Source organism: Mycobacterium sp. IS-1590 (genome assembly GCF_001500025.1).
In the GTDB taxonomy this organism is placed as follows: Bacteria; Actinomycetota; Actinomycetes; order Mycobacteriales; family Mycobacteriaceae; genus Mycobacterium.
Genome location: NZ_LQIW01000004.1, coordinates 1 through 174,407, shown reverse-complemented (window position 1 = coordinate 174,407; position 174,407 = coordinate 1). Strand labels below are relative to the sequence as shown.

The following is a 174,407-nucleotide window of genomic DNA, read 5'->3' as shown; positions in this document are numbered from 1 at the left end:
TGCCCGAAGCGCGTCAAAGGCGTCCTCGTCGGTCAGGTCGTCGCCGATGTAGATCGGGATCAAACGGCTGTCCGACGACAGTTGGTCTTGTATCCACTTCAGCGCCGAACCCTTGTCCCAATCGATGTCGGGGCGCAGTTCGACCACCTTGCGCCCCGTCGTCACGCGGAGGCCCAAGCGGGTGCCGTACTCGTGGGTGGTGGCGACGATCTCGGCCACGCAGTCCTCAGAAGCGTTGCGGTAGTGCACCGCGATGGCATAGCGCTTGCGCTCGACGTACACACCGGGAATCGAACCCAATCGGTCCGATAGCCCCTCGGCGGCCTGTTGCAGCGCGGGGACCGCCGCCGCGGCGTCGTGGTTGCGATACTCCGTGCCGTCGGGCCCCACCATCTCGAATCCGTGTGAGCCGGCGTACCAAACGCCCGGAACACCGACGCGCACGCGGATATCGGCGAGATCGCGCCCACTGAGTATGGCCACCGGACACTGCTGCGCCATCGCCGCCAACGCCTCGGCGGCACCCTCGACCGGGACGGCGACGTCGGGATCGGAGACGATCTCCGACAGGGTGCCGTCGAAGTCGAGGCACACGACCGGCCGCCTGCCGTCGATGGCGGTGATCAGCTGACCGTAGGTGTCGAGGGCATTCGGCAGGTCCGAGATGCGCCTGTCCCCGGAGCGCACGGACACCTCGTCCACGTCCGACACCACGACGTCGGCGCCACTGGACAACAGGACCTCATGGGATCCGGCCGGCGCGACACCCACGACCAGTGCGAAGCCGCCTTGCCGCGCGACCCGCACGCCGAGTTCGCTGCCTTCGAAGACCACCGAGCGCTCAGGTGCCACGCCGAGGCCGGCGCTGGCTTCCAGCAGGACTGCGGGATGGAGCTGTTCGGGTGAGCCGAGCGCCTCTGCGACGACGCCGTCGACGCCGACGGTGAACAGATCCTCCAGATCCCCGAAGGGTGTGGCGTGGTCGCGGCTTCGACTCGTGGAGTAGAGGGCCGTCCCGATCCCCGCGTCATTCAGCTTCTTGGCCAGCGTGACCGTCGACGCGGCTCCGCTGACGAGGCTGTCGAGACCGAACAGAGCGGCATCGTACAAACGCGGGTCAATGGTCACCGGTGTCTTCACGTCACCCATCTGACTGCTCGGCGCGGCGCACCGGTAGGGCAGGAAGTCATCGAGAATCGCCCCGGAGAGCCCTTCAGGGACTTTCGGCCCTACGAGTCGATGACCCTCAGCCCATCGGGTACGGCCCTCGGACGCTACGCCGGGCGATCCCACCGCGCGAGGCTGTCCGCATGACCATCGACGACTACGTCCGCGACATCTCGACACTGCGAATCGCCGACGCCGAGGAAGCCGGCGGTAAAGGCGCAAACATGGGGGAACTCGTGGCGGCGAAGTTGCCTGTCCCACCCGGCTTCGTCCTGCTCCGCGACTGCTATCGGGATTCGATGCGAGCGGCCGGTGTCGACACCGAACTGTCGGCGCTTCACCGCGAAGCGATGACCAACGCCGCCGACACCGCCAGGCTCTCCGAGATGTGCGAGCGGATGCAGGCTCTGGTGAACAAGGCCGGTGTGTCCGACGACGTTCGCGACCGGATCCTCGCGTTCTATGACCGCCTCGGCCGTGACGCCGTCGTGGCGGTCCGCTCGTCGGCGACCGGGGAGGACGGCCGAGACGCGTCTTTCGCCGGCATGAACGCCACGATCACCAACGTCAGCGGTCGCGAGGCGCTCGTCGGCGCCGTCCTGCGCTGTTGGATGTCGCTGTTCAGCCCGCGAGTCGTCACCTACCGCGCCAGCCGAGACTTCACCGCCGACCCGGCGATGGCGGTCGTCGTGCAACGGATGGTGAACTCGGACAAGGCCGGTGTGGCGTTCACCGCCGACCCCAGTAACGGCGCCGAGGACCGAGTTGTCATCGAGGGCGCCTTCGGTCTGGGTGAGGTCGTGGTCTCGGGGATGGTGGAGCCCGACACCTACATCATCGCCAAAGACAGCCTTGACGTCCTCGATATCCGGTTGGGCCACAAGGCCTTCAAGATCGTGCGCGGTCCCGATGGGAACGACACCAACGTCGACCTCGACGAGGCGCAGGCCGACGCCCGGGTGCTCGATGACGACGAACTGCGCGCTATCGCCGGCCTCGCGATAGCGACCGAGCGGCACAACGGTTGCCCGCAGGACACCGAATGGGCGATCGAGAACGGCCAGACTTTTCTGGTGCAGGCGCGCCCCATCACCACGTTGAAGCACACCGCGGCGCCGTCGTCGGAGAAGCATGCCGTGCTCGCCCGCGGTCTGGCCGCGGCGCCCGGAACCGCGGTCGGCAAGGTCCGTGTGCTCGACACCCCCGATGAGGGGCATCGGCTGCTCGAGGGCGAGATCCTCGTCGCCCAGATGACCAATCCCGATTGGCTGCCGACCATTCGGCGGGCGGCGGCACTGGTCACCGATACCGGCGGCATGACCTGTCACGCCGCGATCGTCGCTCGCGAGCTCGGGGTGCCGTGCATCGTCGGGGCACGCAGCGCGACAAAGGATCTCCACGACGGAACGACCGTCACCGTCGACGGAACCCACGGTCGCGTCCTCGCCGGCCGTGTCGATGCCGGCCCCGCAGTGACCGTCACTGCGCAGCCTCAAGTGGTGTCGGCAGCGGCTGAAGAGGTGACCGGCACCAAGATCTACGTCAACATGGCGATGCCCGACAACGCCGAGGCCGTCGCCGCGCAGAACGTCGACGGTGTGGGGTTGCTGCGGGCCGAGTTCATGCTCACCGAAGCGCTCGGAGGTCGTCATCCGCGTGATCTCATCGCCCGCGGCGAACAGGACAGCTTGGTCGAGAAGATGGTGGAATCGGTGGGCCGCATCGCTGCCGCCTTCGCACCGCGTCCCGTCGTCTACCGGGCAACCGACTTCCGCAGTAACGAGTTCCGCGGCCTCGTCGGCGGCGAATCGTACGAGCCGGTGGAACACAACCCGATGATCGGCTACCGCGGCTGCTACCGCTACGTCAAAGAACCCGACCTGTTCGCCCTCGAACTCCTGGCGTTGGCGCGCATCCGCGAACAATCCCCGAACCTGCACCTGATGATCCCGTTCGTGCGGACGCGGTGGGAACTCGAGGAGTGCCTCGCCCTCGTCGACTCCAGCCCCCTCGGCCACCAGCGGGGTTTGCATCGATGGGTGATGGCGGAGGTACCCTCGGTCGTGCACTGGCTTCCGGAGTACATCGGCATGGGCATCGACGGCGTGTCGATCGGCAGCAACGATCTCACCCAGTTGACGCTCGGCGTCGACCGCGACTCCGACATCTGCGCAGAGCTTTTCGACGAGTCCGATCCGGCTGTCCTCGACGCTATCGGCCAAATCGTCGGCATCGCACGCAAATTCGGCATCACCTCGTCGTTGTGCGGTCAGGCGCCGTCGACAAAGCCTGCCTTCGCCGAGCATCTGGTGCGGATGGGTATCACCTCGGTGTCGGTCAACCCGGATGCGGTCACCGCGGCGCGGCGCACCGTCGCGGCCGCCGAGCGCCGGCTCATGCTGGAGTCGATGCTGACGGCACGCAGCGGTGGCTCGAATCGGACAGAGTCACTTCGCCGAGAGGAGACCGTTCGATGATCGAAGTGCTGCCGAACATGCCCGATGGTGTGATCGGCTTCCGGGTGTCCGGCCGGTTGAGCGGTGAGGATCTACGGGACTTCAAGCCCGAAATGGAACAGAGGTTGCAGGGTGACGAGGTGCGCATCGTCGAGATCATCGCGCCCACCTACGAGGGATTCGGACCCGGTGGGCTCGTCGAGGATCTCAAACTGGGCTTCGGCGCATTGATAAGTCATCATTCGGCCTTCAAACGGATCGCAGTGGTCACCGATAAGGAGTGGGTTGTCCATACACTGCACGCACTGGCCTGGATGGTTCCCGGTGAGATGGCGCTCTTCGGCCTCGACGAGCTGGAGCAGGCCAAAACCTGGGCCGCGGGCTGAAGCGCGGTCTTTGTTGATGCTCGAGGTGCGCCGCTGACGTGTTGCTGCTCAGCAGAATCGTACGTCGTGAGGTCTTCGGCCCCGATGGCTGCGCGATCGGCCGCATCGCCGACGTGACTGCCCGCCCGAACGGCGATGCCGGGCTGCCCCTCGCAGAACACCTCGTGGTGTCCCGGCGGCGAGGAGCCGATGTGCTTGTACCGTGCCACACCGCCAATTTCGCTCACCCACAGCACATTCAGCTCAACACCGACGGGGAACCTTCGCTTGCCGCTGCCGGGCCTTTGGCAGACGATGAAATCCTGTTGGTGCGAGACGTTCTCGATACACAGATCGTCGACATCACCGGGCAGCGACTCACACGTGTGGCCGATGTAGTGCTCGCCCGTCGACGTGACGGCCGGCTGGAGGTCGTGGGTGTCGAGGTCGGGTTTGATGCCGTGTTGCGTCGCCTAGGCCTTGGCTGGCTGTCCAGACGACTATCAAGTGACGCCGTCGCATGGACAGACCTGCACCTGACCTCCGACCGGGGCCATGCCGTTGCGTTGAGCACGCCCCGGTCGGCGATTCACCTATTGGATTCCCGCGGCCTGGCGGCACTCGTAGCGCGTCTCGACACCGCTTCTGCGGTCGACGTTCTCGGTACGAAGGAAGCCACGGAGGCCGCCGACATCATCCAGGCCAGCCACCCCGTCGACGCTGAACGGATATTGCGAGCGTTGCCCCAGACCAGGGCCGCCGACGTTGTCGCCGCGATGCCGACGGGCCATGCCACCCGGTGGAGGGAGCGGCTGTCCACCGCGCCATTGTTGAGAAATCGGCGCTTTCTTCGCTCCGGGGTGTGGCCACGTCGACGACACGAGCAGTCGTGACGGTGACGAAGCGGGCCGGCTGGCGATCGGCGCACTGGTCGCAGTCGTGGGTCCCGGGCTGCTCGCCGGCCTCTCGGACGATGATCCCGCCGGTATCACCACCTACTCGGTACTCGGCGCCGACTACGGCTATCAACTTCTGTGGGTTCTGCTGCTGTCCACTCTCGCCTTGGTGATGTTCCACGCCCTTGCCGCCCGCATGGGCGTGGTCACCGGGCAGGGATTGATCGGACTGGTGCGCCAACGCTACGGCGTACGCGTCGGCGGCGGGGTGCTCATCACGCTGGTCGTCGCCAATATCGGAACGACATGTGCCGAGTTCGCGGGTATCGCAGCGGGCTTCGAGCTCTTCGGTGTCAGTCGCGACCTCAGTGTCCCCGTCGCAGCACTGCTCGTCTCGACGCTGGTGCTGCGCGGAAGCTTCCACCGCGTCGAGCACTTCCTGCTGCTGTTGTCGACGGTGTTTCTCGCCTACATCGCTTCGGGGATACTCGCTAATCCCGACTGGGGGGCCGCGGCACACGGTCTGTTGATACCGACGATGCCCGCGGATCGGGACACCTTGGCGATCGTCACCGCCACCGTCGGCACGACGCTCGCGCCGTGGGGACTGTCGTTCATCCAGTCGTATGCCGTCGACAAGAAGCTGCGGATCGAAGATCTGCGACTGGAACGCATCGACGTGGTGACCGGCGCCCTGCTGACAGGCGTCATCGGCTTCTTCGTCGTGGTCGCCTGCGCGGCAACACTTCACCGCGATGGTCGCTCCATCGCCGATGCCGCAGACGCTGCCCTGGCCTTGCAGCCGCTCGCCGGTGAGTGGGCCTCGACCCTGTTCGGGATCGGGTTGATCGGCGCCGCCGTGCTGGCCGCGTCCATTCTGCCGTTGTCGACGGCCTACTCGGTGTGCGAGTATGCCGGGGCCGAAGCCGCCCTCAACGATCCCTTCCGGACGGCGAGAACGTTCTATCTCACGTTCGGCGTCGTCACCGTGCTCGGTGCGGTTGTCGTCCTGCTTCCCGGTGCGCCTCTGGTTACCATTCTCGTCGCCACACAGGTCCTCAATGCCGTGCTGCTCATCCCCTTGCTGGGCGTGATCATCGGCGTCGCGCGTGACTCCGATCTGATGGGCGAGTTCCGGTTGAGCAGAACCGGCACGATCGCCTATGGCGTGACAGCCGCAGTCGTTTTGGCCTGCGTAATGGCGCTGGTCCTGACCGCAGGTTGAGACCGAGCGCTGACACTGCCCGGATCGTGGTCACGGCTGGAAGTCGCTGCGACCGGCCCCGTTGGTCGCACAGGGCCCGACTGAACCGACGTCCGAGGGCCAACTGGCACAAACCGTAGACGGATGGGCTGATCTTGTGTGACTTTCTTCTCTATCTCCGGCGGTCCGTCGCGCCGACCATGAATATGACAGCCGACAGCGAAGATTGGGGATGGCCGATGGTGCCCACTGACCGCGTCGATATGACCACTGCGGAGCTCGACACCATCGCGTGGCGCTTCCTTCGGTCCGAGTTCGCCGGCCGGATCTACTCCGATTGGCCGCTTGACCGCCGCCTCGACGCGTACCTTCTGCATCACGGCGGGGCCGACTTCCTCGTCGACGGGTCGGCCTACGCTGCGCTGCTGGAGCGGGTGATGGTGAACATCGGGCCCGCCAGGCGCAGTGGTGTTCTTTCCTTACCGGATATGTGAGTCCTGCAGCGGTCGACCAGCTTGAATGTGCTGCACCACAGTCTCATCCCCGGTGACGAGGCCTCACGGAGGGGCTGTGGACTCAACTCCCGCGGGCCACGATGACCGGGACGCGAGCCGCCGCAGCCACCTCGGTGCTCACGGATCCGAGTAGCATCCCCGCGAACCCCCCGCGACCATGGCTTCCGACGACGACCAGTTGCGCGCGCTCCGAGAGTTCCAGCAGCCGGCGCGCAGGGCCCTCGAACTCCACCATCGTGGTGACCTCCACGTCCGGGTAACGTTCCTGCCAACCCGCGAGGCGCTCCGATAGCGTCCTGCGTGCAGCCGCCAAAACGTCGGTCCAATCCATGCTCGACTTCGGCATGTCGGCGTCGCTCCAGACATGGAGCGCGATGAGATCGACACCGCGCCAGGATGCTTCGGCGAACGCCAGGGCGATTGCGGCTTCCGATGATCGCGAACCGTCGATCCCGACGAGCACGGGTAGCCGACCCGGCGAGTCTTGATCGTCGTGGACGACCGCGACCGGACAGTGAGCATGATGGATCAGCCCGGAGCTGACCGATCCCAACAGCGTGCGGCGCAATCCGGTCCGGCCTCGACAGCCGACAACCACCATCTCCGCGTCCTTGGAGACGTCGACCAGCGTCGGTACCGGCCAGCCGAAGAACATCTCATCGGTTACGGTCAGTGGTGTTCTGCCCTCGGCGCTTTCGCGTGCCATGGCAACGGCATTCGCGAGTATGGCCCGCGCGTCCTCCTCCTCCTGCTCGAGGACTTGCTGGGGAATCTCACCTGCGGGCCATGCCACCATCGCCGCGGCCACCGTGGACACGGCGTTGGCGTGAACGACGGTGAGCGGAAGCCTGCGCATGCTTGCGTCATGGGCGGCCCATCTGATGGCCGCCTTCGCCGAAGCGGAGCCGTCGGCGCCGACCACGACACCGCGGCGCTTTGTGTTCTCGGCCATACGATCCCCTCTCCGCGTTCAGACACCGTGACGGCGGTGGCGGTGGTTGTTGGCTCAGCGCCCCATGTCACCCGGCGTGTCAACAGCGCTCCACGAGCTTGGCTATCGCGACCGTCACCCCGCGGGCGATCTCGTCCACGTCGGGCGTCGCGTCATAATCGGCAGTGACACCGAAGACCAGCTCGTCTGCGTAACTGAGGATCGCGACCCCCGTGCGCAACTGAAGAGCGATCGGCGGAATCGGCAGCACATGGAGTACCTCTCGGCCCAGGATCGTCATCCGCTTTCTGGGCCCGGGCACGTTGGTCGCCAGGGCGACGACGCCGCGCTGGGGCAGACGAGTCATCGTCCGGACGAACCATGCGGTCAACGGGAACGGGACGGCGTTCATCGCTGACATGGCGATACTTCCCGCTTCGCGCTGACCGCTCGCTTTCGCCTTCGTCAGACGACGGTGCACCGCTAGGAGCTGCTCGACCGGATCCTCCTTCTCCACGGGCAGGAACGGCAGCATGACCGAGACCCGGTTGTCGGTGATACCGACGGCGTCGTTCGCCCGAACCGAAACCGGTACCAGTGTGCGCAGCGAGGTGCGCATCGGCTTCTCGCCACGGCGGGTGAGCGCGGCGCGGTAACTGTCGGTCAAGGCGGCGAGCGCGACGTCGTTGACGGTGACGCCATAGGCTTCGGTCACTTTGGTGACGTCGGCGAGGCCGACGCGGGCGGCGCTGTAGCGGCGCATCGCCGTGACGGGACCGTTCAGCGAAGACTCGGCCGCGGGTCTGACTATTCCACTGACGATTTCGGCAGCACCCTCGGCGGCCAGCACCGCGGCACTGGTCGCGCTGGCGGCCATCCGCATCAGTCCCCCGGGCCACGTCATAGGATTGAGAATCGATTTCTGCGATGTGACCCGTTGGTGCGGAACTGTCTTCGCCGCGCGAATCTCCGTGGCGAACGTCTCCCCTTCTCCCCCGTCAGCCAGAGAGGAAAACATGTGCATCGTGGCGATGCCGTCGGCGATGCAGTGGTGGATCTTCATCAGGATCGCCCATCTGCCGTCGGCGAGACCTTCGACGATCCAGCATTCCCATAACGGCCGATCGCGGTCCAGGCGCCGCTCCATGACGTCGGCAACGAACCTGTGCAGCGCATGATCGTCTCCGGGCCCAGGAAGCGCCGCCCGGTGGAGGTGATGGGTGATGTCGAGATCGTCGACATCGACCCACTCGGGTGGCTGCAGGTCCAACAGGTGTGTGTGCAACACCTGCCGAAATCTCGGCAGATCGGCCAATCTGGCGGCCAAACCCGCTGCAATCGAGTCGTACTGCGGCATCGGGCCCTCCAGGATCGACAGCCCCCCGACCGCCAGGCTGACGTGCCGATCGGAATCCTCTGCCTCCAAAAAGCCCGCGTCAAGGGTCGTCAAGCGTTGCACAATTGCCCTCCTTTGAACGCCATGCGGTCAGCTAACCGATGGCAGCCATCACCGATCAGATTGCGGTGCAACATATCTGCTGTGCTTGCGCAACCGAGTCCCCCAGGGGACGCGTGGTGTCGATCAGATGACCGCCGTAATCGCGCGTCGATCCCGCCGCAATGGCGGCTGCGATGTCGCGGGTCGCGTCAGAGGTTGTGTCGGCCCTGGTTTCGATCCTCAGCGCGGCCTCGTCCAGCGGAGCCGAGCACGTGAGGATCACCAGCGGCGCACGCGCGCGATCGGCGATGCGGCGGGCTCGCTCGCGCTGCTCGGCATTGCGCCAGGTCCCGTCGAGTATCACCGACCTGCCCGCGGAAAGCGTGCCGATCGCTCGCTGCAGCACCTCCTGGTAGACGGCGCTGACATTCTGCGGCGAGTACAGACCGGTGTCCACCTCACCCACCGGACCTGTGATCGTGCCGGCGCCCTGCATCTGTTTCCGGATGTCGTCGGTGGAGATGACCTCGGCATCGAATTGTTCTGCCAGAGCTCGCGAAAGCGTGCTCTTACCCGTGCCCGGACCGCCACCGACGATGATCAGCTGCACAGTCGCTGATCGAAGATGTTCGAAAGCGATGTCAAGGTGTCGCCGCGCGTCGGCGCGCGCCTCGTCATGGCCCTGGTCGACGCGCACGCAGTCGACCTTCGCCCGGACCACCGCACGGTAGGCGATGTAGAAGTGTGCCAGGGCGCTCGGCGCCGTGTCACCGGAGTGCCGGCGATAGGAATCGAGGAACAGCTCGGCGAGGTCCTGGCGGCCCAGAAATTCCAGATCCATCGCGAGGAACGACACGTCGTCGATGGCGTCGACGAAACGGAGACTGTCGTCGAACTCCAGACAGTCGAGGATGGCGAGATGGTCGGCGGGACAGAAGATGTCGTCGGCCAGCAGGTCCCCGTGCCCGTCGACCACACGACCCTGCGCTATCCGGCGTTCGAACAGCCCCGAACGGCCGGCCATGAATCGTTCGGCGAGCCGCCGGATTTCCCGGACCTGATCCCCGAACACCCCGCGGCCGGTGTAGAGCGCGAGCTGGTCGAGGTTCTGTCGCCAGCGTGCGGCAACGGCGCCGGGTCGCCCGCACGCGTCGATGACCTCGCTTCTCGCCGCGTGCCGGTGGAAATCGGCGACCCTTTGGGCGATGGCGTCCAGTTGGTCGTACACCGGCCGACCCTCACGGATCATCGATGCCAGCCGCAGCGAGTCGGCATAGCGACGCATCACGACCACGGGCTCGTCTGCTCCGCCGTCCGGGCCGGCGAAGTGGCCCACGCCGAGGTAGCTTTCGGGAGAAAGCCTGCGATTGAGCGCCACCTCGCGTTCGCAGGCCGCCGCCCGCAGATCTGGCGTACGGAAGTCCAAGAAGTCGGTGAGAACGGGCTTTTTCACCTTGTATGCCCTGTCGCCGACGAGCACCACGACACCGGTGTGCGTCTCACGGGTCTGCGCTTGCAGGTTGCCGGCATTGCCGAGCGCCACACCGTCGCTGTCCGCCGCCACCACCGATGCGCTCATGACTCGATCGTCCACTGCCGCCGGCACCGCCGGACAGGGTCAGAAGCCCCGACGAATGGGACCATTGGCCCTGGTTTCGGCGGTGATTCGAGCCCACGATCGAGTAATGCGAGACACCCTGGTCGGCACCGACGTCATCACCAACGCCGTACGCCTGGCGTGTCGGGCCCCGTCGTTGCACAACAGCCAGCCGTGGCGTTGGACGACCGACGGTTCCTCGGTTGAGCTGTTTCTCGACAAGAGCCGTGTCCTGTACTCGACCGACCGTTCCGGGCGGGAAGCGCTGATGAGCTGCGGCGCGGTGCTCGACCACCTCACGGTGGCGATGGCCGCAGCCGGCTGGGACGCCGACATCGACCGCTATCCGAATCCGAACAGCCCGGTGCACCTGGCCAATGTCGACTTCTCCCCGATCGAATTCGTCACCGAAGGACACCGTCGTCGCGCCGACGCGATACTGATGCGGCGCACCGACCGACTTCCCTTCGCGGCCCCGCCGGAGTGGATGGCCGTCGAGGCGCAATTGCGCAGAAGCGTCACCGCGGATGCCGTCAGACTGGATGTGATCGCCGACGAGCTGCGCGCCGAACTGGTTCAGGCCTCCAGACTGACCGAGTCCCTGCGCTTCTACGACCCCTACTACCACGAGGAGTTGCAGTGGTGGACAGCTCCTTTCCCGGTCAGCGAGGGCATTCCCCCGAGTTCTCTTCCCACGGCGGCCGAAAGCGATCACGTCGGCGTGGGACGCAGTTTCCCCGTTTCTCACGACGAACGAGACAGACGCCGGGCCTACGGTCAGGACAGGGCGAAGATCGTCGTGCTGTCCACCTATGACAACGAGCGCGAAAGCGTGCTTCGATGCGGGGAGATGCTGTCGGCGGTCCTGCTCGATGCCACCATGGCCGGCCTGGCTTCATGCACGCTGACCCACATCACCGAGCTGCGGGCGAGCCGGGACATCGTCGCGTCGCTGATCGGTGCTGAGACGACGCCGCAGGTGTTGATCCGCATCGGTACGGCACCGGAGATCGAAGACCGGCCCCCGGCGACTCCCCGGCGCCCGACCGCTGAGGTGCTCGAAGTGCGCCAGCCGCCACCGAAGGGTGCTGTTCGGCCTTGATCCGCCAAGCGCAGACCGTAGTGTGAGACACCGTGGCGCAAACTCAGGAGTGAGACACCCATGGTGAAAGTCTTTCTGGTCGACGACCACGAAGTGGTCCGGCGCGGTCTCATCGACCTCCTCAGCGCCGATCCGGATTTGGACGTGATCGGTGAGGCGGGCTCCGTGTCGCAGGCAATGGCGCGCATTCCCGCCCTGCAACCCGATGTCGCGGTCCTCGACGTACGACTCCCGGACGGCAACGGCATCGAACTGTGTCGGGACCTTCTCTCCCGCATGCCGGATCTGCGGTGCCTGATGTTGACGTCATTCACCTCGGACGAGGCGATGCTGGACGCGATTCTGGCCGGCGCCAGCGGCTATGTGGTCAAAGACATCAAGGGCATGGAACTCGCCCAGGCGATCAAGGATGTCGGCGCTGGGCGGTCGTTGCTGGACAACCGCGCGGCAGCCGCGTTGATGGCTAAATTGCGTGGGGCTGCTGAACATTCCGATCCCTTGGCGAAACTCAGCGATCAGGAGCGGGTCCTGTTGGATCTGCTCGGGGAAGGCCTGACCAACAAGCAGATCGCCGCCAGGATGTTCCTGGCGGAGAAGACGGTCAAGAACTACGTTTCACGGCTGTTGGCCAAGCTCGGTATGGAACGACGCACCCAGGCGGCGGTTTACATCTCCAAATTGGAGCGGTCCCACCGCGACCCCGACATGTGATGACCCGTCACGACGGTCGTACCACCAGGACCGGCATACGCGTCGACTCGGCGACCGTCGAGCTGACGGATCCGAGCAGCATCCCGGCGAAACCACCACGCCCATGGCTGCCCAGGACCGTCAGCTGCGCGCGATCCGATTGCTCGAGCAGCTGGTGTGCGGGCCGATCCATCACCAGGACGCGCTCGATCCGAACATCGGGATACTGCTCCTGCCAGCCGGCGAGGCGCTCGCCGAGCGTTTCCTCGGCTTCCCGGAGCAGGGCCGCGGCTTCGCACCCGGGCAACTCGTAGTAGCTCATGTCGCTCCATGCGTGGACGGCGACGAGATCCACTCCGCGGCGCGATGCCTCATCGAATGCGATCGCCGTGGCGGCTTCCGAGGCCAGCGAGCCGTCGATCCCGACGACCACCGGTGCCTTCGAAACCGGTTCGGACATCAGCGGATCCTCGTCATGGATGACTGCGACAGGGCACTTGGCGTGGTGTAGGAGGGTCCAGCTGACCGACCCGAGAAGACGGCGGCCGATCGAGCCCAGACCGCGACAGCCCACCACGATCATGCGGGCCTCTCCAGACAGGTCGATGAGTGTGGGCTGGACTGCGGCCGTCAACAGCTCGGTAGTGATCGCCAGATCCTCGCCGCCAGTCGCCCGTTGGGCGGTTTCCACTGCTGCCGAGAGGTATTCGTGACCTCTTCGCCGCAGACTTTCGGTGACTGCGGCCGGCATGGCCATCTCCGGCCACATCCGCACGGCGGGCGATTCGACGACGTGCACGACCTGAAGCGGCAGCCGGTGTAACACGGCTTCTCGCGCAGCCCAGTCGGTGGCAACCCTTGCGGCCGGCGATCCGTCGACCGCGACCAGGATGCCGTGATCGGATGTCGTCGCCGCCATTTCGCGCCCCTCTCACCGCCGGACATCAACCCACTCCATGACCGTATCGTCGCGACGCCGCTGGTTCCGGAGGCGTTCGTCACCGGTGAAGTGGTCGAAAGTCCCTGGACCGGGCCCACATCCGGAATCCATTCGACTTCGAACGATTACGCCAGTGGCGACCCGTCGAGTCGCGCGGCGACTTCGGACACGGCGCGTCGCGGGGTGGGCGGCAACGGATCGGCACCGAGAAGTCCCCAACCGATCCGCAACAGCATCTGCGGGTACAGACCACCGTCGAAGACCTCTGCCCGGACAACAGCGCGGGTCTCGGGTACCTCCAATGGCTCCGTCATGGGACAACTCGACAATCCCAGCGCGGTGGCCGTGAGGAGGACCAGGCTGGCCGCCTCGCCGGCGCGCAATCGTGACAGGTCGCTGTCATCGTCCGTGCCGAGAGCGAGGACCACGGCGTTGTCGGTCTCGGCTTCGGAGCCCATCGGTTGGGCAAGACTCGCGCCCGCGAACGTACGCGCCGAGATGCTGCCGTCGGCTTTGGGCGCGCTGCGCGCCGGTACTCCCGCGGTTGCCGCGTATTTACCGCTCCACGTGGCGAGTTCGGCGGCATAGCCGTGGTCGGCAGCATGGCGTCGAGCCGCCTCGCTCACCAGACTCCTCAGTGAGGAAAGATCGTCCACCTCACGCACGGTCGCACCGGCCGCGGCTGCCCGGGTCGCGATCACGGCGAGGTCTGCGGGTGCAACCTTCGATGAGCCGTACCGGCGGCGGTCGGTTCGCCGTCGCGGAATGGCCGCGGCGAGCGCGATGTCGGCGTCAGTGGGGTCGTGCCGATGAAGTTCGAGGGCCGCGAGGTGATTCGGGTCGTCCGGGTTGGGGAAACGGTGCACCTCGGCGCGCCAGCCCAGCGCGGCGAAGCCGATCTGGCAGTGGTTCAGTGAGGCACCGCAGCTGAGCATGAGATCCCGGGAATCGGGATCGGTGTACGGCAGATGCAGTCGGCGGTCGACGTAGAGCTGGACGCTGTGTTCGCCGGCCCGCCAACGCCACGGCTGGGTGTTGTGCACCGACGGCGCCTTCACCGCCAACATCAGTGCGGAGCGGATGGTTTCGGCGTTGGGGTGGTGTGCGTTCATGGGCGGGTCACCGGCTCGCGGGGACACTGTCGAGGGGGCCGACGACCTCGCTGAGAGGGCGTCGCGGTGTCGACAGCAGCGGATCGGCACCGACGGGCGCCCAACCGATCCGGAACATCATCTGCGGGTACTCCCGGCCGTCGAACACCTCGTCCCTGAGCGCTCGCCGCGTTTCTGCAATCTCGAGGGGCTCGGATACCGGGCAGCTGGCCAAGCCCATGGAGGTGGCGGTCAACAGCAGCAGGCTCGACGCCTCACCCGCCCGCAACCGTGAGAGATCGTCGTCGGCCACAGATCCCAATGCCAACAGGATCGCGTGGTCCTCGTGTGCGGACGCGCCCTGCGGTTGCGCCAGTGACCCACCGGGAAAGAGTCGGCCCGGGAGGGGGGCCGTGGGGTCGGAGTCGGGGATGCTGCGTGCCGGAATGCCCGACGTCGCGGCATGCCTTCCGCTCCAGGCGGCGAGTTCGGCCAGATACGCATCGTCGTGGGTGTGTTGCCACACCGCCTGCGCAACGATTGCCCTGATGTCCATGGACATCTCGACGCGTCGCATCAGAATCCCCGTCCTGGCGAGCCTGGCTCCGATCTTCGCGATGTCCACCATCGACACCGGCCAAGGGCCGAAGTGACGGCGGTCGGTTCGGCGTTGCGGAATGGCGGCCGCCAGGGCGATGTCGGCGGTGATGGGATCGGCGGAGCTCACGTCGAACGAAGCGAGATGATCGGGATCGGCGGGGTTGGGAAATCGGTGGACCCGGGCTCGCCAACCCACCGCCGCCAGGGCCACGATGGCGTGGTGCAACGCCATCCCGCAGCTGACCATCAAGTCACGCTCGTCGGCGTCGGTCTTGGCCAGGTGGCGCGACCGGTCAGCGTAGAGATGCAGACTCTCGTCGCCCACTTTCCAGTACCAGGGCTGCGAGTTGTGCACGGAAGGAGCTCGGGTCGCCAACGACAGCACCGTCCGTAGCGTCTCGGCATCGGGAAATTCGGCTGTCGGCGGCCCGGTGGTCTCTAAGAAAGCAGTCACATGACAAAGGATGGGCCGACAGCCGAGAAGGAAACAGGGCAAGAAGTCCCCTTCTCGAGGTACTCCTGGCCCGCCGAAGGGCGCGTGTCCCGGGCGGTCGACGTTCAGCCGGCGATCGACAGCGCGATGCCGTCGAGGATGTCGTGCTCGCTGACCGTCAGCTCCTCGATACCCGCCCGCTGCCGCAACGCGTCGGCCAGTTCCTCGACGATGATCGCGCCGCCGCCGATGACGTCGACCCGCCCCTCGTGCATCGGCCCGAGCTGGGCCCGTTCGGCCCGGGGCATCGCGATCAGCCGCTCGCACACGCTGAGCAGTTCGCCGAACGGAACCCGCGACAGGTGAATTGCCTCGGAGTCGTAGGCCGGCAGCTGGTGCGCCAGCGCCGACAGGGTTGTCATGGTGCCCGCCACGCCGACCCAGGTGCGGGCCTGTTCGACGGGCACCGCCCGGAACGCCTCGCGCAGCCCTTCGCGCACCACGTCACGCGCCGCGGCGATCTCCTCTGCGGTCGGTGGGTCCGAGTGCAGGCAGCGTTCGGTGAGCCGGACGCATCCGATGTCGGCCGAATGTCCGGCGGTCATCTCGTCGCTTCCGAGCACCACTTCGGTCGACCCACCGCCCAGGTCGACAACCACGAAAGGCGCTGCGGCCGCGTCGAGTTCGCCGACCGCACCGTTGAACGACAACGCGGCCTCCTCGGCGCCGGTGATCACCTCGGCCACCGCACCGGGCGCGACGGCCCCCAACACCTCGGCCGTCATCGCGAAGAAGGCGTCGCGGTTCGCCGCGTCCCTGGTCGCCGAGGTCGCCACCATCCGGACCTTGTCGACGCCGTGATGGCGCATCAAATCGGCGTAGTCGGCCAGTGCCGACTCCGTACGCGACAGCGCCTCCGGCGCGAATTGCCCTGTGGCGTCGACACCTTGGCCCAATCGGACGATGCGCATCTCGCGGTGCACATCGGCCAGCTTGCCCCCCGCCCGGTCGGCGATCAGCAGGCGGATCGAGTTGGTGCCGCAGTCGATGGCGCCGACCCTACTCATGGGTCCACCTTTCCGGATCGAGAATGCCTTCCATCGCGGGCTCGCCGGCCAGCGCCGCCAGTGCTTCGTCGCCGAACGGATTGGTGCCCGGCCCCTTTGCCAGCGAGTGGGCGATCAACACGTGCAGGCACTTGACGCGGTCCGGCATGCCGCCACCGGAGAACGTCGTACCCAGAGATTCGATCGCGTCGCGCTCGGCGAGATACGACTCGTGGGCCTCCCGGTACGCCCGCGCCAAGTCGGGGTCGCTGCGCAGCCGCTCGGTCATCTCCCGCATCATGCCTGAGGATTCCAGCCTGCTGGCGGCGGCCGTCAGCACGGGATGGGTGAGGTAATACAACGTCGGAAACGGCGTTCCGTCAGGGAGTTTCGGCGCGGTCTTGACGACACCGGGTTCGCCGTTGGGGCATCGGTAAGCGATTTCGAGGACGCCGCGCGGCTCGCGACCGAGCTGCCGCTCGACGGCCTCGAGGTCCGCGGCGTCAACCACCGGGCGGGGGTGGCGGCGGCGGTGGGGGCACACCGGGTGCGGGCGGTGGTACGTCCGGCAGCGGACCGGGGGTGATCCCGTGCGGCTCATCGGCGATCGTGTGCCACAACGCCGTGTACCACGGCTGGCCGCGGTTGACGGTCTGCGGTTCCTGATCGGGTGTGCCGGGCACCACCGCGCCGGGCGGCAACTGCACCTGGTACGGAATCTCGCCCGGCATGACGAAACCGAGCCGTTCGCGGGCCTGCGCGGCGATGAACACCGGATCGGCCAGCTTGACCTTCTGCTGTTCGAGATCGGCGATCTGGGCCCGCAATTGCTGTTCGGTCGCTTTGAGTTGCTTCATCTCCGTGCGCTGCGCGAAATAGGTGCGCACCGGCCCCGCGATGGTCAGCGTCAACACGCACACCACCACCGCGAGGATCGCCGCGCGCCGCGCCGCGGACCCGAACCGCTGCTCGGACTGCTGCTCGGCCGATTCGGCGATGGCGCGCCGGATGACGACGCCGGCCTCTCCGGATTTGGTCGGGGCGTCGGCGGCCGCCTCGGTCGCGGGACGCGAATCGGTGGCGCGCGGCTCGCGGCGTGCAGCGACCCGCGGACGGCCCTTCGAAGCACCGCCTGCCTTGCCCGACTTCCCTGGTCGGGAGGTCGGTGACCGGCGCTTCGGGTCGGGCCGTTTGGCTTCGGGCACGGGCCGCTACCGGGCTATCTGGCTTCCATGGCGAACCGGGGGAAGGCGAGGTCGCCGGCGTAGCGGGCGGCGTCGCCGAGGTTCTCCTCAATGCGCAGCAGCTGGTTGTACTTGGCGACACGCTCACTGCGGGCGGGTGCGCCGGTCTTGATCTGGCCACTGCCGACCGCAACGGAGAGGTCTGCGATCGTGGTGTCCTCGGTCTCGCCGCTGCGATGGCTCATCATCGTGCGGTAGCCGCTGTTATGGGCGAGCGCCACCGCGTCGAGCGTCTCGGTCAGCGTGCCGATCTGGTTCACCTTCACCAAAAGCGCGTTGGCGGCGCCCTTTTGGATGCCCTCCTCCAGCCGCTCCGGGTTGGTGACGAACAGGTCGTCGCCCACGAGCTGCACGCGGTCGCCGATGGCCGACGTCAGCACGACCCAGCCGTCCCAGTCGTCCTCCGACAGCGGATCCTCGATCGACACCAACGGATACGTGTCGAGCAGACCCGCGTAGAAGGTGCCCATCTGCTCAGCGGTGCGCACCTCGTTCTCGAACTTGTAGCCCTGCCCGTCGGCGTAGAACTCGGTTGCGGCCACGTCGAGTGCGAGCGCGACGTCCGAGCCCGCCGTGAACCCGGCGGACTCGATGGCCGACAGGATCAGGTCGAGCGCGGCCGTGGTGCCCGCCACGTCGGGAGCGAAACCGCCTTCGTCACCGAGACCGGTCGCCAGTCCCTGCGCCTTGAGCACCGACTTCAGCGAGTGGTACACCTCAGTGCCCCAGCGCAGCGCCTCCTTGAACGACGCCGCGCCGATCGGGGCCACCATGAACTCCTGCACATCGACACCGGTGTCGGCGTGCGCCCCGCCGTTGAGGATGTTCATCATCGGCACCGGAAGGATGTGGGCGTTCGGGCCGCCGAGGTAGCGGAACAGGTCGAGATCGGCCGCCTGGGCCGCGGCCTTGGCCACGGCCAGCGAGGCGCCCAGGATGGCGTTGGCGCCGAGCCGCGACTTGTCGGGGGTGCCGTCGAGGTCGAGCAGCGCCTGGTCGACGAGGCGCTGGTCATCGGCCTGCAGACCGATGACGGCCGGGGCGATCTCGTCGAGTACGGCCTCGACCGCCTTCTCGACGCCCTTACCCCCGTACCGTGAGCCGCCGTCGCGGAGTTCCACGGCTTCGTGCTCACCCGTCGAGGCACCCGACGGCACGGCGGCGCGGGCGAACGACCCGTCTCCCAGCAGAACCTCAACCTCGACCGTGGGGTTTCCCCGGGAGTCGAGGATCTCTCGGGCTCCGACCTGATCGATAGTGGGCACTGGCGTCTCCTTGGTGTCCTCGGTAGTGGGGGCGAGATGTTTCGCGTCAACCGACGAGCCTAGAGCCTTCCAGTTCGGGAAGCGTGTCTAGAGGGGGTGCCCGTTGGCGTAAGCGGTCGCCCAGTCCCGCACGGTCCGCGCGTACTGGTCGGAATCGTTGTAGGCGCGCAGCGCGTTCATCCATCCGCGCGGCGTCTCCAGGTCCTTGCCGGTCCAGCACAGATAGCCGGCGGCCGACAGCGCGGCGTCGTCCATATTGTCTGCGCTGACCTGGCCGTCGTTGTTGGCATCGACGCCGTAGTGGCCCCACGTCTCGGGGATGAACTGCATCGGGCCCATCGCGCGGGCGTGTTTCGAGTCGCCGTCATGGCTGACCGCGGAGTCGTCGAAGATCTCGAGATTGCCGTTGGTGCCGTCGAGCCAGACACCTCGGATGGGCGGTTCGACGTCCCCGTTCGATCCGATCGCCGCGCCGCGGTAGGTGCCGTGATGGCTCTCCACCTGCCCGATCCCGGCCAGCGTCGTCCACGCCAGCTTGCAGTCGGGGTTCTCCACCTCCGCCACCCGGGCCGCATAGGCGTACGCCTCGAGCGCGGCCACCGGAATGCCCAGCTTGGGTGCGCGTTCGGCGGCCCATTCGTGAAGCTGATCGGCGGGACGGCCCTTGGCGTAGGTGTCGATCGCGGGCACCGGATCGCCAGGGGGCGGCGGTACGCCCTCAGGGATGGGCGTCCCGAGCTGCCACGAGCAGCTAGAAGCCAAGAGCAGCGCCGTCGCTCCTAGAACGGCGACAGCACGCAGCCAACGCACCGGCGACACCAAACTCCCTCAACCAACTTCGGTTGCTGCCCATGGTCCCACGTGTCCGGGACGTCGCGGCTCAGCGTTGGGAGCGATTCGGATGCACAAAATTTTCACCGGTTCAGGACGCCGGATCGGCAACTTTAGCCTCAGCAGCCTCATCGGCCACTTCTGCCTCGTTGGTCTCAGCGGCATCGTCATCGGTCTCATCTATTTCCATCGCGTCGTTGCCGCCGTCCGTTTCGACCGCGTCGGCGGACGGCCAGTGCGCGCGCCACTCGTCTTCGGTCACGGTGCCGAGCGGAGTGGCGTCGAGTTCCTCGGGCACCTCGTCACCACGACGGTCGACGGCGATTGCCCGCTCGACCCGTCGCACCGTGTCCATGAACTCCAAAACGGCCGAGCGCAAGGCGTTCTCGGCATCGCCGCCCACCGCCACCGTCACCGATGTGATGGCCTGGGGAATCAGGTCCACCGGTAGCCCAGCGGCGCTCACCCGCTCGATCACCTTCTGCGCCAACGCCAGAGCGGGCTGAGCGGTCGGCACGTCGTCCATCGTCGAATGCGCCCGCTTGGCCTTCTTCTCCAGCGCCTTGCGCTCCTCCCATTGGGCGAGTTGATCGTCCAGCGAGATCGGCTCCCCGGCGAGCACCGCCGGTACGCGGTTGCCCAACTTGCGTACCAGCGCATCGGCGACGTCGTCGATGCCGAACGAATTCTGCGGTGCGTCTTCGGCGATGCGGGCGTGAAAAAGCACCTGTAGCAATACGTCTCCGAGCTCGTCACGCAGCGCCTCAGCGTCACCGCTGTGCACGGCGTCGAACACCTCGTAGGTCTCCTCGAGCAGGTAGCGGCGCAGCGAGTCGTGCGTCTGCTCGCTCTCCCAGGGCCCGGACGTGCGCAGTTTGTCCATCATCGCGACCGCGTCGACCAGGCGTTCGCCCGGCGCGGCCTCGGGCGCCGAAATCACCCTGTCCCCGGCCGCCAGCCGGGCCTCGACCGCGGGGTGTTGCGGGTCCGAGGACAGCAGCACCGGCGCATCCTCGCCGTCATACGCGGGCCGCGCCGACGGCAACGACCACGGCACCTTGATCGGCATCTCCTCGGTGTACTGGACGTCACCGGAGAGCAGATCGATCGCGTCGATCGGGATCAAGGACGGGCGTCGAGGGTCGACCAAAACGACGGTCATCGGGTCACACCCCCTCACGCGCTTTGTCGAAACCGCTGATCTCGGTTATACCAACACCTCGTCGGACGCCGTAGCCGATGAACCCTGGCGGCGTCTCTCAGCACCTCGGACCGGCGATGGCCGCCCTGCCTGGCGGCAGGACGGCCATCGTGTCCCTTACTGCGTGGCTCAGGACTCCGGCTCGATCAGGTCGTCGGGGATGACCCAGTGACCCGGCTTCTCATCGAAGAACGGGTTGACGACCCCATTCACGTCCGGAAGCTTCTTCAGCTGCCCGGGCGGAATCCCGTAGAACGGGTTCGCGACACCGTTGATGAACGGCGAGTTCTTCAGCTGTCCGGGCGGGATGTGCCCGTTCGGCAGCTTGAAGTAGTTGTCCACCTCGGGGAACTGCACCTCGGGCAGGTCCACATCGGGCGCGTTCACTCGCGGCAGATCCACATCTGGCGCGTTCACGCTCGGAATGTCCACATCGGGAACGTTCACCCGCGGCACGTCCACATCAGGAACGTTCACCCGCGGCACGTCCACATCGGGCACATTGACGGCCGGAACGTTGACCGGCGGCACGTTGACCGGCGGCACATTGACCGGCGGCACGTTCACCGGCGGCACATTCACCGGCGGCACGTTCACCGGCGGCACATTGACCGGCGGCACGTTCAGCTCAGGAACGGGAACCGGCGGCTGCGGGATATTGATGTGCGGTTGCGCCTGTGCGAAACCTGCGCCCAGGCCGAACGCACCGAGCCCAAGTGCACCGGTCATCGTGGTGGTCACTGCCAATTTCTTGAAGTCCATCGAAAACTCCTTCGCCTTGCGTCATCGCGACGCGCACCAATCACTCGGTGGCATCGTGTGATGTTCGGTTTAGGAAATTGCTTAAACCACCTGTCACAGGTGATCGACGCCCTCGGTTTGGACGACTCCCTCGGTTCAATGGGCAAGCAACACCTTGACCCCCCGACGTGTATGTCGGGTCGGCGTGACGGTGCGTTAACAGCGGATCCCGATCCGGCCGGCGGCTGAACAGTTGTACAGACGCTGTGACCTGGCGTTAGTTCGCAGAAATCGGGTCCGAAATTATGTCGACGCTGCCCTGTGGCTTCCCGTCCAGCGCCAGGATCAGGTCGGCGACCATCTGCACCAACTCGAGATCGCGAATGCGCGGTGCGCCGATGCCGTCGCCGGCACGGGGTATCGGCACCTGCACCGTCGACGTGGTCGCCCGGTAACCGGCGCTCGGGTACATCCGCTTGAGCCGCAGTTGCTGTGAATCCATCAGCTGCAGCGGAGAGAGCCGTACCGTCGACTCCGACACCGAGCTGACCTCGGTGACGCCATAGGCCTTCAGCAGCAATCGCAGACGCGCGACGGCCACCAGACGCCTCGCCGGCTCGGGTAGCGGGCCGTATCGGTCGACGAGTTCGTCGACGACGGCGTCCACCGCCTGCTGATCCGGAGCCGCCGCCAGCCTGCGGTAACCCTCCAGGCGGAGTCGGTCGCTGCCGATGTAGTCGGGCGGCAGATGCGCGTCGACGGGCAGATCGATCCGCACATCCTTCGGTTCTTCCGGTGCGGCAACGGTTTCCCCGTCCGCAGCCGCGCGATAGGCCTCCACGGCCTCGCCGACCAGACGCACGTACAGGTCGAAGCCGACGCCGGCGACATGTCCGGACTGTTCGGCGCCGAGCACATTGCCCGCACCGCGAATCTCCAAGTCCTTCATCGCCACCGCCATGCCCGCGCCGAGTTCGTTGTTCTGCGCGATGGTCGCCAGCCGGTCGTAGGCGGTCTCGGTGAGCGGAACCTCCGGCGGGTACAGGAAATACGCATAACCACGTTCGCGGCTACGGCCGACCCGGCCCCTCAACTGATGCAGCTGCGACAGGCCGAAGGTGTCGGCGCGCTCGACGATCAAGGTGTTGGCGTTGGAGATGTCCAGGCCGGTCTCGACGATCGTCGTGCAGACCAGGATGTCGTATTCGCGGTTCCAGAATCCCTCGACGGTGCGCTCGAGCTGTTCCTCGGGCATCTGACCGTGCGCGACGACCACGCGCGCCTCGGGCACCAACGCCGAAACCCGCGCGGCCGCTTGGTCGATGGTCCTGACCCGGTTGTGGATGTAGAACGCCTGCCCGTCGCGTAACAGTTCGCGGCGCAGCGCCGCGGCGATCTGCTTGTCGTCGTGGGGTCCGACGTACGTCAACACCGGGTAGCGCTCCTCGGGCGGAGTGAGGATCGTCGACATCTCCCGAATGCCGGCGAGGCTCATCTCCAGCGTGCGCGGGATCGGGGTGGCGCTCATGGTCAGCACGTCGACATGGGTGCGCATCGACTTGATGTGTTCTTTGTGCTCGACACCGAAGCGTTGCTCCTCGTCGACCACGATCAGGCCGAGGTCCTTCCAGGTGACGCCGGTCTGCAGCAGCCGGTGCGTGCCGATCACGATGTCGACGCTGCCGTCCTTCATGCCCTCGAGCACCGCGCGCGACTCGGCCGGATCGGTGAAGCGCGACAAGCCCTTCACCGTGACGGGGAAGCCAGACATTCGCTGGGTGAAGGTTTGAAGATGCTGGTCGGCCAGCAGCGTCGTCGGCACCAACACCGCGACCTGCTTACCGTCCTGCACCGCCTTGAACGCCGCTCGTACCGCGATCTCGGTCTTGCCGTAACCGACGTCGCCGCAGATCACCCGGTCCATCGGGATGGGCTTTTCCATGTCGGCCTTGACCTCGGTGATGGCCGTCAACTGGTCGACGGTCTCGGTGAAGCCGAACGCGTCCTCCATCTCGGCCTGCCACGGGCTGTCGGGGCCGAATGCGTGACCGGGCGAGGCCTGCCGCTTGGCGTACAGCGACACCAGTTCAGCGGCGATCTCGCGAACTGCTCTGCGCGCCTTGGTCTTTGTGTTGGTCCAGTCACTGCCGCCCAGCCGGGACAGCGTCGGCGACTCCCCACCGACATAGCGCGACAATTGGTCCAGCGAGTCCATCGGCACGTACAGCTTGTCGGTGCCCCCGCCCCGCTTGGACGATGCGTACTCCAGCACCAGGTACTCGCGACGGGCGCCGCCGACGACGCGTTCGGTCATCTCGACGAACCGTCCGATGCCGTGCTGGTCGTGCACCACCAGATCGCCGGCGGACAGGGCCAGCGGGTCAACGACGTTGCGCCGCTTGGCGGCCAGCCGTTTACCTTCGGTGGCGGTGGCGCGGTTACCGGTGAGGTCGGTCTCGGTGATGATCACCAGGTTCGCGCCGGGGATCACCACACCGTCGTGCAGCGGGCCCTTGAGGACGTTGACGATTCCGTCCCTGAGATCCTCCCCCGGCTCCAAACAGACTGCTGCCGTGTCGGATTCGCGTAACTGCTCGACGACGCGGTGAGCCGTTCCGGTGCCGGGCGTGACGACGGCAGCGTGACCACCGGTGAGGACATGCGCACGCAGCATCGCGAAGATCTCGGTGACATTGCTCTGTTGTCCGCGGGCCGACGGCGCCGGCCGGATGTCGATCTCCAGCGCGGCTTCGTCGGACAGCTGGCTCAACGTCCACCACGGGTGCCCGCTCTCGCGGGCCGCGGCGCGCGCGTCGTCCAGTTCGACGAAACCCGACGCACCCAGCGCCTCGAGGTCGATCGGAGCTGTGCTCTTGCCACCGCCAAGCGCTGCAGCCGACCACGACGCCTCCAGGAACTCGCGGCCCGTCTTGATCAGATCGGCGGCCCGGGTGCGGACCTTCTCCGGATCACAGATCAACAGCGGCGTGCCCGCAGGCAACAGATCCGAGAACGTCGACAGCTCGTCGGGACGCAACAGCGGAAGAAGGGCCTCCATCCCGTCGACCGGGATGCCCTCGGAGAGCTTGGCTAGCATGTCGGGAACGGTGCCGGGCAGCGTGTTCTCCTGCACGGGGTGCTCGCGGGCCAGTTCGACGGCGCGTTCGCGGACATCCTCGGTCAGCAGCACCTCCCTGCACGGCACCGCGATCACGGTGTCGACGTCGATCTCCGGAATCGACCGCTGGTCGGCGACGGAGAACATCCGCATCTCGGACACCTCGTCGCCCCAGAACTCGATACGCACCGGATGCTCGTAGGTCGGCGGAAACAGGTCGAGGATGCCGCCGCGCACCGCGAACTCGCCGCGCTTGCCGACCATGTCGACGCGGGTGTAGGCGAGTTCGACGAGCCGTTCGATCAGGCTGTCGAACTCGGCCTCGGCGCCCACGCGCAGCGTCACCGGTTCGACGTCGGCCACGTCGGGGGCCATGGGTTGCAGCAACGATCGCGCGGTGGTGACCACCACTTGCAGCGGCGGCCCGAGACGGGTGTCGTCGGGGTGGGTCAGCCTGCGCAACAACATGAGCCGCGCACCGACGGTGTCGACACCCGGTGAGAGCCGTTCGTGCGGCAGCGTCTCCCACGAGGGGAACATCGCCACGGCGTCACCGAACACGCCGCGCAGTTCGGCGGTCAGATCGTCGGCCTCGCGCCCGGTGGCGGTCACGACGACCAGCGGGCAGGCGTGCGCGATCGCGGACGCGACGAACACCCGGGCGGCGGCCGGGCCGACGATGGCCAGATCGGCGGGCCTGTCGGCGGCGAGGCGCGAGATCTCCTTCAGGGAGGGATCTCGAAGAGCCAGATCGACGAGCCCGGCGATCGGGGTTGGGACGGACACGGTCCCCGATGCGGTCATGATGCCTTCCATCGTAGGCACGCGCCGAAACGCTTGCCGCGACGAGGGTTTGCCCCCATCCGCTGACGAGATCTACGTCACTCGTCGAGCAACAGCGGATCGTTCTCCAGATGCATCAGCCCGTTCCAGCACAGGTTGACCAGATGCGCGGCGACGACCTCCTTCTTGGGCTCGCGCACATCGAGCCACCACTGCGCGGTCATCGACACCGATCCGACCAACGCCTGCGCGTACAGCGGCGCCATCTCCGGGTCCAGACCCCGGCGGGAGAAGTCGCCGGCCAGGATCGAGGACACCTGGTTGACGGCCTCGTTGAGCAGCGTCGAATAGGTACTGCCGGAGGTGATCGACGCCGGGGAGTCGCGGATCAGGATGCGAAAGCCGTCGGTGCGTTCGTCGACATAGGTCAGCAGGGCGAGCGCGACGCGCTCGATGCGCAGCCGCGAACGGTTGTTGGTCATCCGGGTCAGCGACGAGGTGATCCCGTCGAGCAATGCCGACATCTCACGGTCGACGACCACCGCGTACAGGCCCTCTTTACCGCCGAAGTGTTCGTAGACGACGGGCTTGGAGACGTTGGCGCGCTGCGCGATCTCCTCGATCGACGTGCCCTCATAGCCACGCTCGGCGAAGAGCTTGCGCGCGACCTCGATGAGCTGGTGGCGCCGCTCGGCGCCCGTCATCCGCGCCCGCGGCGCCCTGACCTCCTTGTCGAGTGCTGCCACGGTTACCAGGTTAGATGCCCCACGCCGCCGTTGGACTAGCATCACGAGGTGTTCGATCCGTCGTGGTGTAATCGGCAGCACCTCTGATTTTGGTTCAGATAGTTCAGGTTCGAGTCCTGGCGACGGAGCGGATTGAGCGGCGAGCGACCGCCATATGACAAACGTGGGTTGGCGCGTCGTCGGACAGACACCTTCGTCCCCGGCGTTCGCGGGGCTCACGCTGGGAAGGAATGCCCGATGACGCAGGCAACCTCCGATACAGCGGTGGTCGTGCTCGCGGCAGGCGCCGGCACCCGGATGCGGTCCGACACCCCGAAAGTGCTGCACACGATGGCGGGTCGCAGCATGCTCGCGCATGCCCTGCACGCGGTGGCCGGGGCGGCGCCGCGGCACCTGGTCGTCGTGGTCGGCAAGGACCGGGACCGGGTGACGCCCGAGGTCGAGCGGCTGGCCGCCGAGCTCGGCCGCCCGATCGACACCGCCACCCAGGAGCAGCAGCTCGGTACCGGACACGCCGTGCAGTGCGGCTTGGGGGCACTGCCGCCCGACTTCACCGGCACGGTCGCGGTGACCTCGGGCGACGTGCCGTTGCTCGACGCCGACACGCTGGCCGACCTGATCAGCACGCACAACACCCGCCCGACCGCGGCGACCGTGCTGACCACCACGCTGCCCGACCCGACGGGTTACGGCCGGATCCTGCGCACACAGGACGGCGAGGTGATGGGCATCGTCGAACAGGCCGACGCCAGCCCCGAACAGCGGGCGATCACCGAGGTCAACTCCGGGGTGTACGCGTTCGACGTCGCCGCGCTGCGGTCCGCGTTGGGCCGTCTGAGTTCGGACAACGCCCAGCAGGAGCAGTACCTGACCGATGTCATCGCGATCGTGCGCTCCGACGGTCTCGTCGTGCGGGCCAAGCATGTGGACGACTCGACGCTGGTGGCGGGGGTCAACGACCGTGTGCAGCTGGCCGAGCTGGGCGCGGAGCTGAACCGGCGCATCGTCGCCGCGCACCAGCGGGCCGGGGTCACCGTTGTCGATCCCGCCACGACGTGGATCGACGTCGACGTGACCATCGGCCGCGACACCCTCGTCAAGCCGGGCACCCAGCTGCTCGAGGGCACCCGCATCGGCGGACGCTGCGAGGTCGGCCCCGACACCACCTTGGCCGACGTCACGGTCGGTGACGGCGCGACGGTGTGCCGCACGCACGCCGCCTCGTCGGTGATCGGGGACGGTGCGACGGTCGGACCCTTCGCCTACCTGCGGCCGGGCACCGTGCTGGGCGCCGACGGCAAGCTCGGCGCATTCGTCGAGACCAAGAATTCGACCATCGGCACCGGCACCAAGGTGCCGCATCTGACGTACGTCGGCGACGCCGACATCGGCGAGCACAGCAACATCGGAGCGTCGAGCGTCTTCGTCAACTACGACGGCGAGACCAAGAGCCGCACCACGATCGGCTCACACGTCCGGACCGGGTCGGACACGATGTTCGTCGCCCCGGTCACCGTCGGCGACGGCGCCTACACCGGGGCGGGGACCGTCGTGCGCGACGACGTGCCGCCGGGTGCGCTGGCCGTGTCGGCGGGGCCGCAGCGCAACATCGAGGGCTGGGTGACGCGCAAACGGCCGGGGTCGGCGGCAGCGCGGGCGGCGCAGCAGGCATCGGCCGACGAGGACGGGTCGGCTACCGATGACACGGAATCGCGGTGAACGGCGCCGGCCGTTCACAATCTGGCCACCCGGACACGCCCGACGCGTCGAGCTACGTAGGATTAGCCGGTATCGATCCCCGACCTTGAAGGCGCACTGTGGGCACCGAGTGGACCGACAATCGAAAAAATTTGATGTTGTTCTCGGGTCGGGCGCACCCCGAACTCGCTGAACAGGTCGCCAAGGAACTCGACGTACCCGTGACGGCGCAGACCGCGCGGGACTTCGCCAACGGCGAGATCTTCGTCCGGTTCGACGAATCCGTCCGCGGCTGTGACGCCTTCGTGCTGCAGAGCCATCCCGCGCCGCTCAATCAGCACCTGATGGAACAGCTGATCATGATCGACGCGCTCAAGCGCGGCAGCGCCAAGCGGATCACCGCGATCCTGCCGTTCTATCCGTACGCACGGCAGGACAAGAAGCACCGCGGCCGTGAACCGATCTCGGCGCGGTTGGTCGCCGACCTGCTCAAGACCGCGGGTGCCGACCGGATCGTCACCGTCGACCTGCACACCGACCAGATCCAGGGCTTCTTCGACGGGCCCGTCGACCACATGCGGGCGCAGAAGCTGCTCACCGGCTACATCGCCGAGCACTACTCCTCGCACGACATGGTCGTGGTGTCCCCCGATTCGGGCCGGGTGCGCGTCGCCGAGAAGTGGGCCGACTCATTAGGAGGCGTTCCCCTCGCCTTTATCCATAAGACTCGCGACCCGCTCAAACCCAACGAGGTGGTGTCCAACCGCGTCGTCGGCGACGTGCGGGGCAAGACCTGCGTGCTGACCGACGACATGATCGACACCGGCGGCACCATCGCCGGCGCGGTCAAGCTGCTCAAGGCCGACGGTGCGGGCGACGTGATCATCGCGGCGACACACGGTGTGCTGTCGGATCCGGCCCGCGAGCGGTTGGCCGATTCGGGCGCCTGCGAGGTGATCGTCACCAACACGCTGCCGATCGGCGATGACAAGCGTTTCCCGCAGTTGACCGTGCTGTCGATCGCGCCGCTGTTGGCGAACACGATCCGCGCGGTGTTCGACAATGGTTCTGTCACCAGTCTTTTCGACGGGTCGGCCTAGATGTCCAAGGGCGTCATCTACCACAACCCCAAGTGCTCCACCTCACGCAAGACGCTGGATCTGTTGCGGGAGAACGGAATCGAGCCGGAGATCGTCCAGTACCTGAAGACGCCGCCGACCCGCGCCGAGCTGGAGAAGATGATCGCCGACGCCGGCATCGAGGTGCGGGCCGCCGTGCGCAAGAAGGAGTCGGTGTACCGCGAGCTCGGCTTGGCGAATGCCTCCGACGACGAACTGCTCGACGCGATGGTCGCGAATCCGATCCTGATCGAGCGCCCGTTCGTCATCACGCCGAAGGGCACCCGGTTGGCCCGGCCGATCGACGCGGTGCGCGAGATTCTGTGAGCCGTCGCGGCTTTCAGCTTCTCGTCGCTGCGGTGACGGCCGTCGGCACGATCGCCGCGGTGTCCGGCTGCGGCACGGAACCGCCCAACTACCAGTCGGTGTGGTCGACGTCGTCGGCGCCGCCGACGTCCACCGCCAATCCGGATGACAAGCCGATGCCCATCGCGGCGTTCCTGGAACAGGCCGGTGTCACCGGCCAGCCCGTGTTCCCCGAGAAGCTCACCGATCTGACCGTTTCGTATCCGACCCCGGCCGGATGGGAGCCGTACTTCAACACCAACTTCGCGCCCGGAACCAGGGTGATCGCCAAGGGCGAGACGTACCCGATCGCGATGCTGGTGGTGATGAAGTTGACCGGCGACTTCGACCCGCGCGAGGCGATCAAGCACGGATACGTCGACGCCGAGATGTCGCAGAACTTCAAACGTCTCAACGCCTCGATGAACGATTTCAAGGGTTTCCCGTCGGCGATGATCGAGGGCAGCTACGACCTCAACGGCACCCGGATGCACAGCTACAACCGCATCGTGATCGCGACCGGCGCACCGCCCGCCAAGCAGCACTATCTCGTGCAGTTCACGGTGACGGGTTATGCCCAGAAGGCCGCCGAGGAGGCCCCCGACATCGAGAAGATCATCGGCGGCTTCAACGTCGCCGTGCCCAAGCCGCCGCCGAAGTAGCGCCTGTTTCTCCATGAAAGGGCGTTCCAGCAGCGAAAGAGCGAGTGAGGGCCTGCGGGAATGCCATTTCACGCCAACTCACTAGGGTGGTCGTCATGAGTGCATGGACCGCCGCGGATCTGCCCTCCTTCCGCGGGCGCACCGTCATCGTCACCGGCGCCAACAGCGGCATCGGCTTGATCACCGCGCGGGAGCTGGCCGGAGCCGGCGCCAAGGTCATCCTCGCCGTGCGCAACACCGCCAAGGGCGACGAGGCTGCCGCGACGATCACCGGGGATGTCGAGATCGGCAAGCTCGACCTGCAGGACCTGGCGTCCGTGCGCGCGTTCGCCGACGGCATCGAGGCCGTCGATGTGCTGGTCAACAACGCCGGCATCATGGCCGTGCCGTACGCGTTGACCGTCGACGGTTTCGAGAGCCAGATCGGCACGAACCATCTGGGTCATTTCGCCCTGACGAACCTGCTGTTGCCCAAGATCCGCGACCGGGTCGTGACGGTGTCCTCGGTCATGCATCTGATCGGCCGGATCAATCTCAAGGACCTCAACTGGAAGGCCCGACCGTATCTGGCGTGGCCCGCCTACGGCCAGTCGAAGCTCGCGAACCTGCTGTTCACAAAGGATCTGCAGCGCCGGCTCAGCGAGGCCGGCTCACCGGTCCGGGCGATCGCCGCGCATCCGGGCTACTCCGCGACGAATCTGCAGGGCCAGACGGGCAACCCGATCGGAACCCGATTCTGGCTCGCGGCCAACCGGGTGTTCGCCACCGAGCCCGAGTTCGGTGCCCGCCAGACCCTGTACGCGGTGGCCGAGGACCTGCCGGGCGACACATTCGTGGGCCCGCGCTTCGGCAGTCGCGGGCCCACCGGGCCGACGGGGTTCCGCAGCCCGCTGGCGCGCGACGGCCGGACGGCGAGCGCGCTGTGGGAACTCTCCGAGCAGCTCACCGGCACCAAGTTCCCGCTCTGATTTGGGGCGCGGCGGCGTTTCCGGCTACCCTGACCGGTGATCACGGCGAGGGTGGCCGCGCCAGCGGAGGCCACCGTTATCGACGCGAACCTCATGTGGTTGAGCCCCGCCGTGCCGAGCACACGACAGGAGCACCCACATCATGGCGAAGAACGCCCCCAACAACCTGACCGCCGCGGTCCGCACCGAGACCGGCAAGGGCGCATCGCGCCGCGCCCGCCGCAATGGCAAGGTGCCCGCGGTTCTCTACGGTCACGGCACCGATCCGCAGCACCTCGAACTCGACGGCCATGACTTCGCCGCCGTTCTGCGCCGCGCCGGCACCAACGCCGTGCTGACGCTCGACATCGGCGGCAAGGAGCAGCTCGCGCTGACCAAGGCCCTCGACATCCACCCGATCCGCCGCACCATCACGCACGCCGATCTGCTCGTCGTGCGTCGTGGTGAGAAGGTGGTCGTCGAGGTCAACGTCCTCGTCGAGGGTGAGGCGGTGCCCGGCACGCTGGTCACCCAGGACGCCAACACCATCGAGGTCGAGGCCGACGCGTTGTCGATCCCTCAGCAGCTGACGGTATCGGTCGAGGGTGTCGAGGCCGGCACGCAGTTCAGCGCGGGTTCCATCGAGCTGCCCTCCGGCGTCTCGCTGATCTCGGATCCGGAGATGCTGGTGGTCAACGTCGTCGAGGCGCCCTCCGCCGAGGAGCTCGAGGCCGAGGGTGCCGGCGAGACTGCGGAGGAAGAGCAGGAAGCCGCAGAGGTTGCCGAGGAGACCGACGAGGGCGAGGGCGCCGAGGCGGCTCCCGCCGAAGAATCGGAGTAGTCCGGCATGGCCGAACCACTACTCGTGGTCGGCCTGGGCAACCCGGGCCCGCAATACGCCACCACGCGGCACAACCTCGGGTTCCTCGTCGCCGACATCCTCGCCGACCGCATCGGCTCGGGATTCAAGGTGCACAAGAAGTCCGGCGCCGAGGTGGTCACCGGCCACCTCGCCGGACGCTCGGTGGTGCTGGCCAAACCACGCACCTACATGAACGAGTCGGGTCGGCAGGTCGGGCCGCTGGCCAAGTTCTACTCGGTGCCGCCGGCCGACATCGTCGTGATCCATGACGAGCTCGACATCGACTTCGGCCGCATCCGGCTGAAGTTCGGAGGCGGTGTGGCCGGGCACAACGGTCTACGCTCAGTGTCTTCGTCGTTGGGCAGCAACGACTTTCAGCGTGTCCGCATCGGGATCGGTAGGCCGCCCGGCCGCACCGACGGCGCGAAGTTCGTGCTGAGCACCTTCACCTCCGCGGAATGGAAGGACGTCCCGACGATCTGCGAGCAGGCCGCCGACGCCACGGAGATCCTGATCGCACATGGCGTGGAACCGGCGCAGAACATCGTGCACGCCTGGGGCTGATGTCAGCCTCCGGCCTGGCCGGACAGCGTGGTGATCGGCGCCGCGGCGCCGAGACGGTCGGCGGTGAACCGCGCCGCCTGCGCGGCGAGCCCCGACTCGACGTAGAGGCTGTGCGCAGCGACGTCGTTTCCGTTAGAGCACACCGGATCCGCACCGTTGCACAGGTCGATGGTCTTGGGCCCGTACGCCGGGCTCAGCGCGGTGAGCGGGCCGCCGAGCAGGCGGATGGAGGGATTGCCGAACACCGCCACCGCGGCGACGCGGTCGGCGACCGCGGCGGGCATCGGCTGGGTGAAGCCGAGCGTCGGCGTGTTCGCCAGGGCGATTGCGTCGACGACCGCGGCGCCCTGCGAGTATCCGCCGAGCACGATCTTGGTGTCCGGGCAGGTGGTCGCGATGTTCTGAACGAAGAGGCTGGCGTCGTTGGCGCCGTCGGCGGCGCGCAGGAAGTCCCGCGTCGCGGGATAGTTGACCGCGTAGACGCCGACGGACTCATCGCCCACGAGCGGTCGCAGCGCGTCGACGAACGCCTGGCCGACGCGCCCGACGCCCGGCGGTTCCCCGGTGCCGCGGGCGAAGACCACCTGCACATCGGGACACTCGCCGGTGGGCGCCGCCGCGGCCGGCCCTGCCGAGGTCACCAGGGGCGCGCCCAGCGCTGCACCCGAGATGAACACTGCCGCAACCATGATCATCAGCCGACGCAGCGGCAGTCTTGTCTTCATGCATGGACCAAACGCCCAGCCGACGACGATGTATTCCGCGCGCGGTCACCGAATGCCGAGAACCCGGCGTCGACTCAGAGGAACGAGTTCTCGGCGGTGAGCCCTCGCTCGGGGAACTCTCCCAGCGCGAACGTCTCGGCGTTGCCGAGCCCCGAACCGCCACCCACCGGATCCTCCACGCGGACCAGCAGATCCCGCAGCTGATGCAGTTTGCGCGCGTTCTCTGCGGTGTCACAGTCGGTGACGTGATAGCCCTCGACCCGCAGATCGCCCACCCACTGGCCGTAGACCCAGTCGTTCCAGCCGTAGTAGCCGGCCGTCCCGAGGTGAAATCCCGTCGGTCCCGCGGCGGTGATCGTCAGCGGTCGCCGCGCCCCGTCGGAGTCGATCAACGTGACGGTGCCGTGGGTCAGCCGCCGGTTCTCGTCGTTGAAGTGCAGATCCTGTTCCACCGAAGCAAATCGGTGCGACGTTCCGTCGTCGTTCTGTTGCTCTGCCTGACAACGGATTTCGAGGAAGCCGTCGCCGCGCTCCTCCTGATACATCACGAACAGCGAGTATGTCGACCCGTCGGGGCGCGTCAGCGTCATCGGCAGCCACGTCATGAACATCTGCTTGATCTTGCGACCGCCACGCGGCAGGCCGGGAATGGGTTTGCCGACCCCGGGCCGCAGACCCCATGAGTGGTCGCGCACCGATATCCACTCGTCGGGTCGGATCTCGGTACGGTGGCCATCGACCTCGACCCAGCCCGACGCCACACCGATCTGGTGATAGCGCAACACGTTATGGGTGACGCGATAGCCGTCCGGGCTGCGATCGGGCCACGGATCCTCCAGCGCCGCGTCGAAGCTGCCCCGCATGACGACGTCGAAGGAGATCGGCGCGTGCTCGGAGGGCTCCAGGCTCACCTGGATAGACCGTAGCGGTTCGAGCACGCGATAGCGGATCGGTCCCACCTCGGTCGAGGAAGGGTCGGCCGACAGACGGCGCCCGGCCCGCACGGTCCACTGCTCGGTGCCGCGACACACCCCGGCTGCACCGTCGAACACCCCACGGTTGGTGTACTTTCCGACGCCCAGAACGACCTGGAGCGAATTGTCACGCGCATGCGCGAGCGTCCAGATCTTCTCCGTCCACGACGGATCCGATTGGCTGACCGTCGCGAACGTATCGACGATCTGGTGGGTGAGCGACTCGTCCTCGGGTACCAGACTGCCGTAGTTCGTCGTCAACAATCGATGTCACCTTCCAGTGGTGCCCGACGACCGGGCGAACGTCGTCATGTCGGCGCCGCTGTCGTAGGCGCGCATCCAGGTCTGCGCCCATTCCGGCAGCGGTTGATCGGCTGGATCGTGGTATGGCGTCTGTGAAAGCGCCAGCCGCCACACCATTTTCGCCAGGTCTGCGGTCGGCACCGGCTGAAAGATCGTCGGTGCTCCCCCTCCGTCGCCCAGGCGGCGCACGATTGGGAGGCGGTGTTTGAGCTCACCGGTCAGGAAGTCGCCGGACAACAGCTCGCGGGTGGACACGCCGCGATCCTCGATCGGGACGACCTCGTCGAAGACCTTCGCGATTGCGTCGGCTATGCCCCCGACATGGCCGAACGTCCTCTTGATGTGCTTGACGCGTGACCACGGGTGGGGGTTGACGTGATTGCACAGGATCAACCCCGAACTACGGTGCTCGATCTCCTCGACGAAGTGCCACATCATCAGTGAGGCGACCCGGACATCACCCCCGCCGAACAGCGAATCACGGTGGTCGAGAATCACTTTGAACAGCGGGGTGAACGTGGCTTCCAGGTTTGCGATGTAGGCGAGATGGAAGGCGACCGGCTCGTCTTCGAGCAGCTGGTCGTAGGCCGCGCAGGCGTCGGCGTAGCACTGCTCGAGGTCGGGGTAGCGGTCGATCAGCGCGAGCATGTGCTTGCGATGCGCCGCAGCATGCTGCGCCTCCTGCTTGAGGAACCCCTCGGCCTCGGCCGCGACGTGGGGGCTTTCGGCCAACCGGTCTCCGGCCATCCGCACCGCGCTGACGATGTAGCGCTCGAAGGGCACCGCGATGAACGTGAACGCATTGCAGAACAATCCGAAATTCGGATTGGCCGGCTGCCACATGAACGGCACCGACGCGTCGAACTCCCATCCGATCTTGCGGACGACGAGGTCGGTCACCGTTGGTCTCCTCCGCACCGGACGCGACTTCGGTGGAGTCCGGTGTCTCACCCGTCAATAGGGCGCTCGGGCTTGATGTAGCGCAAGTGTGACATTTGACCTCACAGATGTAAAGGTGGGTCATGGCCCGCACCGAGGATGCCGAGCAGTCGCGGCGGCGCATCCTCGCGGCCACTTTCGTCGTGTTGTCCCGGGCCGGTCGGCGGAAGTTGCAGCTGTCCGATGTCGCCGCCGAAGCAGGCGTCTCTCGCCCGACGCTGTACCGCCACTTCGGTTCGAAGGAGGGGCTGCTCGAAGCGTTCGGCCTCTACGAGCAGGACAACTTCGACGCGGGGATCGCGAGCGCGATGACGGGTCTCATGGGCCCCGACCGCCTGGACGCGGCGTTGCGCTTCATCGTCGAGTTCCAAAGCACCTACTCGCTGGGATCGCTCGCCGATGTGGAACCCGAACACGTGCTCGCACAGATGAGGCGGGTGTTGCCGATCATGCACGAGCGGATCGCGCGGATCATCCCCGGCGAGAACGCGGATGTCGCCGCGGCGGCCGTGGTTCGCATCGCGGTGTGCCACTACCTCCTCGGCGGAGGCAGCCCCGAGAGCTTCCTCGCCGAACTGCGCCACGCCGCCGGGCTTGACGGCGGGCGCATCGGCCGTTCCGCGCTGCCTAGCCGGCGTCCAGCCAGTCGGTGATCGTCGCCGCGATGAGCCCGGGCTGTTCGAGGTGCAGGAAGTGCCCCACACCGTCGATGACTTCATGCGACGACCCTGTGGTCGGCAGGTACTCGTCCAGGTTCCCGAGCAGCTCAGCGCCTATCGCGCCGTCGTTTCGACCGTGCAGGTAGAGCGTCGGGACCGGGGGCGGCGCCATCGTCGCCGCGGTCTCGTCGACGGCTTCGGGGTCCCCGAAGTCCGGGTTGAAGGAGGCGCGGTACGGACCGACGACGTCGGCGATGTTCTCGGTGGTCAGATGCCTGCGCAGCTCGGCGATGTCTTCGGCGCAGTCGTATCCCGGTGACCAGTCCGACCACAGAGACTCCCAGAACCCGGGGGCCAACAGCGCCGCCTCGGCCAATCCGACCTGCTGGATGAACCAGATGTAGAACGACCGCTTGAGTTGGGGGTAGGTGAACAGGCCGGTCGCCAGCGCACCGATCGGCGGTACGGCGAGCGCCACGTAACGCGTGAACACCGGGGACGGGCCCGCGACCACGCCGTAGCCGGCGTGCGCACCCCAGTCGTGACCGATCAGCACCGCGCGCTCGTCGGCCCCGCTGGCCTGCGCGACCTGCCGTATATGACGGACGTAGCTGCCCACGCTGATCGGGCGCCCGACCGGTGCGTCGTATCCGGGTAGCCAGGGAGCCACCACGCGATAGCCGTGGCCGACCAGATGCGGCCCGAGGTGACGCCATGTGAACGGGGTGTCGGGGAAGCCGTGGACCAGGACCGCGAGCGGACGGTCGTGGTCCTCGATGTCGCCGAAGGTGACGGCCTGCGGTCGGGTCACGTCGCGAGCGTATTACATACGAACCGTCGGATGTAACAGCTCGAGGCTTTACATCGCACCGCCCGCGTGTAAGCCTCTTTGCATGGCGGGCATCGCTCTGGACAGCCGCGACCTCGACTCCACCCGGGTGCGACTGCGGGACTGGTTCGCCAACCGGCACGCCGGCGAGGTGGTGGTATCCGAACTGCGGCCGGCGAACCGGGCCGCGGGGTGGTCGAGCGAAACGCTGGTGTTCACCGCCGAGATCGGCGGCCGCTCCAGCGAGCACGTCATCCGGATACCGCCCGCGGGCGGCGGCATCTTCCCCGACTACGACCTCGACGCGCAGTCGGCGACGCAGAGGCTTCTCCACGACCACGGTGTCTCGACCCCGTCACCGATCGTCTACGAGCCCGACGAGTCGTGGATCGGTTCGAGATTCCTTGTGATGCCGCGGATCGTCGGCTACACGCCGTCGGACACCAGCTATGCGACGCGCGGATGGCTGCACGGTGCCAGCGTGAACGTGCAACGCCGAGTGCACGACTCGTTTCTGGAGACGTTGGCGCGGCTGCATCGGGTGCCGCCCGAGCAGGCCCCGTGGCTGGCGCGACCCGAGGGCGTCGGCGTCAGCGCCGAACTCCAATGGTGGTGGGATTACGTCAGATGGGGCACCGAAGACCAGGTACCCGACGTCATCACCGACGCGTTCGACTGGCTGACACGCCGTATTCCTGCCGCTACAACCGATTTGAGCATCTGCTGGGGAGATGCGCGGCTGTCCAACGCCGTCTTCGACGATTCCGGGGAACTCGTCGGCGCGCTGGACTGGGAGCAGGCCTGCATCTGCCCCGCTGAGGCCGATGTCGCATGGTGGCTGGCCACCCGCAAGCAGATGCTCGAGGTCAACGGATTGGACCTCGACCCCGAGCTGGGGGGATTCGACAGTCGCGCTTCGGTGGTCGGACGCTACGAGGAGATGCTCGGCAGACCACTGCGAGATCTCGATTGGTACGAGATATTCGCGATGGTCCGCATGGGCTGCTGCATCCTGAGGACACAGGTGCTGTTGCGCGCGACCGGGCAGTCGGAGCACTTCCTCACCAAGGCGCCGATCCTGCCCGCGTGGACGGTCGCGGCGATTCGCGGCTAGCCGGCCGTGCGGCGGGCGTAGGCGCGTAGGGCGAATGGCGCGAAGACCGCCGTCAGCAGTAGGGACCAGATGACGGTTGCCAGCACCGGATGGTGCAACGGCAGCTGCGCACTGTCCGGGGCGGGTCCGCCGTTACCCCACAGCTGGCGCATCGCCTGAGCCAGCGACGAAACCGGGTTCCACTCGGCGATGACTCGTAGCCAATGTGGCATCGGCTCCGTGGGGACAAATGTGTTCGCCAGGAACGTGATCGGGAACAAGACGGTGAACATCACACCGTTGACGGCTTCGACGGTGCGCAGCAATGAGCCGATGAGGATGCCGAACCAGATCATCCCGAAACCGAAGACCAGGACCAGAGCGAAGGCCAGCACCGCCTCGGCGACGCTGCCGCGGATGCGCCAGCCGATCGCCAGACCCGTCAGCGCCATCACCACCACGCCCAGCGACGAGTGGAGCAGGCTGGCGATGCTGCGACCGATGAGCACCGACGACCGCGAGATCGGCAGCGACCGGAACCGGTCGATGATGCCCTTCTCGATGTCGGCGGTGATACCGGATGCCACGACGAATGCCGAGAACACGATGGTCTGCGCCTGGATGCCCGGCAGCAGGAACTCGCGATAATTGGTGCCGCCCGGGTTGGGTATCGATGCGCCGAACACGAATGCGAACAGCAACACGAACATGATGGGTTGTGCGGTGACGTCGCTGAGCATCTCGGGCATCCGCTTGGTGTGGATCATGTTGCGTTTGACCATGATCCACGACTGCTGGGCGACGTTGGTGCGTCGAACCGCGACGTGTCGACCGGGGGCGTGCGCCGGCGGCGCCTCGGATGTCGTCACGTCACCTTCCGCGGTCATGCGCCGCCCTCCTCATCGCTGCGGTGACCGGTCAGCGAGAGGAAGACATCGTCGAGGCTCGGTCGCGACAACCCGATGTCGTCGACGGCGATGTTGCTTTCCCGCAGCAGGCCCGCGACGCGGATCATGTCGTCGAGACCGTCGGCCGCTGCGGTCAACTCACGAGCGCCCGCGTTGACGAACACCTCGCTGCCGTTCCTGGCGAGCAGCGCCTCGGCGGCGGGAAGGTCCTCGGTGTTCGTCACCGTGACGACCAGGCTGGCATTGCCCGCCTGCTCTTTGAGCTGAAGAGGCGAACCCTCGGCGATGATGCGGCCCTTGTCGATCACCAGGATGTTGTCGGCGAGCTGATCGGCCTCCTCGAGGTACTGCGTGGTGAGCAGCAGCGTGGTGCCCTGCTCGACGAGATCCCTGAGCACGTCCCATAATTCGCTGCGACTGCGCGGATCCAGGCCGGTGGTCGGCTCGTCGAGGAACAAGACCGGCGGTGAGGCGAGCAGGCTCACCGCGAGATCGAGCCGGCGACGCATGCCGCCCGAGTAGGACTTCACCACGCGATCGGCGGCGTCGGCGATCGAAAACTGTTCCAGCAGCTGATCACCCAGCCTGCTGAGGTCTCTGCGGCGGATGCCGTAGAGCCCGCCGATCATCCGGATGTTCTCCCGGCCGGTGAGCAGCTCGTCGACGGTGGCGACCTGCCCGGTCAGACCCATGTTGCGGCGCACCTGATCGGGTTCACGGACGACGTCGTAACCGGCGACCCGTGCGGTGCCGCTGGTCGGTGCGGTCAACGTCGTCATCATCCGCACCGTGGTGGTCTTGCCGGCGCCGTTCGGGCCCAACAGCCCGAGCACGGTTCCGGGGGCAACGGTGAAGCTGACACGGTCGACGGCCGGTTCTCCGTCGCCGTACCGCTTCACGAGATCGATCGCCTCGATGGCGGGAGCGGAAGGCATGACACCGAACGTATCGACAATTGCCGACAGCTCGTTATCCCCGGCTGCGCGTGGGCCCCAGCGCGGGCGCGCGCAAACTGCTGCTCAGGCGCGGCGTGTCGGGTGCAAACACGCACTTTCGGACAACAGAAAAGAAGTGTCTAGGTGACGAGCGAGACGGAGTTGCTGCGGCGCAGCTTTCCCGACGGCGTCTTCGGGATGGTGCCGGGTCCGAGCACCACGACGTTGCGCGGACGCACGTCGACCTCGCCCACCACCTCGTGGGCCACCTGCTGCTCGATGCGGCGCACCTCGACGGGATCCTGCCAGGCGTTGGATTCCACGGCGACGGCGAACGTCTCCCGCGAGTGACCCGCATCGAGGCGCACGGCGACGGCGCATCCCGGACGGACCCCCTCGACACGGCACGCGGCGCGCTCGATGTCGGTCGGATAGATGTTGCGGCCCGCCATAATGATGACGTCCTTGACGCGGCCGCACACGACGATGTTGCCTTCGTCGGTGATGTAGCCGAGGTCGCCGGTGTCGTACCAGCCGTGCTCGTCCTGCGCGGGGATGAATCCGCCCATGGTGATGTATCCGGGGGTCAGGCATTCGCCGCGAAGCTCGATGACGCCGACGCCGCGCGGCGGCATCACGTTGCCCTGCTCGTCGATGACGCGGGCCTCCAGGTCGCGCAGCAGCGGACCCAGCGAAGCCAGCCGTCGGGTGTTGCCCTTGGTCGCGGGCACGGCGCGGCGCAGCGCGGCCAGCAGATCGGCGTCGACCTCGTCGACCACCAGACCCGCACCGCACGGGGAGAACGACACCGCGAGCGTGGTCTCGGCCATGCCGTACGCGGGCAGGATGGCGTCGGGCTTCAGGCCGAACGGTTTGCCGGCATCCAGCAGGTCCTCGACGTCCGCGGGCTCGACCGGCTCGGCGCCCGAGAGCGCGAACCGCAGCGTCGACAGGTCGAATTCACCCGGTTTGGCCTGCCGGCGCAACCGCTTGGCGAACAGCGCATAGGCGAAGTTCGGCGCCGCGGTCATCGTGCCCTTGTACTTGTCGATGAGCTTGGCCCACAGCAGGGTGTCGCGCAGGAAGTCCATCGGCGTGACTTTGACCAGTTCCGCGCCGAAGTACATCGGGATGGTCAGGAAGCCGACCATGCCCATGTCGTGGAAGCACGGCAGCCAGCTGACCATGACGTCCTTGTCGACGTCGTACTCGGCGCCGATGAACATGGCCTCGGCGTTGGAGTAGATGTTGCGGTGCGTGATCTGGACCGCCTTGGGCGAACCGGTCGAGCCGCTCGTCAATTGCATCAGCGCGAGATCGTCCTCGCCCACGTCGATCGGGTCGATCGGGTCGGAGGCCAAAAGGTCCGACACCGTCAGGACCGTGATGCCCTGCTCCTGCAGCACCGGGATGGCGACCATGAACGGTTCGGAGACGATGACGGCCTTGGCCTCGATCATCCGCACGACGTTCATCGTGTCCTCGGCCCAGACCGCGAGGTCGGTGCGCGGGGTGGGCTGGTGCAGCATGGTCAGGCTGGCGCCGCGCATCCACAGGCCCTGCGCCGTCGGGGCGATCTCCACCGGGAAGCCGGCCAGCACGCCGACCGCGTCGCCGAGGCCGATGCCCGCCTTCTCCAGGCCACCCGCGATGCAGCGTGCGCGCTCGTGCACCTCGCCCCAGGTGTGGCGGACGGGTTCGTACGGTTCACCGGTGACCATGCCCGTCGTCACGGTGCGGGCATTGCGGTACATCTTCTCGGTGAATCGGCTCACAACACCCTCCTCGGTTCCTGGAGCCGCTGCGCCTGCGGCATGGGGCTCAGCGCAAACAACCTCGTCATATGCTCCACGTGATCGCAGACGTGGTCGCGAAGGCGCGCACACGAATCGGGAGCGGTTACGTCTCGAAATGGTGATGCACCGAGGCCGTCGCCATATCCGACGAGGCGCCCACCGAGGTTTCCGGCGGGAGAGAACGTCGTGTCCGATGCATGACAGCTAATCTTCACCATCGGTCATCTTATGCAACTCTTAAGTAGCCGCCAAACTCTCGTGATTATTGAGGTCTGGGTCACACCCGCTTGTGACCAAACCGCAGCCCAGCGCTCAGCCGGGTACCGAAATTCCCGCATTTTTCGTACCGGACTGCGCGCTCGCGGACGAAACCGGTGGTCTCACGCCGACGTCGACGGCGTCGGCACCACCCGCGCGCCCTGGACCGGTCCGCTGGCCACCCGCACGGTGCGGCACACCCCCGCACCCGACAACTGCGCGCCCACGTCGACCGCCTGGCCCGCCGAGGCGCACAGGAATGCACACGTCGGCCCCGACCCCGACACGATGCCCGCCAACGCCCCGGCCTCGGTGCCCGCGCGCAGCGTGCGGCGCAACCCCGGGTCGAGGCTCAGCGCCGCCGGCTGCAGATCGTTGCCGAGCAGCGGGGCGAGTTGGGCCGGATCGCCGGACGCCAGCGCCGCCAGCACCGGTTCGGCGTCGTCGAGTCGCGGTGGCGCCTCGCGGTCCGGGCCGGCCGAGTCGCGTAGCCGGTCGATCTCGGCGAACACCGCGGGCGTCGACAGTCCGCCGTCGGCGAAGGCCAGTACCCAGTGGAACGTCGTGCGTGCCAGCACCGTCGCCAACTCCTCACCGCGCCCGGTGCCCAATGCGGTTCCGCCGTGCAGCGCGAAGGGCACGTCGCTGCCCAGCCGGGCCGCCAGCGCGTGCAGATCGCGCCGCGGCACTCCCAGCTCCCACAGCGTGTTCATCGCGACCAGCACCGCCGCCGCGTCAGCGCTGCCGCCGGCCATGCCACCGGCGACCGGTATGGACTTGTCGATCGAGATCGCCACATCCGGCGCCCGGCCCACGTGTTCGGCCATCAACTCGGCGGCCTGCCACGCGAGGTTGCGCCCGTCGGCGGGCAGCGACTCGGCGCCTTCACCGGACAGCTCCAGCGACAGCATGTCGGCGTTGCTGACCGTGATCTCGTCGAGCAGCGAGACGGCGTGGAACACCGTGGTGAGCTCGTGGTAGCCGTCGTCGCGGCGGTCCCCCACCTCCAGGTACAGGTTGACCTTGCCCGGCACCCGCACGGTGACCGACCCCGTCGGCACCCACTCGGAGGCGGTGTTCCCGTTCCAGCCCGGCACGGCACGACACTATCGAAAGACCCGGTGGCGGGCAGCGGTCTGACAAGGCGCGCGCCGTGGCCGGCACTAGTCTGAGCTCGTGCTGTCCGCCGGCGAACGGTTCGACGACTACGTGGTCGACGAGGCCCTCGGCCACGGTGGATCGGCCACCGTGTACCGGGTGCACGCCGCGAACGACCCGCAGCGGGTGGTCGCCCTGAAGATCCTCGACGAACATGCTCGCGATCGCGAGCATGTGGCGCGGCTGCGGCGTGAGTTCGAGTTCGCCCACCGACTCGACCACCCGCACATCGTCACCGTGTACGAGCGGGGCCCGGCGTGGCTGACGATGCAGTTCGTCTCGGGCGGCGGGGTGCAACGCCTGCCGACGGTGTCCGAGCGTCTCGCCGCCCTCGGCCAGATCGCCGATGCGCTGGACTACATCCACAACCGCGCGATCGTGCACTGCGACGTCAAACCCGCCAACATCCTGGTCGAATCCGACCGGTCGGATGCCGTGCTGATCGACTTCGGGGTTGCGGTCGAGATCACCGACGACATCTGCCGACGCCCGACGCAGGTGGAGGCCTCGCTGCCGTACTCGGCGCCGGAGCTGATCGCGGGTCGGGCGCCGACCGAAGCCACCGATGAATACGCGCTGGCCTGCACGGCGGTCGAACTGATCACCGGGTCACCGCCGTTTCGCGAGGATTCCCGCGTCGGGTTGGTCGAGGCGCACCTGCATCGCCCGCCGCCCCGATTCTCACGTGAGTTCGCCTGGCTGCCACGCGCTTTCGACTCGATCGTGGCCAAAGCCCTGGCGAAGGCGCCCGCGGACCGCTACCCGTCCTGCCGGGAGTTCGTCGCGCTGGTCGTGCGCGCCGTCAGCGGACGCTGATCGAACCCTTGATGTCCTGAACCACCGGCTTGTCGACCTCTCCTGACCGCTGCAGCAGCCGGACGAAGTCGGCGATGGACAGCGTCTCGCCGCGGCGTGACGGATCGATGCTGGCGGCGAGCAGCCTGCGCGCCGACTCGTTGCCCGAACCGGCCCATTCGGCGAACGCGTTGCGCGCTGTCTTGCGCCGTTGCGCGAACGCGATGTCGATGAGCTCGAAGACCTGCTGACGGAAGGTCTCGTCGGTCGGCCACGGCGACGTCTCGTAGCGCTCGATGCCGACCAGGCCCGAGTAAACCCTCGGGATCGGCCAGAACACCGTCGGCGACACCATGCCGTGGCGCCGGACCTTGCCGAAGAAGCGCACCTTGGCGCTGGGCACACCGTAATCCTTGCCGCCGGGTTCGGCCGCGAGCCGCTCGGCCACCTCGGCCTGCACCATCACCATGACGGTGCGGATCGAGGGAAACTCGGCCATCAGATGCAGCAGCGCCGGGACCGCGATGTTGTACGGCAGGTTGGCGACCAGGGCCGTCGGCTCCTCGTCGAGCTCCTCGTGCCGCAACCCGAGGATGTCGCGGTTGAGCACGGTGAGCCTGTTGATCTCGCTGTGCGAATGCTCGGCGATGGTGGTCGGCAGTTGCCGGGCCAGCACGGGGTCGATCTCGACGGCGGTCACCCGCGCGCCGCGGTCGAGTAGGGCCAGCGTCAGCGAGCCCAGACCGGGCCCGACCTCGAGAACGTGGTCGTGCTTGTGCACACCGGACGCCGAAACGATTCGCCGTACGGTGTTGGCGTCATGGACGAAGTTCTGGCCGAACGATTTGCGCGGTCGGAAGTCGATCGCCTTCGCCAGTTGTCGTATCTCGGTCCGCCCGAGTAGTCGAATGGTCAGCGCGCACCAATCCTCCCGCTACAAGTCGGCCACGCGCCCCACCCTTGTCGCGCCCGAGTGACTTCAGCAATCGCGATTTGTTCTTCTCTTGTTGCCAAATCGGCTCTCGCAGCATAGCGCAGACCGCCGTTGCGCTCCCAGGTGTTTTGGTCGAATTGAACGCCGCCGTAATATCCGTTGCCGGTGTTGATCGCCCAGTTACCTCCGGCTTCGCACCGCGCAAGGGCGTCCCAGGTTCCTCCGTTGGACACCGGCGGCACCTCGGTACCGGGTTTGGTGCCCACTCGGACGACGCCCTCACGGGCGGGCGTTACAACGACATTGGCTACTGGCAGCCTGCCGGTCTCCACGCCGTTGAGTTTGGCCACCGCAAAGATCACGTCCTGCGTGCCCGGCATCCCCGGGTCCTCGACGACCTGGCGGCTCTGATTCAGCGTCGGATCCTCGATGCGCTTGAGGGCGGGCGGCAGCGGCACGCGCTCGGCGATCTTGTCGATCCGGTTGCGCGTCACCTCGACGTGCATGCCGTCGGTGACCGGCGCCGACGCGGCGGGAACCACCGCGTCACGCTGCTCGAGCGGAGCACCGGCCTCGGCGAGCAGGCCCGCGACGTTCGGGGCGGCCAGGGTCACACTGCGTGTCGTTCCGCCGTCGTTGATGTGCACCGTCTTGGCGCTGACCACCGGCAGCGACATCCCGGCCAGCGGCACCCGGCTGGCGCGCGAGGCCGCGGCGGGGGCCTTGTCGGTCATCTCCAACTGGGCGAGGGCCTCGTCGACCGTCGACGCGGTGGTCCACACCTGCTTGCTGTCCTCGCCGTCCAGCGAGAGCTGAAGCGGGCGGCTGCGGCGCAGCACGATGGTGTCGGCCTGGTCCACCGGCTGATCGGCGGCCGGGAAGAGGTCGTCACGGTCGCCGACGTCGAAGCCGTTCTCCTCGACCACATCGATCACGCGCGACTTCATGGTCGCCACCGTCATCGACGAGCCGTCCACGGTCAGCGTGACGGTCTTGTGCGCAGCTACCGCGTAGCCGCCGGCGAAGGTGAGTGCGAGCAACGTCGCACCGACCAGCAGACGAAGTAGCGGTGAACGCGCCTCGTGGAGCTTTGTGAAAGTGTTCAAAACGTCGTATATCCCCGACTATCGGACGGAGCGCCGCGTCCTTGCGGTGCTTCGCTTTCGGTCACAGCACGGTAACGGAGAGGCCACGAGTCAGCAACTCGCAAGGCCGTAGGCGCGCTCGGCTGTGGTGGTGGTTTCGCGCGCGACCAGCTCAGCCGGCTTACCGATGATCTCCGCCAACGCCCGCACAGTGTAGGGAAGGCAATACGGCTCGTTGGATGCGCCGCGGTACGGGTGGGGGGTCAGGAACGGGGCATCGGTTTCGACGAGCATTTGCCCGGATGGGATCAGTTGTGCGGCTTCCCGCAGGGCCTTGGCGTTCTTGAAGCTGACGGTGCCCGACAGACTCAGTAGCCAGCCCGCCTCGACACACCGACGCGCCATCTCTGGCCCCGACGAGAAACAGTGGAAGATCACGGTGTCGGGGGCGCCTTCGGCCGCCAGCACGTCGAGGACCTGGTCGTCGGCCTCGCGGTTGTGGATCATCAGCGGTTTACCGGTCCGCTTGGCCAGGTCGATGTGCCAGGCGAACGCTTCCCGTTGGGTGGCGGGTTCCGCGCAGCCCTCCAACTTGCCCGGCCAGTACAGGTCGAGGCCGGTCTCGCCGATCGCGACGACGCGGGGATGGTCGGCCAGCCGCTCGACGACGGTCTTGGCTTCGTCGGTCAGGGCGTCGGCCCGGGTCGGGTGGAGCGCGACCGCGGCGTAGACCCGCTCGTCGGCCTCTGCGGCCTCGGTGACCCAGCGCGCGGAGTCGAGGTCGTCGGCGATGGTGACAACGGCCCGGACGCCGACCGCCGCGGCGCGATCGACGATCGCGGTGACGTCGGCGGCATCCGACGCGCCACACGCGTCGAGATGGGTGTGCGCGTCGATCAGCGGGCTCAGCGGAGCCGGGGCGGGGGGCTGCTCCCTTCTGCCTGAGCGCTTCGCGTTCACCGCCACACCATAAGCTGAGTTGAAATGACTACTGCTGCCCCCGGGGCGCAAGCGCCGAGCCCAGGCGCGCCCTTCTACATCACCACCGCGATCGCCTACCCGAACGGCGATCCGCACGTCGGCCACGCCTACGAGTACATCGCCACCGACGCGATCGCGCGGTTCAAGCGGCTGGACGGGTTCGACGTGCGGTACCTGACCGGCACCGACGTGCACGGCCTGAAGATGGCCGAGGCGGCGAAGGCGCTGGGCATCCCGACCGCCGATCTGGCGCGGCAGAATTCCGATGTGTTCGAGCGTCTGCAGCAGAAGCTGAACATCTCCTTCGACCGGTTCATCCGCACCTCCGACGCCGACCACTACGAGGCGTCCACGGAGATCTGGCGCCGGATGAACGACGCCGGCGACATCTACCTCGACTCCTACCAGGGTTGGTATTCGGTCCGCGACGAACGGTTCTTCACCGACGCCGAGACGAACGTCGGCGCCGACGGGGTGCGGATCGCGGTCGAAACCGGCGCGCCCGTGACGTGGACCGAAGAGCAGACGTATTTCTTTCGGTTGTCGGCCTACACGGACAGGCTGCTGGAGCACTATCGGGCGCATCCGGAGTTCATCGAGCCCGAGGTGCGGCGCAACGAGGTCGTCAGCTTCGTCTCCGGGGGGCTGAGAGACCTGTCGATCTCGCGCACCACATTCGACTGGGGCGTGCCGGTGCCCGACCACCCCGACCACGTCATGTACGTGTGGGTGGACGCACTGACCAACTACCTGACCGGCGTCGGCTTCCCGGACACGTCGTCGGAAGCCTTCAAACGGTACTGGCCCGCCGATCTGCACATGATCGGAAAGGACATCATCCGGTTCCACACCGTCTACTGGCCGGCGTTCTTGATGTCGGCCGGAATCGAATTGCCGCGCAAGGTCTTCGCGCACGGTTTCGTGCTCAACCGCGGCGAGAAGATGAGCAAGTCGGTGGGCAACATCATCGATCCGGTGAACCTCGTCGACGAGTTCGGGCTCGACCAGGTGCGTTACTTCTTCCTGCGCGAGGTGCCGTTCGGTCAGGACGGCAGCTACAGCGAGGAAGCGATCATCGGGCGCATCAACGCCGACCTGGCCAACGAGCTGGGCAACCTGGCGCAGCGCTCGCTGTCGATGGTGGCCAAGAACCTCGACGGAATCGTCCCTGAGCCAGGAGATTTCACCGACGACGACGCAGCGCTGCTGGCATCGGCCGACGAGCTGATCGACCGGGTGCGTGGCCACTACGACGCCATCGCGATGCACCTGGCGCTCGAGGCGATCTGGTCGGTTCTGGGCGCGGCGAACAGATATTTCTCCGCCCAGGAACCATGGGTGCTGCGCAAGTCGGAGTCGGCGCAGGATCAGCGTCGATTCGGAACGGTGCTCTACACCACGCTCGAGGTCGTGCGGATCGCCGCGCTGCTGACGCAGCCCGTGATGCCCGACTCGTCGGCCAAGCTGCTCGACCTGCTCGGGCAGGATCCTGACGACCGAACCTTCGCCGCTGTCAGCACCCGGCTGAAGCCCGGCACCGCCCTACCGGCCCCGGCCGGTGTGTTCCCCCGCTACCAGGCTGAGTGATCGAAAAGTGAACGGACTACACGAGAAACTGCATGACCTCTACGAAGAGGTCGCACGGCGCAACGCAGGCGAGACCGAATTCCACCAATCCGTGTACGAGGTCCTCAACAGCCTCGGACCGGTGGTGGACAAGCACCCCGAATACGTCGACTCCGAGGTCATCCGGCGACTGTGCGAACCCGAACGCCAGATCATCTTTCGGGTGCCGTGGGTCGATGACCGCGGCACCGTGCAGATCAACCGCGGCTTTCGCGTCGAGTTCAACTCCGCCCTGGGACCGTTCAAGGGGGGCCTGCGGTTCCATCCGTCGGTCTATCTCGGAATCGTCAAGTTCCTGGGCTTCGAACAGATCTTCAAGAACTCGCTGACCGGCATGCCGATCGGTGGGGGCAAGGGCGGTGCCGACTTCGACCCCAAGGGCCGCTCCGACAGCGAGATCATGCGGTTCTGCCAGTCGTTCATGACCGAGTTGTACCGCCACCTCGGCGAGTACACCGACGTACCCGCCGGCGACGCCGGCGTGGGCACGCGTGAAATCGGTTACCTCTTCGGGCAATACAAGCGGATCACCAACCGCTACGAGTCCGGCACCCTCACGGGCAAGGGACTGACCTGGGGAGGTTCCCAGGTCCGCACCGAAGCCACCGGTTATGGGACGGTCTTCTTCGTCAACGAGATCCTTCGGGCCAACAACGACACGTTCGAGGGCAAGCGCGCGGTGGTGTCCGGGTCGGGCAACGTGGCGATCTACGCCATCGAGAAGATCCAGGAACTGGGCGGCACCGTGGTCGCGTGTTCCGATTCGAGCGGCTATGTCGTCGATGAGAAGGGCATCGACCTCGACATCCTCAAGGACATCAAGGAGGTACGCCGGGCCCGGATCGCCGACTACGCCGAGATGCGCGGCGGTACAGCTGAATTCGTCGCAGACCGCAACGTGTGGGACGTACCGTGTGAGATTGCGCTGCCGTGCGCGACGCAGAACGAGATCAACGGAGACGAAGCGCTGGCGCTGATCGAGAACGGGTGCCGCGTCGTCGCCGAAGGTGCGAACATGCCGTGCTCCCCCACCGCGGTCAAGCATTTCGCCAATGCGGGTGTGACGTTCGCACCGGGCAAGGCGGCCAACGCCGGCGGCGTCGCCACCAGTGCGCTGGAGATGCAGCAGAACGCCTCGCGCGACTCGTGGACGTTCGCCGAAACCGAGATGCGGCTCGAACAGATCATGCGGCGCATCCACAACCGCTGCCTGGTCACCGCCGAGGAGTACGGACAACCCGGCAACTACGTGGCCGGGGCGAACATCGCGGGGTTCATCCGGGTGGCCGACGCGATGCTCGCGCTGGGCGTCGTCTGACAACCTGATGTGACGCGCGTCACAAACTGTCACGCCCCGCCGCGCGCCGGTGTCTAGAGGGCATGACTGATTTCACCGCACTCACCGACAAAGTCCCCACCACCCGGGTCGTCGTCATCGGCGGCGGTTACTCCGGAATCCTGGCCGCGAACCACCTTCGCGTACGCGACGACGTCGACGTCACGCTGATCAACCCCAGACCGAAGTTCGTCGAACGGATCCGGCTGCACCAGATGGTGGCGGCCGGTTACGACGCCGGGGTCGACTACGGCACGCTGCTCGGCGACGGCATCCGGCTGGTGGTCGACACTGCGGTCCGCATCGACACTCCGGCGCGCACCGTCCATCTGGCTTCCGGTCGCCACGTCGACTACGACTACGTCATCTACGCCGTCGGCAGCACCGGCACGGTGCCGGATGCGATCCCCGGCGCAGCCGAATTCGCCTATCCCATCGCCGAACTCGAGCAGGCACAGCGGCTGCGCACGGCGCTGGAGCAGCTGCATCCCGCCGCGCCCGTCACCGTCGTCGGCGCGGGCCTCACGGGCATCGAGACCGCCGCAGAACTCGCCGAGCAGGGTCGCAACGTGACGTTGGTCTGCGGTGGCCGCCTGGGACCGTCACTGTCGGAGCCCGGACGACGCTCCACCGCCAAGGCGCTGACCAAGCTCGGCGTGACGCTCATGGAACAGGATGCGGTCGCCGAGGTGCGCGCCGACGCGGTCGTCTTCACCGACGGCGCGGTCCGCCCGACCGCACTCACCATCTGGACCGCCGGCTTCGGCGTACCCGAGCTGGCGAGGGCGAGCGGATTGCGCACCGACGACATCGGCCGCCTCATCACCGACGAGACGCTGACCAGTGTGGACGACGAGCGTATCGTCGCCGTCGGTGACTGTGCGGCCCCGTCGAACGAGCCACTGCGGATGTGCTGTGCCACAGCGACGCAGCTCGCCCCGCAGGCGGCGAACACCGTGCTGAGCCGCATCGGGGGCGCCACGCCCGCCGCGTTCGAGTACGCGTACGCCGGGTCCTGCATCAGCCTGGGCCGGCGGACCGCGACGGTGCAGTACACCCGCAAGGACGACACGCCGCTGAACGTCTACTTCGCGGGGCGGCCAGTCGCCACGTTCAAGGAGGCGGTCTGCAAGGGGACGCTGTGGGCGATGCGGCGCTCCGCCCGCAAGCCGGACTGGACGTTCTGGCTCAAGGGCGGTCCGCGTCCCGCTCAGCCGGTTCCCGCGCCGAAGGTGGTCGGCAAGACGTGAACACCACATCGGGCGAGCACGCCGAGCGGTTCACCGTCCTGCGTCCGCTGCTGTTCACGATCGCCTACGAGATCCTGGGCAGCGCAACCGAATCCGACGACGTGCTGCAGGACAGCTATCTCCGCTGGGCCGAGGTCGATCTGAATGCCGTGCGCGACACCAAGTCGTATCTGGCGCAGTTGGTGACCCGCGAGGCGCTCAACGCGCTGCGCGCCAGGTCACGTCGACGCGAAGAGTACGTCGGTCCGTGGCTACCCGAACCGCTGCTGATGGAGTCCCGCGATGCGTCCTCCGATGTCGTGCTGGCCGAATCGGTTTCGATGGCGATGCTGGTTCTGCTCGAGACGCTGACACCCGACGAGCGCGCCGTGTTCGTGCTGCGCGAGGTGTTCGGTTTCGAGTACGACGAGATCGCGGGCGCGGTGGGCAGATCCGCGTCGACCGTGCGCCAGATGGCACACCGCGCCCGCGAACATGTCCACGCGCGGCGCAACCGCTTCGGTCCGGTGGACGAACGACGGACCGAGCAGATCACCGAACAGTTCCTGGCCGCCGCGGCCACCGGTGACATCGAGGGCCTGATGTCGCTGCTGTCGCCCGGCGTCACCTGGACCGCGGACCACGGCGGCAAGGCCACCGCCATCCGCCGGCCGGTCCGCGGTGCGCGCAGGGTGGCCGCGCTCATGGCGCGGCTGTTCGAGGTGGCCAGGCAGACACCGGAGATCCGTTTCGAGACGGCCGTCTACAACAGTGCGCCCGCGGTCGTGGTGTACACCGGCCACCGTCTGGAGGGACTGTTCGTGTTCGAGGTGATCGAGGACAAGATCACGAACCTCTACGCCATGCGTAATCCGGACAAGCTGGCGGGCATCACGATCCCCCGCAGCATCAGCCGCCAGTGACCTCTGCCACATTCGCCGCGGAGATGTCACACTGCGCAGATGCCCGGTGTCTCGAGGTCAGACCGGCTCTGAACCGAACCGCCACCCCGGCGGCCGCGGCAGACCGGATGACCCGAGGAGATCGAAGATGACGGAGATGACCAACAACGTCGTTGTGATCGGTGGCGGCTACGCGGGGGTGATGGCCGCCAATCGGCTCGCCCCGCACGCCCACGTGACACTGGTGAACCCGCGCGCCGAGTTCGTCGAACGGATCCGCCTGCATCAACTGGTCGCCGGCAACGACGACGCCGTCGCCGACTACTCGGCCGTGCTGTCAGGGGCCGTGCGGCTCGTGGTCGACGGGGCTTCGCGGATCGACGCGGCGGCCCGCACCGTCACGCTGGCGTCCGGCACGTCACTGCCGTACGACTACCTGGTCTACGCCGTCGGCAGTACGGGCAATATCCCGTCCGCGGTGCCCGGCGCCGCCGAGTTCGCCTATCCGCTCAGTGAATTGGAGCAGGCGCAGCGACTGACCGCCCGGATGGCCGACGTTCCGCTTTCGGCGCCGGTGGTCGTGGTCGGCGGCGGGTTGACCGGTATCGAGACCGCTACCGAGCTGGCCGAGACCGGCCGCCCGGTCACGTTGGTGACCGACGTGCTCGGGCCGTCCCTGGCGGCCAGCGGTCGCCGGTCGATCGCCAAGCGGCTGGCCAAATTGGGTGTCGTCATCGTCGAGGGCAGCGCAGTCGCCGAAGTGCGGGCCGACCGGGTGGTGGTGGCCGACGGCCGCGAGGTGCCGAGCGAGGTGACGGTGTGGACCGCCGGCTTCGGCGTGCCGGGTCTGGCCGCCGCCAGCGGCCTGGCCACCGATGCGCTCGGACGGCTGCTCACCGACGAGACGCTGACCAGCGTGGACGACGTGCACATCGTCGGTGCCGGCGACGCGGCGTCACCGTCGAACCAGCCGTGGCGGATGAGCTGCCAGGCCGCGCTCCCGCTGGGCGCCCAGGCCGCGAACACGGTGCTGGCCCGCCTGGCCGGCGAGAACCCGGCCGCGGTGAATCACGCGATGGCCGGACAGTGCATCAGCCTGGGGCGCAGGGCCGGCATATTCCAGTTCGCCGACGTCGACGACACGCCACGCCGCTGGTACATCGGAGGCCGCACCGGCGCGCTGGTCAAAGAGCAGGTGTGCCGCTACACGCTGAAATGGATCCGGGGCGAGGCCGACAAGCCGGGCTCCTACACCTGGAAGACGAACCCGCGTCGGCAGCAGGCGGTGGCGGCGCAGGCGGTTGCGATCCGATGAACGGCACGGGTGACGAACACGCCGAACGGTTCACGGTGCTGCGTCCGCTGCTGTTCACAATCGCCTACGAGATCATCGGCAGCGCAACCGAAGCCGACGACGTACTGCAGGAGAGTTACCTGCGCTGGGCCGAGGTGGATCTTGCCACGGTGCACGACACCAAGGCCTACCTCGCCCAGCTCGTCACCCGCCAGTCACTCAACGCGCTGCGGGCACAGTCGCGTCGGCGCGAAGAGTACGTCGGCCCGTGGCTTCCCGAACCGCTGTTGCTCGACGCACGCGACCCGTCGTCCGATGTCGTTCTCGCCGAATCGGTCTCGATGGCGATGCTCGTGGTGCTCGAAACCCTGACCCCGGATGAGCGCGCTGTCTTCGTGCTGCGCGAGGTGTTCGGTTTCAGCCACGACGAGATCGCCGGGGCCGTCGGCAAGTCGGCTGCCGCCGTACGTCAAATGGCGCACCGCGCGCGCGAACACGTGCAGTCGCGGCGAAAGCGGTTCGAGCCGGTCGATCCCAAGGTGTCGATGGAGATCACCGAGCGGTTCTTCACGGCCGCGTCCACCGGCGACGTCGACGCGCTGCTCGAGATGCTCACCGACGACGTCGCATGGACAGCCGACTCCGCGGGCAAGGTCTCTGCGGCGCGGCGGCCGGTGGTCGGCGCCGACAAGGTCGCCAGGGTCCTCATCGGGCTGGTGCGGGTCGCCGGCGAGGCCGGCCGGGTGGAACCGGCGATGTACAACAACGCGCCTGCGCTCAAGCTCTACCTCGGCGACCACTTCGAGGGGCTCATCACCATCGAGATCACCAAGGGCCGGATCTCGCACTTCTACGTGATGCGCAACCCGGACAAGTTGGCCGGGGTGGACATCGCGCGGGAAGTCACGCGGAGTATCTGACAAGCTGAGACGGTGCGCATCGACCCGCTCGGCGACCTCGGCAGCGCCCCAGCGGTTCTGCGCGCCGTCGGATACGCCGCGGCCGAGCGCGGGCTGGCGCCGCCTGCCGCGCTGATCGGCGAGTGGTTCGGATCGGGCGCGGTCATCGCGCCTTCCGTGGACATCGCCCCGCTCGACTGTTCGCGCGTGTTCGACGTCCCCGTCGGATCGGGTCACGGGGACGCGATCGGAGGCGGCTGGTTCGGGTACCGGTCGTACCCGGATGCGGCGGCCGACGGTTGCGGCCCGCGAATTCCCGAGGCAGCGGGCGGCTGGTCCGACTGCGTGCTACGCCAGGACGGAGACGGCCGGTGGCGGTTCGAAAGCCTCTCCGACGCAACGCTTCCCGATTGGGTGGCCGACGCGCTGCGGGTGCCGGTCGCGCCACGGCCGTCGCAGATCGAGTGGGGTGAAGCCGATCGCGGTGCGCATCGGCGAGGGATGCTGGAATGCCTGGAGGCGATCGCGGCCGGGGAGGTCTACCAGGCGTGCGTGTGCACGCAGTTCCGCGGCCGCCTGGACGGGTCTCCGCTGGATTTCTTCGCCGACGCCGTACAACGCACGTCGCCCGCACGTGCGGCGTACCTCGCGGGGAGCTGGGGTGCGGTGGCGTCGTTGTCGCCGGAACTGTTCCTGCGCAGGCGCGGCGACCGGATCGCGTCGAGCCCGATCAAGGGCACGCTGCCGCGTTCGGCCGATCCGGACGCGCTGCGCTGCTCGGTCAAAGATGTCGCCGAAAACATCATGATCGTCGACCTCGTGCGCAACGACCTGGGCCGCGTCGCCGACGTCGGCACCGTGACGGTGCCCGAATTACTGGTCGTGCAACCGGCGCCCGGGGTGTGGCATCTGGTGTCGACGGTGGCCGCGCGGATACCCGTCGATGTGCCGATGTCGACGGTGCTCGACGCGACGTTCCCGCCGGCGTCGGTGACGGGGACTCCCAAGACGAGGGCACGCCAACTGCTCGAAGACTGGGAACCGGTAAGGCGCGGAATCTACTGCGGAACAGTCGGATTGGCGTCTCCGGTGGCGGGGTGCGAACTCAACGTGGCGATCCGGACGGTGGAGTTCGATGCGTCCGCGAACGCCGTCCTCGGCGTGGGTGGCGGTATCACCGCCGACTCGGATCCGGATCGCGAGTGGGAAGAGTGCCTGCACAAGGCGGTACCGATCATCGCGTCACGAACGCGACCGCAGAACCGCGTCGTAGAGCTCACGCCGTGACGGCGAGCCCGGATTGGCCGCGACCACGTCGGCGCAGGCGTCCTTGACCCGCGCGCCGTCGTCGACCAGCCTGTGGACCGCGGCGACCAGGGTTTCGAGATCCGCTTTCGGGACGGCGCCGGCCAGCACGACGGTGATCTCGCCGAGCACCCCGTCGCCTGCCCAGTCAACGAGCTCGACGAGCCGGCCCCGGACGATCTCCTCGTGCGTCTTGGTCAGCTCCCGGCACACCACCGCGCGGCGATCCGGCCCGAGCACCTCGGCCGCGTCGGCGAGCGTGCCCGCCAGCCGGCGGGGCGACTCGAAGAACACACAGGTCCGCTGCTCGGTCGCCAACGCCGTCAGCCATGTCTTGCGCGCGGCCTGCTTGCGGGGCGCGAAGCCCTCGAAGCAGAACCTCTCGGCCGGTAGCCCCGAGACCGCCAGCGCCGTCGTCACCGCCGAGGGGCCCGGCAGGCAGGCGACCGTGAGTCCGGCGTCGATGCACGCCGCCACAAGGCGATAGCCGGGGTCGCTGATCAGCGGCATACCGGCGTCGCTGACCAGCAGCACCGTCGCGCCCGACCGGATCGCGTCGAGCAGGCCCGCGATCCGCGACGCCTCGTTCTGGTCGTAGAGGCTGACCACCTTCGCGGTCAGCCTCACCTCGAGGGCCTGGGCCAGCGTGCGGATCCGGCGGGTGTCCTCGGCGGCGATGACGTCGGCGCCGCCCAGCGCGCTGACCAGCCGCGCGGAGGCGTCGGAGGGCTGGCCCAGCGGCGTGGCGCCGATGAGCAGTCGACCGGGGCTCATGCCGACAGCCTACGATCGCACTCGTGACCGCCCCCGCCACCAAAGCGCCGCGAGCGGTCCCGGTCATCAGCCCAGCACCACAGGTACCCGCGGCGGATTTCGGACCGGTCGACCGGCTGCAGGGCTGGGTGATGACCGCCGTCATCGCCGCGCTGGCCGCGGTGACGCGGTTCCTCAATCTCGGATCGCCGACCGACGCAGGCACGCCCGTCTTCGACGAGAAGCACTACGCGCCGCAGGCCTGGCAGATGCTGCACAACCACGGCGTCGAGGACAACCCGGGCTACGGCCTGGTGGTGCATCCGCCGGTCGGCAAGCAGTTGATCGCGATCGGCGAGGCGCTGTTCGGGTACAACGGGTTGGGCTGGCGGTTCTCCGGCGCCGTGTGCGGGGTGATCGTGGTGATCCTGGTCGCGCGGATCACCCGACGCATCAGCCGTTCGACGTTGGTCGGTGGCATCGCGGGACTGCTGGTGATCGCCGACGGGGTCAGCTTCGTGGCTTCGCGGACCGCGCTGCTCGACGGATTCCTCGTGACGTTCGTGGTGGCCGCGTTCGGATGCCTGATCGTCGACCGCGACCAGGTACGCGAGCGCATGCACATCGCGCTGTTGGAGGGCCGCATCGGCGAGACGGTGTGGGGGCCCAGGCTCGGGGTGCGGTGGTGGCGGTTCGGCGCGGGAGTGTTGCTCGGATTGGCCTGCGCCACAAAGTGGTCGGGCGTGTACTTCGTCGCGTTCTTCGGCGTCATGACCATGGTCTTCGACATCCTCGCGCGGCGTCAGTACCGCGTCCCGCGGCCGTGGCTGGGCGCTTTTCGCCGCGACCTGGGACCGTCGCTGTACGCGTTGGTGCTCATCCCGTTCGGGGTGTACCTCGCGTCGTACACGCCGTGGTTCGCCTCGGAGACGGCCATCAACCGGCACGAAGTCGGGCAGTCGATCGGCCCGGACAGTGTGTTGCCGATTCCCGATTCGTTGCGCTCGCTGTGGCACTACACGTATGCGGCGTACCGGTTCCACTCCGGATTGACCAACGCCGACGGCAACCACCATCCGTGGGAGTCGAAGCCGTGGACGTGGCCGATGTCGTTGCGCCCGGTGCTCTATGCGATCGACAACCAGGACGTGCCCGGATGCGGGGCGCAGTCGTGCGTGAAGGCCGTGCTGCTGGTCGGCACGCCCGCGATGTGGTTCTTGGCGGTGCCGGTGCTGGGGTGGGCGGTGTGGCGGGCATTCGTCAAGCGCGACTGGCGATACGGCGTCGCGCTGGTGGGCTACAGCGCGGGCTTTCTGCCCTGGTTCGCCGATATCGACCGCCAGATGTACTTCTTCTACGCGGCGACGATGGCGCCGTTCCTGGTGATGATGATCGCGTTGATCCTCGGCGACATCCTGCACAAGCCGAACCAGAACTCCGAACGCCGGACGCTCGGGCTGATCGCGGTGAGTTGCTATGTCGCGCTGGTGTTGACGAACTTCGCGTGGATGTACCCCATCCTGACCGGCATCCCGATATCGCAGAACACCTGGAACATGCAGATCTGGCTGCCGTCCTGGCGTTGAGGTCCCTGCCGGTTTTTCGCGAGACGTACACCAGGGTCGTGTGGGCGAGTTATCCACAGCCGTGGTGTACGCCTCGCGAATCGGGGACAGAATTGTCAGCGCTTCCGGCCAGCATCCGTCGCATGGAAGAAGCATTCGTCGGCCGCGAACTACTCGGCAGGGGCCTGACGCGAGGCCAGTTGCGTTCGCGCTACAAGCGCGTCAAGCCACGCGTCTACGTGCCCCGCGGTGCGGCACCGTCGGTTGAACTCGACGCACATGCTGCCTGGCTGTGGACGGATCGTCGCGGCATCGTGGCCGGGCGTGCTGCGGCTTCACTGCACGGAGCCCAATGGGTAAGCCCCGACACACCGATCGACATGATCGGCCCGCGGGAGCGTCCACGGCGGGGAGTGGTCATCCGAAATGAACGGATCGACTGGGACGAGGTCTGTGCGATCGGGGACCTTGCGGTGACGACGCCGGCACGCACGGCGCTGGATCTGGCGCGACACCTCAGTCGCGACCTGGCGGTCAGGCATCTCGACGCACTGGCAGCGGCGACCGGCCTGACCGTTGACGACGTCGCACCGCTTCTCGAGCGTTATCGCGGCTGGCGAGGGATGAAGCGTGCTCGCATCGCACTGGATCTGATGGACGGCGGCGCTCAGTCGCCCAAAGAGACGTGGTTGCGACTTCTCGTCGTCGACGCAGGGTATCCGCGGCCTCGTACTCAGATCCGCGTCAGCGACGGCGTCGCTGAGGCGTTCCTCGACATGGGTTGGGACGAACCGATGATCGCTTTGGATTACGACGGTGAACAGCATCAGACGGAGCGGCGCCGATTCGTTCACGACATCGGCCGCAACGCGCTCGTGGAGTGTCTCGGTTGGCTGGACATTCACGTGGTCAAGGAGCACAGCCGCGGGCTCATTTTGCACAGACTGCGGGAGGCCGCCGAGCGTCGCGGGTGGTTTCCCCTCGCGAAACGTACACCAGGGTCGTGATCGCGCGGATTCAACGGCCCTGGTGTACGTCTCGCGAAGCACACGGGCCCGAGCGTTGACTCGCGGCGCTACAGGGGGTCGCGGCCGGCCGGGCACGACATGCACCGCGGGCCGCCGCGGCCGGTGCCCAGTTCGGACGCTTGGATCGGCAGCACCTCGATACCGGCGTCGGCCAAGCGCGCATTGGTTTCGACGTTGCGCTCATAGGCGATGACCACACCCGGTGCGAGCGCGAGCGTGTTGTTGCCGTCGTCCCACTGTTCGCGCTCGGCCGTCACCGGGTCCAGCCCCGTGGCGATGACGCGCAACCGGTCGATACCCATCGCCTTGGCGGCGGCGTCGACGAACGGCACCTCGTCGTCGATGAGCACTCCGCCATTGCCATCGCGGTGAATCGTGAACGCCGACAACGAATCCACGACCGGCGGGTACATCACGACCGCGTCGACGTCGACCATCGTGCACACCGTGTCCAGGTGCATCTGCGCGCGCGACTGCGCGATCGGCACCGCCAGCACCGTTTGGGCCAGATCATCGTCGAACAGGCTGCGCGCCAACGCTTCCGCTCCCGCAGGGGTGGTCCGCTCCCCCACTCCCACCGCCACGACACCCGGCGCGAGCAGCAGCACGTCTCCTCCCTCGACGGGCGCCGACCGCGATTCGTAGGCCCGCCGGACCCCGAGGAATCTCGGGTGGTGGGCGTAAATGACGTCGGTCAGCGAGGTTTCGCGCACCCGCGCCGGCAGCGCCAGCGACGTGATCGCCACCCTCGGCCCGATCCAGAACGACGAGTCGCGGGTGAACAGCAGATTCGGCAGCGGATCGATGACGAAATCGCCTCCGTGATGCATCCGCCGCACCAACGACAGCTCGGCACCCGAGAGCGGCAACTCGTTGAACGTCATGCCCGCCATCAGCACGTGGGCCAGCGGCGCGGGCTCCAGCGAGCGAAGGTACGCCGAAAGTTCCTGCGCCAGCGGCAGACCCAACCGTCGCGGGTCGACCGCGGCCGCGATCCCGTGCATCCGTGCCGCGCCACTGTGCGCCAGCGCCTCGGTCAACAGATCGGCGAGCAGCATCACCTCGACGCCCCGGTCGGCCAACAACGCGGCGAACGCGTCGTGTTCGGCCTGCGCCCTGGCCACCCAGGGCAGCCCGTCGAAGAGCAGCGCATCGTTGTTGCGGGGCGTCAACCGCTGCAACTCGGCACCGGGCCGATGCAGAATGGCCGCAGTCAGCCGACCCACCTCGGAGTCGCAGCCCAACGTCACATCTAGCACCGTAACCCGCGATTCCACCTCAACTATGGTTGATGTTATGGAGTTGATTCACGAGCTGACTCCCGGCGAGATGTCGGCTCGCAGCGGTGTCGCCGTTTCGGCACTGCACTTCTACGAGCGCGAAGGCCTCATCCACAGCCGGCGCACCCCGGGTAACCAACGTCGCTATGCGCGAGAGACGTTACGACGCGTCGCATTCATCCGGATGTCGCAGCGGCTGGGAATCCCCTTGTCCCGCATACGAGAAGCGCTGGCCACCCTGCCCGCCGACAGGGTGCCGACGAGTAAGGACTGGGCGAGGTTGTCGGCGGGCTGGCGTCAAGACCTCGACGACCGCATCCTGCACCTGCAACGCCTGCGCGACAACCTGACCGGCTGCATAGGCTGCGGCTGCCTGAGCCTGAAGACGTGTGCCCTGACCAACCCCGGAGACGTGCTCGCCGAACACGGACCGGGCGCGGTGCGGCTCTGATGCATCGAACGCTTGTGCGATAGAATCGCGGACATGGAGCTGGCGCTGCAGAGCTCGCTGTTCGAGCACGCCGAACGCCGCCATCTCGGCAACGGGGCCTGGATCGACTTCCGATCCGGGTGGCTCGACGATGCCGATTCGCTGTTCACCGAGCTGTCCGAGGTGATCCCGTGGCGTGCGGAGCGTCGGCCGATGTACGACCGCGTCGTCGATGTCCCCCGCCTGGTCAGCTTCCATAACCTGGTCGACGATCCGCCACCGCATCCGCGCCTCAAGCAACTTCGCCGTCGCCTCAACGACGCCTACGCGGGTGAACTCGGTGAGCCCTTCACCACGGCCGGGCTGTGCCTGTACCGCGACGGTGACGACAGCGTCGCCTGGCACGGCGATACGGTCGGTCGCAGCAGCACCGAGGACACCATGGTCGCGATCGTCGGGCTCGGCGCGACCAGGACGTTCGCGCTGCGGCCACGCGGCGGCGGCAAGTCGCTACGCCTGCAGCACGCGCACGGCGATCTGCTCGTGATGGGCGGGTCGTGTCAGCGCACGTGGGAGCACGCCATCCCCAAGACGGCGCGTCCGGTGGGCGTTCGGATCAGCATCCAGTTCCGTCCGCACGACGTTCGCTAGGCCCTGACCGCGTTCACCGCCGAGACCAGCAGGTCACGGGCGCGCTGCGTGTCGACCTTCGCGACGGGTTTGTCGGGCAGCACCAACGGGTTCGCGGTGACGATCACCAGGAACGGACCGAAGCTGGCGAGGTAGTTGTAGAGCTCGCCGGTGCGGGGCTTACCGTCCACCGTCGTCTGCACCACGCGGTGAGTTCCCAGCGTCTGCGCACCCTCGATCTGCGGCGCCTCGACCACCTCGACCAGCCCGCGCATCGCACCGCCGGCGAACCCGACCTTGCGGCAGTTCTCGCCGGGCGCGTTGACCGATGCGGTGTCCGACGTCTCGACGGCGATCGTGATGAACCGGTTGCCCTCGCCCTCGGCCGTCGTCGCAGCCATGTTGCCCTTCGCCCCTTCGGGCAGCATCTGCCGATTGGCGAACGACGCGCAGTCGGGAGGCTCGAATGTCATGCCCTTCGGCAGTTCCTGCCGTGACAGCAGTCTCGGATCGATACCGGTCGGGCCGACATCGGTGACCTTGAAGTCGGGCCCGAAGCTCGTGCGCACATCCTTGACGCGCCCGATGTCGGCACGCGACAGATCGCCACCTGGTTGACCGGTCGCACACGCCGTGAGCGCAGCGGCACACACCACCGCGCCCATCGCCCTGTTCGACATCGCCGCACAATGTACCGGGCAACGACGGCTCAGCCCCGTAACGCGGACACCGTTTCGGTCATCAGATGGGCGGCGAAATCCGGACCGAGTTGGGGATTGGGCGAGCCGGGGTCGGTGACGACTGCGACGAAGGCGACATGGTCACCGAGGTACGCCGTGACGGTCTCGGCGTGCGACAGCGTTTCGGTGCCGCCTTCGACGACGGTTCTGCTCGACGTCGCCATCGCGATGGTCGATGCCGCGTCGATGACCGGGGCGGGTTCGAGCGTGACGGTCCCCGTGGTGCGTCCGCCCGACATGGTCCATCGCCCGCACTCGTCGATCGCCGTCGGGTCGAGATCCCCCGGCGCGGCGGCGACGACGGCGTACACGATGCCGCCGGGTCCCGACGCCGACCAGCCGTCGGTGCGGATCGCGCCCGCGGCGGGGTCGGCCAGCGCGGCACACCGCTCGGGGTCGGTGGTCCAGTGGGCGCCGTATCCCCACGCGGTGACCGGGCCGACGGGGGCGACGAGATCGGTGACCTCGTATCCGGCGGGCAGGGCCGTGCGCGTCCGGTCGATTCTGGCCGGGTTGACGTGCGGGGGTTTCTCGGATGACGACTCGTCGGCCGCGGGTGGACCGGGATCGTTTCCGCACGCGCCGGCGCAGATCGTCAGGGCCATGCCGGCGGCCGCGACGATGCAACGCCTGGCGGCCCACCAGCGATCAACAAGTAGTGGCATCGACCCTCATGAATGGAGGCTGTCATGGGTGCTCTTCGAAGTCTGGCAGCAACAGCAGCGGTGGCGGGCGTCATTGTGGTGCCCGCGGGGGTCGCCGCCGCGCAGCCGGTGCAGCCGGGCGACGCTCCGCGGACCATCGCCGAGCTGGAGGACCAGGGCTATGACGTCGTCATCGACCGGGTCGGCAGCGGCCCGATCAGCGAGTGCATCGTCACCAGCGTGCGGAACCCACAGGAGGTCACTCAGACGTTCGCGGTCGGCAAGGGCGAGGATCGGGAGTTCATCACGGTCGTGGTGAGCAGGTCGATCACCGTCTCGCTCAACTGCTCCCGCTGACGCCGTCAGGCCGCGGCGCCCTCGGCCTCGGAGTCGCCGCCCGCCTCACCGCCGGCAGGCGGGTTGTCCGGCTCCGCATCCGTCTGGTTTGCTCCCGTTCCGGTCCGATCCGGCCGGTTCGCGGGTGACGGGCCCAGCCGCACCGGAGAGTCGAAACCGATTGGTCCGCGCAGCTTCGGCAACTTCGGGACGTTCAGCTTGGGCAGCGTGGGTTTGAGGCCGACCCTCGGCGCCTTGCCGGTGAGGGCACCGTTCCGGGTCTTCTCGGCGCCCGTGGCGTCGATGCCCTCCTTGACAACCACTTCCTCGGGTTGCTTCGTGGTTGCCTCGCCGCCGGGCGGTGTCGGGTTGGCGATGACCTGAATCGGCTGCTGTCCCAACGGATCCTGCTGGACCTGACCTTCGGAGGACTCGAGCTCACTCGTGGGCGGCAGGTTTTCGACGACGTTCCCCTCGTCCAGGTCGGCGTTTCCTGAGTGCGCCCACGACATCGTCCTCATAGCGGTGTCTTCTGGTGGGTCGGGAAGCTCGGGTCCGCCGACGCCGTAGGGACTCGTCGTCTCCTCGGTGCCCAGCGGGCGGTCGCCGGTGATCTCCTCGATCCCATCGTCGAGACCGGTCGGGATCGACTTCACCAAGTTGATCGCAGTCTGGATCGGGTTCCGGAACGGAAGCAGACCCACCTTCGTCGCGACACCCGGATTCACGTCGCGGGCATAGGCTCCCTCGATCAGCACCCGCAGCGGTGCATCCAGGGCCGTCAGGATCGGCGAGGGCACGAACGCTTCGAACGGCATCAGGATCGGCAGCCGTTCGGCCGGATAGAGGTAGTAGTCGGTGTCGCCGTAAGAGCCTTGGTAGACGGCATCGTCGAAGTTCTCGTTCTGCAGATCGCCGTGGAGGTAGTAGTAGGCCGCCAGTGAGTTGGCGATGGCCAGCACGTTGGTGAGGCTGGCGGGTGCGTCGCCGCCGAGAAGATCGTACTGTGCTGCGGCGTCGACCGTCGGCATGCACTCCCCGCCAGCCTCGCAGGAGTTCGTCGGGGTCGCGCCGTAGAAGGTGATGCCGATGATCGGGATCGTGAGGCCTTCGGGGCCGCGCGCCAGGATGCCGCCGTTGGGGCGCATCGGATTGGCCAGCAGGAAGAACGACGTCTGGGGAGCTTCGTCAGCGGGATTCTCCGGATCCCTGGGATCAGCAATCAGTTCCCTCTTCACCAGCGAAGCCACCACGGCGCTCTGCGAGTAGCCGAAGATGACGTAGTCCTCAAAGGCGGACGGGGCGGCGGGTTCGGGCCCCAGCGGGTTCTCCACGTCGTAACTGGCATCGGGGTTGTAAACGCAGTCCGAGCTCCCGCGAACACACCCCTCCAGGCTCTCCACCCCTTCGTTCACCGAATCATCGAAAGTCTGGCTGCCGAACACCGGGAAAAACGCCGCGGGATAGACGACCGCGTAGACGTCGTTGTCGATGTCGTCGATGGGGCCGCCGTCGGCAGCGGTGGGCGCTCCCGCAGCAGGGTTGATGAATCCCATGACGGCATTGCTCAAGTACTGGCTGATGTAGGCGGGGTCATCCGGAGGGGAGGTCAAGGGGTGCTCCGTGCCCCCCATGATCAACGCGCTCGCCGCCAGCTGGACCGCGGTTGCGGTCGTCCATGCCACCGCCACCGCGATCGCCGCGAACACCGCCAGGACCATCGCCCCCAGCGAACGCAGTGTCGTCTTCAGTCGCGCACCCTGCCCTCGCATCGCCTCTCCCTCTCACCCCTCGCCGCTGCTACGCAAAAACCTCGTTCCAGCTAACCACGCGGAGACGCCGTAGCAAAATATTGTTCCGAACGGTAACAAGCGCGTAACCGCTGTTACGCGCGTTTTTGACCGCAAACACCGACGGGCACCGTAGGCTACGGCGCAACCATATCGATGGAGGAGCAAATGGGCACGTCTATGAGGGCCGGCATCGTCGCGGTCGCGGCCGTGGCACTCGGGCTCGGCCTTGCCGGCTGCAGCTCGGACACCGACGGTGAGGCGACGTCCGATACGACGACCTCAGAACAAACCACCACATCGGAAACCAGCGCCTCGCCCGCACCAACCACGTCACCTCAAGCGCAGGGCGCCAATTACACGATCGTCGACTACATCCGCGAGAACGACATCACGGAGACCCCGGTCAAGCGCGGCGACCCCGGCTCACCGACCATCGACCTGCCGTTCCCACCCGGCTGGAGCGATGCCGGGCCGCGCACACCCGAATGGGCTTGGGGCGCGATAGTTTCCGATGACCCCGCCATGGCCGAGGACCCTCCGACCATCATCGCGCTGGTGTCGAAGCTGACCGGCAACGTCGACCCCGCGAAGATCCTCGAATTCGCTCCCGGCGAGATCAAGAACCTCCCCGGATATGACGGCGCGCAGGAGGGTTCACCGTCCACGCTCTCCGATTTCGAAGCGGTGCAGATCGGCGGTACCTACACCAAAGACGGTGTGCTACGGGCGATCGCACAGAAGACCGTCGTCATCCCCGGGCAGGACGGGCTGTATGTCCTGCAACTCAACGCCGACGGTCGCGAGGATCAGATGATGGCCCTGATGGACGCGACGTCCGTCATCGACGAACAGACCAAGATCACGCCCTGACTCAGGCGCGCGAGACCGCGGACGCGGCCATGACCTGTTCGTCCGTCGGCCGAACCCCGGTATAACGCTCGAACTGCTCGGCGGCCTGCAGCGCGATCACCTCAGCGCCGGTGATCACGCCGACGCCCGCCTCGCGCGCCGCCTTGATGAGCGGCGTCTCGGACGGCATTGCGACCACATCGAAGACGGTGTGCGCGTTGGCGATAGCCTCTTCGCCGAAGGCGATTGCGTTGGCTTCGGGGCCACCGGCCATCCCCACCGGGGTGACGTTGACCAGTATGTCCGCGGTGCACTCACCGGCCTCGGCGAGGTAGTCATAGCCGATCCTGTCGGCCAGTGAACGTCCGGTCTCGGCATTCCTGGCCGCAATCGTGCCGCGGTCGAATCCGAGGTCGCGGAACGCGGCCGCGATCGCACTGGCCATCCCACCGCTGCCGTACACGAACACGGACTGCGCCGGCTGTAACCCGTGCTCGGCGATAAGAGTCTGCACCGCAAGGTAATCGGTGTTCGATGCGGTGAGCCGACCGTCATCGTTGACGATGGTGTTGACGGCGCGAATGGAGCGGGCCGACTGCTCGATCTCGTCGACCAGCGCCAGCACGTCCTGCTTGAACGGCATCGAGACCGAACACCCGCGGATGCCCAGGGCTCGCACCCCGCCGATCGCCGCGGCGATATCCGTTGTGGTGAAAGCCTTGTAGATGAAGTCGAGGCCGAGCAGGTCGTAGAGGTAGTTGTGGAACCGGGTGCCGATGTTGCTCGGCCGGCCCGCCAGCGAGATGCACAGCCGGGTGTCTTTGGACAGCGGAACGCGCATCAACCGACCGCCCGCACGACCTGAGAGGTCATAGCGCGGATCTGCCTGGTCAATTCCGCCGAGAACGGCGGATCGGCCGGGCGGGGCACGTCGATGGTCGTGGTCACCACCCCGAGGTCGTCTCGCTGCCAGTGCGCGCCGTGACGGGTGAGGATGGTGCGCATGGCATAGTTCTCGGCGAGAACGCGTGCAGTGAATTGTTGGACGCCAAGGACTTTCGCGGCTATCGCGAGCGCACCCACGAGGAACGATCCGATACCTTTGTTCTGGTAGGCGTCAGCGACGAGGAACGCGACCTCGGCGACGGCCGGATCCAGTTCGTCACGAACAAGCCGCGCATCTGCAACCACCGGTCCGTCGGGGCCGTCTGTCATCACCCAGACGAAGTGGTGCTCGTAGTCGACCTCGAACAGGTAGCGCATCAGCGACCTGCTCGGAACGAGCGCAGATTGAAACCGCCGGTACAGCGTCTCGCTGGAGAATTCGACGGGACCCTGGGAGGTCCGCTCGCGGTCACCCGGCAGCACCGGGCGCAGGAACAACTGCGTTCCGTCACGCATCCGGACCAGAACGGGGCTGACGTAGGCGGCGAGGCGCTGTCGGGCGGTGCTCAACAACCGGTCGAGCATGCCCGGGATCTCGAGCAGGGTCGCGAACGCCTCGCGCCCCCCGACCCAACCGCGCACCGGCTCGGTGGCGATCACCGTCGCGGTGCGGGTCGTGTCGCGCAGCAGTGCGATCTCGCCGACGATCATGCCCGGCATCAGCCTGGCGACGGTGTCGTGACCGTCGTCTCCGACGTGCGTGACCTCGGCAGCGCCGGCGCCGATCAACAAGAAGGACAGCGCCAGTTCGCCCTGATGCATGAGCACCTGGCCGGAGGCGGCGTTCAGGGGCGTCAGCTGTGCCGCGAGCGCTACGAGATCCTCGGCCCGATAACCACCGAAAATTCCCAGCGCAGTGAGTTCGTCGGCGCGAACGCCGGTCAGCCCGGCCACCTCACGAGGCTACGGGCTGGTCGTCACCGCGAGCAAGAAGCCGAGCGGGTCGCCACGAGCCGCGGCGATCGGGCGGCAACCACCCAATCGATTGATCAGCAAATCGTGGAGGTGGCGCGGGCCGGCCGCGTCGCTCCGCCACCCGCCGGAAGACAAGTCGCTACATGATGTGCTGCATCGATGTACTCCGCGGCCGCCCGCAACACCAAAATAGCACAACATCTGAACACCTAGACAGATATCAGGCTCGCCGCCTAGGCTCGCGGAGGCCCTTGCGCGCGACGCCGAAGCCATCCGCGAAATCCACCCAGGAAACACAGCGCGTCGGGCCCGTCAGAAAGGAAGTTCATGGCCGAGTACTCACTGCCTGACCTCGACTACGATTACGGCGCCCTGGAGCCGCACATCTCGGGCCAGATCAACGAGATTCACCACGGCAAGCACCACGCCGCCTATGTGAAGGGCGTCAACGACGCGATCGCCAAGCTCGAAGAGGCCCGCGCCAACGGTGACCATGCCGCGATCTTCCTCAACGAGAAGAACCTCGCGTTCCACCTCGGTGGGCACGTCAACCACACGATCTGGTGGAAGAACCTCTCACCCAACGGCGGTGACAAGCCGACCGGAGAGCTGGCGGCCGCGATCGACGACCAGTTCGGGTCGTTCGACAAGTTCCAGGCACAGTTCACCGCTGCCGCCAACGGCCTGCAGGGCTCCGGCTGGGGTGTGCTCGGCTACGACAGCCTCGGACAACGGTTGCTCACCTTCCAGCTCTACGACCAGCAGGCCAACGTCCCGCTGGGCATCATCCCCCTACTGCAGGTCGATATGTGGGAGCACGCGTACTACCTGCAGTACAAGAACGTGAAAGCCGACTACGTCAAGGCGTTCTGGAACGTGGTGAATTGGGAGGACGTCCAGGACCGGTTCGCCGCGGCCACCGGCAAGGCGGCCGGGCTGATCTTCTAGTCTCTAGCGGGGCGGCCTCGCGCGCCGCCACGGCGATGATGGAGGCCCTTGTCGATGAGTGACGGTCAGTTCAGCACGCATACAGAACTTTTCGACCTTACCGGCAAGCGCGCCGTCGTCACCGGTGGCACGAGCGGCATCGGAGTGATGATGAGTCGCGGGCTGCTGCAGGCCGGCGCCAGCGTGGTGATCAGCTCGCGAAAGGCCGAGGCCTGCGAACGCGCGCAGGCCGAACTGTCCCGGTTCGGCGATGTACGGGCCATTCCCGCCGATCTCTCACGACACGACGAGTGCGTACGGCTGGCCGAGGAGGTGACCGGCGGTGGCGAGCCGTTGCACATCCTCGTCAACAACGCGGGCGCCACGTGGGGTGAGCCGCTGGAGAGTTTCCCCGATTCCGCGTGGGACAAGATCCTCAATGTCAACGTCAAGTCGCCGTTCTGGCTCGTCCAGGCGCTGCTGCCCGCGCTTCGCGCCGCCGCAACCGCGGACGATCCCGCCCGCGTGATCAACCTGGGCAGCGTCGACGGCATCCGCGTGCCCGAGCTGCCGACCTACTCCTACAGTGCCAGCAAGGCCGCCGTTCATCACCTCACCCGCGTGCTGGCCCGCGAATTGGGCCCCCAGCACATCACGGTCAATGCCGTTGCGCCAGGGGCGTTCCCGTCGAAGATGATGGCCGCGACCCTCGACGCGTTCGGCGATCAGATCGCGGCTTCGGCGCCGCTGCGCCGAATCGGGCGCGACGACGACATGGCCGGCATCGCGGTGTTTCTCGCCAGCCGGGCGGGTGCGTTTCTCACCGGCGCGATCATCCCCGTCGACGGCGGCCTGGCCACGACTGCGAGCAAGTAACCGAACGCGCGGGCGACGGGCAGCGAGGCAGAGCTGTCTGCTCAACAAAGAGGTTGACCCCGCTGACCGCCTCGCGGGCGACGCCGATGCAACCCTCACCGATCGCCGCCCACTGCCGCCAACTGTGCCCCGCCGGGCAGGAAAGTAAACGGCGATTCAGGGCGCGGCGACCGCGACCGAATTCGGCCTCAGGCCGAGGTGTCGGTCGCGCCGAGGCGTAGATGCTCGATGTGATAGACCGCCTCGTCGAGGAGCTGCGCGACGTGATTGTCGTAGAGCCGATAGACGACGCTGCGACCCTGCCGGTCACCCGCGACCAGCCCAAGTGCGCGTAGGAGCCGGAGTTGGTGGGATACCGCCGGCTGCTCCATTCCGACCGCGGTGGACAACTCCCCGACCGAACAAGGGGACTCACGCAGCCGGGTCAGGATCATCAGACGGTTCGGCGAAGCGAGGGCTTGCAACGTTTCGGCGATCTTGCCCGCCGAGGCTGCGTCGAGCGTGGCTGGCGGTGTCACCCTGCCGCCGACTCCGTGGCCCATGCCCTCAATTGAAGCACGGGTCTTCGACGCGATCGATACATGTAGAGTTCTACATGTTTAGATGTGCCGATGAATCACCTACCAGTGGAGGGATCGATGGCCACCACGGTCGTGCGCAACGAGCTCACCTCCGACGCTCGCACGACGCAGTTCACCTTGGCGGGCGTGTGGTCGGTGAGTTCGGTGAGGTGGGCTGCCGCCGCCCTCGTCTTGTTCATGGTGGGCCTGGCGGCCCAGTTGGCAGAGGCTCCAGCGGGGCTGTCGTGGGCGGCGTTTTTGGCCTGTTATCTCACCGGCGGGTGGTCGTCGGCGTGGGCCGGCGTACAAGCACTGCGCGCCCGCACACTCGATGTCGATCTGCTCATGGTGGTCGCGGCCGTAGGCGCGGCGAGCATCGGTCAGATCTTCGACGGCGCCCTGCTGATCGTCATCTTCTCCACCTCGGGAGCGCTGGAGGATGCGGCCACCAAACGCACAGAGGATTCGGTGAAGGGTCTGCTCGATCTCGCACCGGATCGCGCCGTGCGCATCGACTCCGACGGTTTCGAGGAAGCGGTCAACGCCGAGAATCTCCGGGTCGGCGACACCGTGAGCGTGCGCCCCGGTGAACGTCTTTCCGCCGACGGACTCGTTGTCGTCGGTGCATCCGATGTCGACCAGTCATCGGTCACCGGTGAACCGCTGCCGGTGAGCAAGTCGGTCGGTGACGAGGTGTTCGCGGGCAGCCTCAACGGCACGGGCGCGCTGCATATCCGCGTCACCAAGGACCCCTCCGACACGGTGGTCGCTCGCATCGTTGCCCTTGTCGCCGAAGCGTCCGCCACCAAGGCCAAGACGCAGCTGTTCATCGAGAAGATCGAACAGCGCTACTCGGTCGGAGTCGTCGTTGCGACCCTCGCGCTGTTCGCGATCCCCTTGCTACTGGGCGCCGATCTGCGGTCCACGCTGCTCCGGGCGATGACGTTCATGATCGTCGCGTCCCCGTGTGCCGTGGTGTTGGCGACCATGCCGCCGCTTCTGTCAGCCATCGCCACCGCCGGAAGAAACGGCGTGCTCATCAAATCGACCGTGGCATTGGAGCACCTTGCCGATGTCAGTCAGATCGCCATCGACAAGACCGGCACATTGACCACGGGCACACCGCAACTCACCAGCGTCACTCCCATCGACGATCGCTACACCGAGGACGATGTACTGCGGATCGCAGCCGGCGCAGAGCAGTTCAGCGAACATCTTCTCGGTCGCGCCATCGTCGAAGCCGCCCGAACCCGCGGCCTCAGACTGCCGGACGCCACCGACTTTCGGGCGCTACCCGGCCGCGGCGTACACGCCCGCGTCGCGGGGCAGACGATCGAAGTCTGTAGCGCGCGATCGCTTTCCGCCACACCGCCGGTCGTGGATCACCTCGAAAACCGCGGAACCACCGCCGTCATGGTTGCCGTCGACGGCAGCGCCATCGGCGTGCTCGGCCTGGACGACACCGTGCGGCGGTGCGCCGACGAAGTTGTGCGCGACATCGCCGCGATCACATCGAGGCCACCCGTGCTGTTGACCGGGGATTCACCGCGTGCAGCGGAGCGTCTGGCCGCCAGGGTCGGCATCGCAGATGTGCGCGCCGGCCTGCTACCCGACGACAAGGTCACCATCGTGCGGCGATTGCAGGCCGACGAGGAGCGCGTACTGTTCGTCGGCGACGGGATCAACGATGCACCGGCCATGGCGGCCGCGCACAGCTCAATAGCCATGGGGCGCAACGGCGCAGACCTCACCCTGGAGACCGCTGATGTCGTCACGGTCCGAGACGAACTCGCGGCGATCCCGGCTGTCGTGGCGTTGGCACGTCGGGCCCGGCGCATCGTGCTGGCCAACCTCGTCATCGCAGCGACGTTCATCGTGGCGCTCGTCTTGTGGGATGTGTTCGGCCATCTTCCGCTGCCGCTCGGCGTGGCGGGCCACGAGGGGTCGACGATCATCGTCGCACTGAACGGGCTGCGATTGCTGAGCAATCGCGCCTGGCGGAAAGCGTCAGCTCTGACCTGATCGAACTCTGTGGAGCTAAGGGGAATCGAACCCCTGACCTACTCGATGCGAACGAGTCGCGCTACCAACTGCGCCATAGCCCCTGATACCGGTAGCAGGCTACCAGTCATCGGACGGCCGCCGAAAATCGACGGCCGTCCTGCACGGGCTACTGCCCCGCGGCCCGCGGCAGGTCGAAGTGCCGCGCGAACGGCGCGTAGTCCAGATGCTCGAAGATCGGATCCTCGTCGTCGATCTCCAGCACCACCGACCCCGGCCGCCGCAAGCGGGCCGGCACCACGTCGAACTCGCGGTCATCGGTGTTCTCCACGCCCAGCCGCGAGCGGGCGATGCGTTGCGCACGCCTGCGACGCAGCCGCTCCTCGATCCGGGTCTGCCGCCGCAAGTAGCCCAGGTACAGCACGGTGAAACCGCTGACCGCCCCACACAGCCACCACAACGTCGGGCTCAGCGTGAACGCCGCGGTGGCTGAGGCCACCAACAGCACGCCGAGCGCCGTCAGCATCCGCTTGCGGAACCGGTACTTGCGCTCGCTCACCGCGGCCGCGGTCTTGGACTCATGCCTGCGCCGGCGCGCCTCCGACAACGAGTCGGCCAGCCGAAGATCAGCATCGGATGGCGCTTCCAGCCCGGACGAATCGTCGACGGTCTCGTACTCGTCGTCCAGGTCCGCCGGCTCAGCTTCCTGCTCCTCGGCGACCGCGTCGGTCTCGCCCGCCGGCTCGTCGAATTGCAGTGTGAGCTCTTCTTTTTCGGCTTCCTGACGGTCCGACGCCCCGACAGGCAGGGCGCCGGAGTCTTCGCCGATGACATCGACGTCGAGGTAGTCGGGTTCGGACTTCTCCTCGACGGTGACCGCGGCGGCGCGCACGACCGCTCGGCTCACCGGTTCGGGTTCGGGTTCGGTTTCCTCGTCGAGGTCTTCTTCGGACGGGCGCCAGTCCGGATCGCTGGCATGACCGGCCGCCGGACCGCGCCGTTTCAGCAGCCGCGTGTTTCGGCCGCTGTTGAGCACGCGCGTCGCCAGCGCGACATCACTGGTTCGGCGCACGGTGTCGCGCTTGCTGATCAGCATCGGCACGAGCACGAAGAGCCAGAGAACGACGAGAGATATCCACAGAAGAGATTGGGGGATGCTTGGCATGTCGCCTGCTCCTTTCCCCTAAAGGCTAGGTCTGTGACCTGCGCATCCGTGGGCGGCGCGCCGAAGCAATTACACACCTGTAATTCGCACAAGACAAGCACCAACAGTCACAAATGTCACATTGGTAACAGTCAAGGGCGTTCGGCTTTCGCGAGACGTACACCAGGGTGGTGCTTCGCCGCGGTTCGCGACCCTGTTGTACGTCTCGCGAAATCACCCGCGGCTACGTCCACTCGGCGCGTCCCTGCCGCACCAGTGTGGCGGCCGCCGATCCGGTGACCTCTTCGACCGTGATGGCCACCAGCAGGTGATCGCGCCAGGCGCCGTCGACGTCGAGATAGCGGCGCAGCAGTCCTTCCTCCCGGAAGCCGACCTTCGCCAAAACCGCACGGCTAGCTGCATTTTCCGGGCGCACGGTCGCTTCGACCCGGTGCAGTCCGACCGGACCGAAACAATGGTCCACCCCCAACGCCAAGGCCGCGGTCGCGACCCCGCCGCCGTTCACCGCCTTGGCCACCCAGTACCCGATCCACGCCGAGCGCAGCGCCCCGTGCGTGACGTTGCCGATCGTGAGCTGACCGCAGAACTGGTCGTCCAGCTCGATCACGAAGGGCACCATCCGGCCCTTGCGCGCCTCCGACCGCAGCCCCGAACACACCGAGGGCCACGACGTGATCGCGTGTCGCGTCTCCCAGTCCACACCGGCGGCCGGCTCCCACGGCTCCAGATGCGCGCGGTCGGCCAGGCGCAGCCGGCTCCACTGCGCACCGTCTCGCAGCCGGACCGGACGCAACCGCACCACGCCGGCGGGCACACGCAGCGGACCTGCCGACATCGGCCAACCCGGATGTATCGAGCTCGACCGCCACAGGTTCACGTCGACACCCGCGCGGATCAACCGCGTTGTGCCAGGAATGCGACGTCGACGATCTCGCCGGTACGAACCGATTCGGCTTCGGTGGGCACGATGACGAGACAGTTCGCCTCGGCCAGCGTGGCCAGCAAGTGCGATGCCCCTGGCGCGCCGCCGAGCGCCTGGACGAGATATTCACCGGTGTCCTGATCGCGCATGAGCTGACCGCGTAGATATCCCGTCCTGCCCGCGACCGACTCGATCGGCGACAACGTGCGGGCCGCCACGATGCGCCGGTGCGCATGCCGCTTGCCCAGCGACAGCCGGATCAGCGGGCGCACCATGACCTCGAACACCACCAGCGCGCTGACCGGGTTGGCGGGCAGGAGGAACACCGGAACGCCGTCGCGGCCCAGCTGGCCGAACCCCTGCACCGAGCCGGGGTGCATGGCGATGCGGGTCACCTCCATCTCCCCGAATTCGGCGAGCACGGCCCGGACCCCCTCGGCGGCCGCTCCGCCGACCGCCCCGGCGATGACGACCACCTCGGCGCGGTTGAGCTGACCCTCGACGACTTCGCGCAGCCGCTTGGGGTCGGTGTCGACGATGCCGACCCTGTTGACCTCGGCGCCCGCGTCACGTCCTGCGGCGGCCAGCGCGTAGGAGTTCACGTCGTAGACCTGCCCGTTGCCCGGCGTGCGGGAGATGTCCACGAGTTCGCCGCCCACGCACATCACCGACAACCGCGGCCGCGGATGCACGAGGACACGCTCCCTGCCGACCGCGGCCAGCAGGCCGACCTGCGCCGGCCCGATGATCGTGCCTGACCGCACCGCGACGTCGCCGGGTTGGACGTCGTCGCCCGTTCGCCGGACGTAGGCACCAGACCGCACGCCACGCAGCACCCTCACCCGCGCATCGCCGCCGTCGGTCCAGCGCAGCGGCAGCACGGCGTCGGCGAGCGTCGGCATCGGGGCCCCGGTCTGGACGCGCGCGGCTTGGCGCGGCTGCAGTCTGCTGGGGGTGCGCGCTCCGGCCTCGATCAGCCCCATCACCGGCAGGCTCACTTCGCCGTCGGAGGTCTCCTCCCCGTCTCCCGCGTCGCCGGCCTCGCCGACGCTGAGCACGTCGACGCTGCGGACCGCGTACCCGTCGATCGCGGCCTGATCGAATCCGGGCAGCGGACGCTCGGTGACCACCTCTTCGGCGCACATCAACCCCTGCGCCTCGGCTATCGCCACCCGTACCGGCCGCGGCGCCACCGCCGCGGCCGCGACTCGTGCCTGCTGTTCCTCGACCGAACGCACTGCACCCCTATCTATGCGTCAGGGCTGTCAGCAGTCGATCAGCCCCAATCGCTCCACCAACCACCGCCGGAGTTCCGGCCCGTAGTCGTCGCGCTTCAACGCAAAGTCAACCGCAGCCTTGAGGTAGCCTCCGGGATTTCCGAGGTCGTGTCGAGAGCCGCGGTGGACGACCACATGCACCGGATGCCCCTCGTTGATGAGCAACGCGACGGCGTCGGTCAGCTGGATCTCACCGCCTGCGCCGCGTGGAACCCGCCGCAACGCGTCGAAGATCGCCCGGTCGAGGACATATCGACCGGCCGCGGCGTAGGGCGACGGGGCATCCTCGGCCTTCGGCTTCTCGTACATCCCCTTCACGCGCAACACGTTCGGGTTGTTCGTGTCCGACACGGGTTCGACGTCGAACACGCCGTAAGCGCTGATCTCCTCGCGTGGCACTTCAATCGCACACAGCACCGAGCCTCCGCGCTTGGCGCGCACCTTCGACATGGTCTCCAGCACGCCGGTCGGCAGCACGAGGTCGTCGGGCAACAACACCGCGATCGCGTCCTCTTCAGGGCTCAGCTTCGGTTCCACACAGCTGACCGCGTGCCCGAGGCCCAGCGGCTCGGCCTGCACCACCGACTCGACCTTGATGAGGGCCGGCGCGCGTCGCACCTTCTCCAGCATCGACTGCTTGCCGCGCGCTTCCAAGGTGCCCTCGAGCACGAGATCCTCGACGAAATGCGCGACGACGCCGTCCTTGCCCTCGGATGTGATGATGATCAGCCGTTCGGCACCCGCCTCGGCCGCTTCCGCGGCGACGAGTTCGATGCCCGGGGTGTCGACGACCGGCAGCAGCTCCTTGGGGACCGTCTTGGTGGCCGGCAGGAATCGGGTGCCCAAGCCCGCCGCGGGGACCACCGCCGTGTGGGGGATCGAGACCAGAGGCCGTGTCATCGTTCACACACTAACGTCCATGGGCAGGTTGAACGTTGCGAGGTCGGGCGTGTGTTGAGACTGATTGGGGAAGATGACGTGAGCGCGACCAAGACGAAGATGCGCGCCTCGATTCTGGCGGCCCGCCGGAGCCTGGCCGCGCACGAGCACGACGCCGATGCGTACGCCTTGACCCGCCATGTGACTGCGCTCGTCTCGACCGAATCGACCGTCTGCGCCTACGTTCCGGTCGGCTCCGAGCCCGGCTCCCCCGAGATGATCGACTCTCTTCACCGCCACGGTGTGCGGGTGCTGCTACCGGTCGCCAGGCACGACACCGCGGGCATCCCGCAGCCTCTGCAGTGGGGCGAGTATGTGCCCGGCGCTCTGGCGGAGGGGCGGTTCGGTCTTCGTGAACCCGAAGGACCGTGGCTGGCGCCCGAGGCCATCGCGGTCGCCACCACGTTGTTGATTCCCGCGCTCGCGGTCGATCGCAGCGGTGTGCGGTTGGGCCGCGGTGCCGGCTTCTACGACCGGTCGCTGCGGTTGGCGTCGCGGTCGGCGCGGCTCGTGGCAATCGTGCGTGACGACGAGCTCGTCGACCGGCTGCCCGCCGAACCGCATGACGTGTCGATGACCCATGCGCTGACACCGCGGCGCGGGTTGGTGGCCCTCGGTCGTGAGCCGCGGCCGGGAATGACGCACGCCACGTAGCGGTTCTAGCACTTGAGCCGGTAGAGTGCTAACAGATTTGACCACCAGGGAGGGGTCCCGTGCCTACGTATTCCTATGCGTGCACCGAGTGCGGCGACAAGTTCGACGCAGTCCAGGCGTTCAGCGACGCGTCGCTGACCACCTGCAAGAAGTGCGACGGCCGCCTGCGCAAGCTCTTCGGAAACGTAGGCGTGGTGTTCAAGGGCAGCGGGTTCTACCGCACCGACAGCCGCGAATCCGGCAAGAGCTCGTCGAACGGCTCCAGCAACGGGTCGGGTTCCTCGGAGTCGAGTTCTTCCTCGGAGAAGAAAACGTCGGACACCGCGGGCGCCGGCTCGTCCGGCGGCTCCTCGAGCTCGTCCAGCTCCCCCGCTGCGGCCGCCGCGTCGAGCTGACGCTCCGAGTTATCCACAGGACGGCGAGTTTCTCGCCCACTGCCTTGATGCGCTGCCTACCTTGGCCGCATGGGGGACTCGCTCAACCCGTCGCCGCTGCATCGAATCGCCGAGATCCTGCGGCCCGATTGGACACGCACGGTGCTGGCCCGCCGTATCGCCGCGGGCGCTCTGGTGGTGCTGGCCGCCGTTGCCGCGGTGCGTCCCGATCCCGATGACCAACACGTCGACGCCGTCGTCGCCGCGCGCGACCTGAGCCCGGGAAGCGAACTGGCCGCCGACGATGTTCGTCGCGAAAAGCTGGATGCCGCAACGGTTCCCGATGGTGTTCAGTCGGAGGTCTCGGCGGTCGTCGGCGCCACGCTGGCCGGTCCCGTCCGCCGCGGCGAAGCGCTCACCGACGTCCGACTGTTGACGCCCAGACTCGCCGAAGCGGCGGCGGGTCCGACAGCACGCATCGTGCCTGTGTCGCTCGACGAGACCGCGGTGCTCGATCTGATCCGCCCGGGCGATGTCGTCGACGTGCTGGCGGCCAGCGGTGAATCCGACACCCGGCCGCGGGTGGTGGCCGGCGACGCGATCGTGGTCTTGGTGTCCGAAAAACCCACGGGCACCGGCGCGGGGGCCGATCGCGTGGTCCTGGTGGCGCTGCCCGCCCACGCCGCCAACGAGGTGGCGGCCGCGACACTCGTCGAGACGGTGACGATCACCCTGCACTGACGGCGAGCGTTCACTCGGGGCGTTTCGCCGCTGTCGGGTCGCAACGCAGCTAACGTGCGTAACTGTCGAGCACACACCACGGCAGGGAGGATCTGAGACAAATGTTGAAGGGGTTCAAGGATTTCCTCGCCAGAGGCAACATCGTCGACCTTTCGGTCGCGGTGGTCATCGGTACGGCGTTCACCGGGCTGGTCACCAAGTTCACCGACAGCATCATCCAGCCGCTGATCAATCGCATCGGCGCGGGCGGTGATTCCGACTACGGCATTCTGCGCATCGGTATCGGCGGCGGGCAGACGATCGATTTGAATGTTCTGCTGTCGGCTGCGATCAACTTCATCCTGGTGGCGGCCGTCGTGTATTTCCTCGTCGTGCTGCCTTACAACCGGCTGCGCAGGAAGGGCGAAGTCGAGCAGGCCCAGGACACCGAATTGACCCTGCTCACCGAGATCCGCAACATCCTCGCCGAGACCAACGGATCCTCGGGCGCGCACAGTGCGGGTCCCGGCACCGGTCCCGACCCGGACACCGCGAAGACGACGAGCGCCGACAAAACCTGATGGAACGGAACAGCCCCCGGAGGTTTTCCGGGGGCTGTTCTGTTGCTGGGAGAGCGGTTGTCAGTTCATGTTCCACGGCTCGCCGTAGGTGGTGACACTGTCACCGGCCGAGGAGATCAATCGAGCGAACGGCCGCAACAACACACCACCGGCAGCACCGGTCACCGTGCCGTGCGCATTGGAGACCGCCACACCGCCGTTGGCGCCGGCCACATCGACCGAGAAGGTCGCGACCTCCTGGATACCCGGGCCGTTACCGAGATCGGCGCTGATCGACACACCCGGGAAGAAGTTCGGGGTGGTAATGAAGCCATTATTGGGGTCGAGATATCCCGCGGGGTTTAGCGGTGCCTGGTCGAACAACACGTTCGGGGTGGTGTAGCTGAAGTTGATGCCCACACCCAGCGACCACGGAAAGCCGATCTGATACCCCAGCTCCAGCGTGCCCTCGAACTCGTCGGCACCCGGGCCGGCCACGATGTACTTCGCGCGGCCACTGTGGAACCACTCACGGGTCAGCCGGTTGCGGTCAAGGGGAAACACACCATTGAGGAAGGTGTCCCACTGCTGAATGGTCAGCGTCCGGTCCTTGCCGTCGACCAGACTCAACTCATTGTCCAACCCTGCGTGAGAGGTGCCCGTACTCACGAACAACGACGCGGCGGCTCCGGCGATCGCCAAAACCAACGCCATCAGCACCCGACTGAATGCCTTCATGTTCTCCCTAGCTAGTCGATGCGGACCCCCTCTGGACCCGCAACTGCTGTCAGCCGTAGCTGGCGCTAGCGCCGCACGACGCATGAGTGGCATTGGAGCAAATGAGAGACCTCACATGCTGCTCTAATGTTCCGCTCATCCGATGACACGAGGAACATAACGGCGCTGACGGAAACCGGCAACGCGAGCGCGCGAGCGGTGTCTGCAAGTCGTCCCCGTCCCCGCGCGACCGATTTTGGTTCATCACGCGAATAAGGCTTGCCACGAGCGGTTTCCACCCTCATTTCACGGGTAACATGGCGCTTCGAGCTCCGTGTTTCCGTTGCGCCGACCACCGCGACGTGTGCTGCCGCACATCGGGCCTCTCCGCGCGGTGCGATCACAGTTTCGCCGCTGTAACGCGTTGTGATCAAGATCACCAGCAAAGCGCTTTTGCGGTTTACCTAATGGCAATGTCCTGTTTCGCCAACGATCGGAAGCAAAACAGCCCCCGGAGGTTTTCCGGGGGCTGTTTGTTGCTCGGGAGAGCGATTGTCAGTTCATGTTCCACGGCTCGCCGTAGGTGGTGACACTGTCACCGGCCGAGGAGATCAGCCGAGCGAACGGCCGCAACAACACACCACCGGCAGCACCGGTCACCGTGCCGTGCGCATTGGAGACCGCCACACCGCCGTTGGCGCCGGCCACATCCACCGAGAAGGTCGCGACCTCCTGGATACCCGGGCCGTTACCGAGATCGGCGCTGATCGACACACCCGGGAAGAAGTTCGGGGTGGTAATGAAGCCATTATTGGGGTCGAGATATCCCGCGGGGTTTAGCGGTGCCTGGTCGAACAACACGTTCGGGGTGGTGTAGCTGAAGTTGATGCCCACACCCAGCGACCACGGAAAGCCGATCTGATACCCCAGCTCCAGCGTGCCCTCGAACTCGTCGGCACCCGGGCCGGCCACGATGTACTTCGCGCGGCCACTATGGAACCACTCACGGGTCAGCCGGTTGCGGTCAAGGGGAAACACACCATTGAGGAAGGTGTCCCACTGCTGAATGGTCAGCGTCCGGTCCTTGCCGTCGACCAGACTCAACTCATTGTCCAACCCTGCGTGAGAGGTGCCCGCGCTCACGAACACCGACGCGCAAGCTCCGGCGATCGCCAAAACCAACGTCATCAGCACCCGACCCAGAATTCTCATAATCTCCCTAGCTATGTCGGCGGTCAGCCCTCGGCTCACCGTGCTCTGCAGTTGGCGCCTGGCACACTTCCAGCCCCAGCGGCGCGAAGCCCCTGCGACCAGATGAGAGATCTCACATGTCGCTGTTACGTGCTGTTCATCGTTTGTGACACGAGGAACATAACGGTCGGGCACGGACCCGGCAATGGGAGATCGTCGTACAAGTGCGGAACGTTACCCGACCTGCCGCTTTGCCGGAGAAGCAGCCGGGGTGCCCGCCCGCGGCGGTTCGTGTGACGCGTAACGTGAACCGATCCGGTGGGGTCGAGAAGACGACACCGTCGCTGCGCTTGGAGATGCAACAACGCTGGTCGCGTGGTATCGGGAACGTGGATCAACTGTGATGCGGCGGCCGGTTTTCCCGCATCCAACGCTCGCGCTCGGCGTCGTCGTCGGCCGTCGGGGTGTCGCGCTCATCGCTCGAAATTCGTGGGATGACCTCGCCGAAAACGTCGTCGACTGATTCGCGACCCGGCTGCGACGGCTCACTCACGGCGACCCGCCAACTGTGATTAAGATCACATCTGTCAGCTTACCGCTCGCGTTCATATGTCCAGGCTGGACAGCTGGCCGATGATCTGGACCGCAAGGGGATTGAGGGTCGCCATGCCGTCGCGCACCGCCGCGCGTGAACCGGCGAGGTTGACCACGAGCGTGCTGCCGGAGATACCGGCGAGGCCGCGGGAAACCCCCGCGTCGATCATTCCCGCGGACAACCCCGAGGCGCGCAGAGCCTCCGAGATGCCGAGCAGTTCACGGTCGAGGATGTCCCGAGTGGCTTCCGGCGTGACATCGCGCGGGGTGACGCCCGTGCCGCCGACGGAGACCACGAGGTCCACCCCGCCGATCACCGCGGTGTTGAGAGCGTTGCGAATCTCGACCTCGTCGGACGACACGACGACGACCCCGTCGACGACGAAGCCGGCCTCGCTGAGCAATTCGGTGACCAGCGGACCACTGTGGTCTTCCTCGTCGCCGTGTGCGGTGCGGTCGTCGACCACGACGACCAGTGCTCGGCCCACCAACTCCCCTGGCTGCTCCATGACTGCAACCGTATATGCGGCCCGCGACAGGGGCGCGGCCACTCTCAGGGAGGTCACGTCGGTCGGCGTCATCACTGCTGGGCCTTACCCAGCGTGACCTGGACTGTCTTCGACTTCCCCGACGGATCGAGATACGACAGCGTGACCTTCTCCCCGGGCGCCCTGGACCGGATGGCGGCGACCAGCGCATCGGCGCTGCCGATCACCCGGTCGTCGACCTTGGTGACCACGACCCCGCTGGGCAGGCCCGCGGCGGCGGCGGCGCCACCATCGGTGACCTCGACGATCCGAGCGCCGTCGACCGACGCGTCGTTACCGACCTGCACACCCAGCGAGGCGTGCGCGGCGGTGCCGTTCTTGATCAACTCGTCGGCGATCCTCTTGGCCTGGTCCACGGGGATCGCGAAGCCCAGGCCGATGGAACCGCTCTGGGCCGCGGGCCCGGCGTCGGCGCCCAACGTGGCGATCGCGGAGTTGACGCCGATCAGTTCACCGCTCATGTTGACCAGCGCGCCGCCGGAGTTGCCGGGGTTGATGGCGGCATCGGTCTGGATCGCGTCCAGGACAGTGTTTTGATTCCTGGCGTCACCACTGGCGGCGACCGGACGGTTGAGCGCGCTGATGATGCCGGTCGTGACGGTGCCCTCGAGGCCGAGCGGAGAACCGACGGCAACCACATCCTGACCCACCTGCAGGTTGGCCGACGAACCGATGGTGATCGGCGTGAGGTCCGAGACGCCCTGAGCCTTCACCACGGCGATGTCGCTGCTCGGGTCGGTGCCGACGACAGTGAACGGGGCGCTGCGACCGTTCGAGAAGGTGACCTTGGTCTGGGCGCCGCCCGGGCCCGCAGAGGAACCACCGGGGCCACCGGGCCCGCCCGGCCCGCCTTGGGCCGCCGACACCACGTGGTTGTTGGTCAGGATCAATCCGTCGCTGGACAGGATGATGCCCGACCCCTCTTCGGATGCGCGCCCCATATCCGTCTCGAGCTTGACGACGCTCGGAACCACCTTCGCCGCGACTTGCTCCACCGACCCCACCGGCAGGCTGGCAGCGGGCACGCTGGGCGCCGCGCCATCGATCGACGACGACGCTGAGGGCCGGTCCGGCTGCGCCAGCAGCGCCACCCCGCCACCGATGCCGGCCGACACGACCGCCACGGCAAGCGCCCCAGCCGTCAATGCCCCTGCGCGAGAACGCTTTTGCGGCGATGGACCGGGGAGCGGCTGTGCCGCGCCTCGGTAGGGATCGTAGGGCGAACGGAACTGCTGGGTCGGATGCTGGTGAGCCACATGCTGCTGGGTCGCGTAACGCCAGTCGTAGGGCTGCTGCTGGTACGGGCCGGGGCGCTGGACTCCACCAGGGTAGCCGGGCGTCCCGTGCTCAGCGCCCATCGGCCGGCGGCCGGGCGGCGGGGGCGGCGAATACCTCGGGTGGTTCGTCATGTCGCTCGGGCTCTTCCTTTTCCCTCGTTGTTTGCGTGTTCGGGACAAATGGACAACGTCGGACTCGCTTCAACAGTGCCCCGTCGGGCTGAGAATCCACTTAGAGAACGTTCGGTTGTCCCCAATCTTCGTTCCCCCATTCCCGCCGGTGTCAATCATCGTCGACATCGGTCTCCGCGCCGGGCTACCCGGCGGGGGCGTGTCGGGGCGCGACCCACTCGGCGGCGTGCTCGTGGGCGGGCCGCCCCGGCAGCACGACATGCATTGACGTGCCCGGAGGTTGCCCGCCCGGCACGGTGTCCTCGATCCGCAGCGAACCGCCGTGTTTGAGCACGACCTGCTTCACGATCGCCAATCCCAGGCCCGATCCCGACATCGACCGGGCGGTCGTGGAGCGGTAGAACCGCTCGAACACGAGCGGACGCTCCTGCGGCGGGATGCCGGGGCCGTAGTCGGAGACCACCAACTCGGCGTTCATCGGGTCGATCTGCATCAGTCGAACGGTCACCAGGCCACCTGGCGGACTCCATTTCGCGGCATTGTCGAGCAGGTTGAGCACGGCGCGTGCCAAACCGGCCGAATCACCGTAGACCAACCACGGTGTGGTCGTCGCCTCGAACTCGATGTCGTTGCGGCGGCGGCGAACTCGTTCCAGCGACCGGTCCACGATCTCGGCGACGTCGACCATCTCATGCACGGTGACACCCGCGTCGTCACGAGTCAGGTCGACAAGATCGCCGACCAGCGTGGACAATTCCTCGATCTGGGCAATCACGTCGGCCCGCAGTTCGGCCATCTCATCCTCTGGCAACCGCGGCGCGCCCGGCGCCATCGACGCCATCAGCAGTTCGACGTTCGTGCGCAACGACGTCAGCGGGGTGCGCAGCTCATGGCCGGCATCGGTCACCAGGCGGGCCTGGCGTTCGCGCGACTCCGCCAACGCACGCAACATCATGTTGAACGCCTCGGTGAGACGGGCGAGTTCGTCGCTGCCGAACACCGGTATGGGCCTCAGGTCGTCGGTGCGCGCCACGCGCTCGGCGGCCTGGGTCAACCGCGCCACAGGACGCAAGCCCGCCCGCGCGACGGCACCACCCGCGATTGCGGCAACCGCGACCCCGAGACCACCGACGATGATCAGCACCGTGCTCAATCGTCGAAGCAGTGCGGTGGTGGGCGCCATGCTCTTGGAAATCAACAGCGAGCTGTCGTTGGACAGGTGCATCGCGAGCACGCGCTGATGGTCGACGGTGCGCAACGACATGATCAGATCCCCTCGCAGAACGGCCTTTTCGGGCTCGCCCAGCGGCAGAGTCTGCCCCTGCTGATTGGCCGTGAAGATGGCCCGGCCGGGAATCACCAGCATCGCGTTGACATCGGAGTACGCAGTGCCCTCGATCGCCTTGCTCGGATCTGCTTGCAGCGAACCGCTTTCCATGAGCAACCGGGCCCGGTTGCGCAGTTGGTTGTCGACGTCGTCGTACAACGCCCGCGACACCACCGCCCAGACCGCCACCGTGGTCAGGACCACGACCATCGCCACCATCGACATCGCCAGCAGCATCACGCGCCACCGCAGCGACACCGAACTGGTTCTCGACGGCGGTCGGGGCGATTCGGGTTGGGGCGGCGCCCCGTGGTTCGGCACGGACATCAGGGAGGTGTTTCGCGCAGCACATAACCCACCCCGCGCACGGTGTGGATCAGTCGCGGCTCTCCTTCGGCTTCGGTCTTGCGGCGCAGGTACCCGACGTACACCTCGAGGGCGTTACCGGACGTCGGAAAGTCGAAGCCCCACACCTCTTCGAGGATGCGGCTGCGCGTCAGCACCCGACGCGGATTGGCGATCAGCATCTCGAGGAGCGCGAACTCGGTCCGCGTCAGGCTGATCTGGCGCTGACCCCTGGTGACCTCGCGGGTGACAGGATCGAGCGTCAGATCGGAGAAGGTCATCGCTGCGGACTCCGCGCCGTCGTCGGGGCCCGTGCGGCGCAGCAGCGCCCGCATCCGAGCCAATAGCTCTTCGAGCGCGAACGGCTTGGGCAGGTAGTCGTCTGCTCCGGCGTCGAGACCGGCCACCCGCTCGGAGACCGAGTCGCGGGCGGTCAGCACCAGGATGGGTAGGTCGTCACCGGTGCTACGGAGCTGACGACACACCTCGAGGCCGTCGAGGCGCGGCATCATCACATCGAGCACCAGGGCATCGGGCCGGTCGCTGGCGATTCGTTCCAGCGCCTCGAGACCGTCCCCCGCCAACTCGACTGAGTAACCATTGAACGAAAGCGAACGGCGCAGCGATTCGCGCACCGCGCGATCGTCATCGACGACAAGTATGCGCACAGCCACAGTGTCAACCCCCTGTCTGAGAGTGACCTGAGAGGCGCGCCGAACCGGTGCGCCCCGGGGCCGAGCTAGCGGCGGTCGAGGTCGATCAGGCCGAGGCGGGCGGCCTTGAGCAACCGGCGCGGCACCTTGTGCTGCTGGCCGGCCACGTTGACGCTCACGAGTTCCGTGCGCTTGGCCTTCCACTGCGCGCGCCGGCTACGGGTGTTCGCGCGCGACATCCTGCGCTTGGGCACAGCCATGGTCGAGATCTCCTCTTGAGGGGGTAAGTCTGGCGCCGCGCGCACGGGTGGGCGCCGGCAAGTGTCCTCCAGGATAGCCAACGACCTGCGTAGCCTCCAAAACAGCGGAATTCGATGGCCCGAACCTTGACGCGGTACCGCCGGTCATCGTTAACCTACCGGTTGGTTGGCAGCGGCCGCGACGAAGGGAGCCCGCGTGACCTCAGCACCTGGTCCGGTCCGGATCGGCAACTGCTCGGGGTTCTACGGCGACCGGCTCGCGGCAATGCGCGAAATGCTCACCGGTGGTGATCTCGACTATCTGACCGGCGACTATCTCGCCGAGCTGACGATGCTGATCCTGGCGCGCGACCGCGCCAAGTCGGCCGACCGCGGCTACGCCAAGACGTTCTTGACGCAACTCGAAGAGTGCCTCGGCCTGGCGCTCGACCGCGGTGTGCGCATCGTCACCAACGCCGGAGGGCTCAACCCCGCCGGGCTCGCCGATGCGGTGCGGGCGCTGGCGGACCGCCTGGGGTTGGCGGTCAACGTGGCGCACGTCGAGGGCGACGACCTGATCGGGCGCGCGGACGAGCTCGGCTTCGGGTCGGTTCTGGCCGCCAACGCCTACCTCGGCGCGTGGGGCATCGTCGAGTGCCTGCAGGCCGGGGCCGACGTGGTGGTCACCGGCCGCGTGACCGACGCATCCGTCACCGTCGGGCCGGCGGCCGCGCATCACGGATGGGATCGAGCCGATTTCGACCGGCTCGCCGGAGCGGTCGCAGCCGGCCACGTCATCGAATGCGGCGCCCAGGCCACCGGCGGCAACTACGCGTTCTTCGCCCGCGACTTTCCGGACCTGAGCGCCCTGACCCGGCCGGGGTTTCCACTCGCCGAGATCCACGCGGACGGTTCCGCTGTCATCACCAAACACCCGGGCACCGACGGCTCGGTCACCGTCGACACCGTCACCGCGCAACTGCTGTACGAGATCGCCGGACAGCGTTATGCCAACCCCGACGCGACACTGCGCGTCGACAGCATCGAACTGTCCGACGACGGGACGGACCGGGTACGGATTTCCGGTGTGCGCGGGGAAGCGCCGCCGCCGACGCTGAAGGTCTCGCTCAACAGCATCGGCGGATTCCGCAACGAGATGACGCTGGTGTTGACCGGCCTCGACATCGAGGCCAAGGCGGAGTTGGTACGACGTCAGCTCGAGGCGGCCCTGACCGTCAAACCCGCCCAGCTCGAGTGGACCCTGACGCGCACCGACCACCTCGACGCCGACACCGAAGAGGCCGCGAGCGCTCTATTGCACTGCGTGGTCCGTGACCCCGATCCCGAAAACGTGGGCCGGCAATTCTCCTCCGCGGCGGTCGAACTCGCGCTGGCGAGCTATCCCGGCTTCCACGCCACCAGCCCGCCCGGTCAGGGGCAGGTCTACGGCGTCTTCAAACCGGCCTTCGTCGAGGCCGGACAAGTGCCCCACGCCGCCGTGCATGCCAACGGTTCTCGCGTCGAGATACCACCTGCGGTTGAAACGCTGGACCTGGCGGCCGTGCCGCCGGTGGAGCTCCCCGAGCCGATTGAATTCGGCGAGACGAAACGCGCACCGCTCGGCCTCGTCGCCGGCGCCCGCAGCGGGGACAAGGGTGGCAGCGCGAACATCGGCGTATGGGTGAGGACCGACCAGCAGTGGCGTTGGCTCTCGCACATGCTGACCATCGAGAAGTTGCGCGAACTCCTGCCCGAGACGGCGGATTTGCCGGTCTCGCGCTACCTGCTGCCCAATCTGCGCGCGGTCAACTTCGTCATCGAAGGCATCCTCGGCGAGGGCGTCGCGTACCAGGCGCGGTTCGATCCCCAGGCGAAAGGGCTCGGCGAGTGGTTGCGCAGCAGATATGTCGACATTCCCGAGGAGCTGGTGTCGTGAGCATGTGGCACACCCCCGAACGCGACCAACTCCGCAAGAGCGTTCGGACTTTCGTTGAACGCGAGGTGCTTCCGCACGTCGACGAGTGGGAACGCATCGGTGAGCTACCGCGCGACCTGCACCTCAAGGCGGGCGAGGCCGGACTGCTGGGCGCGGGTTTCCCCGAGACGGTCGGCGGGGGCGACGGCGACGGCGTCGACGCGGTGGTGATCTGCGAGGAGATGCACTACGCCGGTTCGCCCGGCGGCGTGTTCGCCTCGCTGTTCACCTCGGGTATCGCGGTGCCGCACATGATCGCTTCGGGCGACGAGCGGTTGATCGACACCTATGTGCGCCCCACCCTGCGCGGTGAGAAGATCGGCAGCCTCGCGATCACCGAACCGGGCGGCGGCTCGGACGTCGGTCACCTGACGACCAGCGCGGTCAGAGATGGGGACGACTTCATCATCAACGGCGCTAAGACCTACATCACCTCGGGCGTGCGCGCCGACTATGTGGTGACCGCGGTGCGCACCGGCGGGCCGGGCGCGGCGGGAATCTCGTTGATCGTGGTGGACAAGGGAACACCAGGCTTTGCGGTCACCCGCAAGCTCGACAAGATGGGTTGGCGCTCATCGGACACCGCCGAACTGTCCTACACCGACGTCCGCGTTCCCGCCGCCAACCTGGTGGGTGCCGAGAACTCCGGTTTCCTGCAGATCGCGGCGGCGTTCGTCTCCGAGCGTGTCGGGCTCGCCGCGCAGGCCTACGCCGGCGCGCAGCGCTGCCTCGACCTGACCGTCGAGTGGTGTCGCAACCGCGAAACCTTTGGCCGCCCGCTGATCTCGCGACAGCAGGTGCAGAACACACTGGCCGAGATGGCCCGCCGGGTCGACGTGGCCCGCGTGTACACCCACCACGTCGTCGAACGGCAGATCTCCGGTGAGCCCGATCTGATCGCAGCGGTGTGCTTCGCCAAGAACACCGCGGTCGAGGCCGGCGAATGGGTGGCCAACCAGGCGGTCCAGCTGTTCGGCGGCATGGGCTACATGGCCGAGTCCGAGGTCGAACGTCAGTACCGTGACATGCGAATCCTCGGGATCGGCGGGGGCACAACCGAAATACTCACGGCCCTGGCCGCCAAGACGTTGGGATTCCAGTCGTGACCGCTATTCGCTCCACGCTCGACGCCGCATCGTCCTCCTTCGGGGAGGCGGCCGCCGTAATGTCCGCCAAGATCGCCGAGCTCGATGCCGAACACGCCAAGGCACTCGCAGGTGGCGGCGAGAAGTACGTGCAACGACATCACGACCGTGGCAAGCTGACCGCCCGCGAACGCATCGAGCTGCTCATCGACCCGGACTCACCGTTCCTGGAGTTGAGCCCGCTGGCCGCATGGGGCAGCGACTTCACGGTCGGCGCCAGCCTGATCACCGGCATCGGTGCGGTCGAGGGCACCGAATGCCTGCTCGTGGCCAATGACCCCACCGTCAAGGGCGGCACCAGCAACCCGTGGACGCTGAAGAAGATGCTGCGCGCCAACCAGATCGCGCTGGAGAACCGGCTTCCGCTGATCTCGCTGGTCGAGTCCGGCGGCGCCGACCTGCCGACGCAGAAGGAGATCTTCATCCCCGGCGGGCAGATGTTCCGCGACCTGACCAGGCTGTCCGCGGCGGGGATCCCGACGATCGCCCTGGTGTTCGGCAACTCGACCGCGGGTGGCGCCTACATCCCCGGCATGTCCGACCACGTCGTGATGATCAAGGAACGGTCCAAGGTGTTCCTGGCCGGGCCGCCATTGGTGAAGATGGCCACCGGCGAGGAAGCCGACGACGAGTCGCTCGGTGGCGCCGAGATGCACGCCCGCACATCGGGTCTGGCCGACTACTTCGCGCTCGACGAACCCGATGCCATCCGGATCGGCCGACGCGTCGTCGCCCGGCTGAACTGGCGCAAGCAAGGGCCGGAACCGGCACCAACCACCGAACCGCTCTACGACGCCGAAGAGTTGATCGGCATCGTGCCTGCGGACCTGCGCATCCCGTTCGACCCGCGCGACGTGATCGCCCGCGTCGTCGACGGGTCGGAGTTCGACGAGTTCAAGCCGATGTACGGCTCGTCGCTGGTGACGGGGTGGGCGAGGCTTTACGGCTACCCGATCGGCATTCTGGCCAACGCGCGCGGCGTCCTGTTCAGCGAGGAGTCGCAGAAGGCCACCCAGTTCATCCAGCTGGCGAACCGCTCCAACACCCCACTGTTGTTCCTGCACAACACCACCGGGTACATGGTCGGCCGCAAGTACGAGGAGGGCGGCATGATCAAACACGGCTCGATGATGATCAACGCCGTCTCGAACTCGACCGTGCCCCACATCTCGCTGCTGATGGGAGCCTCGTACGGCGCGGGCCACTACGGAATGTGCGGCCGCGCGTATGACCCGCGATTCCTGTTCGCCTGGCCCAGCGCCAAATCCGCCGTGATGGGCGGTACTCAACTGGCTGGAGTGCTGTCGATCGTCAGCCGCGCGGCCGCCGAGGCGCGGGGCCAAACCGTCGACGAGGACGCCGACGCCGCGCTGCGGGCCGCCGTCGAAGCGCAGATCGACGCCGAATCGCTGCCGATGTTCCTGTCGGGCCGGCTCTACGACGACGGGGTCATCGATCCTCGCGACACCCGCACCGTCCTCGGAATGTGTCTGTCCGCCATAGCCAGTGGCCCGATCGAGGGGACGTCAAACTTCGGCGTCTTCCGGATGTGAGCGTGATGATCACTCGAGTCCTGGTCGCCAACCGCGGCGAGATCGCGCGTCGGGTGTTCGCGACGTGCCGCAACCTCGGAATCGGAACCGTCGCGGTCTACACCGACCCCGACGAGCACTCCCCGCATGTCGGCGAGGCCGATGCGCGGGTGCGCCTGGACGGTCGCACCGGATACCTCGACGCCGATCAATTGATCGCCGCGGCTCGAGCTGCGGGTGCCGACGCCGTTCACCCGGGATACGGATTCCTTTCGGAGAACGCCGATTTCGCACGCGCGGTAGGCGAGGCGGGGCTGACATGGATCGGACCACCACCCACGGCGGTGGCCGCGATGGGCAGCAAGATCGAGGCGAAGAAGATGATGGCGGCCGCGGGCGTGCCGGTACTCGACGAGCTGCAGCCCGACAGCGTGACCGCCGACCAACTGCCCGTGCTGATCAAGGCCTCGGCGGGCGGCGGCGGCCGCGGCATGCGCGTGGTGCGCGAGCTGTCGGAGTTGCGCAGCCAGGTCGAAGCCGCGCGCCGGGAGGCGGCCTCCGCATTCGGCGACCCCACGGTGTTCTGCGAGCGCTATCTGGGTGGCGGCCACCATGTCGAGGTCCAGGTGCTCGCCGACGAACACGGCACCGTCTGGGCGGTCGGCGAACGGGAGTGCTCGATCCAGCGACGCCACCAGAAGATCATCGAAGAGGCGCCCTCGCCGCTCGTCGAGCGCACCCCGGGCATGCGCGCCAAGCTCTTCGATGCCGCGCGGCTGGCCGCGACCGCGATCGGCTACACCGGAGCGGGCACCGTCGAGTTCATGGCCGATGCGTCCGGCGACTTCTACTTCCTCGAGATGAACACCCGGCTGCAGGTCGAACACCCCGTCACCGAGGAGACCACCGGCCTGGATCTGGTTGAGCTGCAACTGCTTGTCGCCGAGGGCGGCAGGCTCGAGGCCGAACCACCGCCCTCGCGGGGCCACGCGATCGAGGCCCGCCTCTACGCCGAGGATCCGGCGAAGGGCTGGCAGCCGCAGGCCGGCACCGTGCACCGGTTCGAGGTGCCCGCCAACGTCCGGGTGGACTCCGGGGTCATCGACGGTTCGGTGGTGTCGATCTTCTACGACCCGATGCTGGCCAAGGTGATCTCGTATGCGCCCAGCCGCCGCCGGGCGGCCACCGTCCTCGCCGACGCGTTGGCCCGCAGCCGCATCCACGGGGTGCGCACCAACCGCGACCTGCTCGTCAACGTGCTGCGGCATCCGGCGTTCCGCGACGGTGCCACCGACACCGCGTTCTTCGACACCCACGGCTTGGAGGTGTTGTCCTCACCGCTCACCGACAGCCGCACGGTGACGCTGTCGGCGGTGGCCGCCGCCCTGGCCGATGCGGCCCAGAACCGCGGCGTGGCCAAGGCATTCGCGGCAGCCCCGAGCGGTTGGCGCAATCTGGCGTCGGGCCACCAGATCAAGCGGTACGCCGACACCCGCGGAGCCGAACATGAGGTCCGCTACCGCTTCACCCGCTCGGGTCTGGAGTTGCCCGACCTTGACGGCGTATCGCTCCTTTCGGCCTCACCGACGCAAGTCGTATTGACCGTGGCAAGTGTGGACCGCCCGTTCGAGGTGGCACGTTACGGCCAGGATGTGTTCGTCGATTCACCATGGGGTCCGGTGCATCTCGTCGCCAAGCCCCGGTTCGGGGACCCCGACGACGCAGTCGCACACGGCTCTCTGTTGGCGCCGATGCCCGGCTCGGTGCTGCGCGTCGGCGCCGCGGTCGGCGACACCGTCACCGCCGGTCAACCGTTGGTGTGGTTGGAAGCCATGAAGATGGAGCACACCGTCACCGCACCCAGCGACGGTGTGCTCGCCGAACTCAACGTCGAACCCGGCCAACAAGTCGATGTCGGCTTCGTCATCGCCCGGGTCGTCGCCCGATCCGAAGGAGAACAGTGAGCAGTTTCGTCGAGACCGAGGAACAGCAGGCGTTGCGCAAGTCGGTCGCCGCGATGGCTGCCGACTTCGGCCAGGACTATTACCTGGAGAAGGCACGCGCCGATCAGCACACCGATGAGTTGTGGTCGCAGGCAGGCAAACTCGGATTCATCGGGGTCAACCTGCCCGAGGAGTACGGCGGCGGCGGCGCCGGCATGTATGAGCTGTCCATCGTGATGGAGGAGATGTCGGCGGCGGGATGCCCCCTGTTGCTGATGGTGGTCTCGCCCGCGATCAACGGCACCATCATCGCCAAGTTCGGCACCGACGACCAGAAGAAACGCTGGCTGCCGGGCATCGCGGACGGTTCCATCACGATGGCCTTCGCGATCACCGAACCCGACGCCGGCTCCAACAGCCACCGCATCACGACGACCGCGCGTCGTGACGGCGGCGACTGGGTCCTGTCCGGACAGAAGGTGTACATCTCCGGCGTCGATCAGGCCCAGGCGGTACTTGTCGTCGGCCGCACGGAAGACCACAAGACCGGGAACCTCAAACCCGCGCTGTTCATCGTGCCCACCGACACAAAAGGTCTGAGCGCGACCAAGATCGAGATGGAGCTGGTCAGCCCGGAGAACCAGTTCCAGCTCTTCCTCGACGAGGTTCGGCTGCCCGCCGACGCACTGGTCGGCTCCGAAGATGCCGCGATCGCGCAGCTGTTCGCCGGTTTGAACCCCGAGCGCATCATGGGTGCCGCGAGCGCGGTCGGCATGGGCCGGTTCGCGATCAACAAGGCTGTCGACTACGTCAAAACCCGCCAAGTCTGGAAGACGCCGATCGGTGCCCACCAGGGATTGTCACATCCGTTGGCGCAGAACCACATCGAGATCGAACTGGCGAAGCTGATGATGCAGAAGGCCGCGTCGCTCTACGACGCAGGAGACGACGTCGGAGCCGCCGAGGCGGCGAACATGGCCAAGTACGCCGCGGGCGAGGCCTCGGTGCGCGCGGTCGATCAGGCGGTGCAGTCGATGGGCGGCAACGGGTTGACCAAGGAGTACGGCATCGCCGCCGCGGTGACAGCCTCGAAGCTCGCCCGCATCGCCCCGGTCAGCCGGGAGATGATCCTCAACTTCGTCGCGCAGACCTGCCTCGGGCTGCCCCGTTCCTACTGATGGGGTGCCGGTCATGAGCGCACTGGTCGGGTACGCGGTTGACGGGCCGGTGGCCCGGCTGACGCTCGACTCCCCCGCCAATCGCAACGCACTGTCGACCGCCCTGGTCGAACAACTGCACCAGGGCTTCACCGACGCCGTCACCGACCCCGGCGTGCGGGTGGTCGTGCTCGGTCACACCGGCGGAACATTCTGCGCGGGAGCCGATCTCAGCGAGGCGGCGGGGCGCGACCCGAGTGAGCTTGCCGTCGACCGCGCCCGCGAGATGACCCGGCTGCTGCGCCGAATCCTCGAGCTGCCGGTCCCCGTTGTCGGCGCGATCGACGGGCACGTCCGCGCCGGCGGGCTCGGGCTGGTCGGCGCCTGCGACATCGTGGTGGCCGGCCGCCAGAGCACGTTCGCGCTGACCGAGGCCCGCATCGGCGTCGCCCCATCGATCATCTCGCTGACCCTGCTTCCCAGGATGACCAGCCGCGCGGCGAACCGCTACTTCGTCACCGGGGAGAAGTTCGACGCCGCCGAGGCGGCCGAGATGGGGCTGATCACGCTCGCCTCCGACGATGTCGACGCCACCGTCGCCGAGCTGACCGCCGCGATCGGCAAGGCGTCGCCGCAGGGGTTGGCGACTTCGAAGGCGTTGGTCACGGCGCCCATCGTGGAATCCTTCGATCGGCATGCCGAGGAGCTCACCGCGCAGAGCGCCGAGTTGTTCGTCTCCGAGGAGGCCCGCGAAGGCATGCTCGCTTTCCTCGAGAAGCGCCAGCCGAGGTGGGTGGTCGGGTGATGTCACGTACGGTTCTCGTCACCGGGGCAACGGGCACATTGGGCCACCGCGTCGTGCCGGAGGCGATCGACGCGGGCCACGACGTTCGGGCGCTGAGCCGCAGAAGCCATGTCGGATACACCGGCGTGCACTGGGCCCAGGCCGACTTGCTGACGGGGGCAGGCCTGGACGCGGCGGTCGACGGCGTCGAGGTCGTGGTCAACTGCGCGACACAACCGCTCGGCGACAAGGACGTCACCGCGATGCGCACCCTCGTCGCATCGGCTCGCCGGGCCGGCGTCGCGCACATCGTGCACGTGTCGATCGTCGGCATCGACCGGATCCCGCTGCCGTACTACCGCACGAAGCTGCGCGCCGAACAGGTCCTCGAAGCGTCCGGCGTCGGTCACACGGTGCTGCGCGCGACGCAGTTCCACGACCTGATCCGCACGATCTTCACGCTGCAGCGGTACTCCCCGGTGCTGTGGGCCTTCCGCGGAGTGCGCTTCCAACCGATCGACACCGCCGACGTCGCAGCACGGCTGGTCGAACTGGCCGACGCCGCACCCGTCGGGCGAGCGCCCGACATCGGCGGTCCGGCGGTGCACACCCATACGGACCTGGCACGCCTGTACCTGGAGGCATCGGGGAGCCGACGCCGAGCGCTCGCGCTACCCGTTCCGGGACGGATCGGAGGGGAGCTCAGAGCGGGGGCGAACCTGGTTCCGCAGAACCCGGTGGGCTCGGTCGGGTTCGCCGATTTTCTCGCGTCCCGACAATAAGTTCGCCTGTCTAGATTCTTCGCCCCAGCGAGTCAGGGCACAGTTTGGCCTACTTACTTGCATGTGCCACGGTTCGTCGTACGCTCGTATCCGATGAGCAATCCAGCGTCGCGGAGCGGTTCGATGCGTGCTGCTGACACCGATCGAATTCAGGTGGCACAGCTGCTCACTGATGCCGCCGCCCAGGGCCGACTTCAACTCAACGAGTATGAGGACCGTCTGACCAGGGCATATGCCGCGCAGACGTATGACGAGCTGGACCGTTTGTCGGCTGATCTGCCCGGCGCGATCACCCGGGGCCGCAGCGGCGGCCCGTGCCGGCCTGCGCCGTCGACGATGCTGCTGGCGATCATGAGCGGCTTCGAGCGTCGCGGCCGCTGGAACGTGCCCAGGCGGATGACCACGTTCGCCCTCTTCGGCGGCGGAGTGGTGGATTTGCGGTATGCCGACTTCACCTCACCGGAGGTGGAGATCCACTCGTACTCGATCTTCGGCGGGCAGACGATCCTGGTGCCGCCGGAGGTCAACGTCGACCTGCGCGGCGTCGGTGTGATGGGCACCTTCGACCGGTCCGTCGAGGGTGAGGGCTCGCCGGGCGCGCCGTGCGTGTGCATCCGCGGCTTCTCCCTGTGGGGCCGTGTCGGGGTCAAGCGCAAGAAGCGCAAGGCCTCCTGATGCCCACCGGCGTTCAGCGACGTCGGCGAGACCGAAGATAGTCCCCGACGACCGCGGCGCCCAGCCCGTCCAGGTCGGGCACCACCACGCGGCCCTCCACCCGCCGCGCGACCTGGTCGATGAACCGCGCCAGCCCCGGATCGTTGCCCAACCGGAAGATCGTCACCTGCGCGCCGAGCGCGGCGACCTCGTCGAAGCCCTTGACCGTGTGCGCGATCGTCCGTGGATGCGGCGGGTAATCAAAGAACACTGCCGGCCCGCCCTCGTCGCGGGGGTGATGTTCGAGGTGCGCGGTCGGCTCCCCGTCGGTGACGACGAGCACCACCGGCTGGGCATTGGGATGACGACGCAGATGCCGTCCGGCCAGCGCGAGTGCATGGTGCAGGTTGGTGCCCTGCTCGTACACGCCCTCCAGGCCGGTGAGCTCGGCGGCCGTCACGGTCCGGGCATAGCGCCCGAAGGCGATGATCTGCAACGCGTCCGACCGGAAGCGCGTGCTGACAAGATGGTTGAGCGCCAGCGCGGTGCGCTTCATCGGCAGCCACCGGTTCTCCATCACCATGGAGAATGAGGTGTCGACCAGAAGCGCCACCGCCGCCTGGGTGCGCGTCTCGGTCTCGGAGATCTCGACGTCCTCGACCGTGATCTGTATGGGTGAGCTCGGGCTCGACGCCGGACTCCCGGCCCGGCGCAGCACCGCGTTGGTGAGGGTGCGCGTCACGTTCCACGGCTCGGTGTCACCGAAGGACCACGGGCGCGTCGCGCCGGTCAGCTCGCCCGCAGCGCCGGCCCTGCGGGTGTCACGCTCACCGTGCCGACCCGAAAGCTGTTGCGCCACATCACGCAGTGCCGTCTGGCCGAGCTGGCGCATCGCCTTGGGCGACAACCGCCATTGGCCGTCGGACCCGCGGTCCAGGAATCCCTGATCCATCAGCGCCCGTTCCAGCTCGGCGAGCGTGCGCGCGTCGACGGCGGCGTCCTCCCCCAGCTGGCGGGCCAACATGTCGAGGTCGACGTCCTCCATCGTCGCACCGGCATAACTCTGCGACAGCGCCTCGGCCAACTGCTCCAGTTCGGCGATGTCGGCCATCGCCTGAGCGCCCTCGCCCATGCCCAGCGGATTGTCCCCGGAGAAGTTCGACGATCCGCTCCAATCCTCCCCGGGCCGGGCCGCCTGCAGATGGGAGTCGAGGCGGTTCAGTGCGTTCATCAGCGACGGTGAGCCGAATGCCTGTTGCGCCAACGCATCCAGTTCGGCGCGCTGCTCGGCGCTCAGACTGTTGCGGAACCGCTGGGCGGCCGCTGCGCGCTGGGCCAGCGAGTCCAGCAGTTCGTCGACGTTGCGCGGGTTCTCCGGGAAGAACTCGCCGTGCTTGTTCATGAAGTCGTCGAAGTCCTCCTGGGAGTCCTCGCCCCTGGCGTGCTTGTCCAGCAGGTCGTTGAGGTCGTCGAGCATCTCGTTGACCCGCTGCCGGTCCTCGTCGGTGGCGTTCTCCAGCGCCTGCTTCATGCCCGCGAATCGCTGGTCGAGCATCTCGCGGCCGAGCAGATCCTTGATCTGTTCGTACTTTTCGCGCCCCTCGGGGCTTCGCCAGTCGTAGTCCGACAACTCCTGGACGGCCTTGGCGGGCGAGGGCGGAAGCGACTCGATGCGCATCTCGTTGAACCGTGCGTCGTCGTCCAGCGCACGCGCCAGTTCCTTGCGCTCGGCGAGCACCGCCTCGTCGAGGAGCTTCTTGATCTCCGCCAGCGTGCCGTCGAGGTTGTTGCGAGCCAGCAACTCCCGGCGACGACGGTTGGCCTCGGCGGCGAGTTTGTCGGCGCCGCGCATGCTCTTGGTGCCGCGCCGCAGCATCTCCGACAGCGCCCGCCGCGGCGAGCTGCCCTCCATCACGTCCTGACCGATCTGCTCGAGCGCCTCGCGCAGGTCGATCGGAGGAGCCAGCGGGTCGGGCCCGCCGGTGTATCGCGAATACCGTGAGACGTGTCTAGCCATGCCCCCACACTCCAAGTCGCCTCGCGTGTGAATCTGACGACGTTTTCCGGCTATTTCCGTCGCCAGATTCACATTTGGTGCCGCGCCACCTCGGCGGGACGTGTCTAGCCATACGTCGTTTCGCCCTCGTCCGAGACCTTGTCGATCCGCTTGGCCAGATACAGTGCCTCGAGCGCCAACTCGACCGCTGCGGCGCGCTGTCCGTCGGTCTTCGCCTCGAGCCGCTTCTGGATTTCGGCGATCGCAGGCACCTCGGGTACCGCGGCCAGCACATCGCGCGCCGACACCCGCTCCCCTGTCGTGACCGCGGAACCGTTTTCGATCGCGACCACCAGCGGTCCGACGTCGATGCCGCCGAGCAGCCGCTGCGCGGTGTCCGCGGTGGCTCGCCGCAGCAGGTGCTCGAGCACCGCCTGCTCGCGCCCCTCCTCGCCGGACTCGAACTCGAGCTTGCCGCGCAGCACGTCGATGACCGTGCCCAGGTCGACCACCCGGGCCACGGGCTCCTGCTCACCGAGCACCGCCGACCGATGGCGCGCCGCCGCGGCGACGGTCTCGGCCGCGGCGATCGCGAAGCGCGCCGAAACCCCCGAGCGCTGGTCGATCGACCGCGACTCGCGAAGGTAGCGGGCGAACCGCGCGAGCACCTGGATCAGGTACTCGGGCACCTCGGCGGCCAGGTGTGCCTCCTGGGTGATGACGCCGACCTCGGCGTCGAGTTCCAGCGGGTAGTGCGTTCGGATCTCGGCGCCGAACCGGTCCTTGAGCGGGGTGATGATCCGGCCGCGGTTGGTGTAGTCCTCCGGGTTGGCGCTGGCGACCACGAGGACGTCGAGCGGCAACCGCAACGTGTAGCCGCGGACCTGGATATCGCGCTCCTCCATCACGTTGAGCATCGAGACCTGGATGCGCTCGGCGAGGTCGGGCAGCTCGTTGATCGCGACGATGCCCCGGTGCGCCCTGGGGATCAGGCCGTAGGCGATGGTCTCCGGGTCGCCGAGGCTACGGCCCTCGGCCACTTTGATCGGGTCGATGTCGCCGACCAGATCGGCCACGCTGGTGTCGGGGGTGGCCAGCTTCTCGGTGTAGCGCTCGCTGCGGTGCCGCCATGCGATCGGCAGGTCGTCGCCCGAGTCCGCGGCGCGTCGGATGGACTCGGGGGTGATCGGGTCATAAGGGTGCTCGGCCAGTTCCGAACCCGCGATCACCGGGGTCCACTCGTCGAGCAGACCCGTCAGCGCGCGCAGCAGTCGCGTCTTGCCCTGACCGCGTTCGCCGAGCAGCACCACGTCGTGGCCGGCGATCAGCGCCCGCTCCAGCTGCGGAATGACGGTGTCCTCGAAGCCGAGGATGCCCGGCCACGCGTCACGCCCCTGCGCCAGCGCGGCCAGCAGGTTGTCCCGGATTTCTTGTTTGACGCCCCGCTCGCGATGGCCCGAGGCCCTCAGCTCGCCGACGGTGCGGGGTAGATCTTGGGGTTGAGTCACCACTCCAAGCTACGACCTGTATCGCGACGATGCGTGTCCCCCGCTCGTCGACGACGTCATTCCGTCACATTTCGGGACGCTCGCCCGCGTCGACTCAGCCCGCCGACGGCGGCAGAAGCTGGAACCCGTCGAGGATCGTCTCGCTGTCGCGCTGATACGTCGGGTCTTCTGGGACCAGGGTCTGGACAGTCACGCTGACCGCGAAAGTCCGGTTCTGGGTGCGCATGACCGCGCCGAGGGCGACGGCCGGGTGCGGCGCGACGTTACCCATCGCGGGCATCTGGTAGTTGAACGTCCTGGCGGGCTCCCCACACAGCGAGCGCTCGGTCTCGCGCACAGCCGTGGCGCCGATGCCCGACTCGAGTGCGTCACGCATGTTGGTGAATATCAGGCCCGCGTCCTGCGCACCCGGCGCGCTCTCGAGCGTCACCACGACGTTCGGCGTGAAGCCCTGCGCGGTCAGGTCGTCGTTGCGCATGGCGAAGCGGATCAGCTCCGAATCCATCATCGTGGTCCGCACCCAGCCCGGCGGCGTGGGGATCCTCATCACCGGCTCGTTGTCGTTCTTCGCCGGGATCGTCGTCAGAGGGTCGTCGACGACCTCGCACTGCGACGAGCCCAGTCCGCCGGAATCGCCAGCTGCGGACAGGTCGTCACCCGCGACGGCGCGTGCGTCGTCGACGGTCCGCGTGCACGAGACCAGCAGAACCGTCGCCAGCAGCAGGGCGCCGGCGGCACGTGACGCAGTGACCATGGTGTGCAACTTAAGCCACCTCCGGCCGTCTTCGGCGGGGATCAACCACACATCAGTGCGCGAAGTGACGCGCACCGGTGAGGTAGAGCGAGATGCCCGCTCTGGCAGCGGCTTCGGTGACCTGCTCGTCGCGCACCGAACCGCCCGGGTGGACGATCGCCTTCACGCCGCCTTCGGTCAGCACCTCAAGACCGTCGGGGAACGGGAAGAACGCGTCTGAGGCGGCGACCGCCCCGCGCACCCGGTCACCGGCCCGCTGCACCGCGAGCCGGGCCGCGTCGACGCGGTTCACCTGGCCCATGCCTACGCCGACGGTGGCGCCGTCCGCGGCGACGACGATCGCGTTCGATTTGACCGCTCGGCACACCCGCCACGCGAACTTCAGGTCCGCCAAGGTCGCCGGATCGGCGGGCTCGCCGGTGGCCAGCGTCCAATTGAGCGAGTCGTCGCCGCCAGCGGTGAACTCGTCGCGCTGCTGCACCAGCAGGCCGCCGCTGACCTGGCGAAACTCCGTGCCCCCCGGCTGCGGTTCGGACGCCACCAGCACCCGGATGTTCTTCTTACGGGTGAGGACTTCCACCGCGCCGGCTTCGTAGGCGGGCGCGATGATCACCTCGGTGAAGATGTCGGCGACGGTCTCGGCCATCTCGACCGACACCGCGGTGTTGGCCGCGATCACACCGCCGAACGCCGAAAGCGGATCGCATTCGTGGGCCTTGCGGTGCGCGTCGGCCACGGACTGCGACGAGATCGCGATGCCGCACGGGTTGGCGTGCTTGATGATCGCCACACAGATCTCGGGGTGGTCGAAGGCCGCCCGCCAAGCGGCGTCGGCGTCTGTGTAGTTGTTGTAGGACATTTCCTTGCCGTGCAACTGCTCGGCCTGCGCCAGGCCCGGCCACCCGGCGTCGTCGCGGTAGAGGGCGGCCTGCTGATGGGGGTTCTCGCCGTAGCGCAGCACGGCGCTGCGCCGCCACGTGCCACCCACCCACGCGGGCAGCTTCTGAGCCGGCTCCTCGGGTGCGAGCACGGCGCCCATCCAGGAGGCGACGGCGACGTCGTATTCGGCTGTGTGCCGAAATGCCAGAGACGCCAGGATCTTTCGTTCGGCAAGCGTGAACCCGCCGGAGCGCACCGCGGCGAGCACGCCATCATAGCCCAGCGGGTCGACCACCACCGCGACGCTGGGGTGGTTCTTCGCCGCGGCCCGAACCATCGACGGACCGCCGATGTCGATCTGCTCGACGCATTCGTCGATGCTCGCGCCGGAGGCCACGGTCTCGGCGAAGGGGTACAGGTTGACCACGACGAGTTCGAAGGCCTCGACACCGAGATCAGCCAGCGCCGAGACGTGTTCGGGCTTGCGCTGATCGGCGAGCAGTCCGGCGTGCACACGCGGGTGCAGGGTCTTGACCCGACCGTCGAGCACCTCGGGGAAGCCGGTGACCTCCTCCACGGGTGTCACCGGAACACCAGCCGCGGCAATGGTTTTCGCGGTCGATCCGGTGGAGACGATGCTGACCCCGGCCTCGTGCAGCCCGCGGGCCAACCCGGCGAGGCCGGTCTTGTCGTAGACGCTGATCAGCGCCCGCCTGATCGGCCGCTTGCCCTCGGTCATCCCAATATCGCCTTTCGTCCCGTCCAGGTCACACCGCGGACAGCCACCGCGGCCAGTACTTCGGCCAGAAGTCGCCGTTCGACGACTTTGATCCGCTCGTGCAGTGTCGCCTCGTCGTCGTCGTCGAGGATGGGTACCGCCTCCTGGGCCAGCACCGGCCCCGTGTCGGTTCCCGCGTCGACCAGGTGCACGCTGCAACCGGTCACCTTGACGCCGTACGCCAGCGCATCGGCGACCGCATGCGCACCGGGAAAGGCGGGCAACAGCGCCGGATGTGTGTTGATGATGTGGCCCATGAATCGCGAGAGGAAGTGCGGTCCAAGGATTTTCATGAAACCAGCCGAGACGATGAGGTCGGGCTCGTACGCCGCGGTGGCTTCGGTGATCGCAGCGTCCCACGCCTCGCGGTCCGGATAGTCGCGCAGCCGCACGGTGAACGACGGAACCGAGGCGGCCGCGGCGATGTCGACGGCCGCGCAGTCGCGGTCCACGCCCACGGCGACGATCGATGCGGGGTATTCGCCCGCGGTGGCGTCCAACAGCGACTTCAGCAGCGACCCGGTCCCCGACGCCAGCACGACGACCCGTGCAGGAACCTTCGGCGGTACGCGGAGCGGTTGCTGCACGCCTGGCAGCCTAATGGGTGGCCGGCGGGTCGTCGTCGTCCGCCATGAAGTGCTCTTCGGGGTCCTCGACGAGGTCGTTCGCGGTGTCGTTGGGCAGGTCGGCGGGGGTCTCAACCTCGTCGGGGGCTTCGGCGCCCGCCGCGACGTCGGGTTCGGCTTCGAGGGGCGCGTCGGCGCCGTGCTTGGGCCCGGGTTCCGGTTCGACGTCGTCGGATCCCGGCTCGAGTTCGGGCCCCGGGGCCATCTCGGCCTCCAGATCGGAGTCGGCGTCGGGGCCCGTGTCGGGGCCTGTGTCGGAATCCGTGTCGACGACCACCTTGGGCGCTCGCGGCCTGCGGGTGATGCCGCCGGCCATCACGACCGTCAACGCACCGATTCCGGCGAACCACAGGAACACCGCGGGCCCGAACGTCGTCTGGTCGACCCCGACGTCGCCGAAGTTGCCCAGCCGCCCACCGCCGGCGTAACCGAGGAGCGCCATGGTGAGCGCCGCCAGCGCCGACGCGACGAGCAGCTTGCCCAACGCCGGGCCCAGCGGAAGCGGACGTCGTGCGCACTGCTGCCCGACCGCCACCGCAGCCGCCGCCGCGACGATGAGCAACGCCACCCACACCGGTCCCAGCGGCGGCGAGGGCACCGCGGCCAGCACCGGTAGCGCCGGAATGTCGCCGCCGAACACGGTGAAGGAGCTGAAGGTGGCCAACCCGACGTGTGCGCTCGACCCGACCGCCACCGCGGCCGTCCCGACCAGCACGTTCGGGATGTACAGCACCGACAGCACGGTCAGGCTGAACTGTCCGAACATCGAGTCGGTGATCGAGTAGAGCTCGTCCATCGTCGACCAGTGCACGACCAGCGAACCCGTCATCACCACACCCGAGAGGCCGACGAGCGCGAGCACACCCGCGGCGGCGGCGCGGAACGCGTCCGGCAGCCAAGCCGGCAGCGAGACCCGGAGCGAGCTCGCGGCCATCAGCCGCGGGCCAAGCCGGGACCCGACGCCGACCACCGCGCCGATCGCGTGTAAGGCCAGCACGCCGCCAAACGCGCGCAACGCGTTCGGGGTCTGCAGTTCGGTGAGCACCGAAGCGGCGTCATGCACGACGGCCAGCGCGATCGCGGCGATCAGCAGCGGCCCGCCCAGCGCCGAGGCCACCACCCAGCGCGTCACGAACCAGGAGGCGTTCGCGCTGGTGGCCGCGGCAGTTGTGCGGGCCGTGCCCCACACCATCGCCAGCGCGGGCATCAGCGGCATCACCCCGAGCTCGGCCCCGCCGATGGAGACCGGCACCAGGTGAACGCCGAGCCACATGCTCGCAGTCGCGCCGAGCGCGCCGGTCATGTCGCTGTTGGCGATCAGCAGCTGCAGCAACACGATCGCCGCGATGACGACAAGCGCCACCAACGACGGCCCGAACGCGACCCGAAGCAGCTCACGCGCCTGGCGTGCGCCGACTGGCCGTTGATCCACTGGTTGAGCCGCTCCTGTGTCAGGCTGCCGTGCGGCGGTGACGCACGCGCGGCTCAGACTACTGGCTCACCTCAGGAAGGCGGCGGACCCGACTGCGAGGAAGACGACGGTTGTTGGGGAGCCTGAGCCGTCGGGTCCGACGACAGCGAAGTCGACGACGGCGGTTGGCCGTACGCGGGGAACCCGGTCGGCGGCGTCGGCGGACCCTGCTGCCCCTGCTGGCCTTGCTGGCCTTGCTGGCCCTGCTGGCCTTGGGGATGTTGCGGGCCCGGGGCGAAGCCACCGGTCGACGGGCCGCCCGGATAGCCACCCGGGTACGTCGGCGGATATCCCGGCCGCTGCTGGGGTCCACCATGATGCGACTGGCCCTGCTGACCGTAGTAGGAGCCGGGTGCGCCGTACTGCTGCTGCCCGTAGGACTGGTCGTACTTCGGCCGCGGCGCGGGCGGGGTGATGATGCCGGACTCGAACAACAGCGCCGCCACCGCGATGATCGCCTGGAACAGCGAGAACGCGATGATCAGGTACAGGCCCCAATCGATCGCGGCGCCGCTGGGCCGGTTGATCACCTCGGCGATGACGAGCAGGAACGCCGCGACGGCCAGCACCGCGTACACCGACGTGTGGACCCCCTGCCTCGGCAGCAGCGCCGTTCCCGCGAGCAGGCCCGCGACCAGTGATGCCGCGACGGCGAGCACCAGACCGAACGAGCTTCCGCTGATGGTGCCCAGCCCCGGGAAGTCCGACGCGGAGATGGTGAACAACGGCGCAAAGCTCGCGAGGTAGACCGCCAGCCCCAACAGCGCCACGGCGAGGGCCAGGTACATCGGCAGCTTGCTCGCGACGTCGGAAGCCGGCGATGAGCTCTCCGGCGCCCTGCCGAACTGCTGCGTCGGCGCGGAGAACTGGGTGGTCGGCTGCTGTGCTTGCGGGTATCCCGGGCTACCGGGTGGTCCTTGGGGGTACGACATGGCCTCTCCTGTGCTCGGGCGGGCTTTGAAAAACCACGCTAGCGCAAGCGGCTCACGCAGAGACGAGCACCGGTTCTCCCACGGTGTCCTGTTCCGCCTGTTCGATTTCGCGGACCAGCGGCAACACCCTCGCGCCGAAGTATTCGATCTCTTCCTGGAAGTGCAGGAAGCCGCCGAGAATCAGGTCGACGCCGCGTTTGCGGTACGCCGCAATGCGTTCGGCGATCTGTTCGGGCGTTCCGATCAGCTGCGTGCGGAACCCGTCGTTGTACTGCACCAAGTCCTCGAAGGTCGAATCCGCCCACATGCCGCGCTTGTCCGCCGTCGAGTTGCCGGCCTGTTGGACCGCGGTGCGAAATCCCTCCACGGCGGGCTTGTTGGCCTTGGCGACGATCTCCCGCAGCGTTTCCTTCGCTTCTTTCTCGGTGTCGCGGGCGATGATGAAGCCGTTGAGCCCGAAGCGCACCTCGCGGCCGACCCCGCGGGCGTGCTCGCGGACATCGACGATCTGCTCGGTCACCCCGTCGTAGTCCTTGCCGTTGGAGAAGTACCAGTCCGCATAGAGGCCGCCGTTGCGCCGCGCGGCCGTGGAGTTACCGCCTTGGAACAGTTCCGGATTGGGTCGCTCGGGGGTGTTGAGCGGCTTGGGTTTGAGCGTGAAGTCGTGGATGCGGTAGAAGTCGCCGCGGAAATCTACGTCGTCCTCGGTCCAGATCTTGCGGAGCACCTGCAGGAACTCCGCGCTGCGCCGGTAGCGCTCGTCGTGCTCGAGCCACGGCTCACCGAGATGGGTGAACTCATCTTTGAACCAACCCGAGACCACATTGACCGCGAACCGGCCACCGGACAGGTGATCGGCGGTGGCGCCGAGCTTGGCCAGCACCGCGGGCTGCCACAAGCCCGGATGCACCGCGGCGATCACCTTCAGTTTCTGGGTGGCCAGCAGCAGCGCCAGCGAGAAACTGGTCGACTCGTGCTGGTATTCCGCGCCGTAGCTCGCTTCATAGCGCACCTGGCTCAACGCGTATTCGAACCCGTTGTTCTCCGCGGTCTGCGCCAGTTTCGCGTTGTACTCGTAGTTCCAGTCGGTGCGCTGCTCGATATCGCTCGTCACCAGTCCGCCACTGACGTTGGGCACCCAGTAGGCGAACTTCACATGATCGGCGATGCGTTCGGTCGTCATGGTCTGACATGACAACAGCGACCGGCTCGCCCGTCGCCGGTATCGCTCGCGGTGAGGGAAACCCAAGCTTGCCCCCCAGACTGAAACACGTTCTAATTCTGGGCATGGACTACGGGCTCGTTCTGTTCACCAGCGATCGCGGGATCACGCCCGCGGCGGCGGCCACACTGGCCGACGACCACGGTTTCACCACGTTCTACGTGCCCGAGCACACGCACATCCCGATCAAGCGACAGGCCGCGCACCCGACGACCGGTGACGAGTCGCTGCCCGACGACCGTTACATGCGCACGCTGGATCCCTGGGTCAGCCTCGGCACTGCGGCGGCGGTGACCTCGCGAGTCCGGTTGTCGACGGCGGTGGCGCTGCCGGTCGAGCACGACCCGATCACGCTGGCGAAGTCGATCGCCACGCTCGACCACCTGTCCGGTGGCCGCGTGAGCCTCGGGGTCGGATTCGGCTGGAACACCGACGAGCTCGCCGACCACAATGTGCCGCCCGGGCGCCGGCGCACCATGCTGCGCGAATACCTCGAAGCGATGCGCGCGCTGTGGACCCAGGAAGAAGCCTCCTACGAGGGCGAATTCGTCAACTTCGGACCCAGCTGGGCCTGGCCCAAGCCGATCCAACCGCACATTCCCGTCCTCGTCGGCGCGGCCGGCACCGAGAAGAACTTCAAGTGGATCGCCCGGTCCGCCGACGGCTGGATCACCACACCGCGCGACTTCGACATCGACGAGCCGGTCAAGCTGCTGCAGGACACCTGGGCTGCCGCGGGGCGCGACGGAGCGCCGCAGATCGTCGCCCTCGACTTCAAGCCCGATCCCGAGAAGCTGGCCCGCTGGGCCGATCTCGGTGTCACCGAGGTGCTGTTCGGGTTGCCGGACAAGTCGCCCGACGACGTCGCCGCGTACGTCGAACGGCTGGCAGGCAAGCTGGCCGCCCTGGTCTGATCAGGGCTTGCCGAAGCCCGCCGCGCCGAGCACCCGCTGTCCCGCGTCGCCGGTCACCGCCCCCACGAAGGCCCGGGCGAGGTCCTGTTGCGACGAATCTCCGAGCGTCGCAATCGGATAGACGTTGACCACACCGGCGGCCTCTGGCACCGGAACCGCAGTGACGCGGGCTCCGGCGTCAAGAGCATCGGTGACATAGACGATTCCGGCGTCAGCCTGACCGCTGGTCACCTTGTTCAGCACATCGGTGACCGACGACTCCTCGCTGACGGGCGACAGGTCGACCCCCGCAGCCTCTTCGACCTTCCGTGACGCCGACCCGCACGGGACCGCAGGAGCACACACCACGACAGTGATCCCAGGTCGGGTGAGATCACGTATCGTCGAAATCTTCTCGGGATTTCCCGCCGACACCACGATCACCATCGTGTTGGACGCGAAGTTCACCGGGTCACCGGCAAGCAGTCCGGCGTCGGCGACCTTGTCCATGTTCACGGTGTCGGCGGAGGCGAACACGTCGGCCTGCGCGCCCTGCGTCAACTGCGTGGCGAGGTCGGAGGAACCGGCGAACGAGAACTCCACCCGAATGCCCGGGTGATCCTTCTCGAACTGCGTGCCGATCTCGGTGAACGCTTTCTTCAGCGACGCCGCGGCGAACACCATGAGCGAATCGCGCTGTGGCCCTTGCGCGCATCCGGTGGCCAGGCCCAGCAGCAGTGCGACCAGAAGCGCGAGAGGCTTCACACTGCTCCCCTGTGGTCAGGCCAGACCGGCGCGATTGATCTTCTCGTCCGGACGCACCGTGATCGCCGCACCGAGCGGATCACCGTCCGACATCAGCGCGACGAGATCCTCCTCCTCGGAAATGGCCAAGAACCGTGAGTTGTCCGAGTCGAGTCTGCCGACGATGATCCCGGTGCGGACCGGCCAGTCGTAGCGCACGGAGTAGGTCTCGATCGTCGCGCGACCTTCCGGCCGCTCGGTGACCGCAACTTTCGGCAGTCCCGCGACGTCCGCATCGAGGCTCTCGCTGTTGTTGGTCCGCCAGTCGGCGGGCAGCGTCGAATAGACCCCCACCGAGTATTTGCTCATCGTGCCGCCGTTGGCGCCCACGAAGCCGAATCGTCCGGGCTGATCGCGCATTTGGGCGACGGTCTCGGCGATGGCGTGCAGCGAGTAGCTGTTCCCCGGGCCGCCGAAGTACGGCAGTCCGCCGGTCACCGTCAGCCCCCGGGGGTCGTCGGCTTCGATGCCCAGCGCCTCGCATGCGACGAACACCGGGAAGGGAAAGCAGCTGTACAGGTCGAAGGTGGTGATGTCGTCGACGCCGATCTGCGCCACCCGCAGGGCTTCTCGCACGGCATGCACGGTCGCGGGGCTGGCGCCGAGGTCGACACGGTCCAGCAGATCCTGCTCGGTCATGTCCGAATGCCCGTGCAGATAGACCCATTTCTCCTCGGGCACCCCGAGTCGGCGTGCGGCCGCCACCGACATCATGATCGCCGCAGCGCCCTGGTTCACCTGGTCGCGTGCCACCAGAAGGCGGGGGTAGGGGTCGCAGATCATCCGGTTGTCGTCGGTGACGGTGACGATCTCCTGCACCGACCTTTCGACCGGCGACGACGAAAAGAGGTTCTTCGCAGCGACTTTGGACAGCGGCGCGAACAGCTCGGCCATCTGCCTGCGGTATTCGGCAACACCGAGGCCCAACCGGCTGCGACGCGCGTTGTCCAGCAGCCCGTATTGCACGGCGGCGCCGGTCAATCCGTGCGATGCGGTGTACTCGGTGAAGTACTTGTGGATCTGGTGTCCGCGGTCCTCGAGTTGTCCCTCGACGTGTTCGGTGAAGTCGGGCTTGGCCTGTCCCTGTTCGGCGGCGCGGCGCCAGTAGCGAGCCGTCGAACCCGGTTCCGAACCGATCACCATCGCCACGTCGAATTCACCCGCCGCGATGGCGCTGCCCGCCTCGGTGACGAGCTTCTGTGGCCCCTGCCCGCCGACCGGCTCGAGCACGACACGTGCGGGATCGCCGCCGACGCGCCCCATCACCGACCGCGGATAGTTGTTCGATTTGCCCAACGTCGCGGGCATCGGTCCGGAAATCTCGAACTGACGCAGCGCGTACACCGTCTCGATGGCCGCCGCGACCGTCGTGGCATCGACCCCGGTGTCGGTCAGCGCCGCGCGCACCGCCTCGGTCGCGAGGTCGACCGCCGACATGCCCCGATAACCGGGATCGTCGATACGCTCGGTGAACTGCCCGACGCCGACGATGACCGGGGTCCGGGAATCGACCATTACAGCCCTCCTGACAACTGTTAGTTCGTCAGGCTAATCGAGAACTGGAACGTGTTCCTAATCCTGCGGCACGCTTCACACCCGGCGGAGGTCCGCCACACGCCGCGAGCGACCGCATTTGTACACCGAACAGCGGCGTGTCGGCGCACAGACGCGGTCGCTCGCGGCAGGAAGGAAAGCGTTACAGGCTCTGCAGGATCTCCCGGGCCAGGTTGGCGGTCTCCGACGGCGTCTTGCCGACCTTCACGCCCGCGGCCTCCAGCGCTTCCTTCTTCGCAGCCGCAGTACCCGAGGAACCCGACACGATGGCGCCGGCGTGGCCCATCGTCTTGCCCTCCGGCGCGGTGAAGCCCGCGACGTAGCCGACGACGGGCTTGCTGACGTTGGCCTTGATGTAATCGGCCGCCCGCTCCTCGGCGTCGCCGCCGATCTCACCGATCATCACGATGACCTTGGTGTCGGGGTCCTTCTCGAACGCCTCGATCGCGTCGATGTGCGTGGTGCCGATCACCGGATCGCCGCCGATGCCGATCGCGGTCGAGAACCCGAAATCGCGCAGTTCGAACATCATCTGATACGTCAGCGTCCCGGACTTGGACACCAGCCCGACCGGACCCGGACCGGTGATGTTGGCCGGAGTGATGCCGGCCAGCGCCTCACCGGGCGTGATGATGCCCGGGCAGTTGGGCCCGATGATGCGGGTCTTCGGGGCCCCTTCGCCGCCGTTCTTGGAAAGGTTGTAGGCCCACGCATACGCGGTGTCCTGCACCGGGATTCCCTCGGTAATGACGACCAGCAGCGGAATCTCGGCGTCGATGGCTTCGATGATCGCGTCCTTGGCGAACTTCGGCGGCACGAACACCACCGACACGTCGGCGCCGGTCTCCTTCATCGCCTCGGCGACCGAGCCGAACACCGGCAGCTCGACGTCCTTGCCGTCAGAGTCCTTGTGCGACACCGTCGTTCCGGCCTTGCGTGAGTTGACGCCGCCGACCACCTGCGTGCCGGCCTTGAGCATCAGCGCGGTGTGCTTGGTGCCCTCGCCGCCGGTGATGCCCTGGACGATGACCTTGGAGTTCTTGTTCAAAAAGATCGACATGGGTTGCGTCCCTTACTTGTTCGCCAGCTCGGCGGCTTTGTCTGCACCGGCGTCCATGGTGTCGGCCTGGATCACCAGCGGGTGGTTGGCCTCGGCCAGGATGCGGCGACCCTCTTCGACGTTGTTGCCGTCGAGCCGAACCACGAGCGGCTTGTTGGCCTCGTCACCGAGGATCTTCAGCGCGTTGACGATGCCGTTGGCGACGGCGTCACACGAGGTGATGCCCCCGAACACGTTCACGAACACGCTCTTGACCTGCTCGTCGTTGAGGATGACGTCCAGACCCGCGGCCATCACCTCGGCCGAGGCGCCGCCACCGATGTCGAGGAAGTTGGCCGGCTTCACCCCGCCGTGCTTCTCACCGGCGTAGGCGGTGACGTCGAGCGTCGACATCACCAGGCCTGCGCCGTTGCCGATGATGCCCACCGACCCGTCGAGCTTGACGTAGTTGAGGTCGTGCTCCTTGGCCTTGAGCTCCAAGGGATCGGTGGCGTCGCGATCCTCGAACTCGGCGTGCTCGGGATGGCGGAAATCGGCGTTGCCGTCGAGGGTGACCTTGCCGTCGAGCGCCAGGATCTGATCGTCCGGCGTGCGCACCAGCGGATTGACCTCAACCAGCGTGGCGTCTTCGGCGACGAACACCTCCCACAGCTTCGCGATCGTCACCGCGGCGGCGTCGAGCACCTCCTCGGGCAGGTGGCCCTTCTTGGCGATCTCGCGGGCGAACGCCTCGTCGACGCCCTTGGTCGCGTCGACGGGCACCCTGGCCAGCCGGTCGGGCTTGGTGGCGGCGACCTCTTCGATCTCCATGCCGCCCTCGACCGAGCACATCGCCAGGTAGGTGCGGTTCGCGCGGTCGAGGAGGAAGGAGATGTAGTACTCCTCGGCGATGTCGCTGGCCTCGGACACCAGCAGCTTCTTGACGATGTGGCCCTTGATGTCCAGGCCGAGGATGTTCTGCGCGTGCGTGAACGCGTCGTCGGCGGTGGCCGCGTACTTCACGCCGCCCGCCTTACCGCGACCACCGGTCTTGACCTGCGCCTTGACCATCACCGGCTTGCCGATCTCCTCGGCGATCGCCTTGGCGTCCTCGGCGGTGTCGGTCACCCGACCAGGTGTGGTGGGCACGTTGTGCTTGGCGAAGAGTTCTTTCGCCTGATATTCGAAGAGGTCCATTGGCTGTGGAACGTCCCTGTCTCTAGCGCGTCTATTGCGGAGTTGGTGGGCCGAAGGCTCGGAGGAACTTTATCCACACGCTCAGAACGCGTTGGCACCGCCCACCGGTCATGTGGTAGATCTCACCAGCTCGGCTCAGTGATACAAATCACAATCTCGCGTGGAATAGCCTCCCGGGTTGCAGCCGTCGTCGCGAGTTGGTTAACGTGCCTCTGGTCTCGATAACGCTTTGGTCACGACAGGCAATTTTCGACAGGCATCCGACAGGCAAGGACACCCCAGGTTGGCTTCGCACCGTTCGTCCGGATCTCATCGCAGATCGTCGACGAACCGGCAAATCAGCCGCCGTGCAAGCGAATCCCCTGCCGAAGTCACCGACATCATTCCGTTCAACGAGTTCGGCGATCTCGATGACATCGACTTCCGCGAGAACAGTGCCTTTGACCGCGAAGCCCAGGTCATCCACGCTCCAGAACTCGACGACCTGACCGACACCGACAACCTCGTCCCGCTGCGTCTCGCCGTGCCCTCCGAATTCCAGTCCGGTCCCAGGCACGCGCGCCGGTCCCACGCCTACCGCGACAGCCACACCGACACCAGCGACGGCATGGACGCCACCGACGTCATCCGGATCGGCGGCCGCACACCTGCGCACCGCAAGCAGGAAGTCCCCGTCAAGGGCCGTCTCATGGTCGCCGCGATGGCGGTCGGCGCCACCGCCGCGGGCGCGTACTCGATGGCCAATGCGGCGCACGAGAAGTCCTCGGAGGCCGTCCTGGCCGTCGATCAGTCCGCGATGGCCAACGCGATCAGCGAGACGTCGGGCGGTATGCAGGTGGTCGCCGTGACCCCGGCCGCAAGCTCGGCGCTGCACACCGAGGAGATCCAGAAGGCGGCCGCGTTCGCCCAGGAGCGCGCCGAGCGCGAGGCCCGGCTGCAGCGGCCGATGTTCGTGACGCCCACCACCGGCGTATGGACGTCGGGCTTCGGCTACCGCTGGGGTGCACTGCACGGCGGCATCGACATCGCGAACTCGATCGGCACGCCGGTGCTCGCCGCCTCCGACGGCGTGGTCATCTCGGCCGGGCCGTACGCCGGTTACGGCAACATGGTCAAGCTCCGCCACTCCGACGGCACCGTGACGCTCTACGGTCACCTCAGCTCGTGGTCGGTGGAGGTCGGTCAACGGGTCTGGGCCGGTGACCAGATCGCCAAGATGGGCAACACCGGCAACTCGACCGGGCCGCACCTGCATTTCGAGGTGCACCTGAACGGCACGGACCGCGTCGACCCGGTGGGTTGGCTGGCCAAACGCGGCCTGTCCATCGGCAACTAGTCTGGCTGAGTGGCCGGCGACGACGACTCCGATCTGACACGTCGATCACCGTCGAGCGCGGAAACGGGCATCATCCGTCGTCATCCTTCCGGGGAGATTCCGACCGGCCAGGATCCGCAGACGAACATCATCAGGCGCCATCCGACCGGCGCGATCCCGGTCGCCGGCCCTACCGGGGCGATCCCCACCGGCCCGCACACGCAGATGGCCGACGGAGGCGCGACTCAGCTGTCCGACCGTCCAGCGCCGGAGACCGCGTACATACCGCGCGCACGGCCGGTGGCAGTGTCCCCCGCCGGGTCGCCGCCGGCCGACCCGAAGAGCGCGATCGCCACCGCGGTGGCGGGCATCCTGACCGGCTGGGCCACCGCCGTCATCGCCACCGACCTGATCACCGGCTGGTGGCGTTCTGATCAACTGTTCTGCGTCGCGGTGGGCTTTCTGACCGCGATCTCGGCGGCCGCCCTCATCACCGGGCTGATCGGACTGCTGCTGCGCCGCTGGGTGAGCCGACTGCTGGTCATGGTCGGGGCGATGGTGGCGCTGCTGATCTTCTCGAGCCTGTTCGTGGCCGGGGCCAAGCTACCCGCCGTGGTGTACGCGATCCCGGTGCTGCCGCTGGCGACCATCGTGCTCGCCGCGCTACCCGCCACCGGCCGCTGGGAACGCTCCGGTTAGAGCTTGGTGATCGGCGCGTGGTTGTGCATCAGCTTGACCCGGCCGGAGCTTCCGAAGTCGATCAGCGACATCGCCGACTCGCCAACGCCGCTCACCTCTTCCACCCGACCCAACCCGTACTTGTCGTGCGTGACCCGGTCGCCGGGTTCGAGCACCACCAGAGGGCGCTTGCCGGCGCCCGACCGCGTCGGGGACGGGCGCGCGGCCCCGAACATCTGCCCGCGCCCAGCCGATGATGCTCGGGCGGGGGCGCTGAACGACGGGGTCGGATCGGTGCGCCGCCAGTCGATCAGGTGTTGCGGAATCTCCTTGAGGAAGCGGGATTCCGGGTTCAGCATCGGTTGGCCCCATGAGGAGCGAACCTTGGCCCGGCTGAGGTAGAGCCGCTGCCGGGCGCGGGTGATGCCGACGTAGGCCAGCCGGCGCTCCTCGGACAATTCGGCGGGGTCGCCCAACGCCCGCATGTGCGGGAACATCCCGTCCTCCCACCCGGTCACGAAGACGACCGGAAACTCGAGGCCCTTGGCGGTGTGCAACGTCATCATCGTCACGACTCCGGCCCCGTGCTCGGGAAGCTCGTCGGCGTCGGCCACCAGTGAGACCCGTTCCAAGAACTGTGCCAGTACGCCGGTGTCGGGGATGTCCTCGTCCAGCGGCTCGTCATCGGCGAGCGCCTGCGCGTTGGCCAGGTCGGTGCTGAATTCGTGTGCGACGCTGACCAACTCGTTGAGGTTGTCCAATCGCGCGAGATCCTGCGGATCGTTCGACGACTCGAGTTCGGAGCGATACCCGGTGCGGTCGAGCACCGCCTCGACCAACTCGCCGAGTTCACCGTCGAGCCGGCCGCGCAGCTCGTCGAGCATCTCCACGAACGCCGAAATGCACTTCTCGGCACGGGTGTTGAGCATCGGCACCTTGCCCTCGGCGGCCGCCTGCAGTGCGTCGTTGAAACTCAGCCCGGTGTTCTCGGCGTACACCGCGACGCAGGCTTCGGCGCGGTCACCGATGCCGCGGCGCGGAGTGTTGAGGATCCGGCGCATGCTGACCGAGTCGCCCGGGTTGTCCAGCACCCGCAGGTACGCGACGATGTCGCGGATTTCTCTGCGTTCGTAGAACCGCACGCCGCCAACGACTTTGTACGGAATGCCGGCGCGGATGAACACCTCTTCGAGCGCTCGCGAGGAGTTGTTGGTGCGGTAGAACACCGCGACGTCTGAATAGCTGCCACCGTCGTCGACCAGCGCGTCGATCTCCTGCGCGACGAATCGCGCCTCGTCGTGCTCGTTGTCGGCGACGTAGCCGACGATCAGCTCACCCTCCCCCTCGTCGGTCCACAACCGCTTCTCGCGGCGGCCGGCGTTGCGGGAGATCACGGCGTTGGCGGCGTTCAGGATGTTCTGCGTGGAGCGGTAATTCTGTTCCAGCAGAATGGTTGTCGCGTTCGGATAGTCGCGTTCGAAGTCTTCGATGTTGCGGATCGTCGCCCCGCGGAACGCGTAGATCGACTGGTCGGCGTCGCCCACCACGCACAGTTCGGCCGGCGGCACCCCGTCGACCGTGGCCGTCCCCACCAGTTCACGCACCAGTACGTACTGGGCGTGGTTGGTGTCCTGGTATTCGTCGACGAGAATGTGCCGGAACCGACGCCGGTAGTACTGCGCGATCTGCGGGAAGGCCTGGAGCACGGCGACCGTTTCGCCGATCAGGTCGTCGAAGTCGAGCGCGTTGGCAGCGCGCAAGCGGCGCTGGTACTCGGCGTAGACCTCGGCGATGATGCCGGGCAACTCCTCGCCGGCCTCCGAAGCCTCGGCGGCCGCCTGCTCCGGGCCGACCAGTTCGTTCTTGTGGTTGGAGATCGCGTTGGACAGCAGCCGCGGCGAGTACCGCTTGGTGTCCAACCCCATGTCTTTGCCGATCATCAACAGGAGACGGCGTGAATCGTCGGCGTCGTAGATCGAGAAGTTCGAGTTCAAACCCTTGATCAAGGATGCCTGGTTGCGCAGGATCCGCACGCAGGTGGAGTGGAAGGTCGAGACCCACATGACGCGGGCGCGGGGCCCGACCAGGCCGACCACCCGCTCGCGCATCTCGGCTGCGGCCTTGTTGGTGAACGTGATGGCCAGCACCTGCCCGACGCCGACGTCGCGGGCGGCGAGCAGGTAGGCGATCCGGCGGGTGAGCACAGCGGTCTTGCCGGAGCCGGCACCTGCGACGATGAGCAGCGGCGAGCCCTCGTGCAGGACGGCCTGGCGCTGCTGCGGGTTGAGCCCGTCGAGCAGTTGGTCGGATTCGGTGGCACCGTGCGGTGCGATCATGTTCGGTGCGCTCATGTCAGTGTCGAACTTACCGCCGTGCGGGGACAGTCCCGCGGTCGAACCGCGCATCGACCTCACCGGTCGAACCGCGTATTGACCCCCACGCTCGAACCACGGACGCCTTTGCGCTGGCGCAGCGTTTGGTGGCACACTTTGTCCCGTGCTCAGCAAACAGCGATTCACCTACGGGTACCGATCCGCGGTGCCCGTGGTCTAGCTGGCTCCCAAGAGCTCCGCGGACCGCTCAACAGACCCGCGGCTCGTCTCTTGTGTGAGGCCGAGGACCGGACGACGACGAGACCTGGATCCCACACGACGAGGCGGTGAAACCCATGACGACCGGAACCGAGACTGTGCCCGATATCGATGACCTGCGCCGGGAGATCGACCGGCTGGACGCCGAGATACTGGCGGCCGTGAAGCGCCGCACCGAGGTGTCGAAGTTGATCGGTCAGGCCAGGATGGCCTCCGGTGGCACCCGCCTGGTGCACAGCCGCGAGATGAAGGTGATCGAGCGCTACAGCGAACTCGGCCCCGACGGCAAAGACCTCGCGATGCTGTTGCTGCGGCTGGGCCGCGGTCGCCTCGGCCACTGACCTTCAGCGCAGCGCGTCGGTCAGCCACGGCGTCAACCACTCGACCGCTTCCGGCGTGGGATGCACTCCGTCGCTACGGATGCGGATGCCGTCGATCCAATTGGTGTAGCCGCCGTTCGGGCCGAGCTTGCGGTTCAGGTCGAGCACGGTGACGTTCGTGCGGTACTTGACGGCGCTGCGCAGCAACGCATTCCAGTCGTCGACCCGGTCGGGATCGTCTTCCGGATACAGGCTGCCGTCGCGTTTCTCTGCGCGACGGTTGTAGGGCTCGGTCGTGACGACGACGCGCGCGCCGGTCGAGGACAGGATGTCGAGCGCGCGGTTGAGTTCGGCGCGCAGGTAGGCGTCGTAGGTCGGCTCGCCGATGTGGGACCATCGGCCTTCGTTCATCCGGTCGACGACCTCCCAGCGACCGACGATCAGCAGCACCACGTCCGGGCGGTCGTGCTTGACCCGCTCCGACCATCTGCTCGGCCACGAGTCGCACGCGGGTTTCTGGTTCAGCGTCTGACCGACATAGCGGTACGGTCCGCCGCGGGCGATGCCGCATCCGATCGTCGTGTAGTCGGTGAATCGCAGCCCCGGCGTCTCCGGCAGGTAGCGCATCAAGGTCCATGCCACCGAGTCGCCGAACACCGCGACCGTCCTGGTGTTCGGTTCGCGACTGGTGTGCCGCTGCACCTGGATCGGCACCTCCGGCGCGACCAGCGCCGCGGAGTCGATGCTCGGGTCCTCCGTCGGCGGTCCCGCCGGCACGCCGACCGGCAGCACCGTCATCGTGATCACCGCGGCGGTGGCGGCCGTCGCACCGGCCAACGGCAGCATCGGCACGATCACCGGCCGCCAACGTCGAATGGGCTGTTCGAGCAGCCACCACGACAGCGCCGCCATCGCCAGCGTCACCGCACACCGCAGCGCGAACAGCGACCAGCCGGACCATCCGGTGTGTTCGCCGTTGACCGCCAAAAAGATCGGCCAGTGCCACAGGTAGACGCCGTAGGAGATCGCGCCCAGCCACACCAGCGGCCGCCACGCCAGCACGCGCGCGACCGGACCCTCCTGATCCATCGCCACCGAACCGATCACGCAGGCGGCGGCGAGCGCGACGATGATCAGCAGACCATTGCGGAAGTCGCCGGCGCTGCCGGTCGCCATGTGCACCGCGAAACCGAGCACGACGACGCCGGCCACGGACACGACCCGGGCGACCCCGCGCAGCCATCGCGTCCTGATCACCGGCCCGGCGAGCGTCACGGTGGTCCAGTCCCGCACCAGCAGGGCGGCCGCCGCCGCCCCGACGAGCAGCGCCTGGGCGCGGGTGTCGGTGCCGAAGTAGATCCGGTTCAGGGTTCCGTCGTCGACGAAGACGATGGCCGCCGCGGCCGAGGCGATCGCACCCGTGGTGGCCAGGCCCAATACGGCCCACCGCAGATGTGCCGGGTCGCGACGGCAGAACACGAACGCGAGGGCGATCAGCAGCAGCGGCCAGAGCAGGTAGTACTGCTCCTCCACGCCCAGCGACCAGGTGTGCTGCAGCGGCGACGGGGGCGCGCCGTGGGAGAAGTAGTCGGTGTGCTGGGCGACGAACGCCCAGTTGGCCACCCAGAAGAACGAGGCGACGGCGTCGTCGCGCAGGCTGGCGATCGCCTCCGTCGAGAAGAAATCCCGCGCCGCCACCACCGCGAGCACCATCACCAGCAGGGCGGGTAGCAGTCTGCGGGCGCGACGGATCCAGAAGTCGCGCAGTCGGATTCGCCCGGTACGTGTGTGCTCGTCGAGCAGCAGCGAGGTGATCAGGAAACCGCTGAGCACGAAGAACACGTCGACGCCGAGGAAGCCACCGTCGACGCCGGGGAGCCCGCCGTGGTCGGCGAGCACGAGCGCGACGGCGACGGCGCGGATGCCGTCGAGGGCGGGGATCTCGCCACGCCGACGCGCACGCGAGGAGGGATGTACTGACAGCGGGCGGCGATCAGCGGGCGCGACGGAGCGACGCGCGTTCACTTGCGAAATCTTGCCCGTGCGAACGGACGTGCCGCGGCAGGCGCGGCGGCGTGTCGAGCTACTTCGTCAACGCGATGTACTTGACCTCGAGGTACTCCTCCATACCTTCGAAGCCACCCTCCCGGCCGAAGCCGGACTCCTTGACGCCGCCGAACGGTGCGGCCGGGTCGGAGATCACGCCGCGGTTGATGCCGACCATGCCCGACTCGATCGCGTCGGCGACGCGCAGCGCACGGTCCAGCGACTGCGTGTAGACGTAGGCCGCCAGGCCGTACTCGGTGTCGTTGGCCGCCGCGATGCCCTCTTCCTCGGTGTCGAATCCGGTGATGGGCGCGACGGGCCCGAACACCTCCTCGGAGAGGATGCGCGCGTCGGCAGGCACATCGGCCAGCACCGTCGCCGGATAGAAGTTGCCCGGGCCGCCGGGAGCGACGCCGCCGACCGCGACCTTCGCCCCGCGGGAGACCGCATCGGACACCAGGTCTTCGACCGTGGCGACCTGTTTGGCGTTGATCAGCGGTCCCAGCGTGGAAGCCTCGTCGATGCCCTTGCCGAGGGTGAACTCGCTCATCCGCTTGACCAGTTTGTCGGTGAACTCCTCGCGCACCGAGTTCGCGACGTGGAAACGGTTGGCCGCGGTGCAGGCCTCCCCGCCGTTGCGCATCTTGGCCAGGATGGCGCCCTCCACCGCGGCATCGACGTCGGCGTCGTCGAACACCACGAACGGAGCGTTGCCGCCCAGTTCCATCGAGGTGCGCAGCAGTTTGTCGGCCGACTGCTTGACCAGCGCCTTGCCCACCCCGGTGGAACCGGTGAAGGTCAGCTTGCGCAACCGGCCGTCGTCGATGAGCGCGGCGGTGACGTCACCGGGGTTCTTCGTCGGAAGCACCGAGAGCACCCCCTTGGGCAGGCCCGCCTCGTCCATCAGCTTGGCCAGCAACAGCATCGTCAAGGGCGTCTCCTGCGCGGGCTTGACGATCATCGTGCAACCGGCGGCGAAGGCGGGCCCGATCTTGCGGGTGCCCATCGCCAGTGGGAAGTTCCACGGCGTGATCGCATAGCACGGACCGACCGGCTGCTTGGTGACCAGGACGCGACCGCTGCCCGCGGGGCTGGGCGTGTAGCGGCCCGCGATGCGCACCGCCTCCTCGGAGAACCAGCGAAAGAACTCCCCGCCGTAGGTGACCTCGCCCATGCTCTCGCGCAGCACCTTGCCCATCTCCAGGGTCATCAGCGTGGCGATGTCCTCGGCGCGTTCGGTGATCTTCTCGAACACCGCGCGCAGGATCTCGCCGCGTTCGCGCGGGGCGGTGGCAGCCCACTCGGCCTGCACGGCGCAGGCGGCGTCGAGCGCGGCGATCGCATCATCGGCGGTCGCGTCGGCGACGGACGTGATCACGGAGTCGTCGGACGGGTCGAGCACATCGAAGGTGGACGAGCCGGCGCGTTCCTCACCGCCGATCCACAGTCCGGTGGGCACTGACGACAACAGCTTGGCGGTATCCATAACTCTTCTGTACACCTTTGGTCATTTCACCGCACTAGGGTCGTGTTCATGAGTGCCGACCCCGACCAGATACCCGATATCACCTCCACTCCGGCGTGGCAGGCGTTGCAGCGGCATCACGACGAGATCGGCGCTAGACACCTGCGCGAGTTGTTCGCCGAGGATCCGGCCCGCGGCACCGAGTTGGCGACGACGGTCGGCGACCTCTACATCGACTACAGCAAGCACCGGGTCACGCGCGAGACGCTGAACCTGCTGGTGGACCTGGCCCGCGCCGCACGCCTGGAGCAGAGGCGCGACGCGATGTTCTCCGGCGTGCACATCAACACCTCCGAGGATCGCGCCGTGCTGCATACGGCGTTGCGGTTGCCGCGCGGCGCCGAGCTGGCCGTCGACGGGCAAGACGTCGTCGCCGACGTGCACGAGGTGCTCGACAAGATGGGCGACTTCACCGACCGGTTGCGTAGCGGCGAATGGACCGGCGCGACGGGTAAGGCCATCACGACCGTCGTCAACATCGGCATCGGCGGCTCAGACCTCGGACCGGCGATGGCCACCCTAGCGTTACGGCACTACGCCGACGCCGGCATCTCGGCGCGGTTCGTCTCCAACGTCGACCCGGCCGACCTGGTGGCCAAACTCGACGGACTCGACCCTGCGACAACGCTTTTCATCGTCGCGTCGAAGACGTTCTCGACGCTCGAGACGTTGACCAACGCGACGGCGGCGCGTCGCTGGCTGACCGAAACCCTGGGAGACGCCGCGGTTTCACGCCACTTCGTGGCGGTCTCGACGAACAAGAAGCTGGTCGACGATTTCGGCATCAACACCGAGAACATGTTCGGATTCTGGGACTGGGTCGGCGGACGGTATTCGGTCGACAGCGCAATCGGTTTGAGCGTCATGGCGGTGATCGGCCGCGAGCGGTTCGCCGAGTTCCTGTCCGGGTTCCACCTCGTCGACGAGCACTTCCGCACTGCGCCCCTGGAATCGAACGTACCGGTGCTGCTCGGCATGATAGGGCTCTGGTACAACGAGTTCTTCGGCGCCGAAACCCGCGCGGTGCTGCCGTATTCGAATGATCTGTCCCGCTTCGCCGCATATCTACAGCAGCTGACGATGGAGTCGAACGGTAAATCGGTGCGCGCCGACGGTACGCCGGTCACCACCAGCACCGGTGAGATCTTCTGGGGCGAGCCGGGAACCAACGGTCAGCACGCGTTCTATCAACTGTTGCATCAGGGCACGCGTCTGGTGCCCGCCGACTTCATCGCGTTCTCCCAACCCACCGACGACCTGCCGACCGCCGACGGTAAGGGCAGCATGCACGACCTGTTGATGAGCAACTTCTTCGCGCAGACACAGGTGTTGGCGTTCGGAAGAGATGCAGCCGAGATCGCCCGGGACATTCCAGAGGGCACACCGTCGAATGTGGTGCCGCACAAGGTGATGCCCGGTAACCGGCCCAGCACGTCGATCCTCGCGACCCGGCTGACCCCGTCGGTGCTCGGACAGTTGATCGCTCTCTACGAGCACCAGGTGTTCACCGAGGGAGTCGTGTGGGGTATCGACTCGTTCGACCAGTGGGGTGTCGAACTCGGCAAGACGCAGGCCAAGGCGCTGCTACCGGTCATCACCGCCGACGACTCGCCGGCCGAACAGTCGGACTCCTCGACCGACGCGTTGGTGCGCAGGTACCGTAGCGAGCGCGGCCGGTCGGCCTGACTCAGCGCGCGGCGCGGGCTTTCACGAACGAGCGCACGCCGGCGATCAGATACACGAGCAACAGAACGAACATGATGGTGCTCGTGATGACGGCCGCGGGTCGCTCCGCCGTGCCTGCGAAGACGTCGCCCAGACCGAACACGTTACGCAGCGCACCGAGCGCGGCGAGCAGCGCGATCGCGAGGGCGGCATGCGTCGCGTGCTGGCGCGCCCGGTCGGAGCGACGCCCGATGAGCGCGGCGATGAGCAGCGCGATGCCGACGAATGTCGGAATGAGCGCGGTGACGCTGACCATTCCGCTGACGATGTACGCGATCACCCCTGTCGCGACGAGCAGTCCTCCGGTCCAGGTGGTCAGGGCGAGCATCGGATTCCTTTCTACGGCTGTCGCCGACGACTCTACCGACGCAGCTTCTCGCCCCGGCCCGGGTCGTCCGGCGCTTGCGCGCAGGACCCCGAGGCCGGACACAGAGCAACGCGGCGCACGCTCGGCGAGGAGCGTGCGCCGCGTGGCTGGGCGCTGGATGAGGTTGGCTAGTGGTTACGGCGCGGGAATGTTGATGCAGCCGACGTTCGGCAGGCATCCGCTCGCACCACCGGGTCCGGCGGTCCCGCCGGGTCCGTTCGGGGCCAGCGACCCGCTGGCGCCACCGGGTCCGGCCGTACCGCCGGGTCCACCAGGGATTACACCTGAGGCGCCGCCGCCATCAGCGGTGCCTTGGGGACCACCGGGGACGTTCACGTCCGCACCGCCACCGGGAGAGGCGTCGATGTTGCCGGTCACGGCGCACGGGGTGCCGTCGGCATTCAGACACGGAGGGGGTGCCGGCTGCGCACCGGCCACCGGCGCGACGGCGAATGCAACTGCCGCGGCGCCCGAGAACAACAGGGGCATCATCTTCGTCAGTTTCATGTTCATGTTCTGAGGGCTACCACGTCAGAGACTTACTGAAACGTTCAAACTTTCTCCGCTGATGAGGCCCCGGTCACAGCCTTCCGACTTGTTTCAACCCGGAAACGGTGTCCGCCAGCGTTTCCTGCGGATCGCGGTACGAGACCCCCAGTTCGGTCTCGCTGGGTGAATCATCCGACGACGGCATCTGCGTGTAATACTGCATCGCCGCAGCGGTGACCGGCGCGTCGAAGGGCAGGAGTGGGCCCACCACGTCGACCACCCTCCCGAGGTTGCGCAGCAACGCATCCGGCACGGGGTATACGCGCAGAGACTTGTTCGCCGCCTTGCCGATCATCGATGCCAAGTCGGCGAGCGGTACTCGCTTGCCCCCGGCCATGTATCGGCGCGGCCCCTTGCCCGGCTCGAGCAGTGCCGCATGCAACGCAGCCAGGTCTCGAACATCGACCACGATCCACGCGGCACCGCGGCCCGGCACCCCGCGCATCTGGACCGCGGCCTGAACACCTTCTGCCGCTTCACCGAATTGGTTGCCCGCCGGGGGACCCAGCACCATGCCCGGGTAGGTGATGCTCACCGGAGCACCCGCATCCTGGAGTCCCCGCGCGTACTTCTCCACCTCCGCCTTGGATTTCCCGTAGCCGTCGGCGCCTCCCACGACCGGAAGGTCGGCATGAAGAACACTGCAGTCCGGATCGAAGAGGGCGGTGAAACTGGAGACGTGGATGATCGGGTCGAGGCCGCGCTCGGCCGCCACACCCAACACGTTGTGGGCGCCGTCGAGGTTGGTCCGCAGCATCTTGTCGGCCTGCCGGGGGTCGACCGAAACCATTGCCGCCGAGTGGATTACCGCATCACAGCCGTCCATCGCGGCGGCCGTCGACTCGGCGTCGGCGATGTCGCCGACGGCGTAGTCGTCGGTCGCGACACCGATCTGCGCGGCGCTCGTCTTCAACCGTGCCGGATCGCGGACCAGAAACCTCACCTGGTGACCCGCATCGGCCACCGCTTTCGCCGTCCACGCCCCGACAAAACCGGTACCCCCGGTCACCAGCACCCGCATAGAAACCTCCTCTAGGAACTCGCGCTCGGGTTCCCCCAAGCGCCAGCCTCTACACCGAGGCTCAGGCGAACGGCTTGGTCAGTCGCGGCGGCAGCACCCGAAGTACCTGGACCAACGGGGCCCACGGCCACCACGGAACCGCCGCGCGCCCACTTTCGCGTTCGATCGCGGCCACCATCGCCCGCACGCCGGTCGCGTTGTCCACCATCAGCGTCGTCGTCTGGGATTTCGCCGTCATCTCGGACTCGATGTAGCCCGGTTCGAGCACCGTGACCCTGATGGGCCCGCGGCCGTACTCCGCGCGCAGGGACTCCCCGAGTGACGTCACGCCGGCCTTGCTCGCGGCGTAGGCCGCCTTGACTCCGGGCACGCCCTTGTTACCGAGAACCGACGAAACCAGTACCAGATGCCCTCCGCCGGCCTTCTTGAACATCTCGAGCGCTGTCTCGATCTGGACAAGCGCCGCAACGAGATTCGTTTCGATGGTGGCCTTGTTCGCCCACAGTTTGCCCGAACCCAGCGGCGCACCCTTGCCGACACCGGCGTTGACGATCACGCGGTCGATTCCGCCGAGTTCGTCGCGCAGCTCGGCAAACACCTTCGGCACCTGCTCGTGATCGTTGACGTCGAGAGCGGCGACAGCGATGTTGATCCCGCGGTGCCGCTCGAGCAGCTCGGCCTTGAGCTCATCGAGTCGGTCGATGCGCCGCGCGCACAGTGCCAGGTCGCGACCCTTCGCTGCGAATGCGCGGGCCATCCCGGCGCCCAGTCCGGAGCTCGCGCCGGTGATCAGGATCTTCTGCCGAGTCACCCCGACAGACTAAGCGAGGCGACCACCGTCAGAATGGCCACATGGTCTACCCGCGGACAGCGTCATTCCTGCTCGTGACGCTTTGCGTCGCGCTCTCTACCGCGGTCGCCGCCGGCCAACCCGCTTCTGACCTCTACCGGCTGGTCGACACCGCCGCGCAGCGCCTTGCCACGGCAGACGCCGTCGCGGCCGCCAAGTGGATCAACGGCGGGCCGATCACGGACCGGCAGCGCGCCGACGCGGTATTGGATGCCGTCGCCGCCGACGCCTCCGCGCGTGGCATCGACCAGGCCTTTGTGCGGGCGGTCTTCACCGACCAGATCGATGCCACCGAGGGCGTCGAGTACATCCGTTTCGGCCAGTGGAAGTTCGACCCCGCCACCGCCCCCCGCAGCGCACCCGATCTGTCCGAGACACGTTCGCAGATCGACGGGTTCAACAAGGTCATGGTCGACGAGATTGCGCGGCAGTGGAATTCGTTGCGCGCACCCACCTGCGTGGTCGAGCTCAACAACGCGACCGACGCCGTCGCAAATGCCCGGCAGCTCGAACCGCTCTACCGGCAGGCGCTGGCGTCGGCGACGCGGTCCTACTGTCCGCGCGGCTGATCGCAGTACACTGGCCGCTATCGACGAGCCCAGGAAACGCCCCCGCCAGTCGCGATCGCGCGACACCGTCGAGGTGTTGCTCGAAGCCGCCGCCCAGGTGTTCAACCGGGAGGGACTGAGCGCGACAACCAACCGCATCGCCGAACGGGCGGGTGTGTCGATCGGTAGCCTGTATCAATACTTTCCGAACAAGCATGCGCTGATCCGCGCGCTGGCCGAGCGACATGTCGACGCGGCCCGCGGCCGGATGGAGACGGTGTTCAAGCGACTACGTGAGGAGGAGCCGCCGTTCGAGGACTCGATTCGTGCACTCCTCGAGGCCCTCGTGGCGCTGCACCGCGACCGGCCCGGGCTGCACCGGTTGATGCACCGGTTCGGGGCCCGGATGCCCGCTGACGTCGAGGCCCTGCAGACGTTCGAGGACGACATCTGCGGTGAGGTCGCGTGGCACCTCGCGCGCTGCGGCCGCGCCGGTGACGACGCCGAATTGACCGCCCGCACGGTGGTTCACGCGGTCGACGCCCACCTCCACCGCGTCATGACGGATCGGGAGATGGACGTCGAGCAACTGGTGACGCTGGTGGATCGGTTGGCGCCGCGACCCCGGTGAGCACGTCGCCGCGGACCTCGCGCAGCGCGGCGGTGAGCTGGGTCAATCCCGGCTCCTCGATCGGGTAATGGCCGCAATTGTCCAGCAGCACAAGCTTTGTCGGCGCTGCGATGCGTTGCAGGAAATCGATGCTGAGCTGCGGAGGGGTCCAGCGGTCCGCGCCCGGATGCACCAGCGTGACCGGCGCGGCGGCGAAGGACTCGGGCGCGGTATGCCGGAAGTTGAGCCAGCCGGCGAGGAAACCCAGCGGCACCCGAACGCCGCCGCCCTTGGGGTCGGTGGCGCACAGCCGGGTCAACTCCGGGTCGTGGCTCATGTTGTTCATGTCGACCAGCCAACGGATCGGGACCCGGACGCGCCCGAGCAACGGATCGATGGCGCGCATCACCGCGGGAGAGATCGGTCCGAGAGCCGAGATCCGCGCTGCCGCACTGCGGGCGGCGGGCACGGCCGGGTCCAGCAGACAGGTGGCGACGACGTGCGCGACCTGGCCGGTGCGGGCGGCAACCTCGTACGCCATCATCCCACCCATGCTGGCGCCGAACAGCACCAGCGGGCGGGGGTCGGCTTCGCGCTCGGCAACGACGAGGTCGGTGAGCAGATCGAGCCAGTCGCAGTAGCGCACCGACCGCGGGCCGGGTTCGACGGTGTCACCGTAGAGCGGCATGTCCGGCGCCAGCACCTCGACGCCCTCGCGCGCCGCGACCGCCGCGATCGGCCACAGCGCCCCCGAATAGCCGCCGCCGCCGTGCACGACCATCGCCCGCACCGGGGCGTCGGGCATCGCCGCGCGGGCGATGTGGACTCGGCGGCCGCGCCAGGACCAGTAGGTGGACACGGGGTCGATCGGCGGATCCGGGCGGTGGCGCGCCGGCACAAACGCGGCGTATCGGGCGTATTCCATACCTACAGCGTCGGCGCCCGGTCACCACCTGACAACTCGCATTCGAACCCGGCGATGCCTGCGGGAACGCGCGGTTGCTCACATTTACTTCAGCAGTCGCGACATCCGCCGGTCGGCGAGGATCTTGCCGCCGGTCTGGCAGGTCGGACAGTACTGAAAAGACTTGTCCGCGAAGGACACCTCGCGCACGGTGTCTCCGCAGACAGGGCAGGGCAGCCCGGTCCTGGCGTGCACGCGCAGCCCGGAGCGCTTCTCCCCTTTGAGCGTGGCCGCCTGCTGCCCGACCGAACGAGTCACCGCATCGGAGAGCACACCGATCATCGCGTCGTGCAGCGCCGACAGCTGTGCGTCGGTGAGCTTGCCGGCCGTCGCGAACGGCGAAAGCCGGGCAACATGCAGGATCTCGTCGCTGTAGGCGTTGCCGATGCCCGCGATCACCTTCTGGTCGGTGATCACCGTCTTGATGCGGCCGCTGTTGCCCGCGAGCAGCCCGGCGAGGTCGTCGGGCCCCAGCGACAGCGCGTCGGGTCCCAGCGCCGCGATACCGGGCACCTTCGTCGGGTCGTCGACCACCCACACCGCGAGCCGCTTCTGCGTGCCGGCCTCGGTGAGGTCGAAACCGACCGCCGGCGCTCCGGCGGCGACATCAGACCGCGCCTCATCCGGGGGGCCGAGGTGAACGCGAAGCGCGATCGGCCCCTTGCCCGGCTTCAGCGGCGCAGCCGCCAACTTGTCCGACCACCGCAACCATCCCGCGCGTGACAGATGGGTGATCAGGTGCAGATCGCCGACCTGGAGGCCGAGGTATTTGCCCCAGCGGTTGGCGTCGGTGACGGTCTGACCGTGAAGCGCTGTGATCGGCGGGTCGAACGTCTTGAGCACCGAGAACGCCGATACGTCGATGCGTCCCACCGTCTTGCCGACGGCGTGGCGGCGCAGATGATCGGCGAGTGCTTCGACTTCGGGTAGCTCGGGCATGGTTCCAGTGTGCCGGTCAATCGCGTCGCGCGGCACCGCCGGTGACCAGCGACAGCAGCCAGCTCACGATGGACAGCACGATCGCGGCCCAGATCGCCGTCCACCAGAAGTGGTCGATGTAGAGCCCCCAGTGTGTCGTGTGCTCGGTGATCCAGGACGTGATCCACAGCATCAACGCGTTGATGACGACGTGGATCAAGCCGAGCGTCAGGATGTAGAGCGGGATGGAGATGATCTGCACGATCGGCTTGATGATCGCGTTGACCAGACCGAAGATCACCGCGACGACGAAGATGATGCCCACTTCCTGCAGTCGCGATTCGGCGCCCACGAACCCGATTCCCGGAACGAGGAGAGTCACCACCCACAGCGCGACGCCGGTCAAAGCGGCCCGCAAGAGGAACGACATCGCATTAGCCTAAACCAGTCGACGAACTGAAGGAGCAGCCGTGGATTTCGTTCAACGCACAGTGGATCTCGCACGGCGAAACGTCGAAGAGGGCGGTCGCCCGTTCGCGACGGTCATCGCCAGCAACGGAGAGGTGCTCGCCGAGAGCGCCAATCAGGTTGCCCAGACACATGATCCAACTGCGCACGCCGAGATCCTCGCGATCCGGCAGGCGTGCACGAAGCTCGGCACCGAGCATCTGGTCGGCACGACCATCTACGTGCTCGCCCACCCCTGCCCGATGTGCCTGGGCTCGTTGTACTACTGCTCCCCCGACGAAGTCGTCTTCTTGACCACCCGCGACGATTACGCGCGCTACTACGTCGACGATCGAAAGTACTTCGAGCTCAACACCTTCTACGACGAGTTCGCCAAGAGTTGGGACCAACGACGGCTCCCGATGCGCTATCAACCCGAAGACGCCGCCATCGATGTCTACCGGTTGTGGATGCAGCGCAACGACCCCGGACGCCCCTAGTTCGGCCCAGTAGGGCTCTTAAGTGGTTGATTGCACGCACCCGATGCGTGCGATCAACCGGCTAAGCACGCCCGGTCGCCGGACGCAGCAGATAGGTGTCCATGATCCAGCCGTGACGCGCCCGCGCGTCCGCGCGCACCCTGGCGATCTCCTCACCGACGTCACCCACGGTGCCCGCCATCAGCACCTCGTCGGGCGTGCCGAGATAGGCGCCCCACCAGATGCGGGTGCCGGACGGACATGTCAGAAACGAGCAATCGGCGTCGAGCATCACGACCGCGCTTCCGATCAGCCCGCGGTCACGCAGCTGCCTGCCGGTGGTGATCAGCACCGGTTCCCCGACGTCGTTGAGCGGGATGCGATGTCGCGCGGTGAGCGCCTGGATCGCGGTGATGCCGGGGATCACGTCATAGTCGATGTCGACGTGGCTCGCGACGGCATCGAGGATGCGCAGGGTGCTGTCGTACAGCGACGGGTCGCCCCAGGCCAGAAAAGCCCCCGTACCGCCGTCGGGAAGCTCGGCCCCGATCGCGTCGGCCCACACCCGGGCCCGCGCGGCGTGCCAGTCGGCGACCGCCCGCCGGTACGCCGGACCGTCCGGAGCCTTCCTGACCCGCGGCGGGTCGGGCAGTTCGACGAATCGGTAACCGGGCTCGCGGATGAAGTGTTGGCAGATGTGTCGTCGCAGCGCCACCAGGTCGTCTTTCGCGGCTCCCTTGTCCATGGCGAAGAACACCTGTGTGTCGTTGAGAGCCGTCACCGCCTGCGCCGTGACGTGGCCGGGGTCGCCCGCACCGATGCCGATGACGTGAATTCGACGGGTCACGCCCGCGAGTATGCCCTCAGTGTTTGCGCCCGCGTGAAAGACGCAGCCGCCTGGCCCGCTTGATGTCCTTCTTCTCGGCGGCCTCTTGCTTGCGGATGTTGTGGTCGTCCTTCGGTGGCAGCTGCAATTCGTGTTCGGCGGGCAGACCGGCCTGCAGCTGACGACCGCGCTCGAGCTCGGCGTCCACTTCCGCGCCGAACAACAACGCGAGGTTGGTGATCCACAACCACAGCAGGAACACGATGACACCGGCCAGCGCGCCGTAGGTCTTGTTGTAACTGCCGAAGTTGGCCACGTAGAGCCCGAACCCCAAGGAGGCGATGAGCCATACGACGATCGCGAGCGCGGCACCGCCGCTGATCCAGCGGAACCTTGGTTGCTCCACGTTGGGGGTGACGTAGTACAGAATCGCGACCGCCAGCACGACGAAGAGCAGGATCAGCGGCCACCGGGCCACATTCCATACCGTCACCGCCGTCTCGCCCAGCCCGATCGCATCACCGATCGTCCTGGCCACCGGCCCGCTGATCGCCAGCATGAACACCACCGCGGCCGCGAGCACCAGACCGACCAGAGTCAACAGCAGTTGTGTCGGCCGCAGCTTCCACACCGGTCGGCCTTCCTCGATCTCGTAGATGCGGTTCATCGCACGACCGAAGGCGCCGACGTACCCCGAGGCCGACCACAACGCCCCTACGATGCCCACCACCAGAGCGAATCCGGCCGACGGCGAGTTGACGAGTTGTTCGACCGTGGGGCGCAACGTGTCGAGCGCGGACGCGGGCGCCACATCGGCGGCGATGTCGAGCAGCGCGTCGACCGTGCGCCTGCCCTGCCCGAAGACGCCCAGCAGCGACACCACGACCACCAGCGCGGGAAAGATCGACAGCACGGCGTAGTACGTCAGCGACGCGGCCAGATCCGTGCACTCGTCGCTCTGAAACTCCTTGACCGCCTTGCGCATGGCGTACATCAGCGACGGCCGGGTGAGGTCGGTCGGCGACTCGGGCTTGCCGGGATCGTCCGGGTCCGGAGCCTGGACGGCTGCATCGGCCCTGTCGGCCCTGTCGGCCCTGTCGGCCTCGTCAATTGGCATACCACTCGGTACCCCGACCGCCGAGCATGAAACGCGGGCGGTACCGCAAGTATCCAGTACCGAGGGTATTGACTAACTCGAACCGGCTGCCTAACTTGAGAGGACCGTCACCGAAGGGACGTCACCGATGACCAACCCGACGCTTGCGCCCAGCCGCGCCGAGTTCTCCGAGCGCCTGCTGAGGGGATCAGTCAAGAAGTCGTACGCACCGGTCGTCGACATCGATTGGGACGCGCCGCTGGATCCGGACAAGTTCTTCCTCCCGCCGAAGCTCGTCTCGCTGTACGGGACGCCGGTCTGGGACGCGATGAGCCGCGAGCAGCAGATCGAACTGTCCCGCCAGGAACTGGTCAACACGTTGTCGGCGGGCATCTGGTTCGAAAACATCCTCAATCAGTCGCTGCTGCGCAAGATGATGCATCAGGATCCCACCGCCAGCGCAACCCATTACGAGCTCACCGAGCTCGGCGACGAGACGCGCCACATGGTGATGTTCGGCAAGGCAATCGAGCGGGTCGGCGCCAAACCGGTGTGGCCCAAGTGGTATCAGCGCGTGATCATCAACGCACTGCCCTTCGTGTTCCAGGGCTCCGCCCTGTGGGTCGCGGCGTTGATCGGTGAAGAGATCTTCGACTCACTGCAGCGCCAGATGATGGACGACGACGAACTGCAACCGCTGATACGGCGCCTCATGCGGATTCACGTCACCGAAGAGGCCCGTCACATCCAGTTCGCGCGTGACGGCTTGCGCAAGCGCGTCCCCCACATGCGGCGGTTGCCGAAGTTCGTGCTGTCCAACGTCAACGGGCTCGGCGGCTACTTCTTCCGCTTCCTGTTCACGAACAAGGTGCAATACCAGCGCGTCGGGCTCGACCCCCGGCCTACCCGGCGCCTCGCGCGCCGCAGTCCGCACCGCCTCGACACCCAGGTTGTCGGATTCGCGCCGCTGGCAGCCTTCCTCGAGGAGGTCGCACTGATGGGCCCGATCGCCCGCCGGATGTGGCGTCGAAGCGGCTTTCTGCCCCGATGAGCGTCGTTTACGACGGGCCTGCGGGCCTACGGATGGACGGTACGGATCATGGCGTCCGGGTGCGCCTGACCGGTCACACCGACCCAATCGACGGCAGATACCACTGGCGCGGAATGGTTTTCGATCTGGCCTCCGACATGCGACTGCCCCAGACCGTACGCATCTCGATCGCCGACCGTACCGCCGAGGGGCAACTGACCGAGGTGACTCCCTGGGGCACGCACTGTGTCGCGGGTGTCGGCGCCCCGCCGTACCCCCTGGACGATTAGGTCGGTTCTGACCTGCGCTGCGCGGCGACCCGCTCCCGCGTCACGGCGCCGTCCGGCTCACCGGCGAGTGCGGCATACACCTTGTCCGCCTTGGCTTGCGGCATCAACGGCGGAAGCAACGGCGTCTTCGGGTCGACGATGGCCTCGATCAGCGTCGGCCGGTCGGCCGCGAACGCCTTGCTCCACGCCGCCGGCGCCTGCTCGGACTCGACCACCCGCAGCCCCTGCAGCCCGAGCAGCTCCGCGTAGTCGGCATACGGGAACGCCGGGACGTGCTGGGAGGCCGGAAAGCGCGCATCGCCCTCCATTTCCCGTTGCTCCCAGGAGACTTCGGTCAGATCCTGATTGTGCAGGACCAGGATCACGAACCGCGGATCCGTCCAGTCCCGCCACCGGTCGGCGATCGTGACGAGTTCGAGCAGTCCGCTCATCTGCATCGCACCGTCACCGACCAGTGCGACGACCGGACGCTCCGGTGCATCGAGCTTGGCCGCTATCCCGTAGGGAAGGGCGCATCCCATCGATGCCAGGTACCCGGACACATGGGCGGGGACACCGGGCGGCAGCCGGAGGTGACGGGCGTACCAGTACGTCGCAGATCCGACGTCGACGGCGACACGGGAGTGACCCGGCAGGTGCTCGGAAAGTGTCCGCACGACGAATTCCGGGTTGGCCGAATCGGATTGGGCCTCGGCGCGTTCCTCGGACTCGCGGCTCCAGTCGGCTGTCCAGCCCTCGACGTGTTGCCGCCACGAGCGGTCGCTCTTGCGGTGCAGCAGGGGCGCCAATCGCGACAACGTGTCCGCCGCATCGCCGGTCAACGCCACATCGATCGGATACTTCGCGCCCACCACCCGTGGCTCGACGTCGATCTGCACCGCTCGAGCCTGACCGGGTGCCGGGTAGAACTCCGTCCATGGATCGTTGCTGCCGACGATCAGCAGCGTGTCGCAGTGGGCCATCAGCTCTGCGCTCGCCGTCGTGCCCAGGTGTCCCATCACCCCTGTGTGCCACGGCAGCGACTCGTCCAGAACCGGCTTGCCGAGCAGCGACGTCGTCGCGCCCGCGCCGAGAAGATCGACGATCCGCGTGAGTTCGTCCTCGGCGCCCATCGCGCCGCGTCCCACCAGAACGGCGATCTTCTCGCCCTCGTTGAGAAGATCGGCGGCGCGACCCACATCGGCGTCGCGCGCCACGATGTGCGCGCGGGTGTACACGGCCGCGGACGGGACCACGCCGTGGCTGTGCTCGAACTCGTCGGGCATCTCCGCTTTCTGGACGTCGTGCGGAACGATCAAGCAGGTCGGTGTCGACGTCGCCAGCGCGGTGCGCATGGCGTTGTCCAACGCCATCGGCAGCTGCTCCGGCGCGAAGACGGTCTGGAGATACTGCGCGCAGACGTCTTTGAACAATGCGTGCAGGTCGACCTCTTGCAGATATCCGCTGCCCAACGCGGTCGACACGACCTGACCGACGATGGCCACCACCGGCCTGCGGTCCAGCTTCGCGTCGTACAGGCCGGCGAGCAGATGGATCGCACCGGGCCCCTGCGTGGCGAGGCAGACACCGACCTCGCCGGTGTACTTGGCGTGGCCGCACGCCGCGAAAGCCGCGAGTTCCTCGTGCCGCGTCGAGACGAACTCCGGATCGCCTGCCCGCGCCAGCGCGCCGAGCAGGGTGTTGACGCCGTCGCCTGCGTAGCCGAAGACCCGCGTCGTCCCCCACGCGCGCAACCGTGCCACCATCGCGTCCGCGACGAGCTCGGTCACTGCCGGAGCTACTCGGGGTTTTCGGCGGTCAGCGCGTGGAAGCTCTTTGCTTGCCCGCGCGCCAGCGCGGCCCGCACCACACCGATGAGCAAGCCCTGTATCGCCGCGGCGATGAAGACCTCCTTGGTCGATCGGCTGAGATCCTCGGGGTCGGGCTCTTCGTCGTCGGGGTTCACCCGCTGCCAGATCTCGGTGAAGATCTTGCCGGCGATGAGACCACCCACGACGCTGCTGACCATCGACAGGGGTTTGTACATAGCTTTGGCCGCACTCACGGCGTCCAAGTTCCCGATGAAGCAATCCCTAAACCAGAAACTAGAACACGTTCTAGTATCAGAACGTGCGGTTCACCTATGCCGAAGCGATGACCGACCCGACGTTCTACATCCCGTTGGCGCAAGCGGCGGAAGCCGCCGGCTACCACGCGATGACGATCGCCGACAGCGTCGCCTACCCCTTCGAGTCGGACTCCAAGTACCCCTACACCCCGGACGGGAACCGCGAATTCCTCGACGGCAAAGCCTTCGTCGAGGCGTTCGTGCTCGCCGGCGCGCTGAGCGCGGTCACCAGCACGCTGCGTTTCAACTTCTTCGTCCTCAAGCTCCCCATTCGGCCTCCCGCCCTGGTGGCCAAACAAGCCGGCTCGCTGGCCGCGTTGTTCGGCAACCGCCTCGGCCTGGGCGTCGGCACCAGCCCCTGGCCCGAGGATTACGAACTGATGCATGTACCGTTCGCCAAGCGCGGTAAGCGCATGGACGAGTGCATCGCGATCATCAAGGGCCTGACCACCGGCGATTACTTCGAGTTCCACGGCGAGTTCTACGACATCCCCAAGACGAAGATGACGCCGGCGCCCACCGAGCCGATCCCGATTCTGATCGGGGGCCACGCCGACGCCGCGCTGAGGCGGGCGGCACGCAACGACGGTTGGATGCACGGCGGTGGAGACGCCGAGGAATTGGACCGACTTCTTAAGCAGCTCAAGCAGTTCCGCGACGAAGAGGGCCGCAGCGACCCGTTCGAGATCCATGTGATCTCCGCCGACGCGTACACGCCCGACGGGATCAGACGACTGGAGGACAAGGGCGTCACAGACGTCATCGTCGGATTCCGCGTTCCCTACATCGAAGGACCGGACACCGAACCGCTCGACAGCAAGATCCGACATCTGGAGAAGTTCGCCGAGAAAGTCATCGCCAGGGTTTGAACAGGTGCCTCCGGTACTGACAAGGCGTAGCGTCGACGTCAGAAGGGGTTATCAGCGGGGGCTACGGGTAACCGGTGCGCAATGGAAAGCACAGAATCGGGGCAACACACCGCGCTGACGGGTGTCGTGGCGGTGGGCGCATCCGCCGGTGGCGTCGAGGCGTTGACCCACCTCGTCGGCGGTCTGACGCCCGACCTGCCCTACGCGGTGCTCATCGTGTTGCACATCCCGCCGAACGCGCCGAGCATTCTGGCGAAGATCCTGGACCGGGGTGGCCCGCTGCCCGCCGAGACCGCCACCGACGGCACCGCGATCCAACCCGGACACATCTACGTCTGTGCACCGGACCGCCACCTGCTGGCCGTTGACGGCCGCATGTTGTTGTCGCGAGGCCCCACGGAGAGCGGGCACCGGCCGGCAATCAATGCGCTATTCCGTTCGGTCGCACTGAGTTACGGGCCACGCGCCATCGGCGTCCTCCTGTCGGGCGTCCTGGACGACGGTGTGTCGGGCGCGGCCGCCATCCGATCCCGGGGCGGCACCACCGTCGTGCAGAGCCCCAGCGACGCGCTGTTCGCGACCATGCCTCGCAACGCCATCGAAGCGAACGTCGTCGACCACCAAGCCGCAGCCAGTGACATCGGCGCCGTCCTGACGAAGCTGCTCGAACGAGAGATCGAGGTTCGGGATATGGAACCTGACAAAGCCATGGAACTCGAGAACCGCATCGCGATGGGACGCCGATTCTCGACGAATATCGATGCCGAGGATCTGGGCCCGCATTCGGGTTACATCTGCCCCGACTGCAACGGCTCGCTGATCGAGGCGGGTTCGGGCAGCTATCGATGCCGCGTGGGGCACGCCTGGACGGCCGACGCGCTGTTGAAGGCCCGGGACGACGAGATCGAAGGCGCCATCTGGGTGGCCCTGCGCAGCCTGCGGGAGAAGGCGAAGATGTCGCGCAGACTGGCGGACACGGTCGGTCCGGGCACGGTCCGACAGCGCTATCTGGAGACCGCCAAGGAAGCGGATCGCGCGGCGCTTGTGCTCGGTGAGCATCTGTCGGCGTCCTCGCCCGGAGAAGCCGGTGTCAGCTGACTTCAGCACGTTGACCGTGCTCGCCGAGTCGTCGGGCGAAGTCATAACGGTGAGGCCGCGCGGCGTGCTGGACAGCCGCACATACCGGCCGCTGCGCGACACCATCATCAAGGCAGCCCTCGACGAACCACGGGCCGTCGTCGTCGACATGCGCGACCTCGAGGTGCCCGCGGAATCCGCATTGGCCGTGTTCACCAGCGCCCGGTGGCACGTCGGTCGCTGGCCGGAGGTTCCCGTTCTCCTGGTGTGCCCGCATCAGGCGCTGCGGTCGGCGCTCGCTCGAAACGGCATCACCCGCTATGTGCCGTCCTACGACAGCATGCAGTCCGCGATGCGCGCACTGGCCGACGGCGAATCGGCTCGGGTGCGACGCCGGGCAAGGGCCGAACTACCCAGGACAGTGGCCAGCCTGCAACGCGCGCGGGAGCTGGTTGTCGAGTGGTTGACGGCTTGGTCTGCGACCGAACTGATTCCGACCACCAAGGTGGTGGCCACCACGCTCGTCGAGAACGTGTTGAAGCACACCGACAGTGGGCCCGCTCTGCGGATCGAGTCGAAGGACTCGACCGTGACCGTCGCGGTGAGCGACGCCAGCCAGCGGCCGGCCGGCCTTCGCGAAGACTCCGCGCACACCCCGACGCCGTCGGGTCTGCGGATTGTGGCAGCCCTGAGCCGCGCTTGGGGAAACGCGCCGGACACGGCGGGTAAGACCGTTTGGGCGGTCATCGGCCCGGAGAACGCCCTTTGGTGAGTATCTTCGGACGTGCGGGCGGAAGCGAGCGGACGGACATGGGTTGAGCGGACAAACAGAAGAGGCGTTCGAGGCGCTTCTGCGCTACATGCGCGATTCGCGCGGGTTCGACTTCACCGGTTACAAGCGCACGTCGTTGATGCGCCGGGTGCAACACCGGATGCGCCAGGCCGGCGTCCACTCCTACGAGGACTACCTCGACCACCTACAGGCCAGCTCCGATGAGTTCAACGCCCTGTTCAACACGATCCTGATCAATGTCACCGCGTTCTTTCGAGACCCACCAGCCTGGGATTACCTTTGCGCCGAAGTCATTCCGGCGATGTTGGCCGAACGCGGCCCCAACGATCCCATCCGAGTGTGGAGCGCGGGATGTGCCTCGGGACAGGAGGCTTACACGCTCGCGATGGTTCTGGCCGATGCCTTGGGCCCGGACGCCTTTCGGCAGCGCGTCAAGGTCTACGCCACCGACGTCGACGAGGATGCGCTCACCGAGGCGCGAACCGCGACGTACGACGAAAAGGCCGTCGAGTCGGTGCCCGCGGAGTTCCTGAAGAACTATTTCGAGCGGGTCAACAGCCGATACGTCTTCCGGAAGGATTTGCGCAGGGCCGTCATTTTCGGGCGCAACGACCTGGTCAAAGATGCACCGATCTCGCGGGTGGACCTGCTGGTCTGCCGCAACACCCTGATGTACCTCAACGCCGAGACTCAGCGTAATGTCCTGAGCCGCTTGCACTTTGCACTGGCTCCGCAAGGGACGCTGTTCCTCGGCCACGCCGAGATGCTGTTGAGCTACAGCGACCGCTTCACGCCGATCAACCTCAAGCACCGCATCTTCCGCAAAGCGGCCGGCTCGCACAACGGCCTCGAGCGACTCGAGAACTCAGAGCCCGTCAGCGACCGACAGGGCGACCTACCGGGACTGGACCCGATCCGCGAACTCGCCTTCCGCGCCGGGCCGGTCGCCCAGATCGTCGTCACCAGCGACGACACCGTCGCCATGTTCAACCAGCAGGCGGAGGCCACCTTCGGCCTGTCGGCTCGCGATATCGGCCGGCTCCTGCGCGACCTCGAAGTGTCGTACCGCCCCGTCGAACTGCGCGCCTATCTCGAGCAGGCCAAGGTCGAGCGACGCTCGGCCCGCATCCAGGATGTCCAGTGGCATCGCCCCGGCTCGGCGGTGGTGTGGTTCGAGATTCACATCAACCCGCTCGTGGACAACGACAACGGACTCCGCGGTGTGTCGATCGTCTTCTTCGACGTGACGGCGACCCGCTCGCTGCTGGACAAGGTGGTGGAAACCAACCGCCAACTCGAGACGGCATACGAGGAACTGCAGTCGACCAACGAGGAGCTCGAGACCACCAACGAGGAACTGCAGTCGACGATCGAGGAACTCGAGACCACCAACGAAGAACTGCAGTCCACCAACGAAGAACTCGAGACGATGAACGAGGAGCTGCAATCCACCAACGATGAGCTGCACACCATCAACGACGAACTGCGCCAACGCAGCGTGGAGGTCAACGAGACACAAGCCTTCCTCGATTCGCTGGTGAACTCCATCCACTTCGGGCTCATCGTGGTGGACCGGGAGATGCGGGTGATGTTGTGGAATCGGGGCTGCGAAGAGCTCTGGGGTTTGCGCGCCGACGAAGCCCAGGGATCGGCCCTGGCGTCGTTGGACATCGGACTGCCCACTGACGACGTCAAGCCGCTGATCGGCCAGGCCTTCGTCGACCCCGGCGTCACCACCGAGGTGATTCTGGATGCCGTCACCCGTCGGGGCCGTCAGGCCCGCGTGCGCATCGTCTGCAGCGGTTTTCGCGCTACCGCGGAAACCGCCAGCGGGGCGTTGCTGCTGATGGAGGTGCAGAACTGACGCCGATTGTCTCGCTCTCCAGCAACTGCTCGTCCAGAGCGGCCTGATGGTGGCGCAGCGCGGCGTCACGGTGGCGTTCGGCTGCGTCCTGATGGAAACCGCCGGACCGGGCGTCGGAATGTAGGGCGGCCTGCTCGTGGGCGGCCGCTGCCCGTAGGTGTGCTTGCTCCGCATCGTCGTGCCGCGCGGCCGCGCCGTGATGTGCTCGGCGCGCGCGCTCCAGCGCTTCTTGGGCGCGCGCCCGCGCGCGCTCCGCCGACTCGGCACTGGGGGGAACGCCCGTCGCCAGTTCGGCCTGTCGCCGACGCAGCTCATCGGCCCGCGCGCGGGCCAGTTCACCGCGTTCAATCGCCTCGGAAATGTCGTTGTCACTCATGGCGTCGCTCCGAGGGCTCGAATGTTTGTCGCTCAAATCTACGCGGCCTCCCGCGACGGAGTCCGCGTCCACGTCTATCCGCGCAGCGTGGTGTGGGGGCTCTGTCCGTAGGTCTGCCGGTACAGCACCGCGAACCGTCCGGTGTGGGCGAATCCCCAGCGCGCGGCGATATCGGTGACCGTGTCGCTGCTGCGGTCGGCGGCCAGGAGTTGCTGATGTGCGTAGTGCAGTCGAAGCCGACGAAGGTACTGCAACGGAGTGGTGTCCAGGTGATGCCGAAACATGTACTGCACCGCCCGCGGCGTGACATGGACGGCTTCGGCGATGTCGGCCAGCGCGATGTCGTTGCAGACGTTGGCGTCCATGAACTCGATCGCGCGCCGCAGCAGCACCGGCTTGGTGTCGGTGCGGTCGTGCGGTCTCGACTCGGTCGCCGCCGTGTTCGGGAAGGTCGCCAGCGTTACGGCCGCCAGCAGCCGACTGGCGTGCCCCACGACCAAGGGCGTCGCGAGCGCGCCGTCCGTGAGCACGGCGTCCCGAATGTAACGGGTCGTCTGCTTCCACAGTCTGGCGGCGGCATCGTCGATGGGCGAAAAGCTGGAGAAGCGTATCGGCAGTGGAGCCTGTGCCGTAGGTAATCCGGTGGCCACACCGGCCACCACCGGAGGATCGATGAGGACCGCGGTGACGTGCGCGTCCTCGAACCGTGCCCGGTGCGGGAGGTGCGGTTGGGTAAGCATCGCGACCTCGCCGGCCTTCGCCTCGGAATGGAGGCCGTCGCAGGCGCTGACGACGCGACCGGCGGTAGGCCAGATCGCGGCGACTCTGTTCAGCGGATCCGGGTGGACCTCGGCCTGGCCGGCCACGGTGACGTCGTCGAATGTCAGAGGGCCCACGGTGGCGCGGACATGGGTCAGCAACGGTCCCTCGTGATGATCGCGCGACTTGAAGGTCAGTCTCATCTTGACGCCGTAGGCGTCTTCCAGAAACTCGTCGACGTCGGCGGGCTCGCTTATTTCGACGTGGGAGCGTGCCAGATGCTGCGCCCCAGGGGCTGAGTTACTGATCGGGCTCACCTCATCGAGGAGGCGGAGTGGCGAAGCTGTCGTCTCAGCTCCAGTACAGCAGAGCGTACCCCGTTGGATGGCCCTAAAACGAAATCCTGTCCGCTGCCTTCACCTTCTTACTCACTTACTCAGGGGACCTTCTTACTCTGGCGATAGGAAACCCTTCCCTCGGGGTCAAAAAGCCTCACCCTCCGGTGATTACACCGCGAGAGCCCGCTGGCGACGATGGATACGTCCCCGCGAGCTGAAGGAAGACGACGATGACCGCGACGACCGGCACCGACCGATGCGAAGAGACCGTACGGCTGCGCCCCGGCGACCTGCCGGTGCGGCCGCTACCCGCCCCCGTCTCGCGCACCGACGCCATGACGACCCGGCTGCGTCCGGTCGTCCCACCGACGAGGCCGCTGCCGAAGGCCATCAGCGCCTTCGACGGAAAGACGGTGCGGTTGCGTCCGATCGATTTGCCGGTCGTCGGCAAGGTCGCCAACACCGTACGGCAGCGATACCTCGACCTGAGCACGGTCAAAAAGCCGCCGACCAAGTGGGAGGTCGCACGGCTTTCGCTGGTGCTGCTGCTGGCGTCGATGCCGATCCTGGGCATCTCGGTCGACGTGTTCGGCCTGGTCCCCCAGAACGTCACGTCGGTGGTCGTGATTGCGCTGTGCGCGGTGCTGGGCGCGCTGATCGCGTTCGCCCCGCACCGGATCGACATGATCGTGGGTCGCGGGCTGATCGCCGGCATGGTCGCCTGCATCGTCTACGACGCGGCGCGGTTGTTCGCGGTGCACGTGCTGGGCTTGATGGGCGACTTCATCCCCGTGATGGGGTCCTTCGTCACCGGCGAGCCGGACACCGCGGGCAGTGCGGCGGTCGGTTACGTCTGGCGCTACATCGGCGACGGCGGCGGCCTGGGCGTGGCGTTCTTCGTCATCGCATTCGCTCTGGGCATCGACCGCCTGCGCAACATCTACGCGGTCCTGGCATCGGTTGCCTTCGCGGTGTTCCCGACGTGGGCGGGGCTGATGGCGACGGTCGCGCTGGCCCCGCGCGGCGAGGAGATGATATTCCCGCTGAACGCCGCGACGGTGACGATCACCCTGGTCGGACACCTGATCTTCGGGCTGGTGCTGGGGTTGGCCTTTCTCAAGGCGCCGCGGGGACGCGACCGCAGCGAGTGGCCTTGGCCGCCGCTGTCCGAGTCGGCCCCGGCCAAGCGGGTCATCCGCGCCTACAAGAGGTTCACCAATCGGCCGTGAGCGTTCGTCGGCCAGGGACCTCCTGTCTGGGCAACAATTGCCTCGATAGGAGGTCCCATGTCGTCTCACCTGGAAATCTCGAGACCCTCGGGGCGGGAGCTGATGCCGCTGAGCGGTCAGCGGGTGACGCTCGGTAAGGCCTCCACCAACGCGGTGTCGCTCGAGCACGACGAGACCGTCTCACGCTTGCACGCCGTCCTCGAGAATCTCGGATTCGCGTGGTCCATCAGGGATCTCGGGAGCCGCAACGGCACCTACCTCAACGGCGAGCGGATCACCGCCGAACGTGTGCTGCGCTCCGGCGACGAGGTGCGCCTCGGCAAGTCGCGATTGGTGTTCTGGGAAGTGCGGGACAGCGCAGACGGCAGGCTCGACGAGGAGACGGTGACCGCCCAGGCCGTCGACCCCCCGCCGCGGCTGACCCGCCGCGAACTCGACGTGCTGGTCGTCTTGTGCCGGCCCCTGGTGTCCGACGACCCGTTCCCCGAACCCGCGTCGGTGCGCCGGATGGCGGGCGAACTGTTCGTCACCGAGGCCGCAGTCAAACAGCATCTGCAGAACCTCTACGACAAATTCGCCATCCCGTCCGAGGGGGATCGCCGGGTCCGACTGGCCAACGAGGCGCTGCGGCGCGGCGCCGTCACCCTCGCCCAACTGCGCGCTACGTGAAGTCGAGGGCCTCCACGGTGGCGACGGGGCCCTCGTGGGTCGGCCGGTCGGCGCCGCCGATGCAGTACACGGTGGAGTCGACGGCGGCCACCACCTGGCCGTGCACCGGAGTTCCGATGGGCGCCACCGTGGTCCACTTGCCGTTGGCGATGTCGTACATCTCGACCGTCGCCAGCACGCGCGTCGGCTCCTCGCCACCCACCGCGACGATGCGGCCGTCGAGGTAGGCGGCGCCGAAGCTGCCGCGCGGAGTCGGCATGTCCGGCAACGTGTTCCATTCTCCCGACGAGGGATCGAACCGCTCGAAGGCGGCAGTGTTCTCGTCGGCGCTCAGCGACCGCCCGCCCACGGCGTAGACATAGCGGTCGTCCGACACCGCGGCCAGATGTTCCCGCGGAGTGGGCATGTCGGCAGCCTGGCTCCACGATTCACCGTCGAAAACCTCCGTCGGCACGACGAGCTGTTTGTCGCTCTGGCCGCCGATCACCACCAGCTTGTCGCCGACGACGGCCGCTGCAGCGCCGGCCCGACCATGCTGCAGGGCGGGAAGTTCGGTCCACTTGCCGTCGCGCAGCGCGAACACCTTGTTCGAGGTCTCCCCGATGTTGTCGGTGGCGCCTCCGAGGACGACGACCTCCCCCTGGTAGGCGGCGCCTGTCGCGTGGTGCAAGGGGATCGGAAGCGGTGGTGCAGGCTGCCAATCCTCCGTCCGCGGGTCGAAGCTCTCGACGGTGTCGAGGGTCTCACCCTCGCGGATACCGCCCGCGATCCAGATCTTGTCGTCGAGCACCGTCCACGCCATCATCAACCGCGGAGTCGGAGCATCCGGCAGCGCACGCCACTCGGCAGCGGGTTGGGGTTGGCGCGCAGGCAGTTTCAGCGTCTCGGCCGTCGACGTGATCTTGTTGTCACCGGCCCCCGTCGAACCGCCGATGGCGTACACGCGATTGCCCACCGCGGCCACCGCCATCCCGTGACGCGCGGTGCCCATATCGGGCAGCGCGGACCACGTCGTCGTCGACAGGTCGAACGCGAGCACACTTTTGAGCACTTGGCCCCCGGAGGTGCCGCCGGCCACCACCAACCGGTCGTCGGTGGCCGCGATACCGAAATCGCTTCGCGCTTCGGGAAGTTCGGGCAGGGTCGTCCAGATGTCGGCGACGGGGTCGTACGCTTCGACGGTCGCCACGTCGGCGCTGCCCGTCGTGCCGCCGATCGCGTAGACCCGCTTGTCGTCGGACGCGGCGCTCAACATCTGACGCGGGGTCGGGATCGGCGCCCCGAGCTTCCAGGAGGTGCCGTCGAAAACCTCGGTGGTGTTCAGCGGCTTGCCCGCCGCGTCCACTCCACCGGTGACGACGATCCGGTCGCCGACCGCGGCGGCGGCAGCGGCCGCCCGCGGCTGTAACAGCGGCGGCAGTTCCGTCCAGCGACTGTTGACCACCCGCCAAACCCGATCGGTCGCGACCTTGGCGTCGGTCCCTTCCGTGCGCCACCCGCCGAGCACGACCGGGTTCTCCCGCCACGTCACTGCCATCGCGCGCTGCACGGGGACGGGCAGGACCTCGCCGCTCTTCCAGCTGTCGATCGCGGGGTCGTAACCCTCGTGCCTGCCGCTGACACGACCGTCGGCGCCGAGGCCACCGAAGACCCAGATGGTGCCGTCGGCTTCGGTGGCGGCCACCGCGTCGCGGGCGACACGCGCGTCGGCGATCGGGCGCCAGGCCGGCTGAGCTTCGGCGACCGGCTGTGCGGGAGAGGCGGTTTGGCCGTCTCCGGAGTCACGCGTCGAGGCGATGACGAAGACGCCGCTGGCCACCAGCAGCAGAACCCCCACGATCGCGCCCGAGACGATCAGGACCCGTTTGCGGTTCCGCCTGCGCGGAGCGGCCCCCGCTGGATCGGGGCGCACCCCCGGCGGCACCTGCCAGGGCAGGCTCGACTGGCTGATCGAGGCGGTGTGGGCGAACATCCCCGGCTCGGGCAACGGTTCGGCGGGTTCACCGGACCGGACGGGCGGTCGGGGCGCTGCGGGCAGCAGGGGTTCGGGTTGGGCCGAAACGGACGGCTCGACGAGCTCCGAGATCGCCACCGCCTGCGTGCCTTCCGGCTGTTCGGAGGGGGCACTCGGCTCGCCGAGCGCCATCACGTCGGCGGTCAGCCCGTTGTGCCGCTGCGCCAGCTGCAGTTCGTGACCGAAGTCCGCCGCCGATGCGTAGCGGTCGGCCGGCTCGCGGGCCATCGCCTTCTCCACGACGGCACAGACGTCGGCGGGGATGCCCTGGGGACGTAGATCCGGTATGGGTGTCGAGGTGATGCGCAGGTAATGCGCGATGAGATCTTCGTCGTTCTTGCGCTCGTGCGGCGGCTTGCCCGCGATCAGCGCGTAGATCGAGGCGCCGAGCGAGTAGACGTCGGCCTCGACGGTGGGCGGGTTTCCCTCGAGAACCTCTGGGGCGGTGTAGGACAGGGTGCCGGTGAAGAAGCCGGTCACCGTTTTGTACCCACCGGCGATCCGGGCGGTGCCGAAGTCGCTGAGCTGTGGTTCGCCGTAATCGTTGAAGAGCACGTTGGCGGGTTTGATGTCGCGGTGCAGGGTGCCGGTCCGGTGCGCGGTTTCCAGTGCGCCGCAGAGCTTCACGCCGATGCGCAGGGCCTCCGGCCAGGCGATGCGGCCCTCGCGCCGCAACCGCTCCGCGAGCGATCCTTCGCGGTGGTAAGGCATCACGATGAACGGCCGGTTGCTCTCGGTCACACCGACCTGCAGGATGTTGACGATGTTCGGGTGCCCGGAGAGCGCGCCCATGGCGTAGCCCTCGCGCAGGAACCGTTCCCGGTCGTCGTCGTCGAGATCGGATGCGAGCACCTTGATCGCGACGCTGCGCGCCAGCGACTGCTGATAGCACCGGTAGACGACGCCACCGCCGCCCCGGCCGATCTCGACTGCGTCGGTGAACCCGGCTGCCGCTAACTCATTCGCTATTCCCCCGGGCATATACCACCGTCCTCCGGCGAACTGCGGATCGTTCGCTCTCAAAGTACCGAGCAAGCGCGCGTTGGACGCGCGATTCCGCAGTTCCGGCGCGAGGTCCATACTGCGCGGTACGTGCGGCAAAGGCGTCGCGGATTGCGACGGGTGAACGTGCCCCGCGACCTCGCTTCCCGGACCGGGCGAAGGTCATACTCGAGCGGTGACTTCAGCCGCGGTCCGGGTCGACGAGATCGAAGTCGGCGATCCGGAGGACGCATGGGCTCGAGCCGGCTTCATGATCGACGACGGCGCCACCTGTCGCGTCGGCGGCGTTCGCGTCCGGCTTGTCGGCCCCGACCGCGGCCGCGGCATCGTCGGGTGGTCGTTGTGCGGCTTGGGGCCGGACGCCGCGCTCTGCGACGTCGACGGCATACCGACGTCGAGGTCCGACGCCGCTGCCGCAACTCCCGCCGAGCACCCGAACGGCGTCACCGCGATCGACCACGTCGTGCTGTTGTCGCCCGACCTGGATCGGACCGTTCAGGCGCTCACCGCCATCGGTGTGGCCCCGCGGCGGGAACGCGACGGTGAGCTGGGCGGTCGGTCGATCCGCCAGATCTTCTTCCGACTCGGCGAGGTGATCGTCGAGGTCGTCGGCTCACCGGGCACCACAAGCCAAGCCCCGTCGACGCTGTGGGGGATCACCTACGTCGTCGCCGACATCGACGCGACCGCCGCATACCTCGGTGACCGCACAGGACCGATCAAGGACGCGGTGCAGCCGGGGCGCCGGATCACCACGCTGCGGCATCAGGAGTTGTCGATGTCGGTCCGGACGGCGATGATTTCGCCTCCCGCGCGTCGCTGAACCGTTCAAACGGGGTCGATGCTTATCCTCGGCGGGTGACCCAGGACCCGGTCGTCATCCACACCGACGGCGGCTGCCGACCCAACCCGGGCCCCGGCGGCTGGGGCGCGGTGCTGCGTCGGCGTGCGCACGTCCGCGAGATGTGCGGTGGCGAGGCGCAGACGAGTAACAACCGGATGGAGCTCACCGCGCCGATCATGGCGCTCGAGGCGCTCACCCGCCCGGTCACGGTGCACCTGTACACCGACAGCACCTACGTTCGCAACGGCATAACGAAGTGGGTCCTGGGCTGGCAGCGCAACGGCTGGATGACCGCCGCGAAGCAGCCCGTGAAGAACGTCGACCTGTGGCAGCGGCTCCAATTGGCCTGTGCGGGACACCAAGTCGAGTGGTTCTGGGTCAAGGGACACTCGGGCGTGGCCGACAACGAATTGGCCGACCAGTTGGCTACGCGGGGTATGCAGGAAGCGCTCCTGGCAGCCCGCTGACCTACGCCGCCTCGGGCATTCCGCACGACCTACTCCCATGTGATCTCGCCGGGTTCCTTGTCGGGGCGTAGCCCGCGCCAACTCGGCTGGCGCAGACGGTCATCCGAGGTTCGCTCGCTGTAGCGCACCTCGCCGACGAGCTCCGGCCGCACGAACGTCACACCCTTGGCGTCCGGGCGCGGCAGCCGCTCGTTGAACGGGCTCTCGTCTGTCTCGAGCGGTTTCAGTGTGGTCTTCAGCTGCGCGAGCGCTTTGTCGGTGAAGCCGGTTCCGACGCGGCCGACGAACTTCAGGCCGCCGTCGGCGGGGATGCCGAGCATCAGCGATCCGATCCCGCTCGAGCGCCCGCCCTCCCCCTGCCGCCAGCCGCCGATCACGACTTCCTGGGTGTTCCACACCTTGTCCTTGATCCACGCCTTCGACCGGCGGCCAGGCTGGTACGTCGAGTCCCTCTTCTTCGCGACCACGCCCTCCCACCGCTTCTTACGGGCGTATTCCATCGCCTCGGGTCCGTCGCCGGGTAGCTGGTCGGGGACGATCAAACCGCCGCCGTCGGCCAGGGCCTCGAGCAGCTTGCGGCGGTCGGAATATTTGGCGCGCAACAGCGATCGGCCGTCGAGGTGCAGGATGTCGAACGCCCAGAATTCGACGCGGGTCGACCGGGCACGGTTCTGCATCTCCGAGAAGCTCGGGACACCGGACTCGTCGAGGGCGACGGCCTCACCGTCGATGATGACGTGGTGATCGGCGAGATCGGCTGCTATCGCTTCGAATTGGGGAAATTCGGCGGTGACGTCGCGGCCGCGTCGTGAGCGGACGGTGAGCCTGCCGCGGTCAGCGTCGATGATCACGCGGTAGCCGTCCCACTTACCCTCGAACGCCCACTGGCTGGACTTGAGCCTCTCGACCGAACCCTCCGTCGACAGCATCGGCGCGAGATCGCCTGCGTGCGGGCGCTTCTGGTCCTTCATCCGGTGTGCGAGCCAGTTCTTACCGTCGGTCTGTATCAGCGCGTAACGGCCGTCGATCTTCTCGCCGCGCAGGTTGATGATGACCTCACCGCCGTCTTTGGGACTGTCGGGGGGCACGTCGTTGAACTTCTCGGCCTCGTAGGTTCCGGTGTCCCAGATGATCATCTTTCCGCCGCCGTACTCGCCTTTGGGGATCTCACCGTGGAAGGTCAGATACTCCAACGGGTGATCCTCGGTGTGGACCGCGAGGTGGTTGACCGACGGGGTGTCTGGCAGGTTCTTCGGCACCGCCCAGCTCACCAGTACGCCGTCGCGCTCGAGTCGCAGGTCGTAGTGCAGGCGGCGGGCGTGGTGCTCCTGGATGACGAACTTGTCGTTGTTTCCCGTCTTCGGGGGTTTGTTCGGCACCGGCTCAGGGGTTTTGGACGCGTCGCGCATGCTGCGGTAGGTGGTCAGCCGATCCGGTACGGGTACCGCCTCGTCGAGCGGTGCGAGCAGGTCGCCCATCTCCTGTACCCGGTCGAGCACCTCATCGAAGTTGAGGTGTCGCAGCTTGGGATCCTCGATCTCGTCCCAGGTGCGCGGTGCCGCGACCGTCGGATGTTCGCGTCCCCGAAGCGAGTACGGTGCGATCGTGGTCTTGGAGCCGTTGTTCTGGCTCCAGTCGACGAAGACCCGGCCGGTGCGCACGCTCTTGGTCATCGTCGCGGTCACCCGTTTGGGCATCGTCTTCTCGAGCTGCTGCGCGATCCTCCGCGCGAGCACCGAGGCGCCCTGCGAGCTGATCGGCTCCTCGAGTGGGACGTACAGATGTAATCCCTTGCTGCCGCTCGTGAGCGGGAAGGTGGTCAACCCGATGTCGGTGATGAGGTCGCGGACCTCGTGGGCGACCTCGCAGAGCTGACGGAAGGACACCCCCTCGCCGGGGTCGAGGTCGAAGACGATGCGCGTCGCGGGACCGGGCGTCGGCGGGCCGTCATCCTTGGCGACGAACCGCCACTGCGGGACGTGCACTTCCAGCGCGGCCTGCTGCGCGATCCACGCCAGGCCCTCGGCGGTGTCGATCAGCGGATAGGTCGTCGTGCCGGAGCGGTGGGTGACCGACGCGCGGTCCAACCAGTCCGGCGCCGACGAGGCGAGTTGTTTCTCGAAGAACGACGGCTCCTCGACTCCGTTCGGCCAGCGTTTGCGGGTCACGGCGCGGCCCGCGATATGGGGGATCATGGCCTCGGCGATGCCGACGTAGTAGTCGAACACCTGCCCTTTCGTGACGGCCTTTCGCCGATCGCCCGTCGCCGGGTAGAGCACCTTGTCCGGGTTGGTCAACTTCACCCGGCCGAATCGATCCACAATGTGAACGTATACCCGCTGCTACGTTGGACCCGTGGCGAGAATCTTCGCGGCGGTGCTGGTCGCGGCGGCTGCCCTTTGGGCGGCACCGCACGCCGCGGCGGATCCGCAGGATCTTCTTCCCTACTGCTCGGGTGACCAGACGCCGATGGACGACAACTGCCGGCCGCCCGCGCACCAGGAGTTCACCCACTCGCCCAGCGGCCTCGACCCGAATCTGCCCAGCGGTCTGGACCCGGGCAATCCACAAGTCGTGGGGTGACGGCCCATCCGCGCGGCCGTGCGGTCGCGGCGCGGTTTCAGCGTCAGGCCGCGTTGGGTTCCGGCCCTTGTGTGTCGGTGGTGGCCGAAGGAGAACTCGGTTTGTCACCGTCGACTTCGGGCGCCTCGGGGTCTCCGTCCGGTGGACGGTGGAGTCGTTCCGGACGGTGGAAGTCGTTGACACGGGCTTGTCCGGTGTCGAGGTGTGGGGGCGGAATCCACTCGACATCGTTGGTGGCGTTGACCCGGGTGGTCCACCCGTCGGGGCCGACCATGCGGTTGTCGGGCCCGCACGCCAAGCCGAGTTCGTCGACGTTGGTTTGCCCGTCGTCGGCCCAGTCGCGGGCCGCGTGATGAACCTGGCATTCGTACGCGGACACGGTGCACCCCGGCTTCGTGCAACCGCCATCGCGGGCGATGAGCACGATTCGCTGGGCCGGCGATGCCACGCGGCGGGCACGAAACAGGTCCAGCGCCGATCCGGTGGCCTTGTCGAACACCGCCAGGTAATGGTTGGCGTGTGCGCCCATGCGGATGACGTCGGCGATGGGGATGACCGTGCCTCCACCGGTGACGCCAACACCCGCAAGGTTCTCGAGTTCCCCCAATGTGGTGCGGACGATGACCGAAGTCGGTAACCCGTTGTGCTGACCCAATTCACCGCTTTCCAGCACGCTGCGCCCGACCGCGATCAACGCATCGTGCTGACGTTGGGCCAGGCTGCGGTGATCCTGATCGATCTGCGCTTGTGTCGGTGAACCGGAGACACAGGGATTCTCGTCGTCGGGGTTGCACATGCCCGGCGCGGCCCACTTGGCGAAGACGGCCTCGAATATCGCCCATGCTTCGGGGGTCAGTGTGGCCCTCACCGGGATCATCTTGTCGGGCCCCTGCGGCCCCTTCCACAAGCCGCGACGCCGTGCGCGCTCCCTGTCGTCGGGTTCGGGGCCGTCCTGGTCGAGCAGGAAAAGGATGCGGTCGGCGTTGTCCTTCAATACCTTTGGGCCAACCCCGACGGCGCTGCGGGCGAGGTCGACTTCGATCTGGGCGCGGGTGACGGAATCGACTGCTGCCGGAATGCGGCCCATCGCCTCCCGCACGACCTTGACGTGTTCACGGTTGATGAACCCGTGCGCTTGGGCGATCGCTGTCGCCGGTAGTACCGGCTCGAGTGGTTCTCCGGTCAGTGTGCGCCGCGGCGCCAGCAGCGCTGCCTCATCGAGTCGGCGGCGGGCCTCGCTGCTAGAGATACGCCACCGGATGGACAGGACGTCGCGCCATGACTTGGCGCCCATCTCCGCGGCGGTCGTCTCGACCTGTAAGTGCGCCAACAGGCGGTGGCCCTGCGCGGGCATCTGGCAGGTGAGGGTTTCGAGTTCGTCGAGCGCCCCGAACACATCCGTCGCCGAGAGCGTGTCGATGGGCAGCGCGGCCAGTTCGTCGAACGCGTCGCGCAGCGTGGCGACCGCCGCTCGCACCGCTTCGGAACTCATGACTCGAACATATGTACGAATAATAAGGACTTGGCGACGTATCTCCGAAGAAATCTCTAAGAGCTTCACTAAATGCTCTAAAGTGTTGTCACACAAGATGTTCAGCCTCCCTCGAGCTTCCGACATACGGCTCTGCCGGTCGGTGTTCGGAGGACGCGCGAGGCATCATCCCGAAGGACACGCCATGAGGGCCCTGGTGATCGGCGAGGCCTTGATCGACATCGTCGCGCGGGGCGGACGCGTCACGGGTGAACACGTCGGCGGGAGCCCGCTCAACGTGGCGGTCGGATTGGCGCGACTGGGGCGTGAGGTCGATTTCCTGACCCATATCGCCGACGACGAGCGCGGACAGCGCATCGCCGAATACGTTAAACAGGCCGGGGCGCAACTGGTTACGGGAAGTAGGGGCGCGACCCGCACCCCGACTGCGATGGCCACGCTCGACGACCAGGGTTCCGCGCAGTACGAATTCGACATCGAATGGCAACTGACCGGTACGCCCGAGGTGGGTCCGCCGCTGGTGGTGCACACGGGTTCGATCGCCGCGGTGCTCGAACCCGGATGCCGTGCCACCGCCGCGCTGGTCGACACCTACCACCCCTCGGCCACCGTGACGTTCGATCCGAATGTCCGGCCGGCGCTGATCGAGGACGCCGACGCCGCGCGCACCCGCATCGACCGGCTCATCGAGCGCTGCGACGTGGTGAAGGCCAGCGAGGAGGACATGCGGTGGCTCGATCCGGGCCGGTCCCCCGAGCAGATCGCACAGACGTGGTTGTCGCTGGGCCCGTCGATCGTCGCGGTGACGATGGGCGGGAAGGGGTCGTTCGCGCTGTGTGCGCAGGGTCTGGTGCGGGTGCCGGCGTTCGAGGTCGAGATCGTCGACACCGTGGGCGCGGGCGATGCGTACATGAGCGGACTGATCGACGCGCTGTGGACGTTGGGCGTCCTGGGCGCCCAACGTCGCCGTGACCTGGCGCGGATCAGCACGGCCGACCTGAGGACCGCAGTGCGCACCGCCGCGATGTCGTCGGCGCTGACGGTCGCCCGCGCCGGCGCCGACCTTCCCGATCGCCGTAGCCGCGATGCGGCCCTGGAATCGGCCATACTGGGGTGATGCGTTCCATATGGAAAGGTTCGATCGCGTTCGGCCTGGTGAACGTCCCGGTCAAGGTCTACAGCGCGCAGCAGGACCACGATGTGAAGTTCCACCAGGTGCACGCGAAGGACAACGGGCGCATCCGGTACAAACGCGTCTGCGAGATCGACGGTGAGGAAGTCGAGTATCGCGACATCGCCCGGGCCTACGAATCCGACGACGGCCAGACGGTGATCATCACCGACGAGGACATCGCCACACTGCCCGAGGAACGCAGCCGCGAGATCGAGGTGCTGGAGTTCGTCCCGGCCGCCGACATCGATCCGATGATGTATGACCGAAGCTACTTCCTCGAGCCCGAGGGCAAGTCGTCGAAGTCGTATGTGTTGCTGACCAAGACGCTCAAGGAGACCGACCGGGTCGCGATCGTGCACTTTGCGCTGCGCAACAAGACCCGGCTCGCGGCGCTGCGGGTTCAAGATTTCAGCAAGCGCGACGTCATGGTGATCCAAACGCTGTTGTGGCCCGACGAGATCCGCGATCCCGATTTCCCTGTGCTGGACAAGGAAGTCGACATCAAACCGGCCGAGCTGAAGATGGCGACCCAGGTCGTCGACTCAATGACCGACGACTTCAACCCCGACCGCTACCACGACGACTATCAGGAGCAGCTGCGCGAGCTGATCGCCGCCAAACTCGAAGGCGGCGAGGCGTTCACCACCGAGGAGCAGCCCCAGGAGCTCGACGAGACCGAGGACGTCTCCGATCTGCTGGCCAAGCTCGAAGCCAGCGTGAAGGCGCGACGCGAAGGTCGTAGCGGGTCCAAGGGTTCCGACGACGACGGCGACGACAAGCCGGCCAAGAAGGCACCCGCGAAAAAGAGTGCGGCCAAGAAAAGCCCGGCAAAGAAGACGCCCGCCAAGAAAGCCGCCAAGAAATCGACGGCCAAGAAGTCGCCTGCCAAGAAGTCCACGGCCAAGAAGGCCGCCGCCAAGAAATAGTCCGTCGCCGCCAGCCGCTTGGCGTCGTCGCCCTCGATTCTCGCGAGGCGTACAACAGGGTCGTGCCACCCGGTCGAAGTACGACCCTGTGGTACGTCTCGCGAAAAGTAGAACGTGTTTCAGAAAGCTCTCACGCGGGTCGCTGCGTCCTGTTACGGTTCGCCCGGCGAGGGAAGGACTCGAAACGTGATTCTCGACAGATTCCGGCTCGACGGTCAGGTAGCGGTGGTCACCGGCGCGGGCCGAGGCCTGGGTGCGGCGATGGCGGTCGCTTTCGCGGAAGCCGGTGCGGACGTGGTGATCGCGTCGCGCACACAGTCCCAACTCGAGGAGGTTGCCGAGCAGATCGCGGGCACCGGACGCAGGGCGCACATCGTCGTCGCCGATCTGGCCCACCCCGCCGACACCGCCACGTTGGCCGACGCCGCCATCGAGGCGTTCGGCAAACTAGACATCGTCGTCAACAACGTCGGCGGCACGATGCCGAATGCGCTGTTGAACACCTCCACCAAGGACCTGCGCGACGCGTTCACCTTCAACGTGACCACCGCGCACGCGCTCACCACTGCAGCGGTTCCGCTGATGCTCGAGCACTCCGGCGGCGGCTCCATCATCAACATCACCTCCACGATGGGCCGACTGGCCGGCAGGGGTTTCGCGGCCTACGGGACAGCCAAGGCCGCGCTCGCTCACTACACCCGCCTTGCCGCTCTCGACCTGTGCCCGCGAATCCGGGTCAACGCGATCGCGCCGGGATCCATCCTCACGTCGGCGCTCGACATCGTGGCCTCCAACGACGAATTGCGTAAGCCGATGGAGCAGGCCACCCCGATGCGCCGACTCGGCGATCCGCAGGACATCGCCGCCGCCGCGGTGTACCTGGCCTCGCCCGCGGGCAGCTACCTGACCGGCAAGACGTTGGAGGTCGACGGCGGTCTGACGGTGCCCAATCTCGACATGCCCATCCCGGATCTGTGAGAGGACTTCCATGACGATCAAGGTGGCCGCGGTCGGCACCGGCAACGTCGGCAGGCACGCGCTGACGCAGCTCATCAACGATCCGCAGTATGAGCTCACCGCCGTGTGGGTGTCGTCGGAGGGCAAAGCCGGCAAGGATGCGGGTGAACTTGCCGGACTCCAGGTTTCGACGGGCATCACCGCCACGACGGACCTCGACGCGGTGCTGGCGACTCGACCCGACTGCGCGGTCTACACCGCGATGGCCGACAACCGGCTGCCCGAGGCGCTCGAGGACTACCGCCGCATCCTGGCGGCCGGCGTGAACGTCGTCGGCAGCAGCGCGGTCTTCCTGCAGTACCCGTGGGAGGTGCTGCCCGACGAACTGGTCAAGCCGATCGAGGAAGCCACCCAGACGGGCGGCTCGAGCGTATTCGTCAACGGTATCGACCCCGGCTTCGCCAACGACCTGCTACCGCTCGCGCTCGCCGGAACCTGTCAGAGCATCGAGCAGATCCGGTGTATGGAGATCATCAACTACGACACCTACGACAGCGCGACGGTGATGTTCGACGTGATGGGCTTCGGAAAGCCGCTCGACGAGATCCCGATGCTGTTGCAGCCCGGGGTTCTGAGTCTGGCCTGGGGGTCGGTGGTGAGGCAGCTGGCCGCGGGGCTCGGCATCGAACTCGACAAGGTGTCCGAAACCTATGTGCGCGAACCGGCTCCGGAGGATTTCGACATCGCCTCGGGCCACATCGCCAAGGGCACCGCGGCGGCGCTGCGCTTCGAAGTCCAGGGCATCAAGGACGGCAAGGTCGCCGTGGTGCTGGAACACGTCACCCGGCTACGCGACGACCTGCACCCGGACTGGCCGCAGCCCGCCCAGGAAGGCGGCTCCTACCGCATCGAGATCACCGGCGAACCGTCGTACACGGTCGACCTGTGCCTGAGCAGCCCCAACGGTGACCACAACCACGCCGGACTCGTCGCGACGGCCGCCCGCGTCGTCAATGCGATCCCCGCGGTCGTGGCGGCGCCGCCCGGCATCCGCACCACGCTGGACTTGCCGCTGATCACCGGAAAAGGGTTGTACGCTGTGCAATAAAGCCGGGGTTAGACCAGACTAAGGACGTGCCTATGCGGACCACTCTTCGTTATCTCGCTCCGGTGATCGCTGCCGGCGGCATCGCGGCAGCGCTCGCGGCAGCACCGCTGGCCGCCGCCGAACCGGCCCCGAATCCCACCCTGCCGCAGTGTGTCGACACCGGCGGCGCGCAAGCCATCGGCGGCTCCACCACCGAGTGCGTGACGCCGGGCAACGTCTCCATCAACGCGACTCCCGCCGAGCAGGAGTATGTCGGCCCGTGGGGCAGCATGTGGGAAGGCGACGGTTTCTTCTTCCCGTGACCAGCGGGGTGAACTGACGCAACATCTTTCGCGGCGCTCGCCCATCAGCCGGCCGTCGAATGGGTGTCCTGGCCCGAGGAGGCCAACCATGAAGACTCTTTTCCGTTATGCCGCACCGCTTCTCGCGGCGGGCGGGATCGGCGCGTTGTCGCTCGTCGCGCCCATCGCCGGTGCGGCCCCCGAATGCACCAACATCGGCCCCAACACCACGCAGTGCCAGACCAACGGAAGCTCGCAGATCGTCACGTCGCCGTCGGTGCAGACCAATCCGTACTGGGGCTGGCCGTACGGCGGTCTCGTCATCGGGCTCGGCGGCTGGCACAAGTAGCCCCACCCACCACAAACGCCAGAGGTTTCGGATACCCTAACTTTTCTATTCGCTCCTCCGGATAGAAAGAGGGTGGGGTGGCCCAGAGCACCGAGGTCAAGGCGCGCCCGAGCTGGCTGCTGCTCGGACCCGCGTTCGTCGCGGCGATCGCCTACGTCGACCCCGGCAACGTCGCCGCCAACGTCAGCGCCGGCGCCCAGTTCGGTTTCCTGCTGATCTGGGTGATCGTGGCGGCCAACGCGATGGCCTGCATCGTGCAGTACCTCTCGGCCAAGCTCGGCCTGGTGACCGGAATGTCGTTGCCGGAGGCGGTCGGTGACCGGATGCGCCGCCGCACCCGACTGACCTACTGGGTGCAGGCCGAATTGGTCGCTATGGCAACCGATCTCGCCGAGGTCGTGGGCGGCGCGATCGCGCTGTATCTCCTGTTCGACCTACCGCTGCTCACCGGCGGCATCATCACCGGCGTCGTTTCGCTGGTGTTGTTGATGGTCAAGGACCGGCGCGGTCAGAACTCGTTCGAACGCGTCATCACCGGACTGCTAGCGGTCATCGCGGTCGGCTTCCTGGCCAGTCTGTTCGTCGCTCCCCCACCGCTCGACGAGGCGGCGGCGGGGCTGGTACCGAAGTTCGCGGGCGCCGAGAGCGTGCTGATCGCGGCGGCGATGCTGGGCGCGACCGTGATGCCGCACGCGGTGTATCTGCACTCGGGACTGGCGCGGGACCGGCACGGCCATCCCGAGCCCGGGCCGATGCGGCGGATGCTGCTGCGGGTCACGCGCTGGGACGTCGGAATCGCGATGGTGATCGCCGGCGCGGTCAACCTGTCGATGGTCTTGATCGCCGCGACGAATCTGCGCGGTCAGGACAACACCGACTCGATCGAGGGCGCACACGCCGCGGTCGGACAGACCCTGGGGCCGACGATCGCGCTGCTGTTCGCGATCGGCCTGCTCGCCTCGGGTTTGGCGTCGTCGTCGGTCGGCGCGTACGCCGGCGCGATGATCATGCAGGGCCTGCTGCACCGCAGCATTCCGCTGGTGCTGCGCCGCCTCATCACGCTGTTGCCTGCGCTGGCGGTGTTGGCGATCGGGCTGGATCCCAGCCGCGCGCTGGTGTTGTCGCAGGTGGTGCTGTCGTTCGGGATACCGTTCGCGCTCATACCGCTCGTGCGGCTGACCAGCGACCGGACCCTGATGGGTGCGGACGTCAACCACCGGGTGACGACGGCGCTCGGGTGGGTCATCGCCGGCCTGATTACTCTTTTGAACGTGGTGTTGATCTATCTGACGCTGACGGGTTGATGCGTCGACCCGATGCTGATGCCGGGGCGATGCTGCGGCACGCCTATTTCGCGTACGGGTCGAACCTCAACGTCGCGCAAATGGCGTTGCGGTGTCCCGACGCGGCACACCCTCGGCCGGCGATGCTGACCGACCACGACTGGCTGATCAACGAGCGCGGCGTCGCCACGGTCGACCCGTTCCACGGCTCCGAAGTGCACGGCGTGCTGTGGCAGCTCAACGACCGCGATCTGGCGGTGCTCGACAGTGCCGAAGGCGTCCCCGTGCGGTACCGCCGCGACCGGCTCACCGTGCACACCGACGACGGGCCCGCCGAGGCGTGGGTGTACATCGACCATCGTGTCGAACCGGGTCCACCCCGACCGGGCTATCTCGAGCGCATCATCGACGGGGCCCTGCACCACGGCCTGCCATCGCGCTGGGTCGATTTCCTCAAGCGGTGGGACCCGGCGCATTGGCCCGGCCGCTCCAACCAATCGGATATCCCTGCACCGCAGTCGCTTTCGGAACTCTTGGCACAACCGGGCGTCGTCGAAGACCGGATTCTGCGTTCCCGCTTCGGTTTTCTGGCCATCCACGGCGGCGGCCTCGAGCAGATGACCGATGTGATAGCCGAGCGTGCCGCGGACGCCGCGGGCGCCTCGCTGTATACGGTGCGCCATCCCGATCACTATCCGCACCATCTGCCCTCGGCGTTGTACCTGGCGCGAGAGTCCGAACGTCTCGCGGAGTTCCTCGATCACGTCGAGGTCGCCGTGTCGCTGCACGGGTACGGCCGCGTCGGCCGCAGCACACAGTTACTCGCGGGCGGGCGCAACCGCGCGCTGGCCGAGCACCTCGTCAAACACGTCGAAGTTCCCGGCTATCAAGTCATCACCGATCTCGACGCGATCCCCCGCGAACTGCGCGGGTTACACCCCGACAATCCCGTCAACCGCGTCCGCGCATGCGGAGCGCAACTCGAGCTCACACCGCGGGTGCGCGGCATCAGCCCGCGCAGCCAGCTACCCGGCGACGACGGACTCACGCCGGCGACGTCGGCGTTGATCCAAGGGCTCGTCGCCACCGCACACTCCTGGGAACTCCGCTCGGCCTGAGCACCCATCCGCCACGCGGGTGGCTCCGAATACCGCTATGTGGATGGTTCGTACCTGTACCGCACCCGGACGGCGCACCTGCGTCGTGCGCCGGTGTACCACCATTTCGAGCATCACGGATACAGCTGGCTGGTCGACGTCGACCGGCTTCCCAGCGTCCCGTGGTGGCTGCGCCCCTTCGCGCGCTTCGACGCCCGCGACCACCTCGACGGCGCCCCGGGCGACTCACTGCGGGAGCGGATCGACGCGTTCCTGTGGGACCGCGGGGTCGACCTCGGCGGCGGGCGGGTCACCGCGTTGCTGCAGGCGCGGGTGGCCGGCTACGCGTTCAACCCGGTGACGCTGTACTGGTGCCATGACGCGGCGGGCGTCGTGCGCCACATCGTCATGGAGATGCACAACCACCGCGGTGAACGGCATGCGTATCTGCTGCCGCCGAGCCCGGACGGGACATCGATGGCACCGAAGAAGCTGCGGGTGTCGCCGTTTCACGGCAGCGACGGCCACTACCTGGTGCGCGCGCCACACCCGGGCCAGGAGGTGGACGTGACCGTATCCCTGCACCGCGGCAACGGCCCGGCGTTCATCGCCACCGTGCGTGGCACGCGCAGGCGGGCGGGCGTCGCCGAAGTGCTGCTGATGCAGGCAAAGGCCCCGCTGGCGCCGTTGATGACAGCGCTGGAGTACCGGCTCCAGCACCTCACGCTGTGGCTGCGGCGGGTGCCCGTGGTGCGCGGGGTGGAGGCGGTCGGCGAAACTGTCGCTCCGACAGAGGCTTTCGTCGACTCCGGGGTTAGATCGCGATATTCATGACGGTGCAGACGCGGGTGGCTAGGCTACCGCTGGTGACCACGGACCTCGACGAACTGCTTCGCCAGGTAGCCGAGGAGAACGTCGAGGCCTTCGCCACTTTCTACGACCGCACCCGCGCGCGGGTCTTCGGCCTGGTGACGCGGGTGCTGCGCGATCGCGGGTACAGCGAGGAGACGACGCAGGACGTCTATCTGCAGGTGTGGCGCACCGCGGGAAGTTACGACCCCTCGGCGGGTTCCCCGCTCGCGTGGCTGATGACGCTTGCACACCGGCGCGCGGTCGACCGGGTGCGGTCCGAACAGGCGGCGACCCAGCGGGAGGACCGTTACGGCGCGGCCACCGTCGAACCGCCCGCCGATCACGTCGCCGACTCGGTGATCATGCGCGACGAGCGCCGCCAGGTCGCCAACTGCCTGGGCTCGTTGACCGACGTCCAGCGTGAGTGCATCCAGCTGGCCTACTACGACGGACTGACCTACGCCCAGGTGTCCGAACGGCTGTCGGCGAACCTCGCCACGATCAAATCGCGGATGCGTGACGGCCTCCGCGGTCTCCGCAAGTGCTTGGGGATGGCATGACCGAGCCCATGGATTCCGACCTCGGCGCCCTCGCGGCGCCCTACGCCCTGAACGCGATCTCCGATTCCGAGCGCGAGGACGTCGACCGCCGCGTCGCGGCCGCTCCGCCCGCCGTCGCGCAGGCGTTCGCCGAGGAGGTGCGCAACGTCCGCGAGGCCATGGCGGTGGTGTCGGCCGCCACCGCGGCCGAACCGCCGCCGCATCTGCGCGAGCGCCTGCTGGCCGAGGTCGGTGGCGAGCGAGGGCAGCCGGTACGCCAGTTGCGCCCGCGTCCGACGCGTTGGCAGAAGGCCGCGCTGGCAGCCGCCGCCGTGGTCGTGGTCGGCGCCGGCGCCCTTGGCGTTGGTCTGGCGCTGCGACCCGCCGAGAAACCCTCGACCGCCGAGCAGGTGTTCGCCGCGCCCGATGTGCGCACCGTCTCGGGCGAGATTCCGGGCGGCGGCACCGCGACGGTGGTGTTCTCCCGTGAGAAGGACGCCGGGGTGCTGGTGATGAACAACGTCACCCCGCCGCAACCCGGCACCGTCTACCAGATGTGGCTCGTCGACGCCGACGGCCCGCATCCGGCGGGCACCATGGACGCGCAGGCCGTGGCCCCCTCGACCACCGCCGTACTGCCCGACCTCGGCGACTCGAGCACGCTGGCCTTCACCATCGAACCGCCGGGCGGTTCGGCGGAGCCGACCGGCGCACCGTTCGCCGAGCTGCCTCTGGCCTAGGTGCCCGCCATCGTCGCCTCGGCCGCCTCGGCCACGACGTCGAGCACGTCCCGACGGCGCTGCCACGCCCGCCGCTGCCGCATGGCGCCGTTGCCCTCGTCGGTGACGCGGCGCAATTCCTCGGACACCAGCTCGTAGTCGCCCACGGCTTCGAGTGCGGGCCGTACGTGCTCGACGAGCCGGTCCAGTAGCTCTCGCGCGGGCACGCGCTGATGGCTTTCCATCAGGTCGACCGCGTCGCCGTCGAGGCCGTCACGCGCGGACTTCCAGTAGGCGGCCTTGAGCGCGTGCGCGGCGAGCGGCGGCGTCGGCTCGCCGCGCCGCTCGTCCGCCAAGGCCGTCATCACCGCGGCCCGGGTCAAGGCGGCCAGCAGGACGGTCTCGGCCACCGTCGCGGGCACGTCGGCCACGCGCACCTCGATCGTCGGGAAGTTCTTCGACGGCCGCACATCCCAATAGACCATTCCGTCGTCACGCATCGCGCCGGCCTGCTGCAGCATCGTCACGACGGCGTCGTACTCATCGACGGAGTCGAAGTGCGGCGGCGGGCCCGCGCTGGGCCACCGCGCCCACAGCACGCTGCGCCAGCTGGCGTAGCCGGTGTCGGAGTTGCGGTATATCGCCGAGTTCGCGCTCAGCGCAAGCAGGCTGGGCAGCCAGGGTCGCAACCGGTTGCTGACCCGGATCGCGGCTTCGCGGCTGGGCACCGCAACGTGCACATGGCAGCCGCAGATGCCCTGCTCGTGAGCGATCATGCCGAACTTCTCGCCGATCTCCCGGTACCGCGGAGTGTCGGTGATCGGAAACTGCTGCGGAACCGTGGGCGGCAGTCCGACCGCCAGTAGTTGCGCCCCTGCCGCGTTTGCGGCCTCGGCGGAGAGTCGGCGCAGGCGCAGCAGCTGGTCACGTAGTTCGCGGGTGGAGCCGACCACCTCGCTGGTGGTTTCCACCTGGCAGGTGGTCAGTTCGAGTTGCAACTTCACACCGCGGGCGGCGGCCTCGCGGGCGACGGCATCGTTGAGCGCGACAGGTTCCCCGCTCGTGGGGTCAGCGAGCAGGAATTCCTCTTCGACGCCGATCGTGGGGTGCGTGGCCATGGTCTGTGGTAGCCGAAATATTGATCCGGCCCGTCGGATGATTCAACGACGGGCCGGATCGGGGCAACAAATCCTTCAGGTCTGGGGACTCCGGTGATTCGAAGTCAGCGGCAGATGTATTGCCCGAAGCTTCTGAGCCCCAAACATCCTTTGTCGACCTGCGACACTTCTACGATCGATCCGTGACCAAACCCTTCCGGTTCGGCGTCGGGCTGCAGGCCGCGCGCCGTCAGAAGTCGGTACAGGACTGGGCGCGCCGCGCCGAGGACATGGGCTACGACATCGTCCACGTCGCCGACCACCTCTACACCACCGCGCCGTTCCCGATGATGACCGCGATGGCGATGGCGACCGAACGGCTGCGGGTGGGCACGTTCGTGCTGAACGCCGGCTTCTACCGGCCCGCGCTACTCGCCCGCGAGGTGACCACGCTGCGGGACCTCAGTGGCGGGCGCTTCGACCTCGGGCTCGGCGCCGGCTACGTCAAGGAGGAGTTCGAACAGGCCGAGCTGCCGTATCCGTCGGCCGGCCAGAGAGTCGACTGGCTGCGCCACGTCACCGAGCACATGAAGGAGCACGCACCCGATGTGCCGATCCTCATCGCGGGCAACGGCGACAAGCTGTTGACGCTGGCCGCGCAGCACGCCGACATCATCGGGCTGACCGGCGGCGTTCCGATCACCGCGGGCTCCGACCCGCTCGCAGACCGCATCGCGTTCATTCGCGGGGCCGCTGGTGACCGGTTCGACGACCTCGAACTCAACCTCGCGGTCACGGCCATGCCGACCGACGATTCCGGCAGGCCCGACCTGTCGATCACTCGACGGTTCCTGCCCCATCTGTCAGAAGAGGAGCTGCTGGCCACCCCCGCGGTGCTCTCAGGGTCGACGAGCGAGATCGCCGACACGCTGCGCGGTTACCGCGAGACGTACGGAATCAGCTACATCACCGTCCAGCAGCTGCACGCCGAACCGTTCGCCAAGGTGATCGCCGAGCTCTAAGGTCCTTGTCCCGCTTGCGCGACAACGGATTCAGCCGACCGCACCACAAAGTCCGACCACTCGGGTTCGCGCACCGCATCGTGGTATTCGTAGAGCTTCCAGGGGCTGACCGTGTGGATCTCGCCGCGGGCGTTCTTGAAGTACGAATGCTCGATCGACGGGTGCGCCCAGACCGTCATCTTGATCGCCTCCTGCGATTTGCGGCGCCAGTCGTCGGTGGCGCCGGCCTTCGGCTCGATCGAATGCGCGCCCTCCGCCAAGACGCGCAGACACTGGCCGATATAGCGCATCTGCAACTCGGAGTTGAAGATAAGGCTGCCGCCGTGCGCCAGATGAGTGCCGGGGCCGTAGGTCAGGAAGAAGTTCGGGAACCCCGGAACCATGATTCCCCGGTACGCGTAGGGCCGATCACCCCAGACGTCGCGCAGATCGATCGGATTGCCGTCGCCGTCGCGGCCGGTGATCCGTAGCGGCCACAGCACCTCGGTGGCGCGAAAACCGGTGGCGTACACGATGATATCGGCGCGGCGTTCGAGGCCATCGGCGGTCACCACGCCTGTCGGCGTGATCCGCTCGATCGGTGTGCGGACCAGGTCGACGTTGTCCCTGCGAAGCGTTCGCAACCAGGTGCCGTCATCCTGCAGCGTGCGCTTACCCGTCGCGGGATAGTCGGGCAGAACCTTGGCGAGCAGTTCCTCGTCGCCCTCGACCTGGGTGGTGATCCAGTCGGTGAACATCATCCTCGCGGCGGCGTTCATGTCGCTGACCGCGTAATCGCCTTGCTGGTAGGCGGGATCGACGCGCGCGGCGTCCAAGCCCTTGTCGGCGCCCGGCCACAGCAACAGGAAGCGATACCAGCGGCTGTAGAACGGCAGGTGCTCCATCGCCCAGCGGGTGCCGTCTCCGACTTCGTTGTGATACATCGGGTTCGGAAACATCCACTGGGCGGTGCGCTGGTAGACATCGAGATGCTCGACGCGGTCGGCGATCGCGGGCGCGATCTGAAAACCGCTCGCCCCGGCGCCGATCAGCGCGACACGACGACCGGTGACATCGACGTTGTGGTTCCACGCGGCGGAGTGGAAGGCCGGGCCGGCGAACGTGTCGGCACCCTCGATGTCGGGCACCTGGGGCCGGTTGAGTTGGCCGACCGCGCTGATGATCGCGCGGACGGCGACCCTGGACACCCGGCCGTTCTTCGCGCGCAGGGCGACGGTCCAGGCGCCCGGCCCGTCGTCCCATTCCGCCGAGACCACCTCGGTCTCCCACCGGACGTGTTCGCCGATGCCGTACTTGTCCATCACGTCGACGAAGTACTGACGGAGCTCGGGCTGCTCGGCGAAGTAGTGACTCCACTTGTTGCTGGGTTCGAAGCTGTAGCAGTAGAAGTGGTTGGCCACGTCGACGCGGGCGCCCGGATAGCTGTTCTCCCACCAGGTTCCGCCGGGGCCGGCGTTCTTCTCCACAACCGTGAACGGCAGGCCGGCCTGCTTGAGCCGGATAGCGGCGAGCAGACCGGACTCACCGCAACCGATGACGAGCACGGGCAGCGTCGCCGCTGCGTCGGCTTCGATGGGATCGGGCTTGCGCGGATCGGTGCCGTCGAGGTCGAGCTCCTCGGTCAACAGCGGCAGGTACTCGTCGCCGACGGGTTCGCATGCGGCCCAATCCATCATCTGCTTGACGACGGACGCGTCCAGCGGCGCCGGTTCCGGGCAGCCGCGGTCGCGGTAGGCGGTGATCACCTCCAGCGCCTCGGCTCTGGCCCGGGCCTTGTCCTCTTCGGACATGAAGCCTTGGACCTCGTTGAGGAACAACCCGGCCTGGGCGTAGTCGCGGATGAATCGGGTGTCGCCGGTGATGTGCACGAGGCTGAGCAACAGCGTCGGGACGCTGACGTCCTCGAGCGCCCGCGCGATCTCGGCGGTGGGCGTGGTGAACGGCGTGCCCCCGTAGCGACTCCGCACGACATCTCCTCCTGACCGCCCGACGGCCGCAGACAATTACGGAACTAACAGTAGCGTAATCGACGCCCGGGTTCCGGCAGTGACGTTTGATTCGCGGCGGTCGGCCAGCCGGTAAGCTCCCAGCGGTCCGCCCTCGTAGCTCAGGGGATAGAGCACGGCTCTCCTAAAGCCGGTGTCGCAGGTTCGAATCCTGCCGGGGGCACTACAAACGGTGTCTTTCAGTTGAGGCCGGCAGAATCCATCGTTTATTCATCCTTTATGGCGCGGTCCAGCAGGTCCGCCACCGCCGTGTGGACCCGGCCGCGAGCCATGTACTTGTCCTGAGTCATGGAGATCCGTGAATGCCCTAAGTGGTCGGCACCGATCCGAGCCGACAGCCCCTCATCGTCGATCAGCGTCGCCACCGACTTGCGGAAGCTGTGACTGGTCGCGTCCGCAACGCCTAGATCGGCGCGCACCTCGCGCCACCGGGCACGGAAGTTGTCAGGGTCGCGCCAGGTGCCCGCGTTCGACGGGAAGATCATCGACTGCTCCCCGAGGTACGGCACGTTGCGCCGCGCCGATAGCACGGTCGCCGCGAAGATCGGCAATGCGACGGTCCGGCGACCAGCGGCAGTCTTCGTCTCCTCGATCCTCAGCAGCCCCTTGCCCGCCGCCCGAACCACCTTGCCGGTCACAGTGAGCGTTGCCCCCTCCTCGCTGAAGTCGGACCAGTACAGTCCGAGCAATTCGGAGATACGCAAGCCGGTGGCGACGAACAAAGTGATTGGGTCCACCAGATCGTGACGCTGACACGTCTCGGACGACCGCAACTGGGCTAGCAGACCGCGCAACTCTTCGGCAGTCAACGCGGCCGCACCCTTCGGAGGTGTCTTTGATCGAATCGTCGACACGTCGCGCACCGGGTTCGCGCCGATGACGTTGGCCATCACGGCAAGGTGCAGACCCCCCTTCAGGATCGTTTTGGACTGCACCGCCATGACGTCACCATGCGCTCGGCGCATGGAGCGAATCGCCGCGTCAATGCGCGCCGGGGTCGCCTCCCCCACCCGAACACCTGCCATCACCTTGCCGAGCAACTTGGCGCAATACCGGTAGGTGTCGATCGTCCTGATTGACCGGCCATCCTCGGCTAGGCGGTCTATGTGCTGATCGACCAAGACCATGATCTTCGTGTCGAGAGTGACCTCGCTGTCACCCGCAGCCCGCCGCTGATTCAGCGCCTCGATCAACGCATCTTCTGCCAACTTGCCGTGCTGGTCATGCTCATCAGCAGGACCACGACGCTCCACGATCCGGGTCACACCATCAGCATCACGAAACCGCGTGCGTGCCAGCCAGACTCCACTCCCAAGATACTTGCGCGCAATCTTCCCGTGCTGCCCGATTCGCAGCGGCGGCCTACCGGCCATCGTCGTCATTTCTTGATCGCCGTTTGTCTGCTCCATGCTCCGCGACTTCGTCCGCAAGGAGTTCCATGTACGAGCTGACTTTGGCCGACTGCCGGCGAAGGGCAGCTGCGACCGGTTCTGGTTCCGCGATGTAACCCATGCACTCGACATCCTCCATGGCGAGTGCTCGTAGGAACGTGATGGCAGCAATGTCTGGGCGCGCTGTGATTGCGTGTTCCTGACGCTGATATTCCGTTGCAGCTTCTAAAAATTCGTCTACATCTACAGCCTTCGACCAAGGTGCTTCGCCTTTGATCCACGCTCGAAGGCGGTCCGTGCGGATCGGTTCGGCACCTTTTGCGACCTGCAGCTTGGTCGTCCAATTCTGTGGCGACACAAGCTCGATAATGCTCGTATTCAAGGCCATCGCGATAATGAGCAACTCGTCGATGCCCACCTTGCGGACGGCATTCTCCACTTCTGAGACGCCGGACGGTGACAGCGACAATCCAAGCGCCTTTAGTCGGGCCGACAGATCCCGAACTGTCAATTCGCGGAGATTTCTGATTCGCCGCAGGTTGTGTCCAAGCGTCTCTCGAACGCCAACCGGTTTGTCATCCACGCACTCATCGTAGCTCTTGTTCGGAAAATACGGACTGCGAACGGACTTGACAAACATGGCACGTTTGAGCACTATTTGAGACGCATCCGGAATATCCGGGGAATGTTCGGAAAAACAGAACAGGAGCAGCGCACGATGGCCTTACTGCCCTCATCCGAGGACTACTGGCTGACGCGCCCAGAAGTCGGGGAGCGGCTTCGGGTGCCTGAGAAAACGCTCGCCCAATGGGCAAGCAAAGGCAAAGGGCCCAAGTATGCCCGCTTTGGCCGGCATTGCCGTTACCGGCTCAGCGACGTCATCGCCTGGGAGAACGCGCAATTCGGTGGTGCTGCCTGAAATGACCACCCCGGAAGAAACAACGGCCCCCGTAAACCCCGGTGCGCCAACACCGAGCGGGGACCGCTGCAAACCCACCCAACACCAGACAGGCAAGTCGCTGACCAATATAGAGGTACCTACCGACCACAATCTGATCGACAGCCGCACAGTCGACTGGTGGTCAGTCCATATCCACGTCGAACCGCTACTGCGGGAGGTGGAGTGCTGGCCGATGGTCGGCACTCTGCCCTGGCAACATCTGCCGACCGACGATCCCAAGAAGCTGGCCGCGATCTTCGACGCCGCCCGCCACTGGGCGCTCCGAGTTGATACGTCCCAAGCGGCGCTGGCCGAGGCATCCCGCGAGGTGTCAGCCTCGGTCGACTGGTCGCGGACCGCTAGGACGCGATCAGGTGTCTACATTCCGCGGAGGGTTGCATGACCGACCATTTCTGGTCGTCGCGGCCCGTCCTCGGCCACTGCCTAACCCTGGCGCGCGCCCGCGGGGCTGGTCCCTGGGCAGTCCTCGGAGCCGCCCTGGCCCGCGCTACAGCCACCATCCCACCCGAGATCGGCTTACCCGGTGTCGTCGGCGGCCGTATGTCGCTCAATCTTGTTCATCGCCCACGTCGGTGCCAGCGGTGGCGGCAAGGGAATCGCCGAAGCCGTCGCCGTCGAAGGATTCAACTTCCACCCCGTGATCACCGTGCCCTTGGGTACCGGCGAGGGCATCGGCCGCACCTTCCGGCCCATTGGAACCCCACCCGACCGCCCCAACCCGATCACCGCGGCGATCTTCAACGCCCCTGAAATAGACACCGTCGCAGCACTTGCGGCCCGCCACGGCTCCACACTGTCGGCCGAACTCCGCAAGGTCTACAGCGGTGAACAACTCGGCTTCGGCAACGCAGGCAAGGACGCCCGCAACATCGTCGAAGCCGGCTCCTACCGGGCATGCCTGACCATCGGTGTCCAACCCCTCCGATCCCAAACGCTTCTCGGCAGCGCCGACGGCGGACTGCCCCAACGGTTCGTCTGGCTGCCGACTTCCGACCCCGACGCCCCCGACGAACCACCCGCCGACCCCGGCGTATGGAAAGTCAGCAGGCCCGCATGGCTGCGAGCAGTCGGCTCGAGAATCGACCTCCTCGTACCCGGATCCGCGATTACCGCGATCCGCTCCCACCGTTTGGCTGTTCTCCGAGAAGATCCGAAAGTCGATCCGCTCGACGGACACGCCTTACTGACTCGCCTCAAGGTGGCCGCCGCGCTGATGTCACTCGACGGCCGCACCGTCGTTTCCGACGAGGACTGGCGGTTAGCCGGCTACGTCATGGACGTATCCAACTACACCCGCGAACGCTGCCAGCGCGCCCTGGCCGAGCAGTCCCGCAGCACCAACGCAGCCCGCGCCCTGGCCACCGCCGAACGCGAGGAGATCGTCTCCGACCGCAAGGCTCAGCGCGCGCGAGACACCATCTTGCGCAAGGTCGACACCCGCGGCCAGCTAACTAAGAACCAGCTTCGTATGGCGATGAAAGCCGACATCCGCGACTACCTCGACGCCGCGATCTCCGATCTCCTCGACCGGAACGAAATCACTGTTTCCCCAGCAACCCTCGGCAACAAGAAAGTACATGTGTACCACCGGTACATAGACGAAACACAGGGCTTCACCAGCGGAAACGATGCATGTACCAAAAGTACACATGTACCCCGATCGGAACAGGCGACCACGGCACCGCGACAGAGGCGGAGGCAGCGCACACGCGGGAAGTACCGCGATCCCCAGCAAACAGGAGAACGGACGGCATGACCATCAAAATCCTGCGCGTCATCGGACGCCGCGCCCACGACCCTGTAGTCGTCGCCGTGGTCGATGACTACCTCGTCAAGTGGTCACCCCGAGACGACTGGACATGCACCTGCGACGAGGCCACCTTCCCCGACTGCCCACACATCCCCGCCGTCGAGAACCTCCTCGACTCCCGAGTCACCGGAGACAGACCATGACCAACGAGCCAGTCATCACCGTCGCCGATGCCCGCCGCGCAGCTCTGCTCATATGCCACTACTCGCAGGGAAGCGCCGAAGGATGCAACGCGGTCCTCAAAGACGCCGCCGATGCAAACCGCGTCACCAACTTCATCCTCGCGATCTGCGACGTCTACGCCGCCATCGTCCCGCTCCTGCACTCCGAGTTGGGCGTGACCGCAATCCAGGGCTGCATCGCCAAAATGGCTATGCGGGAGGACGCACAGTGACTCTGCGCCCATGCCTCGTTTGCGGCGAGCCAGCGTCTCGCTCCCGCTGTGATGACCACCGCCCCAAAAACACCAAAGCCAGCGCCACCGCCCGCGGCTACGACCGCACCTGGCGCAAACTCTCCGAACGCGCACGACGCCTCGCACCATTCTGCGAAGACTGCGGAGCCATCGAGGATCTCCAGACCGACCACTCACCAGAAGCGTGGCGGCGCAAGGCCGAAGGTAAGCCAATCCGCCTCCGGGACGTCAGCGTCGTCTGCGGCACCTGCAACCGCCGCCGAGGCGCAGCCAGACCCACGGGGGACACCCCATCCGCAACGAAACAGCGACCCACCGGTAAGGCAAAGTTTGAGTCTCACACCGCGAGGTTGGCGTGAGGTGCGCGTCAGGCTTGGTCGTCGTACTCGCTATAGCTATGTCCCATCCGGTAGGGGCTCCAGCCGAATCTCTTGGGGTTCACGACGAATGCATGCCAGTACTGGGAACTGAATCTGATTTCTTCCTCGCCAGCTACGACGGTGAGGACGCCAGTCTCACTGAGGTCGTAGAAGTCCACCTGGTCGTAGTCGTAGAAGTCATCATTGGTCTTTATTTGGATCCTCGTGAAGTGCACCTTTGGAGTCTGGCATGAAGGCCGGACCCAAGGGTCAGATCAAGGCCGTACCGCTGGACCTGTCCGAGTATCCGGCGGCTCGGGCGAAGCGCCGCGAGAAGTTCGTCGGGGAGTTCCTGATCACCCCGCGTGGGCATGGCGCGGGTAAGCCGTTTCGGCTGCGCCCGTTTCAACGCCAGATCATCCGCGGGGCGTTCGCTCCGAGCATCCGCACCGCGGTCGTGAGCATCCCTCGGGCCAACGGCAAGACCATGATGGCCGCCGCGCTCGGGCTGGCGGAGATGTTCGTCGGCGCACCCTCCGCGGAGGTGCTCGTCGTCGCTTCCGATCAGCGGCAGGCGAATATCACGTTGCGGTACGCCAAGCGCATGGTGGAGCTGAACCCTGATCTGGCCGAGCGGGTGCAGGTGTACGCCGACCGGCTCTATCTGCCCGAGAATGACAGCCTGTTGCTGCCGCTGCCCGCCGAGCCGGGTGCCCTGCACGGCCATGACCCGAGCCTGCTGGTCGTCGACGAGCTGCACGTCGTCACCGAGGCGGTCTGGGAGGCCGTCACCAGCGTGACGGGGAAGCGCCCGGAATCGTTGACGTTGGCGATCTCGACGCCGGCCGCCTCACCGGATTCTGTGATGTGGCGGTTGGTAGAGCACGGCCGTGCCGGGATCGACCCGTCGTTCTTCTTCGCCGAGTTCTCCGCACCGGAGGGCTGTTCGGCTGATGACCGGGCCGCGTGGCGTACCGCGAATCCGGCGTTGGCGTGCCGGGAGCCGTTCTTGTCTGAGGACGGGATCGCCGCGGCCCGTATGACGATCCGCGAGCCGGTGTTTCGTCAGCTTCGCCTCGGCCAGTGGGTAACCGGAGTCGAATCGTGGCTGCCGTGGGGAGCGTGGGATACCTGCCGCGTCGAGCGTGCCGTGCGTCCTCGCGAGCGTGCCGTGTTGGCGTTCGACGGCTCGGCGTCGGGGGATTCAACCGCGCTGATCGGCTGCACCCTGGACGGGCATGTGTGGGTCGAGGGACTCTGGGAGAACCCCGGAGATCCGCGCTGGCGTGTCCCTCGCGAGGACGTCGATCGGGCTGTCGACGTCGCGTTCACCAAATACGAGGTGGCCGAGTTGGCGTGCGATCCATGGGGCTGGCGCTCGGAGATCGAGGCGTGGGCGCGCCGGTATGGGGAGCGCCGGGTGATCGAGTGGAACACCGCGCACGCGCAACGCATGGCCCCGGCCACCGATCGGCTGTATCAGGCGGTGGCGACTAGAGCCGTGACTCATGACGGGGATCTGCGCCTGGCCGCCCACATCGCGCACTGTGCCGCGAAGTCGACGCCGATGGGCGATCTCGTCAGTAAGGACAAGCGAGGATCGCCGCGCAAGATCGACGCCGCGGTGGCCGCAATCGTCGCCTATGACCGTGCCGCCTGGCACCAATCCCGAAACCGTAGAAGAGTGAGGAGCTTTGCATCATGACCCAACAAGAACTTCTGCTGACGCTGCTGCAGCGGCTCGACGAGCCGGTGGCCCGTTACAGCCAGCTCGACCAGTATTACGGCGGACGCCAACCTCTGGCGTTCTTGAGCCCCGAGGCGAAGATCGCGTTGGGTAACAGGTTCGGGCTGATGGCGTCCAACATTCCGCGACTGGCGGTGACCGCGATCGCCGAGCGGCTACGAATCACCGGGTTTAGCGGTGACGAGGAGTTGTGGGCCGATTGGATCCGCAATGACCTCGACCAGCTCTCGGGTGTGGCGCATCGCGAAGCTCTGCTGCTGGGCGACAGCTTCGTGATGGTGTGGGCCGACGTCTACGGCCGGCCGAAGGTGACGATTGAGTCGGCGAAGCAAGTTGCCGTGCAGACCGATCCGGGAACCCGCACGATCACGGCCGCGGTGAAGCGGTGGGAGACGAACACCACGACCGAGGCCGTCTTGTATCTGCCGGACACGATCACTCGGCTACGGGCCAACCAGACCGGCGCAACGACGCAGGGATTCTTCACCGTCGAGGAGATCGCCAATCCGCTCGGTGTGGTGCCGGTGGTGGCGATCCGCAACTCCGAGCGCATCCTCGACGACCGCGGGATCTCGGAGATCACCGATCTGATGCCGTTGGTCGACGCCTTAAACAAGAGCTTGGCCGACATGATGGTGACCTCGGAGTACGTCGGGCGGCCGCGGCGCTGGGCCACCGGAATCGAATTGAGCGAGGAGCCGGTCCTCGACGCCGAAGGCAACGACACCGGACAGACGATCGAGGTCAATCCGATCCCCGAAGGCGCGCGGGCGATGATCTCCGAATCCCATGAGGCGAAGTTTGGCCAACTCCAGGCCGCCGACCTCGCCGGCTACGAGGCCTCGGTGCGGGTGATCCTCGGGCAGATCATGGCCGTCTCCACGCTCCCGGCGCATTACGTCGGAGTGTTCACCGACAATCCCGCGTCCGCGGATGCGTTGCGGGCCGCCGAGGCGTCTCTGACCGCGAAGGCCGAGGCGCGTCAGGCCACGTTCGGCCGCTGCTGGGAGCAGGTCGGCAGGCTGATGATCGCCGTGCGGGATGGCCGCGACCCGAACATGATCGACGACATTCGGGTGCTGTGGGCCGACGCCGCGACGAGAAGCGTTGCCCAAGAAGCCGATGCGGTCGTCAAGCTGTATCAAGCTGGTCTGCTGCCCGCCTCGGCGGCGCTGACCAAGCTCGGCTATTCGGAGGATCAGATCGCCGAGATCCGCGCCGCCCGCCGCGGTGAAGCCCTCGACACCGCCGGACTTGATCTGCGGGCCCTGGCGTCATGACCTACCGGGATCAGATCGTCGGGCTGTCCGAGGAATCCGAGCGGCGCGTCCTGGCCGTGTACGCCATGTTCACCTCCGGGCAGATCAGCGCCGAGGAGACGGCGACGGCAATCGCGACGATCGTCGCCGCGCACAACTCCAAAGCTGCTGGCCTGGCCGATGTGTCGCTCGCGGCGACGATCATGCTCAACCTCGGGCGCCCAGTCGCCACCGCAGGTCTACTACCGCCCGATGGTGACGTCGATCGGCTCGGTAAGGCCGCGGCGACGGTGCTGAAGGTAGCCGATCGCTCCGAGGTGCCCGAGGCGATCGTTGGACGCCTGGCCCGCTCGGAACCGTTGGAGACCGCGGCCCGCGCCTACAGCGAGGGCATGGCCCGATCGCCGTCGGTGAAGGGTTGGGTGCGCAATCTGTCGGGTGGTGCGTGCCAACTGTGCCGCTGGTGGTGGCGTGAAGGCCGCGTGTGGCCCGCCGAGCACCCGATGCCCACACATAAGGGATGCGCCTGCACTCCGAAACCTGTTCTCGCCGAGAACATTCAAACGACCGGATACACGAGGAGGTTACGCAATGCCGGATGAAGTCGAAACACCGCAGGAGCCGATCGAGGAACCGATCGAGGGACCGGACACTGAGGAACCGAGCCCCGATCGAGACGAAGTTCCCGAGGAGCCCGAGACGTTCCCGCGCGATTACGTCGAGAAGCTGCGCCAGGAAAATGGCCGCTACCGGCAACGCGCACAGCGGGTCGACGACTACGCCCACCGGCTGCACACCGAACTCGTCCGCGCCACCGGCCGGTTGGCCGACCCCAGCGACCTCGCCTTCGACGAGGCGCACATCCACGACCCCGACGCACTCGTCGCCGCAATCGAAAAGCTGATAACTCGCAAACCACACCTAGCCACTCGGCAGCCGATAGGTGATATCGGGCAAGGCGCTTCCACGCCCTCTAGTACTACTGTCGATCTAGCCGCAATCCTTCGGAAACGAGCAACATAAGGGGGTTAACAGATGGAACTTGGCGACTCGCCCAACGATTCCGATGCGGACGACGACGAGCTGTTCGAAATGAGGTTTCGCGCAGAAAAGATCGCGGAACTTTCATTGAACCGACGGATCGCAGAACTGGCGCCTCACGCATCAGCTAGGGAGCTCGTGCAACTCTCCCATGTGTACGCAATCCTAAGCTACTCAGGGTGGGGCGTGCTTCCAGAAGGCGACTGGTCGCGTATCCCAGGATTTTCCGAAATCTATGAAAAAGAGGAGAGAGCGGGCGAAGCTAGTACGGGCGAATGGTTACCGCTCGACGACTACGGGGATAGCGACGAAAGTTGAAGCCAGGCAACGAGGCCGAATGGTCTAGAATCGAGTTGGTTCGAGTCCTGGTGGCTCAACCTTCGAAGCTTCATCGTCCTGACGACGTGGGCAGCACATCCACTTATCGTTAGGACAATCTCCGTGGCGAATACCGAAACCACAACTGCCAATCCTGAACTGCTCCAAGAGCAGGTAGCCAATCTTCTCGTCCAGCCGCTCGAGGCGGCCTCGGTCGTGCTGTCGAGCGGTGTGAGAATCTTCGACACCGCATCACCGTTGCGCATCCCGAAGCTGACTTCCGGTGCCACTGTGGGCTTCATCGGGGAGGGTGAGCTGATTCCCGAGGCCGACGTCGACTTCGGCGAAGTGAAACTGATGCCCTCGGACCGCAAGAGCATCAAGACGCTGATCCGCTTCACCAACGAGCTGCTGCGCCAGTCGGTGATCGGCCTCGACGCCACCCTGAAGGGACGCCTGGTCACCGACGTGTCCAACAAGCTTGACACCGCGTTGCTGACCGGAGACGGTGCCGACGACTCGATCACCGGGATCGTCAACCAGGCCGATGTGCAGACCGGCGTCCTCGACGTCACCGACGCCGATTCCCTGCTCGACGCGATCGCGTTGACATCGGCCGCCGAGGTCACCCCAAACCGGTGGTTCATCAACGGGCAAGACTTCATCGCGCTGCGCAAGCTAAAGGAGACGACCGATTCGGCGAAGTACCTGATCGAGTCCGACGTCACCGCTGGGCCGACCTACAGATTGTTCGGGGTCGAGGCCACCGTCACGAACAAGCTGCCGGAGGGTACGGCGGTGCTGGCCGACACCAGCCAGATCGCGATCGCCCGCGATCTCGCGCCCAGCGTGACCCTGCTCGCCGAGCGGTACGCGGAGTACGACGAACAGGCGATTCGGGTGGTGACACGCTATGACCTCGGTTTGCTGCACCCTGAAGGCGTCATCGTCTTGACCGCGGCTGGCAGCTAGTGGTCGACGCCGAACAGGTGTTGCTGTTCCTCGGCCGACCCGACGACACCTCCGTCGAAGGGTCGGCCGAGCAAGCGATCCCCGTCATCACGACGATGGTCAAGGCGTACACCCGAGGCAACGGATTCGACGTCCTCGGCGAACCCAACGAGGAGCTGGAAGCCGTCATCGTCACCGCGACAGCGCGGCTGGTCACGAACCCCGGACAGTTGGCGCACGACCAGGCCGCGGGCCCGTTCACTCAGTCGCTGCGCGGCGGCTTCACCGGCTGGACCCTGGCCGAGCTGGCGGTGCTGAACCGGTACCGGCGGCGGGTGGCCTGATGCTGCCCCTGGCGCAAGAGGTCCGGGTCCACACCTACTCAAAGGGTCCGCTCGACGCCTATGGCACCGCCGAAGCCGTCTACACCCCGCCCCTCGATCAGCCCGGAGCACCGCAGCGGGTCTACGGGTGGCAGGTGCCCGAAAGCACCGAGCGACGAGCCTTGGGCGGGCACGCTGAGATGGTCATCACCGACGTAGACCTATACGCGCCGCCCGACTTCCAGATCGCACCGACCGATGTGGTCGACCTCCCCGGCGCGGGCCAGTTCCACGTCATCGGCCACCCGATCGACTACACCCACGGCCCGTTCGTGGCGCAGCCCGGAGTGGTGGTGCGATTACGCAAGGTGGAGGGCTAGCGGTTCGGGACCGACGCCCATCCATCGCTTATTCATCGAAAATGCTCGGGAAACGGCACGAATCAGTAGGAACTATCGGGCCGTTATGGGTCGCGAACCCGCAGTTCAACGTGGACAAGCGAGAAACACTACGGCTTGACGAACATCCACGTTTTCAAAAGCCGGTGTCGCAGGTTCGAATCCTGCCGGGGGCACTTTGTGATGTCTCGGGACATCGTTGGCAGATGTCCCGAGACATCATTTACATCTGGAGCCGGTTTTCGGGTGAGTTTCC

Annotated in this window: 171 protein-coding genes, 3 tRNA genes and 1 pseudogene; 91 read left to right on the top strand and 84 right to left on the bottom strand. The window is 67.1% G+C overall.

Going from position 1 to position 174,407, the window contains the following annotated elements; all coding sequences use genetic code 11:
- On the bottom strand, positions 1-1,149 hold a 1,149-nt coding region (gene otsB, locus AU197_RS05725), incomplete at its 3' end, for a trehalose-phosphatase (RefSeq protein WP_082696519.1).
- A 161-nt stretch (positions 1,150-1,310) separates the two neighbouring features.
- Here otsB and ppsA point away from each other — a divergent pair.
- From ppsA to AU197_RS05700, 5 genes are all read left to right on the top strand, one after another.
- The gene (gene ppsA / locus AU197_RS05720; protein ID WP_064401545.1) at positions 1,311-3,644 is read left to right on the top strand and encodes a phosphoenolpyruvate synthase; all 2,334 of its coding nucleotides are present in this window, start codon (positions 1,311-1,313) and stop codon (positions 3,642-3,644) included.
- Positions 3,641-4,009 (top strand): SpoIIAA family protein, encoded by a 369-nt coding sequence (locus AU197_RS05715; protein ID WP_064401544.1) that lies wholly within the window; start codon positions 3,641-3,643, stop codon positions 4,007-4,009. Before ppsA ends, AU197_RS05715 begins: the two co-directional genes overlap by 4 nt.
- Before the next feature lie 38 nt (positions 4,010-4,047).
- Positions 4,048-4,881 (top strand): PRC-barrel domain-containing protein, encoded by an 834-nt coding sequence (locus tag AU197_RS05710; RefSeq protein WP_064401543.1) that lies wholly within the window; start codon positions 4,048-4,050, stop codon positions 4,879-4,881.
- A gap of 46 nt (positions 4,882-4,927) precedes the next feature.
- Positions 4,928-6,109 carry an NRAMP family divalent metal transporter gene (locus AU197_RS05705; protein WP_231744837.1) on the top strand — a complete coding sequence of 394 codons (1,182 nt, stop codon included), beginning with the start codon at positions 4,928-4,930 and terminating at the stop codon, positions 6,107-6,109.
- Positions 6,110-6,327: 218 nt separating this feature from the next.
- Entirely contained in the window at positions 6,328-6,582 is a 255-nt protein-coding gene (locus tag AU197_RS05700; RefSeq protein WP_064401571.1) for a hypothetical protein, read from the top strand.
- Positions 6,583-6,664: 82 nt separating this feature from the next.
- Here AU197_RS05700 and AU197_RS05695 read toward each other — a convergent pair whose 3' ends face one another.
- From AU197_RS05695 to AU197_RS05685, 3 genes are all read right to left on the bottom strand, one after another.
- On the bottom strand, positions 6,665-7,555 hold the full coding sequence (locus AU197_RS05695; protein WP_082696518.1) for a universal stress protein: 891 nt from the start codon (positions 7,553-7,555) through the stop codon (positions 6,665-6,667).
- Between the two features lie 79 nt (positions 7,556-7,634).
- Positions 7,635-8,993 (bottom strand): WS/DGAT/MGAT family O-acyltransferase, encoded by a 1,359-nt coding sequence (locus AU197_RS05690; RefSeq protein WP_064401541.1) that lies wholly within the window; start codon positions 8,991-8,993, stop codon positions 7,635-7,637.
- 55 nt (positions 8,994-9,048) lie between these two features.
- Positions 9,049-10,551 (bottom strand): bifunctional aminoglycoside phosphotransferase/ATP-binding protein, encoded by a 1,503-nt coding sequence (locus AU197_RS05685; protein WP_064401569.1) that lies wholly within the window; start codon positions 10,549-10,551, stop codon positions 9,049-9,051.
- 106 nt (positions 10,552-10,657) lie between these two features.
- Between AU197_RS05685 and AU197_RS05680 the strand changes: the two genes are divergently transcribed.
- Both AU197_RS05680 and dosR read left to right on the top strand, forming a co-directional pair.
- Complete coding sequence (locus tag AU197_RS05680) at positions 10,658-11,671, top strand: Acg family FMN-binding oxidoreductase (protein WP_064401540.1); 1,014 nt, start codon at positions 10,658-10,660, stop codon at positions 11,669-11,671.
- Positions 11,672-11,731: 60 nt separating this feature from the next.
- Positions 11,732-12,382, top strand: coding sequence for a hypoxia response regulator transcription factor DosR/DevR (gene dosR, locus AU197_RS05675; RefSeq protein WP_064401539.1), 651 nt, complete (start codon positions 11,732-11,734; stop codon positions 12,380-12,382).
- A gap of 7 nt (positions 12,383-12,389) precedes the next feature.
- Here the strand turns inward: dosR and AU197_RS05670 are convergent, their stop codons facing one another.
- The 12 genes from AU197_RS05670 to AU197_RS05615 form a co-directional block, all read right to left on the bottom strand.
- On the bottom strand, positions 12,390-13,280 hold the full coding sequence (locus AU197_RS05670) for a universal stress protein (RefSeq protein ID WP_064401538.1): 891 nt from the start codon (positions 13,278-13,280) through the stop codon (positions 12,390-12,392).
- Between the two features lie 146 nt (positions 13,281-13,426).
- Positions 13,427-14,413, bottom strand: a complete 987-nt coding sequence (locus AU197_RS05665; RefSeq protein WP_064401537.1) for a nitroreductase family protein — start codon at positions 14,411-14,413, stop codon at positions 13,427-13,429.
- A gap of 7 nt (positions 14,414-14,420) precedes the next feature.
- A complete protein-coding gene (locus AU197_RS05660) occupies positions 14,421-15,446 on the bottom strand; it encodes an Acg family FMN-binding oxidoreductase (RefSeq protein WP_064401536.1) in 1,026 nt (341 codons plus the stop codon).
- Between the two features lie 104 nt (positions 15,447-15,550).
- Positions 15,551-16,492, bottom strand: a complete 942-nt coding sequence (locus tag AU197_RS05655) for a Ppx/GppA phosphatase family protein (protein WP_064401535.1) — start codon at positions 16,490-16,492, stop codon at positions 15,551-15,553.
- Positions 16,485-16,982, bottom strand: coding sequence for a DUF501 domain-containing protein (locus AU197_RS05650; RefSeq protein ID WP_064401534.1), 498 nt, complete (start codon positions 16,980-16,982; stop codon positions 16,485-16,487). Before AU197_RS05650 ends, AU197_RS05655 begins: the two co-directional genes overlap by 8 nt.
- Positions 16,975-17,676 (bottom strand): FtsB family cell division protein, encoded by a 702-nt coding sequence (locus AU197_RS05645; protein WP_064401533.1) that lies wholly within the window; start codon positions 17,674-17,676, stop codon positions 16,975-16,977. The genes AU197_RS05650 and AU197_RS05645 overlap by 8 nt, the downstream gene beginning before the upstream one ends.
- A gap of 14 nt (positions 17,677-17,690) precedes the next feature.
- Complete coding sequence (gene eno, locus AU197_RS05640) at positions 17,691-18,980, bottom strand: phosphopyruvate hydratase (RefSeq protein ID WP_064401532.1); 1,290 nt, start codon at positions 18,978-18,980, stop codon at positions 17,691-17,693.
- Between the two features lie 87 nt (positions 18,981-19,067).
- Positions 19,068-19,799 (bottom strand): lytic transglycosylase domain-containing protein, encoded by a 732-nt coding sequence (locus AU197_RS05635; protein WP_064401531.1) that lies wholly within the window; start codon positions 19,797-19,799, stop codon positions 19,068-19,070.
- A 103-nt stretch (positions 19,800-19,902) separates the two neighbouring features.
- Positions 19,903-20,973: a nucleoside triphosphate pyrophosphohydrolase gene (locus AU197_RS05630; protein ID WP_064401530.1), complete on the bottom strand. Its 1,071-nt coding sequence runs from the start codon at positions 20,971-20,973 to the stop codon at positions 19,903-19,905.
- A 168-nt stretch (positions 20,974-21,141) separates the two neighbouring features.
- Positions 21,142-21,774: a hypothetical protein gene (locus AU197_RS05625; protein WP_064401529.1), complete on the bottom strand. Its 633-nt coding sequence runs from the start codon at positions 21,772-21,774 to the stop codon at positions 21,142-21,144.
- A 256-nt stretch (positions 21,775-22,030) separates the two neighbouring features.
- On the bottom strand, positions 22,031-25,675 hold the full coding sequence (mfd, locus tag AU197_RS05620) for a transcription-repair coupling factor (protein ID WP_064401568.1): 3,645 nt from the start codon (positions 25,673-25,675) through the stop codon (positions 22,031-22,033).
- 77 nt (positions 25,676-25,752) lie between these two features.
- Positions 25,753-26,358 carry a TetR/AcrR family transcriptional regulator gene (locus AU197_RS05615; protein ID WP_064401528.1) on the bottom strand — a complete coding sequence of 202 codons (606 nt, stop codon included), beginning with the start codon at positions 26,356-26,358 and terminating at the stop codon, positions 25,753-25,755.
- A gap of 98 nt (positions 26,359-26,456) precedes the next feature.
- Between AU197_RS05615 and AU197_RS05610 the strand changes: the two genes are divergently transcribed.
- The 8 genes from AU197_RS05610 to pth all read left to right on the top strand — a co-directional run bounded on the left by AU197_RS05610 (position 26,457) and on the right by pth (position 32,596).
- Positions 26,457-26,528 (top strand) — tRNA-Gln (locus AU197_RS05610).
- Positions 26,529-26,637: 109 nt separating this feature from the next.
- Positions 26,638-28,119, top strand: a complete 1,482-nt coding sequence (gene glmU / locus AU197_RS05605) for a bifunctional UDP-N-acetylglucosamine diphosphorylase/glucosamine-1-phosphate N-acetyltransferase GlmU (protein ID WP_064401527.1) — start codon at positions 26,638-26,640, stop codon at positions 28,117-28,119.
- 98 nt (positions 28,120-28,217) lie between these two features.
- Positions 28,218-29,198 carry a ribose-phosphate diphosphokinase gene (locus AU197_RS05600; protein WP_064401526.1) on the top strand — a complete coding sequence of 327 codons (981 nt, stop codon included), beginning with the start codon at positions 28,218-28,220 and terminating at the stop codon, positions 29,196-29,198.
- Positions 29,199-29,543, top strand: a complete 345-nt coding sequence (arsC, locus tag AU197_RS05595; protein ID WP_064401525.1) for an arsenate reductase (glutaredoxin) — start codon at positions 29,199-29,201, stop codon at positions 29,541-29,543.
- Entirely contained in the window at positions 29,540-30,223 is a 684-nt protein-coding gene (locus AU197_RS05590; protein ID WP_064401524.1) for an LpqN/LpqT family lipoprotein, read from the top strand. Before arsC ends, AU197_RS05590 begins: the two co-directional genes overlap by 4 nt.
- 95 nt (positions 30,224-30,318) lie before the next feature.
- Positions 30,319-31,191: an oxidoreductase gene (locus AU197_RS05585; protein ID WP_064401523.1), complete on the top strand. Its 873-nt coding sequence runs from the start codon at positions 30,319-30,321 to the stop codon at positions 31,189-31,191.
- 142 nt (positions 31,192-31,333) lie between these two features.
- Positions 31,334-32,011, top strand: coding sequence for a 50S ribosomal protein L25/general stress protein Ctc (locus tag AU197_RS05580; RefSeq protein ID WP_064401522.1), 678 nt, complete (start codon positions 31,334-31,336; stop codon positions 32,009-32,011).
- A 6-nt stretch (positions 32,012-32,017) separates the two neighbouring features.
- A complete protein-coding gene (gene pth / locus AU197_RS05575; protein WP_064401521.1) occupies positions 32,018-32,596 on the top strand; it encodes an aminoacyl-tRNA hydrolase in 579 nt (192 codons plus the stop codon).
- A 2-nt stretch (positions 32,597-32,598) separates the two neighbouring features.
- Here pth and AU197_RS05570 read toward each other — a convergent pair whose 3' ends face one another.
- From AU197_RS05570 to AU197_RS05560, 3 genes are all read right to left on the bottom strand, one after another.
- Positions 32,599-33,321 carry a cutinase family protein gene (locus AU197_RS05570; protein WP_064401520.1) on the bottom strand — a complete coding sequence of 241 codons (723 nt, stop codon included), beginning with the start codon at positions 33,319-33,321 and terminating at the stop codon, positions 32,599-32,601.
- Positions 33,322-33,395: 74 nt separating this feature from the next.
- Positions 33,396-34,556 (bottom strand): Rv3169 family protein, encoded by a 1,161-nt coding sequence (locus AU197_RS05565; RefSeq protein WP_231744836.1) that lies wholly within the window; start codon positions 34,554-34,556, stop codon positions 33,396-33,398.
- Positions 34,557-34,565: 9 nt separating this feature from the next.
- Positions 34,566-35,498 (bottom strand): metal-dependent hydrolase, encoded by a 933-nt coding sequence (locus AU197_RS05560; protein WP_064401518.1) that lies wholly within the window; start codon positions 35,496-35,498, stop codon positions 34,566-34,568.
- A 122-nt stretch (positions 35,499-35,620) separates the two neighbouring features.
- Between AU197_RS05560 and AU197_RS05555 the strand changes: the two genes are divergently transcribed.
- A complete protein-coding gene (locus AU197_RS05555; RefSeq protein ID WP_064401517.1) occupies positions 35,621-36,190 on the top strand; it encodes a TetR/AcrR family transcriptional regulator in 570 nt (189 codons plus the stop codon).
- Here AU197_RS05555 and AU197_RS05550 read toward each other — a convergent pair.
- The gene (locus AU197_RS05550; RefSeq protein WP_064401516.1) at positions 36,165-37,007 is read right to left on the bottom strand and encodes an alpha/beta fold hydrolase; all 843 of its coding nucleotides are present in this window, start codon (positions 37,005-37,007) and stop codon (positions 36,165-36,167) included. The two genes, AU197_RS05555 and AU197_RS05550, sit on opposite strands and share 26 nt — an antisense overlap.
- Positions 37,008-37,089: 82 nt before the next feature.
- Here AU197_RS05550 and AU197_RS05545 point away from each other — a divergent pair, with 82 nt between their 5' ends.
- Positions 37,090-38,139, top strand: coding sequence for a phosphotransferase family protein (locus AU197_RS05545; RefSeq protein ID WP_064401515.1), 1,050 nt, complete (start codon positions 37,090-37,092; stop codon positions 38,137-38,139).
- On the opposite strand, the gene AU197_RS05540 is transcribed toward AU197_RS05545, so the two are convergent.
- From AU197_RS05540 to AU197_RS05525, 4 genes are all read right to left on the bottom strand, one after another.
- Positions 38,136-39,005 carry an ABC transporter permease gene (locus tag AU197_RS05540; protein WP_064401514.1) on the bottom strand — a complete coding sequence of 290 codons (870 nt, stop codon included), beginning with the start codon at positions 39,003-39,005 and terminating at the stop codon, positions 38,136-38,138. The two genes, AU197_RS05545 and AU197_RS05540, sit on opposite strands and share 4 nt — an antisense overlap.
- Complete coding sequence (locus AU197_RS05535; protein ID WP_064401513.1) at positions 39,002-39,961, bottom strand: ATP-binding cassette domain-containing protein; 960 nt, start codon at positions 39,959-39,961, stop codon at positions 39,002-39,004. The genes AU197_RS05540 and AU197_RS05535 overlap by 4 nt, the downstream gene beginning before the upstream one ends.
- A gap of 140 nt (positions 39,962-40,101) precedes the next feature.
- A complete protein-coding gene (locus AU197_RS05530) occupies positions 40,102-41,736 on the bottom strand; it encodes a fatty acyl-AMP ligase (protein ID WP_064401512.1) in 1,635 nt (544 codons plus the stop codon).
- A gap of 401 nt (positions 41,737-42,137) precedes the next feature.
- A complete protein-coding gene (locus AU197_RS05525; protein WP_064401511.1) occupies positions 42,138-43,112 on the bottom strand; it encodes a 4-(cytidine 5'-diphospho)-2-C-methyl-D-erythritol kinase in 975 nt (324 codons plus the stop codon).
- Positions 43,113-43,191: 79 nt separating this feature from the next.
- On the opposite strand from AU197_RS05525, the gene AU197_RS05520 reads away from it, so the two are divergent.
- Positions 43,192-43,989 (top strand): serine/threonine-protein kinase, encoded by a 798-nt coding sequence (locus AU197_RS05520; protein ID WP_064401510.1) that lies wholly within the window; start codon positions 43,192-43,194, stop codon positions 43,987-43,989.
- On the opposite strand, the gene rsmA is transcribed toward AU197_RS05520, so the two are convergent.
- The 3 genes from rsmA to AU197_RS05505 all read right to left on the bottom strand — a co-directional run bounded on the left by rsmA (position 43,976) and on the right by AU197_RS05505 (position 46,947).
- The gene (gene rsmA, locus AU197_RS05515) at positions 43,976-44,884 is read right to left on the bottom strand and encodes a 16S rRNA (adenine(1518)-N(6)/adenine(1519)-N(6))-dimethyltransferase RsmA (protein WP_064401509.1); all 909 of its coding nucleotides are present in this window, start codon (positions 44,882-44,884) and stop codon (positions 43,976-43,978) included. The genes AU197_RS05520 and rsmA overlap by 14 nt on opposite strands.
- The gene (locus AU197_RS05510; RefSeq protein WP_064401508.1) at positions 44,881-46,008 is read right to left on the bottom strand and encodes a resuscitation-promoting factor; all 1,128 of its coding nucleotides are present in this window, start codon (positions 46,006-46,008) and stop codon (positions 44,881-44,883) included. Before AU197_RS05510 ends, rsmA begins: the two co-directional genes overlap by 4 nt.
- Before the next feature lie 90 nt (positions 46,009-46,098).
- Entirely contained in the window at positions 46,099-46,947 is an 849-nt protein-coding gene (locus AU197_RS05505; RefSeq protein ID WP_064401567.1) for a TatD family hydrolase, read from the bottom strand.
- A 24-nt stretch (positions 46,948-46,971) separates the two neighbouring features.
- On the opposite strand from AU197_RS05505, the gene metG reads away from it, so the two are divergent.
- The 7 genes from metG to AU197_RS05470 all read left to right on the top strand — a co-directional run bounded on the left by metG (position 46,972) and on the right by AU197_RS05470 (position 55,541).
- On the top strand, positions 46,972-48,555 hold the full coding sequence (gene metG, locus AU197_RS05500) for a methionine--tRNA ligase (protein ID WP_064401507.1): 1,584 nt from the start codon (positions 46,972-46,974) through the stop codon (positions 48,553-48,555).
- 7 nt (positions 48,556-48,562) lie between these two features.
- Positions 48,563-49,912 carry an NADP-specific glutamate dehydrogenase gene (gene gdhA, locus AU197_RS05495; RefSeq protein WP_064401506.1) on the top strand — a complete coding sequence of 450 codons (1,350 nt, stop codon included), beginning with the start codon at positions 48,563-48,565 and terminating at the stop codon, positions 49,910-49,912.
- Positions 49,913-49,974: 62 nt separating this feature from the next.
- A complete protein-coding gene (locus tag AU197_RS05490; protein WP_064401505.1) occupies positions 49,975-51,180 on the top strand; it encodes an NAD(P)/FAD-dependent oxidoreductase in 1,206 nt (401 codons plus the stop codon).
- A complete protein-coding gene (sigJ, locus tag AU197_RS05485; RefSeq protein WP_064401504.1) occupies positions 51,177-52,082 on the top strand; it encodes an RNA polymerase sigma factor SigJ in 906 nt (301 codons plus the stop codon). Before AU197_RS05490 ends, sigJ begins: the two co-directional genes overlap by 4 nt.
- A 127-nt stretch (positions 52,083-52,209) precedes the next feature.
- Complete coding sequence (locus AU197_RS05480; RefSeq protein WP_064401503.1) at positions 52,210-53,376, top strand: NAD(P)/FAD-dependent oxidoreductase; 1,167 nt, start codon at positions 52,210-52,212, stop codon at positions 53,374-53,376.
- The gene (locus tag AU197_RS05475) at positions 53,373-54,275 is read left to right on the top strand and encodes an RNA polymerase sigma-70 factor (RefSeq protein WP_064401502.1); all 903 of its coding nucleotides are present in this window, start codon (positions 53,373-53,375) and stop codon (positions 54,273-54,275) included. Before AU197_RS05480 ends, AU197_RS05475 begins: the two co-directional genes overlap by 4 nt.
- A 12-nt stretch (positions 54,276-54,287) precedes the next feature.
- Positions 54,288-55,541: an aminodeoxychorismate synthase component I gene (locus AU197_RS05470; protein ID WP_064401501.1), complete on the top strand. Its 1,254-nt coding sequence runs from the start codon at positions 54,288-54,290 to the stop codon at positions 55,539-55,541.
- Here the strand turns inward: AU197_RS05470 and rsmI are convergent.
- A complete protein-coding gene (rsmI, locus tag AU197_RS05465; protein ID WP_064401500.1) occupies positions 55,497-56,333 on the bottom strand; it encodes a 16S rRNA (cytidine(1402)-2'-O)-methyltransferase in 837 nt (278 codons plus the stop codon). The two genes, AU197_RS05470 and rsmI, sit on opposite strands and share 45 nt — an antisense overlap.
- Positions 56,334-56,356: 23 nt before the next feature.
- Between rsmI and AU197_RS05460 the strand changes: the two genes are divergently transcribed.
- Positions 56,357-57,898 carry a dolichyl-phosphate-mannose--protein mannosyltransferase gene (locus tag AU197_RS05460; RefSeq protein ID WP_064401499.1) on the top strand — a complete coding sequence of 514 codons (1,542 nt, stop codon included), beginning with the start codon at positions 56,357-56,359 and terminating at the stop codon, positions 57,896-57,898.
- 122 nt (positions 57,899-58,020) lie between these two features.
- Positions 58,021-58,884, top strand: a complete 864-nt coding sequence (locus AU197_RS05455; protein ID WP_064401498.1) for a type IV toxin-antitoxin system AbiEi family antitoxin — start codon at positions 58,021-58,023, stop codon at positions 58,882-58,884.
- Positions 58,885-58,952: 68 nt separating this feature from the next.
- Here the strand turns inward: AU197_RS05455 and arcA are convergent, their stop codons facing one another.
- Positions 58,953-60,164 carry an arginine deiminase gene (gene arcA, locus AU197_RS05450; protein ID WP_156434312.1) on the bottom strand — a complete coding sequence of 404 codons (1,212 nt, stop codon included), beginning with the start codon at positions 60,162-60,164 and terminating at the stop codon, positions 58,953-58,955.
- A 37-nt stretch (positions 60,165-60,201) separates the two neighbouring features.
- Between arcA and soxR the strand changes: the two genes are divergently transcribed.
- Positions 60,202-60,636: a redox-sensitive transcriptional activator SoxR gene (soxR, locus tag AU197_RS05445; protein WP_064401496.1), complete on the top strand. Its 435-nt coding sequence runs from the start codon at positions 60,202-60,204 to the stop codon at positions 60,634-60,636.
- A gap of 33 nt (positions 60,637-60,669) precedes the next feature.
- Positions 60,670-61,266: an alpha-ketoglutarate-dependent dioxygenase AlkB gene (locus tag AU197_RS05440; RefSeq protein ID WP_064401495.1), complete on the top strand. Its 597-nt coding sequence runs from the start codon at positions 60,670-60,672 to the stop codon at positions 61,264-61,266.
- On the opposite strand, the gene AU197_RS05435 is transcribed toward AU197_RS05440, so the two are convergent.
- Both AU197_RS05435 and AU197_RS05430 read right to left on the bottom strand, forming a co-directional pair.
- Complete coding sequence (locus tag AU197_RS05435) at positions 61,263-61,925, bottom strand: DUF5642 family protein (protein ID WP_064401494.1); 663 nt, start codon at positions 61,923-61,925, stop codon at positions 61,263-61,265. The two genes, AU197_RS05440 and AU197_RS05435, sit on opposite strands and share 4 nt — an antisense overlap.
- A 29-nt stretch (positions 61,926-61,954) precedes the next feature.
- On the bottom strand, positions 61,955-62,650 hold the full coding sequence (locus AU197_RS05430) for a DUF5642 family protein (protein WP_231744835.1): 696 nt from the start codon (positions 62,648-62,650) through the stop codon (positions 61,955-61,957).
- A gap of 24 nt (positions 62,651-62,674) precedes the next feature.
- On the opposite strand from AU197_RS05430, the gene AU197_RS05425 reads away from it, so the two are divergent.
- A complete protein-coding gene (locus AU197_RS05425) occupies positions 62,675-62,986 on the top strand; it encodes a hypothetical protein (protein WP_064401566.1) in 312 nt (103 codons plus the stop codon).
- A 5-nt stretch (positions 62,987-62,991) separates the two neighbouring features.
- Here the strand turns inward: AU197_RS05425 and AU197_RS05420 are convergent, their stop codons facing one another.
- Entirely contained in the window at positions 62,992-64,737 is a 1,746-nt protein-coding gene (locus tag AU197_RS05420; protein WP_231744834.1) for a PE-PPE domain-containing protein, read from the bottom strand.
- Between the two features lie 186 nt (positions 64,738-64,923).
- Between AU197_RS05420 and lpqN the strand changes: the two genes are divergently transcribed.
- Entirely contained in the window at positions 64,924-65,628 is a 705-nt protein-coding gene (gene lpqN / locus AU197_RS05415) for an envelope biogenesis lipoprotein LpqN (RefSeq protein ID WP_064401491.1), read from the top strand.
- Between the two features lies 1 nt (position 65,629).
- Here the strand turns inward: lpqN and AU197_RS05410 are convergent, their stop codons facing one another.
- Both AU197_RS05410 and pat read right to left on the bottom strand, forming a co-directional pair.
- The gene (locus AU197_RS05410) at positions 65,630-66,448 is read right to left on the bottom strand and encodes a shikimate 5-dehydrogenase (protein ID WP_197415460.1); all 819 of its coding nucleotides are present in this window, start codon (positions 66,446-66,448) and stop codon (positions 65,630-65,632) included.
- Positions 66,448-67,446, bottom strand: coding sequence for an acetyltransferase Pat (pat, locus tag AU197_RS05405; RefSeq protein ID WP_064401489.1), 999 nt, complete (start codon positions 67,444-67,446; stop codon positions 66,448-66,450). The genes AU197_RS05410 and pat overlap by 1 nt, the downstream gene beginning before the upstream one ends.
- A 348-nt stretch (positions 67,447-67,794) precedes the next feature.
- Here pat and AU197_RS05400 point away from each other — a divergent pair, with 348 nt between their 5' ends.
- Together AU197_RS05400 and AU197_RS05395 are read left to right on the top strand one after the other, a co-directional pair.
- Entirely contained in the window at positions 67,795-68,415 is a 621-nt protein-coding gene (locus AU197_RS05400; protein ID WP_064401488.1) for a superoxide dismutase, read from the top strand.
- Positions 68,416-68,469: 54 nt separating this feature from the next.
- Positions 68,470-69,270 (top strand): SDR family oxidoreductase, encoded by an 801-nt coding sequence (locus tag AU197_RS05395; protein WP_064401487.1) that lies wholly within the window; start codon positions 68,470-68,472, stop codon positions 69,268-69,270.
- Between the two features lie 188 nt (positions 69,271-69,458).
- Here the strand turns inward: AU197_RS05395 and AU197_RS05390 are convergent, their stop codons facing one another.
- On the bottom strand, positions 69,459-69,812 hold the full coding sequence (locus tag AU197_RS05390) for an ArsR/SmtB family transcription factor (protein ID WP_064401486.1): 354 nt from the start codon (positions 69,810-69,812) through the stop codon (positions 69,459-69,461).
- Between the two features lie 96 nt (positions 69,813-69,908).
- Here AU197_RS05390 and AU197_RS05385 point away from each other — a divergent pair, with 96 nt between their 5' ends.
- On the top strand, positions 69,909-71,852 hold the full coding sequence (locus AU197_RS05385; protein WP_082696524.1) for a heavy metal translocating P-type ATPase: 1,944 nt from the start codon (positions 69,909-69,911) through the stop codon (positions 71,850-71,852).
- A 10-nt stretch (positions 71,853-71,862) separates the two neighbouring features.
- Here AU197_RS05385 and AU197_RS05380 read toward each other — a convergent pair.
- The 5 genes from AU197_RS05380 to AU197_RS05360 all read right to left on the bottom strand — a co-directional run bounded on the left by AU197_RS05380 (position 71,863) and on the right by AU197_RS05360 (position 76,095).
- Positions 71,863-71,935 (bottom strand) — tRNA-Ala (locus tag AU197_RS05380).
- A gap of 65 nt (positions 71,936-72,000) precedes the next feature.
- Complete coding sequence (sepX, locus tag AU197_RS05375; protein WP_064401485.1) at positions 72,001-72,996, bottom strand: divisome protein SepX/GlpR; 996 nt, start codon at positions 72,994-72,996, stop codon at positions 72,001-72,003.
- A gap of 223 nt (positions 72,997-73,219) precedes the next feature.
- Positions 73,220-73,873, bottom strand: a complete 654-nt coding sequence (locus AU197_RS05370; protein ID WP_064401564.1) for a GNAT family N-acetyltransferase — start codon at positions 73,871-73,873, stop codon at positions 73,220-73,222.
- Between the two features lie 17 nt (positions 73,874-73,890).
- A complete protein-coding gene (glp, locus tag AU197_RS05365) occupies positions 73,891-75,156 on the bottom strand; it encodes a molybdotransferase-like divisome protein Glp (protein ID WP_064401484.1) in 1,266 nt (421 codons plus the stop codon).
- Positions 75,157-75,183: 27 nt separating this feature from the next.
- The gene (locus AU197_RS05360; protein WP_064401483.1) at positions 75,184-76,095 is read right to left on the bottom strand and encodes a UTP--glucose-1-phosphate uridylyltransferase; all 912 of its coding nucleotides are present in this window, start codon (positions 76,093-76,095) and stop codon (positions 75,184-75,186) included.
- Positions 76,096-76,173: 78 nt separating this feature from the next.
- On the opposite strand from AU197_RS05360, the gene AU197_RS05355 reads away from it, so the two are divergent.
- The 4 genes from AU197_RS05355 to mscL all read left to right on the top strand — a co-directional run bounded on the left by AU197_RS05355 (position 76,174) and on the right by mscL (position 78,463).
- On the top strand, positions 76,174-76,788 hold the full coding sequence (locus tag AU197_RS05355) for a 5-formyltetrahydrofolate cyclo-ligase (protein ID WP_156434308.1): 615 nt from the start codon (positions 76,174-76,176) through the stop codon (positions 76,786-76,788).
- 59 nt (positions 76,789-76,847) lie between these two features.
- Positions 76,848-77,183, top strand: coding sequence for an FmdB family zinc ribbon protein (locus AU197_RS25905; RefSeq protein ID WP_082696517.1), 336 nt, complete (start codon positions 76,848-76,850; stop codon positions 77,181-77,183).
- Positions 77,184-77,252: 69 nt separating this feature from the next.
- On the top strand, positions 77,253-77,903 hold the full coding sequence (locus tag AU197_RS05345) for an SAF domain-containing protein (protein ID WP_064401481.1): 651 nt from the start codon (positions 77,253-77,255) through the stop codon (positions 77,901-77,903).
- Positions 77,904-78,004: 101 nt separating this feature from the next.
- On the top strand, positions 78,005-78,463 hold the full coding sequence (gene mscL / locus AU197_RS05340) for a large-conductance mechanosensitive channel protein MscL (protein ID WP_064401480.1): 459 nt from the start codon (positions 78,005-78,007) through the stop codon (positions 78,461-78,463).
- Positions 78,464-78,523: 60 nt separating this feature from the next.
- On the opposite strand, the gene mspA (AU197_RS05335) is transcribed toward mscL, so the two are convergent.
- The 7 genes from mspA (AU197_RS05335) to rpmF all read right to left on the bottom strand — a co-directional run bounded on the left by mspA (AU197_RS05335) (position 78,524) and on the right by rpmF (position 85,486).
- Positions 78,524-79,180, bottom strand: a complete 657-nt coding sequence (mspA, locus tag AU197_RS05335; RefSeq protein WP_064401479.1) for a porin MspA — start codon at positions 79,178-79,180, stop codon at positions 78,524-78,526.
- Between the two features lie 534 nt (positions 79,181-79,714).
- On the bottom strand, positions 79,715-80,371 hold the full coding sequence (mspA, locus tag AU197_RS05330) for a porin MspA (RefSeq protein WP_064401478.1): 657 nt from the start codon (positions 80,369-80,371) through the stop codon (positions 79,715-79,717).
- 584 nt (positions 80,372-80,955) lie between these two features.
- Complete coding sequence (locus tag AU197_RS05325) at positions 80,956-81,501, bottom strand: MogA/MoaB family molybdenum cofactor biosynthesis protein (RefSeq protein WP_165595586.1); 546 nt, start codon at positions 81,499-81,501, stop codon at positions 80,956-80,958.
- A 23-nt stretch (positions 81,502-81,524) separates the two neighbouring features.
- Positions 81,525-82,901: a S1C family serine protease gene (locus AU197_RS05320; protein ID WP_064401477.1), complete on the bottom strand. Its 1,377-nt coding sequence runs from the start codon at positions 82,899-82,901 to the stop codon at positions 81,525-81,527.
- 184 nt (positions 82,902-83,085) lie between these two features.
- Positions 83,086-84,555: a HAMP domain-containing sensor histidine kinase gene (locus tag AU197_RS05315; protein WP_064401476.1), complete on the bottom strand. Its 1,470-nt coding sequence runs from the start codon at positions 84,553-84,555 to the stop codon at positions 83,086-83,088.
- Positions 84,555-85,241 carry a response regulator transcription factor gene (locus AU197_RS05310; protein ID WP_064401475.1) on the bottom strand — a complete coding sequence of 229 codons (687 nt, stop codon included), beginning with the start codon at positions 85,239-85,241 and terminating at the stop codon, positions 84,555-84,557. The genes AU197_RS05315 and AU197_RS05310 overlap by 1 nt, the downstream gene beginning before the upstream one ends.
- Positions 85,242-85,312: 71 nt before the next feature.
- Positions 85,313-85,486 (bottom strand): 50S ribosomal protein L32, encoded by a 174-nt coding sequence (rpmF, locus tag AU197_RS05305; protein WP_059098102.1) that lies wholly within the window; start codon positions 85,484-85,486, stop codon positions 85,313-85,315.
- A 196-nt stretch (positions 85,487-85,682) separates the two neighbouring features.
- Here rpmF and AU197_RS05300 point away from each other — a divergent pair, with 196 nt between their 5' ends.
- The 8 genes from AU197_RS05300 to AU197_RS05265 all read left to right on the top strand — a co-directional run bounded on the left by AU197_RS05300 (position 85,683) and on the right by AU197_RS05265 (position 95,458).
- Positions 85,683-87,401, top strand: coding sequence for an acyclic terpene utilization AtuA family protein (locus tag AU197_RS05300; protein WP_082696516.1), 1,719 nt, complete (start codon positions 85,683-85,685; stop codon positions 87,399-87,401).
- The gene (locus tag AU197_RS05295) at positions 87,398-88,546 is read left to right on the top strand and encodes an acyl-CoA dehydrogenase family protein (protein WP_064401474.1); all 1,149 of its coding nucleotides are present in this window, start codon (positions 87,398-87,400) and stop codon (positions 88,544-88,546) included. Before AU197_RS05300 ends, AU197_RS05295 begins: the two co-directional genes overlap by 4 nt.
- Positions 88,543-90,138 carry an acyl-CoA carboxylase subunit beta gene (locus tag AU197_RS05290; RefSeq protein ID WP_064401473.1) on the top strand — a complete coding sequence of 532 codons (1,596 nt, stop codon included), beginning with the start codon at positions 88,543-88,545 and terminating at the stop codon, positions 90,136-90,138. Before AU197_RS05295 ends, AU197_RS05290 begins: the two co-directional genes overlap by 4 nt.
- Positions 90,139-90,143: 5 nt before the next feature.
- The gene (locus tag AU197_RS05285) at positions 90,144-92,081 is read left to right on the top strand and encodes an acetyl/propionyl/methylcrotonyl-CoA carboxylase subunit alpha (RefSeq protein ID WP_064401560.1); all 1,938 of its coding nucleotides are present in this window, start codon (positions 90,144-90,146) and stop codon (positions 92,079-92,081) included.
- Complete coding sequence (locus tag AU197_RS05280; RefSeq protein WP_197415465.1) at positions 92,063-93,238, top strand: acyl-CoA dehydrogenase family protein; 1,176 nt, start codon at positions 92,063-92,065, stop codon at positions 93,236-93,238. Before AU197_RS05285 ends, AU197_RS05280 begins: the two co-directional genes overlap by 19 nt.
- Before the next feature lie 13 nt (positions 93,239-93,251).
- Positions 93,252-94,022: an enoyl-CoA hydratase family protein gene (locus AU197_RS05275; protein ID WP_064401559.1), complete on the top strand. Its 771-nt coding sequence runs from the start codon at positions 93,252-93,254 to the stop codon at positions 94,020-94,022.
- Entirely contained in the window at positions 94,022-94,783 is a 762-nt protein-coding gene (locus tag AU197_RS05270) for an SDR family oxidoreductase (RefSeq protein ID WP_064401558.1), read from the top strand. The genes AU197_RS05275 and AU197_RS05270 overlap by 1 nt, the downstream gene beginning before the upstream one ends.
- Before the next feature lie 93 nt (positions 94,784-94,876).
- Positions 94,877-95,458, top strand: coding sequence for a DUF1707 SHOCT-like domain-containing protein (locus AU197_RS05265; RefSeq protein WP_064401471.1), 582 nt, complete (start codon positions 94,877-94,879; stop codon positions 95,456-95,458).
- 13 nt (positions 95,459-95,471) lie between these two features.
- On the opposite strand, the gene AU197_RS05260 is transcribed toward AU197_RS05265, so the two are convergent.
- From AU197_RS05260 to sfnG, 8 genes are all read right to left on the bottom strand, one after another.
- The gene (locus AU197_RS05260) at positions 95,472-97,454 is read right to left on the bottom strand and encodes a VWA domain-containing protein (protein WP_064401470.1); all 1,983 of its coding nucleotides are present in this window, start codon (positions 97,452-97,454) and stop codon (positions 95,472-95,474) included.
- A gap of 104 nt (positions 97,455-97,558) precedes the next feature.
- The gene (locus tag AU197_RS05255; protein WP_064401557.1) at positions 97,559-98,941 is read right to left on the bottom strand and encodes a sigma 54-interacting transcriptional regulator; all 1,383 of its coding nucleotides are present in this window, start codon (positions 98,939-98,941) and stop codon (positions 97,559-97,561) included.
- A gap of 94 nt (positions 98,942-99,035) precedes the next feature.
- Positions 99,036-99,695, bottom strand: coding sequence for a hypothetical protein (locus tag AU197_RS05250; protein ID WP_064401556.1), 660 nt, complete (start codon positions 99,693-99,695; stop codon positions 99,036-99,038).
- Positions 99,696-99,747: 52 nt separating this feature from the next.
- Positions 99,748-101,313 (bottom strand): bifunctional phosphoribosylaminoimidazolecarboxamide formyltransferase/IMP cyclohydrolase, encoded by a 1,566-nt coding sequence (gene purH / locus AU197_RS05245; protein WP_064401469.1) that lies wholly within the window; start codon positions 101,311-101,313, stop codon positions 99,748-99,750.
- Positions 101,310-101,939, bottom strand: a complete 630-nt coding sequence (gene purN, locus AU197_RS05240) for a phosphoribosylglycinamide formyltransferase (RefSeq protein ID WP_064401468.1) — start codon at positions 101,937-101,939, stop codon at positions 101,310-101,312. Before purN ends, purH begins: the two co-directional genes overlap by 4 nt.
- Before the next feature lie 10 nt (positions 101,940-101,949).
- Positions 101,950-103,410: a cell division protein PerM gene (locus AU197_RS05235; protein ID WP_064401467.1), complete on the bottom strand. Its 1,461-nt coding sequence runs from the start codon at positions 103,408-103,410 to the stop codon at positions 101,950-101,952.
- A 71-nt stretch (positions 103,411-103,481) separates the two neighbouring features.
- Positions 103,482-104,381 (bottom strand): DUF5336 domain-containing protein, encoded by a 900-nt coding sequence (locus AU197_RS05230; RefSeq protein ID WP_064401466.1) that lies wholly within the window; start codon positions 104,379-104,381, stop codon positions 103,482-103,484.
- Positions 104,382-104,433: 52 nt separating this feature from the next.
- Positions 104,434-105,564, bottom strand: coding sequence for a dimethylsulfone monooxygenase SfnG (gene sfnG / locus AU197_RS05225; RefSeq protein WP_064401465.1), 1,131 nt, complete (start codon positions 105,562-105,564; stop codon positions 104,434-104,436).
- 104 nt (positions 105,565-105,668) lie between these two features.
- Here sfnG and AU197_RS05220 point away from each other — a divergent pair, with 104 nt between their 5' ends.
- On the top strand, positions 105,669-106,517 hold the full coding sequence (locus AU197_RS05220) for an LLM class F420-dependent oxidoreductase (RefSeq protein ID WP_064401464.1): 849 nt from the start codon (positions 105,669-105,671) through the stop codon (positions 106,515-106,517).
- Here the strand turns inward: AU197_RS05220 and modA are convergent, their stop codons facing one another.
- The 4 genes from modA to sucC form a co-directional block, all read right to left on the bottom strand.
- Positions 106,518-107,261 (bottom strand): molybdate ABC transporter substrate-binding protein, encoded by a 744-nt coding sequence (gene modA / locus AU197_RS05215; RefSeq protein ID WP_064401463.1) that lies wholly within the window; start codon positions 107,259-107,261, stop codon positions 106,518-106,520.
- Positions 107,262-107,276: 15 nt separating this feature from the next.
- Positions 107,277-108,815: an acetyl-CoA acetyltransferase gene (locus tag AU197_RS05210; protein WP_064401462.1), complete on the bottom strand. Its 1,539-nt coding sequence runs from the start codon at positions 108,813-108,815 to the stop codon at positions 107,277-107,279.
- A gap of 181 nt (positions 108,816-108,996) precedes the next feature.
- Positions 108,997-109,914 (bottom strand): succinate--CoA ligase subunit alpha, encoded by a 918-nt coding sequence (sucD, locus tag AU197_RS05205; protein ID WP_064401461.1) that lies wholly within the window; start codon positions 109,912-109,914, stop codon positions 108,997-108,999.
- A 12-nt stretch (positions 109,915-109,926) separates the two neighbouring features.
- The gene (sucC, locus tag AU197_RS05200) at positions 109,927-111,090 is read right to left on the bottom strand and encodes an ADP-forming succinate--CoA ligase subunit beta (protein ID WP_064401460.1); all 1,164 of its coding nucleotides are present in this window, start codon (positions 111,088-111,090) and stop codon (positions 109,927-109,929) included.
- 283 nt (positions 111,091-111,373) lie between these two features.
- Between sucC and AU197_RS05195 the strand changes: the two genes are divergently transcribed.
- A complete protein-coding gene (locus AU197_RS05195) occupies positions 111,374-112,426 on the top strand; it encodes a M23 family metallopeptidase (RefSeq protein WP_064401459.1) in 1,053 nt (350 codons plus the stop codon).
- Between the two features lie 9 nt (positions 112,427-112,435).
- Positions 112,436-113,104, top strand: coding sequence for a hypothetical protein (locus AU197_RS05190; RefSeq protein ID WP_231744833.1), 669 nt, complete (start codon positions 112,436-112,438; stop codon positions 113,102-113,104).
- On the opposite strand, the gene pcrA is transcribed toward AU197_RS05190, so the two are convergent.
- Positions 113,101-115,434, bottom strand: a complete 2,334-nt coding sequence (gene pcrA, locus AU197_RS05185) for a DNA helicase PcrA (RefSeq protein ID WP_064401554.1) — start codon at positions 115,432-115,434, stop codon at positions 113,101-113,103. The genes AU197_RS05190 and pcrA overlap by 4 nt on opposite strands.
- 317 nt (positions 115,435-115,751) lie before the next feature.
- On the opposite strand from pcrA, the gene AU197_RS05180 reads away from it, so the two are divergent.
- Positions 115,752-116,015: a chorismate mutase gene (locus AU197_RS05180; protein WP_064401553.1), complete on the top strand. Its 264-nt coding sequence runs from the start codon at positions 115,752-115,754 to the stop codon at positions 116,013-116,015.
- A 3-nt stretch (positions 116,016-116,018) separates the two neighbouring features.
- Here the strand turns inward: AU197_RS05180 and AU197_RS05175 are convergent, their stop codons facing one another.
- Positions 116,019-118,019: an SGNH/GDSL hydrolase family protein gene (locus tag AU197_RS05175; RefSeq protein ID WP_502687856.1), complete on the bottom strand. Its 2,001-nt coding sequence runs from the start codon at positions 118,017-118,019 to the stop codon at positions 116,019-116,021.
- A gap of 58 nt (positions 118,020-118,077) precedes the next feature.
- On the bottom strand, positions 118,078-119,526 hold the full coding sequence (locus AU197_RS05170; protein ID WP_064401458.1) for an NAD-dependent succinate-semialdehyde dehydrogenase: 1,449 nt from the start codon (positions 119,524-119,526) through the stop codon (positions 118,078-118,080).
- Positions 119,527-119,574: 48 nt separating this feature from the next.
- On the opposite strand from AU197_RS05170, the gene pgi reads away from it, so the two are divergent.
- On the top strand, positions 119,575-121,251 hold the full coding sequence (gene pgi / locus AU197_RS05165; protein WP_064401551.1) for a glucose-6-phosphate isomerase: 1,677 nt from the start codon (positions 119,575-119,577) through the stop codon (positions 121,249-121,251).
- Between the two features lies 1 nt (position 121,252).
- Here the strand turns inward: pgi and AU197_RS05160 are convergent, their stop codons facing one another.
- From AU197_RS05160 to AU197_RS05145, 4 genes are all read right to left on the bottom strand, one after another.
- The gene (locus tag AU197_RS05160; RefSeq protein ID WP_064401457.1) at positions 121,253-121,618 is read right to left on the bottom strand and encodes a hypothetical protein; all 366 of its coding nucleotides are present in this window, start codon (positions 121,616-121,618) and stop codon (positions 121,253-121,255) included.
- Positions 121,619-121,792: 174 nt separating this feature from the next.
- Positions 121,793-122,170, bottom strand: a complete 378-nt coding sequence (locus AU197_RS05155; RefSeq protein ID WP_064401456.1) for a hypothetical protein — start codon at positions 122,168-122,170, stop codon at positions 121,793-121,795.
- 67 nt (positions 122,171-122,237) lie between these two features.
- A complete protein-coding gene (locus AU197_RS05150; protein ID WP_064401455.1) occupies positions 122,238-123,227 on the bottom strand; it encodes an SDR family NAD(P)-dependent oxidoreductase in 990 nt (329 codons plus the stop codon).
- 61 nt (positions 123,228-123,288) lie between these two features.
- Positions 123,289-124,038: an SDR family oxidoreductase gene (locus AU197_RS05145; protein ID WP_064401454.1), complete on the bottom strand. Its 750-nt coding sequence runs from the start codon at positions 124,036-124,038 to the stop codon at positions 123,289-123,291.
- 41 nt (positions 124,039-124,079) lie between these two features.
- Here AU197_RS05145 and AU197_RS05140 point away from each other — a divergent pair, with 41 nt between their 5' ends.
- Both AU197_RS05140 and AU197_RS05135 read left to right on the top strand, forming a co-directional pair.
- Positions 124,080-124,646: a chorismate mutase gene (locus tag AU197_RS05140; protein ID WP_064401453.1), complete on the top strand. Its 567-nt coding sequence runs from the start codon at positions 124,080-124,082 to the stop codon at positions 124,644-124,646.
- A gap of 73 nt (positions 124,647-124,719) precedes the next feature.
- Positions 124,720-125,256, top strand: a complete 537-nt coding sequence (locus AU197_RS05135; protein WP_231744832.1) for a TetR/AcrR family transcriptional regulator — start codon at positions 124,720-124,722, stop codon at positions 125,254-125,256.
- Here the strand turns inward: AU197_RS05135 and AU197_RS05130 are convergent.
- From AU197_RS05130 to AU197_RS05120, 4 genes and pseudogenes are all read right to left on the bottom strand, one after another.
- Complete coding sequence (locus tag AU197_RS05130; RefSeq protein ID WP_064401452.1) at positions 125,183-126,160, bottom strand: alpha/beta hydrolase; 978 nt, start codon at positions 126,158-126,160, stop codon at positions 125,183-125,185. The two genes, AU197_RS05135 and AU197_RS05130, sit on opposite strands and share 74 nt — an antisense overlap.
- 84 nt (positions 126,161-126,244) lie before the next feature.
- On the bottom strand, positions 126,245-126,712 hold the full coding sequence (locus AU197_RS26590) for a zinc finger domain-containing protein (protein ID WP_231744838.1): 468 nt from the start codon (positions 126,710-126,712) through the stop codon (positions 126,245-126,247).
- Positions 126,713-126,895: 183 nt separating this feature from the next.
- A pseudogene (locus tag AU197_RS26585) lies at positions 126,896-127,138 on the bottom strand (DNA-formamidopyrimidine glycosylase family protein); the annotation flags it as partial.
- Between the two features lie 16 nt (positions 127,139-127,154).
- Complete coding sequence (locus AU197_RS05120) at positions 127,155-127,547, bottom strand: phage holin family protein (RefSeq protein ID WP_064401450.1); 393 nt, start codon at positions 127,545-127,547, stop codon at positions 127,155-127,157.
- A gap of 40 nt (positions 127,548-127,587) precedes the next feature.
- Between AU197_RS05120 and AU197_RS05115 the strand changes: the two genes are divergently transcribed.
- Positions 127,588-128,064: a nucleoside deaminase gene (locus AU197_RS05115; RefSeq protein ID WP_064401449.1), complete on the top strand. Its 477-nt coding sequence runs from the start codon at positions 127,588-127,590 to the stop codon at positions 128,062-128,064.
- A gap of 61 nt (positions 128,065-128,125) precedes the next feature.
- Here AU197_RS05115 and cobF read toward each other — a convergent pair whose 3' ends face one another.
- Positions 128,126-128,890: a precorrin-6A synthase (deacetylating) gene (cobF, locus tag AU197_RS05110; protein ID WP_064401448.1), complete on the bottom strand. Its 765-nt coding sequence runs from the start codon at positions 128,888-128,890 to the stop codon at positions 128,126-128,128.
- A 16-nt stretch (positions 128,891-128,906) separates the two neighbouring features.
- The gene (locus tag AU197_RS05105; protein WP_064401447.1) at positions 128,907-129,986 is read right to left on the bottom strand and encodes a YihY/virulence factor BrkB family protein; all 1,080 of its coding nucleotides are present in this window, start codon (positions 129,984-129,986) and stop codon (positions 128,907-128,909) included.
- A gap of 127 nt (positions 129,987-130,113) precedes the next feature.
- Between AU197_RS05105 and AU197_RS05100 the strand changes: the two genes are divergently transcribed.
- Positions 130,114-131,016, top strand: a complete 903-nt coding sequence (locus tag AU197_RS05100) for an AurF N-oxygenase family protein (protein ID WP_064401446.1) — start codon at positions 130,114-130,116, stop codon at positions 131,014-131,016.
- A complete protein-coding gene (locus tag AU197_RS05095; RefSeq protein ID WP_231744831.1) occupies positions 131,013-131,285 on the top strand; it encodes a DUF4873 domain-containing protein in 273 nt (90 codons plus the stop codon). Before AU197_RS05100 ends, AU197_RS05095 begins: the two co-directional genes overlap by 4 nt.
- Here the strand turns inward: AU197_RS05095 and AU197_RS05090 are convergent.
- Both AU197_RS05090 and AU197_RS05085 read right to left on the bottom strand, forming a co-directional pair.
- Positions 131,282-133,054: a thiamine pyrophosphate-requiring protein gene (locus tag AU197_RS05090; RefSeq protein ID WP_064401444.1), complete on the bottom strand. Its 1,773-nt coding sequence runs from the start codon at positions 133,052-133,054 to the stop codon at positions 131,282-131,284. The genes AU197_RS05095 and AU197_RS05090 overlap by 4 nt on opposite strands.
- Before the next feature lie 8 nt (positions 133,055-133,062).
- On the bottom strand, positions 133,063-133,329 hold the full coding sequence (locus AU197_RS05085; protein ID WP_064401443.1) for a DUF4235 domain-containing protein: 267 nt from the start codon (positions 133,327-133,329) through the stop codon (positions 133,063-133,065).
- A 65-nt stretch (positions 133,330-133,394) separates the two neighbouring features.
- Here AU197_RS05085 and AU197_RS05080 point away from each other — a divergent pair, with 65 nt between their 5' ends.
- The 4 genes from AU197_RS05080 to AU197_RS05065 all read left to right on the top strand — a co-directional run bounded on the left by AU197_RS05080 (position 133,395) and on the right by AU197_RS05065 (position 137,995).
- The gene (locus AU197_RS05080; protein WP_064401442.1) at positions 133,395-134,261 is read left to right on the top strand and encodes a TIGR03619 family F420-dependent LLM class oxidoreductase; all 867 of its coding nucleotides are present in this window, start codon (positions 133,395-133,397) and stop codon (positions 134,259-134,261) included.
- 81 nt (positions 134,262-134,342) lie between these two features.
- Complete coding sequence (locus tag AU197_RS05075; protein ID WP_064401441.1) at positions 134,343-135,359, top strand: chemotaxis protein CheB; 1,017 nt, start codon at positions 134,343-134,345, stop codon at positions 135,357-135,359.
- Positions 135,349-136,110 (top strand): STAS domain-containing protein, encoded by a 762-nt coding sequence (locus AU197_RS05070; protein ID WP_064401440.1) that lies wholly within the window; start codon positions 135,349-135,351, stop codon positions 136,108-136,110. The genes AU197_RS05075 and AU197_RS05070 overlap by 11 nt, the downstream gene beginning before the upstream one ends.
- Positions 136,111-136,153: 43 nt before the next feature.
- Positions 136,154-137,995: a CheR family methyltransferase gene (locus AU197_RS05065; RefSeq protein ID WP_082696514.1), complete on the top strand. Its 1,842-nt coding sequence runs from the start codon at positions 136,154-136,156 to the stop codon at positions 137,993-137,995.
- On the opposite strand, the gene AU197_RS05060 is transcribed toward AU197_RS05065, so the two are convergent.
- Together AU197_RS05060 and AU197_RS05055 are read right to left on the bottom strand one after the other, a co-directional pair.
- Entirely contained in the window at positions 137,943-138,371 is a 429-nt protein-coding gene (locus AU197_RS05060; RefSeq protein WP_064401439.1) for a hypothetical protein, read from the bottom strand. The two genes, AU197_RS05065 and AU197_RS05060, sit on opposite strands and share 53 nt — an antisense overlap.
- 74 nt (positions 138,372-138,445) lie before the next feature.
- Complete coding sequence (locus tag AU197_RS05055) at positions 138,446-139,447, bottom strand: AraC family transcriptional regulator (protein ID WP_231744830.1); 1,002 nt, start codon at positions 139,445-139,447, stop codon at positions 138,446-138,448.
- Positions 139,448-139,698: 251 nt separating this feature from the next.
- Between AU197_RS05055 and AU197_RS05050 the strand changes: the two genes are divergently transcribed.
- Together AU197_RS05050 and AU197_RS05045 are read left to right on the top strand one after the other, a co-directional pair.
- Positions 139,699-140,697, top strand: a complete 999-nt coding sequence (locus AU197_RS05050; protein WP_064401437.1) for a hypothetical protein — start codon at positions 139,699-139,701, stop codon at positions 140,695-140,697.
- Between the two features lie 57 nt (positions 140,698-140,754).
- Positions 140,755-141,366, top strand: a complete 612-nt coding sequence (locus tag AU197_RS05045) for an FHA domain-containing protein (RefSeq protein WP_064401436.1) — start codon at positions 140,755-140,757, stop codon at positions 141,364-141,366.
- Here AU197_RS05045 and AU197_RS05040 read toward each other — a convergent pair.
- Positions 141,359-144,361, bottom strand: a complete 3,003-nt coding sequence (locus tag AU197_RS05040) for a serine/threonine-protein kinase (protein WP_064401548.1) — start codon at positions 144,359-144,361, stop codon at positions 141,359-141,361. The genes AU197_RS05045 and AU197_RS05040 overlap by 8 nt on opposite strands.
- A gap of 196 nt (positions 144,362-144,557) precedes the next feature.
- Between AU197_RS05040 and AU197_RS05035 the strand changes: the two genes are divergently transcribed.
- Both AU197_RS05035 and rnhA read left to right on the top strand, forming a co-directional pair.
- Positions 144,558-145,205, top strand: a complete 648-nt coding sequence (locus tag AU197_RS05035) for a VOC family protein (protein WP_064401435.1) — start codon at positions 144,558-144,560, stop codon at positions 145,203-145,205.
- A 35-nt stretch (positions 145,206-145,240) separates the two neighbouring features.
- On the top strand, positions 145,241-145,693 hold the full coding sequence (gene rnhA / locus AU197_RS05030; RefSeq protein ID WP_064401434.1) for a ribonuclease HI: 453 nt from the start codon (positions 145,241-145,243) through the stop codon (positions 145,691-145,693).
- 29 nt (positions 145,694-145,722) lie between these two features.
- On the opposite strand, the gene AU197_RS05025 is transcribed toward rnhA, so the two are convergent.
- Positions 145,723-148,017 carry an ATP-dependent DNA ligase gene (locus AU197_RS05025; RefSeq protein WP_064401433.1) on the bottom strand — a complete coding sequence of 765 codons (2,295 nt, stop codon included), beginning with the start codon at positions 148,015-148,017 and terminating at the stop codon, positions 145,723-145,725.
- Between the two features lie 31 nt (positions 148,018-148,048).
- Here AU197_RS05025 and AU197_RS05020 point away from each other — a divergent pair, with 31 nt between their 5' ends.
- A complete protein-coding gene (locus AU197_RS05020) occupies positions 148,049-148,276 on the top strand; it encodes a hypothetical protein (protein ID WP_064401432.1) in 228 nt (75 codons plus the stop codon).
- Positions 148,277-148,319: 43 nt separating this feature from the next.
- Here AU197_RS05020 and AU197_RS05015 read toward each other — a convergent pair whose 3' ends face one another.
- Positions 148,320-149,768 carry an HNH endonuclease signature motif containing protein gene (locus AU197_RS05015; RefSeq protein WP_082696513.1) on the bottom strand — a complete coding sequence of 483 codons (1,449 nt, stop codon included), beginning with the start codon at positions 149,766-149,768 and terminating at the stop codon, positions 148,320-148,322.
- Positions 149,769-149,952: 184 nt separating this feature from the next.
- Between AU197_RS05015 and AU197_RS05010 the strand changes: the two genes are divergently transcribed.
- From AU197_RS05010 to AU197_RS04960, 11 genes are all read left to right on the top strand, one after another.
- Positions 149,953-150,885, top strand: coding sequence for a carbohydrate kinase family protein (locus AU197_RS05010; protein WP_064401431.1), 933 nt, complete (start codon positions 149,953-149,955; stop codon positions 150,883-150,885).
- Entirely contained in the window at positions 150,885-151,868 is a 984-nt protein-coding gene (ku, locus tag AU197_RS05005; RefSeq protein WP_064401430.1) for a non-homologous end joining protein Ku, read from the top strand. Before AU197_RS05010 ends, ku begins: the two co-directional genes overlap by 1 nt.
- A 186-nt stretch (positions 151,869-152,054) precedes the next feature.
- Complete coding sequence (locus tag AU197_RS05000) at positions 152,055-152,846, top strand: SDR family oxidoreductase (protein WP_064401429.1); 792 nt, start codon at positions 152,055-152,057, stop codon at positions 152,844-152,846.
- 10 nt (positions 152,847-152,856) lie between these two features.
- Positions 152,857-153,933 carry an NAD(P)H-dependent amine dehydrogenase family protein gene (locus AU197_RS04995; RefSeq protein WP_064401428.1) on the top strand — a complete coding sequence of 359 codons (1,077 nt, stop codon included), beginning with the start codon at positions 152,857-152,859 and terminating at the stop codon, positions 153,931-153,933.
- Positions 153,934-153,965: 32 nt separating this feature from the next.
- Entirely contained in the window at positions 153,966-154,235 is a 270-nt protein-coding gene (locus tag AU197_RS04990) for a hypothetical protein (protein WP_064401427.1), read from the top strand.
- An 88-nt stretch (positions 154,236-154,323) separates the two neighbouring features.
- Entirely contained in the window at positions 154,324-154,563 is a 240-nt protein-coding gene (locus AU197_RS04985) for a hypothetical protein (RefSeq protein ID WP_064401426.1), read from the top strand.
- A gap of 77 nt (positions 154,564-154,640) precedes the next feature.
- Positions 154,641-155,867, top strand: a complete 1,227-nt coding sequence (locus tag AU197_RS04980) for an Nramp family divalent metal transporter (RefSeq protein WP_064401425.1) — start codon at positions 154,641-154,643, stop codon at positions 155,865-155,867.
- Between the two features lie 29 nt (positions 155,868-155,896).
- The gene (locus tag AU197_RS04975) at positions 155,897-156,964 is read left to right on the top strand and encodes a poly-gamma-glutamate hydrolase family protein (protein WP_064401424.1); all 1,068 of its coding nucleotides are present in this window, start codon (positions 155,897-155,899) and stop codon (positions 156,962-156,964) included.
- Between the two features lie 39 nt (positions 156,965-157,003).
- Entirely contained in the window at positions 157,004-157,777 is a 774-nt protein-coding gene (locus AU197_RS04970) for a DUF1365 domain-containing protein (protein WP_064401423.1), read from the top strand.
- On the top strand, positions 157,774-158,355 hold the full coding sequence (locus tag AU197_RS04965; protein WP_064401422.1) for a sigma-70 family RNA polymerase sigma factor: 582 nt from the start codon (positions 157,774-157,776) through the stop codon (positions 158,353-158,355). The genes AU197_RS04970 and AU197_RS04965 overlap by 4 nt, the downstream gene beginning before the upstream one ends.
- Positions 158,352-159,074: an anti-sigma factor gene (locus AU197_RS04960; RefSeq protein WP_064401421.1), complete on the top strand. Its 723-nt coding sequence runs from the start codon at positions 158,352-158,354 to the stop codon at positions 159,072-159,074. The genes AU197_RS04965 and AU197_RS04960 overlap by 4 nt, the downstream gene beginning before the upstream one ends.
- Here the strand turns inward: AU197_RS04960 and AU197_RS04955 are convergent.
- Positions 159,071-160,171, bottom strand: a complete 1,101-nt coding sequence (locus AU197_RS04955) for a glutamate--cysteine ligase 2 (RefSeq protein ID WP_064401420.1) — start codon at positions 160,169-160,171, stop codon at positions 159,071-159,073. The two genes, AU197_RS04960 and AU197_RS04955, sit on opposite strands and share 4 nt — an antisense overlap.
- Positions 160,172-160,353: 182 nt before the next feature.
- Between AU197_RS04955 and AU197_RS04950 the strand changes: the two genes are divergently transcribed.
- Positions 160,354-161,172 carry an LLM class F420-dependent oxidoreductase gene (locus tag AU197_RS04950; protein ID WP_064401419.1) on the top strand — a complete coding sequence of 273 codons (819 nt, stop codon included), beginning with the start codon at positions 160,354-160,356 and terminating at the stop codon, positions 161,170-161,172.
- On the opposite strand, the gene AU197_RS04945 is transcribed toward AU197_RS04950, so the two are convergent.
- Positions 161,169-163,139 carry a flavin-containing monooxygenase gene (locus AU197_RS04945; protein ID WP_064401418.1) on the bottom strand — a complete coding sequence of 657 codons (1,971 nt, stop codon included), beginning with the start codon at positions 163,137-163,139 and terminating at the stop codon, positions 161,169-161,171. The genes AU197_RS04950 and AU197_RS04945 overlap by 4 nt on opposite strands.
- Positions 163,140-163,268: 129 nt before the next feature.
- On the opposite strand from AU197_RS04945, the gene AU197_RS04940 reads away from it, so the two are divergent.
- Positions 163,269-163,341 (top strand) — tRNA-Arg (locus tag AU197_RS04940).
- 43 nt (positions 163,342-163,384) lie between these two features.
- Here AU197_RS04940 and AU197_RS04935 read toward each other — a convergent pair.
- Together AU197_RS04935 and AU197_RS04930 are read right to left on the bottom strand one after the other, a co-directional pair.
- A complete protein-coding gene (locus AU197_RS04935; RefSeq protein WP_064401547.1) occupies positions 163,385-164,551 on the bottom strand; it encodes a site-specific integrase in 1,167 nt (388 codons plus the stop codon).
- The gene (locus tag AU197_RS04930; RefSeq protein WP_197415459.1) at positions 164,541-165,152 is read right to left on the bottom strand and encodes a helix-turn-helix domain-containing protein; all 612 of its coding nucleotides are present in this window, start codon (positions 165,150-165,152) and stop codon (positions 164,541-164,543) included. Before AU197_RS04930 ends, AU197_RS04935 begins: the two co-directional genes overlap by 11 nt.
- Positions 165,153-165,254: 102 nt before the next feature.
- Between AU197_RS04930 and AU197_RS25900 the strand changes: the two genes are divergently transcribed.
- From AU197_RS25900 to AU197_RS04910, 5 genes are all read left to right on the top strand, one after another.
- Positions 165,255-165,488 carry a helix-turn-helix transcriptional regulator gene (locus AU197_RS25900; RefSeq protein WP_231744827.1) on the top strand — a complete coding sequence of 78 codons (234 nt, stop codon included), beginning with the start codon at positions 165,255-165,257 and terminating at the stop codon, positions 165,486-165,488.
- 1 nt (position 165,489) lies between these two features.
- Positions 165,490-165,912 (top strand): DUF2742 domain-containing protein, encoded by a 423-nt coding sequence (locus tag AU197_RS04925; RefSeq protein ID WP_082696510.1) that lies wholly within the window; start codon positions 165,490-165,492, stop codon positions 165,910-165,912.
- A gap of 171 nt (positions 165,913-166,083) precedes the next feature.
- The gene (locus AU197_RS04920) at positions 166,084-167,286 is read left to right on the top strand and encodes a hypothetical protein (RefSeq protein ID WP_064401416.1); all 1,203 of its coding nucleotides are present in this window, start codon (positions 166,084-166,086) and stop codon (positions 167,284-167,286) included.
- Entirely contained in the window at positions 167,283-167,483 is a 201-nt protein-coding gene (locus AU197_RS04915; protein ID WP_231744826.1) for a hypothetical protein, read from the top strand. The genes AU197_RS04920 and AU197_RS04915 overlap by 4 nt, the downstream gene beginning before the upstream one ends.
- Positions 167,480-167,734 (top strand): hypothetical protein, encoded by a 255-nt coding sequence (locus AU197_RS04910; protein WP_064401415.1) that lies wholly within the window; start codon positions 167,480-167,482, stop codon positions 167,732-167,734. The genes AU197_RS04915 and AU197_RS04910 overlap by 4 nt, the downstream gene beginning before the upstream one ends.
- A gap of 388 nt (positions 167,735-168,122) precedes the next feature.
- Here the strand turns inward: AU197_RS04910 and AU197_RS04905 are convergent, their stop codons facing one another.
- Entirely contained in the window at positions 168,123-168,350 is a 228-nt protein-coding gene (locus AU197_RS04905) for a hypothetical protein (protein ID WP_064401414.1), read from the bottom strand.
- A gap of 14 nt (positions 168,351-168,364) precedes the next feature.
- Between AU197_RS04905 and AU197_RS04900 the strand changes: the two genes are divergently transcribed.
- From AU197_RS04900 to AU197_RS04865, 8 genes are all read left to right on the top strand, one after another.
- A complete protein-coding gene (locus AU197_RS04900; RefSeq protein WP_064401413.1) occupies positions 168,365-169,819 on the top strand; it encodes a terminase large subunit domain-containing protein in 1,455 nt (484 codons plus the stop codon).
- Positions 169,816-171,141, top strand: a complete 1,326-nt coding sequence (locus AU197_RS04895) for a phage portal protein (RefSeq protein ID WP_064401412.1) — start codon at positions 169,816-169,818, stop codon at positions 171,139-171,141. The genes AU197_RS04900 and AU197_RS04895 overlap by 4 nt, the downstream gene beginning before the upstream one ends.
- Complete coding sequence (locus tag AU197_RS04890; RefSeq protein WP_064401411.1) at positions 171,138-171,722, top strand: hypothetical protein; 585 nt, start codon at positions 171,138-171,140, stop codon at positions 171,720-171,722. Before AU197_RS04895 ends, AU197_RS04890 begins: the two co-directional genes overlap by 4 nt.
- The gene (locus AU197_RS04885; RefSeq protein ID WP_064401410.1) at positions 171,712-172,143 is read left to right on the top strand and encodes a hypothetical protein; all 432 of its coding nucleotides are present in this window, start codon (positions 171,712-171,714) and stop codon (positions 172,141-172,143) included. Before AU197_RS04890 ends, AU197_RS04885 begins: the two co-directional genes overlap by 11 nt.
- 12 nt (positions 172,144-172,155) lie before the next feature.
- The gene (locus tag AU197_RS04880; RefSeq protein WP_064401409.1) at positions 172,156-172,479 is read left to right on the top strand and encodes a hypothetical protein; all 324 of its coding nucleotides are present in this window, start codon (positions 172,156-172,158) and stop codon (positions 172,477-172,479) included.
- A gap of 123 nt (positions 172,480-172,602) precedes the next feature.
- Positions 172,603-173,451 (top strand): phage major capsid protein, encoded by an 849-nt coding sequence (locus AU197_RS04875; protein ID WP_064401408.1) that lies wholly within the window; start codon positions 172,603-172,605, stop codon positions 173,449-173,451.
- Entirely contained in the window at positions 173,451-173,774 is a 324-nt protein-coding gene (locus AU197_RS04870; RefSeq protein WP_064401407.1) for a hypothetical protein, read from the top strand. The genes AU197_RS04875 and AU197_RS04870 overlap by 1 nt, the downstream gene beginning before the upstream one ends.
- Positions 173,774-174,133 (top strand): hypothetical protein, encoded by a 360-nt coding sequence (locus AU197_RS04865; protein ID WP_064401406.1) that lies wholly within the window; start codon positions 173,774-173,776, stop codon positions 174,131-174,133. The genes AU197_RS04870 and AU197_RS04865 overlap by 1 nt, the downstream gene beginning before the upstream one ends.
- The last annotated feature ends 274 nt before the right edge of the window (positions 174,134-174,407 follow it).

What these genes read in the sequence shown, in the direction of transcription:
- ppsA (WP_064401545.1), top strand. Translation starts at nt 1,311, where the DNA reads ATGACCATCGACGACTACGTCCGCGACATCTCGACACTGCGAATCGCC.
- AU197_RS05715 (WP_064401544.1), top strand. Translation starts at nt 3,641, where the DNA reads ATGATCGAAGTGCTGCCGAACATGCCCGATGGTGTGATCGGCTTCCGG.
- AU197_RS05700 (WP_064401571.1), top strand. Translation starts at nt 6,328, where the DNA reads ATGGTGCCCACTGACCGCGTCGATATGACCACTGCGGAGCTCGACACC.
- AU197_RS05695 (WP_082696518.1), bottom strand. Translation starts at nt 7,555, where the DNA reads ATGGCCGAGAACACAAAGCGCCGCGGTGTCGTGGTCGGCGCCGACGGC.
- AU197_RS05685 (WP_064401569.1), bottom strand. Translation starts at nt 10,551, where the DNA reads ATGAGCGCATCGGTGGTGGCGGCGGACAGCGACGGTGTGGCGCTCGGC.
- AU197_RS05680 (WP_064401540.1), top strand. Translation starts at nt 10,658, where the DNA reads ATGCGAGACACCCTGGTCGGCACCGACGTCATCACCAACGCCGTACGC.
- dosR (WP_064401539.1), top strand. Translation starts at nt 11,732, where the DNA reads ATGGTGAAAGTCTTTCTGGTCGACGACCACGAAGTGGTCCGGCGCGGT.
- AU197_RS05670 (WP_064401538.1), bottom strand. Translation starts at nt 13,280, where the DNA reads ATGGCGGCGACGACATCCGATCACGGCATCCTGGTCGCGGTCGACGGA.
- AU197_RS05665 (WP_064401537.1), bottom strand. Translation starts at nt 14,413, where the DNA reads ATGAACGCACACCACCCCAACGCCGAAACCATCCGCTCCGCACTGATG.
- AU197_RS05655 (WP_064401535.1), bottom strand. Translation starts at nt 16,492, where the DNA reads ATGAGTAGGGTCGGCGCCATCGACTGCGGCACCAACTCGATCCGCCTG.
- AU197_RS05630 (WP_064401530.1), bottom strand. Translation starts at nt 20,973, where the DNA reads ATGACCGTCGTTTTGGTCGACCCTCGACGCCCGTCCTTGATCCCGATC.
- AU197_RS05625 (WP_064401529.1), bottom strand. Translation starts at nt 21,774, where the DNA reads ATGGACTTCAAGAAATTGGCAGTGACCACCACGATGACCGGTGCACTT.
- mfd (WP_064401568.1), bottom strand. Translation starts at nt 25,675, where the DNA reads ATGACCGCATCGGGGACCGTGTCCGTCCCAACCCCGATCGCCGGGCTC.
- AU197_RS05615 (WP_064401528.1), bottom strand. Translation starts at nt 26,358, where the DNA reads ATGACGGGCGCCGAGCGGCGCCACCAGCTCATCGAGGTCGCGCGCAAG.
- glmU (WP_064401527.1), top strand. Translation starts at nt 26,638, where the DNA reads ATGACGCAGGCAACCTCCGATACAGCGGTGGTCGTGCTCGCGGCAGGC.
- arsC (WP_064401525.1), top strand. Translation starts at nt 29,199, where the DNA reads ATGTCCAAGGGCGTCATCTACCACAACCCCAAGTGCTCCACCTCACGC.
- AU197_RS05585 (WP_064401523.1), top strand. Translation starts at nt 30,319, where the DNA reads ATGAGTGCATGGACCGCCGCGGATCTGCCCTCCTTCCGCGGGCGCACC.
- AU197_RS05580 (WP_064401522.1), top strand. Translation starts at nt 31,334, where the DNA reads ATGGCGAAGAACGCCCCCAACAACCTGACCGCCGCGGTCCGCACCGAG.
- pth (WP_064401521.1), top strand. Translation starts at nt 32,018, where the DNA reads ATGGCCGAACCACTACTCGTGGTCGGCCTGGGCAACCCGGGCCCGCAA.
- AU197_RS05570 (WP_064401520.1), bottom strand. Translation starts at nt 33,321, where the DNA reads ATGAAGACAAGACTGCCGCTGCGTCGGCTGATGATCATGGTTGCGGCA.
- AU197_RS05555 (WP_064401517.1), top strand. Translation starts at nt 35,621, where the DNA reads ATGGCCCGCACCGAGGATGCCGAGCAGTCGCGGCGGCGCATCCTCGCG.
- AU197_RS05545 (WP_064401515.1), top strand. Translation starts at nt 37,090, where the DNA reads ATGGCGGGCATCGCTCTGGACAGCCGCGACCTCGACTCCACCCGGGTG.
- AU197_RS05540 (WP_064401514.1), bottom strand. Translation starts at nt 39,005, where the DNA reads ATGACCGCGGAAGGTGACGTGACGACATCCGAGGCGCCGCCGGCGCAC.
- AU197_RS05535 (WP_064401513.1), bottom strand. Translation starts at nt 39,961, where the DNA reads ATGCCTTCCGCTCCCGCCATCGAGGCGATCGATCTCGTGAAGCGGTAC.
- metG (WP_064401507.1), top strand. Translation starts at nt 46,972, where the DNA reads ATGACTACTGCTGCCCCCGGGGCGCAAGCGCCGAGCCCAGGCGCGCCC.
- AU197_RS05490 (WP_064401505.1), top strand. Translation starts at nt 49,975, where the DNA reads ATGACTGATTTCACCGCACTCACCGACAAAGTCCCCACCACCCGGGTC.
- AU197_RS05480 (WP_064401503.1), top strand. Translation starts at nt 52,210, where the DNA reads ATGACGGAGATGACCAACAACGTCGTTGTGATCGGTGGCGGCTACGCG.
- AU197_RS05475 (WP_064401502.1), top strand. Translation starts at nt 53,373, where the DNA reads ATGAACGGCACGGGTGACGAACACGCCGAACGGTTCACGGTGCTGCGT.
- rsmI (WP_064401500.1), bottom strand. Translation starts at nt 56,333, where the DNA reads ATGAGCCCCGGTCGACTGCTCATCGGCGCCACGCCGCTGGGCCAGCCC.
- AU197_RS05455 (WP_064401498.1), top strand. Translation starts at nt 58,021, where the DNA reads ATGGAAGAAGCATTCGTCGGCCGCGAACTACTCGGCAGGGGCCTGACG.
- soxR (WP_064401496.1), top strand. Translation starts at nt 60,202, where the DNA reads ATGGAGTTGATTCACGAGCTGACTCCCGGCGAGATGTCGGCTCGCAGC.
- AU197_RS05440 (WP_064401495.1), top strand. Translation starts at nt 60,670, where the DNA reads ATGGAGCTGGCGCTGCAGAGCTCGCTGTTCGAGCACGCCGAACGCCGC.
- AU197_RS05435 (WP_064401494.1), bottom strand. Translation starts at nt 61,925, where the DNA reads ATGTCGAACAGGGCGATGGGCGCGGTGGTGTGTGCCGCTGCGCTCACG.
- AU197_RS05430 (WP_231744835.1), bottom strand. Translation starts at nt 62,650, where the DNA reads ATGCCACTACTTGTTGATCGCTGGTGGGCCGCCAGGCGTTGCATCGTC.
- AU197_RS05425 (WP_064401566.1), top strand. Translation starts at nt 62,675, where the DNA reads ATGGGTGCTCTTCGAAGTCTGGCAGCAACAGCAGCGGTGGCGGGCGTC.
- AU197_RS05420 (WP_231744834.1), bottom strand. Translation starts at nt 64,737, where the DNA reads ATGCGAGGGCAGGGTGCGCGACTGAAGACGACACTGCGTTCGCTGGGG.
- lpqN (WP_064401491.1), top strand. Translation starts at nt 64,924, where the DNA reads ATGGGCACGTCTATGAGGGCCGGCATCGTCGCGGTCGCGGCCGTGGCA.
- AU197_RS05410 (WP_197415460.1), bottom strand. Translation starts at nt 66,448, where the DNA reads ATGCGCGTTCCGCTGTCCAAAGACACCCGGCTGTGCATCTCGCTGGCG.
- AU197_RS05400 (WP_064401488.1), top strand. Translation starts at nt 67,795, where the DNA reads ATGGCCGAGTACTCACTGCCTGACCTCGACTACGATTACGGCGCCCTG.
- AU197_RS05395 (WP_064401487.1), top strand. Translation starts at nt 68,470, where the DNA reads ATGAGTGACGGTCAGTTCAGCACGCATACAGAACTTTTCGACCTTACC.
- AU197_RS05390 (WP_064401486.1), bottom strand. Translation starts at nt 69,812, where the DNA reads ATGGGCCACGGAGTCGGCGGCAGGGTGACACCGCCAGCCACGCTCGAC.
- AU197_RS05385 (WP_082696524.1), top strand. Translation starts at nt 69,909, where the DNA reads ATGGCCACCACGGTCGTGCGCAACGAGCTCACCTCCGACGCTCGCACG.
- sepX (WP_064401485.1), bottom strand. Translation starts at nt 72,996, where the DNA reads ATGCCAAGCATCCCCCAATCTCTTCTGTGGATATCTCTCGTCGTTCTC.
- AU197_RS05360 (WP_064401483.1), bottom strand. Translation starts at nt 76,095, where the DNA reads ATGACACGGCCTCTGGTCTCGATCCCCCACACGGCGGTGGTCCCCGCG.
- AU197_RS05345 (WP_064401481.1), top strand. Translation starts at nt 77,253, where the DNA reads ATGGGGGACTCGCTCAACCCGTCGCCGCTGCATCGAATCGCCGAGATC.
- mscL (WP_064401480.1), top strand. Translation starts at nt 78,005, where the DNA reads ATGTTGAAGGGGTTCAAGGATTTCCTCGCCAGAGGCAACATCGTCGAC.
- mspA (WP_064401479.1), bottom strand. Translation starts at nt 79,180, where the DNA reads ATGAAGGCATTCAGTCGGGTGCTGATGGCGTTGGTTTTGGCGATCGCC.
- mspA (WP_064401478.1), bottom strand. Translation starts at nt 80,371, where the DNA reads ATGAGAATTCTGGGTCGGGTGCTGATGACGTTGGTTTTGGCGATCGCC.
- AU197_RS05320 (WP_064401477.1), bottom strand. Translation starts at nt 82,901, where the DNA reads ATGACGAACCACCCGAGGTATTCGCCGCCCCCGCCGCCCGGCCGCCGG.
- AU197_RS05315 (WP_064401476.1), bottom strand. Translation starts at nt 84,555, where the DNA reads ATGTCCGTGCCGAACCACGGGGCGCCGCCCCAACCCGAATCGCCCCGA.
- rpmF (WP_059098102.1), bottom strand. Translation starts at nt 85,486, where the DNA reads ATGGCTGTGCCCAAGCGCAGGATGTCGCGCGCGAACACCCGTAGCCGG.
- AU197_RS05285 (WP_064401560.1), top strand. Translation starts at nt 90,144, where the DNA reads ATGATCACTCGAGTCCTGGTCGCCAACCGCGGCGAGATCGCGCGTCGG.
- AU197_RS05275 (WP_064401559.1), top strand. Translation starts at nt 93,252, where the DNA reads ATGAGCGCACTGGTCGGGTACGCGGTTGACGGGCCGGTGGCCCGGCTG.
- AU197_RS05270 (WP_064401558.1), top strand. Translation starts at nt 94,022, where the DNA reads ATGTCACGTACGGTTCTCGTCACCGGGGCAACGGGCACATTGGGCCAC.
- AU197_RS05265 (WP_064401471.1), top strand. Translation starts at nt 94,877, where the DNA reads ATGAGCAATCCAGCGTCGCGGAGCGGTTCGATGCGTGCTGCTGACACC.
- AU197_RS05260 (WP_064401470.1), bottom strand. Translation starts at nt 97,454, where the DNA reads ATGGCTAGACACGTCTCACGGTATTCGCGATACACCGGCGGGCCCGAC.
- AU197_RS05250 (WP_064401556.1), bottom strand. Translation starts at nt 99,695, where the DNA reads ATGGTCACTGCGTCACGTGCCGCCGGCGCCCTGCTGCTGGCGACGGTT.
- purH (WP_064401469.1), bottom strand. Translation starts at nt 101,313, where the DNA reads ATGACCGAGGGCAAGCGGCCGATCAGGCGGGCGCTGATCAGCGTCTAC.
- AU197_RS05230 (WP_064401466.1), bottom strand. Translation starts at nt 104,381, where the DNA reads ATGTCGTACCCCCAAGGACCACCCGGTAGCCCGGGATACCCGCAAGCA.
- sfnG (WP_064401465.1), bottom strand. Translation starts at nt 105,564, where the DNA reads ATGACGACCGAACGCATCGCCGATCATGTGAAGTTCGCCTACTGGGTG.
- AU197_RS05220 (WP_064401464.1), top strand. Translation starts at nt 105,669, where the DNA reads ATGGACTACGGGCTCGTTCTGTTCACCAGCGATCGCGGGATCACGCCC.
- AU197_RS05210 (WP_064401462.1), bottom strand. Translation starts at nt 108,815, where the DNA reads ATGGTCGATTCCCGGACCCCGGTCATCGTCGGCGTCGGGCAGTTCACC.
- sucD (WP_064401461.1), bottom strand. Translation starts at nt 109,914, where the DNA reads ATGTCGATCTTTTTGAACAAGAACTCCAAGGTCATCGTCCAGGGCATC.
- sucC (WP_064401460.1), bottom strand. Translation starts at nt 111,090, where the DNA reads ATGGACCTCTTCGAATATCAGGCGAAAGAACTCTTCGCCAAGCACAAC.
- pcrA (WP_064401554.1), bottom strand. Translation starts at nt 115,434, where the DNA reads ATGAGCGCACCGAACATGATCGCACCGCACGGTGCCACCGAATCCGAC.
- AU197_RS05180 (WP_064401553.1), top strand. Translation starts at nt 115,752, where the DNA reads ATGACGACCGGAACCGAGACTGTGCCCGATATCGATGACCTGCGCCGG.
- AU197_RS05170 (WP_064401458.1), bottom strand. Translation starts at nt 119,526, where the DNA reads ATGGATACCGCCAAGCTGTTGTCGTCAGTGCCCACCGGACTGTGGATC.
- pgi (WP_064401551.1), top strand. Translation starts at nt 119,575, where the DNA reads ATGAGTGCCGACCCCGACCAGATACCCGATATCACCTCCACTCCGGCG.
- AU197_RS05160 (WP_064401457.1), bottom strand. Translation starts at nt 121,618, where the DNA reads ATGCTCGCCCTGACCACCTGGACCGGAGGACTGCTCGTCGCGACAGGG.
- AU197_RS05155 (WP_064401456.1), bottom strand. Translation starts at nt 122,170, where the DNA reads ATGAACATGAAACTGACGAAGATGATGCCCCTGTTGTTCTCGGGCGCC.
- AU197_RS05150 (WP_064401455.1), bottom strand. Translation starts at nt 123,227, where the DNA reads ATGCGGGTGCTGGTGACCGGGGGTACCGGTTTTGTCGGGGCGTGGACG.
- AU197_RS05140 (WP_064401453.1), top strand. Translation starts at nt 124,080, where the DNA reads ATGGTCTACCCGCGGACAGCGTCATTCCTGCTCGTGACGCTTTGCGTC.
- AU197_RS05130 (WP_064401452.1), bottom strand. Translation starts at nt 126,160, where the DNA reads ATGGAATACGCCCGATACGCCGCGTTTGTGCCGGCGCGCCACCGCCCG.
- AU197_RS05120 (WP_064401450.1), bottom strand. Translation starts at nt 127,547, where the DNA reads ATGTCGTTCCTCTTGCGGGCCGCTTTGACCGGCGTCGCGCTGTGGGTG.
- AU197_RS05105 (WP_064401447.1), bottom strand. Translation starts at nt 129,986, where the DNA reads ATGCCAATTGACGAGGCCGACAGGGCCGACAGGGCCGACAGGGCCGAT.
- AU197_RS05100 (WP_064401446.1), top strand. Translation starts at nt 130,114, where the DNA reads ATGACCAACCCGACGCTTGCGCCCAGCCGCGCCGAGTTCTCCGAGCGC.
- AU197_RS05095 (WP_231744831.1), top strand. Translation starts at nt 131,013, where the DNA reads ATGAGCGTCGTTTACGACGGGCCTGCGGGCCTACGGATGGACGGTACG.
- AU197_RS05075 (WP_064401441.1), top strand. Translation starts at nt 134,343, where the DNA reads ATGGAAAGCACAGAATCGGGGCAACACACCGCGCTGACGGGTGTCGTG.
- AU197_RS05060 (WP_064401439.1), bottom strand. Translation starts at nt 138,371, where the DNA reads ATGAGTGACAACGACATTTCCGAGGCGATTGAACGCGGTGAACTGGCC.
- AU197_RS05050 (WP_064401437.1), top strand. Translation starts at nt 139,699, where the DNA reads ATGACCGCGACGACCGGCACCGACCGATGCGAAGAGACCGTACGGCTG.
- AU197_RS05045 (WP_064401436.1), top strand. Translation starts at nt 140,755, where the DNA reads ATGTCGTCTCACCTGGAAATCTCGAGACCCTCGGGGCGGGAGCTGATG.
- AU197_RS05040 (WP_064401548.1), bottom strand. Translation starts at nt 144,361, where the DNA reads ATGCCCGGGGGAATAGCGAATGAGTTAGCGGCAGCCGGGTTCACCGAC.
- AU197_RS05015 (WP_082696513.1), bottom strand. Translation starts at nt 149,768, where the DNA reads ATGAGTTCCGAAGCGGTGCGAGCGGCGGTCGCCACGCTGCGCGACGCG.
- AU197_RS05010 (WP_064401431.1), top strand. Translation starts at nt 149,953, where the DNA reads ATGAGGGCCCTGGTGATCGGCGAGGCCTTGATCGACATCGTCGCGCGG.
- ku (WP_064401430.1), top strand. Translation starts at nt 150,885, where the DNA reads ATGCGTTCCATATGGAAAGGTTCGATCGCGTTCGGCCTGGTGAACGTC.
- AU197_RS04995 (WP_064401428.1), top strand. Translation starts at nt 152,857, where the DNA reads ATGACGATCAAGGTGGCCGCGGTCGGCACCGGCAACGTCGGCAGGCAC.
- AU197_RS04990 (WP_064401427.1), top strand. Translation starts at nt 153,966, where the DNA reads ATGCGGACCACTCTTCGTTATCTCGCTCCGGTGATCGCTGCCGGCGGC.
- AU197_RS04985 (WP_064401426.1), top strand. Translation starts at nt 154,324, where the DNA reads ATGAAGACTCTTTTCCGTTATGCCGCACCGCTTCTCGCGGCGGGCGGG.
- AU197_RS04975 (WP_064401424.1), top strand. Translation starts at nt 155,897, where the DNA reads ATGCTGCGGCACGCCTATTTCGCGTACGGGTCGAACCTCAACGTCGCG.
- AU197_RS04965 (WP_064401422.1), top strand. Translation starts at nt 157,774, where the DNA reads ATGACGGTGCAGACGCGGGTGGCTAGGCTACCGCTGGTGACCACGGAC.
- AU197_RS04960 (WP_064401421.1), top strand. Translation starts at nt 158,352, where the DNA reads ATGACCGAGCCCATGGATTCCGACCTCGGCGCCCTCGCGGCGCCCTAC.
- AU197_RS04955 (WP_064401420.1), bottom strand. Translation starts at nt 160,171, where the DNA reads ATGGCCACGCACCCCACGATCGGCGTCGAAGAGGAATTCCTGCTCGCT.
- AU197_RS04935 (WP_064401547.1), bottom strand. Translation starts at nt 164,551, where the DNA reads ATGGCCGGTAGGCCGCCGCTGCGAATCGGGCAGCACGGGAAGATTGCG.
- AU197_RS25900 (WP_231744827.1), top strand. Translation starts at nt 165,255, where the DNA reads ATGTTCGGAAAAACAGAACAGGAGCAGCGCACGATGGCCTTACTGCCC.
- AU197_RS04925 (WP_082696510.1), top strand. Translation starts at nt 165,490, where the DNA reads ATGACCACCCCGGAAGAAACAACGGCCCCCGTAAACCCCGGTGCGCCA.
- AU197_RS04915 (WP_231744826.1), top strand. Translation starts at nt 167,283, where the DNA reads ATGACCATCAAAATCCTGCGCGTCATCGGACGCCGCGCCCACGACCCT.
- AU197_RS04910 (WP_064401415.1), top strand. Translation starts at nt 167,480, where the DNA reads ATGACCAACGAGCCAGTCATCACCGTCGCCGATGCCCGCCGCGCAGCT.
- AU197_RS04900 (WP_064401413.1), top strand. Translation starts at nt 168,365, where the DNA reads ATGAAGGCCGGACCCAAGGGTCAGATCAAGGCCGTACCGCTGGACCTG.
- AU197_RS04895 (WP_064401412.1), top strand. Translation starts at nt 169,816, where the DNA reads ATGACCCAACAAGAACTTCTGCTGACGCTGCTGCAGCGGCTCGACGAG.
- AU197_RS04890 (WP_064401411.1), top strand. Translation starts at nt 171,138, where the DNA reads ATGACCTACCGGGATCAGATCGTCGGGCTGTCCGAGGAATCCGAGCGG.
- AU197_RS04885 (WP_064401410.1), top strand. Translation starts at nt 171,712, where the DNA reads ATGCCGGATGAAGTCGAAACACCGCAGGAGCCGATCGAGGAACCGATC.
- AU197_RS04880 (WP_064401409.1), top strand. Translation starts at nt 172,156, where the DNA reads ATGGAACTTGGCGACTCGCCCAACGATTCCGATGCGGACGACGACGAG.
- AU197_RS04865 (WP_064401406.1), top strand. Translation starts at nt 173,774, where the DNA reads ATGCTGCCCCTGGCGCAAGAGGTCCGGGTCCACACCTACTCAAAGGGT.